General features: G+C 65.5%; 232 protein-coding genes, 8 tRNA genes and 3 pseudogenes (2 of these 243 only partly in view). 95 read left to right on the top strand and 148 right to left on the bottom strand.

Annotated elements, in window-relative coordinates; translation table 11 throughout:
* A protein-coding gene (locus tag FOS14_RS10150) for a helicase-related protein (RefSeq protein ID WP_143770159.1) crosses the window boundary here: on the bottom strand, positions 1-2,192 show its 5' portion. It extends 1,297 nt beyond the left edge of the window; the window shows 2,192 of its 3,489 coding nt (coding positions 1-2,192); its start codon is at positions 2,190-2,192; its stop codon lies beyond the left edge, outside the window.
* Positions 2,193-2,220: 28 nt separating this feature from the next.
* Here FOS14_RS10150 and FOS14_RS10145 point away from each other — a divergent pair, with 28 nt between their 5' ends.
* Together FOS14_RS10145 and FOS14_RS10140 are read left to right on the top strand one after the other, a co-directional pair.
* The gene (locus tag FOS14_RS10145) at positions 2,221-2,622 is read left to right on the top strand and encodes a helix-turn-helix transcriptional regulator (protein ID WP_143770158.1); all 402 of its coding nucleotides are present in this window, start codon (positions 2,221-2,223) and stop codon (positions 2,620-2,622) included.
* Positions 2,623-2,649: 27 nt separating this feature from the next.
* Positions 2,650-2,871 carry an antitoxin gene (locus FOS14_RS10140; protein ID WP_143770157.1) on the top strand — a complete coding sequence of 74 codons (222 nt, stop codon included), beginning with the start codon at positions 2,650-2,652 and terminating at the stop codon, positions 2,869-2,871.
* A gap of 88 nt (positions 2,872-2,959) precedes the next feature.
* Here the strand turns inward: FOS14_RS10140 and FOS14_RS10135 are convergent, their stop codons facing one another.
* From FOS14_RS10135 to rpsB, 3 genes are all read right to left on the bottom strand, one after another.
* A complete protein-coding gene (locus tag FOS14_RS10135; protein WP_255450207.1) occupies positions 2,960-4,864 on the bottom strand; it encodes an acyltransferase family protein in 1,905 nt (634 codons plus the stop codon).
* Positions 4,865-4,941: 77 nt separating this feature from the next.
* The gene (gene tsf, locus FOS14_RS10130; protein ID WP_143770156.1) at positions 4,942-5,766 is read right to left on the bottom strand and encodes a translation elongation factor Ts; all 825 of its coding nucleotides are present in this window, start codon (positions 5,764-5,766) and stop codon (positions 4,942-4,944) included.
* Positions 5,767-5,806: 40 nt separating this feature from the next.
* Positions 5,807-6,625 (bottom strand): 30S ribosomal protein S2, encoded by an 819-nt coding sequence (gene rpsB / locus FOS14_RS10125; RefSeq protein ID WP_143770155.1) that lies wholly within the window; start codon positions 6,623-6,625, stop codon positions 5,807-5,809.
* Positions 6,626-6,918: 293 nt separating this feature from the next.
* Between rpsB and FOS14_RS10120 the strand changes: the two genes are divergently transcribed.
* On the top strand, positions 6,919-7,398 hold the full coding sequence (locus FOS14_RS10120) for a M23 family metallopeptidase (RefSeq protein WP_370512202.1): 480 nt from the start codon (positions 6,919-6,921) through the stop codon (positions 7,396-7,398).
* On the opposite strand, the gene FOS14_RS10115 is transcribed toward FOS14_RS10120, so the two are convergent.
* Positions 7,379-7,720 carry a GatB/YqeY domain-containing protein gene (locus FOS14_RS10115; protein WP_370512201.1) on the bottom strand — a complete coding sequence of 114 codons (342 nt, stop codon included), beginning with the start codon at positions 7,718-7,720 and terminating at the stop codon, positions 7,379-7,381. The genes FOS14_RS10120 and FOS14_RS10115 overlap by 20 nt on opposite strands.
* Before the next feature lie 42 nt (positions 7,721-7,762).
* On the bottom strand, positions 7,763-8,689 hold the full coding sequence (locus FOS14_RS10110; protein WP_143770153.1) for a tyrosine recombinase XerC: 927 nt from the start codon (positions 8,687-8,689) through the stop codon (positions 7,763-7,765).
* A 99-nt stretch (positions 8,690-8,788) separates the two neighbouring features.
* Here FOS14_RS10110 and FOS14_RS10105 point away from each other — a divergent pair, with 99 nt between their 5' ends.
* Positions 8,789-9,160 (top strand): hypothetical protein, encoded by a 372-nt coding sequence (locus FOS14_RS10105; protein ID WP_143770152.1) that lies wholly within the window; start codon positions 8,789-8,791, stop codon positions 9,158-9,160.
* Here FOS14_RS10105 and FOS14_RS25480 read toward each other — a convergent pair.
* The 23 genes from FOS14_RS25480 to FOS14_RS09990 all read right to left on the bottom strand — a co-directional run bounded on the left by FOS14_RS25480 (position 9,070) and on the right by FOS14_RS09990 (position 31,231).
* Entirely contained in the window at positions 9,070-9,309 is a 240-nt protein-coding gene (locus FOS14_RS25480) for a hypothetical protein (RefSeq protein WP_221936690.1), read from the bottom strand. The two genes, FOS14_RS10105 and FOS14_RS25480, sit on opposite strands and share 91 nt — an antisense overlap.
* Before the next feature lie 473 nt (positions 9,310-9,782).
* Positions 9,783-10,913 carry a DNA-processing protein DprA gene (dprA, locus tag FOS14_RS10095; RefSeq protein WP_143770151.1) on the bottom strand — a complete coding sequence of 377 codons (1,131 nt, stop codon included), beginning with the start codon at positions 10,911-10,913 and terminating at the stop codon, positions 9,783-9,785.
* Positions 10,910-12,418, bottom strand: coding sequence for a YifB family Mg chelatase-like AAA ATPase (locus FOS14_RS10090; RefSeq protein WP_143770150.1), 1,509 nt, complete (start codon positions 12,416-12,418; stop codon positions 10,910-10,912). Before FOS14_RS10090 ends, dprA begins: the two co-directional genes overlap by 4 nt.
* Positions 12,418-12,774 (bottom strand): YraN family protein, encoded by a 357-nt coding sequence (locus FOS14_RS10085; RefSeq protein WP_143770149.1) that lies wholly within the window; start codon positions 12,772-12,774, stop codon positions 12,418-12,420. The genes FOS14_RS10090 and FOS14_RS10085 overlap by 1 nt, the downstream gene beginning before the upstream one ends.
* Positions 12,775-12,877: 103 nt before the next feature.
* On the bottom strand, positions 12,878-13,183 hold the full coding sequence (locus FOS14_RS10080; protein WP_143770148.1) for a DUF2469 domain-containing protein: 306 nt from the start codon (positions 13,181-13,183) through the stop codon (positions 12,878-12,880).
* Positions 13,184-13,223: 40 nt separating this feature from the next.
* A complete protein-coding gene (locus FOS14_RS10075; RefSeq protein ID WP_143770147.1) occupies positions 13,224-13,958 on the bottom strand; it encodes a ribonuclease HII in 735 nt (244 codons plus the stop codon).
* Between the two features lie 10 nt (positions 13,959-13,968).
* A complete protein-coding gene (lepB, locus tag FOS14_RS10070; RefSeq protein WP_221936689.1) occupies positions 13,969-14,730 on the bottom strand; it encodes a signal peptidase I in 762 nt (253 codons plus the stop codon).
* Between the two features lie 78 nt (positions 14,731-14,808).
* On the bottom strand, positions 14,809-15,150 hold the full coding sequence (gene rplS / locus FOS14_RS10065; RefSeq protein ID WP_143770146.1) for a 50S ribosomal protein L19: 342 nt from the start codon (positions 15,148-15,150) through the stop codon (positions 14,809-14,811).
* A 170-nt stretch (positions 15,151-15,320) separates the two neighbouring features.
* On the bottom strand, positions 15,321-16,202 hold the full coding sequence (locus FOS14_RS10060; RefSeq protein ID WP_143770145.1) for a hypothetical protein: 882 nt from the start codon (positions 16,200-16,202) through the stop codon (positions 15,321-15,323).
* Between the two features lie 25 nt (positions 16,203-16,227).
* The gene (locus FOS14_RS10055) at positions 16,228-18,645 is read right to left on the bottom strand and encodes a Tex family protein (protein ID WP_143770144.1); all 2,418 of its coding nucleotides are present in this window, start codon (positions 18,643-18,645) and stop codon (positions 16,228-16,230) included.
* 77 nt (positions 18,646-18,722) lie between these two features.
* A complete protein-coding gene (locus FOS14_RS10050; RefSeq protein ID WP_185981705.1) occupies positions 18,723-19,292 on the bottom strand; it encodes an isoprenylcysteine carboxylmethyltransferase family protein in 570 nt (189 codons plus the stop codon).
* A 4-nt stretch (positions 19,293-19,296) separates the two neighbouring features.
* Positions 19,297-19,995, bottom strand: coding sequence for a tRNA (guanosine(37)-N1)-methyltransferase TrmD (gene trmD / locus FOS14_RS10045; RefSeq protein ID WP_143770142.1), 699 nt, complete (start codon positions 19,993-19,995; stop codon positions 19,297-19,299).
* On the bottom strand, positions 19,992-20,510 hold the full coding sequence (gene rimM / locus FOS14_RS10040; RefSeq protein WP_143770141.1) for a ribosome maturation factor RimM: 519 nt from the start codon (positions 20,508-20,510) through the stop codon (positions 19,992-19,994). The genes trmD and rimM overlap by 4 nt, the downstream gene beginning before the upstream one ends.
* Positions 20,511-20,517: 7 nt before the next feature.
* On the bottom strand, positions 20,518-20,760 hold the full coding sequence (locus tag FOS14_RS10035) for an RNA-binding protein (protein ID WP_143770140.1): 243 nt from the start codon (positions 20,758-20,760) through the stop codon (positions 20,518-20,520).
* The gene (gene rpsP, locus FOS14_RS10030) at positions 20,757-21,191 is read right to left on the bottom strand and encodes a 30S ribosomal protein S16 (protein ID WP_143770139.1); all 435 of its coding nucleotides are present in this window, start codon (positions 21,189-21,191) and stop codon (positions 20,757-20,759) included. The genes FOS14_RS10035 and rpsP overlap by 4 nt, the downstream gene beginning before the upstream one ends.
* A gap of 235 nt (positions 21,192-21,426) precedes the next feature.
* The gene (locus FOS14_RS10025) at positions 21,427-22,524 is read right to left on the bottom strand and encodes an amidohydrolase family protein (RefSeq protein WP_143770138.1); all 1,098 of its coding nucleotides are present in this window, start codon (positions 22,522-22,524) and stop codon (positions 21,427-21,429) included.
* Positions 22,525-22,526: 2 nt separating this feature from the next.
* Positions 22,527-24,089: a signal recognition particle protein gene (ffh, locus tag FOS14_RS10020; RefSeq protein WP_143770137.1), complete on the bottom strand. Its 1,563-nt coding sequence runs from the start codon at positions 24,087-24,089 to the stop codon at positions 22,527-22,529.
* A 75-nt stretch (positions 24,090-24,164) separates the two neighbouring features.
* Positions 24,165-26,684, bottom strand: coding sequence for a [protein-PII] uridylyltransferase (locus FOS14_RS10015; RefSeq protein ID WP_143770136.1), 2,520 nt, complete (start codon positions 26,682-26,684; stop codon positions 24,165-24,167).
* Positions 26,674-27,012 (bottom strand): P-II family nitrogen regulator, encoded by a 339-nt coding sequence (locus tag FOS14_RS10010; RefSeq protein WP_143770191.1) that lies wholly within the window; start codon positions 27,010-27,012, stop codon positions 26,674-26,676. The genes FOS14_RS10015 and FOS14_RS10010 overlap by 11 nt, the downstream gene beginning before the upstream one ends.
* A gap of 5 nt (positions 27,013-27,017) precedes the next feature.
* A complete protein-coding gene (locus FOS14_RS10005; protein ID WP_255450205.1) occupies positions 27,018-28,370 on the bottom strand; it encodes an ammonium transporter in 1,353 nt (450 codons plus the stop codon).
* A gap of 262 nt (positions 28,371-28,632) precedes the next feature.
* Entirely contained in the window at positions 28,633-28,944 is a 312-nt protein-coding gene (locus tag FOS14_RS10000) for a hypothetical protein (RefSeq protein WP_143770135.1), read from the bottom strand.
* 139 nt (positions 28,945-29,083) lie between these two features.
* Positions 29,084-30,511, bottom strand: a complete 1,428-nt coding sequence (ftsY, locus tag FOS14_RS09995) for a signal recognition particle-docking protein FtsY (protein ID WP_143770134.1) — start codon at positions 30,509-30,511, stop codon at positions 29,084-29,086.
* Positions 30,512-30,535: 24 nt separating this feature from the next.
* Positions 30,536-31,231, bottom strand: coding sequence for a TetR/AcrR family transcriptional regulator (locus tag FOS14_RS09990; RefSeq protein ID WP_255450204.1), 696 nt, complete (start codon positions 31,229-31,231; stop codon positions 30,536-30,538).
* A 107-nt stretch (positions 31,232-31,338) separates the two neighbouring features.
* Between FOS14_RS09990 and FOS14_RS09985 the strand changes: the two genes are divergently transcribed.
* The 4 genes from FOS14_RS09985 to FOS14_RS09970 are packed head-to-tail and all read left to right on the top strand — an operon-like array spanning position 31,339 to position 35,424.
* The gene (locus tag FOS14_RS09985; protein ID WP_255450203.1) at positions 31,339-32,508 is read left to right on the top strand and encodes an oxygenase MpaB family protein; all 1,170 of its coding nucleotides are present in this window, start codon (positions 31,339-31,341) and stop codon (positions 32,506-32,508) included.
* 26 nt (positions 32,509-32,534) lie between these two features.
* On the top strand, positions 32,535-33,434 hold the full coding sequence (locus FOS14_RS09980; protein WP_143770132.1) for an alpha/beta fold hydrolase: 900 nt from the start codon (positions 32,535-32,537) through the stop codon (positions 33,432-33,434).
* On the top strand, positions 33,431-34,321 hold the full coding sequence (locus FOS14_RS09975; RefSeq protein WP_143770131.1) for a metal-dependent hydrolase: 891 nt from the start codon (positions 33,431-33,433) through the stop codon (positions 34,319-34,321). Before FOS14_RS09980 ends, FOS14_RS09975 begins: the two co-directional genes overlap by 4 nt.
* On the top strand, positions 34,318-35,424 hold the full coding sequence (locus FOS14_RS09970; RefSeq protein WP_143770130.1) for a PDR/VanB family oxidoreductase: 1,107 nt from the start codon (positions 34,318-34,320) through the stop codon (positions 35,422-35,424). The genes FOS14_RS09975 and FOS14_RS09970 overlap by 4 nt, the downstream gene beginning before the upstream one ends.
* 79 nt (positions 35,425-35,503) lie before the next feature.
* Here FOS14_RS09970 and FOS14_RS09965 read toward each other — a convergent pair.
* The 3 genes from FOS14_RS09965 to FOS14_RS09955 form a co-directional block, all read right to left on the bottom strand.
* Positions 35,504-35,575: transfer RNA gene (locus FOS14_RS09965), tRNA-Val, on the bottom strand.
* Positions 35,576-35,601: 26 nt separating this feature from the next.
* Positions 35,602-36,066 carry a peroxiredoxin gene (locus FOS14_RS09960; RefSeq protein WP_143770129.1) on the bottom strand — a complete coding sequence of 155 codons (465 nt, stop codon included), beginning with the start codon at positions 36,064-36,066 and terminating at the stop codon, positions 35,602-35,604.
* A 22-nt stretch (positions 36,067-36,088) separates the two neighbouring features.
* Positions 36,089-36,511: a DUF3052 domain-containing protein gene (locus FOS14_RS09955; RefSeq protein ID WP_143770189.1), complete on the bottom strand. Its 423-nt coding sequence runs from the start codon at positions 36,509-36,511 to the stop codon at positions 36,089-36,091.
* Positions 36,512-36,928: 417 nt separating this feature from the next.
* Here FOS14_RS09955 and aceE point away from each other — a divergent pair, with 417 nt between their 5' ends.
* The 6 genes from aceE (at position 36,929) to FOS14_RS09925 (ending at position 45,259) form a co-directional block, all read left to right on the top strand.
* On the top strand, positions 36,929-39,658 hold the full coding sequence (gene aceE, locus FOS14_RS09950; RefSeq protein ID WP_255450220.1) for a pyruvate dehydrogenase (acetyl-transferring), homodimeric type: 2,730 nt from the start codon (positions 36,929-36,931) through the stop codon (positions 39,656-39,658).
* A gap of 30 nt (positions 39,659-39,688) precedes the next feature.
* The gene (locus FOS14_RS09945; protein WP_143770127.1) at positions 39,689-41,020 is read left to right on the top strand and encodes a CdaR family transcriptional regulator; all 1,332 of its coding nucleotides are present in this window, start codon (positions 39,689-39,691) and stop codon (positions 41,018-41,020) included.
* A 128-nt stretch (positions 41,021-41,148) separates the two neighbouring features.
* A complete protein-coding gene (locus tag FOS14_RS09940) occupies positions 41,149-42,060 on the top strand; it encodes an ACP S-malonyltransferase (protein ID WP_143770126.1) in 912 nt (303 codons plus the stop codon).
* Positions 42,061-42,141: 81 nt separating this feature from the next.
* On the top strand, positions 42,142-42,459 hold the full coding sequence (gene acpM / locus FOS14_RS09935) for a meromycolate extension acyl carrier protein AcpM (RefSeq protein WP_143770125.1): 318 nt from the start codon (positions 42,142-42,144) through the stop codon (positions 42,457-42,459).
* An 8-nt stretch (positions 42,460-42,467) separates the two neighbouring features.
* Entirely contained in the window at positions 42,468-43,718 is a 1,251-nt protein-coding gene (locus FOS14_RS09930) for a KasA/KasB family beta-ketoacyl-ACP synthase (RefSeq protein ID WP_143770124.1), read from the top strand.
* A gap of 92 nt (positions 43,719-43,810) precedes the next feature.
* The gene (locus FOS14_RS09925) at positions 43,811-45,259 is read left to right on the top strand and encodes an acyl-CoA carboxylase subunit beta (RefSeq protein ID WP_143770123.1); all 1,449 of its coding nucleotides are present in this window, start codon (positions 43,811-43,813) and stop codon (positions 45,257-45,259) included.
* Between the two features lie 4 nt (positions 45,260-45,263).
* On the opposite strand, the gene FOS14_RS09920 is transcribed toward FOS14_RS09925, so the two are convergent.
* The 3 genes from FOS14_RS09920 to FOS14_RS09910 form a co-directional block, all read right to left on the bottom strand.
* Positions 45,264-45,695, bottom strand: a complete 432-nt coding sequence (locus FOS14_RS09920; RefSeq protein ID WP_143770122.1) for a hypothetical protein — start codon at positions 45,693-45,695, stop codon at positions 45,264-45,266.
* A 60-nt stretch (positions 45,696-45,755) separates the two neighbouring features.
* Positions 45,756-46,268: a DUF3145 domain-containing protein gene (locus FOS14_RS09915; protein WP_143770121.1), complete on the bottom strand. Its 513-nt coding sequence runs from the start codon at positions 46,266-46,268 to the stop codon at positions 45,756-45,758.
* 136 nt (positions 46,269-46,404) lie between these two features.
* Positions 46,405-47,223, bottom strand: a complete 819-nt coding sequence (locus FOS14_RS09910) for a serine hydrolase (RefSeq protein WP_143770120.1) — start codon at positions 47,221-47,223, stop codon at positions 46,405-46,407.
* A gap of 44 nt (positions 47,224-47,267) precedes the next feature.
* Between FOS14_RS09910 and FOS14_RS09905 the strand changes: the two genes are divergently transcribed.
* Entirely contained in the window at positions 47,268-48,461 is a 1,194-nt protein-coding gene (locus FOS14_RS09905) for a serine hydrolase domain-containing protein (protein WP_143770119.1), read from the top strand.
* Positions 48,462-48,609: 148 nt separating this feature from the next.
* On the opposite strand, the gene FOS14_RS09900 is transcribed toward FOS14_RS09905, so the two are convergent.
* The 3 genes from FOS14_RS09900 to FOS14_RS09890 form a co-directional block, all read right to left on the bottom strand.
* The gene (locus FOS14_RS09900) at positions 48,610-49,743 is read right to left on the bottom strand and encodes an NDMA-dependent alcohol dehydrogenase (RefSeq protein ID WP_143770118.1); all 1,134 of its coding nucleotides are present in this window, start codon (positions 49,741-49,743) and stop codon (positions 48,610-48,612) included.
* A gap of 65 nt (positions 49,744-49,808) precedes the next feature.
* A complete protein-coding gene (locus FOS14_RS09895; RefSeq protein ID WP_143770117.1) occupies positions 49,809-50,330 on the bottom strand; it encodes a DinB family protein in 522 nt (173 codons plus the stop codon).
* On the bottom strand, positions 50,330-51,397 hold the full coding sequence (locus FOS14_RS09890; protein ID WP_143770116.1) for a phosphotransferase family protein: 1,068 nt from the start codon (positions 51,395-51,397) through the stop codon (positions 50,330-50,332). Before FOS14_RS09890 ends, FOS14_RS09895 begins: the two co-directional genes overlap by 1 nt.
* A gap of 87 nt (positions 51,398-51,484) precedes the next feature.
* On the opposite strand from FOS14_RS09890, the gene pabB reads away from it, so the two are divergent.
* Positions 51,485-53,542, top strand: coding sequence for an aminodeoxychorismate synthase component I (pabB, locus tag FOS14_RS09885; protein WP_143770115.1), 2,058 nt, complete (start codon positions 51,485-51,487; stop codon positions 53,540-53,542).
* 114 nt (positions 53,543-53,656) lie between these two features.
* Positions 53,657-54,412, top strand: coding sequence for a hypothetical protein (locus tag FOS14_RS09880; protein ID WP_143770114.1), 756 nt, complete (start codon positions 53,657-53,659; stop codon positions 54,410-54,412).
* On the opposite strand, the gene FOS14_RS09875 is transcribed toward FOS14_RS09880, so the two are convergent.
* Positions 54,413-54,844: a hypothetical protein gene (locus FOS14_RS09875; RefSeq protein ID WP_185981704.1), complete on the bottom strand. Its 432-nt coding sequence runs from the start codon at positions 54,842-54,844 to the stop codon at positions 54,413-54,415.
* A 63-nt stretch (positions 54,845-54,907) separates the two neighbouring features.
* Between FOS14_RS09875 and FOS14_RS09870 the strand changes: the two genes are divergently transcribed.
* On the top strand, positions 54,908-56,200 hold the full coding sequence (locus tag FOS14_RS09870) for a serine hydrolase (RefSeq protein ID WP_255450202.1): 1,293 nt from the start codon (positions 54,908-54,910) through the stop codon (positions 56,198-56,200).
* Positions 56,201-56,212: 12 nt separating this feature from the next.
* Here FOS14_RS09870 and FOS14_RS09865 read toward each other — a convergent pair whose 3' ends face one another.
* Both FOS14_RS09865 and FOS14_RS25185 read right to left on the bottom strand, forming a co-directional pair.
* Positions 56,213-56,404 (bottom strand): hypothetical protein, encoded by a 192-nt coding sequence (locus tag FOS14_RS09865; protein ID WP_143770113.1) that lies wholly within the window; start codon positions 56,402-56,404, stop codon positions 56,213-56,215.
* A 63-nt stretch (positions 56,405-56,467) separates the two neighbouring features.
* Positions 56,468-56,599 (bottom strand): hypothetical protein, encoded by a 132-nt coding sequence (locus FOS14_RS25185; RefSeq protein ID WP_255450201.1) that lies wholly within the window; start codon positions 56,597-56,599, stop codon positions 56,468-56,470.
* A 334-nt stretch (positions 56,600-56,933) separates the two neighbouring features.
* Between FOS14_RS25185 and FOS14_RS09860 the strand changes: the two genes are divergently transcribed.
* The 3 genes from FOS14_RS09860 to FOS14_RS09850 are packed head-to-tail and all read left to right on the top strand — an operon-like array spanning position 56,934 to position 59,555.
* Positions 56,934-58,331: a ferric reductase-like transmembrane domain-containing protein gene (locus FOS14_RS09860; protein ID WP_221936687.1), complete on the top strand. Its 1,398-nt coding sequence runs from the start codon at positions 56,934-56,936 to the stop codon at positions 58,329-58,331.
* A 10-nt stretch (positions 58,332-58,341) separates the two neighbouring features.
* Positions 58,342-58,791 carry an FMN-binding protein gene (locus tag FOS14_RS09855; RefSeq protein ID WP_143770111.1) on the top strand — a complete coding sequence of 150 codons (450 nt, stop codon included), beginning with the start codon at positions 58,342-58,344 and terminating at the stop codon, positions 58,789-58,791.
* The gene (locus FOS14_RS09850) at positions 58,791-59,555 is read left to right on the top strand and encodes an FAD:protein FMN transferase (RefSeq protein WP_143770110.1); all 765 of its coding nucleotides are present in this window, start codon (positions 58,791-58,793) and stop codon (positions 59,553-59,555) included. Before FOS14_RS09855 ends, FOS14_RS09850 begins: the two co-directional genes overlap by 1 nt.
* A 25-nt stretch (positions 59,556-59,580) precedes the next feature.
* Here the strand turns inward: FOS14_RS09850 and FOS14_RS09845 are convergent, their stop codons facing one another.
* The 6 genes from FOS14_RS09845 to FOS14_RS09825 all read right to left on the bottom strand — a co-directional run bounded on the left by FOS14_RS09845 (position 59,581) and on the right by FOS14_RS09825 (position 62,947).
* Complete coding sequence (locus tag FOS14_RS09845; protein ID WP_143770109.1) at positions 59,581-60,303, bottom strand: YoaK family protein; 723 nt, start codon at positions 60,301-60,303, stop codon at positions 59,581-59,583.
* A 55-nt stretch (positions 60,304-60,358) separates the two neighbouring features.
* Complete coding sequence (locus FOS14_RS25180) at positions 60,359-60,490, bottom strand: hypothetical protein (protein ID WP_255450200.1); 132 nt, start codon at positions 60,488-60,490, stop codon at positions 60,359-60,361.
* Positions 60,487-60,783, bottom strand: coding sequence for a hypothetical protein (locus tag FOS14_RS09840; protein ID WP_143770108.1), 297 nt, complete (start codon positions 60,781-60,783; stop codon positions 60,487-60,489). Before FOS14_RS09840 ends, FOS14_RS25180 begins: the two co-directional genes overlap by 4 nt.
* A 109-nt stretch (positions 60,784-60,892) precedes the next feature.
* The gene (locus FOS14_RS09835) at positions 60,893-61,666 is read right to left on the bottom strand and encodes a VIT family protein (RefSeq protein ID WP_143770107.1); all 774 of its coding nucleotides are present in this window, start codon (positions 61,664-61,666) and stop codon (positions 60,893-60,895) included.
* Between the two features lie 88 nt (positions 61,667-61,754).
* The gene (locus tag FOS14_RS09830) at positions 61,755-62,078 is read right to left on the bottom strand and encodes a YciI family protein (protein ID WP_143770106.1); all 324 of its coding nucleotides are present in this window, start codon (positions 62,076-62,078) and stop codon (positions 61,755-61,757) included.
* A gap of 98 nt (positions 62,079-62,176) precedes the next feature.
* A complete protein-coding gene (locus tag FOS14_RS09825; protein WP_143770105.1) occupies positions 62,177-62,947 on the bottom strand; it encodes a hypothetical protein in 771 nt (256 codons plus the stop codon).
* 235 nt (positions 62,948-63,182) lie between these two features.
* Between FOS14_RS09825 and FOS14_RS09820 the strand changes: the two genes are divergently transcribed.
* Positions 63,183-63,893: a hypothetical protein gene (locus tag FOS14_RS09820; RefSeq protein ID WP_143770104.1), complete on the top strand. Its 711-nt coding sequence runs from the start codon at positions 63,183-63,185 to the stop codon at positions 63,891-63,893.
* Positions 63,894-64,137: 244 nt separating this feature from the next.
* Positions 64,138-64,461 carry a DUF732 domain-containing protein gene (locus tag FOS14_RS09815; RefSeq protein ID WP_143770103.1) on the top strand — a complete coding sequence of 108 codons (324 nt, stop codon included), beginning with the start codon at positions 64,138-64,140 and terminating at the stop codon, positions 64,459-64,461.
* A gap of 11 nt (positions 64,462-64,472) precedes the next feature.
* On the opposite strand, the gene FOS14_RS09810 is transcribed toward FOS14_RS09815, so the two are convergent.
* Entirely contained in the window at positions 64,473-64,859 is a 387-nt protein-coding gene (locus tag FOS14_RS09810; RefSeq protein WP_185981703.1) for an STAS domain-containing protein, read from the bottom strand.
* A gap of 149 nt (positions 64,860-65,008) precedes the next feature.
* Here FOS14_RS09810 and FOS14_RS09805 point away from each other — a divergent pair, with 149 nt between their 5' ends.
* On the top strand, positions 65,009-65,446 hold the full coding sequence (locus FOS14_RS09805; RefSeq protein ID WP_143770101.1) for a hypothetical protein: 438 nt from the start codon (positions 65,009-65,011) through the stop codon (positions 65,444-65,446).
* 39 nt (positions 65,447-65,485) lie between these two features.
* Here the strand turns inward: FOS14_RS09805 and FOS14_RS09800 are convergent.
* Positions 65,486-65,562, bottom strand: a tRNA-Ile gene (locus tag FOS14_RS09800).
* A gap of 123 nt (positions 65,563-65,685) precedes the next feature.
* Between FOS14_RS09800 and FOS14_RS09795 the strand changes: the two genes are divergently transcribed.
* Positions 65,686-66,120, top strand: coding sequence for a nitroreductase family deazaflavin-dependent oxidoreductase (locus FOS14_RS09795; protein ID WP_143770100.1), 435 nt, complete (start codon positions 65,686-65,688; stop codon positions 66,118-66,120).
* A gap of 67 nt (positions 66,121-66,187) precedes the next feature.
* Here the strand turns inward: FOS14_RS09795 and FOS14_RS09790 are convergent, their stop codons facing one another.
* The 3 genes from FOS14_RS09790 to FOS14_RS09780 form a co-directional block, all read right to left on the bottom strand.
* Complete coding sequence (locus FOS14_RS09790; protein ID WP_143770099.1) at positions 66,188-67,108, bottom strand: PRC and DUF2382 domain-containing protein; 921 nt, start codon at positions 67,106-67,108, stop codon at positions 66,188-66,190.
* 82 nt (positions 67,109-67,190) lie between these two features.
* Positions 67,191-67,352, bottom strand: a complete 162-nt coding sequence (locus tag FOS14_RS09785) for an antitoxin (RefSeq protein WP_143770098.1) — start codon at positions 67,350-67,352, stop codon at positions 67,191-67,193.
* Between the two features lie 165 nt (positions 67,353-67,517).
* Entirely contained in the window at positions 67,518-67,721 is a 204-nt protein-coding gene (locus tag FOS14_RS09780) for a hypothetical protein (protein ID WP_143770097.1), read from the bottom strand.
* Positions 67,722-67,808: 87 nt separating this feature from the next.
* Here FOS14_RS09780 and FOS14_RS09775 point away from each other — a divergent pair, with 87 nt between their 5' ends.
* The gene (locus tag FOS14_RS09775) at positions 67,809-68,057 is read left to right on the top strand and encodes a hypothetical protein (protein ID WP_143770096.1); all 249 of its coding nucleotides are present in this window, start codon (positions 67,809-67,811) and stop codon (positions 68,055-68,057) included.
* 11 nt (positions 68,058-68,068) lie between these two features.
* Here FOS14_RS09775 and FOS14_RS09770 read toward each other — a convergent pair whose 3' ends face one another.
* Positions 68,069-69,247: a hypothetical protein gene (locus FOS14_RS09770; protein ID WP_255450199.1), complete on the bottom strand. Its 1,179-nt coding sequence runs from the start codon at positions 69,245-69,247 to the stop codon at positions 68,069-68,071.
* A gap of 11 nt (positions 69,248-69,258) precedes the next feature.
* Positions 69,259-70,185, bottom strand: coding sequence for a metal-dependent hydrolase (locus FOS14_RS09765; protein ID WP_143770095.1), 927 nt, complete (start codon positions 70,183-70,185; stop codon positions 69,259-69,261).
* Positions 70,186-70,306: 121 nt separating this feature from the next.
* Between FOS14_RS09765 and FOS14_RS09760 the strand changes: the two genes are divergently transcribed.
* Positions 70,307-70,903 carry a TetR/AcrR family transcriptional regulator gene (locus FOS14_RS09760; RefSeq protein WP_143770094.1) on the top strand — a complete coding sequence of 199 codons (597 nt, stop codon included), beginning with the start codon at positions 70,307-70,309 and terminating at the stop codon, positions 70,901-70,903.
* Positions 70,904-70,908: 5 nt separating this feature from the next.
* Here FOS14_RS09760 and FOS14_RS09755 read toward each other — a convergent pair whose 3' ends face one another.
* From FOS14_RS09755 to FOS14_RS09735, 5 genes are read right to left on the bottom strand one after another with little or no spacing between them, the layout of a single operon-like run.
* The gene (locus FOS14_RS09755) at positions 70,909-71,349 is read right to left on the bottom strand and encodes a nitroreductase family deazaflavin-dependent oxidoreductase (protein ID WP_143770093.1); all 441 of its coding nucleotides are present in this window, start codon (positions 71,347-71,349) and stop codon (positions 70,909-70,911) included.
* A gap of 26 nt (positions 71,350-71,375) precedes the next feature.
* Positions 71,376-71,915 carry a hypothetical protein gene (locus FOS14_RS09750; RefSeq protein ID WP_143770092.1) on the bottom strand — a complete coding sequence of 180 codons (540 nt, stop codon included), beginning with the start codon at positions 71,913-71,915 and terminating at the stop codon, positions 71,376-71,378.
* Positions 71,912-73,042, bottom strand: coding sequence for a trans-acting enoyl reductase family protein (locus tag FOS14_RS09745; protein WP_143770091.1), 1,131 nt, complete (start codon positions 73,040-73,042; stop codon positions 71,912-71,914). The genes FOS14_RS09750 and FOS14_RS09745 overlap by 4 nt, the downstream gene beginning before the upstream one ends.
* Positions 73,042-73,881 (bottom strand): SDR family NAD(P)-dependent oxidoreductase, encoded by an 840-nt coding sequence (locus FOS14_RS09740; protein ID WP_143770090.1) that lies wholly within the window; start codon positions 73,879-73,881, stop codon positions 73,042-73,044. Before FOS14_RS09740 ends, FOS14_RS09745 begins: the two co-directional genes overlap by 1 nt.
* Positions 73,878-74,786, bottom strand: coding sequence for an alpha/beta hydrolase (locus FOS14_RS09735; RefSeq protein ID WP_143770089.1), 909 nt, complete (start codon positions 74,784-74,786; stop codon positions 73,878-73,880). Before FOS14_RS09735 ends, FOS14_RS09740 begins: the two co-directional genes overlap by 4 nt.
* Before the next feature lie 177 nt (positions 74,787-74,963).
* On the opposite strand from FOS14_RS09735, the gene FOS14_RS09730 reads away from it, so the two are divergent.
* The 4 genes from FOS14_RS09730 (at position 74,964) to FOS14_RS24695 (ending at position 77,705) form a co-directional block, all read left to right on the top strand.
* On the top strand, positions 74,964-76,226 hold the full coding sequence (locus FOS14_RS09730; RefSeq protein ID WP_143770088.1) for an NADH:flavin oxidoreductase/NADH oxidase family protein: 1,263 nt from the start codon (positions 74,964-74,966) through the stop codon (positions 76,224-76,226).
* A gap of 301 nt (positions 76,227-76,527) precedes the next feature.
* Positions 76,528-76,920, top strand: a complete 393-nt coding sequence (locus FOS14_RS09725; RefSeq protein ID WP_143770087.1) for a hypothetical protein — start codon at positions 76,528-76,530, stop codon at positions 76,918-76,920.
* 238 nt (positions 76,921-77,158) lie between these two features.
* Positions 77,159-77,443, top strand: a complete 285-nt coding sequence (locus FOS14_RS09720) for a hypothetical protein (RefSeq protein ID WP_143770086.1) — start codon at positions 77,159-77,161, stop codon at positions 77,441-77,443.
* 85 nt (positions 77,444-77,528) lie between these two features.
* Positions 77,529-77,705, top strand: a complete 177-nt coding sequence (locus tag FOS14_RS24695; protein ID WP_185981709.1) for a hypothetical protein — start codon at positions 77,529-77,531, stop codon at positions 77,703-77,705.
* Between the two features lie 89 nt (positions 77,706-77,794).
* Here FOS14_RS24695 and FOS14_RS09715 read toward each other — a convergent pair.
* Positions 77,795-77,867 (bottom strand) — tRNA-Asn (locus tag FOS14_RS09715).
* 235 nt (positions 77,868-78,102) lie between these two features.
* Here FOS14_RS09715 and FOS14_RS09710 point away from each other — a divergent pair.
* On the top strand, positions 78,103-78,354 hold the full coding sequence (locus FOS14_RS09710) for a hypothetical protein (RefSeq protein WP_143770085.1): 252 nt from the start codon (positions 78,103-78,105) through the stop codon (positions 78,352-78,354).
* Here the strand turns inward: FOS14_RS09710 and dnaG are convergent.
* The 3 genes from dnaG to FOS14_RS09695 are packed head-to-tail and all read right to left on the bottom strand — an operon-like array spanning position 78,351 to position 82,167.
* On the bottom strand, positions 78,351-80,252 hold the full coding sequence (gene dnaG, locus FOS14_RS09705) for a DNA primase (protein WP_143770084.1): 1,902 nt from the start codon (positions 80,250-80,252) through the stop codon (positions 78,351-78,353). The genes FOS14_RS09710 and dnaG overlap by 4 nt on opposite strands.
* A 23-nt stretch (positions 80,253-80,275) precedes the next feature.
* A complete protein-coding gene (locus FOS14_RS09700; RefSeq protein WP_143770083.1) occupies positions 80,276-81,517 on the bottom strand; it encodes a deoxyguanosinetriphosphate triphosphohydrolase in 1,242 nt (413 codons plus the stop codon).
* Positions 81,514-82,167: a YdcF family protein gene (locus FOS14_RS09695; RefSeq protein WP_143770187.1), complete on the bottom strand. Its 654-nt coding sequence runs from the start codon at positions 82,165-82,167 to the stop codon at positions 81,514-81,516. Before FOS14_RS09695 ends, FOS14_RS09700 begins: the two co-directional genes overlap by 4 nt.
* A 165-nt stretch (positions 82,168-82,332) precedes the next feature.
* Between FOS14_RS09695 and FOS14_RS09690 the strand changes: the two genes are divergently transcribed.
* Positions 82,333-84,300, top strand: a complete 1,968-nt coding sequence (locus tag FOS14_RS09690; protein WP_143770082.1) for a TPM domain-containing protein — start codon at positions 82,333-82,335, stop codon at positions 84,298-84,300.
* A 118-nt stretch (positions 84,301-84,418) separates the two neighbouring features.
* Positions 84,419-84,892, top strand: a complete 474-nt coding sequence (locus FOS14_RS09685; protein WP_255450198.1) for a nitroreductase family deazaflavin-dependent oxidoreductase — start codon at positions 84,419-84,421, stop codon at positions 84,890-84,892.
* A 9-nt stretch (positions 84,893-84,901) separates the two neighbouring features.
* Here the strand turns inward: FOS14_RS09685 and FOS14_RS09680 are convergent, their stop codons facing one another.
* On the bottom strand, positions 84,902-86,287 hold the full coding sequence (locus FOS14_RS09680; RefSeq protein WP_143770081.1) for a glycine--tRNA ligase: 1,386 nt from the start codon (positions 86,285-86,287) through the stop codon (positions 84,902-84,904).
* Between the two features lie 303 nt (positions 86,288-86,590).
* Here FOS14_RS09680 and FOS14_RS09675 point away from each other — a divergent pair, with 303 nt between their 5' ends.
* Together FOS14_RS09675 and FOS14_RS09670 are read left to right on the top strand one after the other, a co-directional pair.
* Positions 86,591-86,917, top strand: coding sequence for a helix-turn-helix transcriptional regulator (locus tag FOS14_RS09675; RefSeq protein WP_255450219.1), 327 nt, complete (start codon positions 86,591-86,593; stop codon positions 86,915-86,917).
* A 4-nt stretch (positions 86,918-86,921) separates the two neighbouring features.
* A complete protein-coding gene (locus FOS14_RS09670; protein WP_255450197.1) occupies positions 86,922-87,314 on the top strand; it encodes a Fur family transcriptional regulator in 393 nt (130 codons plus the stop codon).
* 3 nt (positions 87,315-87,317) lie between these two features.
* Here FOS14_RS09670 and FOS14_RS09665 read toward each other — a convergent pair whose 3' ends face one another.
* The 3 genes from FOS14_RS09665 to recO are packed head-to-tail and all read right to left on the bottom strand — an operon-like array spanning position 87,318 to position 89,293.
* Entirely contained in the window at positions 87,318-87,719 is a 402-nt protein-coding gene (locus FOS14_RS09665) for a YbjN domain-containing protein (RefSeq protein ID WP_370512200.1), read from the bottom strand.
* The gene (locus FOS14_RS09660) at positions 87,712-88,524 is read right to left on the bottom strand and encodes an isoprenyl transferase (RefSeq protein ID WP_143770077.1); all 813 of its coding nucleotides are present in this window, start codon (positions 88,522-88,524) and stop codon (positions 87,712-87,714) included. The genes FOS14_RS09665 and FOS14_RS09660 overlap by 8 nt, the downstream gene beginning before the upstream one ends.
* On the bottom strand, positions 88,490-89,293 hold the full coding sequence (recO, locus tag FOS14_RS09655) for a DNA repair protein RecO (RefSeq protein ID WP_143770076.1): 804 nt from the start codon (positions 89,291-89,293) through the stop codon (positions 88,490-88,492). The genes FOS14_RS09660 and recO overlap by 35 nt, the downstream gene beginning before the upstream one ends.
* Positions 89,294-89,383: 90 nt before the next feature.
* On the opposite strand from recO, the gene FOS14_RS09650 reads away from it, so the two are divergent.
* A complete protein-coding gene (locus FOS14_RS09650) occupies positions 89,384-90,784 on the top strand; it encodes an amidase (protein WP_143770075.1) in 1,401 nt (466 codons plus the stop codon).
* On the top strand, positions 90,775-91,332 hold the full coding sequence (locus FOS14_RS09645) for a TetR/AcrR family transcriptional regulator (protein ID WP_143770185.1): 558 nt from the start codon (positions 90,775-90,777) through the stop codon (positions 91,330-91,332). The genes FOS14_RS09650 and FOS14_RS09645 overlap by 10 nt, the downstream gene beginning before the upstream one ends.
* A gap of 1 nt (position 91,333) precedes the next feature.
* On the opposite strand, the gene FOS14_RS09640 is transcribed toward FOS14_RS09645, so the two are convergent.
* From FOS14_RS09640 to FOS14_RS09605, 8 genes are all read right to left on the bottom strand, one after another.
* Positions 91,334-93,508 (bottom strand): sensor histidine kinase, encoded by a 2,175-nt coding sequence (locus tag FOS14_RS09640; RefSeq protein ID WP_143770074.1) that lies wholly within the window; start codon positions 93,506-93,508, stop codon positions 91,334-91,336.
* A 115-nt stretch (positions 93,509-93,623) separates the two neighbouring features.
* Positions 93,624-95,096, bottom strand: coding sequence for a protein kinase (locus tag FOS14_RS09635; RefSeq protein ID WP_143770073.1), 1,473 nt, complete (start codon positions 95,094-95,096; stop codon positions 93,624-93,626).
* Positions 95,097-95,194: 98 nt separating this feature from the next.
* Positions 95,195-96,100: a GTPase Era gene (era, locus tag FOS14_RS09630; RefSeq protein WP_143770072.1), complete on the bottom strand. Its 906-nt coding sequence runs from the start codon at positions 96,098-96,100 to the stop codon at positions 95,195-95,197.
* Positions 96,093-96,425, bottom strand: coding sequence for a cytidine deaminase (locus tag FOS14_RS09625; protein WP_143770071.1), 333 nt, complete (start codon positions 96,423-96,425; stop codon positions 96,093-96,095). Before FOS14_RS09625 ends, era begins: the two co-directional genes overlap by 8 nt.
* Complete coding sequence (locus FOS14_RS09620) at positions 96,412-97,752, bottom strand: hemolysin family protein (protein WP_143770070.1); 1,341 nt, start codon at positions 97,750-97,752, stop codon at positions 96,412-96,414. The genes FOS14_RS09625 and FOS14_RS09620 overlap by 14 nt, the downstream gene beginning before the upstream one ends.
* The gene (gene ybeY / locus FOS14_RS09615; protein ID WP_143770069.1) at positions 97,749-98,309 is read right to left on the bottom strand and encodes an rRNA maturation RNase YbeY; all 561 of its coding nucleotides are present in this window, start codon (positions 98,307-98,309) and stop codon (positions 97,749-97,751) included. Before ybeY ends, FOS14_RS09620 begins: the two co-directional genes overlap by 4 nt.
* Positions 98,310-98,363: 54 nt before the next feature.
* Complete coding sequence (locus FOS14_RS09610; protein ID WP_370512199.1) at positions 98,364-100,436, bottom strand: PhoH family protein; 2,073 nt, start codon at positions 100,434-100,436, stop codon at positions 98,364-98,366.
* A gap of 277 nt (positions 100,437-100,713) precedes the next feature.
* A complete protein-coding gene (locus FOS14_RS09605; protein WP_143770067.1) occupies positions 100,714-102,447 on the bottom strand; it encodes a glutamate decarboxylase in 1,734 nt (577 codons plus the stop codon).
* A 268-nt stretch (positions 102,448-102,715) separates the two neighbouring features.
* Between FOS14_RS09605 and FOS14_RS09600 the strand changes: the two genes are divergently transcribed.
* Together FOS14_RS09600 and FOS14_RS09595 are read left to right on the top strand one after the other, a co-directional pair.
* A complete protein-coding gene (locus tag FOS14_RS09600; RefSeq protein WP_143770066.1) occupies positions 102,716-103,837 on the top strand; it encodes an ion channel in 1,122 nt (373 codons plus the stop codon).
* Positions 103,834-105,036: a hypothetical protein gene (locus FOS14_RS09595; protein WP_143770065.1), complete on the top strand. Its 1,203-nt coding sequence runs from the start codon at positions 103,834-103,836 to the stop codon at positions 105,034-105,036. Before FOS14_RS09600 ends, FOS14_RS09595 begins: the two co-directional genes overlap by 4 nt.
* 17 nt (positions 105,037-105,053) lie before the next feature.
* On the opposite strand, the gene FOS14_RS09590 is transcribed toward FOS14_RS09595, so the two are convergent.
* Positions 105,054-105,884, bottom strand: coding sequence for an SDR family oxidoreductase (locus FOS14_RS09590; RefSeq protein WP_143770064.1), 831 nt, complete (start codon positions 105,882-105,884; stop codon positions 105,054-105,056).
* Positions 105,885-105,917: 33 nt separating this feature from the next.
* The gene (locus FOS14_RS09585) at positions 105,918-106,919 is read right to left on the bottom strand and encodes an SDR family NAD(P)-dependent oxidoreductase (RefSeq protein ID WP_143770063.1); all 1,002 of its coding nucleotides are present in this window, start codon (positions 106,917-106,919) and stop codon (positions 105,918-105,920) included.
* 192 nt (positions 106,920-107,111) lie between these two features.
* Here FOS14_RS09585 and FOS14_RS09580 point away from each other — a divergent pair, with 192 nt between their 5' ends.
* Positions 107,112-107,783, top strand: a complete 672-nt coding sequence (locus FOS14_RS09580; protein WP_143770062.1) for a TetR/AcrR family transcriptional regulator — start codon at positions 107,112-107,114, stop codon at positions 107,781-107,783.
* On the opposite strand, the gene FOS14_RS09575 is transcribed toward FOS14_RS09580, so the two are convergent.
* The 3 genes from FOS14_RS09575 to hrcA form a co-directional block, all read right to left on the bottom strand.
* The gene (locus tag FOS14_RS09575) at positions 107,715-108,491 is read right to left on the bottom strand and encodes a 16S rRNA (uracil(1498)-N(3))-methyltransferase (protein ID WP_143770061.1); all 777 of its coding nucleotides are present in this window, start codon (positions 108,489-108,491) and stop codon (positions 107,715-107,717) included. The two genes, FOS14_RS09580 and FOS14_RS09575, sit on opposite strands and share 69 nt — an antisense overlap.
* A 4-nt stretch (positions 108,492-108,495) precedes the next feature.
* Positions 108,496-109,641, bottom strand: a complete 1,146-nt coding sequence (gene dnaJ / locus FOS14_RS09570; RefSeq protein WP_143770060.1) for a molecular chaperone DnaJ — start codon at positions 109,639-109,641, stop codon at positions 108,496-108,498.
* Between the two features lie 86 nt (positions 109,642-109,727).
* Positions 109,728-110,762: a heat-inducible transcriptional repressor HrcA gene (gene hrcA, locus FOS14_RS09565; protein WP_143770059.1), complete on the bottom strand. Its 1,035-nt coding sequence runs from the start codon at positions 110,760-110,762 to the stop codon at positions 109,728-109,730.
* 121 nt (positions 110,763-110,883) lie between these two features.
* Between hrcA and FOS14_RS09560 the strand changes: the two genes are divergently transcribed.
* Positions 110,884-111,177, top strand: a complete 294-nt coding sequence (locus tag FOS14_RS09560; protein WP_143770058.1) for a type II toxin-antitoxin system VapB family antitoxin — start codon at positions 110,884-110,886, stop codon at positions 111,175-111,177.
* Here the strand turns inward: FOS14_RS09560 and hemW are convergent.
* On the bottom strand, positions 111,174-112,367 hold the full coding sequence (gene hemW, locus FOS14_RS09555; RefSeq protein WP_143770057.1) for a radical SAM family heme chaperone HemW: 1,194 nt from the start codon (positions 112,365-112,367) through the stop codon (positions 111,174-111,176). The two genes, FOS14_RS09560 and hemW, sit on opposite strands and share 4 nt — an antisense overlap.
* Before the next feature lie 144 nt (positions 112,368-112,511).
* Here hemW and FOS14_RS09550 point away from each other — a divergent pair, with 144 nt between their 5' ends.
* Positions 112,512-113,135, top strand: a complete 624-nt coding sequence (locus tag FOS14_RS09550; RefSeq protein ID WP_143770056.1) for a hypothetical protein — start codon at positions 112,512-112,514, stop codon at positions 113,133-113,135.
* Positions 113,136-113,179: 44 nt separating this feature from the next.
* Here FOS14_RS09550 and FOS14_RS25175 read toward each other — a convergent pair whose 3' ends face one another.
* The gene (locus FOS14_RS25175; RefSeq protein ID WP_185981702.1) at positions 113,180-113,770 is read right to left on the bottom strand and encodes a hypothetical protein; all 591 of its coding nucleotides are present in this window, start codon (positions 113,768-113,770) and stop codon (positions 113,180-113,182) included.
* Between the two features lie 169 nt (positions 113,771-113,939).
* A pseudogene (locus FOS14_RS25475) lies at positions 113,940-114,071 on the bottom strand (type IV toxin-antitoxin system AbiEi family antitoxin domain-containing protein); the annotation flags it as partial.
* A gap of 246 nt (positions 114,072-114,317) precedes the next feature.
* On the opposite strand from FOS14_RS25475, the gene FOS14_RS25470 reads away from it, so the two are divergent.
* From FOS14_RS25470 to FOS14_RS09520, 6 genes are all read left to right on the top strand, one after another.
* Positions 114,318-114,452 carry an Ms4527A family Cys-rich leader peptide gene (locus FOS14_RS25470; protein ID WP_370512198.1) on the top strand — a complete coding sequence of 45 codons (135 nt, stop codon included), beginning with the start codon at positions 114,318-114,320 and terminating at the stop codon, positions 114,450-114,452.
* A gap of 109 nt (positions 114,453-114,561) precedes the next feature.
* Entirely contained in the window at positions 114,562-116,355 is a 1,794-nt protein-coding gene (locus tag FOS14_RS09540; RefSeq protein ID WP_143770054.1) for a nitrite/sulfite reductase, read from the top strand.
* The gene (locus FOS14_RS09535; RefSeq protein ID WP_143770053.1) at positions 116,352-117,089 is read left to right on the top strand and encodes a phosphoadenylyl-sulfate reductase; all 738 of its coding nucleotides are present in this window, start codon (positions 116,352-116,354) and stop codon (positions 117,087-117,089) included. The genes FOS14_RS09540 and FOS14_RS09535 overlap by 4 nt, the downstream gene beginning before the upstream one ends.
* Positions 117,068-118,012, top strand: coding sequence for a sulfate adenylyltransferase subunit CysD (gene cysD, locus FOS14_RS09530; protein WP_143770052.1), 945 nt, complete (start codon positions 117,068-117,070; stop codon positions 118,010-118,012). Before FOS14_RS09535 ends, cysD begins: the two co-directional genes overlap by 22 nt.
* 2 nt (positions 118,013-118,014) lie before the next feature.
* Positions 118,015-119,346 carry a sulfate adenylyltransferase subunit 1 gene (locus tag FOS14_RS09525; RefSeq protein ID WP_143770051.1) on the top strand — a complete coding sequence of 444 codons (1,332 nt, stop codon included), beginning with the start codon at positions 118,015-118,017 and terminating at the stop codon, positions 119,344-119,346.
* Positions 119,343-120,092 carry a sirohydrochlorin chelatase gene (locus FOS14_RS09520; protein WP_143770050.1) on the top strand — a complete coding sequence of 250 codons (750 nt, stop codon included), beginning with the start codon at positions 119,343-119,345 and terminating at the stop codon, positions 120,090-120,092. The genes FOS14_RS09525 and FOS14_RS09520 overlap by 4 nt, the downstream gene beginning before the upstream one ends.
* A 24-nt stretch (positions 120,093-120,116) precedes the next feature.
* Here the strand turns inward: FOS14_RS09520 and FOS14_RS09515 are convergent, their stop codons facing one another.
* The 6 genes from FOS14_RS09515 to FOS14_RS09495 form a co-directional block, all read right to left on the bottom strand.
* A complete protein-coding gene (locus FOS14_RS09515) occupies positions 120,117-121,112 on the bottom strand; it encodes a sulfate/molybdate ABC transporter ATP-binding protein (protein WP_143770049.1) in 996 nt (331 codons plus the stop codon).
* Between the two features lie 96 nt (positions 121,113-121,208).
* Positions 121,209-122,018 (bottom strand): sulfate ABC transporter permease subunit CysW, encoded by an 810-nt coding sequence (cysW, locus tag FOS14_RS09510; RefSeq protein ID WP_143770048.1) that lies wholly within the window; start codon positions 122,016-122,018, stop codon positions 121,209-121,211.
* A complete protein-coding gene (gene cysT / locus FOS14_RS09505; protein ID WP_143770047.1) occupies positions 122,015-122,848 on the bottom strand; it encodes a sulfate ABC transporter permease subunit CysT in 834 nt (277 codons plus the stop codon). Before cysT ends, cysW begins: the two co-directional genes overlap by 4 nt.
* Positions 122,845-123,870, bottom strand: coding sequence for a sulfate ABC transporter substrate-binding protein (locus FOS14_RS09500; RefSeq protein WP_143770046.1), 1,026 nt, complete (start codon positions 123,868-123,870; stop codon positions 122,845-122,847). Before FOS14_RS09500 ends, cysT begins: the two co-directional genes overlap by 4 nt.
* A gap of 96 nt (positions 123,871-123,966) precedes the next feature.
* Entirely contained in the window at positions 123,967-124,056 is a 90-nt protein-coding gene (locus tag FOS14_RS25465) for an Ms4533A family Cys-rich leader peptide (RefSeq protein WP_370512197.1), read from the bottom strand.
* Between the two features lie 129 nt (positions 124,057-124,185).
* Positions 124,186-124,410 carry a hypothetical protein gene (locus FOS14_RS09495; protein WP_255450196.1) on the bottom strand — a complete coding sequence of 75 codons (225 nt, stop codon included), beginning with the start codon at positions 124,408-124,410 and terminating at the stop codon, positions 124,186-124,188.
* Between the two features lie 95 nt (positions 124,411-124,505).
* On the opposite strand from FOS14_RS09495, the gene FOS14_RS09490 reads away from it, so the two are divergent.
* Positions 124,506-126,548: a glycoside hydrolase family 15 protein gene (locus FOS14_RS09490; protein WP_143770045.1), complete on the top strand. Its 2,043-nt coding sequence runs from the start codon at positions 124,506-124,508 to the stop codon at positions 126,546-126,548.
* Positions 126,549-126,552: 4 nt separating this feature from the next.
* On the opposite strand, the gene FOS14_RS09485 is transcribed toward FOS14_RS09490, so the two are convergent.
* The 3 genes from FOS14_RS09485 to lepA all read right to left on the bottom strand — a co-directional run bounded on the left by FOS14_RS09485 (position 126,553) and on the right by lepA (position 129,900).
* Positions 126,553-126,996, bottom strand: a complete 444-nt coding sequence (locus FOS14_RS09485; protein ID WP_143770044.1) for a hypothetical protein — start codon at positions 126,994-126,996, stop codon at positions 126,553-126,555.
* A 13-nt stretch (positions 126,997-127,009) separates the two neighbouring features.
* Positions 127,010-127,948, bottom strand: a complete 939-nt coding sequence (locus FOS14_RS09480; protein WP_143770043.1) for a nitronate monooxygenase family protein — start codon at positions 127,946-127,948, stop codon at positions 127,010-127,012.
* Positions 127,949-128,058: 110 nt separating this feature from the next.
* Entirely contained in the window at positions 128,059-129,900 is a 1,842-nt protein-coding gene (gene lepA, locus FOS14_RS09475) for a translation elongation factor 4 (RefSeq protein ID WP_143770042.1), read from the bottom strand.
* A gap of 147 nt (positions 129,901-130,047) precedes the next feature.
* Between lepA and FOS14_RS09470 the strand changes: the two genes are divergently transcribed.
* Both FOS14_RS09470 and rpsT read left to right on the top strand, forming a co-directional pair.
* Positions 130,048-130,680 carry a type II toxin-antitoxin system PemK/MazF family toxin gene (locus tag FOS14_RS09470; protein ID WP_143770041.1) on the top strand — a complete coding sequence of 211 codons (633 nt, stop codon included), beginning with the start codon at positions 130,048-130,050 and terminating at the stop codon, positions 130,678-130,680.
* A gap of 174 nt (positions 130,681-130,854) precedes the next feature.
* Complete coding sequence (rpsT, locus tag FOS14_RS09465) at positions 130,855-131,118, top strand: 30S ribosomal protein S20 (protein ID WP_143770040.1); 264 nt, start codon at positions 130,855-130,857, stop codon at positions 131,116-131,118.
* Positions 131,119-131,187: 69 nt separating this feature from the next.
* Here rpsT and holA read toward each other — a convergent pair whose 3' ends face one another.
* The 8 genes and pseudogenes from holA to nadD all read right to left on the bottom strand — a co-directional run bounded on the left by holA (position 131,188) and on the right by nadD (position 137,929).
* A complete protein-coding gene (gene holA / locus FOS14_RS25170) occupies positions 131,188-132,165 on the bottom strand; it encodes a DNA polymerase III subunit delta (RefSeq protein ID WP_255450217.1) in 978 nt (325 codons plus the stop codon).
* A 162-nt stretch (positions 132,166-132,327) separates the two neighbouring features.
* Positions 132,328-133,107, bottom strand: a pseudogene (locus FOS14_RS25165) (ComEC/Rec2 family competence protein); the annotation flags it as partial.
* 671 nt (positions 133,108-133,778) lie between these two features.
* Positions 133,779-134,492 (bottom strand): ComEA family DNA-binding protein, encoded by a 714-nt coding sequence (locus FOS14_RS09455; RefSeq protein WP_143770038.1) that lies wholly within the window; start codon positions 134,490-134,492, stop codon positions 133,779-133,781.
* A gap of 150 nt (positions 134,493-134,642) precedes the next feature.
* Positions 134,643-135,479, bottom strand: coding sequence for a DegV family protein (locus FOS14_RS09450; RefSeq protein WP_143770037.1), 837 nt, complete (start codon positions 135,477-135,479; stop codon positions 134,643-134,645).
* Complete coding sequence (gene octT, locus FOS14_RS09445; RefSeq protein ID WP_143770036.1) at positions 135,470-136,219, bottom strand: diglucosylglycerate octanoyltransferase; 750 nt, start codon at positions 136,217-136,219, stop codon at positions 135,470-135,472. The genes FOS14_RS09450 and octT overlap by 10 nt, the downstream gene beginning before the upstream one ends.
* The gene (locus tag FOS14_RS09440; protein WP_143770035.1) at positions 136,209-136,859 is read right to left on the bottom strand and encodes a histidine phosphatase family protein; all 651 of its coding nucleotides are present in this window, start codon (positions 136,857-136,859) and stop codon (positions 136,209-136,211) included. Before FOS14_RS09440 ends, octT begins: the two co-directional genes overlap by 11 nt.
* Positions 136,852-137,232, bottom strand: coding sequence for a ribosome silencing factor (gene rsfS / locus FOS14_RS09435; RefSeq protein ID WP_143770034.1), 381 nt, complete (start codon positions 137,230-137,232; stop codon positions 136,852-136,854). Before rsfS ends, FOS14_RS09440 begins: the two co-directional genes overlap by 8 nt.
* A 4-nt stretch (positions 137,233-137,236) precedes the next feature.
* Positions 137,237-137,929 (bottom strand): nicotinate-nucleotide adenylyltransferase, encoded by a 693-nt coding sequence (gene nadD / locus FOS14_RS09430; RefSeq protein ID WP_255450195.1) that lies wholly within the window; start codon positions 137,927-137,929, stop codon positions 137,237-137,239.
* Positions 137,930-138,015: 86 nt separating this feature from the next.
* Here nadD and FOS14_RS09425 point away from each other — a divergent pair, with 86 nt between their 5' ends.
* Positions 138,016-138,246, top strand: coding sequence for an AbrB/MazE/SpoVT family DNA-binding domain-containing protein (locus FOS14_RS09425; protein ID WP_143770033.1), 231 nt, complete (start codon positions 138,016-138,018; stop codon positions 138,244-138,246).
* Positions 138,239-138,661 (top strand): type II toxin-antitoxin system VapC family toxin, encoded by a 423-nt coding sequence (locus tag FOS14_RS09420; RefSeq protein ID WP_143770032.1) that lies wholly within the window; start codon positions 138,239-138,241, stop codon positions 138,659-138,661. The genes FOS14_RS09425 and FOS14_RS09420 overlap by 8 nt, the downstream gene beginning before the upstream one ends.
* A gap of 28 nt (positions 138,662-138,689) precedes the next feature.
* Here FOS14_RS09420 and FOS14_RS09415 read toward each other — a convergent pair whose 3' ends face one another.
* The 3 genes from FOS14_RS09415 to FOS14_RS09405 are packed head-to-tail and all read right to left on the bottom strand — an operon-like array spanning position 138,690 to position 142,274.
* Complete coding sequence (locus FOS14_RS09415) at positions 138,690-140,069, bottom strand: VWA domain-containing protein (protein ID WP_143770031.1); 1,380 nt, start codon at positions 140,067-140,069, stop codon at positions 138,690-138,692.
* Entirely contained in the window at positions 140,066-140,971 is a 906-nt protein-coding gene (locus FOS14_RS09410; RefSeq protein ID WP_143770030.1) for a MoxR family ATPase, read from the bottom strand. Before FOS14_RS09410 ends, FOS14_RS09415 begins: the two co-directional genes overlap by 4 nt.
* Positions 140,972-140,984: 13 nt before the next feature.
* Entirely contained in the window at positions 140,985-142,274 is a 1,290-nt protein-coding gene (locus tag FOS14_RS09405; RefSeq protein ID WP_143770029.1) for a glutamate-5-semialdehyde dehydrogenase, read from the bottom strand.
* Between the two features lie 80 nt (positions 142,275-142,354).
* On the opposite strand from FOS14_RS09405, the gene FOS14_RS09400 reads away from it, so the two are divergent.
* From FOS14_RS09400 to FOS14_RS09355, 10 genes are all read left to right on the top strand, one after another.
* Positions 142,355-143,227, top strand: coding sequence for a ribokinase (locus FOS14_RS09400; protein WP_143770028.1), 873 nt, complete (start codon positions 142,355-142,357; stop codon positions 143,225-143,227).
* 104 nt (positions 143,228-143,331) lie between these two features.
* Positions 143,332-144,522 carry an RtcB family protein gene (locus tag FOS14_RS09395; RefSeq protein ID WP_143770027.1) on the top strand — a complete coding sequence of 397 codons (1,191 nt, stop codon included), beginning with the start codon at positions 143,332-143,334 and terminating at the stop codon, positions 144,520-144,522.
* Between the two features lie 122 nt (positions 144,523-144,644).
* Positions 144,645-145,187 carry a diaminobutyrate acetyltransferase gene (ectA, locus tag FOS14_RS09390; protein WP_143770182.1) on the top strand — a complete coding sequence of 181 codons (543 nt, stop codon included), beginning with the start codon at positions 144,645-144,647 and terminating at the stop codon, positions 145,185-145,187.
* A gap of 2 nt (positions 145,188-145,189) precedes the next feature.
* Positions 145,190-146,449, top strand: a complete 1,260-nt coding sequence (ectB, locus tag FOS14_RS09385) for a diaminobutyrate--2-oxoglutarate transaminase (protein WP_143770026.1) — start codon at positions 145,190-145,192, stop codon at positions 146,447-146,449.
* A 12-nt stretch (positions 146,450-146,461) separates the two neighbouring features.
* Positions 146,462-146,860: an ectoine synthase gene (locus FOS14_RS09380; RefSeq protein WP_143770025.1), complete on the top strand. Its 399-nt coding sequence runs from the start codon at positions 146,462-146,464 to the stop codon at positions 146,858-146,860.
* 15 nt (positions 146,861-146,875) lie between these two features.
* Positions 146,876-147,796: a D-isomer specific 2-hydroxyacid dehydrogenase family protein gene (locus FOS14_RS09375; RefSeq protein WP_143770024.1), complete on the top strand. Its 921-nt coding sequence runs from the start codon at positions 146,876-146,878 to the stop codon at positions 147,794-147,796.
* A 123-nt stretch (positions 147,797-147,919) separates the two neighbouring features.
* Entirely contained in the window at positions 147,920-148,735 is an 816-nt protein-coding gene (locus FOS14_RS09370; protein WP_143770023.1) for an NAD-dependent protein deacetylase, read from the top strand.
* Positions 148,732-149,415, top strand: coding sequence for a cyclase family protein (locus FOS14_RS09365; RefSeq protein ID WP_143770022.1), 684 nt, complete (start codon positions 148,732-148,734; stop codon positions 149,413-149,415). Before FOS14_RS09370 ends, FOS14_RS09365 begins: the two co-directional genes overlap by 4 nt.
* Positions 149,416-149,441: 26 nt before the next feature.
* The gene (locus FOS14_RS09360) at positions 149,442-149,693 is read left to right on the top strand and encodes a type II toxin-antitoxin system VapB family antitoxin (protein WP_143770021.1); all 252 of its coding nucleotides are present in this window, start codon (positions 149,442-149,444) and stop codon (positions 149,691-149,693) included.
* Complete coding sequence (locus tag FOS14_RS09355; RefSeq protein ID WP_255450194.1) at positions 149,690-150,088, top strand: type II toxin-antitoxin system VapC family toxin; 399 nt, start codon at positions 149,690-149,692, stop codon at positions 150,086-150,088. The genes FOS14_RS09360 and FOS14_RS09355 overlap by 4 nt, the downstream gene beginning before the upstream one ends.
* On the opposite strand, the gene proB is transcribed toward FOS14_RS09355, so the two are convergent.
* From proB to FOS14_RS09300, 11 genes are all read right to left on the bottom strand, one after another.
* A complete protein-coding gene (gene proB / locus FOS14_RS09350) occupies positions 150,085-151,206 on the bottom strand; it encodes a glutamate 5-kinase (protein WP_185981700.1) in 1,122 nt (373 codons plus the stop codon). The genes FOS14_RS09355 and proB overlap by 4 nt on opposite strands.
* Complete coding sequence (gene obgE, locus FOS14_RS09345) at positions 151,190-152,665, bottom strand: GTPase ObgE (protein ID WP_143770020.1); 1,476 nt, start codon at positions 152,663-152,665, stop codon at positions 151,190-151,192. Before obgE ends, proB begins: the two co-directional genes overlap by 17 nt.
* Before the next feature lie 162 nt (positions 152,666-152,827).
* Positions 152,828-153,091 carry a 50S ribosomal protein L27 gene (gene rpmA, locus FOS14_RS09340; RefSeq protein ID WP_143770019.1) on the bottom strand — a complete coding sequence of 88 codons (264 nt, stop codon included), beginning with the start codon at positions 153,089-153,091 and terminating at the stop codon, positions 152,828-152,830.
* Positions 153,092-153,125: 34 nt separating this feature from the next.
* Positions 153,126-153,437, bottom strand: a complete 312-nt coding sequence (rplU, locus tag FOS14_RS09335) for a 50S ribosomal protein L21 (RefSeq protein ID WP_143770018.1) — start codon at positions 153,435-153,437, stop codon at positions 153,126-153,128.
* 200 nt (positions 153,438-153,637) lie between these two features.
* Entirely contained in the window at positions 153,638-156,640 is a 3,003-nt protein-coding gene (locus FOS14_RS09330; RefSeq protein ID WP_143770017.1) for a translation initiation factor IF-2 N-terminal domain-containing protein, read from the bottom strand.
* A 435-nt stretch (positions 156,641-157,075) separates the two neighbouring features.
* Complete coding sequence (gene ndk, locus FOS14_RS09325) at positions 157,076-157,495, bottom strand: nucleoside-diphosphate kinase (RefSeq protein ID WP_143770016.1); 420 nt, start codon at positions 157,493-157,495, stop codon at positions 157,076-157,078.
* 65 nt (positions 157,496-157,560) lie between these two features.
* Entirely contained in the window at positions 157,561-157,974 is a 414-nt protein-coding gene (locus FOS14_RS09320) for a DUF4233 domain-containing protein (RefSeq protein ID WP_143770179.1), read from the bottom strand.
* A gap of 20 nt (positions 157,975-157,994) precedes the next feature.
* Complete coding sequence (locus FOS14_RS09315; RefSeq protein ID WP_143770015.1) at positions 157,995-159,398, bottom strand: folylpolyglutamate synthase/dihydrofolate synthase family protein; 1,404 nt, start codon at positions 159,396-159,398, stop codon at positions 157,995-157,997.
* Complete coding sequence (locus FOS14_RS09310) at positions 159,395-162,097, bottom strand: valine--tRNA ligase (protein WP_143770014.1); 2,703 nt, start codon at positions 162,095-162,097, stop codon at positions 159,395-159,397. The genes FOS14_RS09315 and FOS14_RS09310 overlap by 4 nt, the downstream gene beginning before the upstream one ends.
* Positions 162,098-162,245: 148 nt before the next feature.
* The gene (locus tag FOS14_RS09305) at positions 162,246-163,112 is read right to left on the bottom strand and encodes a diacylglycerol kinase (protein ID WP_143770178.1); all 867 of its coding nucleotides are present in this window, start codon (positions 163,110-163,112) and stop codon (positions 162,246-162,248) included.
* 17 nt (positions 163,113-163,129) lie between these two features.
* Entirely contained in the window at positions 163,130-164,770 is a 1,641-nt protein-coding gene (locus FOS14_RS09300) for an FAD-binding oxidoreductase (RefSeq protein WP_370512196.1), read from the bottom strand.
* Positions 164,771-164,827: 57 nt separating this feature from the next.
* Between FOS14_RS09300 and FOS14_RS09295 the strand changes: the two genes are divergently transcribed.
* The gene (locus FOS14_RS09295) at positions 164,828-165,406 is read left to right on the top strand and encodes a TetR/AcrR family transcriptional regulator (protein WP_143770013.1); all 579 of its coding nucleotides are present in this window, start codon (positions 164,828-164,830) and stop codon (positions 165,404-165,406) included.
* Between the two features lie 180 nt (positions 165,407-165,586).
* On the top strand, positions 165,587-167,134 hold the full coding sequence (locus FOS14_RS09290; protein WP_143770012.1) for a glycerol-3-phosphate dehydrogenase/oxidase: 1,548 nt from the start codon (positions 165,587-165,589) through the stop codon (positions 167,132-167,134).
* Positions 167,135-167,197: 63 nt separating this feature from the next.
* Here FOS14_RS09290 and FOS14_RS09285 read toward each other — a convergent pair whose 3' ends face one another.
* The 6 genes from FOS14_RS09285 to FOS14_RS09260 form a co-directional block, all read right to left on the bottom strand.
* Entirely contained in the window at positions 167,198-167,809 is a 612-nt protein-coding gene (locus tag FOS14_RS09285) for a GNAT family N-acetyltransferase (protein WP_255450193.1), read from the bottom strand.
* 9 nt (positions 167,810-167,818) lie between these two features.
* Positions 167,819-169,099, bottom strand: coding sequence for an ATP-dependent Clp protease ATP-binding subunit ClpX (clpX, locus tag FOS14_RS09280; RefSeq protein WP_143770011.1), 1,281 nt, complete (start codon positions 169,097-169,099; stop codon positions 167,819-167,821).
* Between the two features lie 272 nt (positions 169,100-169,371).
* On the bottom strand, positions 169,372-170,016 hold the full coding sequence (locus tag FOS14_RS09275) for an ATP-dependent Clp protease proteolytic subunit (protein ID WP_143770010.1): 645 nt from the start codon (positions 170,014-170,016) through the stop codon (positions 169,372-169,374).
* Positions 170,017-170,058: 42 nt separating this feature from the next.
* A complete protein-coding gene (locus FOS14_RS09270) occupies positions 170,059-170,649 on the bottom strand; it encodes an ATP-dependent Clp protease proteolytic subunit (protein ID WP_143770175.1) in 591 nt (196 codons plus the stop codon).
* Between the two features lie 179 nt (positions 170,650-170,828).
* A complete protein-coding gene (gene tig / locus FOS14_RS09265; protein WP_143770009.1) occupies positions 170,829-172,223 on the bottom strand; it encodes a trigger factor in 1,395 nt (464 codons plus the stop codon).
* 117 nt (positions 172,224-172,340) lie between these two features.
* Positions 172,341-172,414 (bottom strand) — tRNA-Pro (locus tag FOS14_RS09260).
* Between the two features lie 149 nt (positions 172,415-172,563).
* Here FOS14_RS09260 and FOS14_RS09255 point away from each other — a divergent pair.
* Both FOS14_RS09255 and FOS14_RS09250 read left to right on the top strand, forming a co-directional pair.
* Positions 172,564-172,634, top strand: a tRNA-Gly gene (locus tag FOS14_RS09255).
* A 181-nt stretch (positions 172,635-172,815) separates the two neighbouring features.
* Entirely contained in the window at positions 172,816-173,139 is a 324-nt protein-coding gene (locus FOS14_RS09250; protein WP_143770008.1) for a hypothetical protein, read from the top strand.
* 36 nt (positions 173,140-173,175) lie between these two features.
* On the opposite strand, the gene FOS14_RS09245 is transcribed toward FOS14_RS09250, so the two are convergent.
* Positions 173,176-173,895: a hypothetical protein gene (locus tag FOS14_RS09245; protein WP_143770007.1), complete on the bottom strand. Its 720-nt coding sequence runs from the start codon at positions 173,893-173,895 to the stop codon at positions 173,176-173,178.
* A gap of 189 nt (positions 173,896-174,084) precedes the next feature.
* On the opposite strand from FOS14_RS09245, the gene FOS14_RS09240 reads away from it, so the two are divergent.
* Complete coding sequence (locus tag FOS14_RS09240) at positions 174,085-174,972, top strand: DUF1542 domain-containing protein (RefSeq protein WP_143770006.1); 888 nt, start codon at positions 174,085-174,087, stop codon at positions 174,970-174,972.
* Here the strand turns inward: FOS14_RS09240 and FOS14_RS09235 are convergent.
* Positions 174,969-175,766, bottom strand: a complete 798-nt coding sequence (locus FOS14_RS09235) for an Fpg/Nei family DNA glycosylase (protein WP_143770005.1) — start codon at positions 175,764-175,766, stop codon at positions 174,969-174,971. The two genes, FOS14_RS09240 and FOS14_RS09235, sit on opposite strands and share 4 nt — an antisense overlap.
* A 110-nt stretch (positions 175,767-175,876) precedes the next feature.
* On the opposite strand from FOS14_RS09235, the gene FOS14_RS09230 reads away from it, so the two are divergent.
* Positions 175,877-176,824: a M48 family metallopeptidase gene (locus tag FOS14_RS09230; RefSeq protein ID WP_143770004.1), complete on the top strand. Its 948-nt coding sequence runs from the start codon at positions 175,877-175,879 to the stop codon at positions 176,822-176,824.
* Positions 176,825-176,829: 5 nt separating this feature from the next.
* On the opposite strand, the gene FOS14_RS09225 is transcribed toward FOS14_RS09230, so the two are convergent.
* Complete coding sequence (locus FOS14_RS09225; RefSeq protein ID WP_143770003.1) at positions 176,830-177,477, bottom strand: DsbA family protein; 648 nt, start codon at positions 177,475-177,477, stop codon at positions 176,830-176,832.
* 207 nt (positions 177,478-177,684) lie between these two features.
* Between FOS14_RS09225 and FOS14_RS09220 the strand changes: the two genes are divergently transcribed.
* The gene (locus tag FOS14_RS09220) at positions 177,685-178,905 is read left to right on the top strand and encodes an NAD(P)/FAD-dependent oxidoreductase (RefSeq protein ID WP_143770002.1); all 1,221 of its coding nucleotides are present in this window, start codon (positions 177,685-177,687) and stop codon (positions 178,903-178,905) included.
* Positions 178,906-178,930: 25 nt separating this feature from the next.
* The gene (gene pepN, locus FOS14_RS09215) at positions 178,931-181,507 is read left to right on the top strand and encodes an aminopeptidase N (protein WP_143770001.1); all 2,577 of its coding nucleotides are present in this window, start codon (positions 178,931-178,933) and stop codon (positions 181,505-181,507) included.
* 5 nt (positions 181,508-181,512) lie between these two features.
* Here pepN and FOS14_RS09210 read toward each other — a convergent pair whose 3' ends face one another.
* From FOS14_RS09210 to FOS14_RS09195, 4 genes are all read right to left on the bottom strand, one after another.
* Positions 181,513-182,883 carry a lipase family protein gene (locus tag FOS14_RS09210; protein ID WP_143770000.1) on the bottom strand — a complete coding sequence of 457 codons (1,371 nt, stop codon included), beginning with the start codon at positions 182,881-182,883 and terminating at the stop codon, positions 181,513-181,515.
* A 180-nt stretch (positions 182,884-183,063) separates the two neighbouring features.
* The gene (locus FOS14_RS09205; RefSeq protein ID WP_143769999.1) at positions 183,064-183,537 is read right to left on the bottom strand and encodes a DUF5130 domain-containing protein; all 474 of its coding nucleotides are present in this window, start codon (positions 183,535-183,537) and stop codon (positions 183,064-183,066) included.
* Positions 183,524-183,793, bottom strand: a complete 270-nt coding sequence (locus FOS14_RS09200) for a hypothetical protein (RefSeq protein WP_143769998.1) — start codon at positions 183,791-183,793, stop codon at positions 183,524-183,526. The genes FOS14_RS09205 and FOS14_RS09200 overlap by 14 nt, the downstream gene beginning before the upstream one ends.
* A 52-nt stretch (positions 183,794-183,845) precedes the next feature.
* Positions 183,846-184,493 (bottom strand): HNH endonuclease, encoded by a 648-nt coding sequence (locus tag FOS14_RS09195; RefSeq protein WP_143769997.1) that lies wholly within the window; start codon positions 184,491-184,493, stop codon positions 183,846-183,848.
* 276 nt (positions 184,494-184,769) lie between these two features.
* Between FOS14_RS09195 and FOS14_RS09190 the strand changes: the two genes are divergently transcribed.
* Together FOS14_RS09190 and FOS14_RS09185 are read left to right on the top strand one after the other, a co-directional pair.
* Positions 184,770-185,177, top strand: a complete 408-nt coding sequence (locus FOS14_RS09190) for a globin (RefSeq protein WP_304944897.1) — start codon at positions 184,770-184,772, stop codon at positions 185,175-185,177.
* A 9-nt stretch (positions 185,178-185,186) separates the two neighbouring features.
* A complete protein-coding gene (locus tag FOS14_RS09185; protein WP_143769996.1) occupies positions 185,187-186,764 on the top strand; it encodes an alpha-amylase family glycosyl hydrolase in 1,578 nt (525 codons plus the stop codon).
* 4 nt (positions 186,765-186,768) lie between these two features.
* Here FOS14_RS09185 and FOS14_RS09180 read toward each other — a convergent pair whose 3' ends face one another.
* From FOS14_RS09180 to FOS14_RS09150, 7 genes are all read right to left on the bottom strand, one after another.
* Positions 186,769-187,437, bottom strand: a complete 669-nt coding sequence (locus tag FOS14_RS09180; RefSeq protein ID WP_143769995.1) for a hypothetical protein — start codon at positions 187,435-187,437, stop codon at positions 186,769-186,771.
* Positions 187,430-187,843 (bottom strand): thioesterase family protein, encoded by a 414-nt coding sequence (locus tag FOS14_RS09175; protein ID WP_255450212.1) that lies wholly within the window; start codon positions 187,841-187,843, stop codon positions 187,430-187,432. Before FOS14_RS09175 ends, FOS14_RS09180 begins: the two co-directional genes overlap by 8 nt.
* A 65-nt stretch (positions 187,844-187,908) precedes the next feature.
* Positions 187,909-192,801 (bottom strand): NAD-glutamate dehydrogenase, encoded by a 4,893-nt coding sequence (locus FOS14_RS09170; RefSeq protein WP_143769994.1) that lies wholly within the window; start codon positions 192,799-192,801, stop codon positions 187,909-187,911.
* Between the two features lie 104 nt (positions 192,802-192,905).
* Positions 192,906-193,391 carry a thioesterase family protein gene (locus FOS14_RS09165; RefSeq protein ID WP_255450192.1) on the bottom strand — a complete coding sequence of 162 codons (486 nt, stop codon included), beginning with the start codon at positions 193,389-193,391 and terminating at the stop codon, positions 192,906-192,908.
* Between the two features lie 2 nt (positions 193,392-193,393).
* Positions 193,394-195,067 (bottom strand): energy-dependent translational throttle protein EttA, encoded by a 1,674-nt coding sequence (gene ettA / locus FOS14_RS09160; protein WP_143769993.1) that lies wholly within the window; start codon positions 195,065-195,067, stop codon positions 193,394-193,396.
* Positions 195,068-195,188: 121 nt separating this feature from the next.
* A complete protein-coding gene (locus FOS14_RS09155; protein WP_143770171.1) occupies positions 195,189-195,647 on the bottom strand; it encodes a single-stranded DNA-binding protein in 459 nt (152 codons plus the stop codon).
* A gap of 162 nt (positions 195,648-195,809) precedes the next feature.
* The gene (locus FOS14_RS09150; RefSeq protein ID WP_143769992.1) at positions 195,810-197,867 is read right to left on the bottom strand and encodes a cytochrome c oxidase assembly protein; all 2,058 of its coding nucleotides are present in this window, start codon (positions 197,865-197,867) and stop codon (positions 195,810-195,812) included.
* 107 nt (positions 197,868-197,974) lie between these two features.
* Between FOS14_RS09150 and FOS14_RS09145 the strand changes: the two genes are divergently transcribed.
* Positions 197,975-198,048, top strand: a tRNA-Arg gene (locus FOS14_RS09145).
* Between the two features lie 5 nt (positions 198,049-198,053).
* On the opposite strand, the gene FOS14_RS09140 is transcribed toward FOS14_RS09145, so the two are convergent.
* On the bottom strand, positions 198,054-198,653 hold the full coding sequence (locus tag FOS14_RS09140; RefSeq protein WP_255450191.1) for a TetR family transcriptional regulator: 600 nt from the start codon (positions 198,651-198,653) through the stop codon (positions 198,054-198,056).
* A gap of 138 nt (positions 198,654-198,791) precedes the next feature.
* Between FOS14_RS09140 and FOS14_RS24685 the strand changes: the two genes are divergently transcribed.
* Genes FOS14_RS24685 through FOS14_RS09120 form a run of 5 tightly spaced genes read left to right on the top strand, consistent with a single transcriptional unit; the run spans position 198,792 to position 201,807 of the window.
* Positions 198,792-198,953, top strand: coding sequence for a hypothetical protein (locus tag FOS14_RS24685; protein WP_185981698.1), 162 nt, complete (start codon positions 198,792-198,794; stop codon positions 198,951-198,953).
* Positions 198,954-198,958: 5 nt separating this feature from the next.
* Positions 198,959-200,194 carry an alkane 1-monooxygenase gene (locus FOS14_RS09135; protein WP_143769991.1) on the top strand — a complete coding sequence of 412 codons (1,236 nt, stop codon included), beginning with the start codon at positions 198,959-198,961 and terminating at the stop codon, positions 200,192-200,194.
* Positions 200,195-200,235: 41 nt separating this feature from the next.
* Positions 200,236-200,415, top strand: coding sequence for a rubredoxin (locus tag FOS14_RS09130; RefSeq protein ID WP_255450211.1), 180 nt, complete (start codon positions 200,236-200,238; stop codon positions 200,413-200,415).
* Between the two features lie 4 nt (positions 200,416-200,419).
* Positions 200,420-200,605 carry a rubredoxin gene (locus FOS14_RS09125; RefSeq protein WP_143769989.1) on the top strand — a complete coding sequence of 62 codons (186 nt, stop codon included), beginning with the start codon at positions 200,420-200,422 and terminating at the stop codon, positions 200,603-200,605.
* Positions 200,602-201,807, top strand: a complete 1,206-nt coding sequence (locus FOS14_RS09120) for an NAD(P)/FAD-dependent oxidoreductase (protein ID WP_143769988.1) — start codon at positions 200,602-200,604, stop codon at positions 201,805-201,807. The genes FOS14_RS09125 and FOS14_RS09120 overlap by 4 nt, the downstream gene beginning before the upstream one ends.
* Before the next feature lie 39 nt (positions 201,808-201,846).
* On the opposite strand, the gene FOS14_RS09115 is transcribed toward FOS14_RS09120, so the two are convergent.
* Both FOS14_RS09115 and FOS14_RS09110 read right to left on the bottom strand, forming a co-directional pair.
* Complete coding sequence (locus FOS14_RS09115) at positions 201,847-202,575, bottom strand: polyprenol monophosphomannose synthase (protein WP_143769987.1); 729 nt, start codon at positions 202,573-202,575, stop codon at positions 201,847-201,849.
* 11 nt (positions 202,576-202,586) lie between these two features.
* Positions 202,587-202,907: a hypothetical protein gene (locus FOS14_RS09110; RefSeq protein WP_143769986.1), complete on the bottom strand. Its 321-nt coding sequence runs from the start codon at positions 202,905-202,907 to the stop codon at positions 202,587-202,589.
* 274 nt (positions 202,908-203,181) lie between these two features.
* Between FOS14_RS09110 and FOS14_RS09105 the strand changes: the two genes are divergently transcribed.
* On the top strand, positions 203,182-203,916 hold the full coding sequence (locus tag FOS14_RS09105) for an SIMPL domain-containing protein (protein ID WP_143769985.1): 735 nt from the start codon (positions 203,182-203,184) through the stop codon (positions 203,914-203,916).
* 72 nt (positions 203,917-203,988) lie between these two features.
* Here the strand turns inward: FOS14_RS09105 and FOS14_RS09100 are convergent, their stop codons facing one another.
* Genes FOS14_RS09100 through FOS14_RS09090 form a run of 3 tightly spaced genes read right to left on the bottom strand, consistent with a single transcriptional unit; the run spans position 203,989 to position 206,482 of the window.
* Positions 203,989-204,192, bottom strand: coding sequence for a hypothetical protein (locus FOS14_RS09100; RefSeq protein ID WP_143769984.1), 204 nt, complete (start codon positions 204,190-204,192; stop codon positions 203,989-203,991).
* Between the two features lie 14 nt (positions 204,193-204,206).
* Complete coding sequence (locus FOS14_RS09095; RefSeq protein ID WP_255450190.1) at positions 204,207-205,343, bottom strand: acyl-CoA desaturase; 1,137 nt, start codon at positions 205,341-205,343, stop codon at positions 204,207-204,209.
* Between the two features lie 38 nt (positions 205,344-205,381).
* Entirely contained in the window at positions 205,382-206,482 is a 1,101-nt protein-coding gene (locus tag FOS14_RS09090; RefSeq protein WP_143769982.1) for a ferredoxin reductase, read from the bottom strand.
* 153 nt (positions 206,483-206,635) lie between these two features.
* On the opposite strand from FOS14_RS09090, the gene FOS14_RS09085 reads away from it, so the two are divergent.
* On the top strand, positions 206,636-207,256 hold the full coding sequence (locus FOS14_RS09085; RefSeq protein ID WP_370512195.1) for a TetR family transcriptional regulator: 621 nt from the start codon (positions 206,636-206,638) through the stop codon (positions 207,254-207,256).
* On the opposite strand, the gene FOS14_RS09080 is transcribed toward FOS14_RS09085, so the two are convergent.
* The gene (locus FOS14_RS09080; protein WP_143769980.1) at positions 207,243-208,559 is read right to left on the bottom strand and encodes an MFS transporter; all 1,317 of its coding nucleotides are present in this window, start codon (positions 208,557-208,559) and stop codon (positions 207,243-207,245) included. The two genes, FOS14_RS09085 and FOS14_RS09080, sit on opposite strands and share 14 nt — an antisense overlap.
* Before the next feature lie 144 nt (positions 208,560-208,703).
* Between FOS14_RS09080 and FOS14_RS09075 the strand changes: the two genes are divergently transcribed.
* The 3 genes from FOS14_RS09075 (at position 208,704) to cmrA (ending at position 212,159) form a co-directional block, all read left to right on the top strand.
* On the top strand, positions 208,704-209,267 hold the full coding sequence (locus FOS14_RS09075; RefSeq protein ID WP_143769979.1) for a PadR family transcriptional regulator: 564 nt from the start codon (positions 208,704-208,706) through the stop codon (positions 209,265-209,267).
* Positions 209,264-211,291 (top strand): NADPH-dependent 2,4-dienoyl-CoA reductase, encoded by a 2,028-nt coding sequence (locus FOS14_RS09070; RefSeq protein WP_143769978.1) that lies wholly within the window; start codon positions 209,264-209,266, stop codon positions 211,289-211,291. The genes FOS14_RS09075 and FOS14_RS09070 overlap by 4 nt, the downstream gene beginning before the upstream one ends.
* 64 nt (positions 211,292-211,355) lie before the next feature.
* A complete protein-coding gene (gene cmrA, locus FOS14_RS09065; RefSeq protein ID WP_143769977.1) occupies positions 211,356-212,159 on the top strand; it encodes a mycolate reductase in 804 nt (267 codons plus the stop codon).
* A 1-nt stretch (position 212,160) separates the two neighbouring features.
* On the opposite strand, the gene FOS14_RS09060 is transcribed toward cmrA, so the two are convergent.
* Positions 212,161-213,795, bottom strand: coding sequence for a helicase HerA-like domain-containing protein (locus tag FOS14_RS09060; protein WP_143769976.1), 1,635 nt, complete (start codon positions 213,793-213,795; stop codon positions 212,161-212,163).
* A gap of 287 nt (positions 213,796-214,082) precedes the next feature.
* Here FOS14_RS09060 and orn point away from each other — a divergent pair, with 287 nt between their 5' ends.
* Both orn and FOS14_RS09050 read left to right on the top strand, forming a co-directional pair.
* Entirely contained in the window at positions 214,083-214,703 is a 621-nt protein-coding gene (gene orn, locus FOS14_RS09055; RefSeq protein ID WP_143769975.1) for an oligoribonuclease, read from the top strand.
* 91 nt (positions 214,704-214,794) lie between these two features.
* Positions 214,795-214,867 (top strand) — tRNA-His (locus FOS14_RS09050).
* Between the two features lie 53 nt (positions 214,868-214,920).
* On the opposite strand, the gene FOS14_RS09045 is transcribed toward FOS14_RS09050, so the two are convergent.
* Complete coding sequence (locus FOS14_RS09045) at positions 214,921-216,138, bottom strand: Ig-like domain-containing protein (RefSeq protein ID WP_143769974.1); 1,218 nt, start codon at positions 216,136-216,138, stop codon at positions 214,921-214,923.
* A 265-nt stretch (positions 216,139-216,403) separates the two neighbouring features.
* Between FOS14_RS09045 and FOS14_RS09040 the strand changes: the two genes are divergently transcribed.
* Positions 216,404-216,479, top strand: a tRNA-Lys gene (locus FOS14_RS09040).
* Positions 216,480-216,556: 77 nt separating this feature from the next.
* Here the strand turns inward: FOS14_RS09040 and FOS14_RS09035 are convergent.
* Positions 216,557-217,795, bottom strand: a complete 1,239-nt coding sequence (locus tag FOS14_RS09035; protein WP_143769973.1) for a site-specific integrase — start codon at positions 217,793-217,795, stop codon at positions 216,557-216,559.
* A 255-nt stretch (positions 217,796-218,050) separates the two neighbouring features.
* Here FOS14_RS09035 and FOS14_RS09030 point away from each other — a divergent pair, with 255 nt between their 5' ends.
* The 6 genes and pseudogenes from FOS14_RS09030 (at position 218,051) to FOS14_RS09005 (ending at position 222,724) form a co-directional block, all read left to right on the top strand.
* The gene (locus tag FOS14_RS09030; RefSeq protein WP_143769972.1) at positions 218,051-218,266 is read left to right on the top strand and encodes a helix-turn-helix domain-containing protein; all 216 of its coding nucleotides are present in this window, start codon (positions 218,051-218,053) and stop codon (positions 218,264-218,266) included.
* A gap of 31 nt (positions 218,267-218,297) precedes the next feature.
* Entirely contained in the window at positions 218,298-218,714 is a 417-nt protein-coding gene (locus FOS14_RS09025; protein WP_143769971.1) for a hypothetical protein, read from the top strand.
* Between the two features lie 229 nt (positions 218,715-218,943).
* Positions 218,944-219,414: pseudogene (locus FOS14_RS25460) on the top strand (toprim domain-containing protein); the annotation flags it as partial.
* A 1,564-nt stretch (positions 219,415-220,978) separates the two neighbouring features.
* On the top strand, positions 220,979-221,446 hold the full coding sequence (locus tag FOS14_RS09015) for a hypothetical protein (protein ID WP_143769969.1): 468 nt from the start codon (positions 220,979-220,981) through the stop codon (positions 221,444-221,446).
* A gap of 63 nt (positions 221,447-221,509) precedes the next feature.
* The gene (locus FOS14_RS09010; protein WP_143769968.1) at positions 221,510-222,016 is read left to right on the top strand and encodes a hypothetical protein; all 507 of its coding nucleotides are present in this window, start codon (positions 221,510-221,512) and stop codon (positions 222,014-222,016) included.
* Positions 222,017-222,493: 477 nt separating this feature from the next.
* Positions 222,494-222,724, top strand: coding sequence for a hypothetical protein (locus FOS14_RS09005; protein WP_143769967.1), 231 nt, complete (start codon positions 222,494-222,496; stop codon positions 222,722-222,724).
* Between the two features lie 133 nt (positions 222,725-222,857).
* Here FOS14_RS09005 and FOS14_RS24680 read toward each other — a convergent pair whose 3' ends face one another.
* The 4 genes from FOS14_RS24680 to FOS14_RS08990 all read right to left on the bottom strand — a co-directional run bounded on the left by FOS14_RS24680 (position 222,858) and on the right by FOS14_RS08990 (position 225,116).
* Positions 222,858-223,019 (bottom strand): hypothetical protein, encoded by a 162-nt coding sequence (locus FOS14_RS24680; RefSeq protein ID WP_185981697.1) that lies wholly within the window; start codon positions 223,017-223,019, stop codon positions 222,858-222,860.
* Between the two features lie 457 nt (positions 223,020-223,476).
* The gene (locus tag FOS14_RS09000; RefSeq protein WP_143769966.1) at positions 223,477-223,701 is read right to left on the bottom strand and encodes a DUF4926 domain-containing protein; all 225 of its coding nucleotides are present in this window, start codon (positions 223,699-223,701) and stop codon (positions 223,477-223,479) included.
* 14 nt (positions 223,702-223,715) lie between these two features.
* A complete protein-coding gene (locus FOS14_RS08995) occupies positions 223,716-224,018 on the bottom strand; it encodes a DUF6883 domain-containing protein (protein WP_143769965.1) in 303 nt (100 codons plus the stop codon).
* A 531-nt stretch (positions 224,019-224,549) separates the two neighbouring features.
* Positions 224,550-225,116 carry a TetR/AcrR family transcriptional regulator gene (locus FOS14_RS08990; protein ID WP_143769964.1) on the bottom strand — a complete coding sequence of 189 codons (567 nt, stop codon included), beginning with the start codon at positions 225,114-225,116 and terminating at the stop codon, positions 224,550-224,552.
* 97 nt (positions 225,117-225,213) lie between these two features.
* On the opposite strand from FOS14_RS08990, the gene FOS14_RS08985 reads away from it, so the two are divergent.
* A protein-coding gene (locus FOS14_RS08985; RefSeq protein ID WP_143769963.1) for an NADP-dependent oxidoreductase crosses the window boundary here: on the top strand, positions 225,214-225,249 show its beginning. Its footprint extends 918 nt past the window's final position; the window shows 36 of its 954 coding nt (coding positions 1-36); the start codon lies at positions 225,214-225,216; its stop codon lies beyond the right edge, outside the window.

Below are 225,249 nucleotides of genomic sequence, written 5' to 3'. Positions count from 1 at the left end.
TGCAGCCGACGGGCTCGCGCTTCGTCCATCTGGCGGCGCATCCGGTCGACTTCCAAGGGTGACAGTGTTTCTCGTGCCAACGCACGCTCACGGGTCAGTTCCTGCAACCCCGCACCAACCTCCGCGTCGATGATGCGGTCGAACTCCTCGATCCGGGCTGGGTCGTCGCCATAACGGATCGCGGCAACAAGCAACTCGCGCAGCGGGCGGTCCTGGAATGCCTCGCCCAGCACGTCGAACAGCCTGCCGCCGTATGCTTTTCTCTGCGCCTCCATCTTGTCCAGCAGCCGGGTGAACACGGCACCTTCGCGCGTATCTTCGGCAACGAGGTTCCACAACCGGCACACGTTCTGCTGCCCGATGCGGTGGATGCGGCCGAAGCGCTGCTCGATGCGATTCGGGTTCCACGGCAGGTCATAGTTGATCATCAAATGTGCGGCTTGCAGGTTCAGACCCTCCCCGGCGGCATCAGTAGCCACGAGGACCTGGCAGGTCGGGTCGTTGGTGAACCGCTCACGGATTCGGCGGCGCTCTTCCCGCCGCGTGCCGCCATGGATCACAACGACGGGATCGTCGCGACCGACGATGTTGCGGAGCTGCGCCGCAAGGTATTCCAAGGTGTCACGATGCTCGGTGAAGATGATCAGCTTGCGCCGATTTCCGTTCTGGTCGCGCAACAGATGCTGGTCGAGGATGAGGTCGCGCAGTTCCGCCCACTTGCGGTCCTGGCCGAGATTGCGCACCGTCAATGCCAACTCGACCAGCCGATCCAGGACGGCTATCTCCGTGGCCAACTCTTCGGCGGTCCGAGCGGCCGTGGCCGCGTCGACAACTGTTTCCTCGAGCTGTTCTGCTGTGTCCGAATCGAGCTCGTCGTCGAAGTAGTCGTCCAAGCTCGGTCCCGACGGCAATACGGGCGAAGCGGCAATGCCCTCGTGCACCAAGGCAAGCCGCGTGTGCTCCAGTCGCTCCCGCCGCCGTTGCAACGACCGGAGGATCGCGTGCGTACTCGACGCGAGTCGTCGCTGCAGAACCGTCAACGCGAAGCCGACCGTGCGCTGTCGCGGTGAATCCTCTAGAGCGTCGGCCCGGTTCATCTCCTCGCGGACGTACCGGGTGACCTCTTCGTAGAGTTCACGCTCGGGCGGCGAGAGTTGATACGGCACCGTCTCCGCGATCCGCTCGGGAAACAGATGCTTGCCCTCGAACGTCAGCAACTCTTCCTTGATCATTCGCCGCATAAGGCCGGTCGTGTCGGTGGAGTGGACGTCCGCGGTGTATTTGCCCTCGAAACGATCCGGGTCGAGCAATGCCAGGAACAGTTGGTAATTCTCTTCGCTCCCGGCGTGCGGGGTTGCGGTCATCAACAACAAATGCCGCGACACCGCCGAGAGACGTTGGCCGAGCTCATATCTGCGTGTCCGACGAACCTCGGGTCCGATCCAGGAAGCCGACATGCGGTGCGCCTCATCGACCACCGTCAAGTCCCACTGGCTATTGGCCAGGTGCTCCAGGAGTTCTTCATCTCGCGCTAGCTGATCCATTCGCGCGATCAATATCGGATGCGCGGCACAGGGATTACCGTCGAGCGTCGCAGCGATAAGGTCGCGACTCAGCAGTTCGGCACGGATACCGAACTTGAGCGCCAGCTCGTCTTGCCACTGCTCCACCAGGCCGCCCGGTGCGACGATCAGCATCCGCGCGACGTCACCCCGCAGCATCAGCTCTTTCGCGTACAGGCCGGCCATAATGGTCTTTCCGGCGCCGGGGTCGTCGGCGAGCAGAAACCGCAGCGGCGTGCGGGGCAGCATCTCCCCATATACCGCGCGGATCTGGTGCGGTAGCGGATCGATGTCGCTGGAAGACACTGCCAGCATCGGGTCGTGCAGGCCGGCCAAGCGAATGCGCATTGCCTCCGCAGCAAGCTGAAACTCACGGCCGTCGGCGTCAAAGGTCCACTTCGATTCCGGAGATCCGACACTCACATGCGCGGAATCGCTCCGATACAGCAGCTGCTCGCCGAGGGTGCCGTCGGAGGAGCGGAAGATCAGAGCGAGGGCATCCGGACCTTGAGGAACTGCCGCAACGATCGTCACAGCCTCGGCTCGCAATCCATGCAGAACGACCCCAGGTCGAACCGTGGCGAAATCCAGCACCACTACCCCCTCCTGAACAACATGTTGGGCAGACATTAGCTGGCTGCTCCGACACGTTTGACTGGTGGCACGAGAGGAGGGCGATGAGCTCGAGTGGCGGACGTACGGCCTGTCGCTCGCTCACCGACTCAAACTGCTGCGCGGCCTCCGTGGAATGAGCCAGGAAAAGCTTTCCGAAGTAAGCGGGATTCACCGAAACCAGGTGTCGAACCTCGAACGCAACGTCAGCCGCGACGAGGGTAGTGCCGATCCCAGGCTCTCCACCATCTTTAAACTGGCTCGGGCGCTCGACGTGCCACCTGAAGTGCTGATTCCGAACGTCCACGAGCGCGTCACTGGCAAGTCGTCGGAATCCGCTTCTGACACCGCTTTCAGCGCCATCGAGGTGGATCTGACGAAACGGCTTGGCGTCGGTAACTCGCACCAAGTGCGGGAAGCCGTCGAGACGCTTCCGAGCATCGAGTAGCCGGTGCTCGTCGTAGCATTGCGCTACGTGAGCACCCTCGTCCTACGAAACGTGCCCGATGAGGTCATAGAGCGCCTTGAACGACTCGCGGCACGCGAACAACTCACAGTGCAGGCGGTAGCGGTGCGCGAATTGGTCGAGGCATCGCGGCGTGGTGACAACCCTTTGTTGCTTGCCGAACTGCCGGATCTCAGCGTCAATGCGTCGACCATCGTCGAAGATCTCCACGTGGAGCGCGGCGAGCGCTGATCAACGATCTCCGTTTCGCTCCCCGACTTGACACTTCGCGTCCCTTACAACAGACGCGAACTGTCTAGAGCGGGAGCGAAACCCAACCTCAACTCCCCTGCCGCACCTGCCCGACCAGCCACGGCGTCAACCAGTCCACGCCCGCTGGCGTGAGATGCACGCCGTCGCTGCGCACGTCGATGCCGTCGACGGTTTCGGTGTAGTGCCCGTCGGGTGTCAGCTTCTTGTTCAGGTCGATCACCCGGACCCCCGGATGCTTGGCGGCCGCGGCGCGCACGAGTTCATTCCAGCGGGTCACCCGGTCGGGCACGTCCTCGGGGTAGAGGCTGCCATCGGGCTGTTCACCGCGCCGGTTGTAAGGCTCGGTCGCCACGAGCACCCGCGCGCCGGTGCTGCCGAGGACGTCGAACGCGTGCTGCAACTCGCTGGTCAAATACGAATCGAATGCGGGTTGACCCACGTGCATCCACTGGCCGTCGTGCTGGCGATCCATCGTTTCCCAGCGCCCCACCAACAACAGCACGGCATCGGGGTGTTCCACCGACACGTCGTGCGTCCACTGCTGCGGCCAGGAGTCGCAGTCGCTCGGCTGATCGGCCACGTTGCCGAAATACCGGTATGGCCCGCCCTGCACGATCCCGCAGCCGAGCTTGGTGTGGTCGATGAACTCGACTCCCGGGGTCGCCGGCAGATAGCGCATGAGCGTCCAGGCGATCGAGTCGCCGAACACCGAAACCCGCAGGGGGCCATTCGGATTGCGCGGCCCGACAGGTACCGGCGGTTTCGGCGGCGCCGGGTTCGACGCTTCCGGCGGCAGGCCGCTGGCCAACGCCTGGCTCGGCGCCGACCGCACCGGCACGAGCACGACGACGGCGCACGCGGCGGCCGCCAGAATGCCCACCCCCACCGGCAACAACGGCGCGGGAACCAGCCGCATCCGTCGGATCGGCTTCTCCACGACCCAGTACGACACAGTGGCTATCGCGAGCGTCGCGGCCACCCGAACACCGAACAGCGGCAGACCGGTGAGTCCCGTGCGCTCCCCGTCGAGCGCCAGAAACACCGGCCAGTGCCAGAGGTAGACACCGTAGGAAATTGCGCCGAGCGCAACCAGCGGCCGCAGCGCCAAGAACTTCGCGACAAGGCTCGTTTGGTCGACGGTGACCGACGCAATCACCGCGATCGCCGCGACCGCCACCAGGATCAGCAGGCCGTGCTGGAACTGCTGCGCCGTCCCCGCAGCCACATGGATCGCGACGGCGAGCCCCACCAACCCGAAGACGGGCAGCACCTGCCACAGCGCCTTCGACCGCACTCGACGTTGTGCGTCACCCGGCCAGAACGGCGCCAGCGCAGCGGCTGCCGCCGCTCCGATCAGCAACGCCTGCGCCCGGGTATCGGTGCCGAAATACACCCTCGACACCGATGCGTGCCCGGCCAACACGATCGCCCACACCGCCGATGCGACCGCGCCGGTAATAGCCAGCCCGAACACCGCCCAGCGCCATCGCCGCCAGGACCGCCGGCACAACAAAACCAGCCCCACCAGCAACAACGGCCAGATCAGGTAGTACTGCTCCTCGACGCCGAGCGACCAGGTGTGCTGCAGCGGCGACGGTTCGCCACCCTGCGCGAAGTAGTCGGTGTGCGCGACGCTGAACCGCCAGTTGGCCACCCAGGCCAGTGCGGCGAACGCGTCACCCCGCAGTCCGGCGACCGAATCCGGGGAGAAGAAGCGCAGCCCTGCGGCCACGCCGAGCACCATCAGCACCAACGCGGGCAGCAACCGTTTGGCGCGGCGGACCCAGAACGCGGGCAGATCGAGACGTCCGCGGCTGCGATATTCGGCCAACAGCAGCGAGGTGATCAGGAAACCGCTGAGGACGAAGAAGACGTCGACGCCGATAAAGCCGCCGTGCATGCCGGCGATTCCGCCGTGGTCGACCATCACGGCGATCACGGCAAGCGCGCGCACACCGTCGAGCGCGGGCACATATGCGGAAGCAGGGGTCCCCGACTGCGTCGTAACGCTAGTCGGGGACCCCTGCTTCCAGTGAGTCAAAGACGAGGTTAGCTCGCGCCGACCTCGAACCGGGCGAAGCGTGTGATGGTCACACCCGCCTCGTCCAGCAACGCCTTGACCGTCTTCTTCGAATCGGTCACCGAAGCCTGCTCGGTGAGCACGACGTCCTTGAAGTAGCCGTTGACGCGACCCTCGACGATCTTGGGCAGTGCCTGCTCGGGCTTGCCCTCCTCGCGCGCGGTCTGCTCGGCGATACGCCGCTCGTTCTCCACCACGTCGGCCGGAACCTCGTCGCGGGTAACGTAGCGCGCCTTCAGCGCCGCGATCTGCATGGCGGCACCACGAGCCACCTCGGCCGCATTGTCGCCGTCACCGGTGTACTCGACGAGCACGCCAACAGCCGGCGGCAGGTCCGACGCCCGCTTGTGCAGGTAGGTCGCGACCGAGCCGTCGAACGACACGACCCGACGCAGCTCGAGCTTCTCACCGATCTTGGCCGACAGCGCCTGCACGGCGGCATCAACGGTCTGACCGTCGAGCTCGAGCGCCTTCAACGCGTCGAGGTCGGCGGGCTTCGCGTCGGCAGCAGCAGCGACGATCGCATCGGCGAGCTGCTGGAACTCCGCGTTCTTGGCGACGAAGTCGGTCTCGGAGTTGATCTCGATCATGACGCCGCCCTTGGCAGCGACCAGGCCCTCGGCGGTGGTGCGCTCAGCGCGCTTACCTACGTCCTTGGCGCCCTTGATGCGCAGCACCTCGACGGCCTTATCGAACTCGCCCGCGGTCTCTTCGAGCGCCTTCTTGCAGTCGAGCATGCCCGCACCGGTCAGTTCACGCAGCCGCTTTACGTCCGCGGCGGTGTAGTTCGCCATTGTTGGCGAGCCTCCTTCAAAAGGTTTCGGATCTAGAAAATCAGGACTCGGCCGGAGCCTCGGCGGCAGCCTCGGTGCCCGGGGTCGCGCCCGCGAGCTGCTCGAGCTCCCACTCCGCCAACGGCTCGCCGGCACCCACCTCGGGCTTGGCGTCCTCGGAGCTGCTCAGTCCGGCACGGGCCTGCACGCCCTCGGCCACCGCCGAGGCGACGACCTTGGTGAGCAGGGCGGCCGAACGGATCGCGTCGTCGTTGCCCGGGATCGGGTAGTCGACCAGGTCGGGGTCGCAGTTGGTGTCCAGGATCGCGATGACCGGGATGTTCAGCTTGCGAGCCTCGCCGACGGCGATGTGCTCCTTGTTGGTGTCGACCACCCAGATGGCCGAGGGCACCTTGGCCATGTCGCGGATACCGCCGAGGGTGCGCTCCAGCTTGTTCATCTCGCGGGTGAGCAGCAGGATTTCCTTCTTGGTGCGGCCCTCGAAGCCACCGGTCTGCTCCATCGACTCGAGTTCCTTGAGCCGCTGCAGCCGCTTGTGCACGGTGGAGAAGTTGGTGAGCATGCCGCCGAGCCAGCGCTGGTTCACGTACGGCATGCCGACGCGGGTGGCCTCGGCCGCGATGGATTCCTGCGCCTGCTTCTTGGTGCCGACGAACAGCACGGTGCCGCCGTGGGCGACGGTCTCCTTGACGAACTCGTACGCCTTGTCGATGTAGGTCAGCGTCTGCTGCAGGTCGATGATGTAGATGCCGTTGCGGTCGGTGAAGATGAACCGCTTCATCTTCGGGTTCCAACGGCGGGTCTGATGCCCGAAGTGTGCGCCGCTGTCGAGCAGCTGCTTCATGGTTACTACAGCCATAGCTGTTGTATCTCTCTTTCGTTGCCGGTTGCCGCAGTGAGTCGTGTGCGACTCCTGCCCTGGCACCCGCAGGCCGCCGGACCTGCATGCAGCTCACAGGACCAGCCGACGACCTTGCTGGAAGAATCTCCCATCGCGGGCGCGCGAAGTCGGACTGTGCTGGGCACAGACCGCTTGGTCAGTGTACGGCAGCGAACGGGCAGGTCATAACCACGGCTGTGGATAACCGCCGCGCTGTCCACAGCGGCAAAACTCGCCCCTCCACGCCAGCCCGGCGTCGCCAGAATTTCCCTGTGCGCTGGTTCTTGCTCCCGTTGTTGCTCGTCTTGCTCGCGCCGACCGCGGCCGCTGCACCTGGTGGCTATGGCTGGCCGCTGCAACCACGACCGCATGTGGCCCGTGCCTTCGACAAGCCCGAGCACAACTGGCTGCCGGGGCATCGCGGCGTCGACCTGGCGGGAAGACCGGGCCAACAGGTCTTGGCTGCAGGTGACGGGACCGTCGTCTTCGTCGGTGCAGTCGGCGGCAAGGACGTGGTGTCCATTTCCCATGCGGGCGGCCTGCGCACCACCTACGAACCGGTATCCGCACACGTGCGCAAGGGCCAGCGCGTGTTTCGCGGCGACGTTGTCGGTGTGCTGGAAGCCGGGCATCCTGGTTGCGACGGCTGTCTGCATTGGGGCGTGTTGCGGGACCGGGACTATCTGAACCCGCTCGGCCTCGTGCACGCGTTGCCGATCCGGTTGAAGCCGGTCAACCCAACTGCGCGGTAAGCACTGCGGCTTCGGCGCGCAATGCGTCGGCCCGTGCTGATTCGCCGACACCCTCGTATTCGGATGCCGCGGTTTTCCGCTCGGCTATTTCGGCTCGGACGATGGCCTCCACCTGCGCATCGGACAGCTCGCGGCGGGCAACCTCGGCCGCACCGAGGCCCACTGCGGCCTCGATGGCACCCGCACGCGTCGCTGTGTCCACCGCCTCGGCGTTGTCGATAGCGGCCAGGGTCGAGCGCAGCGCGGTCAGCGCGGTCCGATCGCGCTCGCGCATGGCTGATTTCAACGCGTTGCGTAGCCGGTCGCGGGTCGGTGTTTTCACTCGCGCAACGGTATTCGGCCCGAACCGTCGAGTCGAGCGAATTTAGGCCCGCGGATGCGCCTGGTCGTGGACGCGGCGCAGCCGTTCCACCGAAACGTGGGTATACAGCTGCGTGGTGGCAAGGCTGGCGTGGCCGAGCAGTTCCTGGACCATCCGCAGATCCGCCCCGCCCTCCAGCAGATGCGTCGCGGCCGAATGTCGCAGCCCGTGGGGGCCGATATCCGGCGCCCCGGGCACCGCCGTCATCAACTCGTGCACGACGGTCCGGGCCTGCCGCTGGTCGAGCCGCTTGCCGCGCTTGCCGAGCAACAACGCCGCACCGGAGTGCTCATTGGCGAACATCGGCCGGCCGTGCCGCAACCAGGCGTCGAGTGCCTCAGCCGCGGGCTTGCCGAACGGCACCGACCGCTGCTTGTTGCCCTTGCCGAGCACCCGGACCAGTTGTCGGTCGTGGTCGACATCGTCGAGGTCGAGCCCGCACAACTCACCGACACGGATTCCGGTGGCATACAACAACTCCACGATCAGGCGGTCACGCAGCGCAAGTTCGTCCATTTGCGCGGAACCGGATTCGGCGGCAGACATCGCCGCGGCGGCCTGGTTCTGTCGCAACACCGGCGGCAGCGTGCGATGGGCCTTCGGTGAGGCGAGCCGGGCGCCCGGGTCGACAGCTATGCGGCTGGTCTTGGCTAGCCACGCCGTGAAGGTGCGCGCCGAGGACGTTCGGCGCGCCATCGTTGTCCGGGCTGCTCCGGCCGCCGCTTGGCGAGCCAACCACCCCCGCAGGATCCGGAGGTCGAGGTCGACAATCGAAGCGTCGGGATTGACCGAAATCAGGTGTGCGAGAAGTGATTTTGCATCGACAAGGTAGGCCCGCACGGTGTGCTCGGAGCGACCGCGCTCGAGCCGCAGGAATTCGGCGTAGGCGTCGAGCAACTCTTGGCCGCCCCCCGAAATCCGCGAACTCATCTGCCCACAGTGCGTGCGCGGGCCGTGGGGATCAAGCCGACGCGCACGAGATACGGCGAATTGGGAGGTTCGGCGCCGGTCAAGATCGATACTTGACCGATGAGCGCGCGCGCGTTATGCGCTGCGTCGTGTTTGCTGATCAAGCGCGTCCGCGAGGCGCCGCGCATCATCGTCGTTGAACATCCCGTGCGCGAGCATCTCGCCGCGAATGGTGGCGATCATCGCCGCCGGCAACGGTCGGGTTGTCGCGGTCGCAGCATCGAGGACAGCCAACTGCGCCTCACCAACATGCAAATCCACATCGACCTGGGCGCGATCCGCATCACTCAACACCGCGGCACGCGCCACGGTCTCAGCGAAAGCGAACACATCGAACATGATCACAACGGTACGCCCGGTATCTGCACAGAGCCAAGAGGAACGGGAGCCTTCAAACGACCGTCAGTCTTGCTGTTCCGCATTACTCCATGACCGTCGAGTGGGTGAGCGGTGATGACGTCGCCGCGCTTGTTCATGCGAACCTGTATGCGGACACCGTCGATGGTGCAGTGGACATTGTCGAAGTTCGCTTTCCGTTCGATATGGCTCGGGTTCGCGTGCACGCGCCTGACCGCGTTCATGATCTGATCTTCATCCCACGTCTCGGGGAACTCGGTCTTGTTCGGGATGTTCGTTCCGTACAGGTGACCGCCACCTCTGTTGTCTCCCTGAAGAATGTGCTGTCGAACGCGGTCGCTGATACGAGGTTCACCCTCGTCGTCACTTGCCGGCAGGTTTGAAACCCGTGGCGGCGGCGGTGGTCCGCCACCGGTACCGGATGCGGTTTCAGCCGTGCTGGTGTCTGAGAGAACTTGCCGGAATGCGTTGAGAGCGGGAGCTTTCGTGTGCGCGAAGTCTGGTGTGTTCTTCTGCGACTTTTTCCAGATCTTTTTCAGATCCAGGTACTCGTCCTCTCCGCTCCATGATCGGCCTTCGAATACGAACTCGGGGTGACTGTCGCAGTTGACGTGTGCCTTGAATCCGGCTGGTCACACTCACGATCCTCACGCAACAACTGCAGGCCCGCATGCTTGACCATGCGCACCGCGCCGACTCAACACGCCCGATACCACCCCGACTCGTCGGCGGCGATAAAGCCGCTGCCCTCGAGCCGCCCCAGGATCGCATCGAGATCGGCGACCCGGATACCCGAAGCCTCCGATAACTCCCGCGGACTACGTGAACCGAAGCTCGGCAACGCCTCATACACCATGAGCTCGTCGCGGCGCAGCGCGTCGGTAAGCCGCTGCGGGCCCGGGTCGACACCGAGATCCAGTCGCAGTGGCCCCGCTTCATCGACGACGTCACTCGCCCGGGTCACCAGCCTGGCCTCGCCTTCGCGGATCATTTGATGGCAGCCCGCCGACGTGGCCGAATCCGCCGGTCCGGGGATCGCCAGCACCGGCCGGCCCAACCGGCGTGACCACTTCGCGGTGTTGCGCGCACCGCTGCGCAGACCGGCCTCGACGACCACCACAGCGTCGGACAGCCCGGCGATCAACCGGTTCCGCGCCAGAAACTGATACCGCTTCGGTTCTACTCCCGGCGGATACTCGCTGACCACCAATCCGGTCCGTGCGATTTCCCGCAGCAGGCGACCGTGGGCTCTGGGGTAGTCGTTGTCGATGCCGCAGGCCAGCACAGCAATCGTGCGCCCTTCGACCGCCAGCGCCGCCCGGTGCGCGGTGCTGTCGATGCCGAAAGCGCCGCCCGACACGATGGTCCATCCTTCGGCCACCAGACCGGCCGCCATGTCCGCCGCCTGATACCCGCCGTACTCGCTCGGCGAGCGGGTGCCGACAACGGCGACCGCCTGCTCGGTGAACTTCGCCAAGGGTCCGCCGTTGCCGCGCACCCACAGCGCCAACGGAGCCGCACCGTCGGGATCACGCCGCACATCCATGCCCCCGAAACCGAGCATGCGCCAGTGCGGCCATTCGTCGTCATCGGGCGTGACCAGGCGGGCGCCAATCCGGTCGAGCAGGTCCATGTGCGCAGTGGTTGGGTCGAGACTCCGGCGGGCCTCGGTTCGCTTGCGCAGCGGGGCGGGCAATTCGCACTCGCGTACCGCCCGCGCAGCCTCCTCGACACCGACTTTCGCCACCAATTCGTTCAGCGGCGCACACGGGCCCTGCACTACCCAGGACAGGTACGCGTACGCCGCCCGGCGTGGGTCCAGTCTCATCTCCCGCCTCCATCTTTGAAGCGCAGCGCGCCGTCGACGTCATTGATGTCCGGCACCGCGGCGCCGCGAAGGTCGGCAAGCGTCCAGGAAACACGCAGCGCGCGGTCGGCTCCGCGGGCGGTGAGCTTGCCGCGGCGCAGCGCCTGTTCGATCGGTGCCAGCGCCATGCGTGGCGGCCGAAACCGTTGCCGCAGGGCGTGACCGGGCACATCGCCGTTCGTCGTCCAGCCATGTGCCCGCCATCGCTCTAGCGCCGCGGCCCGCGCGGCCGCGACGCGTTCGCGCACTTTCTCGCTCGGTTCGGCGACGTCGTTGGTGTAGGCGCCGGTCGCATTGGGCCGCATGGTTATCCGCAGGTCGATACGGTCCATCAGCGGTCCGGAGAGCTTGCCCAGATAGCGCCGCCGGGCGGTGGGTGCGCAGACGCAGTCCGCGTCGCGCGGCGGCGCGCACGGGCACGGATTCGCCGCAAGCACCAGTTGGAACCGCGCCGGGTAGCGGGCGACGCCGTCGCGGCGGGCGATGCGCACCTCGCCGTCCTCGAGCGGCGTACGCAGCGCCTCGAGCACCTTGGTGCCCACTTCGGCGCATTCATCGAGAAACAGCACGCCCCGGTGTGCCCGGCTGACCGCGCCCGGCCGTGCAAACCCGGAGCCACCGCCCACCATCGCCGGAACCGTCGTCGTATGGTGCGGCGCGACGAACGGCGCCGTGGTGATCAGCGGATTGTCGTCGGGCAGCAGCCCAGCCAGCGAATGAATCGCGGTGACCTCCAGCGCCTCGGCCTCGGTCAGTGGCGGCAGCAGGCCCGGAAGACGTTGCGCCAGCATCGTCTTCCCGATCCCCGGCGGACCGACGAGCATGAGGTGGTGGGCCCCTGCGGCAGCCACCTCGACCGCCCACCGAGCGTCCTCCTGGCCGACGACCTCGCTCAGGTCCGGCCTGGCGGGGTCGGCTGCCAGGCGTGGCGTGTCCGGGCGTTGGAGGCCACCCTCGCCGCGCAGCCACTCGATGACCTGGTGCAGCGTACGAGCGCCGAGCACATCCACGCCCGCCACGAGGCCAGCCTCGGCAAGCGCCGATTCCGGCACCACCACCCGCGTCCACCCGGCGTTCTTGGCCGCGATCACCGCCGGCAGCACGCCCCGGACGGGCCGGACCCGGCCGTCGAGCGCCAATTCGCCCAGCAGCACTGTCTTTTCGATCAGGGTCTTGGGAATCTGACCGGCCGCGTCCAGCACGGCTGCCGCCAGGGCCAGGTCGTACACGCTGCCGACCTTCGGCAACGTTGCGGGAGACAGCGCCAGGATCACCCGTCGGTCCGGCCACTCGGCGCCCGAATTCGTCACCGCCGCGCGGACTCGGTCGCGGGATTCCTGCAGAGCGGTGTCCGGCAATCCGACCAGGTGCACTCCCGGCAGGCCCCGACCGATATCGGCCTCGATCTCCACCAACTGGCCGTCGACGCCGCTCACCGCCACCGAATGTGCTCGGCCAAGCGCCATCAGAACACCCCGGCGAGGTGCTCGATGACCGGTTCCGCGCCGTCGCTGATCAGTACCGACACGACGTCGAAGCGCACCGGAACCCACGGACCGGCCCGCTCGGTGAGCCACGCGGACGCAAGATGGCGGATCTTGGCTTGCTTGGCCGGGGTGACCGCCTCGGCCGGTGTGCCGAAACCGGTCCCGCGCCGGGTCTTGACCTCGACGAACACAACGGTGTCGCCATCTCGGGCGATCAGGTCGATCTCGCCGTGCCGGCAACGCCAGTTGCGACACAGGATGTCCAGGCCGGCCGCCACAAGCATCTGTGCGGCCAGTTCTTCACCGTGGGCGCCGAGCGCCAGATTGTGCGTCATGAGCCAACTGTGGCTGAGGACGCGACCCACTCACCGTGACGCTACCTGGGAAAACAGTAAATCTGTGGATGAGTCGGACGCTGTGGATAACAGCGTTAACCTATTAGTCGGGCAGCCGCAGGTCGGGCTTGTCCAACTCCTCGATGTTGACGTCCTTGAACGTGATCACCCGGACATGCTTGACGAACCGCGCCGGCCGATACATGTCCCACACCCAGGCGTCGGCCATCCGAACCTCGAAATACACTTCGCCATCGGCGTTCTGGGGCAACAACTCCACCGAGTTGGCCAGGTAGAAGCGGCGCTCGGTTTCCACGACGTACGAGAACTGACCGACGATGTCCTTGTACTCCCGATAAAGGGAGAGCTCCATCTCGGTTTCGTACTTCTCGAGGTCTTCGGCGCTCATCGGGCGGGCGTACCTCCTGGTCGGATGTCCTTGTCATCAATCATGTCGCACCGGAAACATCTGCGGCCACCGGGTCCAATTCCAGCTCGGTCGCGTCGACGGTTGCGACCATGCTCACGCGGCTGCCGCGGACCAGCCCGGCCACGTTGCGCCACGACATCCGGTGCTCGCTGCTCGGCCCCAACTGCGCGAGCGCAGCCGTATGGGTTGGCGTGTTATACCCCTTGTGCAGCGCAAACCCGTACCCAGGCAGCTTCTGATCGAGTTCGATCATCATCCGGTCGCGGGTCACCTTGGCCAAAATGCTCGCCGCGGCGATGCACGCGGCGGTCGCGTCACCGCCGATCACGGGCAGTGACGGCACCGGTATGCCCGGCACCCGGAAGCCGTCGGTGAGCACGTATCCGGGTCGGTGCGCCAACCCGGCGACCGCGCGGCGCATGCCCTCCAGGTTCGCGACGTGGATGCCAATGGCATCGACCTCCCACGCCGGGATCACCACGACGTGCCAATCCAGCGCCAGCCGTTTGATCACCGGGAACAGTTCCTCGCGCGCCCGTTCGGTCAGCTTCTTGGAGTCATCGAGGCCGGCGAGCGCGGTTTGCGGCCGCGGCGCCAGCACGCACGCCGCCACAACCAACGGCCCCGCGCACGGTCCGCGTCCGGCCTCATCGACACCCGCCACCGGACCTAAACCGCCGCGGATAAGCGCCGATTCGAGGGTTCGAAGTCCCCCGCATCGGCGAATCATGGTTCGCGGCGGCCAGCCAGCCATCGCAGCGCCCTTAGCTGGCCTGCGGGTTCGGCGAGGAAATTACCCCCCAACGACCCGGCGGCAGCACGATGAATTTGGCTTTGCCGCGGATGTTGTCGATCGGGACGGTGCCCTGCAGCGAATCGCCCATGTGGTAGCGGGAATCGGCGGAGTTGATCCGGTTGTCGCCCATCACCCAGACGTTGCCCTTCGGCACGGTGATCGGTCCGAACTCCGGTCCGAGACACGGGTTGGCCTGTTTGGCGGCGGTCATCATCGGGTTGTTCAGGTAAGGCTCGTTGAGCAACTTGCCATTCACGGTAACGCCGCCATCGGCCTTCCGGCACTGCACGGTTTGGCCGCCCACCGCGATGACCCGCTTGACCAGGTCATTTTCGTCTGGCGGGACCAGGCCGAACACGGAACCTATGTTCTGCAGGCCCCGAACAATCGCATTGTCGGACCGGATCGAGTGGTAGTCGCTGTCCCACGACGGCGGGCCGAGGAAGACGACCACGTCGCCCGGCTGCGGGTCCCCGAAGTCGTAGCTGAGCTTCTCCACCAGAATTCGGTCGTTGGTGCAGCCGGCGCAGCCGTGCAGGGTGGGTTCCATCGACTCCGACGGGATGAGGTACACGCGCGCGATGAAGGTTTGTAGCAGGAAACTCAGGACCATCGCCACGACGATCAAGATCGGCAATTCGCGCCAGAAGGAACGTTGCTTCTTCTTCGGCTTGCCTGCCTTGGCGTCCTTGCGGCCTACCGGTTCGTCATCCGGCTCGTTCTTCTCCACCGTCGGAGTCTCGTCTGTCACCCGAACAGGTTAGCCCGCCAGTTTGCGGTGGGCCGAAAGGCTCGAGGTGTCAGGCGCTCAGCGCTTTTCCTTGATCTTCGCCGCCTTGCCGCGCAGATCGCGCAGGTAGTACAGCTTCGCGCGACGGACGTCACCGCGGGTGACGAGTTCGATGTGGTCGATGTTGGGGCTGTGCACCGGGAAGGTGCGCTCCACACCGACGCCGAAGGAAACCTTGCGAACCGTGAAGGTTTCGCGGATTCCACCGCCCGAGCGGCGGATGACCACGCCCTTGAAGATCTGGATGCGCTCCTTGGAGCCCTCGATGACCTTCACGTGGACGTTCAGGGTGTCACCGGGCCGGAAGTCCGGGATGTCGTCGCGCAGGGACTGCTTGTCCAGGAAGTCAAGGGTGTTCATCGGTCGTTCCATCCTCACGGATTCGCAAGAGCAGAGGAACCTGGCGGCACTTCTCGTCAGTGCTCGACCGGTTCGTACTCAGGTCGGGGTGCTGATGCCTCGCTCCCAACGTCGTCAACGCGGTGCGGGCAACCCGTCAATTGTGCCAGACGCGAGGTCACCCGAGGAAATCAGGCTGTACCGGTCTGCGCGACCTCCGCGCGCGAACCTCGCGCGCGCTCAGCCGACGCGGTGGGCGGCGGGGCCGGGTGCACGACCCGCGCCAGCTCGGCCTCCGCGCTCTCGCGGGCATGGGTGACGCTGGGCTTGCCGGCGATGAGGTCCTGCACGAATATCTTCGCCCGGATCAGCGGCCGGCGAATCCGGCGCTCCCGGGCCATCGCTCGCGCCATCTTGCGGGGCTTCTTGGAGTACCGCCAGCGGGCCCACGGCGCGCCCGGACGGCTCAATCGGATGGCGCCGATGATCAGGAAAGGCAGAACGAACAGGCCGAGCAGGCCGGTCCAGATCTTGCCTTTGACGATCACGATGGCCGCCAGCGCCAGGTTGATCACGGTGAGGATGACGATCATCAACCGCCACCATGGGTTCGGGTCGTGCCGGAAGCTGGTGATGTCCATCAGTTCCAGCGGCCGCATCCCCAGCAACAGCAGCGCGGTGACCGCGACCGCGACGAACACGGCATCGACCGAACTGCGGCCCTCTTCTTTCCAGTAGACGTCGTCGAGGTAGAGGATGAGCGCGAACTCATCGAGAACCAGCGCCGCCCCGGCGCCGAAGAACGCCGCCAACCAAGCCCCGCTGGTTTGGGTGCCGTCTTCGTAGATCGTGATGATCGCCACGCCAGACACCAGCATCATCACCATGCCGAAAACGACGTGATGGACGTGGAAGCCGCCGGCGGTGACATTTTTGGGCCACCAGCGGACGTTGGCGCGGATGAGACGGACGCTCAACCGGATGCACAGGAATCCGGCGATGAAGCCGAACAGGAAGAAGAGCAGGGGCAGCCGGCCGTGGGCGATGATTTCTTCCTCGAGCCACCTATGCATCGCGCCGCCCCTGTCTCCTACTCGCTCAGCGGCCGAACCCCGCGCGCCGCAACGCGTCGGCCATCGAGCCTGATGGCTCAGATCGACTCTGGCCGGACGGCTGCTGCCGGCTCTGGCCGGACGGCTGCTGCCGACCCTGGCTCGAGGGCTGCCTGCCCTGGCCGGTGCGCTGAGGTCGCTGCCGCGAATTCGGCTTGCCTGACGATTCTCCCCCACGACCGGCGTTGGCGGGCTGTCGATCTCGCGCCTGGTTTCCCACTTCGTCGTCGAGGCGCAGGGTCAGGCCGATGCGCTGGCGGGCGACGTCGACATCGACCACCTTGACCTTCACCACGTCGCCGGACTTCACGATGTCGCGCGGGTCCTTCACGAACGTGTGCGACATCGCCGACACGTGCACCAAGCCGTCCTGGTGCACTCCCACGTCCACGAACGCGCCGAAGGCGGCAACGTTGGTGACAACGCCTTCGAGCACCATGCCCGGTTTCAGATCGGCGACTTTCTCGACGCCGGCCGCGAAGGTTGCGGTCTTGAACTCGGGACGTGGGTCGCGGCCGGGCTTTTCGAGTTCGGCGATGATGTCACCGACGGTCGGCACACCGAAGCGCTCGTCGGTGAAGTCTGCGGGACGCAGCGTCCGCAGCACGCGTTCGTTGCCGATCAGGTTCTCGACCGACGTGCCGGTGTGTTTCAGGATTCGGCGAACCACCGGATAGGCCTCGGGATGCACCGCCGACGAGTCGAGCGGGTCGTCGCCGCCGCGGATGCGCAGGAACCCGGCGCACTGCTCATAGGCCTTCGGGCCGAGCCGCGCGACCTCCTTCAACCCCGGGCGGCTGCGGAAGGAACCATGCTGGTCGCGGTGCGCTACAATGCTTTCCGCCAGCGAGCCGGTAATGCCCGAAACCCGCGACAGCAGCGGCACGGAGGCGGTGTTGACGTCGACCCCGACCGCGTTCACGGCGTCCTCGACCACCGCACCCAGCGACCGGGCGAGCAGGGTCTCGGACACGTCGTGCTGGTATTGGCCGACGCCGATCGACTTCGGATCGATCTTCACCAACTCGGCCAGCGGATCCTGCAGACGTCGTGCGATCGACACCGCCCCACGCAGCGACACGTCGAGCTCAGGCAGTTCCTGTGAGGCGTAGGCCGACGCGGAATACACCGATGCACCGGCCTCGGAAACCACGATCTTCTGCACCGTGCGTTCCGGGATTCGAGAGATGAGTTCCGCGGCGAGTGCGTCGGTTTCCCGCGATGCGGTGCCGTTGCCGATGGCGATCAGTTCGACACCGAACCGCTCGACCAAGGCACCGAGCACAGCGATGGCCCGATCCTGTTGATGCAGGTAGATGACCTCGGTGGCCAGCACTTTGCCGGTGTCATCGACCACGGCAACCTTCACGCCGGTGCGGTACCCGGGATCCAGACCCATCGTGGTGCGGGTTCCGGCCGGCGCCGCGAGCAGCAGGTCACGCAGGTTGGCCGCAAAGATGTCGACCGCGTCCTTCTCGGCGGCCTGCCGCAATCGGGTGCGGGTATCAATGCCCAGACTGACCAAAAGCTTTGTGCGCCATGCCCATCGCACCGTGTCCAGCAACCAGGGATCGGCCGGGCGACCGCGGTCGGCGATGCCGAACCTGGCGGCGATGCGCTGTTCGTAGACGGTCCGCTCCCCGGGCGCCAGCTCTTCTGTGTCCGGATCGAACGAGAGGCAGAGCACCTCTTCTTTTTCCCCGCGCAGCAAGGCCAGCACGCGATGGCTGGGTAACCGGTCGAAGGGCTCGCTGAACTCGAAATAGTCGGCGTATTTGGCGCCGGACTCCTCTTTACCCTTGCGGACGGTCGCGGCGACTTGGCCACGCTGCCACATTGTTTCACGCAGCTCGCCAACGAGGTCGGCGTCTTCGGCGAAGCGTTCGACCAGAATTGCGCGCGCACCGTCGAGTTGCTCGGCGGTGAAGGACGCCGGGTCGGTGGCGGGGTCGGTCAACAGTTGATCGGCGACGGGCTCGTGGCCGGCCTCGCGCGCGATCTGGGCTTTGGTGCGCCGCTTGGGTTTGTACGGCAGGTAAATGTCCTCGAGTCTCGCCTTCGAGTCCGCAGCGACGATTTGCGCCCGCAGCTCTGGGGTCAGCTTGCCCTGCGCCTCGATGGATTCCACAATGGCCGCTCGACGCTCATCCATCTCACGCAGGTAGCGCAGTCGCTCCTCGAGCTGGCGGAGTTGGGCGTCATCGAGCCCGCCGGTGACTTCCTTTCGATAGCGGGCGATAAACGGCACGGTCGAGCCAGCATCCAGCAAGGCGACCGCGGCAGCGACCTGCTCGGGGCGGACGTTCAGTTCTTCGGCGAGGCGTTGCTCCACACTCTTCACGGCGCAGACACTACCGGCTGGCGCCGACAAGTTCGCACAGCGCCGATCGCCCGCGCAACGCATCCAACGAAAGTGCGTCAAATAGACGGAATCCCGTCTGTGCGGCCAACTTTCGTTCGCGCAGTTGCGGGCATGACCGCTCAATAAACGAAGGGCACCAGCCGAGAAGTGCGCCGCTGATACGCGCGATACCGCTCGCCGAACACACCTGTCAAGAGCCGCTCCTCGGTGCGCACCCGGTACCCATAGGCCGCCATCAGCACCGCGAATACCACGATGCCCGCCAGCCAGCTTCCCAGCGCGAACGCATAGGCGGCCCAGACCACGATCGACCCGGCATACCCGGGGTGCCGAATCACCGAATAAGGTCCGGCCGTGACCAACTGGTGGTCCTGGATCGACCGGACAGTACGGGTGTATTGGCGGTCGAGCACCGCCATTCCCCAGGCCCGCAACGCAAGGCCAGCGACCAAACCGGCGAGGGCAATGATCCGCCAGACAACGCCGATCTGCGCAACATTGAAAACCGCTGCCAATGAGGCAATCGCCACGCAACCAAGGAACGACAGGACGAGGATTCGGGTGCTGCCGTGGTCGGATCCGCTGTCGGTCCAGCTACCGGTCTCCGAATCCGATCGACGGCGCAGCACGAACTCGAAACCCGCCCACGCCAGAATGCCGATTTCCGCGAGCGCGGTGATCACCCACACCGGCTCAGTGTGACGTATCGGGGCTGCCCGGCAACAGATCCGGGCGCCGCGCCCGGGTGCGCGCGACCGACTGCTCCCGTCGCCAGGCGGCCACTTTGGCGTGGTCACCCGAGAGCAGGACGGGCGGCACCTCCAACCCGCGCCACGTCACCGGGCGCGTGTAGCTCGGGCCCTCCAGCAGACCGTCGGAAAACGAATCCTCTTGGTGGGACTGCTCGTTTCCGAGCACGCCCGGAATCAGTCGGGCGACGGCTTCCACCATCACCAGGACCGCAGCCTCGCCACCGATCAGTACGTAGTCGCCGATGCTGACCTCTTCGACGCGAACGCGTCGCGCGGCGTCGTCGAAGACCCGCTGATCGATGCCCTCGTATCGGCCGCAGGCGAAAACCAGGTGCCGCTCGCCGGCCCAGCGCTGCGCGGTCTGCTGGGTGAACGGCACGCCGGCCGGCGTCGGCACCACCAGCAGCGCGTCGCCGGGGCACACGGCGTCGAGGGCGTCGCCCCATACGGTCGGCTTCATCACCATGCCCGGGCCGCCGCCGTAGGGCGCGTCGTCGACCGAGCGGTGCACGTCGTGTGTCCAGCGCCGCAGGTCATGGATGTCCAGCGAGATCAAACCCCGCTCGATTGCCTTGCCCAGCAATGCCGTTCGCAGCGGCTGCAGGTACTCGGGAAAGATCGTGACGGCCGTCAGTTTCATTGCGACTCGAGCAGACCCTCCGGCGGATCGATGACGATTCCGTCGGTGCGCGATACGACGGGCACGATCGCGGTGACGAATGGGATCAGCACTTCGCGGTCGCCGTGGGTGTGTACCGAAAGCAACTCCCCCGCCGCCGAATGCAGTACCTCGGTCACCGTGCCCACCTCGGTACCGTCGCCGAGGCGCACCGTCATTCCCTCGAGTTCGTGATCGTAGAACTCGTCTGGATCGTCGCTGGGCGGCAGATCCGCCGAGTCGATGACGAACAACGCCCCGCGAAGCGCGTCGGCGGCGTTGCGGTCGGTGATGCCATGCAGCGTCAGCAGTAGGCGGCCGGAGTGCTCGCGCACGGACTCGATCACATACTCGTTGATCTGCGCCGAACGCGGCATCCGGGCTCGCATGGTTGTTCCAACCACGAAGCGCTGCTCCGGCTCGTCGGTGCGGATCTCGACGACCAGTTCGCCGCGCACGCCGTGCGACTTGGCCACCCGGCCAACGACGAGTTCCACCGTGGAGCTATTGATCGGTGTCGACGACGTCGACCCGGATTCCACGTCCGCCGATGCCGTTGACCAGGGTGCGTAGTGCAGTGGCAGTGCGGCCGCCGCGGCCGATCACCTTGCCGAGGTCGTCGGGGTGCACGTGCACCTCGATGGTCCGTCCGCGCCGGCCGGTGATCAGCTCGACGCGCACGTCGTCAGGATTGGCGACGATGCCGCGGACCAGGTGCTCCACGGCGTCGGCGACAACGGCACTCACTTGTCGGCAGCCTCAGTCGCGTCGGCGGACTCGTCGGCCTTCTTGGCGGCCTTCTTCTTCGGGGTGGTGGCCGCGGTGTCCGGCTCGCCCTCGGCTTGGGCCAGAGCGGCGTTGAACAGTTCCAGCTTAGAGGGCTTAGCAGGCTTCACCTTCAGCGTGCCCTCGGCGCCCGGCAGGCCCTTGAACTTCTGCCAGTCACCGGTGATCTTCAGCAGGTTCAGCACCGGCTCGGTGGGCTGCGCACCAACGCTCAACCAGTACTGGGCGCGCTCGGAATCGATCTCGATGAGCGACGGCTCTTCCTTGGGGTGGTACTTGCCGATGGCCTCGATGGCACGGCCGTCACGACGGGTGCGCGAGTCGGCAACCACGATGCGGTACTGCGGGTTGCGGATCTTTCCGAGGCGGGTGAGCTTGATCTTTACGGCCACTTCGAGCCATTCCTTTCTTGCGGTCGCGAGAGCGACCGGGTGGTCACGGCGCAATTCGGCGACACCGCGTGGCTCGCGGGCCCGGTTTTGCGTTGGGAGTTGTTGTGACCGCCGCGCGGTACGGAACCGGAGACGGGCTAACAAGCTTGCAATTGTGCCATACGGCGCAGCGCTCCGACGAACCGGTCGTACGGCTCGCTCGTCGATTCGACAGGTAACCACCGGCTGTCGGGCCCTAGCCCTTCACAACCACCCCGCGCAGCACCACGGCCGCCGGGTTGCGCAGCACTTCGGCGCCCGACCGTGGATCTTCGTCGTAAATCAGCAGGTCAGCGGATGCGCCCTGCTCGATCCCGGGCCGGCCCAGCCAGCGCCGCGCATCCCAGCACGCCGCACCCAGCGCGTCGGTCGCGGACAGTCCGGCTCCGCGCAGCGCGTCGACCTCATCCGACACCCGGCCGTGCACGATCGAGCCCCCGGCGTCGGTGCCGGCATAGATCGGCACTCCGGCGTCATGGGCTTTACCGACGGTCTCGCGCACGCGCGCGTGCAGGTCGAGCATGTGCCGCTGATACACCGGGTACTTGTCGGCGCCGGCCGCGATCGACGGGAAGGTGTCGATGTTGATCAGCGTCGGCACCAGTGCCGTACCGTGGGACACCATCAACTCGATGGTGTCGTCGGTGAGGCCGGTGCCGTGCTCGATGCAGTCGATGCCCGCGTTGATCAAACCCGGCAGCGCGTCTTCACCGAACACGTGCGCGGTGACCCGAGCCCCATGTGCGTGTGCGGCGTCGATGGCCTCTTTCAGGATCGCGTCCGACCACAGCGGCGCCAGGTCACCAACGGAGCGGTCGATCCAGTCGCCGACGATCTTGACCCAGCCGTCGCCGAATTCGGCCTGCTCCGCCACGATTTCCGGGAGCGTCCGTTCGTCGTCGAGTTCGATGCCGAGTTCCCGGATATAGCGCTTGGGCCGCGCGATGTGCCGGCCCGCGCGGATGATCCGCGGCAGCTCCGGCATGTCGTCGATGAACCGCGTGTCGATCGGTGAGCCGGCGTCGCGCAGCAGCAGTGCACCAACGTCACGCTCGACCTCCGCTTGCGCGATCGCTCCGGCACGGTCCTCGTGACCGCCCCCGTACTTGATGCCGACGTGGCAGTGGGCGTCGACCAGGCCGGGCAGAATCCAGCCGCGCCTGCACAGTGTTTGCGCGCCGCGCACCGGCTGGAAGGAAATCAGACCGTCACGGATCCAGAACTCGATCGGCTCGCCGCCGGGCAGGCACGTGCCCCGCAGATGCACCGGAATCGATTGCACCGCGGACGTCATCGCTACTTCTTCGGGAACTTCAGCTTGGACAAGTCGAAGTTTTCCAGGCCGGGCGGCAACTGGTCGAGTCCTGGCGGCATCTGTGACAGGTCGGGCATTCCGGCGGGCATCCCGCCGGGGAATCCGGGCATCGCGCCGCGCATCTTCGGCTGCGTCGGCCCGCGACCACCCTTGCGCCCCTTCTTGCCCTTCTTGGAGCCGCGCTGCTGCCTACGCGCGCCCGGCAGACCCATCTGACGGCCCATCTGCGCCATCATCTTGCGGGCTTCGAAGAACCGGTCGACCAGTTGGTTGACGTCGGTGACCGTGACACCGGACCCATTGGCGATCCGCAGCCGGCGCGAGGCGTTGATGATCTTGGGATTGGCCCGCTCTTGCGGGGTCATGCCCCGAATGATGGCCTGCACCTTGTCGAGTTGCTTGTCGTCGACCTGCGCTAGAGCTTCCTTCATCTGACCGGCGCCGGGCAGCATGCCGAGCAGGTTGCCGATCGGGCCCATCTTGCGGATGGCCAGCATCTGCTCGAGGAAGTCTTCCAGCGTTAGTTCGCCGCTACCGATCTTGGCCGCGGTGGCCTCGGCCTGCTGCTGGTCGAAGACCTGTTCAGCCTGCTCGATGAGGGTCAGCACATCACCCATGCCGAGGATGCGGCTGGCCATCCGCTCCGGGTGGAAAACGTCGAAGTCGCTGAGTTTTTCACCGGTGGAGGCGAACATGATCGGCTGGCCGGTCACCTCACGCACGCTCAGTGCCGCACCACCGCGGGCGTCGCCGTCGAGCTTGGTCAGCACGACGCCGGTAAAGCCGACGCCGTCACGGAACGCCTCGGCCGTGGCGACCGCGTCCTGACCGACCATGGCGTCGAGCACGAACAAGATCTCGTCGGGCGCCACGGCGTCGCGGATGCCCGCGGCCTGGCGCATCAGTTCCTCGTCGATGCCGAGCCGGCCGGCCGTGTCGACGATCACCACGTCGTATTGCTTGCTGCGCGCCTCCTCGATACCGGCGCGCGCGACATTGATCGGGTCCGCCGCCGATACGCCGAGCGCGTTCTCGCCGCCACCCACCGACGTTCCGGGGTGCGGCGCGAACACCGCGGCACCGGCGCGTTCACCGACGATCTGCAACTGACTCACCGCGCCGGGTCGCTGCAGGTCACAGGCCACGAGCAGCGGGGTGTGGTTTTGATCCTTCAGCCACTTGGCCAGCTTTCCGGCCAGCGTCGTCTTACCCGAACCCTGCAGACCCGCAAGCAGAATGACCGTGGGCGGCTGCTTGGCGAACTGCACCCGCCGGGTCTCGCCGCCAAGGATGCCGATGAGCTCCTCGTTGACGATCTTGACCACCTGCTGGGCGGGGTTGAGCGCGCCGGACACCTCCGCGCCCTTAGCCCGCTCCTTGATGCGCCCGATGAAGCTACGCACCACCGGCAGCGCGACGTCGGCTTCCAGCAGGGCCAGTCGGATCTCGCGGCAGGTGGCGTCGATATCGGCCGGTGAGAGCCGCCCTTTGCCGCGCAGGTCCTTGAGGGCACCGGTCAACCTGTCGGAGAGGGATTCGAACACCGATTGCGCTCCTGGTCGTTACGTCGTGGTTTTGGCGGTCAACACACGCCGCGCTCCAGCGTAGTTGTTGCCGGACTAGCTCTGTGGACCCACGGCCTTCTTCGGCGCCGGCTGCGGCGTCACCGCGAGAAGCGCCGCCTCCACCCGCGCCCGCGAATCCAGCTCGCCGAATCGAACGCAGAAGGTGTCGATCACCACCGAACCCATCGTCGACACCTTCGCCCAGCGCACGTCCGCACCGAGCTGTTCGAGCACCCCGGCCAGCCTGCTCAGCAGCCCGAGCCGGTCTTCGGTGCGCACCTCAAGCAGCGCAACCTCGGGATCGTCGGTGTCGAACCAGAGCACCCGCGGCGGCGCCACCGCATAGGCCGTCGGCACCCCCTGCACCCCGACCTCGATCGGCTGGTTGGCCGCCTGATCCCGTTCCTTTTTGGCGAGTAGATCTTCCACATCCAGCTCACCGCTGATCGCGCGGATGAGTTCCTGGCGCAGCAGTCCGGCGGCGGGCGGAGTGCCGAACTTGGGCGACACGACGAAGGAGTTGACGGCCGATCCGCCCTCGCTGCCAACCGATGCCGAAAGCACCCGCAGCGAGTGCAGAGCCAACACGCCGGCCGCGTCGGAGAGCAGCCCGCGCTGATCGGGCGCGATGATCGTCACCACGTACGTGTGTTGGCCGCCCCCGGGTTGCAGGTCGACATGCACGCCGCCGTCAGTCGCGCGCCGCAACAGCTCCGGATCGATCGGATCGGGCGTCGGCAACCGCTCCCCCGCCATCACCAGGTGGCAGCGCCGGACCAACTCGCGGATCAGCGACGCCTTCCAGTCACCCCATACGCCCGGACCGGTGGCCAGCGAATCCGCCTCGGCCAGCACGTAGAGCAGTTGGAGCAGCGTGGGGTCGCCATCGAGCGCGTCGACGACGGCCTGCACGGTGGCGGGGTCTTCGAGATCCCGCCGGGTCGCGGTGTCGGGCAGCAGTAGGTGGTGGCGCGCGATAGAGCTGAGGGTCGCCACATCCGCCGGCCGTAGCCCGAGTCGGTTGCCGATCTGGGTGGCGAGCTCGGCCCCGACCACACTGTGGTCCCCGCCTCGGCCCTTGCCGATGTCGTGCAGCAGCGCGCCGAGCATGAGCAGATCCGGCCGAGCGACCCGAGTGGTGAAACCGCTTGCGTAGGCGGCTGTTTCGACGAGGTGACGGTCCACGGTCCAGGTGTGCACCGCGTCGCGGGGCGGGAGGTCACGCACCGCGCCCCACTCTGGTAAGAGCCTGCCCCACAACCCCGTCCGGTCGAGCGCTTCGATCACGCCGATGGCGTTGCGGCCCGAGCCGAGCAGCACCAAAAGGTCCCGTAACGCCTCTTTCGGCCAGGGCTCGCGCAGCTCGGGAGCCGCCTCGGATAGCCGGTTGAGCGTGGTCGCCGAGATCGGCAACCCGGTCTGCGCAGACACCGCCGCCACCCTGACGATCAGCCCCGGATCCTTGCTCGGTGCGGCGTCGCGAGCCAGCACCACCTCGCCGCCGTGCTCGACCACTCCCTCATCGAGTGGCCGGCGCACGGGCCCACGGCGCAGCCGCGACAGTCCTCGTTTCGGCAACGCATTGGCGGCAGTGCGCAACCCGACGTCCACCGAGTAGCCGACCGTGCGAGCGGCATCACTCAGCGTGCGGGCCAGGTCGAAGCGGTCGCCGATCTGCAACGCCGCGCCAATTTCGTCGGCGTCCTGCGCGCGCACCTGATCGCGAGCGCGTCCGGCGACCCGGTGCAATTCGGTACGGACGTCCAGCAAACGGCGATGCGCACTGGCCAGGCCGCCGCCGGGGACGTCGGGTCCCAGCCCCGGCATTGCGTCGGTCAACTGCGCCAACGCGAGCGCGTCGAGCAACTGAATGTCACGCAGCCCGCCGCGGCCGTTCTTCACGTCCGGCTCGGCACGATGCGCGATCTCACCGCTGCGGTCCCAGCGCGCCTGGCTCTGCGCCACCAATTCGTCGAAGCGCGAGCGGATCCCGTTGCGCCAGTCGCCGCGCACGCCGCCGATGAGTGCGTCGCTGAGTTCGCGGTTGCCGACGATGTGTCGGGCCTCGAGCATGCCGAGTGCGGCGGTGAGATCGTCGGCGGCGACGCTGAGTGCCTGCGGCACGGTTCGCACGCTGTGGTCGAGCTTGATGTGCGCGTCCCACAGCGGGTACCAGAGTTGATCGGCGACCTCCGACACGGTCTCGGGCGCCAGATCGGAGTGCAACAGCACCAGGTCGAGGTCGGAGTACGGGAGCATCTCGCCCCGGCCCAGACCGCCGACGGCAACGAGCGCGAAGCCGCTCTCGTCGGTGATGCCGACCTCGTGGCCCTTGGTCGTCAGCCAGAAGTCGTACAGGTCGACCAGGGCCTGGCGCAGCGTCGGGCCGTCGAGGCGGCGCGGCCGGCGACCGCCCTGCCTGTCGAGCAACTGCGCCCGCGCCCGCACGAGATCCCGGGCATCGGCTGGACCGCGGTGTGCTCCGGGTGGCACTGAAGCGGACGGCCCCGCCCTCGCCGTGGCATCGGCAGGAACGGGGCCGCTGGCGTGCGACCCTTCCGGGTCAGATGGCATCGGCGCCGCGTTCTCCGGTGCGCACCCGGATCACCGAGTCCACCGGCGTCACCCACACCTTGCCGTCGCCGATCTTGCCGGTCCGGGACGCCTCGACGATGACCTCGACGACCTTGTCCACCGCCGCGTCATCCACGACGACCTCGACCCGTACCTTCGGCACAAAATCCACGGAGTATTCAGCGCCGCGGTACACCTCGGTGTGGCCCTTCTGACGGCCGTACCCCTGAACCTCGCTGACGGTCATCCCGAGGACACCCGCCTGCTCGAGCCCAGCCTTGACGTCCTCGAGGGTGAACGGTTTGACGATTGCAGTGATCAGCTTCATTTCTGTCATGCCTCCCTGCCGGCCGCGCGGCTTAGTGCGGGGCTACCACCCAGTGCAGCGAAATCGTATGCCGTTTCCGCGTGCTCCGATTCATCCAGGCCCAGAGATTGATCTTCGTCGCTGGCTCGCAGGCCGATGGTCTTCTTGATCGCGAACGCGATGACGAGCGCGGCAGTGAACGACCACGCGAGCACCGCACCGGCGCCGACGGCCTGACGCCACAACTGATCGAGGCCGCCGCCGTAGAACAAGCCCTTGACTCCAGCCGGTGCTTCGGGAGCGGCTACCAGGCCGACCATGAGGGTGCCGAGAATACCGCCGACCAGGTGCACGCCGACGACGTCGAGCGAGTCATCGAAGCCGAACCGGAACTTCAGGCCGACCGCCAGCGCGCAGATCGCGCCGGCGACGATGCCGATAGCGAGCGCGCCGAGCACGTTCACCGACGAGCAGGACGGGGTGATGGCCACCAGACCGGCGACGATGCCCGACGCCGCGCCGAGGCTGGTGGGCTTGCCGTCACGAAGCTTCTCCACGACCAACCAGGCCAGCATCCCGGCGCAGGTAGCGACGGTCGTGGTCATGAACGTCGCACCGGCCGCGCCGTTGGAACCGACAGCCGAGCCGGCGTTGAAGCCATACCATCCGAACCACAGCAGCCCGGCCCCCAGCATGACGAACGGCAGGTTGTGCGGCCGGAACGGCGTCTTCGGCCAGCCGTTGCGGCGGCCGAGCACCAGCGCCAGCGCCAGGCCGGCCGCACCGGCGTTGATGTGCACCGCGGTACCACCGGCAAAGTCGATGGCCTTGAGCTTGTTCGCGATCCACCCACCATGGGAGGCGGTCACCCCGTCGAACGCGAACACCCAGTGCGCCACCGGGAAGTAGACGACGGTCGCCCAGATACCGGCGAACACCAGCCACGGTCCGAAGCGCAGCCGATCGGCCACCGCGCCGGAAATCAACGCGACGGTGATGATGGCGAACATCGCCTGGAATGCGACGAACACGGTCGCCGGGATGGTGCCCGCGAGCGGCACGGCCGCGTGCGAGGAGCCGCTGGCCAGGTAGGCGCCGCCGAAGAGCTTGCGCAACCCGAAGTACTGCCAGGGATCGCCGAAGAGGTTGTTCTTGTCCTCACCGAACGCCATGGAAAAGCCGTAGATCGACCACAACACACCGATCAGGCCCATGGCGCTGATGCTCATCATGATCATGTTGAGCACGTTCTTGCCACGAACCATGCCGCCATAGAAGAACGCCAGGCCCGGAGTCATGAGCAGCACGAGTGCTGAACTTGCCAGCATCCATGCTGTGTCACCGGCGTCGGGCGCGCCGATTAGTGGGAACGAATCCACCGTTGAGCCTCCTCATCCAATAGCCCAGCCTGGGGGCGGCTGATGACCTGCTCGAAAGGGTGCTCAGTCGGTGTTTCCGTGACGACACTTCGATGTTTCGCACAGGTGAACGCATGCCGGGCGACTGTTGCGCGCAGGTTTCGTCCGGCGCAAAACCCGGTTTTCAAGCCCGTGAGCCAGTGCCTTTGTCGCTGGGCGAAGCAAAAGCAAAAGCTCCGTCCTCGTCAAGAGAACGGAGCTTTCAGCTCACAATCGGCCACGCTCAGCCGGGAACCACCTCGGCATACCAGAACGTGCCCGGCAGGTCGCAGCTGCTCCAGGAGAGGTTGCCCTGGTATTCCGGCGGGCCGTACCGGTAGTAGGTGAACGGCGTCGGCCACTGGAAACAGTGAATCAGGATCCGGTGCCACACCGGGCCGAGGCAGTGTGAATACGCCGCCGTGTTGAACACCGGGGTCACGGTGCAGCCGGGGTCCGGGTCCGCCGCAGCGGTTCCGGTGCCGACGAACGCGGTTGCCGCCACGCCGGTGGCGATGATGGCGCTCGCGGCCGCCTTCTTGATAATTCCTCGCATCGAGATCTCCTGCTTCGTCGCGGATCTGCCCATTGAGCTGCACGAACAGACCGCAACGGCCGCCTGTCGAGCGTGAATCATGTTATTGGGCTGTGATCAGGTAAGGCCGGATTTTCTCGATTGCGAGTTACCGGGCGTGTCAGCCGAGCAGCGCGTCGACGAACGCGGCGGGCTCGAACGGCGCCAGGTCGTCGGCGCCCTCACCGAGACCGACGAGCTTCACCGGAACACCGAGTTCGTGCTGCACCTGGAAGACGATTCCGCCCTTGGCAGTGCCGTCCAATTTGGTGAGCACGACACCGGTGATGTCAACGACATCGGCGAACACGCGAGCCTGCGTGAGGCCGTTCTGACCGACGGTGGCGTCGAGCACCAGCAGTACCTCGTCGACCGATGCGGGTAGGGCGGAGCCTGCGGAGCGAGCGTTCAACGCCTTCTCGATGACGCGTTTGACCTTGCCGAGTTCGTCCATCAGGCCGGTCTTGGTGTGCAGGCGGCCCGCGGTGTCGACCACCACGACATCAACGCCCTCGGCGATGCCGGTGCTGACCGCATCGAAAGCCACCGAGGCGGGATCGGCACCCTCACGACCGCGCACGGTGTCGGCACCCACCCGCTCCCCCCACGTCTGCAACTGATCCGCCGCGGCCGCGCGAAAGGTGTCGGCCGCGCCGAGCAGCACCCGCCGACCGTCGGCGACCAATACGCGAGCGAGCTTGCCGGTCGTGGTGGTCTTGCCGGTGCCGTTGACGCCGACGACCAACAGGATCGACGGATGATCGTCGTGCGGCAGCGCGCGCACGGAACGGTCGAACTCCGGGTGCAAGTGCTCGATGAGCACCTCGCGGAGCAGCGCGCGTGCCTGCGCCTCGGTCCGGACGCTGCGCGACGCCATCTTTTCGCGCAGGTCGTTGACCACCGCCATCGTGACCGGAGTGCCCAGGTCTGCGATCAGCAGCGTGTCCTCGACCTCTTCCCAGGAGTCCTCGTCGAGGTCGCCGCCGCCGAGCAGACCGAGCAGACTCTTGCCGACCGCGTTCTGCGAACGCGACAACCGTCCGCGCAGCCGCTCGAGACGTCCCTCAGTGGGCTCGATCTCCTCGATGGCAGGCGCCGTTGCGGCGCCTTCGGCGGTGTCCGGTACCGCGGGGGCGGGGATGTCGACCTGCGGGGCGCCCGGCTCATCGAGTGTCGGCTCGGGCAGCCGCACGTCGGTGATCCCGCGCCTTGGCGCATCGCGTGGGATCGCCGCGTCGTCACCGACCCGCGGTTGGCCCTCGGTATCGGTCCGCTCGGGAACCGGCGGCGTGGTGTCGGGGCCCGCTGGCTTTGCAGGCGCGGCGTCGCTACGAGGTGGCGGAACAACCGGTGGTGCAGTGGCGGTTCCGCCCTGACTGAAGGTGAAGCCACCGCCCGCCTGATAGCCGCCGGAACGGTCCTCGAGCGCCTGCGTCGGCTTGCTGGTCAGCGAAATTCGCCGCTGGCGGTAGCGCAGCAGCCCTGCCACCAGCACGATAAGCACGAGGGCGGCGGCGATGGCAATGATGATCCAGGCTTGCGTGCTCACCCGGCCATCTTGTCACGGTTCGGACTACTTCTTGGCTGCCGACTCCTGGGCCCTGGTGAGGGCGACGAACATCGGCTCGTCGGGGTCGACGTCAAGTTTGTGGCGTCGCAGAAAGGCAGCGATGATGCCCCAAACCAGGTCGCTCACCTCGTCTACGAACGTTTGCACGGGCGGCGGCTCATCCTCAGGGGTCTTGGACAGCCACAGGTCGGTACAGGCCACGATCGACCCCACGGCGGCCTGCGCCGTGTAGTCGATCCCGCTCGAGTCGACGTGCACCGCCTCCAGCATCGCCGTGGCGAGGTCTTGCATCCGCTGTGCCAATTCGCGCCCGATGTCCAGCGGGAAGGACCCCGGCTCGCCGCTCGGTGTCGACGAGCCCAGAACCAGGAAGCGGAACACGTTGGGATGGCCGCCGATCTCCTCGGCATAGCCGGTGATCGCATGGCGCAGCGAACGCATCGGCGATTGCAGCGCGAAGTTGAAGTCCGGGAGCACCCGGCGATAGATGTCCTCGCGCATCCGCTGCGCGATCGCCGTATACAGCTCGTGCTTGTCAGCGAACTGCCGGTACAGCCGCGGCTTGGACCCACCCGCCGCGCGCGCGATCGCGTCCATGCTCGGCCGCGGACCGTCGGTATCGATCACGCGGTACGCGGCGTCGATGAACTCTTCGCGAACGCGCGCGCGGGCCGTTTGGGCGGCGTCTGCAGTGGTCACCGGTGCATTAGACCCAGCTCGCGGGGAATCAGCCAAGTCTCGGGTCGATCTCGATTTGACATTGGACAAGACGCGGTCCATTGTCCAACTACCGTACCGCCGGTAACATGGAACGTGCCTACCGGTACGCCACTGCACCTCCAACGATGAAGGAAGCCGCGATGCTGGGTGTCTCCAGAATGCTGGAAGTGGTCGGAATCTCCGATCCCGGCAAGAACTACTCGCCGAGCGCCGACTACGGCTTCTTCGGCCCCGGCTCGGTGACCTGGAAGGTGTGGTCGTATCCGAGTTCGGCGCTGATGGGCTTTCAGCGGTCGGTGACCATCGAGCAACTCGACCCCAACCTCAACGCTGCCGTCGAGCACAGCGGTGGCGTCCGCTACCGCCCGCGCACCCGTTACGAGCGAACCATGCGCTACTTCGCACTTGTCGCCTTCGGTGACACGGCGACCGCAACGAAGGCCGCAGACGTGCTGGTCAAGGTGCATTCCAAGGCAATCGGCACCGACCCCGTCACCGGCGGCACCTACGACGCCAACTCGCCGGAGTCACAGCTCTGGATCCACGTCACGGCCTGGCATTCCATCCTGTACTGCTACGAGAAGTTCGGCCCGGGCAAGCTGACCGAGGACGAGGAGCGCCAGTACTGGGCGGAATGCGCCCGCGCCGCCGAATTGCAGACGATCGATCCCGCCGACGTTCCGCGCAGCCGGGACGAGGTCCGCGCCTACTTCGAAAGCTGGCGGCCGCGGATCGCGGCGTCGGAGCTGGCACAGTCGATGACCGATTTCATCCTGCACACCGAGGTCGCGTTCCCGGAGGATCTGCCGGCGTGGAGTCGGCCGCTGCAGATCCCGCTTGCCCGTCTACTCGCCAAGGGCACCATTTCGACCTATCCGCGCCACTTCCGGAAGCTCTTCGGAATCAGCCAGTCGGGGGCTGAAGATCTGATGGTGCAATGGTTCCTGCGCGTCGCGTTCGGCGTGATCGGCAGCAACAAGGCGCTCTACGCCGCGGTCGCGGATTTCTTGGTGCCCACCACCGCGCCGATCGCCATGCCGGCCGTGCTCGGCATTCCGGCGCAGTCGCCGGCCACGATGACGCCGCGGGAAGCTCAGCGACGCTACGGCTACGACATTCCCGCCGAGGCGCACAAGGCGCTGCGGGCCAAGCAAGAAGCGCGGGTCTTCGGCGCCGGCCAGGCTCCTAGTGACGAGGGGCTGATCGAGTCGCAGGGTCTCATCGGCGCAATGCAGGGCAAGCAGGTCTCCGCCTGATTCGGCGACAAACCAAAGGATTGACAATGACGTCAACTCTGGCATCCTCACGCGCCTGCACGGTGCGCAACGGCGACATCGAACTGGCCGTGCACGAATATGGCCCGCCCGACGCGCCCACCATCGTCCTCGTACACGGCTGGCCAGACACCCATCACCTCTGGAGCGGGGTCGTCCCGCTTCTGGCCGACGAATTCCACGTCGTCGCTTACGACGTGCGCGGACACGGTGAATCCACTAATCCACCGGACGTCAGTGACTTTCGGCTGTCAGAGCTGGCCAAGGATCTGTTCGCCGTCATCGACGCGACCAGTTCCGAGCCGGTTCATCTGCTCGCCCACGACTGGGGATCGGTCACCGGGTGGGAGGCGGTCTGCGAACCGGGCGCCGAACGCCGGATCGCGTCGTTCACGTCGATCTCTGGACCCAACCTCGATCACCTCGGTTGGTGGGTCCGCGATCGGCTGGCCCGCCCGACGCCACGCAATGTTGCGGGACCGCTGAGCCAACTCGTGTCGTCGGCCTACACGGCGTTTTTCATGATGCCCGGGTTGCCGCGCTGGTTCTTCGGATTGCTCGGCACGGAACGGAACTGGCGTCTCGCGCTACGCTTCATGGAAGGCATGCCGGTCGACAAAGCCCAGTTCGCGCCCACGCTGCGCGCGGACATGGTCAGCGGTCTGCGGATCTACCGAGCGAATATCGCCCAGCGCCTGCTCAATCCGCGCGAACGGCACACCGAAGTTCCGGTGCAGTTGCTGATCAACACCCGCGACGTCGCTGTTCGGGCGGCCGGGTACGCCGACACCGAGCGGTGGGTGCGCCGACTCGTTCGCCAGGAATTACCCACCGGCCACTGGCTGCCCTATTCGCAGCCGACTGTGGTGGCCGAGGCGACGCGACAGTTCGTGGGGAGTTTGCGATGAGCCGGAAAGTTTCGGCACTCGACCCTGGAAAGGTCGACGTGCATGCCCGCAATGTCAGCTTCGATTGGCGCAACACGCCCTTGCATTGGATGGCGCTGGATCCGGTCGCCTCACACCTCATCAGTGCGCTGACGCTGCTGCTGCCCGAGGGCGAACGAATGTTCTGCGCCGCGTTCACGGAAGCGCTGCCACTCATCGCCGACGAGAAGTTGCGCGAAGACGTGCTGGGTTTTATCGGCCAGGAGTCGATGCACGCCCGCACGCATGACAAGGCGATCGAGGAGTTTCTCGAGGGCAACGGCATCGACGTGCGGCCCTTTGTCGCTCACGCCGAGTACATCTTCCGCACGATCCTCGGGCCGCGGACCGAGCTCGGCCCGGTGGCGCAGCGGCAGTACCTGCTCGAACGGCTGGCCGTAATCTCCGGGCTCGAGCACATGTTCGCCTTCCTCGGCGACTGGATCATCAATGCCGACCTCGAACGATTCGGCGCGGATCCGGCAATGCTGGATCTGTACCGCTGGCACGGCGCGGAGGAGGTCGAGCATCGCAACGTCGCCCACGACGTCGCCGAGTACTTCGACATGAGCTACACCCGACGCAATCTCGCCATGGTGATCGCCGTGTTCAGCTTGCTGCTGTTCCTGATTCGCGGCGCCAAGTTCCTGACCCATGAGGACCCGGCACTGGACAAGCCCGGGTACCCGCGAATGCTGTGGCGAATCGTTGGCTCGATGCGTCGCGGCGCGCTGCCGTCCTTTTCGATGATCGGCCGCAGCCTCGCGCACTGCCTCAAGCCGGGCTACAGCCCAGAGGTGGTCGGCAACACTGCGCAGGCCCTGGCCTACCTGGCCACCTCCCCGGCCGCGCGGGCCGCGGCATCTTGAGCGGCCGATACCCGGCGCCGGACCGGATACCCGCCGGACTCTACGGAGCGGCGCGCCAAGACCTCGTCGTGCGGGCGTACGAACGGTTTGTCTCCGGTTACGTGCGGGCCTCGACGCTCGTGCATCGCCGCGACGTCGTGGCCAAGCCAGTGGATCCGAGCCTGACGCTCGTCGTCCGAGAGCGCCGCGTCCAAGCGCGGGACGAGAACGTTGTCAGTCTCGATCTCATGGCACTGGACGGCCGCCCACTGCTGCCCTGGCATCCGGGCGCCCACCTCGATGTGACGCTGCCATCAGGTCGGCGCCGGCAGTACTCGCTGTGCGGCGACCCGGCCGACCGGCGTCGCTACCGGATCGCCGTGCGCCGGATTCCCGGCGGCGGCGGTGGATCGATCGAACTGCACGACCGGGTCCGCGTCGGCACCGCGTTGCGAGTAGGTGGACCCCGCAATGCTTTTGGCTTTGCCGTGCCCGGATACGGCTCCCCCGCCCGGCGCCTGCACCTCATTGCCGGCGGCATCGGAATCACACCGATCCTGCCGATGGCGCGACTTGCCGACCGAGTCGGCCTGGATTGGTCGATGACCTACACCGGCCGCAGCCGGGAGTCGCTGCCGTTTCTCGATGAGATCGAGGCGTTCGGAGCACGGGTGAGCGTGCGCACCGACGACGAGCACCGCCTGCCTACGGCCGCCGAACTGCTCGGCGACCTCGAGTCGCGCATGGCCATCTATTGCTGCGGGCCGGCACCGATGGTCAGCGGGATGCTCGTCGCGTTGCGTGGCGTACGCGACGTGGAGTTCCACTACGAACGCTTCTCGGCGCCGCCGGTGGTGAACGGTAAGGAGTTCGAGGTCGAGCTGGCCAGCACCGGTGAGGTTCTCACTGTTCCAGCCGACCGCAGCGCGCTCGACGTGGTTAGGCAAGCGCGCCCGGACATCGCGTACTCCTGCCAGCAAGGCTTCTGCCGAACCTGTCGAGTTCGGGTGCTCGGCGGCACAGCGCAGCATCGGGAGTCGACGCTGCTTCCCGGCGAACGCGAGGCGGGCGACATGCTGATCTGTGTGTCTCGCGGTGACGGCCGGTTGGTCCTGGATCTCTGAGTCGGCCTGTCGCGTGTGTAGTTGTTCAGGCTGAATGCGCCGACATGGCCTGAACAACTACGCGGTCAACTGCTCTGGGTGGGCGCAGAGGGGTTCGAACCCCCGACCGCTGGTGTGTAAAACCAGAGCTCTACCACTGAGCTATACGCCCGGGACCGACAGCCGTCGGCCAACGGCTCAATAATCTAGCGCGGCCAGCGCTTTCTCCCAAGCGTCCTGGTCACGGGCCTCTCCCGGCCCGTTCATCTCCGAAAATCGGATAATTCCGGACTTGTCCACAACGAAGGTCCCCCGGTTGGCGTAGCCGGCTTTAGCGTTGAACACCTCGTACGCCTGCGCGACGGCGCCGTGCGGCCAGAAGTCCGAGAGCAACGGGAAGGTGTAGCCGTGCTCGGCCGCCCATACCTTGTGGGTCGGTGAGGGCCCGACAGAGATGGCCAGGATCTCGGTGTCGTCGTTGGAGAACTTGGGCAGCTCGTCGCGAACCTTGCACAGCTCGCCCTGACAGGTTCCGGTGAAGGCGAGCGGGTAGAAGACGATCAGCACGTTTTTCTTGCCCCGAAAGTCCGAGAGCGTGATCGGCTGGTTGTTCTGATCCTTGAGCGTGAAGTCGGGCGCGAGAGTGCCCACGGGCAGCGGCATCGGCGTGGTTCCTTCCCAGACCTCAGCGCTTGGCGGCGCGGGCCTTCGGCTGCACGAGCCGGCTCCCGGTCCAGGAGCCGAGGTTGACCGCGGACGTCTGGGTCAGACCCGCTGTCGGTGCGGATTCGGCGATTTCGCTCGGTTCGACGTGACCGGGCTTGCCGGTCTTCGGCGTCAGCACCCATACAAACCCGTCGTCGGAGAGCGGGCCGATCGCGTCCATCAGCGCGTCGACCAAGTCGCCGTCGCCGTCGCGCCACCACAGCAGGACCACGTCGATGACCTCGTCGGCATCTTCGTCGAGCAGCTCGTCACCGATGGCGTCCTCGACGTCGGCGCGCAGATCGTCGTCGGTGTCGGAGTCCCAACCCAGTTCCTGAACCACCATGCCGTGCGAGATGCCAAGTTTCTTAGCGTAGTTCTGCGCGTCCGCCGCGGCGACCACGGTGGTTTCCTCCTCGGTTGCGGTGTTGAGCAAATACCGAGCCAGCGGTCCGCGTGGCTCGGGTAGTGCTAGCGAACATCGTCGCGGTCGATAGCGCAAGACGCTGCGCAAATTCGACTCCTGGCGTGTCGCCTCCGTTCCATCATGCGGCAGCCCCATACAGCGTCGACGCCCACCCCGGCAGGTTGTGGCGACATCCTGCTGCCGCTCGCGCGTCGATGGGGAAGGATGGAGATGCACGACACAGCATGCGGAGTGTCCTACCCGGATCCACTCCATTGAAAAGCGTACGCAGACCACGCGTACCGGCGCTGAGGAGAAACGTTGACCGACCTGAACGAAAAGTCCCGGACCGACCAATCGGGACAGCAAGCCACCGCCACGAGCTCGAATGGCAGGAGCAACTCGGATGGACGCGTGCGCGTCATTCGCGAGGGTGTGGCGTCGTACCTCCCGGACATCGACCCGGAAGAGACGAGCGAGTGGCTGGAATCGTTCGACATGCTGCTGGACCGCGAGGGCCCCAGCCGCGCACGTTATCTGTTGCTGCGCATGCTCGAGCGCGCTGGTGAACGTCGGGTCGCGATTCCCTCGTTAACCTCCACCGACTACGTCAACACCATTCCCACTGAAAACGAGCCGTGGTTCCCCGGTGACGAAGAGGTGGAGCGCCGCTACCGCGCGTGGATCCGCTGGAACGCGGCGATCATGGTGCACCGCGCGCAGCGTCCCGGTGTGGGCGTCGGCGGTCACATCTCCACCTACGCTTCCTCGGCTGCGCTCTATGAGGTCGGGTTCAACCACTTCTTCCGCGGTAAGCAGCACTCCGGCGGCGGCGACCAGGTGTTCATCCAGGGCCATGCCTCCCCCGGCATCTACGCACGCGCCTACCTCGAGGGCCGCATCTCGGCCGAGCGTCTGGACGGCTTCCGGCAGGAGTACAGCCACGCCGGACCGGGCAAGGGATTGCCGTCCTACCCGCACCCGCGCCTGATGCCGGACTTCTGGGAGTTCCCGACGGTCTCCATGGGGATCGGCCCCATGAATGCCATCTACCAGGCCCGCTTCAACCACTACCTGCACGATCGCGGCCTCAAGGACACCTCCGACCAGCACGTGTGGGCATTCCTCGGCGACGGCGAGATGGATGAGCCCGAGTCGCGCGGTCTCGCCCATGTCGCAGCGTTGGAAGGACTGGACAACCTCACCTTTGTCATCAACTGCAACCTGCAGCGCCTCGACGGACCGGTGCGCGGCAACGGCAAGATCATCCAGGAGCTGGAAAGTTTCTTCCGTGGCGCCGGCTGGAACGTCATCAAGGTCATCTGGGGCCGCGAATGGGACGCACTGCTGCAGAAGGATCGTGACGGCGCCCTCGTGCACGTCATGAACACCACCCCGGACGGGGATTATCAGACCTACAAGGCCAACGACGGCGGCTATGTGCGGGAACACTTCTTCGGCCGTGACCCGCGCACCAAGGAACTGGTCAAGGATCTCAGCGACCAAGAGATCTGGAACCTCAAGCGCGGTGGTCACGACTATCGCAAGATCTACGCCGCCTACGCCGCCGCGATGGCGCACAAGGGCCAACCGACCGTGATTCTGGCCAAGACCATCAAGGGCTACACGCTCGGCAAGCACTTCGAGGCCCGCAATGCCACGCACCAGATGAAGAAGCTGACGCTGGACGACCTCAAGGAGTTCCGCGACCTGCAGCGGATCCCGGTGTCGGATGCGGAGCTGGAGAAGGATCCCTACCTGCCGCCGTACTACCACCCCGGCATGGATGCTCCGGAGATCCAGTACATGATCGACCGGCGCCAGACTCTCGGCGGCTTCCTACCGGAGCGACGCACCAAAGCCAAGGCGCTCACGTTGCCGGGCGACGACGTCTACAAGACCATCCGCAAGGGTTCAGGCAAGCAAGAAGTGGCCACCACCATGGCGCTGGTGCGGGTCATGAAGGAGCTGTTGCGCGACGAAAACATCGGCCCCCGCATCGTGCCGATCATCCCGGACGAGGCGCGGACTTTCGGCATGGACTCGTGGTTCCCGTCGCTGAAGATCTACAACCGCAACGGCCAGCTGTATACCTCCGTCGACGCCGAGCTCATGCTGGCCTACAAGGAATCGACGGTCGGCCAGATCTTGCACGAGGGCATCAACGAGGCGGGTTCCACCTCATCGTTCACCGCCGTCGGCACGTCCTACGCCACCCACGACGAACCGATGATTCCGCTCTACATCTTCTATTCGATGTTCGGATTCCAGCGCACCGGCGATTTCTTCTGGGCGGCAGCCGACCAGATGGCCCGCGGATTCGTTCTCGGCGCCACAGCTGGCCGCACGACGCTGACCGGTGAGGGCCTGCAGCACGCCGACGGGCATTCGCTCCTGCTGGCCTCGACCAATCCGGCGGTGGTGGCGTACGACCCGGCCTTCGCGTACGAGATCACCCACATAGTCCAGGAGGGACTGCGGCGGATGTTCGGGGAGGACCCGGAGAACATCTACTACTACCTCACCCTCTACAACGAGCCGTACCAGCAGCCGGCGCAGCCCGACGACCTCGACGTCGAGGGCTTGCTCAAGGGCATTTACCGGTACCGCCCGGCCCGGCACAACTCGGATCTGAAGGCCAACATCCTGGTCTCGGGCGTCACGGTGCCCGACGGGCTGCATGCACAGGAACTGCTGGCCGAGGAGTGGAACGTCGCTGCCGACGTCTGGTCGGTGACGTCGTGGGGCGAGCTGCGCCGCGACGGCGTCGAATGCGAAAAGCGGGCGTTGCTCAATCCCGGCGAGGACGCACCGGTGCCCTACGTAACCCATGCGCTGAACAATGCCGAGGGACCATTCGTTGCGGCGAGTGACTGGATGCGCGGCGTGAGCGACCAGATCCGGCAATGGGTTCCGGGCGACTACACGACCCTGGGCACCGACGGATTCGGCTTCTCCGATACCCGCCCGGCCGCGCGTCGGGTCTTCAACGTGGACGCCCAATCCATCACCGTCGCGGTGCTGGCTGCGTTGGCCCGGGCGGGCAAGGTCGATCGGAGTGTGGCCGCCGAAGCCGCTGCGAAGTACAAGATCGACGACCCGCTGGCCGCACCCAAGCAGACTTCCGACCCCGGCGTCGCATGATTCACAGCGCCAGGGCGTAAGTTCTCCGACATGCCCGAGCATCGTCCGCCGCCGCCGCGCCGGGTAGAGCCGACCACCTCCGAGCATGAGGTGTTCCTGCCCACCGGCGCGCTGGCACCGGCTCGGCAGAATCGGGATCCGCTGCCGGACACTTTGCTGCGAAGGGTGAAACAGTTCTCGGGGCGGCTGTCCACCGAGGCAGTCAGCTCGATGCAGAACCAGTTGCCATTCTTCTCCGACCTCGACGCCGCCCAGCGGGCAAGCGTGCAGATGCTGGTGCAGACGGCCGTGGTCAACTTCCTCGAATGGCTGCAGAACCCAGAAAGCGATATCCGGTTCAGTCTGGACGCCTTCCAGGTCATTCCGCAGGATCTGGCCCGGCGGCTGACGCTGAGCCAGACCGTGGACATGGTCCGGGTGGCCATGGAGTTCTTCGAACAGTGGTTACCCGCACTCGCCCGCAACGACCGGCAACTGGTCGCGCTCACCGAGGCCGTGCTCCGCTACGGACGAGAGTTGGGTTTCGCCGCCGCGTCGGTGTATGCGGCGGCCGCCGAGTCGCGCGGGGCGTGGGATACCCGGCTGGAGGCTCTCGTCGTCGACGCAGTCGTGCGTGGCGACACCGGCTCGGACATGCTTTCGCGCGCCGCCACCCTCAACTGGGATGCGACGGCGCCGGCGACCGTGCTGGTTGGCACTCCGCCGGCCGACCAGGGCGTGTCGGTCGTCGGTTCGGTGCACGCGATCGCCCAGAAGCACGGCCGCGCGGCGCTGGCTGTCGTCCAAGGTTCGCGACTGGTCGCGGTCGTGAGCGGCGAGCTAACCGGGGGCCCGGTGGCCGCCTCCTTCATGACCGATCTGCTGTCGGCTTTCTCGACGGGTCCCATTGTGATTGGGCCGACCATGCCTACACTGAGTGCAGCGCACACCTCCGCGGTCGAGGCCCTCGCCGGCATGGAGGCCGTCAACGGGTGGCGCGGCGCGCCCCGTCCGGTGCATGCCGCCGAGCTGCTTCCTGAGCGCGCTTTGCTGGGCGACGCGGCGGCCATCGCCGCACTGAACCAGCATTTGGTTTTACCCCTCGCTGCGGCGGGCGCCGCCCTGTCCGACACCCTCGATGCATACCTCGATTGCGGTGGAGCAGTCGAAACCTGTGCCCGTCAACTGTTTGTTCACCCAAATACTGTCCGGTACAGACTGAAGCGTATAGCGGAGATCACAGGCCGCGATCCCCTTAATCCGCGCGACGCTTACGTGCTCAGAGTGGCCGCAACCGTGGGTAGATTGACTCAAACACATAACGATTCGAAGGCACCTGCCTCAGCAATAACTTCAGCCCCATATCGCGAAGTTGGCACGTAACGAGGACGGGGCCGTCTCCGATGGCCGCGTCCGACTAGCCAATTTGTTGAATCCATACAAAACAGGTTTAAAAGCTTCATTCGCAACGACATCTGCGTCAGCGGCCCGCACAGTGTTGTCTTAGACATGTGATAGCGCTGCTTGCGCCCGGACAGGGCTCCCAGACGCCCGGAATGCTCGCCCCTTGGCTGGAGCTTCCCGGCGCCAACGACCGTATCGCGGTCTGGTCCAAGGCCTCCGGACTCGACTTGGCCCGCCTTGGCACCACCGCGACCGCGGAAGAGATCACCGACACCGCGGTCACCCAGCCTCTCGTCGTAGCCGCCGCTTTGCTGGCCTACGAAGAACTCGACAACCGGGGACTGGCCCCGACCGACCCCGTCGTGGCGGGACACTCCGTCGGTGAACTCGCCGCCGCCGCGATCGCCGGCGTCATCTCCTCCGATGACGCGGTAACGCTGGCTGCCATTCGTGGCGCCGAGATGGCCCGCGCCTGCGCGCTTGAGCCCACCGGCATGTCTGCGGTGCTCGGCGGCGACGAAGAGGCGGTGCTCGCCCGGCTGGCAGAACTCGAACTCGTGCCCGCCAACCGCAATGCGGCCGGGCAGATCGTTGCCGCGGGCAGATTGGACGCTCTCGCGGCGCTGGCCGAGAACCCGCCGGAGAAGGCCCGCGTTCGCGCGCTGCCGGTCGCCGGCGCGTTCCACACCCACTTCATGGCACCGGCGCAGGAAGCCGTGCGCGAAGCGGCCGCGAAGATCACGCCCCAGGAACCAGTCACCACCCTGCTGTCCAACTTCGACGGACAGCCTGTTGCCTCGGGCGCCGATGCGCTCGACAAGCTGGCCGCACAGGTCACCCGGCCGGTTCGCTGGGATCTGTGCACCGAGTACATGCGGCAGACCGAGCTCGCCGCGATCGTCGAACTTCCACCCGCCGGAACGCTTGTAGGCATCGCCAAACGAGAGATGCGGGCAACACCGTCATTGGCGTTGAAAACCCCCGATGGATTGTCGGAGTTTCCAACGTCGACGAACTGAGACGCCTTCGCGCGTCTCACTGCACCCCCCCATCCGCACCGAGAAAAGCCCCTAACAAGGAATAAAGAAGGGAGCCACCACGTGGCCGCCACCCAGGAAGAAATCATTGCCGTCCTCGCCGAGATCATCGAGGAGGTCACGGGCATTGAGCCGTCTGAGGTGACCATCGAGAAGTCTTTCGTGGACGACCTCGACATCGACTCGCTGTCCATGGTGGAGATCGCCGTGCAGACCGAGGACAAGTTCGGCGTGAAGATCCCCGACGAGGACCTGGCCAGCCTGCGCACCGTCGGTGACGCGGTTGCCTACGTGCAGAAGCTGGAGTCGGAGAACGCCGACCTCGCCGGTGAGATCAAGGCCAAGTTCGACGCTGCCAAGAGCGACAACGCGAGCGAGTGATTGCAGCCATGGCTACTCCTTCCACCCGAAACGGGAACTTCCCCAACGTCGTCGTGACGAGCCTTGCGGCCACGACATCGATCGCGGGTGACGTCGACGCGACGTGGAAGGGCCTGCTGAACGGCGAGAGCGGGATCGACCTCCTCGACGATGCATTCGTCGGGGAGTACGACCTGCCGGTAAAGATCGGCGGCAAGCTGAAGGTCAAGCCTTCGGCGCTCCTGAGCCGCGTCGAGTTGCGTCGCCTTTCCTATGTGGAACAGCTGTCCACCATCCTGGGCCGTGAGGTGTGGAAGAACGCCGGCAGTCCCGAGGTGGACAAGGACCGGCTGGCCGTCGCCATCGGCACCGGCCTGGGCGGTGGTGACGCCCTCATCGACTCCACCGAGAAGCTGAAGCACGGCGGCTACCGCAAGGTTTCGCCGCTGGCCGTTCAGATGGTCATGCCCAACGGTCCGTCCGCGGTCGTGGGCCTCGAACTCGAGGCGCGCGCCGGTGTGGTCACACCGGTGTCCGCGTGCTCGTCCGGTTCGGAGGCAATCGCCAACGCCTGGCGGATGCTCGTGATGGGCGACGCTGACATCGTCGTCACCGGCGGCGTCGAGGGTTACATCGACGCCGTGCCGATCGCGGCGTTCGCCATGATGCGCGCCATGAGCACCCGTAACGACGATCCGAAGGCGGCCTCGCGCCCATTCGACAAGGATCGGGACGGCTTCGTGTTCGGCGAGGCCGGCGCGCTGATGGTGCTCGAAACCGAGGAACACGCGAAGGCGCGTGGGGCCACGATTCATGCGCGGCTGCTCGGTGCAGGCATCACGTCGGACGGGTTCCACCTGGTCGCTCCCGACCCGGAGGGCAACGGCGCGGCGCGGGCGATGACTAAGGCCATGCAGACTGCAGGTCTGAGCCCGCAGGACATCACCCACATCAATGCACACGCGACCGCCACTCCCATCGGCGACACTGCCGAGGCGAAGGCGATCAACAAAGCGGTGGGCAATCACCCCTCGGTGTACGCGCCCAAGTCGGCCCTCGGCCACTCCATCGGCGCCGTCGGCGCCCTCGAATCGGTCCTGACCGTGCTTTCCATCCGGGACGGCGTCGTACCCCCGACGCTCAACCTGGACAACCAGGACCCAGAGATCGACCTGGACGTCGTCAAGGGACAACCGCGACGCGGCCAGATCGAGTATGCGATCAACAACTCGTTCGGCTTCGGCGGCCACAACGTGGCCATCGCCTTCGGCCGAGCGTAGTAGCGGCACGGTTCGATCCCGGGTGGGCGTGCGATCCGCGCGCCCACCCGGCGGCAAGCGCGAAACCCGGGCACCCCGCTAGAGGAGATGCGATGACTATCTTGGCCCCTGCGGCAAAGCAAGATCAGGCAACCGACCCGCGGGATCCGTTGGCACGGTTACAACGATTCTTCGATGCGGGCACGGTCAAGCCACTGCACTCGCGGGACCGTTCCGGCGTGCTCGCCGCCATCGGCGAAGTAGACGGCGTCCGGACTGTCGCGTATTGCTCCGACGCCACCGTTATGGGCGGCGCCATGGGCGTCGACGGCTGCGAGCACATCGTCTCGGCGATCAACACGGCCATCGATGCCCAAGTTCCCGTGGTCGGCTTGTGGCACTCCGGTGGCGCACGCCTGGCCGAGGGTGTCGAGGCGCTGCACGCGGTGGGCCTGGTGTTCGAAGCCATGGTCCGGGCCTCCGGCGTCGTCCCACAGATTTCGGTCGTTCTCGGTTTCGCTGCCGGCGGCGCCGCCTACGGTCCCGCGCTGACCGACATCGTCATCATGGCCCCGGAAGGCCGCGTGTTCGTGACCGGACCCGATGTGGTTCGCAGCGTGACCGGCGAGCAGGTCGACATGGCCTCCCTCGGCGGCCCCGACACGCACACCAAGAAGTCCGGCGTCGCGCACATCGCCGCACACGACGAGGCGGACGCCATGCACCGCGCCCGCCGGTTGGTGTCCATGTTCGCCGAACAGGGCCACTTCGACCTGCGCGCTGCCCGCAACGGCGACGTCGACCTGAAGGCCATGCTGCCCGCCTCGGCGCGGCGCGCCTACGACGTCAAGCCGATCATTCACGAACTGCTCGACAACGTTGCGTCCGGCGACGGCGAAACCGAATCCACTTTCGAGGAGCTGCAGGGCAATTACGCGCGCAGCATCGTCACGGGCATCGGTCGGATGGCCGGGCGCACGGTCGGCGTGATCGCCAACAACCCGATCCGGCTCGGTGGCTGCCTCAACTCCGAAAGCGCGGAGAAAGCAGCTCGGTTCGTTCGCCTCTGCGACGCCTTCGGCATCCCGCTAGTGGTCATCGTCGACGTGCCCGGCTACCTGCCCGGCGTCAGCCAAGAATGGGGCGGCGTCGTGCGGCGCGGCGCGAAGCTCTTGCATGCCTTTGCCGAGGCCAAGGTGCCGCGGGTGACCCTGGTTACCCGCAAGATCTACGGCGGTGCCTACATCGCCATGAACGCTCGTGCGTTGGGCGCGACTGCGGTCTACGCCTGGCCGGAATCCGAGGTCGCCGTCATGGGCGCTCGGGCGGCGGTCGAGATCCTGCACAAGCGCGCGCTGGCAGCCGCGGCGCCCGAGGACCGCGATGCGCTGCACGATCGCCTCGCCGCCGAGCACGCCGAGATTGCCGGCGGCGTGGAGCGTGCCATCGCGATCGGAGTGGTCGACCAGGTGATCGATCCCGCTCACACGCGCAGCACCATTGCGGCGGCTCTCGCCGCGGCACCCGCGCGCCGCGGCAATCACAAGAACATCCCGCTGTAGCGAGTCACTTCTCCGATCGCTCGGAGCCCCGCTCGACAGCAGATTTCGGCTCGTCTTTGTCCGAGTCTTGATCTTCTTCGCCGTGGTCTTCTTCTTTGTAGTCGCCGGTCGGAATTGGCTCTTCGTCCGGCTTGTTGGTCTCGCCCTCGCCTTCGGGCACGTGCCCGTCGAACGCGGTTCCGGAGATGGTTCCGCCGGTGCCGGGAATGGTCACTGAGCGCCGCGCGTCCGGATCGTAGCGTTCGTCGATCTCTTTCGACTGCTGCTTGGCGTCTTCGAGATTCTCCTCGGAGACGGCATCGTTCGTTTCCGGGTTGCCTGAACCGGTGGTTTCCGAACCCGTCGATTCCTTTTCAGCGTTGGCGCGCTCCTCGTCGCCAACCGTGCTCGCCGATTCTTCGGCCGGTTCTGTGTCCGAGCTGCTGGACTGCGTCATGGCGTGGGTGTGCCCCAAACCACACCCCGGCTAAACCTGCAGGCGAAGCGGCAAAACCGATCAGCCGACCTCGCGACGCAGCCAGGTCACCTCGGCGCCATCTCCCCCGCTGCGGTAGGGCTCGAGCGCCTCGTCCCATGCGGTTCCTAGCGCGGTGTCGAGTTCCGTGGCCAGCGCATCGACGCCGTTCGTCATCATCGCGCGCAGCCGCATCTCGCCGATGATGATGTCACCGTTAGCGCTGGTCGAACCACGCCACAGGCCGAGTCCCGGCACGTAGCTGAAGCGTTCTCCGTCGACACCTTCGCTGGGATCCTCGGTGACCTCGAAGCGCAGCATTGACCACGGCCGTAGCGCGTTGGCGATCCGCGCACCGGTCCCGACCGGCCCGATCCAGTTGCTCGTCGCCCGCAGCAGGCCGTCGGAGGCCGGCTGAGCGGACCATTTCAGGTTCGCCCGGGATTCCAGTGCCGCCGTGAGTGCCCATTCGACATGCGGGCACAGCGCGGCAGGCGACGAGTGGATGTACACCACACCAGACGTCGCGTCCGCGAACTGATTCAATGCGCGCACCTCAAAACACCTCCGGTTTCGACGAGGAACGTCTTCCCCAACGCCTCGAACTAGCCGAAAGTACGGTGCTTCGGTGTACTAGTGTGCCTTGTGTTACCCCTGTTGCGCTAGTCTAAAACTGTTGTGAGTTTGCCCGCTAGCCGCTGCCTGCGAGTTCGCCGACCACCGCAGCGTTGAAATCCGTCCACAACGGTTTAGCCCATTCGTCGAAGTCACGGTCGGTCAACACCACGCATCCGGCACGCAGCTGTGGGTCCACCCAGAGAAACGTCCCCGACTGTCCGAAATGGCCGAACGTCCGCTCCGAGTTCGTAGGTGCAGTCCAGTGCGGATCTTTGCCGTCGCGCAACTCGAAGCCCAGACCCCAATCGTTGGGCCGCTGCCGTCCGTAGCCCGGTACCACCCCGTCGAGTCCGGGGAACTGCACCGACACCGCCTCGTTGAGCGTTTCGGACGAGATGAGCTTCGGATCGAGCAACTCCTGCAGAAAAGCGGTCAGATCATCGACGCTGGAATGTGCACCGTGACCGGCGGATCCGGTGAGGTCAGTGTCGTCCATACCCAACGGGGTCAGCACGGCCTCCCGCAGATAGTCGGCGAAACCGATTCCGGTCTGGTCGGCAAGGTGCTCCGCCAACACCTCGAAGGCCGCACTGGAATAGATGCGCCGCTTGCCAGGTTCCGACAGCTTCGTGGGCTCATACATCGCCAAGCCCGACGCGTGCGAAAGCAGATGACGCACCGTCGACCCGGGCGGTCCGGCCGGCTGATCGAGTTCGACGGCTCCCTCCTCCGCCGCGACCAGGACGGCGTAGGCAGCCAGCAGTTTCGTCACCGAAGCCAGCCGATAGACCCGTGTGGTGTCTCCTGCGCGCGCGACGACGCCGTTTTCGCTGACGACAGCTCCGGCGGCGTGGTCGACCGGCCAATCCTTGATGCTCTCCAGACTGCGCACGCTGCTCACCCTACGTTGGTTCCCGCGCGATACGATCGCGCGCGATGAGCGACAACTTGGTGATCCATGGCAATGTGGAGGCCGGCTTCGGACCGGTCGCCGACGCGTTTCGCAAAAACTTCACTGACAGCGGCGAGATCGGTGCGGCGCTGGCGATCTACCAAGGCGACAGGTCGCTCGTCGACGTATGGGCCGGCATCCGCGACCGCGCGGGACGACTGCCCTGGGAGCGAGACACCCTCGTTCCCGTCTTTTCCAGCACCAAAGGGATGGCAGCGTTCGTCGTCGCGGCGGCGGTCTCCGAAGGCCTGCTGGACTACGACGCGCCAGTCGTGCAGTACTGGCCCGAGTTCGGCGCGCACGGCAAAGACCGCGTCACCGTGCGTCAACTCATCGACCACCAGGCCGGACTGTCGGGTATCGACACTCCCCTGCGGCTCGATGACCTTGCCGATCTCGATGCGCTCGGTGAGGTGCTGGCCGCACAGAAGCCGGCCTGGAAGCCTGGCGCCAGGCAGGGTTACCACGCGATCACGCTCGGGCTGTACGAGGGTGAACTGGTCCGCCGCGTCGACCCGCAGCGACGAAGCCTCGGCACAATCTTCGCCGAGGACTTCGCCGCACCGCTCGGGCTGGACTTCTTCATCGGCCTGCCCGCCGAACAGAGCATGGACCGCATCGCCACCCTGAACGCCACTCGCGGATTCGACATTGCCCGCCACGAGCGCGACCTTCCGCTGCGCATCGGCGTCGAATTGTTCCTGCAACGAGGTCTTGCGCACCAGGCATTGACCAACCCGCGGGTCGGCCGCCCGGAGCGCGCCACTCGGCGCAAGTTCCTGCGCGTGGAGATGCCCGGGTCCAACGGTGTCGGCACGCCACGGTCGCTGGCCAAGGTCTACGGCGCAGCCGCGGCGAACACCGGGGCGCTGCCCATCAAGCCCGCACTGATCGAGCGGCTCGGCAGCGCCGAATTCTCCGATGACGTACCCGCTGACGACCTCATCCTGCATACGCGCAGCCGCTACCACCTCGGCTTCCGGAAGTCGTCGCCTGCGTTCTCCTTCGGATCGCCGGGCGATCGCGCCTACGGCACGACGGGTCTCGGGGGCTCCTTCGGATTCGCCGACCCGGAAACCGGAATCGGTTTCGGGTACGCGATGAATCGCCTCGGGCTCGCGATCCTCGACGACGCACGCTGCCGCCGGTTGCGACGGGCACTCATGCGCTCGCTCTGATCAGCCGAACAGCACTCAAGCTCCGACCAGCGGGCATCGAGTTAGGTGTTTTGCACGCCCCTGTCGCTTGGGGCGTGTAAAACAGCTAACTCGAAGTGGATGAGTCACGCCCGGCTACCGCCGGTCCGCTGCCACACCGGCGGCCCGGCTACCGCCGGTCCGCGTCGGTGTACTTGATAATGCCCCGAATGTTCTTGCCCTCCAACATGTCCTGGTATCCCTGGTTCACGTCTTCGAGCGAGTACGTCCGGGTGACCATGTCGTTGAGGTTCAGTTGGCCCGACTTGTAGAGCCGCAGCAACCGGGGAATGTCCTTGCGCGCGTTGCCGCCACCGAAAATCACACCCTGCACCCGCTTCTGCAACATGGAGAGCAGGAAGTTGTTCTGCTTGACGTCGAAGTCCAGCATGTGCCCCATGGCGGTCACCACGCAGGTTCCAGCTTTACTGGTGAGTGTGAGCGCCGGCTCCACCAGGTCACCGTGCATCTCCCCCACCGTGATGATGGTCTTCTCCGCCATCCGGCCCTCGGTCAACTCCATGACAGGCACGATCGCGGATTCCATGTTTTCGAACGCGTGGGTAGCGCCGAACTTCAACGCCTGCTCGCGCTTCCACGGCACCGGGTCGATGGCAATCACATTGGTGGCTCCGGAAAGCACCGCGCCCTGCAGCGCGCTCATACCGACCCCACCGATGCCGACGATCACGATCGTGTCGCCCGGCATGACGTTGGCAACGTTGGTCGCGGAGCCGAACCCGGTCGGCACCCCGCAGCCGACGAGACAGGCCACCTCGAACGGCACGGTGGGGTCGATCTTCACCACCGACGTGTAGTGCACCGTCATGTAAGGCGCGAAGGTGCCCAGCAGACACATCGGGATGACGTTTTGTCCGCGAGCCTGGATCCGGTAGGTGCCGTCGCTGATCGCCAAGCCGGAGAGCAACCCGGCGCCCAGGTCACACAACGCCATTTGCCCACTTACACAGGCCGGGCAGCGACCGCAGGACGGGATGAAGGACAGCACCACGTGGTCGCCCACCTGCAGGTCCGGCGGAACGTTCGGGCCGAGCTTGGTGATCACGCCGGCGCCCTCATGGCCGCCCATCACCGGGAAGGACGGCATGGGTGTCGCGCCGGTGACGATGTGGTGGTCGGAGTGGCACATTCCCGCGGTTTCGAGCTGAATCTGCACCTCGCCGGCGACCGGGTCGCCGATCTCGATTTCCTCTACCGACCAGGGCTCGCCCAAGCCCCACAGGACCGCGCCTTTTGTCTTCATCTGCGTCCAGCCTCTCGTTAGGTGACCGAGACCACACTAACGCAAAACTGGAACACGTTCTAGAACTAATTCGGTTTCGACACGTCGTGCGCGTGATGCAGCAGGTCGTGCAGGAAATAGCGCGCCAGCGAGTCGACGCTGAATTCGGCACCGTCGCTGCGCACGCCGCGCCGCGAACGCATCGACTGTGGCACGGACGCAAAGGCCGTCGCAGCGGAATCGGCGGCGGCCAGCAGTTCCCTGCCGACTGCTATCGGATCCTGCGAGTTGTAACGCGCTTCGACTGCGGTGGCGTCCTGGTCCCAATTCGGAAACTGCGCTCCGTCGGCCTCGAGGATCAATTCCAGGCGCCGCTGAATCGTGCGGCACACGTCGCGCACATGTGCGCCGTATTCGAGCGCCGACCACGTCGAAGGATTCGGGCGCACCCGGACATCGGCCCGGGAAAGCACAGCCGGCCACCCGGCAGCCGTGCCCCGCAACGCATCTGGAACGTCGTCGTAGTCGATTGCCGCCGCGTCGAAACCGCACTCCGGGCACTGCCGGGTCAGCACCCAGGTCCAGTCCTTGGTCTCGGGCAGGATCATCAGCCCACCACCGCGGACGCCTTCTCGAACAGTCGCAGTGTCATCGCGTGCAAGAGGTCCCCGATCTGCGGCGACGCCTTCCCCGCGAACGCCCGTGCGTGGGTTCCCTCCAGCACGATGCCGAGCTTGAAGCAAGCCAAAACGTAGTAGTAGTCGATGGCGCTCAGATCGCGGTCGCTGCCGCGGGAGTATTCGGCGATCAGCTCCTCGCGCGTGGCGAGCCCGCCGGCCCCCGCCAGCGGTCCGACCAGTGCGTCGAGCGCGGTGCCGTCCGGCCAGGTTGCCAGCAACCACCCGAGGTCGAGCAACGGGTCGCCGATCGTCGACATTTCCCAGTCGACGATCGCAGCAAGCTCCGGGCCGTCGTAACGAAACATCATGTTGGCCAAGTGATAATCGCCGTGCATGATGCCCGGGCGCCACTGCTGCGGCCGGTTGCGTTCGAGCCAGTCGGCCACCCGCTGCAACCCGGGGATTTGCGGACCGGGGTAGCCGTCGTTGCGGGCATAGGACTCGAGTTCGGACATCCAGCGCGGCACCTGCCGTTCGAGGAAACCGTCCGGCTTGCCATAGCCGTCGAGACCCACCTGCTGGTAATCGACCGAACCGAGCGCGGCGATGCCTCCTGCGGCGGCGAGGCCCATCTTGCGTCGGATATCGGCGTCCCGGGCGTGCAACTCCGGCAGCATCGTCGACGCGTTGAATCCGGTGATCGGCTCCATCAGGTAGAACACCGCTCCCCCGAGCACCTTCTCGTCAGTACACGCGGCAATTAGTCGCGGCGCCGGCACCGCGGTGCCATCGAGCGCGGCCAGTAGGCGAGCTTCCCGGCGCAGCACCTCATTGCTTTTGGGCCGCAGGTGCTGCGGCGGCCGTCGCAGGACGTAATCTCGGCCGCCTCGACTGAAGCGCAGCAGGACGTTCTGCGTACCGCCACCGATGGGCTCGACGCCTTCGAACGGCCCATCGGGAAGACCGTGGGAGACCATCCATTCACCGACGACGGCAAAATCCACGACCGCGGGGTCAACGTTTGCTGGCTGGACGACGCTGGGCACGGCCGCCATTCTGCACCACCGGTGCCCTGTGCGTGTTTCTTCACCGCCCGCGGTGAAGAAACACGCACAGGGGGTGCTAGGGCAGAATCGCAGGTAATGCGGACACTGTTGATCGACAACTACGACTCCTTCACCTACAACCTCTTTCAGCTCATCAGCGAGGTGCAGGGCCGGGAGCCAACGGTGTTGGCCAACGACGCAGTCGCCGATATCGCCGACCTCGGCCTGGACGCCTACGACAACGTCGTCATTTCGCCCGGCCCCGGCCACCCCGGTCGTCCTCGTGACTTCGGCATTTCGGCGCAGGTCATCGCGCAGTGCCGCATTCCCCTGCTCGGGGTGTGCCTGGGTCACCAGGGCATCGTGGCAGCCGAAGGAGGTCTGGTTGATTCCGCACCGCAACCGCGCCACGGCTATCTCGACGCGCTGCGTCATGACGGTCGAGAGCTCTTCGCCGGCCTGCCCCAAGGCTTTACCGTCGTTCGTTATCACTCGCTGGCCGTCGGCGAGCCGTTGCCCCCCACACTCGAAGCGACCGCATGGTCGGCCGACGGCGTCGTTATGGCGCTACGTCATCGGCGAAAGCCGCAGTGGGGAATGCAGTTTCATCCGGAATCGGTCGCCGGCGAGTTCGGCACAGAGTTGCTGCGCAATTTTTTTGACATAGCCGGAAGTGCGCGGACATCCACTATTTCCGCAACCAGGCACCGAAAGACCTGCAACACAACATCACTACGGCTCAATGCCACGATTATCGACCGCGCGGTAGATACGGAGGCCGCATTCGACCGCCTCTATGCCGGTTCACCGCAGTCGTTTTGGCTCGACAGCGAGCATGTGGAGCCTGGCCTCGACCGCTTCTCGTTTCTCGGTGATGACAGCGGCCCGCTCGCCGAGGTGGTGCGCTACCGCGTCGGCTCCCGCGTCGTCGAGGTGCGCCGCGGTGCCGATCAAAAGATCGTGCCCGGCAACATTTTCGATTATCTGTCCACCGAGTTGCGCCGCCGCACGCTCGCCGCCGGCGACCTACCCTTCGATTTCAATTGTGGTTACGTCGGCTACTTCGGCTACGAACTCAAGGCAGACACCGGCTCGTCTAATCGGCATACAGCCCACACCCACGATGCGGTGTGGATCTTCGCCGACCGAATGGTCGCCGTCGACCACCGCGATTCCAAGACCTACATGCTCGCCCTGGACGACGGCTCCGCTATCAGCAAAGATGCTGCCGAACAATGGCTTTCCGATACTCAGCGAGAGCTCGAGCAGGTCGCATCCTGGAAAAACCCACCCCCGCTGCAGCGCACCGCGCACCACGACACGGTCGCCGCGTTGCTCGACCGATCGCGCGTCGATTACCTCGCCGACATCGCAGCCTGCAAAGGGCAACTGCGTGCCGGCGAGTCATATGAAATCTGCCTGACCAACCGAGCTTATGTGGACAGCGACGTCGACAGCCTCGACCTCTATCGTGTTCTGCGCCGGTGCAATCCGGCACCGTACGCGGCTTATCTGAAGCTTGCCGACGTCGCGATCGCCTCGACCTCGCCGGAGCGCTTCCTCAAAATCGACCGCAACGGCACGGTGGAAAGCAAGCCGATCAAGGGCACCGCGCCGCGCAGTCCGGACCCGGCCGAGGACGCCCGATTGCGCGACGAGTTGACCGCCAGCCCGAAGACTCGCGCGGAAAATCTGATGATCGTCGACCTGTTACGCAACGACCTCGGCCGCGTCTGCGAGGTTGGCAGCGTCACCGTCCCCGCGCTGATGGTGACCGAGACATACAGCACTGTGCACCAACTGGTCTCCACAGTGCGCGGCCAGCTGCGCACCGACGTCGACGCGATCGATTGTGTGCGGGCCTGCTTCCCCGGTGGCTCGATGACCGGCGCCCCGAAGCTGCGCACGCTCGAAATCATCGATTCCCTCGAAACCGAAGCGCGCGGGATCTACTCCGGCGCCATCGGGTTCTTCGGCCTGGCCGGCACCGCGGACCTCAACGTGGTGATCCGGACGGCAGTACAGACGGGCAGACGCTGGCACGTCGGGGCAGGCGGCGCCATCGTGCTGGATTCGGACCCGGCCGCCGAGTACGAAGAACTGGTCCTCAAGGCGGCGGCGACACTCCGTGCATTCGACACGCCGGGCCCGTGACTGTCGCTCGATGCCCCGCGGAGACTGTCACAGCCATCGGTTATGGTGACTTGCGGGTCGCCCAGTGGGGTGGGCCACATTCGTTTGATCCAGCCGTGACGCGAAGGGAGCAGCATGGCTACGGAGTTCATCTCGATCGACCGGTCGAAGTTGTCTGCCCTCCACGACGCGGACCCGATGAACTTCCTAGGTGACATCACTGCGCCCGCCCAGGCGTGCCGGGCAGTGTTCATTGCAGCCCAGGTTGGCGCTCTGACGTGGGACAAGCAGGCGTGGCCCGAGCTGACCTTCGGCGTGTGGTCCGATGGCTCCGCCCGGGCCGAATCGACGGGTCGCCGCCGGGCGCAAACAGAGACCCGAACCGAGCTGAGTCCGTGGTTGCAGCTGCGCCCGTCGTGGCCGCAGCTCGGCGGCCCGGGAATTGCATGGCCGGTCGTCGAGCGTCCGCCCGGCGCCACGGGCGCACAGATCCGCGCCCGCGACATCATCGAGGCCACTGCCGAGGCGCTCAACAGCATCTATGCGCAGGCCCAGCAGATGGCACGGGCACTGCTGGGCGAGCAGCAGGCACAGGCGCCGCTGGTCCCCCGACCGAAGCCGGTGTCGGTTCGGCAACCGCCGAGTGGGCCACGGACATTCACCGCTGCGCGGGTGGCCAATTCGATCGACGAGGTCACCAGCGTGCTGGCCGAGCTCAGCCATGACGCCGAACTCGATGCCGGCGTACACCAAGGGCTCGGCGTCGTCACCAACCTCTGCCACGCGATCACGGCGCTGCCCGAGAACCAGGTCAACGGCAACCGCGGCCACGGCGCGCGGTTCCTGGTCACGGTGTCGGCGACGATCGACAAGCGGCCAGCGCCGCGCTGATTATCGCCTCGGTCGCCCTTTACCGACGTTCTTCTCGGGCTGCTTGGCGATTTTGTCTGCGTCCTCTTCGGAGAGCCCAGCCAGCCGGGTGAGAACGCCGACGCCCGGAATGATATTGAGAACTCTGCGCAGTTCGTCGCCTGCGGCGGCGACGTCTTCGAGCCGCGGGATCAGCCGATCGATCATTCCCAGCATCGGTTCGGCCAACGTCAGCATCCGATCGACGCGGTCGAGGGTGCGGTTCAATCGATCGACAGACTTCGCCAGGTTCTCGATGAGGTCGGGCATCGTCGCGGCCAGTTGCGCGGACGCGGGCGGGAGCCGGATGGCCGTGTCGAACGAGCTCCGCGCAACCTGTTGCGCCGCGTCGAGGGCAGCCTGTGCCGCCGCGAGAATGTCACTTGGACTCGACTGACGCTGCTGATCGCTCATATCACGTACTTTGCCGCACGGAAGTGGCTTTCGCGCGTCGTTTGGTTGATTACCCTGCCAAAGGTGCGCATTCCTCCGCTGCCTCGGCCGCCACTCCTTCCCGACCCGTTACGGCGTGCCACAGTGCCCGACGACCTCGAGTCGGTGACGGATTACGGCAACGAGGTCACCCCGTCCGCGGTGGGTATGACGTCGGATTCCATCGAACATATCTGGAACGGCGTGCGCGATATCTATCGCGGCGGCGCCCATCCGGCGATTCAGTTATGTGTGCGCCGCTACGGACGGGTGGTGCTCAACCGGTCGATCGGCTATGCCCACGGCAACGGTCCGGGTGACGGTCCCGGCACCGAAAAGACCTTGGCCACAACGGAAACACCGTTCTGCGTGTACTCGGCGTCGAAAGCGATCACGGCGACGGTCGCCCACCTGCTCGACGAACGTGGGCTGCTGCACATCGGCGACCGAGTCTCCGATTACATCCCCGAATTCGGCCGCAACGGTAAGAAAACCATCACGATCGCCCAGGTACTTTCACACCGGGCCGGCATCCCGAACCACCCGAGCGAGGTCACCGACCTCGCGTTCATCAACGACCGGGAAGCGATCCTGGAGGCACTCTGCAACTCGCGGCCAATCATGCGGCCGGGCAAGCTGCAGGCCTATCACGCGCTGACTGGCGGCGCGATCATCGCCGAGCTCACCGAGCGAGTGACCGGGCGCGGCATCCGCGACGTGCTGCAAACCGAGATCCTCGATCCGCTCGACTTCCGGTGGACCAACTACGGCGTTGCCCCGCGTGACGTTTCGAAGGTGGCGACGAACTATCTGACGGGGTTGCCGTCGCCACCGCCGGTATCCACCGCGCTCAACCGACTGCTCGGCGTGACGCCCCGGGAAGCCGTGGACATCAGTAACGACCCACGGTTTCTGACGGGCGTGGTGCCCGCTGGAAACGTCGTCACCACCGCGCTCGAACTGTCCCGGTTCTTCGAAATGTTGCGCCGCGAAGGCGAACTCGACGGGGTCCGGATCTTGCAACCGCGAACGGTGCACCGCGCTATTTCCGAGCAGTCCTTCCTGGAGGTGGACTTCGCTCTTGGTCTGCCGATCCGCTACAGCTACGGATTTATGCTGGGCGGTAAGTATCTCAGCCTGTTCGGACCGCATGCCGAGCATGCGTTCGGCCATCTCGGTTTCACCAACGTAGTGGGCTACGCCGATCCGGATCGTGGACTCGCGGTCGGCTTGCTGACCAGCGGTAAGCCGGTGCTGTATCCGGAGGTCTTCAACTGGCTCGGGCTGATGGGCAGGATCGGATCGGCCGCCGGGATGGCGCGGCAGGACCAGACGTAGGCGTAGGCGTCGCTACACTTCCGGCTCGCCAAACCGTTCGAGCAAGTGCGCCCGGGTCGCCTCCGGCAGTTGCCGCCCGCGACTTGCGTCATCGACGGCGGTGCGCAGTCGCTCGAGTTCTGCGATATCGTCGGCGCGGTCAGCGTTGGCCAAGGCGGCCTGGATCGCGTTATGGAAGTGGACCAGCTCGCTCGGTGTCGCCATGGACTTGAAATGCCCAGGGCTCAGTCCGGCGAAACGTCGAACAGCCCAGTCCAACGGGTTGCCTCAGCAGAGCACGCCGCGGCGCTTGGCTTCGGCGAAGTCGAAAGCGGCGCAATCCAAGTCGGTGCGCACCACCGTCTGAGTCCGGGTATTGACCAGGTAGGCACCACAGCCGCGAACTGGTCGCCCCTGCATGTCAACAGGATTGACCTGGCGATAGTCGACGTGTCCCGCTAGCGACCGCACGCCCAACGGCCGGTGCCTCGCCTCAGGCGCCCGCGCGCGAACAAGCGCTACGACGGCTTCTTCCGTTGTCGTTGTGACGAGATATGTCATGAGTCCTGCCTCCGCTCGCGGTACGCGGTTCGCAGAACACGGTGTCGTCTCATCGCCACATTCCCGTCAATTCGATGGCAACTGCCGCCGAACTCTTGATGAACGTCAGGCAACACCGACGACACGAGCACTCGCAGCGACCTCACAGTGATCTTGCAGGGCCGTACCGGGACTGACCGGCATGGTGTCCGTTATGAGCAGAACAGCGGAGGCGCCTGTACTTGACGCTTCTCCGGAGCCGGGTCCCGCCGGGCAGGGTCGACGCGAGGTATGTCTCGGTGCGGTGTGGGCGCTGCTGCTGGTTGTCACCTCGTTGTGGCTGGCCGACGGTGGAGTCCACGACCTGCTCGACGGTGCTGCGGTAACCGCGCTCGGCCGGCTGGCGGGACTGCTCGCGTCGGCGTCGTTGCTGATGCAGGTGCTTGTCATGGCGCGGGTGCCGTGGATCGAACAAGCCTGGGGCTCCGGCGATCTGCGCCGGATCCACCGCCTGGTCGGCTTCGGCTCAATGGCGTTGATGGGAACACACATTGCCCTGATCACCGCCGGGTACGCGGATGCGAGCATCAACCGAATCTGGGCCGTGGTTGTCGATTTCGTGGTCAACGAACCGGGCGGGCTGCTGGCCGTGGCGGGCACGATTGCGTTGCTGATGGTCGTGGTGACGTCGGTGCGTGTCGCGCGGCGACGGTTGCGGTACGAATCCTGGCATCTACTTCACCTCTACGCCTACGTCGGCGCGGGTCTGGCGCTGCCACATCAACTGTGGGACGGCCAGGAATTCACCCGATCGACCGCGGCCAGCGTTTTCTGGTGGTCGCTCTACGGCATGTGCGCCGGTGCCGTTGTGGCATTTCGCGTGGTACTTCCGCTGTGGCGATCACTGCGGGCCCCGATTCGGGTGCTCGGCGTGCACCACGAAACCCCGACCGTGCTCACGGTGACGGTGGGCGGCCCCGGGGTGCGGTACCTGCACGCACGGGGTGGACAGTTCTTTCACTGGCGCTTCCTGGGCGCGCCCGGCTGGACGCGAGCGCATCCGTATTCGCTGTCGGCGCCACCGGACGGCTCGATGCTGCGCTTCACCGCAGCGATGGTTGGCAACGGGTCGGCCGCCTTGCGTCACCTGCAGCCCGGTAGCCGCGTCCTGATCGAAGGTCCGTACGGACGCCTGCACTCAGGCACCCGCACGCGGCCGAAGGTGCTGCTCGTCGGCGCCGGAACCGGGGTCGCGCCGCTGCGCGCCCTGTTCGAGTCGTTGCCCCAGCGCCCCGGAGACGTCCAGATCCTGCACCGCGTCCGTTCTCGGCGCGAGGCAATCTTCAGCGATGAGCTGGAAACCCTCGCGGCTCGTTACGGTGCCGACTACCGATTGGTCGAAGGCCGCCGCATCCAAGACCGCGCGAGCTGGCTCCCGCAGGCGGCCAGCGGATGGGCGGATCATTCTGCGCTCCAGCACTTTTGTCCCGATGTGGCTGAACGAGAGGTGTACATCTGCGGCCCCGATCGGTGGGCGGCAGCCGTGCGGGCCGCCGCCCTACGGGCCCGCGTCCCCGCCCGCCACATTCACGCCGAGTACTTCCACGACTGAAAGGACGCCCGTGCGCCGAATCACCATGGGGCTGTTGGCCACGCTCAGCTCGCTGGTTCTGCTGTTCAGCTATCGCACCTCGACGTCGAGCCATCCCACCCCAGCGCCCACCGCTACGACGAGCGCCGTCGCCACCACAGCAACGTCGAATCCCGCTCCCGCACAAGACGTAAGCCTCGACAATCGTACCGTCACCGGAACCGCTGTCGACACCCGATACGGCCCGGTGCAAGTGCAGATCACCGTGTCCGGCGGCAAGATCACCGCCGCCACCGCGACCCAGGTGCCGGACAACATCGGCCGCGAGCGGGAGATCGTCGCCACGGCGGTGCCCGTCCTCGAGCAAGAAACTGTGCAGGCCCAAAGCGCTGACATCGACATGGTCTCCGGCGCCAGCTACACCTCCGAGGGCTACGTAGAGAGTTTGCAGTCCGCTATCGACCAGGCAAACCTCCGTTGATGAACGAGCGTGTGGCAGCCCGCAGTTGGGTCGAACACATCATGGGCATGCCCGTTTCCGTGCACGTCCGGGCTGACAATCCGGGCCGGGGCGATATTGCCGAGGCCGTAGCGTCGGTGTTCGCGGATCTGCGTCGGGCGGATCGAATCTTCAGCACTTGGCGTCCGGACAGCGACGTGATGCGCTGGCGGCGCGGCGATCTCGCTCTCTATGCCGCTGACCCCTGGTTCACTGAGGTACAAGCGTTGTGCCGGGTCGCCGAGACCGCAACCAGCGGGCTGTTCACCACGGATCTGCTCGGCCCCGACGGTAGCCGCGGCTTCGATCCGACTGGTTTGGTCAAGGGCTGGGCCGTCGGTCGCGCCTCCGCACACCTTCGTGCGGTGGATCGAATCTCGTTCTCGGTCAACGCCGCCGGCGATATTATTTGCGGTCTCGGGGTCAACTCTGCGCAGTTGGCCGCGCCGTGGCGAATCGGCATCGAAGACCCGGCCGACCCGAAGCAAATTGCGCGGGTCGTATCCATCGCGACGGGCGCGATCGCCACCTCCGGCAGCTATGCCCGAGGTGGCCACATCATCGATCCGCGGTCCGGCAGGTCGGTTTCACGTGCCTACTCGGTAACCGTCACCGGTCCAGAGCTGATGTGGGCGGACATATGGGCCACAGTCGCTTTCGTGGAGCCATCGGCGCTGCGCGTACGACCGGAGTGGGACGCTTACACGCTCGCCGTCACCCCTGCACGACTCGACGCGAGCGCATGACCAGCTGCGCTAGTCGGGTTCATTTTCATTCGTCGACGGGTTGGGTCGCAGGTGTCGGTGGTCGTCTGTTCGCCGCCGCGACCCGGCGATGACGGTTGGCGGCGGCGAGGGCGATGCTCAACGCCGGGATGGTCGTCAGCACCGGAATTGCCGCCGGCGCCGCGCGCAAGAGCAGCCCGCTGGCGGTGGCACCGCAGATGGCGGCCGCGACGGCGGCGATGCCGGGGCGATCGAGACGGTGCCGGGAAACCGCCGACGCAACGATCGCGGTCAGCGTCCCGGTCAGATACGTCGTCGCGATCGTGACGCCCAGCCCGCGCATGGCCGCACTCTGCAACCCCATCGCGCAGGCAGCCAGCGCCAGTAGCACCAACTGCGCCGCGCCGGTCGGCGCCGCACCGGTGACCTCCCAGAGCACTGCGACAACGACCAGGAGTACCACTTCCAGCGCCAAGCTGATTGTCGTGCTCAATGGCCACCGGTTCATGTCGGCGTCGCGGGCCCCGGTCAACCGGGAACCCACCCCCGCACCGGTGATATAGCCGGCGAACCCGACGGCGGTATGGGCGATCAGCGTGGTGTCGGCATGCGCGAACCCCATCCCGGTCAGCACCAGGTTGCCGGTCATCACGCTGGCGAACACCCCGCCAAGCATCGTCAGGGTCACCAGGTCCAGGGCAGCCGTACCGAAGGTCAATACCGCTGCGACCAGGACCGGCCAGTGCCGCATCACTTGTTCGTCGCGCACAACCTGCAGACACTAACCGCACGACCAGTGCAGCCGTCAGATGCCTCCAACGACCTCAGCGTTCGTGTGTGGCCCCGCGCAGGACTGTGATTGCGTAGCTACTGAGCGACAGCGTCACACCGAACACGACCAGCGCCAGCGGCACATGGACGATGATCAGCTCATCGTGTCCGTAGTCGGTGATCAAATGGCCGACTCCGGTCTGCGCCAATGCGAGCACGAACAAATCGCCGCTGCCGCAACCATTTTCGGATGTGAACGCCGCAGCGTGACGGCACCGACCACCGCGGTCACCAACGCCGCAATCCACGCAACGTCGGCAACGATTCCGTGCACGGTGATCCACGATTCGCGACCATCCTGGCTGACAAATCCGCCCGCGATCACCGCCTGCGCGAACACGGTCGCCGTTGTCAACACAGACAATCCAGCAAACAACACCGGCTGCCAGGCCGCTGAACCGGCGGGCTGATCGTGCACGACCATCACCTCGTCCCTGCGCTGGATTCGACGGGCGAAACTAGAGCCTACGACCGACATCCCGGTCAACAGCCCCGATTCCTCCCAACTGGTTTCGCGCAGACCGCTCTCAGGTGAGCGTGTGGCCGACGAGCGCGCCGATCCCGTAGGTGACCGCCATGGCGAGCAGCCCGCCACCGATGTTGCGCAGCACTGGACGCAACGCCGGTGCGTCACTCAGGCGGGCACTTACCGAGCCCGTCAGGACAAGTGCCGCCACGACAACACCGACGATGATCCCCACGCGTGCAGTCGCGGGCGTCAGCACCGCGGCCAGTAACGGAAACACCGCCCCAACACCGAACGCGAGGAAGCTCGCCGCGGCCGCCTGCCACGGATTGGTCAGTTCGCTGGGATCGATGCCCAGTTCCACTTCGGCGTGTGCGGCCAACGCATCACGTGCGGTCAGCGTCTGAGCGACCTCCCGGGCCAACGGTTCGGGCAGGCCTTTCGCTCGATACAGTCCGGTCAGCTCGTCGAGTTCGGCCTGTGGATCGTCGGCCAGTTCGCGACGCTCCTGAGCCAGCAGCGCTCGCTGCGCGTCGCGTTGACTCGACACCGAAACGTACTCGCCGGACGCCATCGACATTGCGCCAGCGAATAATCCGGCCACACCTGCGGTCAGGATCGTTCCTACCGAAGCGGTGGCACCGGCCACGCCCATCACAATGCTTGCCGTTGAAACGATTCCGTCGTTCGCACCGAGAACGCCGGCTCGTAGCCAGTTGAGCCGGCCGGCGGTCAGTTCCTCGTGAGACGGCGGCTCACCGACATGGGCAAGCGCATCGAGTCCTTCGGCCGACGCGGCGGGTTCCGACGAAGGCACGGCGAAGTCGTTGTACATCCTTCTACGGAAGCAGAGAATTTCGCGTCGTTCCAGGATGGACAGGCTGTCCTTTCTTGGAACGAAACCAACCCTGCGGCGGACATTCTCACAGGAACGGCCGTACTTCGATCTTCCGGTTGCAGGCCTTCGACGCCTCGGTGGCAAGGCCAAGGGCTGCATCGCGATCGGGTGCCTCGATGATCCAGAAGCCGGCCATGTACTCCTTGGACTCTACGAACGGGCCGTCGGTGAAAAGTGCCTCGTCGCCCCGGTTGTCGATGACAGTGGCCGGCGCCGGGGAACCCAGACCACCAGCGAACACCCACTGGCCGTTCGTCTGAAGCTTGGCGTTGAACTCATCGATCGCCGCGTCCTCAGCCGCAGTCTCCGGTCCGGTGCCGTCATCGATAACGGAAATCAGGTACTGCATGACAGTCCTCCTTTGCCGGGCCGCCGTATGCGGCCACTCACCTCTTCTACGAACCGCACGCGCCCGATGCGACACATCCGACCGGAATTTTTCGGCGATCAGCTGGGATTGTTCGCCCCTGGCGGGGAGATCGTCGACGGTGCGCCGCCGACGACGTTGTCCCAGTGCTGTCTCACTGTCCCCCAGCGCTTGTCGAACTCGGCCGACCGGCTTCGCGCGCGAGCGAATTTCTTCGGCGAGTAGCGGCGCCGGGCCCATGGGGATGTCGGACGTGCGAGCCGAACAGCGGCCACCCAAGCAACCGGCGAGATGAACAGGCCGACCAACGCGGTCGGGTATTTGCCCTTGAGCGCAGTGATCATCACGAATACGAAGTGCACAACAAGCATGCAAATGACGCCTATTCGCGCCGCCGTCGTTGATCCGGACAGTCCCTTCACGTCAAGTGGAGAAACCCCCACCGCGGCGAGCCCCACGCAGGCGGCGGCGAGGGTAACCATGTTCACCGACAGCCTGCCCTCCTGTGACCAGTACACGTCCTGCAACCGGAAGATCATCGCGAATTCGTCGAGCACCAGCGACGCGCCGATTCCCACGATGACACCGGCCGCGTAGGTCCACCACGACAGCGGCGGCGACCCCACCGCCATGAACCCGCCGAAGATGAGCAGCAGAACTCCCGGTGTCGAGTGGTGCATGTGCACGCCACCGCTGCTGACGTTGTGGAACGGACCTTTTCCTGCGCGGATCATTCGCGTGATCGTGCGAGTGGCCGCGAAGGTCACGATGAACGCCACGAAGCTCAGCAGAAGCGGACCCTTGTGCCCGTCGACAACCTCGTCCTGCCACCAGATAGCGATCCATGACATGACAGGCGAGCCTAGGGGACGTCACTCATGATCAGGGCCCGTTCTGCGCCTGCCGTCGTACGTCGGAGGCGAGCCGACGGAATTGTCAAACGGCTCGCCAAGCGCTAGCCTTCAGCCGTTAATGAAAATGACATTCATTATCCAACGCTTTACCGGCAGCCGTCACCGCCGCTTGCCCGCCACCTGCGGAGCGCAACCACGCCGCATCCACCGTCATCCGAAAGGGACAGCACAGATGAACCACCTCACTCGCGCAATCACCGTCTCAGCGGCCGTCCTCACCGCCGCCGCTTCCGCAGGAGGCACCGCTGTTGCTGCGGAATCGGCGGCGGCGTCCCCATCGACCACCCTCAGCCTCGACCTCGCTCCGGGAGTTCACTACACCGCCGACAGCTCCGATGCTTCGGCGCTGCTGCAGACTGCGTTCGGCACTTTGACCACCCGCGGCGGTCAATTTCAGATCCTCGACAACACCTCGCGCCTCGTCGCCGGCACCGACCTGACCGTGAACACCGATCCGAAGTCCTGGCCAAAAGCAACGCACACTGAATCCTCCGCCGCGACAATGGCATCCGAGCCGCACCAGTCGATTACCCCAGCGAGCGCGGCAGGGTTGCCCCTTCATGCCGCCGATGCCACCGACGATTTCAACGACGCACTGTCGGTCGCCTCCACCCAGTTCGGGCTCGCGACCGGCGTCGGCACTCTCGCCGGCGGAGCGATCGGCCTGGTGGCAGGTTGTCCGATCGGCGCGGTCACGCTGGGGCTGACAGCCATCCCGACCGGGCCCGTCGCCCCGCTCATCGCCGGACTCGGCTGCGTCGTCGGCGCCGGGACGGGAGCCGGCATCGGTAGCCTTGTCGGCGCCATAGCGCTTGGTGTTCCCGTCGGTATCGCCAGCGGCGTGCAGATGTACAACACGCTGCACGCTCAAGGCAATATCTGAGGGTCAAGCAAGTGCTCTTTTTCGGTCCTTGAATCGACATAATTCACCCGAACCGGTAAGAGCCGCAGGCGTTACGATTGACCGTGCGCGCACAGGCTTTGAGGACGCTCTCGAAGCTAGACGTCGTTTTACACACGCCGATAGTTGCCCATTCCCCAGCCTTGAATCCGCCACTATCGCCCAGGCAGGGCATGCGCCCACGCAACGGCCGTCCGATTCTTCTGCCCTATTTGAGGGGTACACAATGTTTTTCCGCCTACTCTTGGCCACCGGCGCGGCGCTCGCGGCTGCTGTTGTCGCGACGCCGCTCGCGTCGGCAGACTCCGCGCAAGACCAACAGTTCATCGACACGCTGTCCAACCAGGGAATCACCTTTCCCTCATCCGACAGTGCAATTTCGGATGCGCACGCTGTCTGCAGCATGTTCTCCGACGGACAGAGTTTCGATCAGGTCGCCCAAAAGGTTGTCGACGCCAACCCGGGCCTGTCCGAATACAACGACGGGTTCTTCATCGGCGCATCCGTGAAGGTCTATTGCCCGCAATACAGCGACGAACTGCCGCAATAGGACCCGCCCAATCAGCCGTTGTCGCGCTCGGCCTTCAGCGCCGCGGCAAGGGTCGGATAGATCGGTAGGACGTCGGCGAGCCCCACCAGCGTCAGCGGCCGCGCGGTAATCGGTCGCGCGACGATTCCCAATTGCTGCGAACGTTGCAGTCGTTTCTGCGCGCCCACGAGGATGGTCATTCCCGCCGACGCGAAGAAATCGACGTCACTGAGGTCGATGACGACAGCGTCCGGTGCGGCGTCGAGGACGTTGTTGATTGCTTGTTCCATCGTGGTCGCCGTGGCGAGATCGATGGTGCCGCACACGGAGATCACCGCACTTCGATTCCGCCAGGCCACCTCGACGCGAATCTGGTCTTGCAGGCCGACGCCGTCAAAGAACTCGTTCGACCGTTCCATTCCTGTCATATCCCTCGCGTCGTCGGGTGTTCGACAAGCTTGGATACCCGCGGCCGCACCAGATACGCGCTGACACGAGCGCGAAGTCGGGTTTGGCCGCGGGCCGTGGAGGCACTCAACACTGCACCGAGAGTTGAGAAGTGAGGAAGATGCCGCAGGATCCCTCTAGTGCCGGGCCGCCACGGCATCCGGGCGCGACACTCGCGTTACGGTCGATTCCGGTCTCTGCCGTGGGTGCCGCACAGGTGCGCGAACAACTGCGCGCGTGGCTGTGGCGGTGCGGCATCAGTGCCGTGCAAATCAACGATGTCGTCGCGGCCGGCTACGAGGCAGTTGTGAGTTTTTTGGATCCGACCTGCGGCAGCGGAAGGATCGACCTGCAGGTCAGAGTCGACGGTGGCGGCGTCTGGCTATCGGCGTCCGGGCCCGCCCGCGAACCGGGGGTGAATGCGTCCGACGACGCTCGCTGGGATCTGCGGCTTATGTGTTGCTTGGCGCCGAAGTCGTGGACCGCGCACCTCTCGACCGGCGTCGTGATCACGTTGCACTGGCCTGAACCCGACTTCATCGCCGCGGCCACTGGTTAGCCAGCGGCGGCCGAACGGTCTTCGACCGACGGGTTCTGATGGTGGGGCGGGCGGGGCTCGAACCCGCGACCAATGGATTATGAGTCCACGGCTCTAACCGACTGAGCTACCGCCCCCAGCCATTCCGGCGTGCCGATGTTACCCAGCAGGAGCGGGCCGGCGCGATCCAGGTCGGTAGCGCCAGGTGCGACCGTAGGCTGAACCCGGCCTATCAGCTCAGGTGAAGGGATGTCTGGCGCATGCGCACGTTGTTCATCCAACTGCTGCGGCTCCACCAAGCGCTCTACGTGCGTACCGACGGCCGCATCGGCCATCGGTTGCTGTTCGGGACGCCCACGCTGTTGTTGTACAGCACCGGGCGCAAGAGCGGCCAGATCCGCACGTCGGCGCTGACGTACGGACGCGACGGTGATGACTACTTGATTACCGCGTCCAACGGGGGCGCGGCGAAACCGCCCGCATGGTTGTACAACCTGGAAGCCAAGCCCGAGTGCGAAATTCAAGTCGGCCGACAACGGCATCGCGTTGTCGCACGCTCGGTGTATCCGAAGGACAAGGCGGAATACCCGCGGCTGTGGGACATCGTCAACCGGGTCAATCACGACCAGTATCGCGAGTACCAGACCAAGACGGCGCGGCCCATCCCCGTTGTCGTGCTTACCCCCGTGCGCTGATCGGCTTGGTTCGGACAGACCGATTCCCCGGCTGTTAGGGACCAGCCGGGGAATCCGAGGCGACCCGCTACCTGGTGCTCTCGCCTGTGTTGCCGCGCTGATCGGCGCGCTCATCACGCGTGTCGCGGTGGTGGATACCCTCGGTGTCGATCTTCTCCTTGCGAACCGTGTCGGTGACGGTCTGCTTGTCCTCCACTTCGTCAACGGCGAGTCGCACCCTTTCGACGGGCACCGATTCCTTGGTCACATTGACTCGGTCCTCGTGCAGGGTCACCTCGTGGGTGTCTTCACCGATCTTTGTGGTGCCGGTCGCGGAGCCTTCCCTGATCGGCTCGCGCTCGACGCGCACCTCTTCGCGGGTCACTGGAACGGTGACCGATTGCTTTTCTGTGACGACGTATTTGCGCAAGCGTGCGGTTCCCGCGGCCTGACGTTCGGTCTCGACGTTGAGTCGTTCTTCGGACCGGGTCAACCCGTCGTTGGCGTGGCGGTCCGCGGTTGCGCGTTCACCCGTCGCGCGGTCACCAGACGCTGCACGATCACCCGTCGCACGATCACCCGTCGCACGATCACCCGCCGTCGCCCGCTCATCGGCCTGGCCGGTGCGGGCGTCGGCTGCGCGGTGGTCCTGCGGCTGCCCCTGACTGGCTGCGTGCCGACCATAGGTGTCCCAGTTGGACTTCTGCGGGTCGATCTTGTAGTGCGAGAACAACTGCCGCTCTTCCTCGGCACTGATCTCCCGGCCGTCGTCGAGATGTGGAGCATTCTTGACAGCGTCTTTGCTGACCGCGACGTTGAGCGCATCGCCCTCGTGCTGCGCGCCGGCCAACGGGACGAGCGAATCGGAACTGAACAGTCCGGTCGATACCGATACCCAGGTAGGCGAACCGGTCTCGTTATTCAAGTAGATCTCGTTGACCTTCCCGATCTTCTGACCCTGATGGTCATGAACGGTACTGCCGATGAGCGAGTCGAGTGTCTGCGACATATGGGTGATTCCTCCCGTTAAAAAGAATGAAAACTTCGGTATTTAAGAAATTGGCTACTTTTTAGCAACTTTCGGTAACGCGCTAGTCGCCAAGCGCATCCTTCGCCTTTTGAATTCCTTTATCGATTTGATCGTCATGACCGTCGAACTTCGACTTTGCCGCTTCACCAGCCTTATCGAGGCCCTGACCCACTTGGTCCTGGTGCTCGTTCAGGGTCTTTTTGACATCGTCAAATCCAGCCATGACAACCTCCTTGGTCGGGAAAAAGCAGAACATTCTCCTGCTTTTTTGAGTGGAGCTAGCAATCGGCTATTACCCCTGCGCGGCAAAAATCACACCTGCATCGGAAAAATTCGGCAAATTCCGACCGGACGTTGGTTATTGGAGCCGGGATGCGACCGAGGCCCACTACCGGATCAGCCCCGGGTAATCCGGGTGATCCCGCCACCTTCCGGCGATACGGCGCAACACCGTCATGTCATCGTCGTTCCACTCGGCGCGCGCCTTGATGTTCTTCGTGGTGCGCCAGAGCGCGTGATCCGCCACCTCGAGGTCGCCGCGACCGTCGTAGATTTCCCGCAGTCGGTCCAAGATGAATTCGGCGAACTCCACGCGCGTGAGCCTAGGCAACCGCCGCCGGGTTTTTGTCGGTCTCACCCGCCATACTGCGATCGAGACCGAACATCAGCAGGGGGAAGAATGTGGCAGATCATCGGCGTGCTCGTCGTCATCGCGATCGTCATCAAGCTGTGGCCGTTGTTTCTTGCGGTGGCGATGGGATGGCTGGCCTACAAACTCGCACCGCCTGTGTTGGCGTGGCATCGACGCCGTCGGGACACTCGCACAAAGGAACTCGACGCGATCCGCGCCCGCGCCGATCAGCAGCATCAGTGGTATCTCGTCGGTGACGCGCGCGGCATCTACGGCCGTTACCCGCCAGCGCGCTGAACCGAATCAAGCTATCTCACGTTCGCGGGTGAACTCGCAGCCCCGTCGGAGACTGCCGACGGATCGGTAGTGTCGTCGGAACTCTTGTCACGACGGCGCACATCGGCGGTGAAGGTCGCAATGACGCACAACACGGCGACGACGAAGCACGCCAGCGTGTACCAGGGGTTTCCGACGGGGTCACCATTGCGGGTGAGTCCGTTTGCGGCCTTGAGGAAGTCGGGCAGCGCGGTGATCCATAGCACGGCCATCACGCCGAGATACGCCACCGCGTAGTACCGGACGAAGTTGTTCGAGTAGTTGTCCGGCGGTCCTTCGCGCAGCCGCATCCACTGCCGAACCAGTACCACCACGGCGACAACCGCGACAACGGCGAGTTCCACCGCATACACGGCGCCTCGAACGGTCGAACTGTTCATGCCCAGCACCGTCGCCGGCAGCGGCAGGATGAATGTGCCGAGCGAAGCAAGCAGGCCTATGACGATTGTGCGCCAGACCAATTGGATGCCGGTGAATCGTCGGCCCCGATCGGCGTGGCGGCCCACGAAGTATTGGACGCACAAGGCCAGCGACATCGGCCACAGCGTGGCGAACACGACCACGCTGGGCAGTGGAACAGAGTCGAACATCGGCTGGTTCAGCGGGTTGGTCGTCGACCATTCCCACCACCGCAGTTGCGGGCCGATCTGGTCGAAGATCTCGTAGAACGCGTGGTGCACAAAGCCCACGCATGCCGCGCCGACAACAAGGCCGTATCTCCGGAAAACGCCGAGCATCCGGACGATTTCGAAAGCGACGGTGGCCATCAAGGGATAAATGGCGACTATGTAGAGCGGCAACCGTCCCCACAGGAAGTCGACCGTGAACACGTTGTGGGCGAACATCGTGTCCACATGGTCTTCGATGCCGAATGCCGCAGGAAAGTACAGCGGCGGTTCGATGACGAACAGATAAGCGGCGGCGCCGAACCACAGCACCACGTTCGTCGGGTCGCCGGTTCGGCGCAGCCGAACGATGGCGTACACCAGCGCCAGCACGGACCCGACAATGATGGTGAGCTCGAGAACCGGCAGCGTCCAGTTCTCCAGCGCGAACGGATTTCGCACTTCGACTAACCCACCGGCATTGCTGCAGGAAAAGCCGAGCTCGGTGGCCAACTGCGCGAACGTGGGCGAGCAGTGATCGGTCATTCGTCAGCTCCCTAGTTGGCTACGGCACCCGCGGTGTACCAGTGCGACACGTCGTAGCCGTCCTCGTAACGCCGGAACCAGACGTCGGCCAACGCGGGCAGCTTCTCGTGAGCCGGGTTGTGCCTGGGCAACTGGCTTCGCACGATTCCCGCCAGCGCGGTCAGCTGCTCGCCACGCGGCAGATGGTCGAAAGCGCGCGGCATCGGGCCGTAGTCCTGCGCCTGCAGCATCGGTAACAACCTGCGCAGCTTCTGATTTCGTCGGTATGAGGCAAACATCGACAGTGCGTCGATCTGGCGATCCTGCAGTGGCACATGCTTGTTGAAGCCTTCGCAGGCGATCCGGATGACGTTCAATACATGCCGAAAGATCGACGGTGCTACTCGCATGCGGTAGAGATCGCTGCCCACAACCGAATTGAAGATGATCAGCGCGGAGCTTCGATGCTCGACCTCTTCGACGAAGTGCCAGATGAACAACGATGCGACGCGATCGTCGCCGGGGCGAAACAGCGTGGATTCGTTGTCGAGCATCAGTTTGAAGACGGGAGTGAAGGTGGCCTCCAGATCTGCGGTGTAGGCCAACCGGTAGTGCAGCGAGGTTTCTCGGGTAAGCCGGTCGAAATCCGCGATGACCGCGTCCAGAGTCTCCTGCAGGCCCGGGTACCGCTTGATCAGCCCTTTGACGTGCTGGCGGTGCGCCGCCGAATGCTGGCCTTCCTGCCGCATGAACGCATCGGCTTCCTCGGCGACTTCGGGGTCGGTAATCAGCGGTTTTGTTTGCAGAATCATCTTCACGATCATCTTTTCGAATCCGATCGCGAGGAACGACACGGCGTTGGCCATGCTCGAAAATGCTGGATTCTCTTCGTTCCACAAGAAGGGGACGTCGTAGTCGGCGAAGGCGAAATTCATCTTTCGGACATGAAGGTCGGTCACTGGAACACCTCGTCATGAGCATGGGTTGCTGGCACTAATCATACAGATTAGCGATTCTCTGTATGATTACAAGAGGTGATAGCGTCAGGCCCTCGGTCGTGGTGACACCTAGGCAGGCACAGTGGCGAGAAGGCGCGGGTGGAACGGGAACCCACCGGAGACCGACGAGGAGGCGTCGCGCCGCATCGTCACTGCCGCTGTCGATCTGATCCGACAAACCGGTTCGGCAATCAGCATCGCCGACGTCGCCGAATCGCTGGGTGTCATTAGACAGACCGTTTACCGCTACTTCCCCACCGCCGACGCGCTGCTGCGGGCCGCAGCGATCGCGTCGGTCGACGGATTTCTGGACCGACTCGAAGACCATGTACACGGAATCAACGACCCCGCAGAAGCAATGACCGAGGGCGTGATCTTCACCCTGGCCGAGGTGCGCCGCATACCGCATCTCGGCATTCTTCTTACCGGCGCGTATCCGAACGTCCACCCGGATGGGCTGTTGTCACCGGAGGCCCAAGCCTTCGGCATGACGATGATCAGACGCTTCGATGTCGATTGGGCGCGATACGGCTACGACGACGTCGGGCTGCAGGAACTTGTCGAATACGTGCTGCGCACCATGCAGTCGTTCTTCATCTCGCCGGGCGACCGCAGCGACGACGAACTCCGCAGCTACCTGCATCGGTGGATGGGAGCGTCGATCCTCGCCCAGCGCTAACGCCCTCAGTCGCGGAATTCGCAGATCACCACTGGGATTTCGCGTGCTGTCCGCTGTTGATAATCTCCGTAGCCCGCGTAGGCGGAGACGATCTTCGGCCACAGATCGGCTCTCTCGTCCACATTTGCCGTTCGGGCGTGCACCTTTCGGCGCTGGCCATAGATCACAAGCTCGGCGTCGGGATTCGCTTGCAGGTTGCGGTACCAATCCGGGTTGCGATCATCACCGCCCTTCGATGCCACGAGCACCACCCGTCTGGAGTCGTGCACCGGCGAGGTGAGATAGCAGGACCGCGGTTGTCCCGATTTGCGTCCAACCGTGTGCAGTTCGACCACCGGCATCCCAAAGGGATTGGCGAGCAACCGGTTACCACTGACCTTGAGCACCACCCGGTGCGCGAAGTTCATCAGCTTCGCACCGCTGTCCTTCAACGTGTTGCTATGCATTGTTGGCTCCATTCGCGAAAGTGCTTTCAGTACTTCGGGGTTCCGATGTCGCCCGCGTAAGGTCTCGACGGGCCGCTGAGCAGGAAGGGCAGCGGGACGCGACGCTGTTTATCGGTGAATCCCCACGTCCCGATCCCGAGGTACTCCCCCGGCCGAACGCGTCGAATCTCGTCGATCATGTTGACGCGTCCGTTGAGCGTGTCGAACGGACGATAGTCGAGTTGATAGACGGGGCGCCCATCAAGGTAGGACGACGCGATTTTCGTCAGCATCGGCTGCCCTTGAACGCTGCGCCGGCCCAGAACCGCCCGGAACGCGTTGTAGCCGCGGCCAGCAGTCTCATCGACCGGGCGGAAGGCCTTGGCGCGCCAGCCGAAGATCGGGTTGTGCACCGTCACGAGACCGGCGATAGCGTTGAGGACGTCCGGCTGGCGCAGCAGTCGGGCATCGAATTCCCCGTCCATTTCCGAGATTGTGGGCGCCTCGAGGGTCTTGAATACTTCGATCAGATCTGGGACGGATAGCGTCGTCAAGTCTGCAGTGTGCTCATCGCGTGCGCTCGTCATCGCCGGGTCTCCTGTCGGTTGGTGTCGATTTCGGTAAGTCCGATCTTTGCTGCGCCCTGCACCAGTCCATCCAATCCGAACGCCTGCACCGGACCCACGACGCCGGGTGTGCGGGCAGCACCTGCGGCCAACTCGCCAGCGGCCCAGGCCATCAGCTCACCGGTCAGGGTGTAGACGTTCGGTCCGTCGACGTGCACCTCGCTGAGGACCTTGCCCGCACCGTCGCGAGTGACCGCGACGGCACAGGATCGGGTCTTCGACCGTTCGGTCAGGTCGGGTCCGCCGGGTGCACCAGCGAAGCGATTGCCAAACGAGTCGACGATCTTCTTGCCGGCGTCGACCTTGACCGCCACATTGGCCGCCGCGGAAAACATTTGGATGCCGAGCGACATCTCTGGGAACCAGCCGTTGTACACCTCGACCGACTCCAGTGACGGGAATTCCTCGGGTAGGAAGAACACTTCCGTGCCAGAAGCGAGGAAGGCACGCTTGGACTTCCCGCCGACGGTGAACTTCCGTGTCCACGACGCGGCGCGTACGTCCTCGAGCTTGGAGTTCCGCCACAACGTGACCGGACGCGTCATCTCGTTGGCGATGGTTTTGCGGGTGCCTTGGCTGAGACCCGTTTCCGGCCGGAATTTCGGGGTGACGAAGTACCCGACCTGCACCGATCGAGCCGCGGCACCGGCCTTCGTCAGCGCCAGGCTGGCCGCGAGAACGCCTGGTACATAGTCATTTCCGAAAGCCGGAAGCATCGTGGCACCAGTCTCGCGCGCCTGCGCGTCGTAACGTTCCCGGAGATCCCGGACGAAGCCGGTTTCCCCGGTGGAGTCGATGTAGTGGGCTCCGACGTCGGCGGCAGCCTGGGCCGCGGTGCGCCCGAATCGCTCGAACGGTCCGACCGTTGTGATCAAGACATCGCCGGGGCTGACCAGAGCGCGAACACTCCCGGGGTCGTTGACATCGGCGAACTGGTAGTCAAGTCCGCCGAGGCGCGTGGCCATCGCGGGAAGCAGGTCCCGCTCGTACGCCGCGAGAACCGGACGTGCGCCCTGGCGCAGGAGTGCATCGACGACGAGTCCGCCGGCATAGCCGGTCGCGCCGAAGACGACGATCTTGTTGTTCATCAGTTCTTCCTTGTGGCTAGGGCCATGGCATCGCGAATGGTGGAACCGGGGAAGCCGAAACGCTCGACGAACGGCCGGACCACGCCTGGCATGCGCGCGACCATGGCCAGATTCTTGGGTGCCACGATGAGGTCGGCGCGATTCTCGATGCCGTCGACGATGGCATCGACGACTTCTTCGATCGGGATCATCTTCCACATCCCGCCCGTGTTGCCGCCCCAGACCGCGGTGCCGGCCGGGTCCGCGTGGACTTCGTCCATCATCGGGGTGCGGAAGAACGTGGGATGAGCGCTGCCGACACCGACTCCGGCATCGCGCAATTCCAGCCGGGTGGCATCGGCCAGGGCCCACACTCCGGCCTTGCTGGCCACGTACGGGCCGTTCAGCGGTGAATGGATGAATGCAGCCATCGATGAAATGGCCAACAGGTACCCCTTGCGCTTCTCGACATGCGGTAAACCAGCACGGAACGTGCGCCACACTCCGCTGAGATTCACGTCGATCGCGCGCTCGAAATCATTGGGGTCGAGAACCGACAGTGGTGCCGAGGCGGCCGCCACACCAGCGTTAGCTATGACGACATCGATGCGGCCGAAATGCTCTGCGGCAGCATCCATTACGCTCTCGAGACCGGCGAGATCCCGCACGTCGGCTGACCAGCCGCGAGCTACGGTTGCGGGCCCGAGCTCGGCGGCCTGCTTATCGACCGCCTCCTGGCTGAGGTCGAACAGGGCCAGGTTGGCGCCGCGGGCGCGCAGGGTTACAGCAAGCGCGGCGCCGAGGCCGCCGGTGGAGCCGGTAATCGCGACGGTGCGTCCGGCGAGGTTGTACTTGGTCATCGGGGTGTCCTAGGGGTGGCGGGAACGTGGGCATTCAGGAAGGCGAGCTGGTCGGCGATGTTGATCTCGAACGCTTCACCGACATAGATGTCGAAGTGACCGGCGTCGTAGAGCTTGATCTCGCCCTTCGGCGCTTGCGCGGCGTATTTCTGGGTCGGGCCGGACGGAGCGACCGTGTCCGGTTCGCAGATCGCAAACAGGACGGGGCATTCGATGTCACGGGCGTAGCGGCCAGGGAAGTGCTTGATGAGCTGCAGCGCGAATCGGGCCGCCACCTCCGTGGGTGCGTCCGGGTTGTCACCGATAATGGCCTCGACCCCCGCGACGCAATCAGGCGCCGACATGAGGCTGGTCGATCCGGGCGGTCCGTACGTCGGAACCATCATGGGCGCGCGACCGAGACGAGCACCGACAGCGTCGGCAGCTGCGAGAGCGGTGACTTTCGCCGAGGTCGCCGGCGGGATCGCAAACGATGAGGCAAGACCATCGGTAAACGGGCACTGCGCGATTGCGGCCGCGATCCGCTTGTCGTGCGCGGCCGTGATGATCACGTGCCCGCCACCGAACGAAGTGCCCCACACGATGACCCGATCCGGGTCGATGCCGTCGAGGGTGCGGGCGTAGGCGACCGCGCTTTTCCAGTCCTGCAGCTGACTATTCACGTCGAGGAGATTGCGAGGCTCGCCGCTGCTCGCGCCGAAGTGACGGTAGTCGAAGACCAGGCACGCGTAGCCGGCTGCAGTGAAGCGCTCGGCGAAGGCGTCCAGCCGCATCTCCTTCACACCGGCGAGGCCATGGGCCATAACGATGATCGGTCGTGTGCTGCCGGTTGAGTCAGCGGGGCGGTACAGCCAAGCGCCGCATGTGCCGTCGTCGGAGGGGAAGGTTGCATCGGTTCTTGTCATGGCATCCAAGTTACCTAATTCGTTCTAGCTTTGGAAGTAGTTCCATTACTAGATTTACCTACATCCACGTGACGCTGCGCACATCTCCGCTTCAGTTTCGCAGTCTATGTTGACGACGCTTACATCTGCAAATACGCTATGTGTACACCGCAAACATTGATTGATCGAAGGATTCCGATGACATCCACGATGTTCAGCCCGCTCACGCTGCCGAACGGTTCGGTCTTGCGAAACCGCCTGGTGAAGGCGGCTATGGAGGAAAACATGGCGGGCGACGGCCAGCTGCCCACCAAGCGCATCCGTCGCCTCTACGAGCGGTGGAGCGATGGCGGCGTCGGGCTGATCATCACCGGCAATGTGATGGTTCACGCCGAAGCATTGACCGGTCCGGCCGGGATCGTGCTCGACGCGGACTCACCGCTCGAGCCGTTCCGGCAGTGGGCAGACGCCGCGCACCGCGGTGGCGCGAAGGTGTGGATGCAGATCAATCATCCCGGCCGTCAGGTCCGCGCCGACATGCCCGGTGTCGCGTGGGGGCCGTCGGCGATCCGTGTAGACATCGGCAAGCAAAGCAAGCGATTCGCCGAGCCGGTCGAGATGACCGCCGAGCAAATCGAAGCGACGGTCCTCCGGTTCGCCGAAACTGCGCACCGAGCCGAACTCGCCGGATTCGACGGTGTCGAAATCCATGCCGCACACGGCTACCTGCTCTCGCAGTTCCTCTCCCCCCTCGCCAACAAGCGCACCGACCGGTGGGGCGGAACGCTGGAGAATCGGGCGCGTCTGCTGCTGGACGTGGTCCGCGCCGTGCGTTCGAGGGTCGGCGCCGACTTTGCCGTCGCGGTGAAGCTCAACTCTGCCGACTTCCAGCGCGGGGGCTTCGACGCCGACGACGCCGGCCGGGTGATCGCCATGCTCGAACCGCTCGGGGTCGACCTGGTCGAACTGTCAGGCGGCAGCTACGAAAGCCCGGCAATGTCAGGCCGATCGGCAGACTCGCGAACGCTCGCACGCGAAGCGTACTTCCTCGAACTCGCCGCTGAACTGGCGCAATCCAGTCCCCTGCCACTGCTTTTGACGGGCGGCATTGCCCGCCGCCCGATCGCTGCGGAAGTACTCGAGAGCGGCATCGACCTCGTCGGGATGGGCACCGCGCTGGCCGTCGACCCCGAACTGCCGAACAAGTGGCGCGATAGCGGCGATGCCGTTGTGCAGCTGGCACCGGTCAGGATCGACGACAAAGCCGTCGCTTCCGCAGCAAGCATGGCACGCGTTCGCCAGCAACTGCGGCGCCTAGGCACCGGGCGAGCTCCGCGGCCGGGTATCAATCCGAAGCTGGCGCTCGCCAAGGAAACAGCGCACCAGAAGCTCGCGCTGCGTCGGTATCGAAGCTGGCTCGAGAGTCGGGTAACCGACGGCGCGACGCTCGAACGTGTTTGAACGACACACGCGTTCCGCGAATCGGCCCGCTAATTAGGACTTCGACGCATCACCACATCACTTCGGTCAACGACCGAAGTGATGTGCCACCTGCCAGCCTGCGATTTTGGTAGCAGTGAAGGGGTTTGGCGCTTCGTGCGCAACGCCGATCGACATCCCTAGTCTCCTGGCACCCGGCTGTGTGTTGGCATAGCGGTCCGCACGTTTTCGCATGACACCTGTCGGCGTTTTCCGATGTGACCGTTTTGTGTAGCGTCCTGTGTTTATGGGTGTGATGTATCCTGTGTTCAGGAGGTCTCTCATGACGTTGGCAGATCAGCGACCCGATCTAATCGCATACGCGGAAGCCACCCGCATGAGCGCGGCCGAACTTGTCACGGCGCTGCGGGGCATGCTGGGCGCCAAACTCGTGGCCTATCTGGGTGGGGTGAAGGAGACCCGCGCGGTTCGCCAGTGGGCCGAAGGCACACGAACGATCGCCAGTCCGGTCGACCAAGAGCGGCTGCGCATCGCATACCGAGCGGCCCGCATGATTACCGAACGCGACAGACCAGAAGTCGCACAAGTCTGGTTCCAGGGCCTCAACCCCACACTCGACGACCGATCCCCAGCCTGGCTGCTTCGCGAAGGTGCACTCGACGAAGTCGGCCCCCAAGTGCTAGCCGCCGCACGCCAATTCGCCTCCGTCGGATGAGGTGCGGCGACGAATTGCGCTCCACCACAACTGAATTCGGGAACCTAGTGTGCACCCGGCTCGAACACGAACTGGTGCACCGAATTCAGTCGCCGGCGGAACCCTCCCCGACTCATGGAGGCAGCCTCGACTGGCCGCCACCGCGGCGCTGAGCGGCTGGTTCGTCCTCCCCGGTCACGTGGAGTCTCTGCCTACGCTGCGAGCGAAGTTTCTGCCCCTGGCAGTGCATCTTGGGCTATTGGACGTCGACGCAGCCGCCATCCGCGACAGCCGACCGCGTGAACTCACCCAAGCCATGTCGAGCTGGTTTTATACCCAACCCAGCCCCGCCGGAGGGGATCTGACCGGCGTCGGATTCCAGTCCCGCCATGGCGACCGCATCCATCTGTGGGCCGGTCTACGAGCGCTCCGGCGACCCACCCGTGTCCCCAACCTCGTACCGATGACCGAAACCGCCATCAGCCGCGACGATCCTGATCTAGTCACGGCGATGGCCATACACAGGCTGACCTGGGCGACCTGAACACCGCGCGCCAGGTCCGGCGCGCACTTCGCCCGTCGTGCGATCGCGAGGTGTCTTCGAAATATTTCGGGCGGAACGAGCGTTGGTGAGCCGGTCCTCAGTCACCGTCCCGGAGTGGTGCCCATCCCGACTGCCCGTCCAGCAGGATGCTGACCCGGCGATGACCCAACGCAAGTACATGGCACGGGGTCGCGCCCACCCGCAGGCCGCCGCAGCGTTGGACCGCGCAGTCGCCGGCGTCGAAGCACGCCCGACGAATTAGTGTCCCTTTAATGACACCTTCGCCGTATCTGGTACGAAAATCGCCCCCTGACTCAGCGTCGTTCACACTGGTCAGAGGGCGTTTCCCTGCTCCCCCGGCTGGACTCGAACCAGCAACCGTCCGATTAACAGTCGGATGCTCTGCCAATTGAGCTACAGGGGAATATCCACCCGCCGCCGTGCGGTGGGCCGGAGACAGACTTTAGCCTATGGCCGCGACCCTTCCCAAATTGCCCGTGGGTCCCGCAGGCCACAGATGAGGCGGAGATGAACGACAATCGCTCGTTCGTCGGAGCCGACCGGGCGCGGGCGTCCCGCAACGCACAACCGGGTGCGAATCGACACACTTGCCTGCTGTCGGGCAGGATGGACGAGATCGCGGATCGGAGGAGCGCCGGATGATGAAGTTGCTGATCGGGGTTGCCGCTGGGTACGTGCTGGGTGCGCGGGCCGGTCGGGCACGATATGAGCAGATCAGCAAGACTGCGCGCGCCGTGTCCACGAGTCCGGTCACCCGCAAGCTTGTCAATGCCGGCCGGCAGAAGCTCTCCGATTCACTCAGCACGCAGCCGAAGCTGGAACCGCTGCGCCCGCTCCACGAGGAGACGACCATTCTCGTGCCGCACGAGCATTTGCGAAAGCAGGCCTAACCGACCGCGAAGTCGTCCGAGTTGCCCATTGCCTGCTCGAGCAGGCTCCGTCGGTACTGCTCCAAAGCGACCAGGTCTCCGAACAAGGCGTGATACTCGTCGGGCTGCTCCCCCGGTGAGATCCGCTGCAGTTTGGATTTCAGCTCGGCCACCTGCGCGCCGACCCACACCTCCTGCAACCGGGCCAGCACACCCGTGACGAATCGGGGCACAGCATCCTCGGAGGTCGGCAGCGGCTCGACGGCCAACTCCATCACCAGCGATCGCACGGCCAGATCATCGACCTGGTCCGCCACCGCATTCATCCAAGCACTGCCGGAAAGGCCTGCGGCCGTTCCTCCGGCCCCGGCGATGGCCGCGCGGATCGCACCGTACGCCGGGTGCGTAAAGGACTCGGGCGGCAGCGAATCGAAGACCGTGCCCGCTATTGCGGGATATTGCAACGCCACCTTCAGGGCGTTGCGTTGCGGCAGCAGCACCGGGTCGTTCGCGCTCGGATGCGGCGCCACGCTCTCCGCGCGCCGGCCGGTACTGCGGACCGCGGCACCGCCGTTGGCGCGTTCGGTTCGTCCCGCCTCCTCGCGCACCCGGCGCAGCACCGTAGGAATGTCGTCCCAGCCGACCCAGCCGGCGAGTTGGCGCGCGTAGTCGTCGCGCAGTGCCCGGTCTTTGATACGAGCCACCATCGGCACCGTCCGGCGCAGCGCCTCTACCCGGCCTTCACCGGTGTCCAAGTCGTATTCGCCGAGTACGGCCTGGATGGCGAACTTGAACATCGGCACCCGCCGCGCCACTAGGTCACGCAGCGCCGCGTCGCCCGAGCGCTGCCGGAGCTCGCAGGGATCCAAACCATCTGGGGCAACGGCCACAAACGTTTTGCCGGCCATCTTCTGGTCGCCCTCGAAAGCCTTCAAGGCCGCGGCCCGCCCCGCTTCGTCGCCGTCGAAGGTGTAGATGAGCTCGCCGCGATACCAGCTGTCGTCCATCAACAGCCGGCGCAGCAGGGCGAGATGGTCCTCGCCGAAGGCGGTTCCGCATGCTGCCACAGCGGTTTTCACACCTGCCAGGTGCATGGCCATCACGTCGGTGTAGCCCTCGACCACAACGGCCTGATGCCCCTTGGCGATCTCGCGCTTAGCGTGGTCGAGCCCGAACAAAACCTGAGACTTCTTGTACAACAACGTTTCCGGCGTGTTGACGTATTTGCCGGGCATGGTGTCGTCGTCGAACAGCTTGCGCGCGCCGAAGCCGATAATGTCGCCGGCGAGGTTGCGGATCGGCCACAACAGCCGACGGTGGAAGCGGTCGATCGGACCCCGCTTACCCTGCTTGGAAAGGCCTGCGGCCTCAAGTTCGGAAAACTCGAAACCCTTGCGCAGCAGGTGCTTTGTCAGAGTGTCCCAACCATCGGGCGCATAGCCGCAGCCAAACGCAGCGGCGGCAGCACCGTCGAAGTTGCGGTCGGTCAGGTACTTTCGGGCTGCGGCTGCGTCCGGCTCACGCAACCTCGCGGCGTAAAACTCCTGCGCCGCAGCGTTGGCGGCGACCAGGCGGGCACGGGTGCCGCGGTCGCGCTGCACGGAGGTTCCGCCGCCCTCGTAGCTGATGGTGTAGCCGAGCCGGTCGGCAAGCTGCTCAACCGCTTCGACGAAGCTGATGTGCTCGATCTTCTGCAGGAACGAATACACGTCCCCGCCCTCACCGCAACCGAAGCAGTGAAAGGTGCCGTGATTGGGGCGGACGTGGAATGACGGTGTCTTCTCGTCATGGAACGGGCACAAGCCCATCATCGAGTCGCCGCGCGGCGCCCGTAGCGACACGTATTCGCCCACGACGTCTTCGATCCGCACGCGCTCGCGGACCGCTGCAATGTCGCGATCAGGGATGCGTCCGGGCACGTGGGCAGTCTAGGCGCGATCGCTCAGCCGCGAGCCAGCGCCTCCAGGCGGCCCTCGGTATAGGAGGCGATCTGATCGACGATTGCGCGCACGCGCGCCCGATCGTCCTCAGCGTCATTCCAGGCCGGCAAGAGAGCCGGATCTAGCCCGTGCGGCGCTGATTCGAGCAGCCCGGCGGCCACGCGGTGAATCAACTCCCGCTGCTCTTCCTGGCGAATCCGGTGCCCGGCGTCGGACATCACGTAACGCAACGCGACGGTCTTGAGCATGGCCACCTCGGCTGCGACGATCGCCGGCACCACCAGATCCGCGTCATACCTGGTCAGCGGGTGTCCCCCGCCCTCGGCGCGAGTGCCACTGACCGCCGCGGTGGCGAACCGGCCGACGAGCTCGCTGGTCAGCCGCTTGAGTGCGACTGATGCGGCGACGGTGCCGTCGTATTTCGACACGGCCGCCACCACCGGCAGCGTCGACAGTCGTTGCGCCGCCTCCACCAGATCGTCTTCAGCCAGGTGCGGATGTCCGACGGTCCCGAGCCGAGCCAGTGCCCGTTGCTCGTCGGGATCGGCGAGCGCGCGCAGGTCGATGCGGCCCGCAATGACGCCGTCCTCCACATCGTGAACCGAATAGGCGACGTCATCCGCCCAGTCCATGATCTGCGCCTCGAGGCAACGGACCCTGTCGGCAGTGCCGGCACGCACCCACGCCAGCCGATCGGCGTCCTCGTCGTACGCGCCGAACTTCGATCCCGGACCGGTCCTGAGCCAGGGGTATTTCGTCGCTGCATCGAGTGCGGCGCGAGTCAGATTCAATCCGGCGCTGTCCCCATTGGCGTCCAGCACCTTGGGCTCGAGACGGGTGAGGATGCGCAGGTTTTGCGCGTTGCCCTCGAACCCGCCGTAGGCGTCGGCGAATTCATCCAGCGCCTTCTCCCCGTTGTGCCCGTAGGGCGGGTGGCCGATGTCGTGCGCCAGCCCAGCCAGGTCCACGAGGTCGGGATCACAGCCCAATCCGTCGGCAATGCTGCGACCGATCTGGGCCACCTCCAGTGAGTGCGTCAGCCTGGTGCGCGGGGTGTCGCCTTCGCGTGGGCCCATGACCTGGGTCTTGTCCGCGAGTCGGCGCAATGCGGCCGAGTGCAGCACCCGGGCACGGTCGCGGGAAAAGTCGGTGCGATGGTTCGCGCTAGTGCCGGGGACGCCCGCAGACTTCGGTGCTTCCGCCACCAACCGCTGCCGGTCGTGTTCGGTGTACGCCACGCTCACTGCCCTGCCGTGTATTTGAAGTCGGCGGAGAAGTGGGTGAGCTGGTACCAGAGCAACGCACCGGTCTCTCGGGCGATCCCGTGCGCCTGCGACTCGCGCGTCAGCACCGCGGGCCCATGCCGCGTCGGCGACGCCCACGCTTCCAACCCGTCGTCGCGAGCCATGGTCCGGGCGCGCAGCGAATGCCACGGGTCGCTGACCACCACCACCGAGCTCAGATCCCGCTTCCGCATCTCCGCGGCGACGGCCTCGATGCTCTTGAGCGTGTCGGAACCGGTCTCGACGGCGACGATGTTTCCGGCTGGTACGCCTGCGTCAACGAGATACATCTTCCCGGAGGCGGCCTCGGTGTACTCGTCGCCGGGTTGCTTGCCGCCGACGGTGATCACCAGAGGCGCGACACCTTTTTTGAACAGGGCGGCGCCCTGGTCCAGCCGAGCTTCGAACACCGACGACGGCGTACCGGAATACTGCGCGGCACCGAGGACGACGATCGCATCGGCTGGGGTGTCGTTGTTGATCCGCGCCACTTGCCACACCCGGATCGCAGTGCCGCCGACAAGGACGATCCCGATCAGCAGCGCGCCGAACACCAACCGGCCCGACCATCGGGCCAGCGCCGAGCCGAAACCGCCGCGCCTTTCGGGCATCGCGGGCTGGTTTACGTACTCAACGTCTGCCGATCTCACGGGTCAAGTCTGCCAGTCGGTGCGCCGAGGACCCGGCAGCGAGGCTGCGCGTCCGCGCGACAACAGGCAGAGACGACCCCCGGAGACAATGCGACAGACCGGACAATTGCGGATAAGTTCGACCTCATGCCGTCGTCTGTGTGGCCCCGCTTGGCCGGCCTGCTTCTGCTGCTCGGCGCGTTGACGCTGGCCAGCCCGACCATCGGTCGCGCAGACCCGCCCCAGCGACTGCCCACTCAGGTCACCGACGAGGTAGCTGCGCTCGATGCCGCCGGACGCGCGCAGGTGCAACGCGCGATAGACGCCCTCTACACCGACCACAAGGTGCGACTCTGGGTGGTTTACGTCGCCGACTTCGCCGGCCAAGGCCCGCAGGACTGGGCGGCGCAGACCGTCGCGATGTCGGGGCTGGGCGACCGTGATGTGTTGCTCGCGGTGGCGATCAAGGACCGGGCCTACTACTTCGACGTTCCGTCGGGCCTGGCCAACGTAGGCAGCGGCGACATCGACGACATCACGATCAACGCGATCGAGCCGGCTCTGCACCAAGGCGATTGGGCGGGAGCTGCAGTGGCGACGGCAGCTGGCCTCAGTACGGCAATGGCAGGCAACGGATTTCCGATCGGGCCGGTGGCGATCGGCGGGGCGGTCGTAGTCGTCGGCGCTGGCGGGGTGATGCTCTACCGCCGCAAGCGCAACCGCGACCGAGCCCGCGCAGATCTCGACCGGGCGCGGCACGTCGACCCGCGGGACGCAGATGCCCTTGCCGCCCTTGCGCTACCCGCGCTTGATCAGCGGGCGAAAGACATGCTCGTACAGATGGACAACGCTGCGCACAGCACTGCAGAGGAACTTGACATCGCCCGTTCGGAATTCGGTGATGCTGCGGTGCAACCGTTCGTCACCGCGTTCGAGCAGGCGAAAAGCACTCTGGCGCGGGCATTCGCAATCCGTCAACGCCTCGATGACGCCGTGCCCGAGACGGCCGAGGAGCGACGGCACATGTTGGTAGAACTGATCACCACGTGCGCCACCGCGGGTGACGAGCTCAGCGCCAAGGTCAAAGAATTCGACGACATGCGCGACCTGCTCATCGACGCTCCGCAGCGCCTGGATGCGCTCACCCAGCGGGTCGTCGAAATCACCACGCGCATCCCCGAATCGGAAGCAACACTGATGCGACTGAGCGGCGAGTTCCCTGCGCCAGCACTGGCGCCGGTGCACGACAACGTGCGGATCGCTCGCGAACGCCTTGCCCTCGCCGAACAGGCCATGGCGTCGGCGCGCGAGTCGATAGCGCTGCCGCCGGGTCGACAGGGGCCCGCGGTGGACGCCATACGATCCGCCGAAAGCGCGTTGTCGCAATGCGTTTCGCTACTCGACGCGGTCGACCATGCGGGCGAGAACATCCGGCATGCTATCGCCGCGCTGCCCTCGGCGCTCGACGATGCGAGGCGTGATATCGCCGCGGCAACAACACTTTCCGCCTACGGTGGTGGACCGCTCGCACTCGCCAGGGCGAGTGCCGAGCAGGCGATCGCGCGGGCCGAGGCGGCGAAGGATACCGACCCCCTCGGTAGTTTCACCGCACTCGCCGCCGCGGACGTCGAACTCGACAAGGCACTGGCTGCTGCCGGTACTGCGCAGCGCGATGCCCAACGTCTGCAACAACAGATCGACCAAGCCCTCAGCACCGCGAACGCTCAGATAGCTGCGGCCAGCGACTACATCGCCACCAGGCGCGGAGCCGTCAATGCCCAGGCACGCACCCGCCTTGCCGAAGCGCAACGGCAACTCACGCAGGCACAGCAAGTCCGCAACGCCGACCGATCGGCCGCGCTCAGTCACGCCCAGTCCGCTGCACAACTCGCCTCCCGCGCGCTCATGGTCGCCCAGGCGGATGTGGCGCAATGGCAGAGTCGCGCGCCATCGTCGAGTTCGGGTTCCGACGCCGGGGCGGTTCTCGGCGGGATTTTGTTGGACAGCTTCCTGCGCGGCTCAATGCGTGGCCGCGGCGGTTACGGCGGTTACCGAGGCGGCTCATCCGGCGGTTCGAGCAGTTCTGGGCGGATGGGTCGAGGTGGCCGGTTCTAGACGCAGGTCGAGCTAGTCGAAATGCACATCGTCCGCGCAAAATCGCGTGCAATTCGACTAGCTCACGGGTGGGCATGGGCACACCCAGCCAACCGTGGCGACTGGCTAGCCTTGATTAGTGCTTACCAACCCGTTACCGCGCTTCGCCCGATACCTCGCCACCCACGAGTGGGTGATGCGCATGCGGCCACTCATCATGCGGCTCGAGGCGTTCGTGCGCTGGCTTACCCGCGGCCGGATGGGCGTGCTCGATGTCGCGGGATTGCCGTCGGTACAACTGACTGTTCCAGGACGAAAGACGGGCATCCCCCGTACGACGCCACTGCTTTACGTGCCCGACGGCGATCGCAAGCTGCTCGTCGGCTCCGGCTGGGGCGAGGTGAAGCATCCGGCGTGGTCGGCGAACCTGAAGGCCGCCACGAACGTCGGCATCCGCGAACGCGGCCAGCAAACCGCAGCCACCTCACGTTTGCTCGAGGGTGTCGAGCGCAAAGAGGCGTGGAACACCGCGGTCAAGTTCTGGCCCGGCTATGAGATGGAGCATCGGCGTTCGGGCGGACGAGAGTTCCGCATCTTCGAGATTCGGGTCTAGCGGCCCTTCTCAAGCTCCGATCAAGCGCTGCGCCAGGTAACCCGGCACCTGGTCGAGCGCGACCCGGTCCTGCTCCATCGAGTCGCGCTCACGCACGGTGACCGCCTGGTCGTCGAGGGTGTCGAAGTCGACCGTGATGCAGAACGGGGTACCGATCTCGTCCTGACGACGGTAACGGCGCCCGATCGCACCGGCATCGTCGAAGTCGACGTTCCAGAACTGACGCAATGCAGTGGCGAGATCACGCGCTTTCGGCGTCAGATCGGCGTTGCGGCTCAGCGGCAGAACTGCGGCCTTGATGGGCGCGAGTCGGCGATCCAGTCTCAGAACGGTCCGTTTGTCGACGCCGCCCTTGGCATTCGGCGCCTCGTCTTCGGCGTAGGCGTCGACCAGGAAAGCCATCAACGAGCGCGTCAGGCCGGCCGCCGGCTCGATGACGTAGGGAATGTAGCGCTCGCCGGTGACCTGGTCGAAGTAGCTCAGTTCGGTGCCGGAATGCTTCGAATGAGTAGTGAGGTCGAAGTCGGTCCGGTTGGCGACACCCTCGAGCTCGCCCCACTCGCTGCCCTGGAAGCAGAAGCGGTACTCGATATCCACCGTGCGCGTCGAGTAGTGCGACAGCTTTTCTTTCGGGTGCTCGTACAGACGCAGGTTCTTCGGGTCGATGCCGAGGCCGGTGTACCAGTCGAGGCGGGTGTCGATCCAGTACTGATGCCACTGTTCGTCCTCGCCCGGCTTGACGAAGAATTCCATCTCCATCTGCTCGAACTCGCGGGTGCGGAAGATGAAGTTGCCGGGGGTGATCTCGTTGCGGAAGCTCTTGCCGATCTGGGCGATGCCGAACGGCGGCTTCTTGCGCGAAGTGGTCAGCACATTCGCGAAGTTGACGAAGATGCCCTGCGCGGTTTCCGGGCGCAGGTAATGCAGGCCCTCTTCGTTGTCGACCGGGCCCAGGAAGGTCTTGAGCAGGCCCGAGAACGGCTTTGGTTCGGTCCACTGCCCGGGTTCACCGGTCTCCGGGTCACGGATGTCGGCCAAGCCGTTGGCCGGCGGGTGGCCGTGTTTCTCCTCGTAGGCCTCGATCAGGTGGTCGGCGCGGTAGCGCTTGTGGGTGATCAACGACTCGACGAGCGGATCCGTGAACGTCTCGACGTGACCGGACGCTTCCCACACCTGACGCGGCAGGATCACCGACGAGTCGAGGCCGACCACATCGTCGCGGCCGGTGACGATCGAGCGCCACCACTGCTTCTTGATGTTTTCCTTGAGCTCTACTCCGAGGGGACCGTAATCCCACGCCGACTTGGTACCGCCGTAGATCTCGCCGCACGGATAGACCAGACCTCTGCGCTTGGCCAGGTTGGCGACGGTGTCGATCTTGGACTTAGGTGCCACGGTGTCGGTACTCCATCTCGGTGCGGTGCGTGCCGGTACGCGCCCCAAGCGTATCGGCGCAGCACACGATGGTTGTCGGATGGTCGCCGTATCGGTGCTCGAACCTGCCCGTCGCCTCTGCTCAGCCGTCCAACCCCCGTGCGTGAAACTTCACGCTCCCGCGTGAAGTTTCACGCACGGGGGTTGGGGTGCGCCCACCGCATGTTTGACATGCACAAATCGGCATACCAACATGGAATTGATTTGCAATAAGGCCAGTAGTGGAGGATTCAATTGGGCACCGTCGGCCACGAGCCAGGCACCGTGGGCGCCGATCACTACCCCGAGATACCGGTTTCACCGCCGCCGCCCAAAGCGACTCTCGACTCCGCGGGCGAAATTTTGCGCGCCCTCGCGGCGCCGGTCCGCATCGCGATAGTTCTGCAGCTCCAGGCGTCGCCGCGCTGCGTGCACGAACTTGTCGGCGCACTCGGCGTCGCGCAGCCACTGATCAGCCAGCATCTGCGGGTGCTCAAGGCCGCAGGAATCGTGCGCGGCAACCGGACCGGTCGTGAGGTTCTTTACGAACTCGCCGACGAGCATCTTGCGCACATAGTCGTCGATGCGGTCGCCCACGCCGAGGAAGGCTGAGCGGTTGACCGAGCGGACACGCACTCGCAGCACCCGCCAGCGCAGCGCCATCTCGGCACTGCTCGACGACATCGACGAATTCCGATCGGCGCAGGAACTCCATGACGAACTGCGCAGACGCGGCGACGGCATCGGGCTCACCACCGTTTACCGCACGCTGCAAACCCTCGCCGACGCCGGCACCGTCGACGTATTGCGCACGGACACAGGAGAATCCGTGTACCGCCGGTGCTCGTCGGGGCACCACCATCACCTGGTCTGCCGCAAGTGCGGCTACACCGTGGAGGTCGAAGGCCCGACTGTCGAGCAGTGGTCGCAGTCGATCGCCGACAAGCACGGCTTCACACAGGTGAGTCATACAGTCGAGGTCTTCGGCGTGTGCAACAAGTGCAGCTGACCCTTACGGCAGCAACCCCTGCCGGCTGCGATCCGCACCGGAAAGCACCAGCAGCAGCATCGTCGTCAACGCTTCATCGCTGAGGCCGACCGCCGGAAACGTGTAGCGCATGATGACGTCGGCGAGTTTGCCGTTGCCGATGATGGTGATCGTGCCGAACTGCAGCGCGTTGTTGCGGTCTGCCACCCGCTTGTGCAACGCCGGTCGCAGCGGCCGGTCCCACGCGAGTACGCATGTCATGGAGAGCACGTCGAGCCCCGGCGACAAGGTCACGGCCCGCAACGAACACAGCGCGCCGCCGTATTCGAAACCCAGCGACCCGTCGTCGTTGACCCGCACCTCCATCAGCGCCGCGAGCGCGGCACGGGCACGTTCCTGCAGTTCTTCGGCAGCCAGGTCACTCATCGTCATCGTCCTTCACGCCGCCGAAGCGTCGGTCACGGGAGGCATATTCCACACACGCGGCCCACAGATCACGTCGGTCGAAATCGGGAAAAAGCTTGTCCTGGAACACGAATTCGGCATATGCGGACTGCCACAGCATGAAGTTCGAGGTGCGTAACTCCCCGGACGGCCGCAGAAACAGGTCGACGTCGGGCATCTCGGGCTCGTCGAGATAGCGCGCGAAAGTGGACTCGGTGATTCGCTCGGGGTCGAGTTGACCGGCCGCGGCACGTCGCGCGATTTCGCGTGCGGCGTCGGCGATTTCGGCCCGACCCCCGTAGTTGACGCACATGGTCAGGGTCATGACGTCGTTGTCTTTCGTCAGCTCCTCGGCAACCTCGAGCTCCTTGATTACGCTGCGCCACAACCGCGGCCGACGCCCAGCCCAGCGCACCCGCACACCCATGGCGTGCATTTCGTCGCGGCGGCGGCGGATGACGTCGCGGTTGAATCCCATGAGGAAGCGCACCTCTTCAGGACTTCGGCGCCAGTTCTCGGTGGAGAACGCGTACGCGGAAAGCCATTTCACGCCGATCTCGATGCAGCCCTCGACGGTGTCCATGAGCACCGCCTCGCCGCGCTCGTGCCCGGCGGTGCGCGGCAGTCCGCGCTCCTGTGCCCACCGGCCGTTGCCGTCCATGACCAGCGCGACATGTTGTGGCACCAGTTCCGGTTGCAGTCGCGGCGGCCGGGCGCCGGACGGGTGTGGGCTCGGTGGCCGGATGGTGCGGCTAGGCGCTGCTAGCGGTTCGCGGCGTCGAATCACGGTCCCTATCCTGCCCGACCGCGATTTCCGCGTGGGGCTGATGGCGCTCGATCAACGGCAGGGTGCGCAGTTGCCGTTCGAGGTGCCACTGCAGGTGCGCCGCGGTCAGGCCGCTGGCCTGACGCTGGACCGATTCGGAGATCGTCTCGGTGAAGGCCCAATCGCCGCGACGCAAGGCCTCCATCAGGTCGAGCACGCCGGGTGAGGGTATCGCCGATCCGGCGGGCCGGCAGTGCACGCACACCGCTCCCCCGGCGGCCACGTGGAATGCCCGATGCGGTCCGGGCGTGGCGCACCGCGCGCACTCGTCCAGCGCCGGCGCCCAGCCGGAAATCCCCATGGCCCGCAACAGGTATGCGTCGAGGATCAGTTGCGCGGGCCGGTGCCGCTCACTCATCGCCCGCAGCGCCCCGACCGTGAGGTGGTGCAGACGCGGGGCCGGTGCGCGTTCTTCGCCGGAAAGCCGCTCCGCGGTCTCGAGCACGGCACAGGCGGTGGTGTAGCGGCCGTAGTCGTTGACGATGTCGCCGGCGAACGCGTCCACGGTGTGCACCTGGGTGACTATGTCGAGATTGCGGCCCGGATGCAGTTGCAGGTCGATATGCGCGAACGGCTCGAGCCGCGCGCCGAACTTCGACTTTGTGCGCCGCACACCCTTGGCGACCGCGCGGACCAGCCCGTGCTGCTGGGTGAGCAGCGTGACGATCCGGTCCGCCTCGCCGAGCTTATGCTGCCGCAAGACAACTGCATTGTCTCGATACGGCCGCATTGGTTCATTCTCCCACGGTGGGGCGACAGGTTGCGGGAAGCGCGGCCCGCAGATTCGTGATACTGTTCGTTCGAACGAACAGGAGGATCGATGAACCTGACCGACGTCGGTTTGCAGGATTTCGCCGCCGCACTCAGAGACGGCCGGATCACCTCGACCCACGCCGTCTCCGACGCGCTCGACCGCATCGACAGCAGCCAATCGACGCTGAACGCCTTCCGTGTTGTGCGCCATGCCGCGCTCGACGAGGCCGCCGCCGCGGACCGGGCACTCACGCAGGGCACGGACCTTCCGCTGCTCGGGGTGCCGATCGCCATCAAGGACGACACCGACATAGCCGGTGAGCCAACGGCCTTCGGGTGCGCCGGCGACTTCCCGCGCAAAACCGAAGACGCCGAGGTGGTCCGACGCCTCCGTGCGGCCGGCGCCGTGATCGTCGGCAAGACCAACACCTGCGAACTCGGCCAGTGGCCCTTCACCGACGGCGCCGCTTTTGGCTACTCGCGCAACCCGTGGAACCGCGACCGCACTCCCGGTGGTTCCTCCGGCGGCAGCGCCGCCGCCGTCGCCGCGGGACTCGTGCCTGCCGCGTTGGGATCCGACGGTGCCGGGTCGGTGCGCATTCCGGCCGCCTGGACCAACCTGGTGGGCATCAAACCTCAGCGTGGGCGCATCTCCACCTGGCCGGACGCGGAAGCTTTCAACGGCATCACCGTCAACGGCCCGCTCGCCCGGACAGTCGCGGACGCCGCACTGCTGCTCGACGTCTGCTCCGGCAATCACGACGGGGATCTGCACCGGCCGCAGCCGATTTCGGCCGTCGACGCGGTCACCGCCGATCCCGGACCACTTCGCATCGCGCTGTCGTACCGGATTCCGTTCACCGCCACGCGCACCGCGCTGGACCCGCAGGTTCGCGCGGGCGTGGAGCGGATCGCCGCGACGCTGCGCAGGCTCGGCCATACCGTCACGATCGCCGACCCGGCATACAACCTGCTGCTGTCCGCGTCGTTCCTGCCGCGCGCCACCGCGGGGGTCGACGCCTGGTTGCGACGAGTTCCCGACCGCACGCTCGTCGACGCGCGGACCCGTGCGACAGCGCGCACGGGACAACTGCTGGGCGGGTTGCCGCTGCGAGCTGCGCGCCGGGCCGAACGGCTCCTGCACAAGCAGATCGGCGCCATCTTCACCGACTTCGACATCGTCCTCGCGCCAACCACCGCCACCCCGCCCCCGCGGGTAGATGCCATGGACAACCAAAGCTCCTGGGCCACCGACAAACTCATCACCGCCGCTTGTCCTTACGCGTGGCCGTGGAATGTCCTGGGCTGGCCCAGCGTCAATGTCCCGGCCGGGTTTACCGACGACGGCCTGCCCATCGGCGCGCAACTGATGGGCAATGCAAATGCCGAGCCCAGGCTCATTTCGGTTGCGGCCCAGCTAGAATCGGAGCTGCGGTGGGATCTGCAGCGGCCGGAGCAATGGTGGTGAGCGCACGCGAGCGCATTCTGGCGGCCGCACTGCACATCGTCGCGACCAGTGGCGTGGCGGCGGTGTCGAACCGTCGAATCGCCGCCGAGGCAGAAGTTTCCCTCGGATCGATCACCTACCACTTCCCCACACAGACCGATCTGCTGCGCGAGTCGCTGCTCAGTTTCGTCACCGACGAGACGCGGCGCCTCCAAGAACTCACCACGCAGTTGCAGGACAGCGTGCTCACGCTGGCGGAGGCGGCGGCAACGGTGGAACGGATTGCGCGCGAATTGTCGTTCACCGAAGGACAATTCGCGACCTTCGAGCTCTACCTGCAGGCCGGCCGAGACCCGGAACTGCGCGACGCCGCCGCGCGGTGCTTCGCCGCCTATGACGACCTCGCCGCGACGGTGTTGGGCGCGCTCGGGGTGCCCGAGCCGGAGCGTAGAGCAACCGCGGTCGTCGCCGCGGTCACCGGTGCGCAGCTGCGGCGATTAGCCACCGGATCCGACCCGACGCTCGCCGCGGTCCTGGTCGACATTCTCGGCGTCGATCTACCGCAGTGATCTAGGGCGGCGAGAGAGCGGGAGCCGGTTCTGCCGCGCTACCCGGAATCTCCACCCGCCGGTTCTCGGCATCGGCGTGCACGATGGTGCAGGCCATCCGACGACCCGGCGGCAGGATACGGATTGTCACGCGAGACCCGGTCGCCCGATCCAGTTCGCTGATCGCCGTCTGCACAATCGCATCCACCCGATCCGTCGGCGGTTGACCGTCGTTGAGCAGCACCACCTCGACCCCGCGCGCCCTGGCCCGGGTGGCCGCATCGAGCAACTCTTCGCTGGCGATGCCGCGCGCACGGATGCGATCACGCAGCCGCGCCTCCACCAGCAAGGCGGCCAACCGTTCGGCGTCGTCGAGCGTGCCGTCCCGACGGATAAGCGCAAGCACCGGGCGGGCGATGTCGTCGAGGTAGGCCAGTTGCTCGTCGCGCTCACGCAATCGAGCCACGGCACGGGCGCGATCAGCGGTCACCACGACCGTGCGCTCGCGAATGCTGTTGATCCGCCGGACCTGCCTGCGCATTCCGATCGCGAACAGCGTGCACACGACGGTGAGCGCCAGTTGCCACGGCAGCTGCCCGTAGAAACTGCCCTGCACGGGATGGTGCGACACGGCCTCCCAGCCGGTGTACGTGGCGGCCGCGCTCAACGCTCCGATCCAGGCGAGCCCGAACCGCCCACGTACGGTGAGAAAACCCATGAGCAGCGCCGCCGGTGTCCACGCCCAGGTGGCATACATCGGCGACGGCGCGTCGGCCCGCGCCATGGTCACGATGTTGCACACCGCCACCACGACGGGGATGACCGCCATCGCTGCTGCCGGTCGCACCGGCATAGGGTCGGGACCGGGCCGGCACAGGATGGCCGCACCGATGAACAACGCAATGAGCGCGACGGCGAAGGGGACGCCGAGCATGCTCGGATCGTCCCAGGCGCGCATGGATTCGCCGGTGATCCAGGTGACGGCCAAAACGACGGCGGCCCGGCTGTAAAACCGCACCATCGTCGGTGCATCGGTCGACCGCGATTGCCCAATGTCGGGGGCTGCCGTCTCCGCCAGCGCCGTTACCGAGCTGCCCGTCGGCGCAACCACTTCCACGACGGTGCCTTTGCCTGGCGCGGCGCTGATCCGCAACCGCGCGCCCTCACAGCGTTGCACCCGAGAGTGTGCGATCTGCAGGCCCAGGCGCGCCCTGGACACTCGTTGCGGGTCGAAGCCCGCTCCGTCATCGGCCACGCGGACCACGATGTTGCCCTCGGCGATATGTGCGTCGACCCGTCGAATCACAGTGCGACCGGGCAGGTCTGCGTGTCGCATGCTGTTGCGCAACGCCTCACCGCTCACATCGCGGAGCAACTGGGCAACACTGACCGACAGTGCACAGTCTGAATCACCGCCAGACATCGAAAATCGAACCGCCGGGCAAATGGTCGTGCAACTCTGCTTCAGCCGGGCGACGAATTCAGCGAGCGGCAGGACGGCGTCCGCGGCGTTGTCGGCGGTCAAACCGTCGAGGGTCTCGATCGCCACCCGCGCGGCATTGCAGGCGACCACCGCGTCGCCGCCGCGGCCACCCGTCAGCAAGGCGGCCAGCACCGTGTCGTGCACCAGACCGTCCAACCGAGCCCGCTCGACCGAGCGCGCGGACACTTCGGCACGGTGCGCGGCCGCGCTACGCAGCGTTTCGGTGTCGGCGTCCAGCGTGGCGGCACTGCCCAAGGCTCGCAACATGATTCCGGCGAACACCAGGCCCAGCAACGTCTGCCCGACGAACGCCTGGCTCACCCGGAAGACCCCCGGATCGATGGCCACCCACCACCAGACGAACGCGCCCATCCCGACCTGAACCGGGATGTAGGCAGCCACCAGCCACCCGGGCATGATCAGCACCGCGGCCGCACAGACCCCGGGCGGTGTCGCGTTGATCCAGAACGTGCCCGAGTCGACCTGCACGTGAGCGCGCGTGGCGAACCATGGAACCAGCGCATACACGACGACGGAACCCGCCACCCAGACGCTCACGACCGCGCGCAGCCAGGTAATCGGCAACCACGCCGCACCGACCACCATTACCAGCGGCGGCAACAGCACGCAGAGGGCGCCCAGAGCGTTGCCCCATGGAGCCGACCACGCCAATTGAGTTGGAAGCGGTGGATTGAGCACGAGTTGAAACAGCACGCCCGCCACCCCGATGGCCAGGCACACTATGCGGTAGGTGCGCTCGAGCGCCGTCGTCGCGTTCGCCAGCCCCCGGCCAGACCAGAGCCGGCCGCCGGCATGCGACGTAAAGCTGCTACTGAGTCTGATCTCGCAGGCCCCCGTACTTCTGCCGGATCCGGCCGAGGTACGCCGTCAAGGTCTCCTCCGACAACCCCGTCATCGCCGAGACTCGGGGTGCGGGTTCACCCGACGCGAACAATTCGAGCACTTGACGCTGGCGCGGTGTCAGGTTCGCCTCGGTGAATTCCCAGTCGGCGTCGATCGCCGCCGCCCAGTCCGTCGTGACCACCTGGCGGCCGGCGACCGCGTCCCGAATAGCTTGCACCACAACAGGAGAGCGCTCGGACTTGCGCACCACGCCCAGCACGCCGGCCCGCGCGGCGGCCCGAACCAGCTGCTGCTCCTCACCCGACGTGAACACCAGGGCCTCGATTCCCTTGTCCCGCAATAGCGCAACATTGCCCGACGGCGTGGACCCGTCCGGCAGTCGCAGATCGAGGATCACCAGATCCAGCGTCGACGTGATGGCGAGGAGTTCGGGCACGGTGGGCGCGGTCGCCACGATCGTCAGATCCCGCTCGTCGGCCAACATCCCCTTCAGTCCGAGCACGGTGGATTCGTGGTCCTCGACGACGCCGATCCGGCATGGCACCACCTCGAGCTCGGTGACCGCCTCCGCGAAATTCGTCCCGGTGGAGATCCGCGTCCGCTCCATGGGCGATGTGGACGCGCTGCTGGATATCACTTCCTCGGCGGCCGCCGCGAGTTCGCCCGCGGATTGATAGCGGCGGTCGGGAAGCTTGGCCATGCCGCGAGCGATCACCGCGTCGAGTCCGACCACGGCGTCACCGACGAGGGTGCTCGGCCGCGGCGGCACCGTGTTGAGGTGGTGGTAGAACTGTCGTTCCGGTCCCCCGCCATACGGCGTTGTCCCGGTGAGGCATTCGTGCAACACGCAGGCCAGTGCATAGACGTCGGTGCGGGCGTCGATGACGTCGCTGGTGAACCGCTCCGGCGCCATGTAGGGCAGGCTGCCGATTGCCGCACCCGCGGTCGTGAGTCCCACTTCGCCAGAGGCGCGAGCGATGCCGAAATCGATGAGATACACGAAGTCGCGACGCGCCACGAGCAAGTTCGACGGCTTCACGTCGCGATGGATCAGGCCCTGGGCATGGGCGGTGTCCAGCGCGCTGGCGGCCTGGCTGATGATCGACACGGCCCGCTTCGGCCGCAGCGCTCCCTCGCGCGCCAGAATCTTGGACAGATCTTCACCGTCGATGAGCTCCATACACAGATACAGATGCCCGTCGATCTCGTCGGCGTCGTGGATGGGGATCACGTGCGGGTCGCGCAGCGCGCCCGCCTTGCGTGCCTCACCCCGGAAGCGTTCGCGATATCGCTCGTCGTCGGCCAGCAATTGGGGCAACACCTTCACCGCGACCGGGCGGTCGAGCCGGGTATCGGTGGCGCGATACACGCGTCCCATTCCGCCCTGGCCGATTACGTCCAGCAGCCGGTAGCGACCGAATACGACCTCGTCCATCATCGCCCCGCACCCGCGTTCGTGCCTGCGACAACGCGTCAGTACTGAGTCAACGAGCACCCATAACGATTGTCAATGGCCAACCGGGCGCCGATTCGCACCTAGAAGCCCAGTTTTCCCAGCTGCTTGGGATCGCGTTGCCAATCCTTTGCCACCTTGACATGCAGGTGCAAGTAGATCCGCGTGCCAAGCAGCTTCTCGATCTGTCGCCGCGCCGCGGTGCCCACATCGCGCAGCCGCGCGCCGCCCTTGCCGATCACTATCGCCTTCTGGCTGGGGCGCTCTACGTAGAGCAGCGCGTGCACGTCGAGCATGTCCGGGTTCTCTTCGCGTTCGAGGACCTCCTCAATCACCACGGCCAGCGAGTGTGGAAGTTCGTCGCGGACGCCCTCGAGCGCTGCCTCGCGAATCAGCTCGGCCATGAGCGTTTCTTCCGGCTCGTCGGTCAGTTCGCCGTTCGGGTAGAACGCCGGACCGGGCGGCAGTTCACCGGCGAGGACGTCGACGAGCACCTCGAGATTGTCTGCCCGACTGGCCGATACCGGCACCACCTCGACGTCGGGACCGAGCAGGGTCGACACCGCAAGCAGTTGTTCGGCCACCACCTGCTTGGCCACCTTGTCGATCTTCGTGACGACGCCGAGGAGCTTGGTTTTGGGCGCGACCTGGCGAACCTGTTCGAGGATCCACCGGTCGCCGGGACCGATCTTTTCGTCGGCCGGAAAGCATTGCGCGATGACGTCGACCTCGGCGTAGGTGTCGCGCACCAGATCATTAAGCCGTTGACCGAGCAACGTGCGCGGACGGTGCAGACCTGGCGTATCCACGAGAATGATCTGCGCGTGCTCGCGGTGCACGATGCCGCGGATGGTGTGCCGCGTGGTTTGCGGACGCGACGACGTGATCGCGACCTTGGCGCCCACCAACGCGTTCGTCAACGTCGACTTGCCGGTGTTGGGCCGACCGACGAAACAGACGAAGCCGGAACGAAATTCAGCGTCAGCCACCGGACACCGCCGTAATGGAACCGTCGCGCGCCGCCTGAATCACCGTGGCATCGGCGGACAGTTCGCGAACCGCCTCGATGCCGGGGTCGCCATCCGTACCGCCGACCAGCACAGCTGCCTCGAATCCCCCTGCGCCGCTGGACAATGCGGCGGCCACCGCGGCCTGCAGCGCGGTCAACGTGAGCGTCTGCAGCGCTACCGCGCCCGCCGCATAGGTGCGGCCGTCGACGTCGCGAACCGCCGCGCCCGCTCCACTTCCGGCGCGCGCCATCGCCGATCGGGCGAGCACCACCAGCTTCTGGTCCTCCGGGTCAAGCTCTGCCATCGTTTTCCTCGCTGTCCTCGTCACTGTCTGCTTTGGCGCGCCGAACTTCTACCGTGTGCACCCGGACCCGCCCGCGCGTGTCGGCGCCACCTTCACCGCGCAATACCAAGCCGTGGCTGACCACTTCCGAGCCCGGCAACGGAACACGGCCGAGTTCCTGGGCGATCAGGCCACCGACCGTTTCGACGTCGTCCTCTTCGATATCGATGTCGAACAATTCGCCGAGGTCTTCCACCGACAATCGTGCCGAGACTCGATAGTGCCCGTCGCCGAGTTGCTCGATGGGCGGAGTTTCGTCGGTGTCGTACTCGTCGGCGATCTCGCCCACGATTTCTTCGAGAACGTCCTCGATCGTGACCAATCCGGCTATGCCGCCGTACTCGTCGACGAGCAGCGCCATGTGGTTTCGGTCGCGCTGCATTTCGTCGAGCAGGCTGTCCAGCGGCTTCGAGTCCGGCACGAACACCGGCGGGCGCATCACGTCTGCCACCTTCACGCTGCGACCACCGTCGTTGGAGTAATACGTCTGCTGCACGAGGTCTTTCAGATACACCACGCCGAGCACGTCATCCACGTTTTCGCCGATCACCGGGATCCGGGAATGCCCGCTGCGCACCGCCAGCGAGGTGGCTTGTCCGGCATTCTTTTCCGCCTCGATCCACACCATTTCGGTGCGTGGCACCATGACCGCGCGGGCTGGCGTGTCGCCGAGTTCGAAGACCGACTGAATCATCCGGCGCTCGTCGGCCGCCACCACGCCGCGCTCCTGCGCCATGTCGACGAGCTCACGCAACTCGATCTCAGAAGCGAACGGCCCGTTGCGAAAACCGCGGCCGGGGGTGATTGCGTTGCCGATGAGAATGAGCAAGCGGCTCACCGGGTTCAGCAGCGATCCGATGCCCTGAATGGGCAGCGCGGCCGCCAGCGCGATGGTGTAGGCGTGTTGGCGGCCAAGCGTTCTCGGACCGACACCGATCACCATGTAATCGACGAGCACCATGACGATCGCGGTGGCCGTCAGCGCCCAGACGTCGGCGGCGACAATTTGCGACGCTTGGTCGCTGCCGACCAGGTAGATCAATGCGCCGGCCAACAGCACCGTCGCCGAGATCTCGCAGAGAATGCGCAGCAGCACCATCAGGTTGATGTAGCGCGGGCGTTCGTCGACCACCCGGAGCAACCGCTTCGCGCCCGCGCGGCCGGCGCGGGCAAGCTCCTCGACTCGTGCGGGCGAGACCGTGTTCAGCGCGGAGTCGATCGCAGCAAAGACACCCCCGAGTGGAACCAGCAAAATCGCAACAACGATGAGCGTCCAGGGACTGTTCACGTGCGCTCGCTGCCCCGGGGATCGGAACGGTCGAAGAAGCCTGCCTTGCCCAGGAGTCGGCGGTCGCGCTCGCGCAACGCCGCCTGCCGCTCGGCCTGCTCGAGCGCCGCGTACCAGTCGGCCAGCAGTTGGTTCTGCAGGCCGAACATCTCCTTCTCCTCTGCCGGCTCGGCGTGGTCATAGCCCAGCAGGTGCAGCACGCCGTGCACCGTGAGCAACGCGAGTTCGTGCGCGACGGAATGGCCGGCCTTGTCGGCCTGCCCGGCGGCGAATTCGGGGCACAAGACGATGTCGCCCAGCATGGACGGGCCCGGTTCGGGCGCGTCGGGCCGTCCGCCAGGTTCCAGTTCATCCATGGGAAAGGACATGACGTCGGTTGGACCGGGCAGGTCCATCCAGCGCATATGCAGATCTGCCATGGTGTCGAGATCGACGAGCACCATCGACAGCTCGGCCGCAGGGTGCACATCCAGCCGCGCCAATGCGAAACGCGCAACATCGATGAGCGCTTGCTCGTCGACCTGCATACCCGACTCGTTGGAGACCTCGATACTCACGCACTCACCCTAATGGGCGGCCATCGCAGCACGCGATCTGTTCAATGCCGCTGTTCAATGCCGCCGCGGGCGCATCTGCGCCGCCGAACGCCGCTGCGCACGGTTACCCAGCGACGCCCGCTCGGTTTCGGCTTCGAAACGGTCGTAGGCGTCGACGATGTCGGAGACCAGCCGGTGCCGAACCACGTCGGCGCTGGTGAGTTCGGAGAAGTGGATGTCATCGATATCGGTGAGGATCTCCGCTGCCGCGCGCAGGCCGGACCGTGCCCCACTGGGCAGGTCCACCTGTGTAACATCGCCAGTAACAACGATTTTCGACCCGAAGCCCAGGCGTGTCAGGAACATCTTCATCTGCTCAGCGGTGGTGTTCTGTGCCTCGTCGAGGATGATGAAGGCATCGTTGATGGTGTTGTGCGTGAGCAGAAAATCCTCGGTGACGTATAGCGAATCCGCGGCGGCGACCCGGATGCAGACGGCCTCTTCCGTACCAGCGGGTTCGATGCTCTCGATGTAGCGTCGCGGTGTCTTCGCGCCAGCAGCCGCATATGTCGTGGCCTTGCGCGCCAGTCGGAACGGCGCGAGCCCCGCCGGCAGCCGAATATCGAGCACAAAGGCATCGGAGCGATGCGGCACATCACGTCCCTGAGCCAAGCCCGGTTTTCGCCCAGCGGCCGCGCGGGTCCGGACATAGACAACGCCACCGAGCGACTGCACAAGAAAAGTCACGTCATCCCGTAGCCGCGGCGACACGGTCGTGTACTGGACCCGGCAGGTGCGGCCGCGTTGGGTGACGGGTCCGCCGTCTGTGTCGAGGAGGCCCTGCAAAACAGCATGCCGGACGTTCGCCGAGTTGAAGAGGTACACCTCGGGAATGAACTTCGTGTTCGACTTGGTGCCCCACAATCCGAGCGCACGCATCGCCCGCGTGACGGGGTTCTCCAGGGTAATGACCTCGTCCGGGGTCCGCACTCGATTGATCACGTGATCGATCTCGGAAGTCTTGCGCAGCCGCACGCCCGGGATAGCGGCTTCGAGCGCGTCCGCCAGCTCTGGATCGCGCGTAGCGAACGACGGTGTCGCCTGACCGGCCACACACCCATCGCCGAGCAGTAGGCCGAGCGCATACGGATCCATCGGAACCGGCTGGCTCGCGAACTGCACCGGATCGCTCAGCAGCGGCAATTCGTACCGGTGATAGTGGGCGGCCCGCAGGTTCCCGATCATTTCCTTGGTCTCGAGCACCCGCGGAGGCTTGCCGTGGCGTCGGTCAGAGCGGGTGTACACCGACCACAGGTGATCCATCGAGCACAACGTCGAGGACCCGTCCTGCGTCGTCACCCGCGCGATGTCCTTGAAACCCTGCGGGTAGACACCGAGCACTTCTGTCGGTTTGCCGTCCGAACCGATGACGAAGTCGCCGATGCTCAGCTCGCCGATCGGACGAAAACCGCTGGGGGTGAGCACCTTCGTCGAAAGCGGCTGCGCACGGCCACGCATATATGCCAGCGGCGCAACCTCGATGACACCGGCCTGCATCAGCTTCGGAATGGCCTCCGGATCCATCATGTCGTGCAGCGCGTCGTACAGCGGACGCAGGTACGGGTCGATCTTCTCGTTGAGCGTGCCGGGCAGAAAGCCGAGCCGCTCCCCCGCCTCCACGGCCGGTCGGGTCAGAATGATCCGGGTGACCTGCTTGGTCTGCAGCGCCTGCACGGCTTTGGCCATCGCCAGGTAGGTCTTGCCGGTGCCGGCCGGACCGATCCCGAAGACGATCGTGTTCGCATCGATCGCGTCGACGTAACGCTTCTGGTTGAGAGTCTTCGGTCGGATGGTCTTGCCGCGCCGCGACAGGATGTCAAGGCTGAGCACCTCCGCCGGGGAATCCGACCCGCCGTCGGTGAGCATGGACACCGTGTGCCGGACCGTCTCCGGGTTGATCTCCTGACCACGGGCGACCAGGGCGGCCAACTGCTCGATCACCCGCTCCGCCAAGGCCACCTCTGGGGCGGTGCCGGTGAGAGTCACGGCGTTGCCACGGACGTGAATGTCGGCGTCGAGACGCTGTTCGAGTTGGCGCAGGTTGCGGTCCGCGGAACCAAGGAAGGGAAAGACTGAATCGGGCGGCAATTCGATGCTGGATCGTACGGTCCGGGCGGCCGGACCCGAATCCGCAGCACTGCGTAGAACTTGCCTGCTATCGCTCGAATCCTGTGACGTCACGTGGTGACCAGTGCCCTCTTCCTTGTCCTCGGGGGTGGTACTGAAAGTTTAGCCTCGCGTTCGCGCCGAGCGCATGCGACTAAAGGACGCATACGGAAGCAGGGGTCCCCTACTGGCTGTCTACGCCAGCAGGGGACCCCTGCTTCCGAAATTTCAGCGCGCAGTTTCAGTACGCGAAATTGTTTCAGTGCGCGAAAATCTTGTCGTCACTGCCGAGGACCGACGGCAACGGCCCAGTGAGCGCCTCCAGCTTCGCGGTGTGCTTACGCAGGTCGGCCAACAGCAGATCAGCCATGTCATGGGTCATGCCCGCCCGCACCACGATGCGCAGGACTGCGAGGTCTTCGCGATGTTCCGGATAGGTGTAGGCCGGTACCTGCCACCCGCGCTCGCGCAACCGATCGGAGACGTCGAACACCGTGTAGTTGCGCACCGAGTCCTTCAGCTTGAAGGCGAACACCGGTAGGTCGGTGCCGCGGGTGACCAGTTCGTAGGGCCCGATCTTCTCGATCTCGTTGGCGATGTACTGCGCCACGTTCGAGCTGTGCTGCTGAACGCGGCGGTAGCCCTCGAAGCCGAGGCTGGTGAACATGAAGTACTGCGCCACCACCTCGCTGCCGGGGCGGGAGAAGTTCAGCGAGAACGTCGGCATGTCGCCGCCGAGGTAGTTCACGTGGAAGATCAAGTCTTCGGGCAGATACTCGGGGCTGCGCCAAATGGCCCATCCCACACCGGGGTACACCAGCCCATATTTGTGTCCGGAGGCGTTGATCGAGCACACCCGCGGGATCCGGAAGTCCCACACCAGGTCCGGCTGAATGAACGGGGCCACGAAGCCGCCGGAGGCCGCGTCGATGTGCAGCGGAATGTCGAGTCCGGTGTCCTCCTGAATCCGGTCAAGCTCCTCGGCAATCTCCGCGAACGGCTCGTAGCGTCCGTCGAACGTCGACCCGAGCACCGTCGCAACACCGATGGTGTTCTCGTCGACGTAGTCGCGCAGCCGGTCGGCCGTCAGGCACAGCTTGTCGCCCTCCATCGGCACCAGGCGTTCCTCGACGTCCCAGTACCGCATGAACTTGTCCCAGCACACCTGGACGTTGGCGCCGGTCACCAGGTTCGGTCGGTCGGTGGGCTTGCCGGCCTTGCGCATCTTCTCCCGCCAGCGCCACTTCATGGCCAGGCCGCACAACATCACTGCCTCGCTGGAGCCGGTGGTCGAGCAGCCGATCGCGTCTTCGCCCGCCGGTGAGTTCCAGAGGTTGGAAATGATGTTGACGCAACGGTTTTCCAGTTCTGCGGTCTGCGGGTACTCGTCTTTGTCGATCATGTTCTTGTCGGCGGTCTCGGCCATGAGCCGGTCGGCGAACGCCGGCATCTGCGTGGTGCAGAACGTGGCCAGGTTCAGCCGCGCGCTGCCGTCGAGCAGCAGTTCGCTGGAGATCATGTCGTAGGCCATCTCGTGCCCGGTGCCGTGCTCGTGCAGGAAGAACGTTGGCGCACGGAGCGGTTCGTCGGGCAGGTAACCGTCCGGCAGGTGGCTCAGCGAGACTGGTTGACCATCACCCGCTCGTGGTTCCTCGCTCGCCGCCGAGGGCGCTGCTGGAGCGGCGGGGGGCGGTGGCGCACTGGGCGTGGGAGCGTGTGCCGCCTGTGGTTTCGCGGCGGGCTCCTTGGCCGAGCCGCGACCGAAGAGTCGGCCGCCCAGTGCCCCGCCGATCTCGGAGGCACGCGACAGCCCGCTCGCGAGCGCGTCCTGCGCGGTGGTGGCCACCGCTCCCACATCACCGGCGGCCGCGGCCGAAAGGCCTTGGGCAACAGCGTCTGCGACTTCCTGCGGCATCACCGCCCCGCGCAGCAGGTGTGAACGCGTGGCCCGACGAGTGATTTCGTCCACGCTGGCCTTACGTACCAATCCCATGGTGGAGCCCTCCTCATTGTGGGAAAACCTGGCCTGAAGGTACTCCGCTGGCATCGGCGACTGCGGCGGTTTCGCGCCTAATCCAGCGCCAAAGCCATTGATTTAGCACCGAGGCGGACAATTCACTCGCGTGATCCCCCAGCACCGTATCGAAGGAAATCTGTGCGAATGCCGACGCCGGATAGTCGGATTTTCCTAACATGAGCGATGTGCCAAATTGCGGAGCCGTCCCCGGCGCGGCCGGACAGATCCCGTAACCGGCGCTCGCATGCTCGCGTTTCTGGCACACCTGTTCCGAATCCGCCAACAACCGGTGCGGATCCGATTCTCTCCGGCGCAGCGTCTGCGCAGGTCGGCGGCGGTGCTGTTCGCCCTCCTCGCCGCGCACGTCACTGCGATGATGATCTTCGAGCACAGCCAGTTCAAGCACGGCCTGTTCGACGCAATCTGGTTGACGTTGACCACTGTCGTGACGGTCGGTTACGGCGACATCGCCCCACATACGGTCGGCGGACGCCTCGCCACGATGGTGCTGCTCTACGCAGCCGCCGTTTTCATGGCCGCAAATATTGCCTCGCTCGCGGTGGAGTTACGGATGGACCGCATTGCCCGAATGCGGGACGGGAAGTGGAAGTGGAATTTGAAAGATCATCTTTTGATAATCCATTCACCCGAACACGGTGCCGAACGCTACTTCGTCACATTTCTCCGGGAATTGCGGGCCGATCCAGACTTTCACGACATTCCAGTCATGATCCTGACGGATCGATTCACCAAAGGACTACCGGAATCGGTGCACGATCTTGGCGCCGTCTATTACAACGGTTCGCCGCACAACCACGAGGCGCTGCGGGCGGCCGGGGCGGAAACCGCCGCCTACGTTGTGCTGCTGGCCGAAGACGAATGCCATTCCCGTTCCGACAGCATCAATTTCAATATTCTGCTGGAACTGCACGAGTTGTACTCCGGAGCAAAGATCATCGCCGAGGTGGTCGAAGACACCGACCGGGAACGGTTCTTCCGGTTCGGCGCACACCGCATTATTCGGCCGTCGCGCGCGTATCCGGAATTTGCGGTCCGGGCAATCACGTGCCCGGGATCGGAAGTGGTCGTCGAAAGCATGCTGCAATCCGGCAGCGGTAGCACCCGTCGTTACAACGTGCGCCTGCAGCAACAGCTGTGGTCCGACGTTGCCGCCGCATTGCTGACCGCCGGATACGGCACCGCGCTCGGCTATGTGAACGAATCTCGGCGCGTCATTTCCAATCCCGCGCCGAACGAATACGTCACGGGCCGCGGGTTATTGCTCCTGACCCCGAAGAAGGCGCCGTCGCGCTCACAGGTACAGAACTTGATCTCCGGCGTGCAGGCGGTCGGGGCACGACCGTGAGGGTGCTCGAGGATCACGAATGGCTCTACGTCGCCATACCGATTGCCATGGCGATAACCGGCTACCTCGCCCACTCGCTCACGGTCGCCGCGCTGTTTCGGCCGGTGCGGTTCGTCGGCGTCGGACCGCTCGGGTGGCAAGGATTGCTTCCAGCGATGGCGGCCCGGATCGCGCCGCGGTTGTTCGACAGCCTGATCGATCGGGTCGGCACCATCCGCGACGTTTATCAGGCGATGGATCCCGATCGCATTGCCGAACACCTGGTGTTGTCCGTGCGCCCGCGAACGGCCGAGTTCGTCGAGGACGTCATGCTCGACGCCGACCCGCAGCTGTGGGACGAGTTGAGTCCGGATGTGAAAGCCGACGTAGCCGAACGCATCCAGAAATCGCTGCCCACAGTGATCCCCGCCGTCACGGCCGACATCGACCGCAAGCTCGACGACCTCGTCGATGTCGACCATCTCGTGCGGGTGCGCCTGGTAGACGACGCGGCCATGCTCAACCGGCTGTTCGCCACTGCGGGCCGCCGCGAATTCGGGTTCTTGCGCAAGGCGGGCCTCCCGATCGGGCTGATCGCCGGGATTCTCACACTCGCGGAATTCACCGTCTGGCCGGACTGGATCGAATTGCCCCTTGTCGGCGCCTTGACCTTCGCCATCGGCGACGCAGTGGCTGTGACCATTCTGCTCGGAATCCCGATTGCCGCGTTCGGGTCCACGGTGCGCTATGGGCTCCTCGGCGCCGACCAGGAACGCGTTTCCCGGGTCGGCACGCGTGTGGTCACTCGGGAAATACTGACCGTGCGCAGCCTGGTCACCGACATCTTGAACGGCCCGCGCGGGGATCTGCTGCGCGCGCTGGTCAGCGAACACGTCGCGCCGATGATCGACGACGCGATCGAATATGCACGCCCAACCTTCCGGGAGGCGCGCACCGACGAGCAAATCGCCGATCTTGCCAGCCGACTGGCCGATCACACCATCGACGTTGCGCTCGAACCGCTTTCGGATCCAGCGTTCAGCCGCGAGCGGCAGGTGGTGCTCGAGGACGTCTTCCTCAACCGGATGCTCGACCTGAGCGCCGAGGAGTTCGTCGGCCTGATCCGCCCCGCCTTACACCGAGCCGAATGGCTGTTGGTGCTCGTCGGGGCGGCGACCGGCGTCCTCACCGGGTTGGTATTGGCCTTCTGGGTGTTTTGATCAGGCTGGGTGTTTGATCAGGCGCTGGCGCGGCCGGTGAAGTCCTCCATCGTCTTGTAGACGCCGAGCACTCGGCCGGCGACGAAGTCGCGCACGCCGGTCGGCAGGATGCCTTTGAAGACCTCCGAGAGCACCACCGTCTTGGGCAGCACGACGAACGGTGCGCCCTTCTTCATCTGCTTCCACACCTCGTTGACGACGGCCTCGGGCTCGAGAATCGGCAGCAGCGGCGCGGCCTTGGCGCCTTCGAACATTCCGGTGCTGATGTAGTACGGGCAGACGGTGGTCACCTTGACGTGGCTGTGGCCGGCCTGCTCGAGTTCCAGGCGCACGGAGTCGGACCAGCCGACCGCGGCCCACTTCGATCCGCAGTACGACGCCATCCGGGGGTTGGCCGTCAGCCCGGCGGCAGAGGCGATGTTGACCAGCCGGCATTCCTCGCCGGAGGCGATCATCCCGGGCAGGAACTCACGCGCAATGAACATCGGCGCGAGCGAGTTGATCTTCATCGTGAATTCGGTGTCCCGCTCGCTGTCGGTCTCCCAGAAGTAGCTGTTGCCGCGCACCACGCCGGCGTTGTTGAAGACGATCTCGGGATCGCCGGTGTCGGACCGCACCTGGGCCGCGGCCTTTTCGATCTGGGCCCGGTCGGCCACGTCGACGACGTAGCCGCGCACCTTGTGACCAGCGCCGGACAACTCGGCCACGGTCGCGTCCAGGGCGGCTTCGTTGATATCCCACAGCACCACCGCGGCAGCGCCTTCCCGGACGGCCAGCTGGGCATACAGCTTGCCCATGCCCATGGCCGCGCCCGTGATCAGAACCTTTTTGCCTGCAACGTATTTCATGTCAGTTTCCTTGTCGGGTCGAGTTGGTCGGGCTTACCAGTGGATTCCGGGCAGTAGGCGAATCATGCTTTTTGCGGCGCGCGAAAGCGGTTGGTCCTGCAGAACTTTCGAGGCGGTGGTCAGCGCCACGGTGCGCGCATCGCGCTGGTCGGCCACCGATTCGGAGATCGGCGTCACGCCCTTGGCCGCGTGCGAGTCGGGGAACAGCTCGTAGGCCTTGTGCAGGATCTTGTCGACCAACCCCGGCGCCAGCGTGTAGCTCAGTTCGCCAAGGGTTCCCATCGGCGTACCGATCTCCTTCGGGCGCTTGACCAGCCCCCGCAGGACCAGGTCGGCGGCCTCGTCCGGGGACAGCGTGGGGAACGCGTCGTACATGGAGGTCGGCGCGATCATCGGGGTGCGCACCAGCGGCATGTGGATGGTGGTGAAGGTGACGCCGTCGCCGCACACCTCGCTGGCCGCGACCCGGCTGAACGCGTCGAGAGCGGCCTTCGAGGCGACGTAGGCCGAGAAGCGCGGGGTGTTGGTCTGCACGCCGATCGAGGAGATGTTGACGATGTGGCCAAAGCCGTTTTCGCGCATGTGCGGCAGCAATTCCATGATCAACCGCAGGGCGCCGAAGTAGTTCAGCGCCATGGTGCGTTCGAAGTCGTGGAAGCGATCCTGGGCGAGATTCAGCGAGCGACGAATGGAGCGGCCCGCGTTGTTGACCAACATGTCGACCCCGCCATGGTTGTCGATCACCTCGGCAACGAGCCGGTGGACCGAATCCTCGTCGGTCACGTCGCAGGCGTACACGAACGCGCGACCACCACCGGCGACGATATCGTCGCGCACCTGGTCGAGCTTGTCGGCGCTGCGCGCCACGAGGATGACCTCGGCGCCGGCGTCGGCCGCCTTGTGGGCAGCCGCAGCGCCGATCCCCGACGAAGCGCCGGTGATGAGGACCCGCCGACCCGCAAGCGGCGTCGGGTTCGGCGAAACGATGTCGCGCACGATCGGCAATTCGGCCAGAGCCGCAACGGTAGTGATCATGTTCGGTTCCTTCGCGGTGAAAGTTCGGATAGGGAGCTGCCTCACAGCGGTGTTGGTACTGTGACGTACCGGATACCTAAGATCATGGTACGCAGCGGTACCGCTTGCCAAGCCAATGTGGCGGTTCTCTCATTAGCGCAGGTAAACCTACGGTACTGTTAAGTACCGAGGAGTTAACGAGAGGAAGCGCCGATGACCGTCCCGGCCGCGGAACCCGACGTGCCGGCCACCGATTCCGACACCGCCACCGGAACCGATAGCGATGTCCGGCTTCGACTCGTCGAGGCATTGGCCGCAACCGTTGCCGAAAAGGGCTACGCCGCGACCACGATCGCCGACATCGTCGCCCGTGCGCACGTCTCCCGGCGCACCTTCTACGAGCAGTTCAGCGACAAGTACGCCTGCCTGGTGGCCTGCCACGAAATAGTCGGGTCCCGGATGCTCGGGGCCATCGAGATCGCGAGCAACGAATCCGCGGATCCGGCCGGGTTGATCGAGCGGTCCGCCCGCGCGTTGCTGCATGCCCTGGCAGCCCAGCCCAACCTGACTTACACGCACTTCGTGGCCATGCACGCCAACGGGCCAGCGTCGGTGCCGCGCCGCGAAGTTCAGGACCGGCTCGCAAAGAAATTGCAGGAGATAGCAACTCGCGTGCAGACGGTCAATCGGCAGGTAGTCGTCCCGTCCGACGCGCTCGCTACCGCCGTCGTCGGCGGAATCGCGGAGTTGATCGTGCGCTCGGTCGAGCACGATGAGGATCTGGAGAGCATCGCCCCGACTGTGACCGAACTCGTCTCAGGGGTCCTCGTGCGTGGCCGCAGGACCGAGCGACCAGCGCGAAGTCAGCGCCCCGAGAGCGCCTAACGCCACCGCCGCTGCAGTGGAGGTGCGCAGCACCGTCGGCCCCAGCAAGGCGACGCGCGCACCGACCGATTGCAGCCGCGTCAGCTCTCCATCATCGAGTCCGCCTTCGGGACCGACGACGAGCATCACCTCTGCGGCATCACCGAACGGCAACGCCGAAAAAGCCTGGGAGGCAGACTCGTGCAGCGCCACCACGATTCCCCCTCGCTCGACGCACTGCGTGACCAGTTCCAGAACCGTTGCCGTGCTGGCAAGCTCAGTCACTTCGGGGACGTACGGCCGACGCGACTGGCGGGCGGCAGCCCGAGCGGCAGCGCACCATTTCGCCACGCCCTTGGCCGCTTTTGTTCCGTCCCAACGAGATACACAGCGAGCCGCGGCCCACGGCACGATCACGTCGATGCCCGCCTCGGTGGCGAGCTCGACGGCCAGTTCCGCACGATCCGATTTGGGCAGCGCCTGAACGAGAGTGACACGCGGAACAGGCTGCTGGGCAATCCATTTGGTGCCGATCGACAGCTCCAGCCGATCCTTGGCCGCGGCGACGACGGTGGCTTTGGCCATCACGCCAGCACCGTCGGAAACCACCAACCGCTCCCCCGCCCGGATCCGGCGCACCGTCGCGGCGTGCCGACCCTCAGCGCCGTCGAGCACCGCGACCGCACCCGGCTCGGGCACCGTGTCGACGTAGAAAACCGTGGCGGCCACCGAGTTAACGACTGAACGAGGCGCGCAAGCGAGAGAACAGTCCGCCCTGATGTGCGGTGCCGACCGAGACGACCTCGGCGTGATCGCGGGGTCGCAGTCCCTTGTACTCGCGCAGCAGTTCAGCCTGTTTGTGGTCGAGCTTCGTGGGCACCACCACCTCGAGGTGCGCGTGCAAATCACCACGCTGGCCCGACCGTAGGCGTGGCATGCCGTGCCCGGCCAGCAGTATGACCGCATTGGGCTGGGTGCCCGGCTCGATGGTCAACTCCGTAGGCCCGTCGAGGATTGCGTCGACCACCACCGTGGTGCCCAGCGCCGCATCGACCATCGGTATGCGGATGGTGCAGTGCAGGTCGTCGCCGTCACGCATGAAGGTCTCGTGTTGCTGCTCGGCGACCTCGATGTAGAGGTCGCCGGCCGGCCCACCGCCGGGCCCGACCTCGCCCTGGCCGGCCAGGCGAATGCGCATGCCGTTGGCCACGCCCGCGGGAATGCGGGCGGTGATGTCCCGGCGGGACCGCACCCGTCCGTCGCCACCGCACTTGTGGCATGGATCGGGGATCACTTCACCGAGGCCGCGACAGGTGGGGCACTGCCGCGAGGTCATGACCTGGCCGAGGAACGAGCGCTGCACCGTCTGGATCTCGCCCATGCCGTGGCAGGTGTCGCAGCGCACCGGTTTGGAATTGCCGTTCGTGCCCTTGCCGCCGCACAGATCGCAGAGGATCGCGGTATCGACCGTGATGTGTTTGGCCACCCCTGTCGCGCATTCTTCGAGCGTCAGTTTGGTGCGCAGCAGGGAGTCCGAACCCGGCTGCACCCGGCCGCGCGGACCCCGCCGCCCGCCCGCAGCCGAGGCACCGCCGAAGAACGCCTCGAACACGTCACCGAGCCCGCCGAAGCCAGCGCCGCTGAACCCGGCACCCGGACCCGACTCCAAGGGATCGCCACCGAGGTCGACGATGCGCCGCTTCTCCGGATCGGACAACACCTCGTAGGCGGCCGAGATTTCCTTGAACCTCGCCTGTGCCGCCTCGTCGGGGTTCACATCCGGGTGGAACTCTCGAGCCAGCTTGCGGTACGCCCGCTTGATCTCCTGATCGGAGGCGTTGCGCTCGACGCCGAGCGTTCCGTAATAGTCGCGTGCCACTGTCGTCTCTCTACCTTCACACTTGCAGGAGCCACTTGACGAAGCTCAGTCCAAGCCTTTTTGAAATACCTGAAATCCCAGCGGTGTCACCGCTCAGCGAGTACCTCACCGATGTACCTGGCAACCGCGGCTACCGAGGCAATTGTTCCGGGATAGTCCATCCGTGTCGGTCCCAAGACTCCCATACCGCCGAGCACGGTGCCTTGCGCGCCGTATCCGGTGGACACCATCGACGCCCCGCGCATCTGCTCGATCTGGGTCTCCTCGCCGATGCGCACGGTGACCATCCCCGGCTGCTGCGCCGCCGCCAGCAACTTGAGAATGACCACCTGCTCCTCGAGCGCCTCAAGGACCGAACGCAGTGATCCGGAAAGCCCAGCAAAGTCGGCCGCGTTACGGGTGAGGTTGGCGGTGCCGCCGAGCACCAGTCGTTCTTCCGGGTGCTCGACGAGCGTCTCGACCAGCACGGTAGCGGCCCGCACGACGGCGTCTCGAATGCGGGTCGGCGCGTTTTCGGCCAGCTCGCTTACCGCGATCGACGCCGCTGCCAACCGCTTTCCTTCGAGTGCGGCCCCGAGCAGTACGCGCAGGTCGGACAGGCCCTCGTCGTCGAGGACGTCGCCGAGTTCGACGATGCGCTGATCGACGCGACCGGTGTCGGTGATCAAGACCAGCAGCAGCCGGGCCGGGGTCAAGGCGACGACCTCGAGGTGGCGAACCGAGGACGCCGACAGCGTCGGGTACTGCACGATCGCGACCTGCCGGGTCAGCTGGGCGAGCAGGCGCACGCCGCGACGCAGGATGTCATCGAGGTCCACGCCCGATTCCAGAAACTCGAGAATCGCGCGACGCTCGGCCGCCGAGAGTGGCTTGACGTCGGCAATGCGATCCACGAACTGCCGGTAGCCCTTGTCGGTGGGCACCCGGCCCGAACTCGTGTGCGGTTGGGTGATGTACCCCTCAGCCTCGAGCACGGCCATGTCGTTGCGGACCGTGGCACTCGAGACGCCGAGGTTGTGGCGCTCGACGAGCACTTTCGACCCGACCGGCTCCTTGGTGGCGACATAGTCGGCGACGATCGCACGGAGAACTTCGAAGCGCCGTTCATCAGTGCTGGACAACAACTTCACCTCCCTGACCGGCCGCATTTACTGCTGTGCTTGCAAATATTCAGTCTAATCGGCAGTTCACGCTCCCCCGGCGTACGATCCCGCCATGTGTGGGTAAAGAGTGTCGAGCGTCATGATCTTTAAAGGCGTGATGGAGGGCAAGCCCTACCCGGACCACGGCTTGTCGATTCGCGACTGGTCCAAGATTCCGCCGCGCCAGGTGCGCCTCGACGAGATCGTCACCACCACGAAGGTGCTCGCGCTCGACCGACTGCTGTCCGAGGACTCCACGTTCTACGGAGATCTGTTTCCGCACGCGGTCCGCTGGCACGGGACGATCTATCTCGAAGACGGACTGCACCGGGCCGTGCGCGCCGCGTTGCGCAACCGGGTGGTGCTACACGCGCGGGTGCTGGAACTGGATTAAAGGATCGCTCGTACGACCGCGTCGGCGAGCAGTCGTCCGCGGTCGGTGAGTACGAGCCGGCCCGGTTCCGATCGCAGCAGACCATCGGCAACCAATGCGTCGGCGGCGGCGGTCTCCGTGGCATTGAGTTCGGCTATCGGCAATCCGGACCGCAGCCGCACTGTCAGCATGACGTGCTCGAGGTGCCGTTGGGCAGCAGTGAGCGTTTCCGAACCGGCGACCGGCAGGCGGCCGGCGCCGACCTGTTCGGCGTAGCGCGCGGGATGCTTCACGTTCCACCAGCGGATGCCGCCGACGTGGCTGTGCGCGCCGGGCCCGGCACCCCACCAGTCGCCGTCGAGCCAGTAGCCGAGGTTGTGCCGGCACCGGCCGGCGTCCGAGGATGCCCAGTTGGATACCTCGTACCAGCGCAGACCTGCGGCCGACAACGCTTCATCGACCTGCTGGTATCGGTCGGCGAGCACGTCGTCATCGGGCGCCGGTAGTTCGCCGCGGCGCACCTTGCGGGCCAGAGCCGTGCCGTCTTCGACGATCAGGGCATAGGCGGAGACGTGATCGACACCGGGATCGAGCACCGCATCCAGCGAGTGAGCCAGGTCCTCACGCCGCTCGCCCGGTGTGCCGTAGATGAGGTCGAGGTTGACATGCTCGAATCCCGCTTCCTGTGCCTCGCGAGCTGCAGCGGCGGCGCGTCCGGGCGTGTGGGTGCGGTCGAGCACACGCAGGACGTGTGCGGCGGCGGACTGCATGCCCAGTGACACCCGCGTGTACCCGGCCGCCCGAAGGTCGGCGAAAAATTGCGGCGACGTCGACTCCGGATTCGATTCGGTGGTCACCTCCGCGTCGGCCTGGAGACCGAAGGTGTCGCGAACCACCTCGAGGACCTCACCGAGCCTGCGGGCGCCGAGCAGCGAAGGAGTGCCGCCGCCCACGAACACGGTGTCGGCGGGCACCGATGTGCCGAGCACCGTCACCGCCTGCTCCAACTCGCCGCGCAGCGCAGCGAACCAGGAATCCGGCGAGGCACTCGTGCCGAGTTCGCCTGCCGTATAGGTGTTGAAGTCGCAGTATCCGCAGCGGGTCGCGCAGAACGGCACATGGATGTACACGCCGAACGCCCGGTTGCCGAGCCCGCTGAGCGGCTCCGGCCCGAGGTGCAGTCCCGAGGCTGGTAGGGCGGATACGGTCACGACTCCAGTGTCCGTTATTCGATGCGAGGTGCCTCGTCAGGCCTGTGGGATCCATCGGGATGCGTAACAGCTTCATAACGGCAAGTGGTTCGGCCGTCTCGATTTGCGACGCTCGTAGACACAACCGAGCGCCGGGAGGCTTGTTTGCGGAAACGTCGGAGCCTGAAGTCCGCGGGCGTCATCGTCGCGCTCGTGCTCGTCGCAGGTTGTTCGAGCGAAACCATCAACGGGAGTCCCGAGCCGGCGTCGGTCCCGGTTACCGTCGTGACGCCATCGGTCACGCCGACGACGACCCCGACGACCACCCCCTCAACAACGGAGTCCACGACGACTGCCCCGCCGTCGACGTCGACGAGTCCGACAGCGACCAGCGCCGCCGAACCGACCACCGTCGACCCGCGCGAATACCAGCAGGGCTCGTCCTACTTCTTCAAGTCACCGACCGGCAACATCAAGTGCGGAATCTTGGCCAACGGGGAGTACCGGACGGGCTGCCAACTCGACCATGTCGATGTAGTTCCTGGCGGCACAGCCAATTGCGGGGCAGGGGCCAAAGAGCAGGTCGCGGCAGTAATCAGCGGCGTGCGCGCACATTTGGTCTGCCTGAGTCACAGCGTGTTCGTCGGCGCAAACGGCGGTCGGGTGCTGGCCTACGGCCAATCCATCACCGCCCGTGGCACAACGTGCACATCGACGCCCGCGGGTGTGCGGTGCGAGCAGAGTGGGCACGGGTTCGAGGTGTCCACCGATAACCAGTCGACGTTTTGAACGCATAGTTTTCGGCGCGAATCCGCGGCTAACGACGCCGAGAACTATGCGCTCGATCGACGGCGAGCCAGCTCTATGGCGGCCCGAATCGGACCGATGAACTGTTCGGGATTCCGGTAAACCGACCCGGCGGTCGCGTAGTACATCTGCCAACCCGCCAGCACAAGCGCGTTGTGCCGCGGATTATCCCTGGTCGCCGCGTCCGCGCCACTGTGGAACTGCGCGCTTTCGAAGTCGAGTCCGATCAGCCATTCCTCCCACCCGAGATCGAGGCGACGCGCAACTCCACCACACCACACCACCACCTGCGGAGTCGGCATCGGCAGACCGGCATGGATGCACCGCATCCGCGTTCGCGACTCCATTGGCGACTCGGCGCGCACGTCGGCATAGCCGAGCAACTCCGACGCCTGGCGGTAGCCGCGTTTGCCCGTCTGGCGGTCGAGTTCGTCGTAAAGCACCCGCTTGTCCAGTCCGCGCTGCAGGCATCGGTCGAGCAACGCGAGCGCGTCCAGTCGGTTGTAGTTGCGCGCGAGGTCTATCGCGGTCCGTGCCGCGGACGTCGTGAGGACGCCGCCGACGCGAACCAGTCCGCTGGTCTTCTCGCGGTGAACAACCAACTCGGGTCGCGACATTCGGGCAGCCGGGGTCAACAACATGCAGCTTCGGGGAGTCCAGCACACCAAAGCCGTGCAGTTGTGCAGCGGTGTCGTGGCATGCCGCGACCGGCGCGCCGAGCGTGAGAGACGCCGCGGTCAGCATCAGCCGGACATCGGGTGTTGTCGCAGATTGGCGGTAGACACCGCGGAAGACTCTCACCCAGTCGCCGCGCCGGATCAGCGTCCGAATCTCGCCGTCTGTGTAGGAGGCCCTGGCCTGCTGAAAAGTGAACACACCCCACTGGGCTGTCGCCAATGCCGCCAAATTGGGTCGCATGCCAATTACCCTGCACTGCGCTCAGCCCGGTGCTTTCGGGTCGACCTGGGCAAATGCCGCTGCCTGTGGATAACTTCAAACCGTCGAATGCATAGTTTTCGTCGCAAATCTGCGGCTAACGACGCCGAAAACTATGCGCTCGATCGACGGTGTCCAACATCACAGTCACCCGTCACCAGGGGTATTTCCCCGAAAAATTGGGGAAATATGCTGCGCGGCGGCAACAACCCCGTGTGACATGGCAGAATGTCCCGCATGACCGCACTGCGCCGCCTGCCCGCGATGCCGCTGGGTGCCACAGATGTGCGGTTGGTGGCACGTCGCCACGTTGATCTCAAGCGAGTGTGTAGCTGCTGTTGTCTTCCGAGCCTCGCCCGGTAAACCAGCTGCCATCTATTTCGCCATATTCCGCTGGTTGCGGTGCAACTGACGCGAGTCAACCCCTTGCGTCGCCGCTATCAGCTGCTATCGATCTTCAGGAGCGACCTGCATGACGTCGAACACCGACGCCGGCCCCGCCACAGCGCGCGCCGAACGCCCACATCGCGAACAGTCGGCGCGCGTGCGTGCGGCGCACGCCACCAAAGCCCAACGGGACGCGACTGTCGCCCCGCGGGAGCGCACCGCCCGCCCGGCCAAGCGCCGCGGCGAGGGACAGTGGGCGCTCGGCTACCGGGAGCCGCTGAACCCGAACGAGCAATCCAAGAAGGACGACCACCCGCTCAACGTCCGCAAGCGAATTCTCGACATTTACGCCCAGACCGGGTTCGACGGAATCGACAAGTCGGACCTGCGCGGACGATTCCGCTGGATGGGCCTCTACACCCAGCGCGCCCAGGGGTATGACGGCACCTGGACCGGCGACGACAACATCGACGTGCTGGAAGCGCCGTACTTCATGATGCGCATCCGCACCGATGGCGGAAAACTGAATGTCGACCAGGTGCGCACCATCGCCGGGATCTCGAAGGAGTTCGCGCGCGACACCGCCGACATCTCCGATCGGCAGAACATCCAGCTGCACTGGGTGGAGATCGAGAACGTGCCCGAAATCTGGCGGCGCCTCGACGCGGTTGGGTTGCAGACCACCGAGGCGTGCGGCGACTGCCCACGCGGCATGCTCGGTTCGCCGCTGGCCGGGTTGGCCGTCGACGAGGTGCTCGACGCCTCCCCCGCACTCGCCGAAATCAAGCGCCGCTACATCGGCGACCCGGCCTTTGCCAACCTGCCGCGTAAATTCAAGACCGCGGTTTCAGGGCTGCAGGACGTGGTCCACGAAATCAACGACGTCTCGTTTGTCGGCGTGGTGCACCCGGAGCACGGACCGGGGCTCGACCTGTGGGTCGGCGGCGGCCTCTCGACCAATCCCATGCTCGCGCAACGACTTGGCGTGTGGGTGCCTCTCGACGAGGTGCCCGAGGTGTGGGCCGGCGTCGTCGGCATCTTCCGCGACTACGGTTACCGTCGGCTGCGGTCCAAGGCCCGGCTGAAGTTTCTCATCAAGGACTGGGGTGTAGAGAAGTTTCGGGAAGTTCTCGAAACCGAATACTTGAAGCGCAAGCTCATCGACGGTCCGGCGCCCGTACCGCCAAAGCATCCGCTCGACCACGTCGGCATTACCAAGCTCAAGAACGGCTTGAATGCCGTTGGCTTCTCGGCTGTTTCGGGTCGCGTGTCGGGAACGATCCTCGACGCGCTGGCCGACGCGATGGAGCGGGCCGGCAGCGAGTCGGTCCGGCTGACGCCGTACCAGAAACTGGTGGTGGTCAATGTCGCGACAGACCGTATCGAGCAACTCGACCGCGATTTGGAGGCCGTCGGGCTGACGTCGCGGCCGTCGCGGTGGCGCCGCAACCTGATCGCCTGCACCGGGCTGGAGTTCTGCAAGCTGTCGTTCACCGAGACACGCAGCCGTTCACAGGCTTTGGTTCCGGAGCTGGAGCAGCGGCTGGAGGAGCTCAACATGCAGCTCGACGTGCCGATCACCGTGAACATCAACGGTTGCCCGAACTCGTGCGCCCGCACCCAGGTCGCCGACATCGGCTTCAAGGGCCAGCTCATCGACGACGGCGAGGGCGGCCACGTCGAGGGCTTCCAGGTGCATCTTGGCGGATCGCTCGGCTGGGACATCGGGTTCGGCCGAAAGCTGCGCCAGCACAAGGTTTATGGCCACGAGGTGACCGACTACATCGAGCGGTTGGTGCGCAACTTCATCAAGCACAAGAACGAGGGCGAACGCTTCGCGGAGTGGGTTGTGCGGGCAGACGAGGCGGACTTGCGATGAGCGTCAGCGAAGAGCCGAAAACACAAATGAGCGATTTGAAAACTCTGGCGGAAACCGCCGCAGCCGAGTTGAAAGATGCCTCGGCGCAGGAACTGTTGCAGTGGACCGAGGACACGTTCGGTGGGCCATCCGCTGGAGACCGATCCGGCTACATCGTGGCCTCGAACATGCAGGACGCCGTCCTGGTTCACCTTGCCGCGCAGGTGCGCCCCGGTGTGGACGTTCTGTTTCTCGACACGGGTTACCACTTCGCCGAGACGATCGGCACCCGTGACGCGGTCGAGGCCGTCTACGGCGTCAATGTGGTCAACGCGCGCCCGGAGCACACCGTCGACGAGCAGAACAGACTCCTCGGCAAGGACCTGTTCGCTCGTGATCCGAACGAGTGCTGCCGGCTACGCAAGGTGGTTCCGCTGCGCAACACTTTGCAGAACTACCGCGCCTGGGTGACGGGTATCCGTCGCGTCGAATCGCCGACGCGTGCCAACGCGCCGCTGATTTCGTTCGACGAGTCCTTCGGGTTGGTGAAGATCAACCCGATCGCGGCTTGGTCGGACGACGACATGGAGAATTACATCACCGAGCACGGCATTCTCGTCAATCCCCTTGTCGAGGAGGGCTATCCGTCGATCGGGTGCGCGCCCTGCACCCGTAAGCCGGAACCGGGATCCGATCCGCGAAGCGGCCGCTGGGCCGGCTTTGCCAAGACCGAATGTGGGTTGCACGCATCATGACCGCATCGACGCTGACAGTTTCGAAGTTGGAAACGTTCGACACCCTCGCAGCGCTGGAGTCCGAGGCAATTCACATCTTCCGCGAGGTCGCCGGGGAGTTCGAGCGGCCGGTGATCCTGTTCTCCGGCGGCAAGGACTCCACCGTGCTGCTGCATCTGGCCATCAAAGCGTTTTGGCCTGCGCCGCTGCCATTTTCGCTGCTGCACGTAGATACCGGGCACAATTTCGACGAGGTGCTGTCGTTCCGCGACGAGGTGGTGTCCCGCTACGGCCTGCGGTTGCACGTCGCCAAGGTGGAGGACTACCTCGCCGACGGTCGGCTCACCGAACGCCCTGACGGAATCCGCAACCCGTTGCAGACCATTCCGCTGCTCGACGCCATCACCGAGAATCGCTTCGACGCGGTGTTCGGTGGCGGCCGGCGCGACGAGGAGCGCTCGCGGGCCAAGGAGCGAATTTTCTCCCTCCGCAACGCTTTTGGGCAGTGGGACCCGAAGCGGCAACGGCCCGAGCTGTGGAACCTGTACAACGGTCGGCACGCACCGGGCGAGCACGTCCGGGTGTTTCCGCTGAGTAACTGGACCGAACTCGACGTATGGCGCTACATCGCCCGCGAGGATGTCGCGCTGGCCAGCATCTATTACGCGCACGAGCGCAAGGTCTACCAACGCGACGGCATGTGGATGACGCCGGGCTCCTGGGGCGGGCCGCGCGACGGTGAGGTGCTGGAGAGCCGGTCCGTGCGTTACCGCACGGTGGGTGACGGATCCACCACCGGCGCAGTGCTTTCCGAGGCCGCCGACAACGAGGCCATCCTGGCCGAAGTCGCCGCCTCCCGACTGACCGAGCGCGGCGCGACGCGCGGTGATGACCGCGTTTCCGAGGCCGCCATGGAAGACCGCAAGCGTGAAGGTTATTTCTGAGCATGAGTGACTTACTGAGGCTGGCAACCGCCGGATCGGTCGACGACGGCAAGTCGACGCTGGTCGGGCGGTTGCTGTACGACACCAAGTCGGTGCTGGCCGACCAGATCGACGCCGTCACCCGCGCGTCGGTCGACAGGGGTTTGGCCACCCCGGACCTGTCGCTGCTCGTCGACGGCCTGCGCGCAGAGCGGGAACAGGGCATCACCATCGACGTGGCCTACCGCTATTTCGCCACGCCCAAGCGGTCTTTCGTGCTGGCCGACACCCCCGGGCACGTGCAGTACACCCGCAACACCGTCAGCGGCGCGTCCACCGCTCAGCTGGTGATCCTGCTGGTCGACGCGCGCAAGGGCGTTGTGGAGCAGACGCGTCGGCACGCGGCCGTGTTGGCGTTGCTCGGTGTGCCGAAACTGGTGCTGGCGGTCAACAAGATCGACTTGATCGGGGTGAGCGAAGCGGCGGGGGGTGCACCGGGCGACCCGGCAGCGGTTTTCGCGGAAATCTCCGCCGAGTTCAACACCCTGACCACGGCACTTGGCTGGTCGAGCGAGGACGTGCTGGAAATCCCGGTCTCGGCCAAGTACGGCGACAACGTGGCCAGCCGATCCGACAACACTCCGTACTACGACGGTCCCTCGCTCATCGAGCACCTCGAGTCGGTGCCCGTCGACGCTGACACCCGCGGCCGGCACTCCATCGGACTGCGCTTCCCCGTCCAGTACGTGATTCGTCCGCGCACGGCCGATTACCCCGACTACCGCGGTTATGCAGGGCAGGTCGCGGCCGGGTCGGTGGCGCCGGGCGACGAAGTGGTGGTGCTGCCGTCGGGTGTTCGGACCTCGGTTCGCCGAATCGACACGGCCGACGGCGAACTGGAACAAGCCCAAACCGGTCGCAGCGTGACGCTGATCCTCGAAGACGACCTCGACATCTCCCGCGGCGACACCATCGCAGCGGCCGCCGATGCCCCCGAGCCGATTTCGGAGTTCGAGGCGACAGTCTGCTGGCTCGCCGAGAAGCCGTTGCGTCCCGGTGCCCGGTTGCTGCTCAAGCACGGAACCCGCACGACGCAGGCCATCGTGGGCGCACTGGTGGAACGCTTCGACGAACAGAACTTGGCCTCCGTTCCGGGACCGGAGTCGTTGGAGCTCAACGATCTCGGCCGGATCTCGGTTCGGGTCGCGGAGCCCATCGTCGCCGACGACTACGCGGTGAACCGGCACACCGGCAGTTTCTTGCTGATCGATCCGGCAGGTGGCAACACGTTGGCGGCCGGTCTGGTCGGCGACGTGCTGAGCGCCGTCGAGGTCGGCACCGCCCCGGTGTCGTGACCGCACTCATTGCGGTTGCGCACGGGAGCCGCGATCCCCGCTCGGCAGCGACAGTCGCGGCGATGGTTTCGGAGTTGCGCCTAGCGCGGCCGGGGCTCGATGTGCGCCTGTCGTTTCTGGATCTCAACGCTCCCTCGGTCAGCCAAGTGATCGATTCGGTTGCTGCACAAGGCTACCGGGAGGCTGTCGTCGTACCGCTGCTGCTCGGCAACGCCTTCCATGCCCGCGTTGACTTGCCGGCCATGCTCGCCCTTGCGTGCCTGCGTCATCCCGAGTTAACGCTGATCCAAGCTGAGGTGCTCGGCACGGATGCCCGACTGGCTGCCGCTGTGCGGGAACGGATTCTGGACACCGACGTCACCGTCGACGACCCGAGCATCGGCATCGCCCTCGCTGGAGTCGGGTCATCGTCGACGGCTGCGAACGAACGAACCAAAGCGGTTGCTGCCCAAGTATGCTCGGGAACTCGGTGGCGGGTGGGTAGTTGCTTCGTCACCGCGACCGAGCCGGCCGTCGAGCAAGCCGTGGCCGAATTGCGCGCGTCGGGCGCCGGCCGAATCGTGGTGGCGCCGTGGTTTCTTGCGCCGGGCCTGTTGACCGACCGTCTGTTCGCGGCGACGCCGGGTTTGGCGCACGCGGCGACGATCGGAGCGCATCGCGGGCTCGTCGAGGTCGCACTCGACCGGTTCGATGCGGCTCGCGCGGCCATGCATTCCGGCGGCGCTGCGGCGCGGGTGGTCGCCTGAGCCGGTACCCGGGCGCGCCGCTAGCTACTCGCCTGGAATCTGCGGCACCCGGGTCGCCCGCACATACACCGTCTCCCCCGCCTTCAATTGCAGCGCCTCGCTGTCACCGCGGGTCACCTGCGCGGTGAAGCCGTCGCCGGTCGCGGCGTTGCGCATCTCGACACGCACCTCGAAGCCCAACCGGACCACACGTTCGACGACGGCCCTGGTCACCCCGGCCGTCTCCGCGGTTCCCTCCGCTTGCGAGATGGCCATCATGGGGTCACGGCCCACGCGAATGTCGTGCGGGCGCACCAGTTGACCGTTCAGCTTGGCCACATCGCCGAGGAAGGACATGACAAACCGGTTGGCGGGCTTGTCGTAAAGCTCCTGCGGTGAACCCACCTGCTCGATTCGACCGCGGTTCATCACCGCAATCCGATCGGCAATGTCGAGCGCCTCCTCCTGGTCGTGGGTGACCAGCACGGTGGTGACGTGCACCTCGTCGTGCAGCCGACGCAGCCACTTGCGCAGGTCGGCGCGAACCTTGGCGTCGAGCGCACCGAACGGCTCGTCGAGCAACAGCACCTTGGGATCGACGGCCAAGGCGCGCGCCAGTGCCATGCGCTGGCGCTGACCACCCGACAGCTGCGCGGGATAACGATGCTGAAAGCCGTCGAGGCCAACGATGCCGAGCAATTCGTCCACCCGGCGGGCGATTTCGGTCTTGGGCCGCTTGCGAATTTTCAGCCCGAACGCCACGTTGTCACGGACCGTCATGTGCTTGAACGCGGCGTAGTGCTGAAACACGAAGCCGATGTCGCGTTTCTGCGGCGAGACACCGGTGACGTCCCGCCCGGCGATCCGAATCGAGCCCGAATCCAAGGTTTCCAGGCCCGCAATCGACCGCAGCAGCGTCGACTTGCCCGAGCCCGACGGTCCCAGCAGCGCGGTGAGCGCGCCGGACGGGATGTCGAGGGACACGTCGTCCAGCGCCGCGAAGTCGCCGTAGTTCTTGTGCGCGTCAACGACGGTAATCATGGCTCGCCTCCCGCCCGCTCCGGTCCTCGCTGCGCTGCGATCCTCACGGGCGCTCGCCTTCGCGCGATCATGGCTCGCCTCCCCGCTCTTGAGAGATCACTTCTTCGCCACCCTCTTCCGGTCCAGCGCCGTCATCACGAGCAGCGTCACCAGCGCGACCCCCATCAACAGCGTCGCGGCGCAATAGGCCCCAAAGGTGTTGTGGTCATCGATATACCGTGCGTGCACCAGCAGGGTCAGCGTCTGCGACACCCCCGGAAACCCGGATGACACCATGATCACGGCACCGAACTCGCCGAGCGCACGCGCGACCGTCAGCACGACGCCATAGGTGAGTCCCCAGCGAATCGACGGCAGTGTAATCCGCCAAAACGTTTGCCAGCTCGACGCGCCCAATGTCGCGGCGGCCTGTTCCTGGTCGTCGCCGATCTCGTGCAGCACCGGCTCGACCTCACGCACCACGAACGGCAATGTCACGAAGATCGTCGCGATGACCATGCCGGTCAGGCCGAAGATGACCTTGATGCCGAAATGTTCGATACCCCCGAACCAGCCGTCCGAACCCCACAGCAGGATCAGCGAAACACCAACGACGATGGGCGAGACCGCGAACGGCAGATCGACGATCCCCTGCAGCAGGCTACGACCGGGGAACCGGCCGCGTGCCAGGGCAAGCGCAGTCACGATGCCGAACACCACGTTGACCGGCACCACGATCGCCACGATCAACAGTGAAAGATCCAGTGCGGCAATGGCCGCCGGTGTAGTGATCGAATCGACGAACGCGCCGATGCCCTTGCCGAAACTGCGCCAGAGAATCAGCGCGATCGGCAGTACCAACAACACGAACAGGTACAGCAAGGCAACCGAACGCAATCCAAGGCGAGCCAACGGTGACGTCCTCATGGCGCCTGCTGCTCCTTACGGAGGTTCCGCTGCGCGACGACCCGCAGCACCAACAGCGTCACAAAAGCGATGGCCAGCAACGCCACCGACACCGCGGCGGCGTTGGCGGGCCGATCGATCTCGATCTGCTGCTGGATGTACTGCGACGTCATCTGCGTCACCCGCGGAATGTTGCCACCGATCAATACGATCGAACCGTATTCGCCGATCGCCCGCGCGAATGCCAACCCGGCACCGCTGAGAATTGCCGGAGCCAACGTCGGCAGCACAATCTTGGAAAAGATGACCCAGTTGTCAGCACCGAGGGATGCCGCGGCCTGCTCGACGTCGCGGTCTGCCTCGATGAGCACCGGCTGCACGGACCGGACCACGAACGGCAGCGTCACAAAGGCAAGGGCCACAACCAAACCGGGCTGGGTGGCGTTGAGATGGATGTTCACCGGACTGTCCGGGCCATACAGCGACAGCAGCACGATGCTGGCCACGATCGTGGGCAGGGCAAACGGAAGGTCGATGAGCGCGTTGACGATTGCCTTGCCGGGAAAGTTGTCCCGCACCAGTACCCAGGCCACCAGGGTGCCCATCACCGCGTTGATCACCGCCACAATCACCGATACCCAGATAGTGACCTTCAATGAGGCCAACGCGACCGGAGCGGTGACCGCATCCCAGAATTGGCCAATACCCCCGCCAAAGGCGTTGTAGGTCAGCGCAGCCAACGGCAGCAGCACGATCACGCTCAGCCACAGCACCGCCGTCGAAACCCCGAACGGCCCCACGGCACCGGAAAACTGGAACAGCGCGCGGCGTTTGGCAAGAAGCGTCGTCATCGCGTTGCTTTGTCGTAGATGACGGCGATGGACCCGCTGCCCTGCGCGAACAGATCCTTGTCGACGGTGTCCCAGCCGCCCAGGTCGGCGATCGTCCAGAGCTTCTGCGGCTGTGGAAACTGGCCGGCAAACTGCTCGGCAACGCCGGGATCAGCCGGTCGGAAGCCAGCCTCGGCCCACAACTTCTGCGCCTGCGGGGTAAACAAGAAGTCGCGGAATGCCTTCGCCTTGGCGATCTTGCTGCTCGACGTGATCACCGCCACCGGATTCTCGATCTTGAAGGTCTGCGCGGGCACGATGTGTTCCACCTGGTCGCCATTGCGCTCGGAGAAGATCGCCTCGTTCTCGTAGCTCAGTAGCGCGTCACCGGTTCCCTGCAAGAAGGTTTCGGTCGCTTCCCGGCCGGACTTCGGCTGCACCTTTACGTGGTCATCGATCAGCTTGGTCAAATAGTCCAGGCCCGCCTGTGGATTCTTGCCACCGTCGCTCTTTGCCGCATACGGCGCCAACAGGTTCCACTTTGCCGAGCCAGAGCTGAACGGATTCGGCGTCACCACTTCGATGCCTGGCCGCAGCAGGTCGTCCCAGCTCGTGATGTGCTTCGGATTGCCCTTGCGCACCACGATCGTGACGACCGAGCCGAACGGCACGCCGTGGTTGGCGTCCTGGTTCCAGGTTGGATCGACCAGACCCGCGTCCACCAGTCTGGTGATATCCGGTTCCGTCGAGAAGTTCACCACGTCGGCGGGAGCACCGTCTTTGACTTTCCGGGACTGATCGCCCGACGGGCCGTAGGAGGGCTGGATGAGCACGTCCTTGCCGGCCGGTGTCTGCGCAAACGCGGGAATCACTTTGTCGAAGCCAGGTTTCGGCACTGCGTAGGCGAACAGGTGCAGCGTTCCCCCGGACCCGTTCGCGGCGCTGTCGCCGCCGACCACATCGCTCGAACCGCCACCGCAGCCGCTCAAGGTCAACACCGCTGCGGCGGCCACCGCGGCGAGCATTCGAGACCGGTGACGCATGACAGAGGGGACCTTTCTGGCGAATCGAACTACCCGTGTTATCTGGAACCGCACAGGCGGAGATGAACCGCAAGGACGAGCGGTATCAAAGGAAGATCAGCGACAGTCGACGTCGGCCACAGCGAGGAAACCGACGGCAATCAACGCCAGACAGTGGCGGACGGACCGGACGGTGGCTATGGACACGTCGGCGACTTTAGCAGACAGCGCCGGGGTCAAGCCGTCCCGCAAGCGGTGATCAGTGCGTCAGCAGCCAGGCCAGCACTATCAAAATCAGCAGCGCACACAGCGCCAACGTGACACGCGAACGCGGCATTACGTCACGCCGCCCGTTTCGACGTCCGGCGTCGCTTCTCCAGCGCCGGTCCGGCGGTCGCGTCCGAGCAGATGCAAGGTGATGGCCAGGCCGCGGTCCAGCAACCAGGCCAACCCGAATGCCAACGGAACCGTCACCGCCAGGACCACAACGAACTGCGGGATGAAGGCCAACCCGGCCACCCACAACTCGATGCCGTCCCACCAGTTCGCCAGCGCATGCACCAGACAAGCCTAGCCGCTGTTCGCAGCCCACTGATCCTTCGCCCGCCTCGGCAATTCAGCGCGTGCCGCGCCCGATTTGGGTCGATGATGAGGGCATGGATCGAGTCGACGAACAGTCCACGGGTGTCTCCGGCGTCGGCGCATCGGACTCATCATCGAAGTCCCCGGCGCCGAAAAAGGCGCGCAAAGAGGCAAAGGCAGCGAAGCACGCTGAGGAGTCTCTTCTCGACGCGCGCCGCAGCAGCTTCCCGCCTATCGACGACTATGCCTTCCTCTCCGACTGCGAAAACACCTGCCTGATCGCGCGCAGTGGCGCCGTGGAGTGGATGTGTGTCCCACGACCGGACTCCCCCAGCGTTTTCGGCGCGGCCCTGGACCGCAGTGCCGGCCACTTCCGAGTAGGTCCGTACGGGCAAAACGTGCCCGCAGCCCGTCGCTACCTGCCGGGCGGGCTGATCGTGGAGACGACCTGGCAGACCGAGACCGGCTGGTTGATCATCCGCGATGCCATGGTGCTCGGCCCCTGGCACAACGTGGACGAACGCTCGAAAACGCACCGCCGCACCCCACAGGACTGGGATGCCGAACACATCCTGCTGCGCACAGTGAAATGCGTCAGCGGCGTCGTCGAGTTGGAGTTGAGCTGCGAGCCCGCTTTCGATTACCACCGGGCGCCGGCCAAGTGGGAATACACCGGCAAGGTGTACGAGGAGGCCACCGCGACCGCTCGCTGTGTGGGCCCCGGCGTTCACCCCGAACTCAAGTTGACCACCGACCTACGGCTCGGGCTCGAGGGCCGAGAGGCGCGCGCACGACGGCGCATGGTCGAGGGTGACAACGTTTTCGTCGCGCTGTCCTGGTCGGAACTGCCCGCACCGCAGACCTTTGCCGAAGCGTCGCAGAAGATGTGGCAGACCGCCGAGTGCTGGCGGCAATGGGTCACTATCGGGCGCTTTCCCGATCATCCGTGGCGCGGTTACATCCAGCGCAGCGCCTTGACGCTGAAGGGGCTCACCTATGCCCCGACCGGCGCGCTGTTGGCGGCGCCGACCACGTCGTTTCCGGAAACTCCTGGTGGCGAACGAAATTGGGACTACCGCTACGCCTGGGTCCGGGATTCGACATTTGCCCTGTGGGGCCTTTACACGCTCGGGCTGGATCGGGAGGCCAACGACTTCTTCGCCTTCATCGCCGATGTGTGCCAGGCCAGCAACGGCGGCGAACCGCACCCGCTGCAGGTCATGTACGGGGTCGGCGGTGAGCGCACGCTGGAAGAATTCGAGTTGGACAATTTGTCCGGATACGACGGTGCGCGGCCGGTCCGCATCGGCAACGGCGCCTACAACCAGGAACAGCACGACATCTGGGGCACCATGCTCGACTCGGTGTATCTGCACGTGCGGTCTCGCGAACAGGTTCCCGAGACGCTGTGGCCGCTGCTGGAACGCCAGGTGGAGACCGCGATCAAGAATTGGCGCAAACCCGACCGTGGCATCTGGGAAGTGCGCGGTGAGCCGCAGCACTTCGCGTCCTCGAAGGTGATGTGCTGGGTGGCACTCGACCGCGGGGTCAAGCTCGCCGTTCTGCACGGGGAAGACAGCTATGCCCAGCGATGGGCGCGGATCGCCGACGAGATCAAGGAGGACATCCTCACCAACGGTGTGGATGAGCGCGGCGTGTTCACCCAGACCTATGGCGGCCACACGCTCGATGCCGCGCTGCTGCTCGTTCCGCTGCTGCGGTTCCTACCGCCGGACGACGAGCGCGTCCGCAACACCGTGCTCGCGATCGCCGACGAACTCACCGAAGACGGGCTGGTCCTGCGCTACCGCACCGAAACCACCGACGACGGCCTGTCCGGGGAAGAAGGGACCTTCACCATCTGCTCGTTCTGGCTGGTGTCGGCGCTGGTCGAGATCGGCGAACTCGGTCGCGCCAAGCGGCTGTGCGAGCGGTTACTGGGCTACGCCAGTCCGCTGAAGCTCTACGCCGAGGAGATCGACACCAAGACCGGTCGGCATCTGGGCAATTTTCCGCAGGCGTTCACGCACCTGGCGCTGATCAATGCCGTGGTGCACGTGATTCGTGCGGAGGAGGAGGCACGCGCCGGGCGGTTCAAGCCCGCCCACTCGCGTTAACCCACTATCCCGCTAGCGGCATCGGCGTCAACTGCACGGCCGGCACCGGCGCCACTTTCACGGCGGGCTGCTTGCGTACCTGACACTTCAGCGTCCTGCGCAGCTTGGCCACCACCGAGGCGAGCCGCTCGGCCGTGTCCTTGGCGGCGAACGCCGGCGCGAGAGCCCACTCGACTAGATCGATGATCGTGGAAACCCGCGCGAGCATCACGTCGACGTTTTCGCGGGACCGGCGAATGGCGGCGAACTCCACGCGGATGTCGACCAGCACTTCATCGAGTCGCTCGACCGCGGGCTCGAGTCCTTGGACGAGGTCGGAGAGGTCTTCGACGAGCAGCGTGGCGTCGGCGGCCAGGCCGTCCATGCGCATCATCGCGCTATCTGCGTTGATGGCGGCGTTGGTCAAGCGCTTCAATCGGCCGGCTGAGGACCCCGGTTGCGTCACCACGTGTCAGCGCTCCTCATCGAAATCGTCGAAGTAACACTTCAGCCTGTGCGGCCATCCGCTCAACAACCTGCGCCGCGGGAAGCGACTCGGTTACCAATCCGGCTGCCTCACCGGCATATACGACTCCGAGATCAGGATCTGCGGGGTCGTACGCACCTGACAACATAGCGTGACCGGCGTCACTATTGTGGTATTTCCTCGTGAACGCGTTGGTCAGGGCGCGTCCTCCCCAGCGTGTCGGCCACGGCTGATTTCGGGCCTGATCGAACACCGATGTGTAGACGGTATCGGCGCTACCAGCGGCGATCAGCCGGTCGCGGGCATAGTCGGGCCCGGTGGTTTCCGGACTCGCCAACAGCGCGGTTCCGACGATCGCGCCTTCGGCGCCGGCCGCGATAACTGCGGCCAGTCCGCGCCCGGTCCCAATGCCACCAGCGGCGAGCACGGGCAGGTTCGTCGCCTCGAGGACTTCCTGCAGCAGCGGCAACGTGCCGATCCTGCCGGTGTGCCCGCCCGCCTCGGTGCCCTGGGCGGCGACAGCGTCCACACCCGCGGCCTCGACGATGCGCAAGTCCTCGATCGTGTTGATCTGCGAGAGCACCGGAACGCCTGCGGCATGGATTTTTTCGACATAGGGCGCCGGGTCGCCGAAGGACAGCGAGATCAAGGCCGGCTTTGCCTCGATGGCCGCGTCGAGTAACGCCGCGTGTTGCGCGCTTTCTCCGAGCGACCAGGTCATCAGCCCGACACCGAATGGGAGGCCGGTATCGCGCACGACGGCCGACTCTGCAGCGATCCATTCCGGCGTGGTGTAGCGGGCCGCACCGAGCATGCCCAGTCCGCCCGCCCGACTGACGGCGCCGGCCAGTTCACCACCGGCGCGCCCGCCCATGGGCGCACCGAGAATGGGCAGGTCGATGCCCAAGGTTCGGGTCAACCAGGTTTCGATCATGCTGCGCCTCCCTGTCCCGTTCGCCGGTGATCATGAGCAAATCGTGCTCGCAGTCCTGACGGATCTGCAGTTTTGCTCATGATCACAGCAAAGATTGTGCTAGCTGACTGCTACTTCTTCGGTTTGTCGGCTTGCGCATCCGAAGACAGCGCGGCCACGAACGCCTCCTGCGGCACTTCGACGCGACCGATGGTCTTCATCCGCTTCTTGCCTTCCTTCTGCTTCTCCAAGAGCTTGCGCTTGCGGCTGATGTCGCCGCCGTAGCACTTGGCGAGCACGTCCTTGCGGATGGCACGGATGTTCTCGCGGGCGATGATCTTGGATCCGATCGCCGCCTGGATGGGCACTTCGAACTGCTGACGCGGTATCAGTTCACGCAGCTTGGTGGTCATTTTGTGGCCGTACGCCTGCGCGCCGTCGCGGTGCACGATCGCCGAGAACGCGTCCACCGCCTCGCCCTGCAGCAGAATGTCCACCTTGACCAACTGCGACTCCTGTTCGCCCGACTCTTCGTAGTCGAGGCTGGCATAGCCGCGGGTGCGCGACTTCAGCGAGTCGAAAAAGTCGAAGATGATCTCGGCCATGGGCATGGTGTAGCGCAGCTCGACCCGGGTTTCGGACAGATAGTCCATGCCACCGAGGTCGCCGCGCCGGGACTGGCACAGCTCCATGATGGAGCCGATGAATTCGCTCGGCGTGATGATCGTGCACTTCACCACCGGCTCGAGAACGCGACGCACCTTGCCCTCGGGCCAGTACGACGGGTTGGTGACGACGTGCTCGGTGCCGTCTTCCATTTCGACGCGGTACACGACGTTCGGTGCGGTGGAGATGAGGTCGAGGCCGAACTCGCGCTGCAGCCGTTCACGCGTGATTTCCATGTGCAGCAGACCGAGGAAGCCGCAGCGGAACCCGAACCCGAGCGCGACCGAGGTCTCCGGCTGGTAAGTCAGCGCCGCGTCGTTGAGCTGCAGCTTCTCCAGCGCATCGCGCAGATCGGGATAGTCGGAACCGTCCACCGGATACAGGCCGGAATACACCATCGGCCGCGGCTCGCGGTAGCCGGTCAGCGCCTCCTTGGCCCCGTGGCGGGCGCTGGTGACAGTGTCGCCGACCTTGGACTGACGCACATCCTTCACGCCGGTGATCAGGTAGCCGACCTCGCCGACGCCGAGGCCTCCGGTGGCCTTCGGTTCGGGCGAGACGATGCCGACCTCGAGCAGCTCGTGCGTCGCGCCGGTGGACATCATCTGAATCTTCTCGCGCGGCACGATCTTGCCGTCCACGACCCTGACGTAGGTGACCACGCCCCGGTACGTGTCGTAGACCGAGTCGAAAATCATTGCGCGCGCGGGTGCATCGGGATCTCCGACGGGCGCGGGAATCTCGGCGATGACGTGATCGAGCAGTTCCGCGACGCCCTCGCCGGTCTTTCCGGAAACTCTGAGTACGTCAGTGGGTTCGCAGCCGATGATGTGGGCGATTTCGGCGGCGTAGCGGTCTGGGTCGGCGGCCGGCAGGTCGATCTTGTTCAGCACCGGGATGATCGTCAGATCGTTTTCCAGCGCCAAATACAGGTTGGCCAGCGTCTGCGCCTCGATGCCCTGTGCGGCGTCGACCAACAGCACCGCGCCCTCGCAGGCTTCCAGAGCGCGGGAAACCTCATAGGTGAAGTCGACGTGACCTGGCGTGTCGATGAGGTGCATGACGTACTGCACACCGTCGACCGTCCACGGCAAGCGGACGTTTTGCGCCTTGATGGTGATGCCGCGCTCGCGCTCGATGTCCATCCGGTCGAGGTACTGGGCCCGCATCTGCCGTTCCTCGACCACGCCGGTGAGCTGCAACATCCGGTCGGCCAAGGTGGACTTGCCGTGGTCGATGTGGGCGATGATGCAGAAGTTCCGGATCCGCGCAGGATCAGTGAACGTCGTATCGGCAAAGCTGGTAATGAGTGGCTCCTAGGCGAAGACCGATGGGTTGGGCGCAACGGCTCAGTCTACTTTCGCCCGCTCGCCGACCGTGAATCGCGCCACCGCCCGCACAGACCACCTGAACCTCCCGACGACTGCGCCGGTTGCGCGCTTAAGCTGACATCCATGGCGCCACGATGGAGCACGCTTGGCAAGCAGATCGGAGTCACGCTCGGACTCATCGCCAAGGAGCAAGCGCCCCGGCTGGTTCGCGGCGAGGCGCCGACCCTGACCCAGTCGTTGCAGCGATCGGGCTTGCTGCCCAAGAGCCTTCATCCCAAGAACCTGATCCCGAAGAACCTCATTCCGCGGGCATCGTCGGTGCTGGCCCCTCGACAACCGATCATTCCCGGTCGACCCATCGCCTCCACGGCCGTGCCGACGGCGCAGCGCGCCCGCCGGCTGGTGTACGCGCCGAACCTGGACGGTCGCGCCGATCCCGGTGAGGTCGTCTGGACCTGGGTGACCTACGAGGAGGATCCCTCGCGGGGCAAAGACCGTCCGGTGCTGGTGGTCGGACGGGACGGCAAGACGCTGCTGGGACTGATGCTGTCGTCGAACTCGAAGCGCGCGCGCGACAACAATTGGATCGGAATCGGCGCCGGAACCTGGGATTCGGAGAGTCGCCCGAGCTGGGTGCGACTGGACCGCGTCCTCGATGTGCCCGAGGCCGGCATCCGCCGGGAGGGGGCCATCCTGGAACGCAAGGTCTTCGACCAGGTAGCGGCCAGGCTCATCCACGAGTACCGCTGGCGGTGACGGCTGGTTCACCGGTCGACGCCGGCGACGGTTTGAGTCGGGAATGACGATCCTGGTATTCTCGACCGTCGGCGTGGAGTGCACGCCCAAGCTTTTGCCCAACGGACACGCGAGTGCGCGCCACACGCGCCGAGTGCGGTCCACCACCAGCAATTTGTTGTAGAGGAATTACGCGTGGCCAACATCAAGTCCCAGGTGAAGCGGAACCGGACCAACGAGATCGCTCGCCAGCGCAACCAGTCGGTCAAGTCGGCGCTGCGCACCGCGATTCGTTCGTTCCGTGAGGCCGCCGCTGCTGGTGACAAGGACAAGGCCAACACCGCCCTGCTCGCCGCCAGCCGCAAGCTGGACAAGGCCGCCAGCAAGGGCGTCATCCACAAGAACCAGGCCGCCAACAAGAAGTCGGCGCTGGCGCTGGCGTTCAACAAGCTGGGCTGATCGCCCCTAGTTCTCCACGCGGTTGAATACCGCCGCAGCTAACCGTTTGGCTGCGGCGGTCTTTGCGTTTCAGCGCTTATGCCGACCGTGCAATCCGACGACGCCGCGCACCGCGCGTTCCACCGCATAGTCGGCGTCGGCCGCCACACCTTTGACGTCGGCGTTCAGTTCAGCGACCACCTGCATAGCCTGGCCGATCGAGTCGGGCGTCCAGCCTGACATCTGGGCCTGCGCCTTCTTTACCTTCCACGGGGGCATCCCGAGCCGGCTCGCGAGCCGGAAGGGGTCACCACGGCCGGCCGACCCCACCCGCGCGATGGTGTGCACGGAATCCGCCAGCGCATCGGCGAGCAGCACCGGCGGCACGCCGCGCAATTGCGCCCAGCGCAACGCCTCCAGCGCTGCACTGTGGTCTCCGACGACGGCCAACTCGGCCACATCGAAACCGGAAACCTCCGCCTTGCCTGAGTAGTACCGGTGTACCGAGGCAACATCGACCTTGCCGCCGGTGTCGGCGGCCAACTGCGAACACGCGGCCGCCAACTCCCGCAGGTCCGAACCGACGGCCTCCAGAACTGCCTGCACAACGTCGACAGACACCCGCACCCCGGCCGCACGGAACTCCGCGCGAACAAAATCGACCCGCTCACTCGCCTTGCTGATCTTGGCGCAGTCATGCACCTGCGCGCCGAGTTTCTGCAATGAACCCGCCAGCGCCTTGGCTCGGCCGCCACCGGTGTGCAGCACCACCAGCACGACACCGTCCGGAGGCGAGGCGGCCGCCGATTCGATCAGAGCGACGGCGTCCTTGCCCGCCTCGGCCGCTGCCTCGAGCACCACGACGCGATCCTCGGCAAACAACGACGGGCTTAGCAGTTCGGCCAATTCCGAGGCGCTGGCGTCGCCGGCGCGCAAGCGTGTGACCGGCAGATCATCGGGTGCGGACGACCCCGCCCTAACCGCTGCGACTACGGCAGCGACCGCGCGCTCGGCGAGAAATTCCTCTTCACCGAGCACCAGATGCAATTGAGCGGAGCCATCGGACACGGTGTCGATGGTCGCACGGCCCACCGACAGTTCGGCGATGCGGTCGGCTGCCAGGGTGTGCCATCCGGTGCGCACGGTCCACAGCGGAATCGCAACCAACATCGCGCCAACCAACGCGGCTGCCACGCCTCTGCGGACCGGACGCAACCGCAACCCCACGATCACCGCAAGCACCGCCGCCACGGCGAGTACCGAGGACAGCAGCCCTTGCGGTACGGAGATGGCGGCGCCGGGTACGTCCGCTCCCCGGTGCGCCACCTGCAGCAGCCACCACAGCATCGGCGCGGCCAGCTTCGCTACCAGCACCGCCGCGGGAAACCAGACCGAAGCCAAGACTGCCACCACCGCACCGATCACGGTGATCGGTGCGACGACAATCCCCACGAGTAAGTTTGCAGCAACTGACACCGTGCTCACCGAACCCGAAAGGGCAACGAGCACAGGCAGTGTCACCACGAACGCGGCGCCAGCGACGGCTACTGCTTCCGCCACCGCACGGGACGCGCCGCGCGCAATAAGCCAGTCCGCCCAACTCGGCGCGAGTAAAACCAAACCGAACGTCGCGATGACCGACAAGGCAAAACCGTAGTCCACGGCGAGCCCGGGATTGACGGCGAGCAAGAGGATTATCGCCGTGCACAGCGCGGGAACCGCATGTTTGCGCCGCCCCGAGGCGAGGCCCACCAACCCGATTCCTCCCATGACCGCCGCTCGCAGCACGCTCGGCGATGGCCTGGCGACGACCACAAACATGGCGAGAGCCACAGCGGCACAGACAATTCCGATCCACGGATGGATGGCCAAACCACGCGCACACAACAACACCGCCCCGATGATGATGGTCACGTTGGCGCCCGAGACCACGCACAAATGACTGAGCCCGACGGTCCTGAACAGCGCAGTCAGCTCCGGCGAAAGGTGTGTCGTGTCACCTACCACCATCGCAGGCAGCAAGCCCGCGGCCTCGGGTGAAAGCGCCTGCCCCGCCGCATCACCGAGGCGATGACGCAGCGCGGCGGCCCACCGCTGAATCGCCGGCGCCGGCTGCGCCCGCACCGGCGGGCCGTTGACCCGAATCGCCGCGATCGTCAGCGCGCCTTGAGTTCCCGGCGCGATGACGCCACGAAGTTCCACGCGCTGGCCCGGTAACAGCTGGCTCCAGCCGTCAGCCGGGGCAAACACTGCCACCGATCCGCCACCGGAGAACACCTTTCCGGCGGCGCGGAACCACCGCAACTCGGCGGGAACGGTCACGCGAGCCCCGCCGAAGTTGCTCTTGGGCAAGGCCTTTGGATCATCCTTCAGCTTCACTTCGGCATTGACATAGGAGCCGGCGGGCAGCGTCGCCAGCGGATGGTGTTCGGCGGCGAACAGCCGCCAGGCTGCGGTGCCGGCGAGTCCGGCACCGAGCACTAGCGCGGCAATCATCACGAGAGCACCACCGAACCGGCGTCGTATTATCGCCGCGGTGAGCGCGGCGACGAGCATCGCCATGACGAGCCAGAATGCCGCAGCCGCAGATAGATTGACCGCACAACAGGTAGCCGTCCAGCAGGTGAGCGCCGCCGGCAACAATCGGAGGTCAAGCGGTCGAACGGGCTGCGCCGATTCGGTCACAAGGCCACCAGATCGCGCAGGCGGGCCAGCCGTGCCGGACCGATGCCGTCGACTTCACCGAGTTGGGCCACGTCGGTGAACCGGCCGTTCGCATCTCGCCAGGCCACGATTGCGGCTGCGGTGACCGGACCGACCCCGGGCAGCCCGTCGAGATCCGCCACCGTTGCGGTGTTCAGGTTGACCTTTCCCCCGCCCTTCGGCGTCGCAGATTCGGGACTTCCCCCGCCCGCACCGGCTGCGGCGGGTGGTCCCGACCCGGGTCCGGCGACCACGATCTGTTGTCCGTCGGCAAGGCGCTGGGCGAGATTGAGGGCGAGCAGATCTGCTCCCGGTTTCGCCCCGCCGGCCGCTGCCAGTGCGTCGGCGACCCGCGCACCCGGACGCAGGTGCACGAGACCGCCGTGCTCGACCAAGCCGACAACACTGACCACAATCTCGCCGGATTCAGCCGGCGCGGCGGAAGAAGTCGGCGCGGTCGACACCGCGCTGAGCGGCGGTGCGGGCGCAGGAGCCGGGGTGCCGCGTAGCACGACCACGCCGGTGAGGACGGCTGCGACCGCGCCGACCGCCGCGAGGCTGATCACACCGCGCAACCCGATATCCACTCGGGCGCCGCGGAAACGCTCGGGAATCCAGTCGGCGAAGCGGCCGGAATCGGCACCGACCGCATCCGTCGTCTCCAGCTGATCCGGAGCACTTGTTTTCCCCATAGCCGCGACCGTAGCCACCGTGCCGGAGCCAGCCCTTCCCGTGACCTGGGCCCAGAGAAAACCTGTGGATAGCCGCACCGGCTGTGGACAACTCGGACCCAGGCGCCGTGGAAGGGTGAAACTTGTCGGTCGATGCTGCTAGTGCGCGACTCAGTCTTTACGCCGCGGTACCACGAGTGCGGCCACCGCTCCCCCGCCCAGGTGCACGGCAAGCGTCGGGCCGAACTCCCGGATCACCACATCGGAAACCTCGGGAATGCGCTTGCGCAACTGCGCCGCCACCCGCTGCGCGCGCTCGCGTGCGGCCACGTGCTGCACGGCGACCGACACCGGCGCCACGGCCGCCGCGGACACCGCTTCGTCGACCATCTTCGACAGCGCTTTGCTCGACGTGCGGGACTTGTCGATCAGCTCGAGCTTTCCGCCGACCAGCCGCAACAACAGCCGGGAGGCCAACACGGAGCCGACCCGCCCGGTGTTGGCGTCGAACCGCCCGCCGCGACGCAACTCATCGACCCGGTCGACCACCAGCCAGCTGTGCGTATCCTCCGCCACGTCCAGTGCGCACTGGTACACCTCGTCCAGCGATCCGCCCGATCGCGCGACCCGGGCTGCGGCGATCGCAGCAAAACCGGTCCCGAGGCCAGCGCTCATCGAATCGACCACCCGAACGCTTCCGTCGAACTCCGACGATGCCTGCCGCGCCGCTTCCCACGTCCCGGACAGCAACCGCGACAAATGCACCGCGACAACGCCGTCGCCCTCACTCATTGCCAGCGCGCGTCGAAACGCGATGGTCATCTCGCCGGGCGCTGCGGCGGAGGTGGTGACGGCCATACCCCGCGGCGGGACCGGGATGTCATCCACGCCCTCACGCAGGGTCTCGCCGTCGACAAGGACGTGCAGCGGCACCACCCGAATGTTCAAGTCCTCCGCCACCGCCGGGTCGATGCAGGCCGACGAGTCGGTCACCACAATCACTGCCACAGCGGCTCCCGCATCGAAACGCGTGGTCGAATCGCTGCCAACATCGCCGCGGCCACCCGCTCGTGACCGGCCCAGCCCCAGTGGATCCCGTCCGGGTTGGCGTCCGGGGAGAAGATGTTGTCGCGCACGGCCGCACCGAGGTCGACCACGGGCAGATCGTGCGCTCGCGCCCACGCCGTCGTCGCGCGAACCGCCGGCTCTCGTCCCACGTGGACGCGCGCATACGAGGCGCAATTGTGCACCGCCGGCAGCGTCGCGATGATGGGCAACTCGGGGCGCAAGTGGCTCAGTGCCGCTCGAATCTGTTCCAGATACTCGACACTCAACCGAGGCGGCAACGCCACCGGCCGACCCAACCGCGACAGCCGCGGCTGCAGCCAGCCGTACACGCTGCGCACCTGCCGCCGCAGCGCCGGCGGGCGCACGTATCGGATTTGTTCGCGCAGCGCCGTCGGCAGCGGTGACGGCAGCGAGTCCATGCCCCCGGTCGCGATCACCACCGCCCCTGCCCGCGGCACCGCCGCCCACACCCGCGGGTCTCCGATCGCCGCCCAATAGGCGTCCCGGCACGTCCAACCGATGCGCGCGACGAGCTCTACGTCCCACCCCAGCTCGGCGGCCACCAGGGACGGCCAGATCCGGCCGTGATCAGCCGGCAGGCCGCCCTCGGGGCCGTAGTAGGCGAGGGAATCGGCAAGAACCAGCAAGACCGGCTTGGAATCCGTCGAGCTAGATGACATCGCCGACGACCCTCGTCGAGGCGTTCCAGACATCGAGGCGCCAGTCCGGACTCTCACCGCCGTTGTGCGCACTCAGCTGCACCCAACTCGCATTACCCAGGCCGCCGAGCACGGGCCACCGGTCCACGGGCAGGTCCAGCAACGCCGCAGTCAGCGCGGCCACCAGCCCGCCGTGCGCTACGAGCACCACCGGTCCCCGGTCCCAATCCGCTTGCGTGGCAAGCAATTCCTGCACCAACGGCACGGCCCGGTGGGCGACGTCGACGCGACTCTCGCCGCCCGGCGGGGACATCGTCGCATCGCGGCGCCAAGCCACCCGGGCACCCGGGTACTGTTCGTCGACTTCGACGTGGTTGAGGCCCTGCCACTCGCCCAGATTCGTCTCGCGCAGCCGCTCGTCTACCTGTACCGGCAGCTGTGCTGCCTCACCGACCGCAACGGCGGTGTCATAGGCCCGGCGCAGATCCGAGGATATGACCGCGACCGGCGCCTTTGCCGAAATCTCGCGAGCCACGTCCTTGGCCTGAGTGCGGCCCAGTTCGGACAGGTCGGTGTCCAGCTGGCCCTGCATCCGGTCGCTGGCGTTCCAATCGGTCTGACCGTGTCGAAGCAACAGCAGCCGACGCGTTCGGCTAACCATCGGCCACTCCGGCCCCGATCCCGTCGACCGGAACCTTCGGGCAGTCTTTCCAAAGCCGCTCGAGCCCGTAGAAGTCGCGTTCCTCATTGTGTTGGATGTGGACCACGATCTCGATGTAGTCCAGCAGCGCCCACCGACCCTCACGGGTGCCCTCGCGCCGCACCGGCTTGTGACCGGCCAGCCGCAGCTTCTCCTCGACGTTGTCGACGATCGCGTTCACCTGCCGCTCATTGGGGGCCGAAGCGATGACGAAGCAGTCCGTGATGACCAACTGCTCGGAGACGTCGAGCACCACGACGTCGGCGGCCAACTTCTCATCGGCAGCCAGCGCGGCGACGCGCGACATCTCAATGGCCTGTGCGGATGCACTCACGTAACTACCTTCCGCCTAACTCTTGTTGGCTTCTGCCGCCGTCGTTCACCGGTGCCGACAGCGCCGTCGACACCGTGCCCGGCGAGCGATACAGGTGTCGCTTGGAGATGTACTGCACCACCCCGTCGGGAACGAGGTACCAAACCGGTCGGTTTTCGCTGGCACGCAGGCGGCATTCTGTTGACGATATCGCGAGCGCCGGTATCTCGATCAGCGTCAGCGCCTGGCGCGGGTACTTGTGCAAGTGGTCGGCGAGGTGCTCGATGCCCAATTCGAAGCCGGGTCGGCTGACTCCGACGAAGTTGGCCAGGTCGAACAATTCCTCCCAATCCTGCCAGCTCAGAATGGTCGCGAGCGCGTCGGCGCCGGTGATGAAGAACAGCTCCGCGTCGCGGTGCTGGGCGCGGATATCGCGCAGGGTGTCGACGGTGTAGGTGACCTTGCCGCGATCGATGTCCACCCGGCTCACCGAAAAACGCGGATTCGACGCGGTGGCGATGACCGTCATCAGATAGCGGTCCTCGGCCGGGCTCACCTCGCGCGTCTGCTTCTGCCAGGGCTGGCCGGTAGGCACGAAGATGACCTCATCGAGGTTGAACCGATGCGCGACCTCGCTGGCCGCAACCAGGTGCCCGTGATGGATCGGGTCGAAGGTCCCGCCCATGATGCCGAGGCGCCGGGGTGCTGGCTGGTTCACGACTGTTGAGCTTATCGGTGACAGGTATACCGCGCGGGTGCGAGTAGTATTACGTAACTGACGTATTACGTGTCACTGGAGGGCCAGTGCTGCTGAACAGCAAAGGGCAGGTCACCATTCCTGCCGCGCTTCGCGAAAAATATGGGCTGCGGGAAGGCGACGAAGTTGACGTGATCGACGACGAAAACGGCCTACGCATTGTTCGCGCGGCCAAGCCTAGGAGCCCGGGCGCTCGACTGATTAAGAAGATGCGCGGCAAAGCAAGCACGGCGATGAGCACCGATGAACTGCTGACATTGCTGCGCGCCGATGACTGATCCTGCACAGTCAACGCTGGTCGACACAAGTGTTCTCCTCGATGTGCTCACCGATGACCCCAGATGGGGAGCCTGGTCACAATCCGTGTTGGCCGAGGCGCGTGACACCAGCCGGTTAGTGATCAATCCCATTGTCTATGCAGAAGTTTCGGCAGGGTTCGACACCATTGAGGAGCTCGATGCGGCGTTGCCCAAAGCCGACTTCGACCGGGAGGCGCTGCCGTATCACGCAGGATTCTTGGCCGGCAAGGCTTTTCTCGTCTACCGCCGCCGCGGCGGGGCCCGCCGGTCGCCGTTGCCCGACTTCTATATCGGAGCGCACGCCGCAGTCGGTGGCTATCGACTCCTCACCCGGGACGCAGGGAGGTACCGCAGCTACTTCCCCACCCTCACAGTCATCGCTCCGGATCCATAAGGCCCCTTCAGCTTCAACTTAACAGGCGCTACACCGGCAGTAGACCCGCCACCACCCCGGTCAGCTGCTTGGCATTGCGGCATTCGTGCATCTCGATTTCGTCCGCGTACCGATCGGCGGCGGAGTCACCGGTCCCCCACTGGTTTCTCGGTTCCGGATTCAGCCAGTACGCGTGCTTGGCCGCGCCGACCAACTCGCGGAGCGCCGCCAGGTTCGGATCGCGGTAGTTGTTGCGGGCGTCGCCGAGGATGAGCAGCGAACTGCGCGAGGTCACCACATCGGCAAAGTGGTCGGCAAAGCCACCGAACGCGGTGCCGTAGTCGGAGTGCCCGTCGTAGCGAATCAGGCGCGTCTCGTTCAGGATTCGGCGCATCGCGTCGGTCAGGTCCGCCCCGGGGTCGAAGAATCGGGTGACCTCGTCGACGCTGTCGATGAAGGCGAATATGCGCACCCGGGAAAACTGCTCGCGCAGCGCATGCACGAGCAGCAGGGTGAAGTTGCTGAACCCAGATACCGAACCGGAGACATCACACAGGATCACCAGCTCCGGCCGGCCCGGGTGCGGCTTTCGGGTGGCCAGCTTGATCGGTACGCCGCCGGTGGACATCGACATCCGCAGCGTCTTGCGCAAATCGATCTCGCCACGACGGGCTCGGCGCCGCCGCGCCGCCAGGCGACTGGCCAACAGCCGCGCCAGCGTTTGCACGCTGCGTTTGAGCTGGGCCAGCTCGTCTTGGGATGCACGCAGGAAGTCGACCTCGTCGGCCTGGCGCGGTACGCCGTAATTGGCGACGCGCTCCTTACCCTGGCGTTCGGCGGTCCGACGCTTTGTCTCGGCCTCGACTGCACGACGGAAACCGGCGATTCGACTCGACGCCGTCCGCCGGGCAATCTCCTCGGTGAACCCCGAATCATCGGGGCCCGAACGCAATCCGTCGAGGATCTTGCGCAGTAAGGTTTCCGGCGCGACGTCGCGCAGCGTCTGATACGCCGAGAACGACGGGCCATTCGCCGACTGGTACTGCCCGAGTTGCTCGACGAGCTGGGTGGCCAGCACCGCGGCCTGCGGCGAGTCCGCGATCAACAGTTCGGCAAGCAACTGGCGCACGGCGACGAGGTCGAATTTGCCGTCCGGCTTGCGCGGCAGTTCCACCTCCTCCTGCATGGTCCGCTGACCGATGGCAGCGGGGAACCACAGGTCGAACAGCCCGTCGAACGTGGCCCGGTGCGTCGGACGCCGCAGCAGAGCGCACGCGAGCCCCTCCCGCAACTGTTCACGATCGAGCAGATCGAGGACGGCCATAACGTGGCCGGCATCAACGGTTTCCGAGGGCCCCACCGGGATGCCGCGCCCACGCAGCGCCTCGACGAACCCGACGAGGTGGTTGGGCAGACTCGGTGCGCTCACGCCAACTTCAGGTCCTTGAGCGCCTTGAGGTGATCGGCACGATGCTTGAGCACGACTCCGAGGGTCGCCCGGACCGCGTCCTCGTCGAGGTCGGCAAGTCCGAGCGCGAGCAAAGTCCGTGCCCAGTCGATAGTTTCGGCCACCGACGGCAGCTTCTTCAGTTCCATGCCACGCAACACCGCCACCGTGCGCGCGAGCTGTTTCGCCACTGCGGCGGGAAGTTCCGGAACCCTGCTTCGAAGGATTTCGCGCTCTAATTCTTCATCGGGAAAGTCGATGTGCAAGAACAAGCATCGGCGTTTGAGCGCCTCGGAAAGTTCGCGGGTGGCGTTCGACGTGAGCACGACGAAGGGCTTACGAGTGGCGGTTATCGTTCCGAGTTCGGGCACGGTCACCGCGAAGTCGCTGAGCACCTCGAGCAACAGACCCTCGATCTCGACGTCGGCTTTGTCGGTCTCGTCGATCAGCAACACGGTTGGCTCGTCGCGCCGAATCGCGGTGAGCAGCGGCCGCGCAAGCAGAAACTCTTCGGAGAAAACGTCGGATTTCGTTTCCTCCCAGCTGTTTTCCTCTGTATCATTCCCCGTCGCTGCGCTCGCCCAAGAAGCCTGGATGCGCAAAATCTGCTTCGCGTGGTTCCACTCGTACAGCGCCCGCGCCTCGTCGACGCCCTCGTAGCACTGCAACCGCACCAACCCGGCCCCGGTCGCTTGGGCGACGGCGCGGGCCAGTTCGGTTTTGCCCACTCCCGCCGGGCCTTCCACCAGCAGCGGCTTACCGAGCCGGTCGGCCAGGAACACTGCGGTGGCGGTCGACCGGTCGGCGAGATAGCCCGTGGTGGCAAGCTTTTCGACGACATCATCGACCGAGGTAAACGAAGGCGCGGTGGCAGCGAGAGTCACAAGATGCTCCGAATCACGCCGGCCGGGTCTGGCCGTCGCCCCAGACGATCCACTTGGTGGAGGTCAGTTCGGGCAGCCCCATCGGCCCGCGCGCGTGCAGTTTCTGGGTGGAAATGCCGATCTCCGCCCCGAAGCCGAACTGCTCGCCGTCGGTGAATGCGGTGGACGCGTTGACCATCACCGCGGCTGCGTCGACCCGGGCGCTGAAATCGCGTGCCGCCGCAAGGTCGCCGGTGACGATCGCCTCGGTGTGGCCAGTACCCCAGGTGTTGATGTGATCGACGGCCTCGTCGATCCCGCCGACCACCTTCAGTGCGATATCGAGGGTCAAATACTCATCTGCCCAGTCTTTTTCGTTGGCCGGGACCAGCCCTGGCAGATCGCCGTGGACGGTGACGCTATGCCGCTCGAGGGCCTCGATGAGCCGCGGTACCGCCTCACCGGCGATCGCCTCGTCGACCAGGACGGTCTCCGCCGCGTTGCACACGCTGGGCCGGCGCGTCTTGGAGTTCAACAGAATTCGCTCGGCCATGTCGAGATCGGCGGCCGAATGCACATACACATGGCAGTTGCCGGTACCGGTCTCGATGGTCGGCACGGTCGCATCGCGCACCACCGCGCTGATCAGGCCCGCACCGCCGCGCGGGATGACGACGTCGACCAGGCCGCGCGCCTGGATCAGATGGGTGACGCTGGAGCGGTCCTCCGCGGGAAGCAACTGCACAGCGTCGGTGGGCACACCCTGCTCGCCCAGTGCCCGCCGCATCACAGCCACCAAGGCGGCGTTGGAGCGCGCGGCCGACGACGACCCTCGCAACAGCACCGCATTGCCGGACTTGAGCGCCAATCCGAAGGCGTCGACGGTGACATTGGGGCGCGCCTCGTAGACCATGCCGACCACGCCCATCGGGACTCGGACCTGGCGGATCTCGAGCCCGTTGGGCAACGTCGAACCGCGCACGACGGTGCCGATCGGATCGGGCAGTCCGGCTACCTGGCGCAGACCGGACGCGATGCCGTCGACTCGCGCCTGGGTCAACCGCAGCCGGTCCAGCAACGACTCTTCGATACCCGCGGCCCGCGCGGCATCGATGTCCTCGGCGTTGGCGGCCAGCACAGCGTCGCTGTCGGCCAGCAGTGCGTCCGCGGCCGCGTGCAGCGCCGCGTTCTTGTCCGCCGTCGTCAGCTGGGCCAGTACCCGCGAGGCGATCCGGGCGCGGCGGGCTGCCTCGTGCACAGCCTCGCGAATGGCATCGGCCTGCGCTGGCGCATTCACCTGCGTAGAAGGGGTTGCTGCGGTCATGAACCAAGGGTAGCTACCCTCGGTTCAGCCGGTCGGCGCGCCGTGGGCCAAGACCTCCCAAACGGGGCTAACCTGCCTTTATGGACGCCCCCGTTCCCTCGGCGCGGATTGTGGTTCTCGGCAGCGCCAACATGGATCTCGTGGTCAGCACCGACCGGTTGCCGAGTGCGGGTGAGACCGTCGCCGGTAATTCCTTCGCCACCATCGCGGGCGGCAAGGGCTCCAATAAGGCGATCGCGGCGGCGCGCGCCGGTGCGGACGTCGAGTTCGTCGGCGCGGTCGGCGACGACCTGTTTGCTCTCGAACTTCGTCAAACGCTGGTCGACAACGAGGTGGGCACCGAATTCCTGCGGGAGGTGCCCGGCCCCAGCGGCGTCGCAATGATTACTGTCGACGGCGCGGGTGAGAACCGGATCATCGTGGTGGGCAACGCGAATTCGACGTTGACGTCGTTGTCCCCGGATGAACTCGATCTGATTGCCAACGCCGATCTGCTTGTCTGCGAACTCGAGATCCCGCTCGCCACGGTGACGACCGCGATCCGACACGCTCGCGCACACGCGGTGACGACTCTGCTCAATCCCTCACCAGTGCAACAACTTCCCGGTGCGCTCAGCGACAGCGTCGACGTGCTGGTAGTCAACGCGGGCGAGGCCCGGGCACTCGGATCCGCCACCGTGGACACCGTTCCACACGTGATCACCACACTCGGCGCCCGCGGCGCGCACTACCGCGGACCCGACGGCACCGAACTGTCCGTGCCGACCCTGCCGGTCAATGTCGTCGACACCACCGCCGCCGGTGACGCGTTCACCGGCGTGCTGGCCGCGTTCTGGCAGCGCGGCCCCGAAACGGCGCTGCGCTGGGCGTGCGCGGCTGGCGCGCTGGCGAGCACCAAGCTCGGTGCGGCGGTCTCGCTGCCGCAGCGCAAGGACATCGAAGCGCTGCTGTAGAGGCGGTTCCGCACGGAGAAAATTCGGATGCGCCGCAATTGGGCACGGCCTAGCGTGGTACTACGCGACAACGCGTAAACACCACTGCCGAAAGGATTCTCACCATGCTGCCCGTCGAGCTGCGCGGCGCGCGCGCTCAGACATTGATGTGGGCCACCGAGGACGACATCGAGCCAGCCGCACTGCAGCAGCTGCGCAACATCGCCGCGCTGCAGTGGGTGCACGGCGTTCGGGTGATGCCCGATGTACACCTGGGCAAGGGCGCAACCGTCGGTTCGGTGATCGCCATGAAGGACGCGGTCTCCCCCGCCGCCGTCGGCGTCGACATCGGTTGCGGCATGGAAAGCGTCAAGACCAGCCTCACAGCCGCGGACCTGCCCGACGATCTGCGTCGGCTGCGCCGCCGTATAGAGGCGGCGGTGCCGGTGGGGTTCGCGGCGCACCGGGAGCCGGTGGATGTTCGGCGTTACGAGCTGACCCGCACTCGCGGCGGCTGGGAGCGGTTCTGGGCGAGTTTCGGCGACCTCGATGCTGGAGTCGCGGGTCGCGAATCCAAGGCGCACAAGCAAATGGGCACGCTCGGCGGCGGCAACCACTTCATCGAGGTCTGCCTGGACACCGAGGATCACGTGTGGGTGTTGCTGCATTCAGGCAGCCGCAACATCGGCAAGGAACTGGCCGAGCGACACATCCGGATCGCGCAGTCGCTGCCGCAGAACAAAGACCTGCCGGACCGCGACCTGGCCGTCTTTCTAGCCGGGACTCCGGAAATGGCCGCCTATCGTCGCGACCTCAACTGGGCCCAGGAGTACGCCGCGCGCAACCGCGCAGTGATGCTGGCGCTCATCTGCGCGCAGGTCCGCAAGGAGTTCCCGCAGGTGCGCTTCGAGCAGCCCATCTCCTGCCACCACAACTATGTGGCGGAGGAGTTGATCGACGGCGTGCCGATGCTGGTGACCCGCAAGGGCGCCGTGCGTGCGGGCGTGGGCGACCTGGCGCTCATCCCCGGCTCCATGGGCACCCGGTCCTACGTGGTTCGCGGCAAGGGCAACCCGGCGTCGTTCCAGTCCGCAGCGCACGGAGCGGGCCGCCGGATGAGCCGCAACGCCGCAAAACGCCAGTTCACGGTGGCCGACCTGGTCGCCCAGACGGAAGGCGTCGAGTCCCGCAAGGACGCCGGCGTGATCGATGAGATCCCGGCCGCCTACAAGAACATCGACGACGTGATCGCTGCCCAGTCCGGTCTCGTCGAGGTGGTGGCCACGCTGCGTCAGGTGCTCTGCGTCAAGGGCTGATCCGTCGCATTTGTGAGCTATCTCACTTTTACGCTCTCACCTGGGACGGGTATACGCCGGTACCGACCAAATCGGAAAGACAGGTGAAAACGCCCGGCGACGTTGTTACGTTCGGGTACCCGATGACTCCAGCACAACTGAGAGCGACCCCGGAATACCGAACCGCGCCGCCGGTTCACCTGCGCCGTCCGCAGCTTGCAGACGGCGCACACCTGTGGCGGCTGGCCACCGACTCAGGCGTCCTCGATGCCAACTCCAGCTACGCGTACGTGTTGTGGTGCAGAGATTTCACCGACACAACCGTGATCGCCGAAAAAGATGGCGAGGTAGTCGGCTTCATCACCGGCTACCGTCGCCCGGCTGCCCCGGACACCCTGTTCGTGTGGCAAGTGGCGGTGGATGAATCGCAGCGCGGCAACGGTATTGGCGTGGCCATGCTGGAAGAGCTGGTCAGCCACCTTGTGCCGCAAGGCGTTCGAAGCATGGAAACGACCGTCAGCCCGGACAATGCGGCGTCTATCGCCATGTTCGCGGCGCTGGCGAGACGCCGCGGCGCCACGATAACCACGTCAAAGATGTTCGAGCCCACTGACTTTCCCGATGCACACGAAGCCGAAGAGCTCTATACGATCACGCCGCTGAACCGACCGGAAGGAAAATTTTAGCGATGACTGCCCCCGACACGACAATCTTTAGCGCACTGGAGTCCGAGGTACGCGGCTACTGCCGCAATTGGCCAACCGTTTTCGACACCGCACAAGGTTCGTGGCTCCGTGATGAGAGCGGCCGGGAATACCTCGACTTCTTCGCCGGTGCCGGTGCGCTCAACTACGGCCACAACAATCCGGTGCTGAAAAAGGCGCTGCTGGACTACATTGCCGGCGATCACATCACCCACGGTCTGGACATGTGCACCGTGGCCAAGCGCAATTTCCTCGAGACGTTTTCCGAAAGAATCCTGCGGCCACGGAATTTGGACTACAAGGTACAGTTCACCGGCCCCACCGGCGCCAACTCCGTTGAGGCAGCACTGAAGTTGGCGCGGAAGGTCACCGGTCGCGAGTCGGTGGTCAACTTCACCAACGCGTTTCACGGCATGACCCTCGGCGCGCTGTCGGTCACCGGAAACTCCATGAAGCGCGCGGGCGCCGGAGTGCCGCTGGTGCATGCCACGCCGATGCCGTTCGACAACTACTTCAACGGCGTTACCGAGGACTTCCAGTGGTTCGAGCGCGTGCTCGACGACTCGGGCTCCGGGCTCAACCGTCCCGCCGCGGTGATCGTGGAAACTGTGCAGGGCGAAGGCGGCGTGAACGTCGCCCGTCCGGAGTGGCTGCAGGCTCTCGCCGAACTGTGCGCGCGTCGCGACATCCTGCTGATCGTCGACGACGTGCAGATGGGTTGCGGCCGGACCGGCCCGTTCTTCTCTTTCGAGATCGCCGGCATCACCCCCGACATCGTCACCCTGTCCAAGTCGATCGGCGGTTACGGGCTGCCGATGGCGTTGACGCTGTTCAAGCCGGAACTCGACATCTGGTCCCCGGGCGAGCACAACGGCACGTTCCGCGGCAACAACCCCGCGTTCGTGACCGCCACGGCCGCGATCACGGAGTACTGGGCGGATTCGAAGCTGCAGGAGCAGACGCTGGCCAAGGGTGCACGCATCGAGCGCGCCTTCACCGACCTGGCCGGGCGCTTCGACGGGGTGTCCACCCGTGGTCGCGGCATGGTCCAGGGTCTCGTGTTCGCCGACCCCGAGCACGCCGGGAAGGTCTGCCGACTCGCCTACGACAACGGACTGCTCGCGGAAACCTCGGGACCCTCGGACGAGGTGGTCAAACTGCTGCCGCCGCTGACCATCACCGAGGACGAACTCGATCACGGCCTGGGCATTCTGGCCGACGCCACCGGTTCCGTCTGCATCTGAGGGGAGCGAGGAATGATCGTCCGAACCACCGCGGAAATCACCGGCACTGAACGCGACGTCACCAGCGAGGACGGGAACTGGCGCAGCAAGCGCATCATCCTCGGCGGCGACCGCGTCGGCTTCTCGTTCCACGAGACCACCATCAAGGCCGGCACCGTCAACGAGTTCCACTACGCCAACCACGTTGAGGCGGTCTGGCTGATCGAGGGCGAGGGCACGCTGACCGATCTCGACAACGACCAGGTTTACGAGCTAGGCCCAGGGTCGATGTACCTGCTCAACGGCCACGAACGGCACCGCGTCGAGCCGCGGACCCAGATGCGGATGCTGTGTGTTTTCAATCCACCCGTGACAGGCCGCGAGGTACACGATGAGAATGGCGTGTACCCGCTCGTGGAGGTACCCGCCTAGCCTGGAGGTTTCCAGATGACGGCCAACTCGATTGCGCTGGAGCCGAGCGCCGATCCGGATGTTGCCGAGGCGATCGTGCGCGCCGGTGGCGAATTGGCCGATCTGGACTCAGCGCGCGGCCTGGTGTGGTTGGCCGGCGCGGAGGGCTTCCCGGATCTGGGCGCAAACATCGAATGGGTCCAACTCGCAGCCGCGGGGGTCGAGGACTTTTTCACCTCGGGCGTCATCGGACGAAGCCCGAACGTGCAGTTCACCTCCGCTGCGGGCGCCTATTCGCGGACGGTGGCCGAACACGCGCTGGCGCTGCTGCTCGCCGGTGTTCGCGCCATTCCCGACCATTTGCGCGCGAGGTCGTGGCAACAGCAGGAACTGGCTGGGCGGATCGGGACGCTGCGCGATTCGACCGTCACCATCATCGGCGCGGGCGGCATCGGCCGGACGCTGATCCCGATGCTGGCCGCTCTCGGCGCCCATGCCATAGCCGTGTCACGGTCTGGCAAGCCGGTGCCCGGCGCGGTCGCCACCTATCCGATCGCCCGGCTGCCCGAAGTGTGGCCCGAAACCGACCACATCGTCATCTCCGCCCCCGCGACCCCTGCTACCCGGCACCTCGTCGGCGCTGACGAGCTCGGTCGGCTCAAGCCGCATTCCTGGGTGATCAACGTCGCGCGCGGGAGCCTGCTCGACACCGACGCCCTGATCGCGGCGCTGCGCAGCGGTGTCATCGGCGGCGCGGGTCTCGACGTCACTGACCCCGAGCCGCTGCCCGATGGACATCCGCTGTGGGATCTGCCCAACGTCATCATCACGCCGCACGATTCCAATCCGCCGAGCCTGCGCCGGCGCGCATTCGCCGACCACGTCGGTGCGAACGTTGCACGATTCGTCAACGGCTGCGAGCTGCTGGCCCGCGTCGATCCGGTGATGGGCTACTGAAGCCGCGCGCCGCCCCCCTATGATCACGACGAAATGGTCACGATTCGCCGCCGATAGCGAGCCATTTGTTCGGTGTCGCGGCGGCAGGTGCGCAATCTCCGCCCCTGCGGTTCACTGGTGAGCATGGCCCATCCAGCGGAGACGTTGCGCGAGTTGATGGCCGGTCGTCGGACTGTGGCGCTGACCGGAGCCGGGATATCCACCGACAGCGGCATTCCCGACTACCGGGGCCCAGACTCGCCGCCGCGCAATCCCATGACCTATCAGCAGTTCATCGGCGACCCCGGGTTTCGCCGCCACTACTGGGCGCGCAACCACCTGGGCTGGCGGCACATGGATGCCGCGGTGCCCAACGCCGGACACCGCGCGCTCGCCGCGCTCGAACGTGCCGGACGGGTTGCAGCCGTGATCACCCAGAACGTCGACATGCTGCACACCAAAGCCGGCAGCCGCAACGTGATCGACCTGCACGGCACCTACGCGCAGGTGCGCTGCCTGGCATGCAGTCACCGGCTGTCCCGCTACGCGCTGGCCGAACGGCTGGAGCGCCGCAACCCCGGCTTCGCCGAAAAGGCCGGCGCCGCAAGCGCTGTGGAGATCGCTCCGGACGCCGATGCCGTGGTTGCCCGCACGGCGACGTTCCGGGTCGTCGACTGCGAGCGGTGCGGCGGAATGCTGAAGCCGGACATCGTGTATTTCGGTGAAACCGTTCCGCGCGAACGTGTTTGCTCGGCCTTCGATGCCGTGGACACGGCCGAATTGTTGCTGGTTCTCGGTTCGTCGCTGACGGTGATGTCGGGCTTGCGGTTCGTGCGCCGGGCGGCCAAGGCCGGCACACCGATAGCCATCGTCAACCGGGGCCCGACGCGTGGCGACGACCTGGCCACATTGCGGATCGACGCCGGGTGCTCGGAGATCCTGATTCAGTTGCTCCCATGAGCCGGCCGTTTCGCCTGATCAACCTCTCGCACGTCAACGATCCCGCCACCACGTCGCTGTTTCCCGGCGACCCCGAATTCCGCCTGCAACCGGTGGCGGATTTCGCCACCGAGGGCTATTGGCTCCAATACGTTCAGCAGGGCGAACACACGGGCACGCATTGGGGCGCCCCGGCGCATTTCGACCCGGCCGGACTGACCGCCGATCGACTCGACGTCGAAGACTTGTGCCTACCTGCCGTGAAGATCGACATCCGTGGCTGCGCCGCCGATTATGCGCTCACGGTCGACGATCTGAGTGCGTGGGAGCGCCAGCACGGCCGAATTCCGCAGCAGGCCGCGATAATCCTGCGGACCGGCTGGGAAAACCACTGGGGCACCGACGCATTCGGTACGGTGCACCCGGGCTTCGGTGTCGATGCGGTGCGCTGGTTGCTCGACACCGGCCGCCTGGGCCGCCGGGGAGCACTCGGAACCGACGCGTTCAGCCCCGACGCCGGCGGTGACGACTCTTTCGCAGTGTCGAAGCTTCTCTACGGTGAGCACCGCATCAGCCTGGAATGCCTGACCAACCTTGCCGAACTCCCCACCACCGGAGCGTGGGTTCTGGCCGGCGGACCGCTGAACCGGAACGGCTCGGGATCGGCCGCAACAATTTTTGGGATCTACCTTTCTAGATAGGACAGCAGAAGTCTAGAATCTGGGACGTGGCACTGAGCATCAAGACAGCGGAAGCAGACGAACTCGCGCGCGCGCTCGCGGCCGAGACGCAGGAGTCGATAACCCAGGCGGTGACGATCGCACTGCGTGAGCGCCTCGACCGGGTACGCGAAGGGCGTCGCATGGACATTTCGCACCGCCTCGATCGGCTGATCACCGAATATGCAGATGCTGACATGTCGGATCAACGGACTCCCGACGAAATCATTGGCTACGACGCGCTCGGCCTTCCCGGGTGAGCGGGATAGTCGTCGATACGTCGGCACTCGTCGCAATCATGACGAACGAACCGGCCCGACAGTGGCTTACAGATCAATTGAGCCAAGCGAGCGAGCGTTTCATTTCCGCGCCGACGGCCGTCGAGTTGGGCATCGTGCTGGAGGCGCGGCGAACGTCATCGACCGGCATTGCCCATCGCTTGCTGCGTGACGCACGGATAACAATCCGGCCCTTTGACAGCGCACTGACCGAACGCGCACTCGAGGCCTGGCGCCGGTTCGGCAAGGGCCGACACCGCGCGGCCCTCAATCTCGGCGATTGCTTTACGTACGCACTGGCCGACGCGACCGGACTTCCGATTCTGTGCACGGGCGACGACTTTCGCCACACCGACCTGCACGTGCTCGCGCCCTAAACCTTCACCAGGTCGTCGGCGTGCACCACCGGCCGACGTAGGTCGGCGGGCAATTCGCGGGTCGACCGGCCGAGCATCCCGGCCAGCTCACTGCTGTCGTATTCGACGATCCCGCGCGCGACGATCGCGCCGTCCGGTCCCACCAAAGACACGACATCGCCGGCGTAGAACCGGCCCCGCGAGCCGGTGACGCCGGCCGCGAGCAACGAACTGCGGCGCTGCGCAACCGCCCGCACCGCGCCAGCATCGAGTTGCAGGGTGCCACGCGAGTCCGCGGCGTGCCGCAGCCAAAACTTACGTGCGGACAGCCGATTCGGCCGTGCCGCAAACGCGGTGCCCACCGATCCATCCGCCAGTGCCGTCGCCGCATCCGTGGCGGCGGCGAGCAGCACCGGCACTCCGGCGTCGGCGGCCAGTCGCGCCGCCGACAACTTCGAGGCCATGCCACCCGTGCCCAATGTGCCCCCGGCACCGGCGATCACGCCGTCCAGGTCGGCGCGGCGCCGGACTTCGCTGATGAAGTTCGCGTTGCCCTTGCGGGGGTCGCCGTCGTAGAGGCCGTCCACGTCGGAGAGCAACACGAGCGCGTCTGCACCGACGAGATGGGCAACCAGCGCAGCTAGCCTATCGTTGTCGCCGAAGCGCAGCTCTTCCGTTGCCACCGTGTCGTTTTCGTTCACGATCGCAATCGCGCCGAGCGACCGTAACCGGTCCAGGGTGCGCTGGGCATTGCGATGGTGTTCGCGGCGCGCAAAGTCGTCGGCGCTCAACAACACCTGACCGACCGTGCGACCGTAGCGGGCGAACGACATTCCCCAGGCGTTCGCCAAAGCCAGCTGGCCCACACTGGCGGCCGCCTGCTTTGTCGCGAGATCCCTTGGCCGCGAGGTCAACCCGAGCGGAGCTAGCCCGGCACCGACCGCGCCGGACGACACGACCACCACATCCGAGCCAGCCCGCATGCGGGCCTCGATGGCGTCGGCGAGCACGTCGAGGCGACCGTGGTCGAGGCCGCCGACCAAACTCGTCAGCGCCGACGAACCGATCTTGACCACCACCCCACGCGCCTGCGAAATAGCCTGGCGCGCGGGGCTGATCGCCTCAGCGTCCGTCGACATCGGCGTCACTCTCGGCACTGCTTTCCAGTCCGCGCCGGACGCGGCTGGCGTGCTTGCGCTGCGCTGCACTTACCCGCTGCACCTGGTCGAGGCGGGCGTCGGTGCCGCGACCAGTGGGCACCACGTCGACGCCGGCCGGGGTCTGCGGCTCCCAGTCGAACGTGACGTCACCGATGGTCACGGTCGCGCCGGCCTCCGCGCCCTGCTTCATCAATTCCTCTTCCACGCCCAGGCGAGCGAGGCGGTCCGCGAGGTAGCCGACGGCCTCGTCGTTGTCGAACTGCGTCTGGCGGACCCAGCGTTCGGGCCGGCTACCGCGCACGATGAAACCGCCAGGAATCTGCGGGTCGGCGATCACGCTGAATCCGGTGTCGTCCACGGCGATCGGGCGAATGACCGGGCGGCGCGGCGGCGCCTTCGGGTGCTCGGCCCGGTACCGCTCGACCAACTCGGCCAGGGCAAAGGTCAACGGCCGCAAGCCCGCCCGCGTGACCGCTGAGATAGTGAAGACCGGCCACCCGCGGGCGGCGAATTCCGGGGTCACCATTTCGGCCAACTCGGCAGCATCCGGAACATCTGCCTTGTTCAAGATCACCACTCGCGGGCGGTCGGACAGTTCGCCCAGCCCGGCGTCGGCGTCGAGCGCGGACTTGTACGCAGCCAGTTCGGCCTCGAGCGCGTCGACATCGGATACGGGGTCACGCCCCGGTTCGAGCGTCGCGCAGTCGACGACGTGGGCCAGCACGGCACAGCGCTCGAGATGGCGCAGAAAGTCAAGGCCTAGGCCGCGGCCCTCGCTTGCGCCGGGAATCAGTCCGGGCACGTCGGCGACCGTGAAGGTCGTCTCGCCGCTCGACACGACGCCCAGGTTGGGGACGAGGGTGGTGAACGGGTAATCAGCGATCTTGGGCTTGGCCGCCGACAGCACCGACACCAGCGACGACTTGCCGGCCGACGGGAAGCCCACGAGACCGACGTCGGCGACCGACTTGAGTTCGAGCACGAGGTCGCGTTCCTCGCCCTCCTCGCCCAACAGCGCAAATCCTGGGGCCTTGCGCGCCCGGGATGCCAGCGCCGCGTTGCCCAGTCCGCCACGACCACCGGCGGCCGCACGAAAACGCGCGCCCACGCCCACGAGATCGGCGAGCATCCGGCCACCCGAATCGAGCACCACCGTGCCGTCGGGTACCCGCAGGACTAGGTCCTCGCCGTTTGCGCCGTCGCGGTTGCTGCCCATGCCCTGAGTGCCGTTGGCCGCCTTGGCGCGTGGGTGGAAATGGAAGTCCAGCAGCGTGTGCACGCCTTCGTCCACCTCAAGGATCACATCGCCACCGCGGCCACCGTTGCCGCCGTCGGGACCACCGAGCGGCTTGAACTTCTCCCGGTGCACGGAGGCACAGCCGTTGCCGCCCTTGCCGGCGCTGACGTGCAGCACCACGCGGTCGATGAATCGGGGCACGGTCGGTTCCTTACTTTCCTGCACTGATCATGAGCAAATCTCTGGGTTTCGCGGGTTGCCTTCGACGATATGCTCATGATCACCGCCGAAACGGGGACAGCAAACAAAACAGGCGGGCCGGGGGTAAACCCTGGCCCGCCTGGCGTGGACTAACTTTCCTGGCTAGGCCTGCGCCTGTCCCGGAACGATGTTGACGGTCTTGCGGCCGCGCTTGGTGCCGAACTGCACCGCGCCGGCGGCAAGCGCAAACAGCGTGTCGTCGCCGCCGCGACCCACGTTGACGCCCGGGTGGAAGTGCGTGCCCCGCTGACGGACCAGGATCTCGCCGGCGTTGACCTGCTGGCCGCCGAACCGCTTCACGCCGAGGCGCTGGGCGTTGGAGTCGCGACCGTTGCGCGAGCTGGATGCACCCTTTTTGTGTGCCATGTCTTGTTGACCTCCAGGGTTGAGAAAGCTCGGGCTACTTGATGCCGGTGACCTTGAGCACCGTCAGCTTCTGGCGGTGACCCTGGCGCTTGTGGTAGCCGGTCTTGTTCTTGAACTTGTGGATGCGGATCTTCGGGCCCTTGGTCTGCTCGACGATCTCGCCGGACACCGTGATCTTGGCGAGCTTGTCGGCGGCGGTGGTGAGATCGGCGCCATCAACGACCAGGACCGGGTCGAGCGATACGGCGGTGCCGGGCTCGCCCTCGATCTTTTCGACCTTCACCAGGTCACCGACCGCGACCTTGTACTGCTTTCCGCCGGTCTTGACGATCGCGTACGTTGCCATCGGACGGCTACCCTCTTTTCCTCATCACAGCTGGCCAGTGCCTGCCCTTGGTTCGCATGACGCCCCCGCCACGCGACTGGTCTTGGTATTGCTGCCCTCTTCGGCGTGCGTGCAATCCCTAGCGGGCACGGTTCAACGCTATCGCTGGCAGCGACCGATCAAGATTACGGGATTTGCGCCAGCAGGGTCAAACCGCGTCTCTACTCCACACCGTCGACGGGAGGCCCTGCCGGGCGTCCCGCCGCACGCCGTCGCCGAGGTGGCCGCGGCGGCGCCGGAATCTCTTCCAAGTGGGTGAAATCCGTGCCCTGACCGGCTTCGCCGTCGGCCGGGATGACGAAGATCCGCCCACCGTCGGCGCTGCCGCTCGGTGCTGCGGTCGCCCGGGCCACCCGACGCCGCGCGCGGGTACGCACCCCGGCAGACTCGGGTTCCGGCTCAGGTTGTGGCTGCATGCTCGGCTCAGCCACCACAGCCGGCGCCGCTTCGGCCACCGCAGGAGCCGCCGTAGCACCAGCGTCCGGCAATTCGCTCTCGGTGACCTCATGCTCGTGGTGCTCGTGTTCGGCGAGGTGCGCGGCCATCGCCAAGGCGACCGGGTGCGCACGTTTGACCGACGCATCGACCTCGGCCCCTTGGGTGCCATTGGTCGAGCTTTCGGCCGTCGCGCCCCGATCGCGGCCCCGCCGCTTGCGCGAAGTCTCCGGCCGCGACCGGCCCGACTCCTCACCGGCTGCGCCCTCCACCGGGTAGGAGTGCACGATGATCCCGCGGCCGTGGCAATGCTCGCACGACGTCGAGAAGGCCTCCACGAGCCCGGTGCCGAGCTTCTTCCGCGTCATCTGCACCAGGCCGAGCGAGGTGACCTCGGAGACCTGGTGGCGGGTGCGGTCGCGCCCGAGCGCCTCGGTGAGCCGGCGCAGGACCAGGTCCCGGTTCGATTCGAGCACCATGTCGATGAAGTCGACGATGATCATGCCGCCGATATCGCGCAGCCGCATCTGCCGCACGATCTCTTCCGCGGCCTCCAGGTTGTTGCGGGTGACGGTCTCTTCGAGATTGCCGCCCGAGCCGGTGAACTTGCCGGTGTTGACATCGATGACTGTCATCGCCTCGGTGCGGTCGATCACCAACGTGCCGCCCGACGGCAGCCACACCTTGCGGTCCAGGGCCTTGGCCAGTTGCTCGTCGATGCGGTAGGTAACGAACACGTCCGGCGCGTTCTCGCCGCTCGGCTCGTACTTCTCCAACCGCGGCAGCAGATCCGGGGCGACCTTGCCGATGTAGTTCGACACCGTGTTCCAGGCCCTCTCCCCCTCGATGACGAGCTTGGAGAAGTCCTCGTTGAACAGATCGCGAACGACCTTGACCAGCAGGTCTGGCTCTTCGTAGAGAGTCAGCGGGCTGCCCTTGCCCTCCGCGGCCGCGACCTGCTCTTCGATGGTGTGCCACTGCTTCTGCAGCCGCTCGACGTCGCGGGCGAGCTCTTCCTCGCTCACGCCTTCCGACGCAGTGCGAATGATCACGCCGGCGTCGGCGGGCACGATCTTGCGCAGGATCTCCTTGAGCCGCTTGCGCTCGGTGTCGGGCAGCTTGCGGCTGATGCCGGTGGAGCTGCCGCCCGGGACGTACACAAGGAAGCGTCCGGCGAGACTCACCTGGGTGGTCAGCCGGGCGCCCTTGTGCCCTACCGGGTCCTTACTGACCTGCACCAAAACCATGTCGCCGGGCTTGAGCGCCTGCTCGATCTTGCGTTCTTTACCGCCGAGCCCGGCCGCTTCCCAGTTGACCTCGCCGGCGTAGAGCACGCCGTTGCGACCACGGCCGATGTCGACGAACGCCGCCTCCATGCTGGGCAGCACGTTCTGTACCCGCCCTAGGTAGACGTTGCCGACCATCGACGCCGACGCGGTGCTCGTGACGAAGTGCTCGACGAGAATCTTGTCCTCGAGAACCGCGACCTGCGTGATGGGATGCGCCGACGGACCGTTATCCGTCGGGAAGCTCTTGTCACGGACCACCATGACGCGGTCCACCGACTCACGGCGTGCCAGAAACTCCGACTCGGTCAGGATCGGCGGGCGACGCCGGCCGGCGTCACGACCGTCGCGGCGGCGCTGCCGTTTGGCCTCGAGCCGCGTGGATCCGGAGATGCCCTGCACCTCATCGGCAGCCGCCCGGGCACGGTTCTTGTTGCGCGGTTCACGCTCGTGGACAACGGTGTTGGGCGGGTCGTCGTCGGCGTTGTCCGTGTCGCCGTTGGACTCGCCGGCCTTCCGTCGGCGCCGCCGACGACGGCGACGGGTGCTCGACGTGGAGTCGTCCGAATCGTCGGTATCGGTGGTCTCGTCGGTGTCGGTCTCGGACTCGGCCGACGCTTCCTCCTCGGCGGAGGCGGTCTCATCGTCGCCGTTCGTGTCGGATTCGTCGGCGGCCGACTCATCAGCGGAGTCATTTCCGGACTGCTCACCACGGCCACGACCACGGCCACGCCGACCTCGACGGCGGCGCCTTGGCTGCGCCTCCCCCTCGGATTCGCCGGAATCTTCAGTGGCCGCACCCTCGTCGGCGGCGCTCTCCTCGGCGACAGCGCTTTTGTCGGCGGTTTCCGCTTGTTTCTCGGCTTCAGCCTGCTGTTTCTCGGCTTCCGCTTGCGCGGCCCGCTCAGCGCGCTGCCGGCGGCGTGCCTCGGCTATCGCTTCCGCATCCGGCGGCAGGAAGAGCGGCGCCTGCACCTCGGCCGCCGGAGCGTCGTAGGTGGGCGCTGGCTCCGCTTCGGTGTGCGCGCTGGTGAACAGCCCGGGTTCCTCCGGAGGCTGCTGCGAAGCTTCCACCGGCGAGGCTTCCGCGGTCGGGGCTTCCACCGGCGGCGCTTCCACCGGCGAGGCTTCCGCGGCCACGGAGCGCTCGGCTTCGTCCGCCGGTTTCACGAGCGCATCGCGCACGGACTCGGCCACGTCGCGGTTGAGGCTCGAGTGGGCGCTACGGGCTTCCGCGCCGAGGCCGCTGAGCGCCTGTAGCACCTGCTTACTGGTGACGCCGATCAGCTTCGCCAGTGCATGCACCCGGATCCGGTCCGGCAAGGCCGGCGGAGGGTCGGCGGGCGCATCGGAGGCATCGTCCTGCTGACCGGCATCCGGCTGATCAGGGATGCCACCGACATTGTGATCTGCTGTTGTCTCGGGCGGCGCTTCGTCGGCCACGTGGTCTCCTCGCCACCCCCGGGCGCGTTTGCCCGGGAGGGGCGACGACGCGGCCACGCGAGGGTGCTCGTTGTGTTCTCGCGCCGGTGAGGCGCGAGATTGTGTGGTCTCGCTCCGCGTGCTCTATGTCGTCCGTGTGGCGCTGGTCCGTTTGGGCTGAGGGCACGCGGTGCCTGGCTGTCTGGATGGCGTGTGCTGCGGGTACTGAAACTGTTGTACCCAAGCCCTCCTTGTCCGAGCGCTGACATCAAGCGTGCCAGCACGGTGGGTAGCACCGAGCCGCTGGCAGCGATGACGGCATCGAACGTGGTGTCATCCGGTCGCAGCCGCGTAAAGCAAGTGCGGTGCGACCGTGACCAGTATCCCATACCACTCCGGTGCGCGGAGCCAAGGCGCACCGGACTCACACCGAGGACGAAACCCCGCGAGAAAACGTCAGCCGGCGTCTAGAGCCGGGAACCACAGCGCGATCTCCCGCTTGGCCGACTCGGCCGAGTCGGAGCCGTGCACCAGGTTCTGTTCGGTTTCGAGAGCAAAGTCTCCGCGAATGCTGCCCGGGGCCGCCTTCTCCACCGGGTCTGTCCCGCCAGCGAGCTGCCGGAACGCCGCGATCGCGCGCGGACCCTCCACGACTGCGGCGACGACGGGCCCGGAGGTGATGAAGTCGAGGAGCGAGCCGAAGAACGGCTTCTCGGCGTGCTCGGCGTAGTGCTCGCTCGCCAGCTCGTTGGACACGTGCTTGAGCTCGAGCGCTGCGAAAGTCAGCCCTTTGCGCTCGATGCGGTTGATGATTTCGCCAATGCAGGCGCGCTGCACGCCGTCGGGCTTGATGAGTACGAGGGTCCGCTCTGTCACGGCGCACAGCCTAGAGGGCTGCATCGGCATGGCTGCCAACCGGGTCCGTGCCTGTCTCGGAGAATCTAGTCGCGCTGGCCGGGCAGCAGACCGTGCTCGATACGGAATCGCATCTGCCGCCGCAGGAAGTAGATGTAGCACCAGATGCCCAGGAAGAGCAGACCGAGTACGCCGATCGCCGGGTGCGCGAACCAGGCGGCGATCATGAGCAGTTGCAGCGCGAAGTTGTAATACGGCGCCCACGGCCGCCGTTGCACGCCGGCGCCGCCGATCATCAACAGCGCCAGCACGACGAGGTACCCGCCCGAGACCCAGGTCAGACCGGGGCCGACGGTGCCGACCACCGGTAATGCGAGCAGCACGACGATGGCCTCGAGCAGCAGCGTCCCGGCCATGACCCCGCGCAGGCCCTTCCATGGGTCGCGAACCGGTGGGTTGAAGGGAGTATCGGGACTTTCCGAGGCGCTGCTGTGTTCCATGGTTCGCTCGCTCCGCTCGTTCACGCCGGTTCCTTGCCGAAAAGCGACCGCGCCGCGCCCGCGGTGACGACCGATCCGGTGATCACGACGCCGGCACCTGAGACGGCCTCACCCGGTTCGCCCACCTCTTCGGCTACCGCGATGGCGGTTTCGACGGCATCGGGCAATGTTTCGGCAACCACAACGCGCTCGTCGCCGAACCGCTGCACGGCCAGGTTGGCCAACTGCTCGACGTCGAGCGCCCGCGGCGAGCCGTTGGTGGTGACCACAACCTCGTCGAGGACTGGCTCCAGCGCGGCCAGGATGCCGTCGGCGTCCTTGTCGCGCAGCACCGCGACCACGCCGACGAGCTTGCGGAAGTCGAACTCCTCGGTCAACGCGGCAGCAAGTGCCTGTGCGCCAGCTGGATTGTGCGCTGCATCGAGGAAGATCGTCGGTGCGCTGCGCACCCGTTCGAGCCGGCCCGGGCTCGCTACCGCGGCAAACCCGGCCCGAACGGCCTCGATGTCGAGTTGACGCTGCGCACCCGCCCCGAAGAAAGCCTCGACCGCGGCCAGCGCCAGCACCGCGTTGTGCGCCTGGTGCGCGCCGTGCAGCGGCAGGAAGATCTCGTCGTACACACCACCGAGACCCTGCAGTTGCAGCATCTGTCCACCGACGGCGACCTGCCGTCCCAAGACCGCGAATTCGGCGCCTTCCCGGGCCACCGCTGCATCGGACTGCACTGCCTGACGCAGCAAGACATCGAGCGCTTCAGGTTCCTGGCGCGCGATGACCGCGACGGTGTCGGTCGGAATGAGTTGCTCGCGCGCTCGCTTGATGATGCCGGCCTTCTCGCCCGCGATGCTGGCCAGGTCGTGGCCCAGAAAGTCCTGGTGATCCAGCCCGATCGGCGTGATGACCGCGACCTGGCCGTCGGCCACATTGGTGGCGTCCCAGCGGCCACCGAGACCGACCTCGACCACGGCCACATCGACGGGCGCCTCCGCGAACGCGGCAAAGGCCATGGCGGTGACCACTTCGAACTTGCTCATCGGGATGTCCGAGGACGCGTCCACCATGTGCACGTACGGCAAAATTTCGCGGTAGGTGTCGACGTAAAGCCGGGGACTGATCGGCTTGCCGTCGATGCTGATGCGTTCGGTGGCCAGCTGCAGGTGCGGGCTGGTGGTGCGGCCGGTGCGCCGGTGCAGCGCCAGCAGTAGCGCGTCGATCATTCGGGTGACCGACGTTTTGCCGTTGGTACCGGCGACGTGAATCACCGGGTAGTTGTGCTGCGGCGAGCCGAGGATGTCCATCAACGCCGAAATCCGCGACGTCGATGGCTCGATCTTGGTCTCGGGCCAGCGCTTGTCGAGCTCAGCTTCGACCAGCGCCAGTTCAGCGAGTTCGACCGGGCCAGCCGGTTCGGAAGGTGTGGTCACCGCCCGGCCAGCTCCTCGAGCCGCGCGGTGATTCGCTGGACTTCCTCTTCCGCCACGTTCTTTCGCGTCCTGATTTTCGCCACGACGGCTTCCGGCGCCTTGGCGAGGAATGCTTCGTTGCCCAGCTTCCCGGTGGTTCCGGCGAGTTCCTTCTGCGCGGCGGCCAGGTCCTTCTCCAGCCGACGCCGTTCGGCCTCCACGTCCACGGTGCCGGACGTGTCGACGTCGACCTGGACTGTCGCGCCGCTCAGGCGGACCTCCACCGACGCCGTGGCCGAGAAGTCGGCACCCGGCTCGACGACGTCGAGACGGGCCAGCGTCGCCAACTCGGCGATGTGGCCAGTGAGATCGGCGGCGTCCAGACCGGTGAGTTGCGCCTTGACCTTCTGCTTGTCCTTGAGTCCCTGGTCGCTGCGGAAGCGGCGGACCTCGGTGATCAGCCGCTGCAGGTCGGCGATTCGAATCGCCGCGCGCTCGTCGGGAATCTGGCCGGACGCCGCAGGCCAGTCCGCGATCACCACGGACTCGCCCCCGGTCAGCGCCCGCCAGAGTTCTTCGGTGACAAACGGGATGACCGGGTGCAGCATGCGCAGCAGGGCGTCGAGGACATTGCCTAAGACCGCCCGGGTGCTTGCAGCCCGGGCCATCGACCCAGCCCGGGTGGATTCGGGCGCACCACCGCTCAACTGAACCTTGGCCAGCTCCAGGTACCAGTCGCACACCTCGTCCCACGCGAAGTGGTAGAGCGTCTCGCAGGCCTTGCCGAACTCGTAGCCGTCGAACGCCACGTCGACCTCGGCCCGCACCTTATCGAGCCGATCCAGGATCCAGCGGTCGGCGTCGGTGAGTTCGCTGCGGTCGGGCAACTCGGTGACCACGGCGCCGTTCATCAACGCGAACTTGACCGCGTTGAACAGCTTGGTCACGAAGTTGCGCGAGGCGGCGGCATGTGACTCGCCGATGGACAGGTCGCCACCGGGCTGGGCGCCGCGCGCCAGCGTGAAGCGCAGCGCGTCGGCGCCGTAGAGATCCACCCAGTCCAGCGGGTCGATGCCGTTGCCGCGCGACTTGGACATCTTGCGGCCGAACTGGTCGCGAATCAGGCCGTGCAGGAACACATCCCGGAAGGGGACTTGAACGCCGCCTCCGCCAACAGCCTCGCTGCCGATGGCGTCGTCGCCGGAGACGAACAGCCCGAACATCATCATCCGGGCCACCCAGAAGAAGATGATGTCGTAGCCGGTGAACAAAACCGAAGTGGGATAGAACTTTTCTAGTTCGGGCGTCTTTTCCGGCCAGCCGAGCGTCGAAAACGGCCACAGCGCAGAGGAAAACCACGTGTCGAGCACATCGGGGTCCTGCGTCCACCCCTCCGGCGCGGTCTCATCGGGTCCGACACAAACGGTTTCGCCGTCGGGGCCGTACCAGATCGGGATGCGGTGGCCCCACCACAACTGACGCGAGATGCACCAGTCATGCATGTTGTCCACCCAGCCGAACCAGCGGGGCTCCTGCGAGGTTGGGTGAATCACGGTGTCGCCGTTGCGAACCGCGTCGGAGGCGGCCTTGGCCAGCGATTCGACCTTGACCCACCACTGCATCGACAGTCGTGGCTCGATCGCTTCACCGCTGCGTTCCGAGTGCCCGACGCTGTGCAGGTACGGCCGCTTCTCGGCCACCACGCGGCCCTCGCCGGCCAGCCGCTCGCGAACCTTGACCCGGGCCTCGAACCGGTCCATACCGTCGAATTCCGTTCCGGTATTACAGATTCGGGCTCGCTCGTCCATGATGTTGGGCATCGGCAGGTTGTGCCGCAGGCCCATCTCGAAGTCGTTGGGGTCGTGCGCCGGGGTGATTTTCACTGCGCCGGTGCCGAATTCGGGGTCCACGTACTCGTCGGCGATTATCGGGATCTGCCGGCCGGTGATCGGGTGCTCGAGCGTGGTGCCGATCAGTGACTGGTAGCGGGGATCGTCCGGATGCACAGCGACAGCCGTGTCACCGAGCATCGTTTCGACGCGGGTGGTCGCCACGATGACGTGCGGCTCGTCGTCGCGTAGCGAGCCGTACCGCAGCGACACCAACTCGCCCTCGACCTCGTCGTATTTGACCTCGATATCGGAGATCGCCGTCTGCAGCTCCGGGGACCAGTTGACCAGCCGCTCGGCACGGTAGATCAGGCCGGCGTCGTAGAGGCGCTTGAAGATTGTCTGCACGGCCCGCGAAAGGCCGTCGTCCATGGTGAACCGGTCTCGACTCCAGTCAACGCCGTCGCCGATGCGCCGCATCTGGGCCTGGATCGTGCCGCCGGATTCGCGTTTCCAGTCCCAGACCTTGTCGATGAACAGCTCGCGGCCGAAGTCTTCCTTGGTCTTGCCGTCCACGGCGAGTTGCTTTTCCACGACGGTCTGGGTGGCGATTCCGGCATGGTCCATGCCGGGCTGCCACAGCACTTCGTAACCCTGCATGCGCTTGCGCCGCGTCAGCGCGTCCATCAACGTGTGGTTGAGCGCGTGACCCATGTGCAGGCTGCCGGTGACGTTGGGTGGTGGCAGCACGATGGAATAGGGCGGCTTGGTGCTGGTCGGATTAGCCGTGAAGTAGCCCGCGTCTACCCAGCGTTGATAGATCTTCTCCTCGACGTCGCTGGGGTTCCAGTTCTTCTCGAGCTCCGGTCTGTCTGCGGCTGCGCTGGTCACCCGGCGATTCTAGTTGTCGCCTCGCGATGTCCGACCACTGTGTCCGGACACCGAGGGCGGCCGGTCGGTGGATGAGGGACACCGACAAGCCGCCAAATCCGATGGTAGTCGCGTTTCGCCGGTCTGCCGCGGGGAGCGATTTCCAGTGTCACGGGCCGGTGATGACCTGCAATGCAGCCGGGGCCGCGGAGACCGTCATCGGCAGCGCGCCCATGGGTTCGCCGTCGGCGTAGGCGGTGATCCCGGGCGCGGACAGCCTCACCTTTCGGGCGCGGAAGGTCTGCACGCCATCGAGGTGCACGTGGGTGCCTTTGTAGATGGTCGGCATGAGCCGGACCAGCCGCACCAGGCTTGTCGCGCCGACCACGGTCACGTCGAGGCGACCGTCGGCGGGGTCCGCGTCAGGACACACGAGCATGCCGCCGCCATAGGAGCGCGTATTGCCGATGCTGACCATCGTGGCATCCAGTTCGATCTCCCGACCGTCGATCTCGAGGCGATACGGGATGGCCCGAAGCGCCCCCAACTCGGCGAGGATGGCGACGTTGTAGCGCATCCGGCCGCGCGGCCAACTCATCGAGTTGGCACGGTCGGTGACCTTGGAATCGAAACCGCTCGCCAGAACGGTCGCGAACCAGCGATCGCCGGCCCGACCGAGGTCGATCGCGCGGGTTTTGCCGTCGAGCACGAGGTCCGCCGCGGCGGCTGGATCCGACCGCGGAACACCCAGTTCCCGTGCGAGGTCGTCGCCGGTTCCGCTCGGGATCAGCCCCAGCGGAACGTCCGACTCGGCCAGCGCCGGCAACACCGTGGAAATCAGGCCATCGCCACCGACCGCGACGACGGCATCAACTCCGGAAACGACCGCCGCACGGGCCAGCCGGGTCGATTCGGCGGCGCTCGATCCGGCGAGTTCACGCACGTCCGCGCCGCGCTCCCGCAGCCGCGCTACGGCCGCCCGCGCGTTGTCGCTGCCGCGGCCGAGTCCCGACTTTGGGTTGGTCACGACGGCTATGGTGCTGCGTTGGCCGCTCACGGAATCAGCTTGCCAGGATTGAGGATTCCGGCCGGGTCCAAGGCCGATTTCACCGCGCGCAGCACCTCGACGCCGAGATCGCCAACCTCCGCCTGCATCCACGGCCGGTGGTCGCGGCCGACCGCGTGATGGTGGGTAATGGTTCCGCCGGCATTGGTGATCGCGTCGCCTGCAGCACCTTTGGCTTTCGACCATTGCGCGATCGGGTCGTCGGCCTGCGCGCAGATGACGGTGAAGTAGAGCGAGGCACCGGTCGGGTATGTGTGCGAGATGTGGCACATCACCAGCGGCGGAGTACCTTGCCCGGCAAGCGATTCCACGAGGGCGCCGGTCACCGCTGAGCGCAGCGCAGACAGGTTCGACCACTGCGTCGCCGTCTCCATGGTTTCGCAGAGCACACCCGTGTCGAGCAGGGTGTCGCGCAGGTAAGGCGCATTGAACCTGCCCTCCTCCCATTGTCGGGCGGCCTCCTCGCCCAGCGCGGTACCGCCCTCGGCGGCGAGAATCGCGCTGGCCTCGGCCTGCCGCGCAGCCACATGTGCCGCGGAGCCCTCGAACGTCGTCACAGCCAGGCAACCCGGCGTCGCGGCCTGCTCGCCGATGCTGTCGGCGCGGGCCAGGTTGACGCCGGTCTCTACCTCGTCCGAGAGTCGCAGCACCGTAGGTGCGGCACCGGCCTGCACCACCGCACGCAAAGCGGTAGCGCCGGCTTCGAAGTCGGGAAACGACCACGCCTGATACGCCGTCGTCTCCGGCACCGGATGCACCCTCAGCGTCACCTCGGTGATCACGCCGAACGCTCCCTCGGAGCCGACGAACAGTTCGCGCAGATCCGGGCCGGCGGCCGATGCCGGTCCGCGGCCCACATCGAGCGTGCCGCGCGGGGTGGCGACCTTGAGGTGCGTCACCATGTCGTCGAAACGGCCGTACCCTGCCGAGGCTTGTCCGGACGACCGGGTCGCGGCGAAGCCGCCGATACTGGCGAACTGAAAGCTCTGTGGGAAATGTCCGAGCGAAAAGCCGTGCGTTGCCAGTAGTTTCTCGGCTTCGGGCCCGGTGAGGCCAGCGCCCAGGGTCGCTGTGCGACTGACCGGATCGACCGCCGTGAGGGCATTGAGCCGACGCAGATCGAGCGCGATCACCGCCGGAAAGCCGTTGCGTACCGGATCGAGGCCGCCGACCACACTCGTTCCGCCACCGAACGGCACGACCGCGATGCCGCTGTCCGTGCACCAGCGCAGGACCGCCAGAACCTCGTCATGGTCACCGGGTCGAACCACCGCATCGGGAGCGTCTTGGACGTCGTTCGACCGTCGACGCAGCAGGTCGAACGTGCTCTTACCGCCCGCGTGGACGAGCCGGTCCGCAGATTCGGTGCTGACGTTGTCGCCCCCCACGATGCCAGCCAGCGCGGCACGGCCCTCGGTCGTTACTGCGCTGGTACGCAACCTGATTGACGTGACATCCGACCGCGGCGCCGATTCTCCCGAGACTTTGAACACCTGCGCAAGCAGGCCACGGATCGACGGCGAAAGTTCCTTGCGTTGTGGCGCCACCCCCCAGCCGTCCCAGTCCATTGCGGGTGTGTGCTCGTCCGGGCGGACTTCTTCGCTGATTGATGCATCCGAGCGGTTCATACGTTACAGTGTTACATACGATGTCCATTTGTAAAATAGCTTCAATTGGAGATACCGATGGATGACGCGATCTTGGATGCGGCGCGCTCCTGTATCGAAGACTTCGGCGTCCGACGCACCACGCTGGTCGAGGTCGCCCGACGCGCCGGCGTCAGCCGACCGACGGTATATCGACGCTGGCCGGATACGAACGCACTGATCGGAGACCTGCTCACCCGGGAAATGCGCCGACTCGTCACCATCCCGCAGGTCGGCTCGGAGATCACGCGCGCCGACATCGTCGCGGCCGTGGTCGAAGCCGCGTCGTCGCTGCGGACGCATCCGATGTTCGACAAGATCTTCCGCACCGACGCCGATCTGCTCCTGACCTATGTGGTGGAACGGCTCGGCCGCAGCCAGCTCGCGCTTATCGACCTCCTCAGCGCCGGGATCGCCGCCGCACAGGAAGGCGGCTCGGTTCGTCCCGGCGACCCGCGCCAGCTGGCCACCATGGTGCTACTGATTTCCCAGTCGACCGTGCAGTCCGCGCGGATGGTCGCCGACACCTTGCCCCCGCCGGATTTGGCCGCCGAACTCGCGCACGCCATCGATGGCTACCTCGCTCCTGCGCGCCCCACGAAAGACGTCCACTCATGAGAATTTCCCCCGTTGCGGACCTTCCCTCCGTTCCTCGCTCCGCTCCGGTACTTACTGCGATGCTCACGAAGGTCCTCCACTCATGAGAATTTCTCCCGTTGCGGACCTTCCCTCCGCTCCTCGCTCCGTTCCTCGCTCCGCTCCGGTACTCACTGCGATGCTCACGAAGGTCCTCCACTCATGAGAAACCCACCTGGCGACACCGCCCTCAACGCCCGCCGACGGTCGCGTGAGCTGACCGCACTCGGCGACGGTGAGAGCATCGACCTGCTGGTCGTCGGCGGCGGCGTCACCGGCGCCGGCATTGCACTCGACGCCGCCTCCCGCGGGCTGCGGACCGTCCTGGTCGAACGCCGCGATCTCGCCTGGGGAACCAGTCGCTGGAGTTCCAAGCTGGTGCACGGCGGTCTGCGCTACCTGTCCAGCGGCAACGTCGGCATCGCGCACGAGAGTGCCGTCGAGCGCGGAATTCTGCTCGCCCGCACCGCGCCGCACCTGGTTCGGCCCGTGCCGCAGGTGGTTCCGGTGCTGGCCGACACCGGCATGTATCAACGCAACCTGATCCGCGCCGGTTTCCTCGCCGGCGACGTCCTGCGGCGCAGCGCCGGCACGTCCGCCGCGCTGCTCCCCCGATCGCGGCGCGTTTCGGCAGCCGAGGTCACACGCCTGGCGCCAACGGTGCGCCGCCAAGACTTGCGCGGCGGACTGGTCGCCTGGGACGGACAACTCGTCGACGACGCCCGCCTGGTGGTGACAATCGCCCGCACCGCGGCTGGTTATGGCGCGAAGATACTGACTCGAGTGGCCGCCTCGGACGTCACCGGAAGCTCGGCGACACTCACCGACGAGCTGACTGGCGAACAATTGTCGGTGCGGGCCCGAACCGTCATCAACGCCACCGGCGTGTGGGCGGCCGAAGTCGATTCGTCGATCGCCCTGCGTCCCAGCCGCGGCACGCATCTGGTGTTCTCGGCGGAGGCGTTCGGTGGGCTCAACGCATCACTAACCGTGCCGGTGCCGGGAACGACCAGCCGATTCGTCTTCGCATTCCCCGCCGCGCACGGCCGGGTCTACCTCGGCCTCACCGACGAGGAAGCCGACCGCGACGTCCCCGACGTCCCGCAGGCCACGCCCGGCGAAATCGACTTCTTGCTCGACACGATCAACACCGTTCTGCGAGAGCCACTGCGGCACAGCGACATTCGTGGCACATTTGCCGGACTTCGACCACTGCTCGACACCGGTTCGGCAGCCACCGCCGATCTGTCGCGCCAGCACGCCATCCGCATTTCTGACAATGGGCTGATCACCGTCGTCGGCGGTAAGCTCACCACCTACCGGCAGATGGCCGAGGAAGCCGTCGACGCAGCCGTCGCGCACGGCTCACTGATCGCACAGCCCTGCCGCAGCCGCGACCTCCCGCTCGCCGGCGCCGGCTCGGCCGCCGAGCTCGACGCCGTACCCGCGCCGACCCGGCTGATACATCGCTACGGCACCGATGCGTCGAGCGTGCTGGCGGTGTCGGACACGTCGCTGCTGCGGCCCGTCGCCGATGGGATCGATGTGTCGCGCGCGGAGTTCTCTTTCGCCATGAGCCACGAAGGCGCGCTCGACGCCGACGACCTCCTCGACCGGCGGTCGCGAATCGGCCTGGTCGCTGCCGATCGTGAGCGTGCGTTGCCGGCGGCGCGCGAAGCGGTCGAGCGCAACTGCGCCAACGAAAGTTAGCCCGAGAGACGCTTTCCCGTCGCTCGAACCGAGTCGTGTTTGCGCAGTTGCGCTCGGATACCGTCAGGCCGGGCGCCGCCACATCGCCCACACCGGCGGCCCGCCGTTCGGCAACGGCAGTTCGTGGGTGACCTCGAACCCGAACCGCTCGTAGTAGGGCACGTTGTCCGGCTTGCTGGACTCCAGGTAGGCCGGTGCATGTTCGGCGTCGACGCGGTCGAGGCGAGATCGCATCAGCGCGTATCCCAGTCCCGTCCCCCGGACGTCGGGGTCGGTGCCGATGACGGCCAGGTACCAGTGCGGCTCTTCAGGATGGTTGCGCTTCATCGTTTCGGCGACGTTGCCGCCAACTTCCAGGCGCTTGCCGAACGCCCGAATAAGCGAGGGCAGCATCAGAAACTCCGAGAATCGGCTCTGCTGCCATTGACCGGGTGGCGCCCACAGCGCGGCACCGCCGACGGTTCCATCTGCCGCGCCGGCCAGTTCTACGCCGCCCCGAGATAGGTAGTGAAAGCGAATGAGCGCGGCAAACAGCTTGGGTAACCCGGCGGCGCGTGCGGAATCGTCGGGCCACATCCACTGCATGACGGGGTCGTCATCGAAAGCGCGGCCAAGCGCTCGCGACACCTCTGCGATGTCCGGCTTGCGAACGGGACGAACTACTGCGGTGACCACCGCGCCCCACTACGCCGACTTGTCGCGGCGCTCCTGCCGCTCACGTTTGCGCGGGACGATGGTCGGCAACACGTTGTCGACCACGGTTTCCTCGGTCACGACAACCTTCGCGACGTCGTCGCGGCTCGGGATGTCATACATCACCGGCTGCAGCACTTCCTCCATGATGGCGCGCAAGCCACGGGCACCGGTGCCGCGCAGGATCGCCTGGTCGGCCACGGCCTCGAGCGCGTCCGGCGTGAACTCCAACTCGACGCCATCCATCTCGAACAGCCGCGCGTACTGCTTGACCAGTGCGTTCTTCGGCTCGGAGAGGATCTTGACCAGTGAAGCCTTGTCCAAGTTGGTCACCGAGGCCACCACCGGAAGGCGGCCGATGAACTCTGGAATCAACCCGAACTTGATGAGGTCCTCCGGCATGACCTCGGCGAAGTGATCGGTCGTGTCGATGTCCGCCTTCGAGTGCACCTCGGCGCCGAACCCGATCCCCCGCTTACCGATGCGGTCGGAGACGATCTTCTCCAGACCCGCAAACGCACCGGCCACGATGAAGAGCACGTTGGTCGTGTCGATCTGGATGAATTCCTGGTGCGGGTGCTTGCGGCCGCCCTGCGGCGGCACGCTCGCCTGGGTGCCTTCCAGGATCTTCAGCAGCGCCTGCTGGACACCCTCACCGGAGACGTCGCGCGTAATCGAGGGATTCTCGCTCTTGCGGGCAATCTTGTCGACCTCGTCGATGTAGATGATGCCGGTCTCGGCGCGCTTGACGTCGTAATCTGCGGCCTGGATGAGCTTGAGAAGGATGTTTTCCACATCCTCACCGACGTAGCCGGCTTCGGTCAGCGCGGTGGCGTCGGCGATGGCGAACGGGACATTGAGCATCTTCGCCAGCGTCTGGGCCAGGTAGGTCTTGCCACAACCGGTCGGGCCGAGCATGAGGATGTTCGACTTGGCCAACTCGACGGTTTCTCCGCGGCTGTCGCGGCCCTTGTCGCCGGCCTGGATCCGCTTGTAATGGTTGTAGACGGCCACCGCGAGGGTGCGCTTGGCCGTGTCCTGGCCGATGACGTAGTTCTCGAGGAAGTCCCGGATCTCCGCAGGTTTGGGCAGCTCGTCGAGCTTCACCTCGCTGGACTCGGCGAGCTCCTCCTCGATGATTTCGTTGCACAGATCGATGCACTCGTCGCAGATGTAGACGCCGGGACCCGCAATGAGCTTCTTGACCTGCTTCTGGCTCTTTCCGCAGAAGGAGCACTTCAACAGGTCGCCGCCGTCACCGATGCGCGCCATCTTGTGGGTCCCTACTTCCTTGTCTGCCCGCGACCAACAACTTCCGCTGTGCGGTTTAGAAGCTGTTGCTCATGATGTGACCGTACCCGCATATCGGGATCGAGGTCGACTGCTTACCGGCGATTCGCGTCGGGAACAACAGAGATTGTCCACTTCGCTCCCCAGCCGTTGCGCGTTCAACTTTTCCGTCGGCGGTTGGGCTCTAGCCTCACGTGCGCCTGCCGGTTTCGGCGTTAAGCCGCGCAACGGCGTGTCGCAGTATCGCGCACGAGCTACTTCTGCGCGCTCAGCTTCCGGTAGCCGAACACCTGGTCGATGATCCCGTATTCGACAGCCTCTTCGGCGGTCAGAATCTTGTCGCGGTCGGTGTCTTTGCGGATGGTCTCGGCATCCTTGCCGGTGTGGCGGGCCAGCGTCGTCTCCATCAGGTGCCGCATGCGCTCGATCTCGGCCGCCTGAATTTCCAGGTCGGACACCTGACCCTGAATACCGCCCTCGACCGCGGGCTGGTGGATGAGCACGCGGGCATTGGGCAGGCAGGCGCGCTTGCCGGGAGTGCCGGCGGCCAGCAGCACGGCGGCCGCGGACGCGGCTTGGCCGAGGCACACCGTCGCCACGTCGGCCCGCACGTACTGCATGGTGTCGTAGATGGCCATCAGCGCCGTGAACGAACCACCGGGCGAGTTGATGTACATCGTGATGTCGCGGTCCGGGTCTTGGGACTCGAGCACGAGCAGCTGCGCCATCAGGTCGTTGGCCGAGACGTCGTCGACCTGCGAGCCGAGGAAAATGATGCGCTCCTCGAACAACTTGTTGTAGGGGTCGGAAGTCTTGACGCCGTAGGTGGTCTGTTCGGTGAATTGCGGCAGGATGTAGCGCGAATTGGGCAGGTGGCGTGGGTCGAAGAGGTTGGCCATATCAGCTCCAGAAGTCGGTGGGTGGGTGCCGAGGGGCGGGGACTAGTTCGAGCCGGTTCCGCCGGCCTGGCGGGCACGAGAGACGACGTGGTCGACGAAGCCGTACTCGAGCGCTTCATCGGCCGAGAACCACCGGTCCCGATCCGCATCGGCCGTCACCTGCTCGACGCTGCGACCGGTGTGCAGCGCCTGCAACTCGTTGAGTTCCCGCTTGGTGCGGGCGAGCAGCTGGGCGGTGATTGCGATGTCAGCGGCGGTACCGCCGAAACCGCCCGACGGCTGGTGCATCATGATCCGCGCGTGCGGCAGCGCGTAGCGCTTGCCTTTGGTGCCGGCGGTCAGCAAGAACTGCCCCATCGAGGCCGCCATGCCCATGCCGTAGGTGGCGATGTCACATTCGACGAACTGCATCGTGTCGTAGATCGCCATCCCGGCGCTGACCGAACCACCCGGAGAGTTGATGTACAGCGCGATGTCGCGGGTGGGGTCCTCCGCTGACAGCAGCAGCATCTGGGCGCACAACTTATTCGCAATGTCGTCGTCGACCTGGGTGCCCAGGAAGATGATCCGTTCGCGCAGCAGCCGCTCGTACACCGAGTCGCTCAGGTTCATGCCCGATCCCGGCGACGTCATCATCGGCTCGCCCGCTCGACTGTTGGTCCTCACGCCTACCTGCCTTCTCATCGCTGCTTCGGTGCTTTCTTGCTCGCTCTTACTGTGAACACTAACCAAGTAGGGCGACACCGGAGTCCCGGTGCCGCCCTACTTCGCTCAAAGCGGAAATCGCGCGCGGTGCGCGGAGTTACCGCCGACTACTCGACAGCGGTTTCGCCCTCGGCGGCTGCGGCGTCGTCATCGGCGTCGGCTTCGCTCGCCTCGCCGGTCGCCGGGCTGCCGAACAGCTCCTTGGTGTCGATCACCGTGCCGTCGCTGTCGGTGACCTGGACCCGCTCGACCACGCTGGCAAGCGCCTTGCCGCGTCGTACGTCGGCGAACACGGCGCCCAGCTGGTTGGCTTGCTGGATCTGCTGGATGAACTGCTCCGGGGACATGCCGTAACGCTGTGCCTGGAACACGATGCGCTCGGTCAGCTCCTCCTGCCCCACCTGCGTCTGCTCGGCCTCGGCGATCGCGTCGAGCAGCAACTGGACCTTCACCGACCGCTCGGCCTGCTCCTTGGTCTCGGCGTCGAACTCCTCGCGGCTGCTGCCCTGGGCCTCGAGCAGCGCGTTGAGTTGTGCCTCGTCGTGGCCGAAGCCGTGCACCGCGTCATGCAGCTGAGCGTCGACCTCGGACTGCACCACGGTCTCCGGGACCGGAATTTCGACCGTCTCGAGCAGCTTCTCGAGCACCTCGTCGCGAATGTGACCGGCCTGCTCGACCCGCTTGACCCGCTCGATGCGCTCGCGAAGATCGGCCTTGAGTTCGTCGAGCGTGTCGAACTCGCTGGCGAGCTGTGCGAACTCGTCATCCTCGGCCGGCAATTCGCGTTCCTTGACGGTCTGCACAGTCACGGTCACCACGGCGTCTTCACCCGCGTGGTCGCCCGCAAGGAGTTTGGTGGTGAAGTCCTTCGACTGCCCCGCTTCCATACCGATCAGCGCCTCGTCGAGCCCCTCGATGAGTTGCCCGGAACCGACCGCGTGCGACAGGCCGCTCGCGGTCGCCTCCTCGACCGGCTCGCCGTCGACGGTGGCCGACAAATCGATGGAGACGAAATCGCCGTCCTGCACTCCACGCTCGACACCGGTCAGGGTGCCGAACCGCTGGCGCAGCGAGAGCAGTTGTTCGGCAATGTCGTCATCGTCGACCGAGACGGGGTCGACCGAAACGCTCAGCGTGCTGTAGTCCGGCAGCTCGATCTCCGGACGAACATCGACCTCGGCCGTGAAGGCGAGTTCCTGGCCGTCCTCGATCTTGGTGATTTCGATGTCCGGCTGGCCGAGCACCTTGAGATTGTTCGACATCACGGCTTCGCTGTAGCGGCCCGGCAGCACGTCGTTGACCACCTGCTCGAGGATCGCCCCGCGGCCGAGCCTCGCCTCGAGCAGCTTCGCCGGCGCCTTGCCTGGACGGAACCCGGGAATACGGACCTGCTGGGCCAGCGCCTTGTATGCGCGGTCGAAATCGGGCTTGAGTTCCTCGAAGGGCACCTCAACGTTGATCCGGACTCGCGTCGGGCTCAGCTGCTCGACGGTGCTCTTCACGGACATGCTCCTTTTGCTTGAAATCTCGAAATCTCTCGCCGGGCTACGCCCGCTCGGCCATACAGCGTATCCGCAATGCTGGCCCGACTCCCTGCTCGGGTGGCCGGTCGAAAATTGTCGGGGTGACAGGATTTGAACCTGCGACCCTCCGCTCCCAAAGCGGATGCGCTACCAAGCTGCGCTACACCCCGTGACATCTCCTGGCGATCCGACCTACCCATGCGCCAGATCCGGCTCATGATCCTACAGCCTCACGCCGATTACCGATCCGACAGCGGCATTCGGTACAGTCTTTCAACGCACACGACATCAGTGGCGATCCCTCAGGTGTCGTATGCCTGCCGATGTAGCTCAATGGTAGAGCCCCAGTCTTCCAAACTGGTTACGCGGGTTCGATTCCCGTCATCGGCTCCGATCCCCACCTAATTCCCAGGCGCACAACAGTCTTTCTCGAGCCGACGGCACTGCGATGGGTTGCGGCGCCATTTGCTGCATCGTCTATCGACCGCTGGGATTCTCACGGCGCCAACCCGGCCGGAGTTCAGGGGTGATCATTGTGCAGTTCTGCTCATTTCGACGCACGAGCCTACGAGTGGCGACGGCCGCCGCACTCGCAACAATCCCGTTGGCGGCTATTGCGGCGCCCGCGATCGCAGACACGTTGCCCGGCGTCAATCCAGTCGACAACAACTGGAACAACAACGACCCTCGATGGCACCACCACCGAAACGGCCCTGGCAACTGGGCGCCGCAGAACCTGACGCCGCCCTGGCAGCAGCAGCAACAACAACAACAACAACAACAACCGCTCGGTCTCCAGCAACTGCTGCCGCAAAACCAGCAGTCGCAGACAACCGACCCCTTGCAGTCGCTACTGGGCAGCTTGAACCTCGGCCAGCTTTCGCAGAGCGCGTAACCCGCGCTCATCCCGCGCCCCTGTCGCTCAGGGGGCTCAGGGCTGAGCCAACGCCGTCCCAGCGCCCACCACGGCACCGATTCCCCCGCCGACCGCGGCAAATGGCGCCGCAGTCACGGCCGCGCCGATTGCCGCGCCCACGACCGGCAACACGACCAGGCCGCCGGGCAGGAACGGCACCCCGGCGATCAGGCCGGCCAAGCCGCCGACCAACCCGCCGACGGCGGCGAACGGAAAGCCGACGGTCCCCATCGCGATGCCGGCACCGATCGCCGTATCACCGAGGGTGGAGGCGGCCAGCCGGTCGGAACGCTGCGGCGACAATCCGATCGAGTCGCCGGCCGTGGCCAGTTGCGCCTCCATCCCGGCTGCGGTGTCGTTGATCTGCTTGGTGGTCGGCGCGTCGAGCACGCTGGGGGTGTCGACCTGCAGATCACCGATGCGGATCTTGCCCGGGGGCGCGGCAATTGGCGCCACCGGCGCGACCGGAGTCGGCGCGTGCAGGCCCATGATCGGCCCGAGAAGACCAGCTTCTGGGATCGGACGGATACCAGGCGCGTTGCGTACAGCCGGAGCTTGGTAGGCAACGTCGTTCAGTACGACGGGGAACGGCACCGCGGGTGTCACCGGGTCGGCGTTGGCAACGCCGGCGCCGGCCGCCGCGATGGCCACCGGCAGCGCAGTGACCACGGCAATAGCCAATGGGCGGTGGAATTTACTGTCGAGCCGATGTTGTCCCTGCTTCGTCTTGGCCATTGGCTGACGACCTCTCTACGGCGAGTATTTGGCAGCTCTTCGCTGGATGCTATTCGGATACCTCGCCGATTTGGATCGGTTCTGTCGACATTTTCCGGCGATGTCCGATCCTGCGGTCCGGTTTCGACGGCGGGCGCCCGGCACCCAGGTCGGTAGGCTGGCGAATACCGGACCGTCGGAAGGACTGTCGTGGAACTTGTGCTCGTCCTCGTACTCGTCGTCGTGGTCGGCCTCGTCGTCATCGCCGCAACTCGACGCTCCGGCCAGCGCGCTAATTCTGAGCAACTGGCAGACGCGAAAGCCGATGCGCGCCAGGCGATCGAGCGGCTGGGCGGTCAGGTGTACATGCTGGTCGGCTCCAACGATGCCGCAAAGCAGGCGCTGGCCGACGCTTCGGAGCGGCTCAATGCCGCCGGGTCGCAAATCGACCAGGCACAGACGGTCACCCAGGCCAGGATCGCGAAACAGACTGCTCTGGAAGGGCTTTACTACATTCGGGCGGCACGCATCGCGATGAACATGGATCCCGGCCCGGAGATTCCCACGCTGGCCGGACAACAGTCCGCGGGTCGAGTCAGCGAGGACCGCAAGATCGACTTCGAGGGCCGGCAGGTGGCCGCCTCGCCGAACCCATCTGCCCAGACACCCAACTACTTTCCGGGTGGCCGGGTCGCGGGCCGTCCCGTCCCCGCCGGTTGGTATTCGGAACCCTGGTGGCGCCCCGCCCTGATCGGAGGTGCGTGGGGCGTCGGTTCCATGCTGCTGTTCTCCTCGCTGTTCTCGGGGATGTCCGGCGTCGGGTACGACGAGAACGCGTTTGCTAACGGCTACGGGGACGGCTACCAGGATGGCTTCGATGCCGCAAACGCCGACCAGTCAGCCGATTTCGCCGACAGTCAAGGCGACTGGGCCGGCCCCGACGGCGGCGACCCGAGCGGCGGCGACCCGAGCGGCGGCGACCCGAGCGGCGGCGACCCGAGCGGCGGCGACCCGAGCGGCGGCGACTGGAGTGGCGGCGATTGGGGCGGTTTCGACGGCGGCGGCTTTGACGGCGGCGGGTTCGATGGCGGTTTCTAGCCGGCTTGGCAGGTGGGGCACCAGAACAGGTTTCGGCCTTCCATGACTTGATGGGCAACCGGCGTGCCGCAGATTCGACAGTTCGACCCGATGCGGCGATAGACGTAAGTGCGTGGCCGACCCTTTGCGTAGCCGGGTTCGCCGTGGTCGTCTTCACGACGAATGGTGATTATCTTGCCGCGCCGCAACGCTATTCGCATCAACTGCACCAGGTCGTCCCACATGGCAGCCCAGGTTTCGCGGTCCATGTCGGTGCCCGGCCGAAACGGGGAAACCTCGTGCCGAAACAACAATTCGGCGCGATAGACGTTGCCGACCCCGGCCAGTACCCGCTGATCCATCAGCAATGCGCCGATCGGCTTGCGCGACTTGGCGATTCGGGCCCACGCTAGCTCCGGATCAGCCTTGCGCCGCAACGGATCCGGGCCGAGGCGCGCCGCGATCGCCTCCCATTCCGGCGCATGCAGAACCTCACATGCGGTGGGCCCGCGCAGGTCAGCGCCGAAACCCTCGCCGACCATTCGCATCCGCACCTGTCCAACGGGCTCACCCATCGGCAGCACAGCTTCCGAGAACGCACCGTACAAGCCCAGGTGCACGTGCACCATCAGCCCGGAGTCGTAGTGGTGCAGCAGGTGTTTGCCCCAGGCTTCGGCTTTGACCAGCACTCTGCCGTCGACCAGGGCCGCGCCCTCGGCGAACTTTCCTTGCGGGCTGGACACCCGCACCGGCGAACCGGCGAACTGTTGCTGGTGCACGCGGGCTAGCCGGTGCAACGTGGGACCTTCGGGCATACTACTGGCTACCGCTCGTGGTGACTGGCCGCTCGATTGGCGGCTGATCGCGGGTCATGGCAACAATTCTGGCAGACGGCGAATACCGGCAATGACTACTGTCACGTGCTATGGCCTCCAAGCTTCCCGCACCCGCACCCTTCGGTCCGGCGCCGGCCGATCAGTGGCCGCAACCGCCGGCGCCGCGCAGTTTGTCACCGTACGGCCGGCCCGCGTTTCACTCGTGGGAAATCCCGCTGCTGGTACTCGTAACCGTCTGCACGGTCGCGCTGTACACCGCCGGCATCTCCGCGGTCGCCACCGGTCAGGTCAGCGACTTTCTGTTGCTGATCCTGCTGGCACCAGTGGTCGTGTTCATCCGGCGCGGGCTGACTTACGCCAGTCCGCGCGTCAACGGGATCCAGATGACGCCCACCCAGTTTCCCGAGGGCTATTACCTGGTCGTCGAGGCCGCGCAGCGGTTCGGGATGAGCTACGTTCCCGATGCCTTCGTGGTGCTGGGCAACGGTCAGATCAACGCGTTCGCGGCCGGCCACGGATTCCGCCGCTTCGTCACCGTCTACAGCGACCTGTTCGAGGTCGGCGGGCAGGCTCGGAACCCGGATGCGCTGGCCTTCATCATCGGCCACGAGGTGGGACACATTGCCGCCGGGCATGTTTCGTACTGGCGACAGCTGGCAATGTTTGCCATGCAATATCTGCCGGTGCTCGGTTCGTCGCTGTCGCGGGCTATGGAGTACACCGCCGACAACCACGGCTTCGTCAATCGTCCGCAGGGTGCGTCCGGGGCGATGGCAACCCTCGGTGCCGGCAAGTACCTCAACCAGCATGTCGGTTTCGACGAACTCGCCGACCGCGCCCGCACGGAAACCGGCCTGTTCGTGTGGCTGAACAACCTGTTGGCGACGCATCCCGTGCTGACCTGGCGAGCGCATGCCCTGCGGGACCGCTCGCGCGACGGGAACCTGTTTTGGCGTCCGCATCCGGCGCGCACCGCGCCGACCCAACCGATGGTCACCGGCCCCGCGCAACCACCCGCCAACTGGACAACAGGGTAGATCGGTCAGTCGAACTGCGGACCCTCGGTCCGCGTCCGCTTCAGCTCGAAGAAGTGCGGGTACGCCGCCAACGCCACGGAAGCGTCCCAGAGTTTGCCGGCTTCCTCACCGCGCGGAATCCGGGACAGCACGGGGCCGAAGAAAGCGACGCCGTTGACGTGAATGGTCGGCGTGCCCACGTCGTCGCCGACCGCGTCCATTCCGGCGTGGTGGCTCTTGGACAGCGCATCGTCGTACTCGGTGCTCTCGGCCGCGGCTGCGAGATCCGCAGGCAGCCCCACCTCGGCGAGCGAATCGGCGATCACCGCAGCGAGAGTCTCGGCGTAGCTGTCGCGTTCATATTCGCTGCGCCGCTCGTGAATCCGGGTACCCATCGCCGTGTACAGCGGCGGCAGCACCTGATCGCCGAAGCGTTGGGCGGCCGCGATCGCCACGCGCACCGGTCCCCTGCCGGCCTCTACGAGATTGCGGTAGTTGTCGTCGACGGCCCTTCCCTCATTGAGGATCGCCAGACTCATCACGTGGAAGTTCACCTCGACGTCGCGAACCTTCTCGACCTCGAGAATCCAGCGTGACGTGATCCAGCACCACGGACACAGCGGGTCGAACCAGAAATCAGCGGTGTCCTTGCCGCCGTCCGACGCAGAACTCATCAGCGCTCACCCTTCCATGCCGCGGTTAGCTTCGCTCACAACTATTCCTCAACAACAACCGGTTGCATGGCGAGATCATTCCGCGGTGTCGGTGGGGCGCACTAGGGTCGAAGGCAGATCGAACGACGACGCGATTGCCGAACGGCGCGGTGCGCTCCACCAGCACTCATCGCGCACGACTTGCCGCAACGAAAAGGAGTGGTCGAAATGTCCGATGAGCAAACGATCGTCATCGTCGGCGCTGGCCTGGCCGGAGCCAAGACGGCAGAGGCGCTGCGCGACAACGATTTCCCCGGGCGGGTGGTGCTGATCGGCGCGGAGGAGCATCTTCCTTACGACCGACCGCCGTTGTCCAAGGAGTATCTGCAGGGCAAGAAGTCGTTCGACGAGATCGTCTTGCAGCCGCGCCAGTGGTTCCGCGACCACCATGTCGATCTGCAGCTCGGCACCACCGTCACCGGTGTGGACCGCGACGCAAAGACCGTATCCCTGCCGGACGGTTCCACACTGTCCTACGACAAGCTGGTGCTGGCTACCGGGTCATCATCGGCACGACCGCCGATCCCCGGCGCCGACGCCGCCGGTGTCTATTACCTACGCAACGTCGAAGAGTCCGACGCACTGAAGTCACTGTTCGGTCCCGGTAAGCGGCTGGCGATCATCGGTGCGGGCTGGATCGGGCTCGAGGTGGCCGCGGCCGCGCGTGAGGCCGGAACCGAGGTGACCGTCGTCGAGGCCGCCGAGCACCCGTTGCAAGCCGCACTAGGCCCCGAAATGGGCGCGGTCTTCGCCGAACTCCACCGTCAGCACGGCGTCGAATTCCACTTCACTGCGAAGGTCTCCGAAATCACCACCGACGACGGCCGCGCCAGCGGAGTGCGGCTCGGTGACGGTTCGACCATCTCGGCCGACGCCGTACTGGTCGCCGTGGGCGCCCGCCCCAACATTGCGCTGGCCAGCGACGCGGGACTGGACACCAACAAGGGCGTCCAGGTCGACGCGTCGCTGCGCACCAGCGATCCGGACATCGTCGCGGTGGGCGACATCGCCGAGGAGCAACATCCGACGCTGGGCACGGTTCGCGTCGAGCACTGGGCAAATGCGCTCAATCAGCCAGCCGTCGCGGCCGCCACGCTGGTCGGCAAGGACACCGCCTACGACCGCCTCCCCTACTTCTTCACCGACCAATACGACCTCGGGATGGAGTACACCGGTTACGCCACGGACTATGCGCAGGTGGTTGTCCGCGGCGACACGGACAAGCGCGAGTTTCTGGCGTTCTGGCTCGATGATGACCGCCGCGTGAAAGCGGCCATGAACGTGAACATCTGGGATGTGACCGATAAGTTCAAGGAGCTCATCAACTCCGGCAGATCGGTCGATCCCGCACGGCTAGCCGATCCCTCGGTGCCGCTCGAAGACGCCTGATTCTCGCCTCGAAGGAGCACGACCAGTGGTAGCACCCAATCTGACCCGCGACCAGGCCGCGGAACGAGCCGCGCTGCTCGATGTCCGCAATTACCTCGTCGAACTCGACCTCACCGACGGCGCCGGTAATCCGAGTGTGGGCACGTTCTTTTCGCGCAGCACCATTACGTTCTACGCCACCGAGGGAGCCAGCACCTTCGTGGACCTGGTGGCACCCAAGCTGCGTAGCGCCGTTCTCAACGGCGTGGCGATCGATGTCGACGGCTACGACGAATCCCAAGGTCTCACCCTGCACAACCTCGCGTCGACGAACGAACTCGTGATCGAGGCGGATTGCGAATATTCGCACACCGGGGAGGGCCTACACCGCTTCGTCGATCCCACCGACGATGCGGTCTACCTGTACTCGCAATTCGAAACCGCCGATGCCAAGCGCATGTTCGCCTGTTTCGACCAACCGGATCTCAAGGCCACCTTCGACATTGTGGTGACGGCGCCGCACGACTGGAAGGTGGTGTCCAACGGCCACACCAAGGGCAACGACGGCGGTCAAGAAAATACCCACCACTTCTCCACCACCCCCCGCATGAGCACTTACCTGGTCGCGCTGATCGCGGGCCCGTACGCGCACTGGAGCGACAGCTATACAGATTCCTATGGCACCATTCCGCTGCGCATCTTCTGCCGTGCCTCGCTGGCGGAGTACATGGATGCCGACCGGTTGTTCACCGAAACGAAGCAAGGTTTTGCCTTCTACCACAAGAATTTCGGCATTCCTTATGCGTTCGGCAAGTACGACCAGTTGTTCGTCCCCGAGTTCAACGCGGGCGCCATGGAGAACGCGGGCGCGGTGACGTTCCTCGAGGACTACGTCTTCCGGTCGAAGGTCACCCGCGCATCCTATGAGCGGCGCGCCGAAACCGTGCTGCACGAGATGGCGCACATGTGGTTCGGCGACTTGGTCACCATGAAGTGGTGGGACGACCTGTGGCTCAACGAATCCTTCGCCACTTTCGCCTCGGTGCTGTGCCAGGCCGAAGCCACCGAATACACCAACGCCTGGACCACGTTTGCGAACGTCGAGAAGTCCTGGGCGTACCGGCAGGATCAGTTGCCCTCCACCCATCCCATCGCGGCCGATATCCCCGACCTGGCGGCGGTTGAGGTGAACTTCGATGGCATCACCTACGCCAAGGGCGCCAGCGTGCTCAAGCAACTCGTCGCTTACGTGGGCCTGGAACCGTTCCTGGCCGGTCTGCGGGATTACTTCGCCGACCATGCCTACGAGAACGCGACATTCGACGATCTGCTGGCGGCGTTGGAAAAGTCTTCCGGCCGTGACCTTTCCGACTGGGGCGCGCAGTGGCTCAAGACGACCGGCCTCAATATCCTGCGGCCGGACTTCCACACCGACGATCAGGGCCGGTTCACCTCCTTCGCCATCGTGCAGGAGGGCGCCGAACCCGGTGCGGGTGAGCGACGGGTGCACCGCCTGGCGGTCGGGATCTACGCCGACCAGGGCGGAAAGCTGGTGCGCACCAAGCGGGTCGAACTCGATCTCCCGGCTGCCGAGCGCACCGACGTCAACGAGCTGATCGGCGTGCAGCGGGGCGATCTGGTCTTGCTCAACGACGACGACCTCACCTACTGCTCGGTGCGGCTCGACGCGGATTCGCTTGCCACCCTGGTGAACCGAATCGGTGATATTGCCGAACCACTGCCCCGCACGCTGGCGTGGTCGGCAGCGTGGGAGATGACGCGCCAGGCCGAGTTCCGCGCCCGTGACTTCGTCGCGCTGGTGCAGCGCGGGGTGGGCGCGGAAACCGAAGTCGGTGTGGTGCAGCGTCTTTTGATGCAGGCGCAAACAGCGCTGAGCAGTTATGCGGACCCGGACTGGGCAGCTGCGGAAGGTTGGCCTGGTTTCGCGAACCGGTTGCTCGAACTCGCCCGCGAGGCGGCACCAGGCTCGGACCATCAACTGGCATTCATCAACGCGCTGACCGGCTCATTGTTGTCGGACTGGCACATCGAAGTTCTGCAGGAACTGCTCGACTGCAAACCCGAATCGGTTGGTTTGGCGGGGCTTACCGTCGACACCGACTTGCGGTGGCGGTTGGTCTACGCGTTGGCCGCTGCCGGCGAGATCGACGCCGACGGTCCCGAAACGCCGTTCATCGACGCCGAGATAGCGCGGGATCCCACTGCCGCCGGTCGGCGCCTTGCCGCCCGTGCTGCCGCCGCACGTCCGCAAGCCGAGGTCAAGGAACAGGCTTGGGCCACCGCCGTATACGACGATGCGGTGCCGAACATCACCGCCCGCGCCATCATCGAAGGCTTCGCTCCGGTGGGGCAACGCGAACTGCTCGCGCCCTATCTGCAGCGGTACTTCTCCGACGTCCGCGGAGTGTGGGAGCGCCGCTCGAGCGAGGTGGCTCAGACCGTCGTCATCGGGCTGTACCCGTCGTGGGCGATCAGCGACGAAGCGATCAAGGCCGCCGACGAGTTCCTCGCCCAAGACCTCCCGCCGGCGTTGCGCCGACTGATCATCGAGGGACGGGCCGGGGTGCAGCGATCCCTCGCGGCACGCGCCGTCGACCGCTGAGTCGATCAGGCCGTTTGCGCCTGCAACTGAGTCTCGCTCGGGCGCAGGCGCAAACGGCGGGTGTGCTTGATGGGGCGTCCGGTAATCATGCGCGCGGCCACCAAGGCCAGCCGCGTGTAACCGCGGATCGCCTTCACCGAAAGCGCAACGGAGAGCACATTCTTCGTGCGCGGTCGGGCCAGCGGGCGGCCGGCAAAGCGGTCGGAGAGCCATTCCAGCGCCGCCGGTGCCGCAAGCACCATAAGCGACACGTGCTCGCTCAGTTGATCGCGGAGGTACTCCACGTGCGCGCCGCCGTCGCGATAGCGCTTCGCCTGGCCGTCCACGTCATCGACCGCGATGATCTGGTCGTGCACGGGCTGCATCATCAGCACCGGGCACTGCGGCGTCCGATTGCCCAGCCGTAAGTCGTCGAGAACCTCGAGCACTTCGGGGGTGGCGAGCAAATCGGCGAGCGGGATGTCGATGTAGTGGTCGAAGTCATCGCCCGCGAAGCGCAGCACTGCCGCCGCGGTGGAGAGCTTCTCGATTTCGTCCAGCCGCGCCAGGCCTTCGGCGTTGGTGTGCTGACGGAGCACCCGGTCGAGGCCCGGGTAGATGTGGCGCAGCCCTGCCACCACGAGCGACGGCAAACCGGCGTGCATGGTGCCGTTGAGCCGGATGAACGTCTCCCCCGGGTCACCGACCGAGGCGCCCAGCGCCGCCCCGACGATGTCGATTTCAGGCGCATACTCGGGGGCCATCTCGATGACCCACGAGCTTGCCATGCCGCCGCCGGAGTATCCCCAAACTCCAACCGCCGTATCGGCACTGAGTCCCAGCGGCACGAAATTCATGGCCGCACGGATGCCGTCGAGCACCCGGTAACCCGGCTCGCGCGCGGCGCCGAAATATCCTGACCGGCCCTCGTGATCGGCGATCGAGACGGCCCATCCCCGGTCGAGAGCATTGGCGATGATCATCAACTCGAGCTGTGGCACAGCACCGAATGCCCGCGCACCAAGCCGCAACGCATACGAGGGAAAACACTGGGGAGCGACCGCATCGATCGCACACTGATACGCGAGCAGCGGGCGGTCGACGTCCGGACGGGCGTCGGCAGGCAGCAGCACCGTCGTGACCGCCGCCTCTGGCACGCCGTTGAGATCGCAGCTGCGGTACAACAACTGCCAGGCCGAAAACTTCTGCTTGACCAGGCCGAACAGTGCAATCTCGACCTTGCGACTGCGCAGCACCGTGCCCTTGGGAAGAACCCCGAAGCCGCTCGGCGGCTGGTAGAAGGGGTCCGCGTCCGGCAGCAGGGGCCGACGGCCCCGCGATCGAACGACCTTGGGCACACACACCCGATCGGCTGATACGTCGACGTTGACGCTCATGGGTTCTCGCTTCCGTGGCGGGACAGAAAGAACAGCCGGGCGATGGTATCAGCGAGGCGTTGTCAGCTACCCATCGCCCATGATCCGCCGGTGACCGGAATCACTTCACCCGATCTACCGTCGCCAGCTGCCTCAGCGTTACCGCCCACCACGAAAGCGTTAACCAAATGTTTTACTGCGTCAGGCGCTGGCGATGGCGGCCGCCATGACCCGAATGGACGCCACAATGCCGTCGATTAGGTCGCCGTCGCCCAGGGAGGCCACGGCCGCGGTCACGCCGAGTTGCAGCACCCGGTCGTTGGCTCGGTCGGAGACGTCGCGCCCCGAGCGGATCTCCACGGCCCGCTGGTTCGGCAGCACGGCCAGCAGCACCGATCGGCGCGCCTCCGGAGTGCTCGGGAAAAGGTGATCGACGCCTGCGGCGAAGTCCTCGCCGAGGTCGCCGAGATAGACGTTGAACCGAACTTTCGTGCGCCGCGTCGCGTCGGTCAACGCGTTGTCGAGCCGGATCAACTCCATCTGGGTGAACGGCAGTTCCGGAAACTCCGCACCGGCACGGTGCACCGCCGAGACACGGCCGCTGGTGGTCACCACGCTGCCGACGGGCAGCTCATCCTCGATGACTGCCGGCCACTTGTGCTCACCACTTGCCACTTGCCCTACCTCCGATCAGATTCGCCGCGCCCGACTCGATGGCGGCCTGGCCATGGTCATCGTGTCCGCCGTGCACCGTCACCTCGTCGGTGGCGCTCCACAGGACGGGTTCATGGGTCCATTTCTGGCCCAGGTCGTAATGCTTGGGGTGCGACCCCGCGATCGGATTACGGCCGATGAACGACAACGAGGCAATGATCAGGGTGATCAGCAGCGGAATGCCGGCGTAAATCAGCGCTGTCTCGAGAATGCTCACCAGCCAACGGTAATCCACGGCGCTGCACGACCGCGCAGGAACCACCGCGAAACTACGCCGCGCCTTCCCCGAGGTAGCGCAGCCAGACCGGGTCTACCTCCTGTGCGGTGGCCAGCAGTCGCCACTGCGGGCCCTTGGGCGGCACCGGCACGGCGCGCAGCGTCCAGCCCAGCTCGCTGAGCAGCCGATCGGCCTTGCGGTGATTGCACGGCGCACAACTTGCCACGCAGTTCTCCCACGAGTGCGCGCCGCCGCGGCTGCGGGGCACCACATGGTCGATCGTCTCGGCCTTCCCGCCGCAGTACGCGCACCGGAAGCGGTCGCGGTGCATCAACGCGGCGCGGGTCAGCGGGACCCGCGCGCGGTAGGGCACCCGAACGTAGTTTCGCAGCCTGATCACCGACGGCACGGCGACCGAGCACCCGGCCGAGTGAATGACCGGACCGTCCGGGTCGTCGTGTACGGGATCTGCCTTATCGCACACGAGCAGGACGACGGCTCGGCGCACAGGCAGCGCGGTCAGCGGTTCATAGGTGGCGTTGAGCAGGAGGACGCGGCGTTTGACCCATGCCGGCACGGTATTGGTAGCTCGATGAGACTCGGGATAGACGTGCAACAACGAGGCGCCCGCACGGCTGTGGGCGTCGGCGGGCACGGACTGTCGGTGGTTACGCCGTTGCGTTGTGTGGCCCTGCTTCATGAAACCTCATGCTCGATCCGACCGGCGAAGGTCGCCCCAAGGGGAGCTCTCCAAGTTGACCACGGATTTCCGGCGAGCGCACGCCGATTCTCGACATCGTTGGCCGGGTCGCTACTACCAGTTCGCGCGGCCGCTCGTTCCGGAAGCAGGGGTCCCCACCCGCTCGCCGACGCAAGCAGCGGTCCCCCGCTTCCTGGTCGGCGCCGACGGTCATAGGCAGAATGGACATCGGCTGTGACGAATGACCGGCACCCGTTCGAAGGATGGAAACACTCTGTGACTGACCTGCTGCCCGGAGAGCCGCAAACCTTTTACGACGCTGTCGGCGGCGCGGAGACGTTTCGCCGGTTGATCGCGCGCTTCTACGCCGAGGTCGCCAAGGACGAGATCGTGCGCCCGCTGTATCCGGAGGAAGACCTGGGTCCGGCGGAGCGCCGTTTCCGGATGTTCCTCGAGCAGTACTGGGGCGGTCCGCGGACCTACTCCGAGGAGCGCGGCCATCCCCGCTTGCGGATGCGGCACATGCCGTTTCGGATCGGACCCTTACAACGCGACGCCTGGCTGCGGTGCATGCACACCGCGATCGCCTCCATCGAGCCGTCGGTGCTCGACGACGCCCACCGCAAGCAGCTCATCGACTACATGGAAATGGCCGCCCACTCGCTGGTCAATTCACCGATCTGAGGGCAGCCCGTGACTGCGACTTCGGAGCACCCATGGTGGCGGGAGGCCGTCTTCTACCAGGTGTACCCGCGCTCTTTCGCCGATTCCAACGGAGACGGCGTCGGCGACCTCGCCGGTATTCGCGCCCATCTGGACTATCTCGAGGACCTCGGGATTCAGGCGATCTGGCTGTGCCCGGTGATGCGTTCGCCGATGGCCGACGGCGGCTACGACGTCTCCGACCCGCGCTCGATCGACCCGCTGTTCGGCAGTCTCGACGACATGGATGCGCTGATCGCCGACGCTCACGCGCGCGGAATCCGGGTGATCATGGACGTCGTGCCCAACCACACCAGCATCGAACACCCGTGGTTCGGTGAAGCGGTCGCCGCTGGGCGGGGCAGTCGAGCGCGGGAGCGCTACATCTTTCGCGACGGGCGCGGCATCCACGGCAGTGAGCCGCCGAACAACTGGCCGAGCATCTTCGGTGGCTCGGCATGGACGCGCATCACCGAGCCCGACGGTTCCCCGGGGCAGTGGTACCTGCACCTGTTCGCGCCCGAACAGCCGGACCTGAATTGGGAAAATCCGGAGGTCTTCGAGGATCTCGCCACCACCTTGCGGTTCTGGCTGGACCGCGGCGTCGACGGGTTTCGCATCGACGTCGCCCACGGCTTGGCTAAACCGGAGGGTCTACCGGACATGACCATCACGGACAACCGCCTCCTCGCCCACAACGACGCCGACATCCGCTTCAACGACGAGGGCGTGCACGACATTCACCGCAAGATCCGCAAGGTCATCGACGAATATCCGGAGGCGGTGACCATCGGTGAGGTGTGGGTCGATGACAATGCCCGTTTCGGGCGCTACCTGCGCGCCGACGAATTGCATCTGGCCTTCAACTTTCGGCTCGCGGAAACGAAGTTCGATGCTCGGGCCGTTCGCGATGCCATCGAGAATTCGTTGCTCGCGGTCGCCGAGGTAGGCGCCACTCCTACGTGGACGTTGTCCAATCACGATGTGCGCCGCGAGGTGAGCCGTTACGGCGGCGGGCCTGTCGGAGAGGCGCGTGCCCGCGCTATGGCCATGGTCGAACTGGCGCTGCCTGGCGCCGTGTTCATCTATAACGGCTCGGAACTCGGCCTGCCCAACGTCGACGACCTGCCCGAGGACGTCTTGCAGGATCCGGCTTGGGAACGCTCCGGCCACACCGAGCGCGGCCGGGACGGCTGCCGAGTTCCGTTGCCCTGGAAAGCGGCTACGCCGCCGTTCGGTTTCACCACGGCAGCGCGTTCCTGGCTACCGATACCGCCGGACTGGGCCGATCGAACCGTCGAACGCCAACGTAGTGACCCGTCATCGATGGTCTCGTTCTACCGCGCCGCTCTGCGACTTCGCGCCGAGCGCACGGAATTCGGCGGCGCGGGCGTGGTGTGGCTGCCCGGCCCCTCCGGTGCCGTGCTGTTCCAGCGCCCACGCGGCCTGATCTGCGTCCTCAACGCCGGTCCGACGCCGGTGGAATTGCCGGCCGGAAACGTCCTGCTCGCCAGCGCGCCGATTGTCGACGGTCTACTGCCGACGGATTCCGCCGCGTGGCTGGTCTGAGCTGCTAACCGACCGTCAGCGACAGTCCGCTACCCCGCCGTTTGGCCACCGACCCGAACCGCGCGTCGAGCCGGAGCCACGCTGAAGTAGCCCGCACCCGAACCAATTCCGCAGGATCGATCCGCGCGGCGTCCGCGTCGGAACCGACGTCGGGAACGAAACCCATGGCGGCAAGGGCAAAGACAACGCGCATCGCTACGCCTACCCGCTCGCCCGCACCCTCGACCGTGAGCACGTCCTGGTCCAGCAGCGAGGTCGGCGGCCCGTGTTCCCCCCCGTGCTCCTTGGCGAGTTCGACACCGCGCTGAGCCAATTCGATCAACTCTTTCGCCGGCACGTCGTCGATGTGGGTGAACCCTTTGTCCGGTGGTAGCGCGCCGCGCCAGGCCGAATCCATGGAGTATCCCAAGTCGATCGGCACATCGGACTGCGTTCGTAACCCGTCGACGATGACGTCCGCAGCAACAGTCGTGTCCGACGGACGCACCGTACCGTTGACGGAACGAACGGCCAGCACGTCGAAACCTGTTGTCGCCCAGACACCGACCAGCCCGTCGCCCCGCTGCCGCAGCCGCAGTACCGGGGAGTCGTCCAGCCTGCGCACGGCGGCGACAAACGCGGCGAGGTTGTCCCTGTCCGTCTGCGCGGGAATCGTCAGTGCGCGCTCAGTCACGTTGCCACGACTTCAGATACGCGCGCTCGGCGGCCGAGAGGCGGCGCAGCCGCTGGGCTTCGATGTCGAACACGGCTATCTGGGTGGAAGCAATCACGGCCGGCGGGTCCGTGACCGCAGCGCTGGCCGGTCGCACCTCGTAGCCGATGGTGAAGTCGACGGCACGCAACTTCTCGATCCACATCAAAATGTCGAGTGGAGTATCGGTGTGGGTCAGTTGCGCGCGATAGCGCACGTGCAGGTCGGCGATAACGCACCCGCTGCGCAGCGTGACGGTCGGCCGATCGTCGTAGAACAGCCACGGAATTCGGGCCTCTTCCAACAGCGTGACCATGCGCGCGTGGTTGATGTGCTGGAAGACGTCCATGTCCGACCAGCGGACTTCCACCTTGCTGTGATAGCCAATGAGCCCGGGAACCGTTGCGGGACCGTGAGTTGCGGGTAGTTGCGTATCCGTTTCTGCGGTCTGGCTCAACGGCCTGCCTCCTGAGCTCCGGCTCCACTTACCATGCTGCGCACCTGCCGAGCCGCGACCGACAGCGTCGCAAGATCATGAGTACCCGACTCGAAGATCTCCGCGAGCGCGGCGCGTGCACGAACCAACCGCGATTGGTTGGTCGACTCCCAGTATGCGATCTTGTCTTCGGCCGACTCATCCGGGTCGGTTCCGCGCAGCACGTCGAGCGTCAGCGAGCGCAGCGAGCTGTAAAGGTCATCGCGTAACGCCAAGCGAGCCAACGCATGCCAGCGGTCGCCGCGCGCGAGGCCGGTCACCGCATGCAGCAGCCAGTCGATGTGCAGGTGTGCATCGATGGCGAAATACAGAGTGCCGACCTCGTCGGTATCGCGGTCGGTGATCTCGGCGATGTCGATGATGTCCAGCAATGGATACAAGTCGAGCAGGCCGAACACTTCCGCGGCCAATTCGCGCGGGGCACCGGCGTCGACCACCGCCGACAATGCGTCGCTGGGCTGATGCCCGTCGAGCCAATCGGGAACCCGCTCGGCCAACTCCTTCACTTGGCTGGTGTACCGGTTGATTTCGGCGCCAACAGCTATCGGCTGGGGCCGGTTCATCAATAACCAGCGCGACACCCGGTCGAGCATTCGCTTGCTCTCCAACTCCAGCCGGTCCAGCACGGACACCGGCGCATCGGCAGTGCGAATGCGCTGCCAGAGGCCGCGCAGGTCGAAGATGTCACTGGCCGCCGCGAACGCCCGGATGGCGTCGGTGCTGCTTGCGCCCGCCTCCTCGGCCAGTCGGAAGGTGTACGTGATGCCGCCGAGATCGATGACTTCGTTCGCCAGCATCGTCGACACAATCTGCCGGCGCAGCGGGTGCGCTTTGATCGCCTTGCCGAAGCGTTCCCGCAGCGGGTGAGGGAAGTAGTTGGGCAGTTGACGCGCGAACACCTCCATGTCGGGCAGATCGGTGGCCAGCAGGTCGTCCTTCAGCGAGAGCTTGACGTGGGCCATGAGGGTGGCCAGTTCTGGCGAGGTCAGGCCTCGATTGTCTTGGCGCCGACGGGCGATCTCCTGTTCCGACGGCAGGGCCTCCAGTTCGCGGTCGAGCCCGCGGTGCTGTTCGAGTTCGTCGATCACCCGCCGATGCACGCTCAGCATGGCCGGCGCCTCCGCGCGCGACAGACCCATCAGGTAGTTCTGCGAAATATTGTCTTGCAGAACAAGTTCGGAGACCTCCTCGGTCATCGATGCGAGCAGCGGATTGCGCTCGTCGGCGGGCAGGTCGCCGCTGCTGACCAAGCGGTCGAGCAAGATTTTGATGTTGACCTCGTGGTCGGAACAATCCACGCCGGCCGAGTTGTCCAGCGCATCGGTGTTCATCTTGCCGCCGTGCTGACAGAACTCGATGCGCCCCAACGCCGTTACGCCGAGGTTGCCGCCCTCGCCGATTACCTTCACGCGAAGATCGTTGCCGTTCACTCGAACTGCGTCGTTCGACTTGTCCCCCACATCAGCGTTGGACTCGGTACTGGCCTTGATGTAGGTGCCGATACCGCCGTTCCACAGCAGATCCACCGGCGCCCGCAAAATGGCGCGGACCATGTCGGGTGGTGACAACGACGTGACCGATTCGTCCAGACCCAATGCGTCGCGCGCCTGTTCGCTGACGGGGATCGACTTACGGGTTCGCTCCCAGACACCGCCTCCCTCGCTGATCAGGTCGGTGTTGTAGTCCGCCCAGGACGAGCGCGGCAAGTCGAACATGCGCTTGCGCTCCTCGAATGACCGTGCGGCATCCGGATTCGGATCGAGGAAGATGTGCCGGTGGTCGAAGGCCGCGACGAGCCGGATGTGTTCGGACAGCAGCATCCCGTTGCCGAAGACGTCGCCGCTCATATCGCCGATCCCGACGACGGTGAAATCCTCGGTCTGCGTGTCGTGGTCCATTTCGCGGAAGTGCCGCTTGACGGCCTCCCACGCACCCTTGGCGGTGATGCCCATGGCCTTGTGGTCGTAGCCGGCGGATCCGCCGGAGGCGAAAGCGTCATCGAGCCAGAAACCATATTGGCGCGCAACGTCGTTGGCGATGTCGGAGAAGGTCGCGGTGCCCTTGTCGGCAGCCACCACCAGGTAGGTGTCATCTCCGTCTTTACGAACCACCCGCGGCGGCGGCAAAACCTTGCCCGAGGCGCGATCGACGTTGTCGGTCACGTCGAGCAATCCGGAAATGAACAGCCGGTAGCAGGCCACTCCTTCGTCCCGGAACGCCTGCCGGTCGGCGGCGGCATCGTCGGTCGACGCCGGCGGATCCTTCACGACGAATCCGCCCTTCGCGCCGACCGGCACGATCACCGCATTCTTTACCGCCTGCGCCTTGACCAGGCCCAGGATCTCGGTGCGGAAGTCTTCCTGTCGATCGGACCAGCGCAGGCCACCGCGGGCGACCGGACCGAACCGCAGATGCACGCCCTCGACCCGCGGGGCGTACACGAAAACCTCGAAACGCGGTCTGGGCTTGGGCAATTCGGAAATTTCTCGGGGCTCGACCTTGAACGACAGCAGCGGACGGTCCGCGTCGTCGCCGTTGCCGACGAAGTAGTTGGTCCGCAACGTCGCCTTCATCAATCCCAACATGGCGCGCAGAATCCGGTCCACGTCCAGGCTGACCACAGCATCGATCTCTTCGCGCAGTTGCTGTTCGAGGTCGTCGGCCCGCTCCTCGGAGGCGTTGTCCGGGTCGAAATTTGCCTTGAAGAACTCGACCAGTAACCGGGCAGTATCCGGCTGGTTCAGCAGCACCCGGGCGATGTTGAACTGGCTGTACGGAAAACCGGCCTGCCGCAGGTATTTTGCGTAAGCGCGCAGCATGGCCACTTCCCGCCAGTGCAGTCCGGCCCGCAACACGAGTTCGTTGAAGTTGTCGGCCTCAGCATCGCGGAACCACGTCGCCCGGAATGCGTCGGTGAAGCGGCGCTGCAGATCGAGTTCTTCGATAGTGTCGTTCGAGTGGGTCTTTTCGACCAGCGCCGTGTCCATGTTCTGGTCTAGGGCGCCGCGCAGTAGTTCCGACGGGGCGACGAGGCCGAAGTCGTAGATCCAGCGTTGTGGCCCCGAGCGCAGTTGAACCGAGTACGGTCGTTCATCGCGCACTTCGACACCCAGGCTCTGCAATACCGGAAGCACCTGGCTCAGTGAAATGCCGGCTCCGGCGATGTAGAGGGTGAATCGCCAATGCCCCTTCTCCGCATCCTCGTTGCGGTAGAGGTGCATGTCGATCTTGCCCTCTTCGAGGCGTTCCAGCCGCACGATGTCGGCCACCGCGCGAGATGCGTCGAAGTCCTGCTTGTAGGCCTCGGGAAACACCTCGCCGTAACGCTGCGCCAGTGCCCGGTCCACCTCCGAGGTCTCCTCGACCTCGTCGCCCAGATAGTCGTCCCACGTGCGACTGGCCTGCGTCAGCAACTCCTGGATTCGCAGCCGGTTGTTTTCCGAGCAATCGACAGGCTTCTTGGCGTCGGTCGGCCGACGAACTGTGAAATGGACGTTGGCGAGGTCGGATTCGGTCACCCGGGCCGAGTACTCGATCGACACACCGCCGAGTTCGCGCACCAGAATGTCCTGCATCTCTAAGCGCACGCGCGTGGTGTAGCGATCGCGCGGCAGGTAAACGAGGCAGGACACATACCGGCCGAAGATGTCTTCACGCAGGAACAGCCGCACCTGCCGGCGCAGGCCGACATTCAGCACCGTGCTGGTGGTGGCGAACAGCGTGTCTTCGTCGGAAGAGAACAGCTCCGTGCGCGGGAACGACTGAATGACCTCGAGCATCGCCTGGCCCGAGAACGAGTTCATGTCGTAGCCGGCGCGCTCGATGACGTTGCGCACCCGCCGCTCGATGACCGGAATTTCCAGCACATTCTCATGCAGTGCCGTCCCGGTGAACAGTCCGACGAACATGTGCTCGCCAACGATGGATCCGGACTCGTCGAGCGCGGCCGTCGCGACGAAGTACGGATACACCGCACGGTGGATGGTCGAGGGAGCCGAGCCCTGGGTGAGCGTCAGCAGCGGTCGGTCGGGGCCGACTATCGGCTCCGGGATGTCGGTGTCGGTGCTGGATGACAGGTCCGGACGCAAGAGCCCCAGCCCGCTTTCGGCGGCCGCCTCGGCCTTGCCGGCGCCGTCGGCGTCGTAGCGGCGATAGCCCAAGAGCCGATAATGGCCGTCGGACAGCCACCGCAGCAGCCGGGCGCAATCGGCCAATTCTGTCGCCGAATACGGTCCGTCTCCGGAGTCCGCGACCTGTTCGAGGCGGTCCGCGAGTTCGGTCTGCACTCTGCACATCTCAGGCGTGTCCGCGACCACCCGCCGGACGTTGGCAAGCACCGACGTGACGTTCTCCTCGATGCGGTCGAGAACTTTCTCCTCGGTGGACGGATGCAGTTGGACGTGCATCCACGACTCACGGATCCGCCCATCTGGCGGCGGCCGATCGACGTCATAGGGCTCGACGCGCTCCAGTTGCCCGTCGTCACTGCGCACGACGTCGAAAATCGGATGGACTATCTCGCTCAGCGACGCGCCGTGGCGGGCGATCATCGACGTCACCGATTGCACCAACAGCGGCATATCGTCGGTCACGATCTGTACGGCCGCGCCAATTCCGGAGTCGTCACCAGGCCGGTAAACGCGCGTCACGGCTTGGTTTTCCGGCCGGTTCAGTGCCAACTGGACGTGACGAGCGAAAACGGCCTGCGAGCTCGACGTAACCCCGCAGTCGGCGTCGCCGGTGTCGATGTGACGGAAATACGCCTGTTCGAGTTCGTCGAGGTCTGAGCGCAACTTCTCAGACAGCCGCGATTTCCATTCGGTGTCCGACAGTTCAGACGAAGCCGCCATGGTGACCCGCTCTCCTCATCGACGCGCCGAGGCAATTCCGACACTAGTCGGGCAGCTGGCGCGGTGCCGTTGGAATCCGGCACTCGAAAGAGGACTACCCCGGTTTAGCCAACCGTGATCAGATACTCCGAGAGTCGCTGGCGCTCAATGTCGAACAACTGACGAGCCTGCTGGGTTTCCAGATCGAAACCAACCATGACGGCGTTGACCACCGCGCACACCGTGCCGCCGACATCGCGCAGGGTATGGCGGATGCCGTAGGACGAGTTGCCGATATGGGTGATGGCCACGCCGACCGCGAGCGGCCCGGATTCCGCCAGAATCGGGCGAATGTAGTCGATGTCGGTCGTCCGAAGAACCACTGCTCGGCGTCGGTCATTTTCACCGGCGCCGAGCTTCTCGTCGAAGAACAGCGATTTGTAGAACTTCACGCGCGCTTCCATCGCGTACTCGAGGTACTTGACGTTGTTGACGTGGCCGAGCATGTCGAGGTCGGCCCAGCGGACCTCGACTTCGCACGTGAACGTCTTGGCTGCGCCGTCCGCCGACTCGGCCGGCACCTGTCGAGTTGCCGATGGGTTTTGGCTCACGACTAGTCCCGGGTGAGCTTGCGGTGCGTCACCCGATGTGGTCGGGCCGCATCGATCCCGAGACGCTCGACCTTGTTGGCCTCGTACGCTTCGAAGTTGCCCTCGAACCAGAACCACTGGCCTTCAGCGACGTTGCCTTCCCAGGCGAGGATGTGCGTACACGTGCGGTCGAGGAACCACCGGTCGTGGGAAATGACCACCGCACAGCCAGGGAACTGGGTCAGCGCGTTTTCGAGCGAGCTGAGGGTTTCCACATCGAGGTCGTTGGTCGGCTCATCGAGCAGGATCAGGTTGCCGCCTTCTTTCAGCGTCAGCGCCAGGTTGAGCCTGTTGCGCTCGCCGCCGGAGAGCACACCCGCCGGCTTCTGCTGGTCCGGACCTTTGAACCCGAACGCACTGACGTAGGCACGCGACGGCATTTCGTTCTGGCCGACCTCGATGAAGTCCAGGCCGTCGGAAACCACCTGCCACACGGTCTTGTTCGGATCGATGTTGGCACGGTTCTGGTCGACGTAGCTGAGCTTGACCGTTTCGCCGACCTTGACGGTGCCGCTGTCGGGCTCTTCGAGACCGACGATCGTCTTGAACAGCGTCGTCTTACCGACGCCGTTGGGACCGATCACGCCGACGATGCCGTTGCGCGGCAGCGTGAACGACAAATCCTTGATGAGGACGCGACCGTCGAAGCCCTTGTCGAGGTGGCTGACCTCGACAACCACGTTGCCCAGCCGCGGCGGTGTCGGGATCTGAATTTCCTCGAAGTCCAGCTTGCGGTACTTCTCGGCCTCGGCCGCCATCTCCTCGTAGCGGGCCAGGCGCGCCTTGTTCTTGGTCTGGCGGGCCTTCGCGCCGGAGCGCACCCATTCCAGCTCTTCCTTGAGGCGCTTCTGCAGCTTCTGGTCCTTCTTGCCCTGGACCTCGAGCCGCTCGGCCTTCTTCTCCAGATAGGTGGAGTAGTTGCCCTGATACGGGTGCAGCTTGCCGCGGTCGACCTCGCAAATCCATTGCGCCACATGGTCGAGGAAGTAGCGGTCGTGCGTGACAGCGAGGACGGCACCCGGGTAGCTGGCCAAGTGCTGCTCGAGCCAGAGCACGCTCTCCGCGTCGAGGTGGTTGGTGGGCTCGTCGAGCAGCAACAGATCCGGCTTGCTCAGCAGCAGCTTGCACAGCGCGACGCGGCGGCGCTCACCGCCCGAGAGATTGCTGACCGGCGAGTCGGGCGGCGGGCAGCGCAGCGCGTCCATGGCCTGCTCGAGCTGCGAGTCGAGATCCCACGCGTCGGCGTGGTCGAGCTGTTCTTGCAGCTTGCCCATTTCCTCCATGAGCTCGTCGGAGTACTCGGTGGCCATCAACTCGGCGACCTCGTTGAAGCGGTCGAGCTTCACTTTGATCTCGCCGAGACCCTCCTCGACGTTGCCGCGCACCGTCTTTTCCTCGTTCAGCGGTGGTTCCTGCAGCAGGATGCCGACGGTAGCCTCCGGATCGAGGAACGCCTCGCCGTTGCTGGGCTGGTCGATGCCGGCCATGATCTTGAGAATGCTCGACTTGCCCGCGCCGTTCGGGCCGACGACACCGATCTTGGCGCCTGGGTAGAAGCTCATTGTGACGTCATCGAGGATGACTTTGTCGCCGTGCGCCTTGCGCACCTTCTTCATCGTGTAAATGAACTCCGCCATAGTTCCTAGCCTATCGGTGCGGTTCTGCGGTCCTGTAATCCGCGGTTAATCGCGCTAGCCGCCCGGTACGAGCGAGCACGCCCCGGCCCGGACTGGCGCAGGGCGTGCCGCCGCGATCTGCTCAGACTGCTACCGGCACATCGGTTTCGGTTGCTTCAGCAACATCCGGCGCGCCCTCACTCTCTGTCGGCGCAAGCACCACCGGTTCGACGCTGACCCGCCTGGGCCGCTCCACCTTGACCGTGCAGCGGGCGAGGTCCGGGCCGATGGCGGTGGCCCGTAATTCGAGATCGTTGCGTTCCACACCGTCCTTGGTGGTGTACTGACTCGACCTCAGCTGGCCGTAGGCAATGATCGGGTCACCACGCATGATCGACGCTCCGACGCCGGACACGAGTCGCCGCCAGCAGCTCACCGTCACGTAGAGGGTGCCGCCGCCCACCCACTCACCCGTGTTCCTGTCCTGTCGTCGGGCGTTGCTCGCCATTCGAAACGACATGACCTCGTCGCCGCTGGCAGCCGTGCGCTTGATCGGGTCGCTGATTACCTTGCCGACAATCGCGGCGTGCGCCTCGTACATCAGTTTCTCCCCCTTCGGATTTTGCTCGGCGCTCGCCGAGCGCTGCGCCGATACCAGCTTCACCGAGGAAAGCCGTCCGGAACGAGGAGATTTGGAATCTGTGGATAGCCGAGCGGGCTGTGGACAGATTTGGTCGTAACGTCGCTGCGCGCGGCGAATCTGTCAGTGGCTGCTGCTAGGACTCGGCGGGCCATGCTGCGATTCGCGTTCCCGGCGGGTGAGCTCGGCCAGCATCCGGTTATAGGCCGCCAACTCGGCGTCATCGTCGCGGTCCGCGGCCCGGTCGATTCGCTTAGCGGTCCGTCGATCCGACCTGGACCACTGAACCAACAGCGCCAGCATGACCAGCACGAGCGGTACTTCACCAGTCGCCCACGCGATTGCACCGCCGAGGTGCTGATCGGAAAGCAAGTTGATGTGCCAGGGCAGTCCGAGGGTGCGGTAGAACCATCCCCCCATGACCGAATCCATACTCATCAAGGTGACACCAAAGAAAGCGTGGAAGGGCAACGTGGCAAAGACCATCGCCACCTTTACCACGGGCGGCACCCGGCGCGGCGACGGATCTACGCCGATCACCACCCAATAGAAGAGGTAGCCGCTGACGAGGAAGTGCAGATTCATCAGCAGGTGCGCCGCGTGGGAATCCACGACCGCGTTGAAGATGCCGCCGAAGTACAGGCCATAGAAGCTGCCGACAAAGATCACCGACGCGACGATGGGATGAGTCAGAAATCGTGAGACGGGATTGTGCACGGCGGCGAGCACCCACTCGCGAAGGCCGGGCGGCGCGTCCTTGCCGGCGGGCTTGAGGGCGCGCAGCGCCAGCGTGACCGGTCCGCCCAGCACCAGCAACACCGGTGCAAGCATCGACAGCGCCATGTGCATTTCCATGTGCACGCTGAACATCGCCGGCGCGTACCGACCCATGCCGGACGAGGTCGCGAACAGAATCGTCAAGCAGCCCGCCAGCCACGCGATGGTGCGACCGACCGGCCACTTGTCGCCGCGGGCTCGCAGGTGGCGGACGCCGACCACATAGAGCACCGCCATGACGATGGCCGCCGTGCCATAGATGAGGTCGAAGCGCCAGTCGAACAAGATTCGCGCGAATGTCGGCGGCCCGTCGAGGTTGTAGCCGAGCGCCACCTCGGTGAGGCTCGGTTTGGTCTCGGCGTCGGCGGGTGGCGGGGTACGTCCGAGTCCGACTGCGAGCCCGATGGTCGCCGCGAACAAGATTGCCTCGATACCGGCGAAACGCAGCAGAGCCGACCGTGACGTCGGGTCGGCAGCGAGCGCCGGCAGCGACCGCTTGCGCTGCATGAAGCCGAGGCATCCCAGCGCTATGAGCGCGGCCACCTTGGCCAGCACAAGTCGACCGTAGGTGCTGGTGAACAAGTCGCTCAACGGGATTCGGACCAGGGTGTTGAGGACGCCGCTGACCGCGATCACCACATACGCGACGCCGGCTAGTGCGGAAAACCGCCGCGCGGCAACATCGGTGTGGGCGCCGCCGTGACGTGCCAGCACCAACAGCGCAAACAGTCCGCCCGCCCACAGCGACGCCGACACCAGATGCAGGATCAAGCTATTGGTGGCGACGTCGTGGGAACCGCCCGCCGATGAGTGCCCGGTAATCGCCAACGGCATCAGGGTGAAAAGCGCCAGCCCCAACAGCAGCGGTGTCCAGCCCCACCGCAATATCACTCGGCAAGCCACCGCGAGGACAAGTGCCATGATCGCGGTCGCCCGCCAGGCCGACGCGAGTTCGACCTGCCCGATCGAACTCCAGAAGTTCGGCGCCCGCACAGCGACAGCGATGGATTGTCCCGAGGTGTCCGACAGGGTCAGCGGCACGAGCAAGGCCGCGCAGATCGCCCATGCCAACGCTGCGTTCGAGGCGATGCGAACGGCGCGGTAGCCGTCGACATCCAAGATTCCGCTGCGTTGTGGTGGCACCAGAAATGCCGCCAACAACAACGACCCGATGCTGATCACCCCGGCGCCCTCGGCGATCGCGCGCACTGCCGGAAGCCCGTACGTCGTCAGTGGCCCGGGATCGGGGATACCCAGCAAGACCAGCGCGTTCGCGGCGGAAAGACCCACGACCAATGCCGCCACGAGCGCCGCAACTGCAGCGGATAAAACGAAGAGAACGCTCGAAGCAGCCGGGCGGTCTCGCAGGCCGGGCGCGGTGCCGACCAGCTCGGGTGATGCCATGGCTTCCAGGGTAGAGCTGTGTCGCAGGGCACCTTGATCCCCCGCGGTTATACTCTCGAATGCCGTGCCCGATAGATCCTGTGTGGCGCACTATCGCTGCCCGGCAAGCCTCCGTAGCTCAGATGGATAGAGCAAGAGCCTTCTAATCTCTAGGTCGCAGGTTCGAGTCCTGCCGGGGGCGCACATTCAGCGCGCCAGCAACGCCCCACCGATCTTGCGGATTTGCTCGACGGCATGGTCGATTGGGCCCAGCGGCTGCATCATGTGGCTCAGCGCCAACCGGACCACCACCTCCATTGCCGACGCGAGGTCCTCGTCATCGAGGTCCGCAACGTCGTACTGCGCACGGACGGCAGCCGAAAGCGCGCTGATCGCGCGGTGTAGCACGGGCTCCGGCTCCACCGCCAACAACGGCAGCAGGCCCGGGTCGGTGCCGCCCTCTCCGGTCAGAATCGCCTTGATCAGGGTGTTGTTCGCGCTTTCGCGCAAGGTGTATTCGACGGCGTCGGCCAGGCCGGCGACAACGTCGTCCGGTTGGGCTGCCAGGCACTTGGCGACGCCGGCCAGGAACAGGTCGGTTTCCCGCTCGAGCAGTGCCTCGCCCAGGGCTTGGCGATTCCCGATCTCCTTGTACAGCACCGGCCTGCTGACGCCCACGTCCTTGGCGACGCGGGACATGTTCACCGCCGACCAGCCCTCGGCGGCCACCAGCTCGCGCGCCACGTCGAGGACTCGCTCGCGCAGCAGCCGGCGCATCTCGGATTGAAAGTTCGGCGACTCTGACATGTCGCAAGCCTACATCAACTTCCAATATGTAGTCGAGATTTACACTCTTGACTCGTGTGTATTTGTCAAATACAGTTCTAGGCACGGTGTAAATAACGGATGTGGCCGACATCCCTGACCGACCGAAGAGGTGGTGACATGTTGGAAATGGTGCAGGTGCTCGTTCCGCTGCTGCTGTTCATGCTCTCCCCGGTGCTCGTGCCCGGCGTGTACCACGCGCTCGGAACTCTGAAGGAACGCCGCGCGCGCAACTCCAGCATGGTTCTCCACGGTTGGTCGGTACTTCCAGAGGAGGCATAAGGTCAATGGCGACACAAGCCGCAACGAAGCGAGTCGAGAAAGCAGAGGTCCCAGCCGAACAGTGGCGCGACAGGAAGCGCTACCTGTGGCTGATGGGACTCATCCCACCGTCGTGTGTATTCCTCGGAACATTCCTGGTTTGGGCATTCAATGAGCTCGGCTGGACTGCCGTCGCACCGACATGGTGGTGGATGGGGCCGATCCTGCTCTACGTAATCCTGCCGATCCTGGACATCTTCTTCGGTCCCGACGGCCAGAACCCGCCCGACGAGGTGATGGAACAGCTCGAGAACGACAAGTACTACCGCTACTGCACCTACATCTATATCCCGTTCCAGTTGGCGAGCCTGGTCTTCGCCTGCTACCTGTGGTCCGCGGACTCCGTCTCCTGGCTGGGCCTGGACAACGGGCTGGGACTGATCTCGAAGATCGGCCTGGCGTTCACTGTCGGGGTCATGGGTGGTGTCGGTATCAACACCGCGCACGAACTCGGCCACAAGAAGGTCGAACTGGAGCGCTGGCTGTCGAAGATCACCCTCGCCCAGACTGCCTACGGGCACTTCTACATCGAGCACAACCGCGGCCACCACGTGCGCGTCGCCACCCCGGAAGACCCCGCCAGCTCGCGTTTCGGCGAGTCGTTCTGGACCTTCCTGCCGCGCAGCGTGTGGGGCAGCCTCAAATCCTCGTGGCACTTGGAGAAGGCCCGTTTGGAGCGCCTCGGCAAGAGCCCGTGGACGCTGAGCAACGACGTCCTCAACGCCTGGGTGATGACGGCAGTGCTGTTCGGTGTGCTGATCGCAGTGTTCGGTCCGGTGACCATTCCGTTCCTGCTCCTGCAGGCCGTCTACGGCTTCTCGCTGCTCGAGTCGGTTAACTACCTGGAGCACTATGGATTGCTGCGGCAGAAGAACGAGAAGGGTCGTTACGAGCGCTGCACCCCGTCGCACAGCTGGAACTCCGACCACATCGTGACCAACCTGTTCCTGTACCACCTGCAGCGGCACAGCGACCACCATGCCAACCCGACGCGCCGCTACCAGACGCTGCGCAGCATGGAAGGCGCGCCCAATCTGCCCAGCGGCTACGCGAGCATGATCTCGCTGACCTACTTCCCGCCGCTGTTCCGCAAGGTGATGGACCACCGGGTGCTCGACCACTACAACGGTGACATCAGCCGCGCCAATATTCAGCCGCGCAAGCGCGAGCGGGTCCTGGCCCAGCACGGAGGCGTGCGATGAGCGACCAACAACCCTCCGTGCGTGATTTTTCACCGCGGGCGGTGAAAAATCACGCACGGCAATACCAGTGCCCCATCTGCGACTACATCTACGACGAGGCCAAAGGTGCTCCGCGCGAGGGCTTTCCGGCTGGCACCGCCTGGGACGCCATTCCCGACGACTGGTGCTGCCCGGACTGCGGAGTACGGGAAAAGGTCGACTTCGAACTGATTGGAGCGTAACGACGTGAACACCGACTACAAGCTCTACCGTTGCCTGGTTTGCGGATTCGAGTACGACGAAGCCGAAGGGTGGCCCGAGGACGGCATCGAGCCCGGCACCCGCTGGGACGACATTCCCGACGACTGGTCTTGCCCGGACTGCGGCGCCGCCAAGGCCGACTTCGAAATGGTCGAGGTCGCGCGGGCATGACCGACACGATCGCAGTGGTTGGCACCGGCGTCGCCGGTGCCACCGCCGCTCAAACCCTTCGCACCGAAGGCTTCACCGGACGGGTCGTGCTCATCGGCCATGAATCCGCACTGCCCTACCGGCGCCCGGTGCTCTCCAAGGAACTGCTCGCGGGAACCACAACCCGCGAGCGTTCGCTGCTCCAGCCCGAAAACTTCTGGGGCGACAACAACATCGAGCTGCACACCGGCACCACCGTTACCGCCTTGGATGGTGCCGGACACCGACTGACTCTGTCGTCGGGCGAGAAGCTCGACTACGACGCGGTGCTCCTGGCAACCGGCGGCCAGGCTCGACAACTGAATTACCCGAACGCCGGCTCGCGGGTGTTCACCCTGCGAAACATCGACGACGTGGTACCGCTACGGGCGGCACTCGACCACGGTGGTTCGCTGCTTGTGATTGGCGCCGGACTGATCGGGTGTGAAGTGGCGGCCACCGCGAGCCAGATGGGACTGGACGTCACAGTTCTGGAGGCAGCACCGGTACCCCTTAGCCGCATCGTGCCGGCCGAGATCGCGCAGATGTACATGCAACTGCACTCCGACAACGGCGTTGAGATCGTTACGGGGGTCAAGCTCGCAGCTCTCGTCGAGGTTCGCGGCGAGGTTCGGGCGATTGCTACCGATGGCAGCACGTGGCGGGCCGACGCCGCGCTCGTTGCGGTCGGTTCGACGCCCAACACCGCACTCGCCGAGGCTGCCGGACTGCACGTCGACAACGGAATCATCGTCGACGAGCGTTATCACACTTCGGTTTCCGGCGTCTACGCGGCTGGTGACGTGGCGAACTCACCCAATCCGGTCCTCGGTGGCCGGCAGCGCTCCGAGCACTGGAACGACGCCCGCGCGCAGGGCGAGGCCGCCGCGAAATCGATTCTGGGGCAGTCTGTTCAAACTCCGGACGCGCCATGGGGCTGGTCGACGCAGTACGGCAATAACCTACAGTTCGCTGGCTGGACCCGGCACGACGACGACTACCTCGTGGCCGGCGACATCACGACCCGGAACTTCACCGCGCTCGCGCTGCGTGATCGACGACTCGTGGGTGCGATCGCGATGGGCCGGCCGAAGGACATCCGGACTGTCCGCACGATGATTCACAGCAACGCGATCATCGATGCGGATAACGCCGCGCAAGCCCTCGCCGGCGTCGCCGGTTAGGCCCTAATTTCCCCGGCAGGCACTGCTCGGTACCGCCGATCAGTGCCTGCCGAACAGCAATTTCCACGGCGTGAGCGCCGATTCGAGTTGGACCCGCATGGTCATTTTCGACGCGCCCTCGACCCGTTCCTCGAAATGAATCGGAACCTCGGCGATTTTCATACCGTGCTTAACGGTTCGGTAATTCATTTCCACTTGAAACGAATAGCCATTGCTCTTGATTGTCGGCAGGTCGATCGCCCGTAATGTGTCGGCCCGCCACGCCTTGAATCCAGCAGTGGCGTCTTTGACCTTGAGTCGCAGGATCAGGTTCACGTAGAAGTTGGCCCACACCGACAAGGCCTTGCGGTACCACGGCCAGTCCGATGCGGTCGAGCCGCCCGGGACGTAGCGCGATCCGATCACCACGGCCGCGTCGGTGGTTTGCAACGTCTCGATCATGGTGGGGATAGCCGAAACGGGATGCGACAGGTCCGCGTCCATCTGCACGACAATGTCGGCGCCCTCTTCCTCGGCACGCGTCATGCCGGCCACGTAGGCGCGGCCGAGACCGTCTTTCACCGTTCGGTGCAGCACCCCGATGGTGCCCGGAGCATCGGCGGCGAGCTTGTCGGCCAGCTCCCCGGTGCCGTCCGGAGAATTGTCATCCACGACGAGAATGTGCAGGTTGGGCTGCTGCAGCCCAGTGAGCTGGTCGATGAGCACGGGCAGACTTTCGCGCTCGTTGTAGGTCGGTACGACGACGACCGTCTTCGGTAAAGCTTCCATCACGTGCTCCTTCACTCCGGGACGGTGCCATCCACCGAATACAGCGTCACATCGCCGGCTTCGTCCATGAACGCGTTCACCAACATTGTTCCGGTTGCGTGCAGTTCGCTGGCATCGGGAGCCTTGGTTGTGATGGTGATTTGCGGCACGGATGCCCAGTTGACCACGTACCGCTCCGGCGGACCACTGCCGTCGCTGAGGTTAGCGAGCTTGTAGATGGATACCGCTTTGCGGTCGATGAGCGACTTGACCACGTCGGCGATACGGTCGGGCTCCTCGAGCGCGAACAAGATGCCGAAGGTCAGTTCGGGCGAGGACACGTACGCGGGCACGAACCGCGAGGTTAGCTGATCGGGCACGTGGGCGCCCAATGCGCCCGCTTCATCGCAGTCGCACTAGTGTCCCGCCGGTGTGACCGAGCGAGCATCGCAGGCGGCCGGCAGGTCGCCGAGGCGCGGAGCGAAGGCCATCACCGGCTAGTGTCCCGCCGGTGTGACCGAGCGAGCATCGCAGGCGGCCGGCAGGTCGCCGAGGCGCGGAGCGAAGGCCATCACCGGCTAGTGTCATAGCTCACAGTCACCGCATCGAACGGGAGGGCCCACTGCTATGCCACGCCGATACCGATTCACCGCAACCGCTATCGGCGCCGCCGCGGCCGCCACCGTCAGCCTGCTGCTGGCCGGATGTTCCAGCGATGACGACAACGGCGCAAGCACGCATGAGGTCACGGTTGTCGGCTCGGGCGAGGTCACCGGCGCACCGGACATTCTCAACGCCGATGTGGGCGTGTCGACTACGGCGGCTGACGTCTCCGGCGCGGTCGAAGCCGCCAATCAGAAGGCCAAAGCCATGATCGATGCGGTGGTCAATGCGGGAGTGGCCCGTTCGGATGTGCAGACCAGCGAGCTGTCCATTCAGCCCGAGTACAACAACCCGGCGCCCGGCGGCACCAGCACCGTCTCGGGCTATCGCGCCACGAATTCAGTCCACATCACCGTGCGCGACCTGACCAAGGCGTCGAAGGTTCTCGATGCCGCCGTCAAGGCGGGTGGCAACGACGCCCGACTGGGCGGGGTTTCGTTCGCGATCGATGACAATTCGAAGTTGCTGGCCGACGCCCGTAAGCGGGCTTTCGAGGATGCGAAGAACCGCGCCAAACAGTATGCGGACCTCTCCGGTCTTCCGCTCGGCAAGGTAATCGACATCAGCGAGACCAGCAGCGGCGGCCCGACCCCGATGCCCCGACAGAACGGCACCATGAACGCCGCGCCGGACATGCCGATCGAGCCCGGAACCCAAAAGGTGCACTTCGATGTCACCGTGAAGTGGGCACTGGGCTGACAAAAAAAGTCAGAGGGTGCCGTCCATAGTGGACTGACACCCTCTGACGCTGGTCTTGCAGGCGCTCGGCGGTTACTCCGCCGCGCCCTCACCGTCTGCGTGTGCAGACTTAGCAGCCTCACGCATCTCGATTCCCTCGGTTACCCAGTCACCGATCTCCTTGGTGACGTCCCGAATCGCCGAGGTGAGAATCGTGGCGATGTTGCCGACGTGCTGCGAGGCAGACTCGGTCATCTCCTGGACCACGTCTTTGTTGATTTCGAACTTTCCAACCATGCGCTTTCTACCCCTCAGGCTGCGACACTCTGACGACGAGCAACGATAACACCGGGCGCGGAATTCGAGCCGGTAAGTCCGTTGGGCAATGCGAGCTTGAAAATCTTGCCCCACACGGAACCGATTTGCTTGAAGAATCCCCCAGTGTTGTACGGCAGGTTGTACTTTTCGCACAACGCTCGGACCTCCGGCGCCATTTCCGGGTAGCGGTGCGCCGGGATGTCCGGGAACAGGTGGTGCTCGATCTGGTGTGACAGGTTGCCACTCATGATGTGGAACAACTGTCCACCTTCGATGTTGGCCGAGCCGAGCATCTGCCGCACGTACCACTCACCGCGGGTTTCGTTCTCGGTCTCTTCCTTGGTGAAAGTCTGCACACCCGTTGGGAAGTGGCCGCAGAAGATGATCGAGTAGGCCCACAAGTTGCGGATCAGGTTGGCCGTGGCATTGCCGAGCAGGGTGGAAACGAACAGCGGTCCGGTCAGCGCCGGGAAGACGACGTAGTCCTTGAGCGTCTGCCGACCGGCCTTGTGCCACCAGCCTTTCAGCAGCGGCTTGACGTCGGTCCATTTGCGCTTGCCCGCGATGACGTTCTCGGCCTCGAGATCGTGCAGCATGACGCCCCACTCGAAAAACACCATCAGGAGGAACGCCCAGACCGGGTTACCGAGGTAGTAAGGGTTCCACTTCTGGGCCTCATCCATGCGCAGGATGCCGTAACCGATGTCGCGGTCCATGTCGAGGATGTTGGTGTAGGTGTGGTGCATGTAGTTGTGGGAGTGCTTCCACTGATCGGCGGGGCACACGGTATCCCACTCGAACACTTGGGAATTCAGCCCCGGCTCACGCATCCAGTCGTACTGGCCGTGCATGACGTTGTGGCCGATTTCCATGTTGTCCAGGATCTTCGACACGCCGAGTGCCGCGACGCCGGCCAACCAGAACGGCGGCAGGAAGCCGAGGTACATCAGGCCGCGGCCGGCGACTTCGAGCCCCCGCTGCGCCTTGATGATCTTGTAGATGTATTCGCGGTCGGAATCGCCGAGATCGGCGACGATACGGGCGCGCAGGGCGTCGAGCTCACGGCCGAGCTCTTCGACCTGCTCGACGGTCAGCACGACCGGTTCGGGCTCAGTTGTCTTTCGCTTCATCAGCATTGGAGTTCTCCTTCGGTAAAGGTTGTGGGCGCTCAGATGTCCAGCACGACGTCGCCGACGGGGGCGTTCACGCAGATCTGAATGGCCTTGTCGGGGTCACTGTCGAGTTCCCCGGTCCGCAGGTTGCGGGTGCAGCCGGACTTCTTGATCGAGGTGCAGGAGAAGCAGATGCCCATCCGGCAGCCGTACTCGGGCGTCAGTCCTGCCGCTTCGGCCTGCTCGAGCAGGCTGGAACCGCTGTTCTCGGCCGACACCGCGCTGGCATCGAATGTGACAGTGCCGGTGGCATTCTCGTCGACGACGATCTCCGGAGCAACGAATTCCTCAGTGTGCAAGCTGGATTCGATGCCGAGTTCGCGATAGACCTCGCGAACACTGCGCATCAGGCCGGGCGGACCGCACAGGAAGGTCTGCGCTTGCGCGTACCAGGGCGCGGCGGCGCTGAGGTGTTCGGTTCCGAAGAATCCGTGCAGGTCCCCGCCGTCGTGCTGTTCCGTATAGGCGAGAACGAGATTCACGTTGGCGTGGCTATCGGCGATCCGGCGGAGTTCCTCGCGGTAGGAAACGTCCGCCTCGCCATATGCGTAATGCAGGAAGGTGATGGGTCCGCGGTGGCCCTCGTCGACGAGGGTGCGCAGCATCGACAGCACCGGCGTGATGCCGCTGCCGCCACTGATCAGCAGGACATGCTCGGGACGCTGCTGCGGAAGACGGAAGACGCCGTCGGCCTGCGAGAGGCTCACCACCAGTCCCACGGCGGCGTGGTCGTGCAGGTAATTCGAGACGATGCCCTCAGGGTGGCGTTTGATGGTGAGCTCGATTTTGCCGTCCGCGCGGTACTGCGAGCAGGCCGGCGAGTAGCAGCGGGTGTGCCGCACACCGTTGATCACCACACCCAGTTGCACGAACTGACCGGCGGCGAAGCCGGCCCAGCGGCGGGTGGGGCGCAGCGTCAAGGTGACGGTGTCTGCGGTGCTGCGGTTGACGTCGGTGACCTCGGCGCGGATGTCGCGCACGGTCAGCATGGGGTTGACAAGTTCGAGGTAGCGGTCCAGCGGGTGCGGCGTCGTCATCGTCTCGGCTAGTGCGAGTAGCCGGCGGCCGGTCGCGCGCCCGGGAAGTATCGCGGTCATCGGGTCCCCTCTTGGTCGGGTCCTACTTCGGTGTACATCCGTACACTGACTATATGAGACCGGTTCAGATCTACCGCTGTCAACTGCATAAATGCGTGATCTGACTTACACGAACACCTGTGCACTGGGAGTGCACGAATGTACGCTATATCGGTGACGACACCGGAAACTCGCGCGGAAAAGAAGGAACGGACCAGGCGCGCGCTGCTCGACGGCACTCTCGAGTTGACCAAGGACAGCAGTTTCGCCAGCGTCAGTCTGCGCGAGATCGCCCGCAGCGCCGGTATTGTTCCGACCGCCTTCTATCGGCACTTTTCGTCGCTCGAGGAGTTGGCGCTGGCGCTGGTCGACGAGGGAATGCGCGCACTGCGGTTGATGTTGCGGGAGGCCCGCCGCTCCCCCGGGCCCGCCAACGCGCACGCCTCACTGGAGATCTTGATCAGGCACGTGCGGGCCAATCCGGAGCTGTTTCGCTTTCTCTATCGCGAGCGATACGGCGGTCCGCCGGAGGTGCGGCGGGCGATTCGGACCGAAATAGGCCTGATCGTGCGCGACCTCACCATCGATCTTTCCCGCATCATGGACCTGCGCGACTGGCCCACCGAGGACTTGCAGATGGCGGCCGACCTCATCGTGACGACGATGACACAGGCGATGGCTGAGTTTCTCGACGCCGACGACCCGCGTTCCGAAGAAGACGTCGCGCTCCGGACGGAACGCCAGATGCGGCTGATCATTCTGGGAATGGCTGGGTGGCGGCCTAAGCCGGATTGAGTTCGGGCGCCCGGACCGCAAGCAACGCCGCGAGACCGACTCCGAGCACCAGCATGATGCCGACGATCCCCGCCCGGTCGGCGTCGAAGACAAAGGTGAAGAACCCGAAGAGGGTGGGCGCCAGGAACGACACCGCGCGACCCGTCGTCGCGTACAGGCCGAACATCTGTCCCTCGCGGCCCGGCGGGCTGAGCCGCGCCATGAAGCTGCGCGATGCCGACTGCGAGGGCCCGACGAACAGGCACAGCAGCAAGCCGAAGATCCAAAACATCAGTGGGCCCGAGACAACAAGCAGCACAACGCCCAGCAGAATCATCGCTGCAAGCGAGACGACGATCACGGGTTTGGGACCCAGCGCGTCGTCGAACCGACCGGCAACCACCGCCCCCAGCGCCGCAACAACATTGGCCGCGATGCCGAACAACAGCACATCGGCGGCACTGATGCCGTAGACCCGCACCGCGAGCACTGCGCCGAAGGTGAATACGCCGGCCAGCCCGTCACGAAACAACGCGCTGGCGATGAGAAATCCGACGGTTCGCCGGTCGACGTGCCAAAGATCCTTGAGATCGCGCCAGAGCACCCGGTAGGAGCCAAAGAAGCCGGTGCGGGCTTCCGGCTCCGCTGCTGCATGCGGTAGTTCCGGAACGGCGAACAAGACGGGGATCGCAAAGACGGCGAACCAGACTGCCGCGACGAGGGCGACCAATCGAATGTTGGTGCCGCCGTCGGTCGTGATATGCAGAATTCCGCGCCTATTGCCGTGGCCCGCGATGAACCCGAAGTAGGACACCAGCAGCAACACGATGCCGCCGAAATAGCCCATGGACCAACCGAATCCAGAGATGCGGCCGATGGTCTCCGGCGTCGACACTTGGCGCAGCATCGCAAAATAGGGCACCTGCGCAAGTTCGAACATCACCGACGCGATACCGAGCAGGAGCAGGCCGAACCACAAATAGTGGTAGTTGTCTTTGACCAAACTCATTGCGGCCATGGCCACAACGGTGACGGCGGTGAGCGCGCCGAGGGATCGCTTGCGCTGAGCGGTGGCATCGAACCGCTGACCGCTGATGGGGGCGAGCACCGCGACCAGGAACCCGGCGACGCCGAGCGACCAGCCGAGCCACGTGCTCGCCGAAATCTGCCCCGGCAGATGCTTTCCGACCGCATCGGTGAGATAGACCGAGAAGACGAAGGTGAGGATCACGGCGTTGAAAGCCGACGATCCCCAATCCCATAGCGCCCACGACGTAACCTGCCGACGCGAGGTCGCCGCTCCGATCCCGGCTCGGGTGGACATGCTGCCGAGCCTATCCCCCGAGGTCACCCCCTACTTGTGCACGGACTGCAGTCGATCGACCGCAGTCCGACGCGAAAGAGCGGGCGACTTCGCCGGCCTACGCAACCTGTTGCATAGGCAACTGGGTGCATATAGGCTCCACCCGTGGCTCTCGAACACGCGCTGCTGGTTTCGCTGACGGAACGCTTCGGTTCCGGCTACGAGCTTGCGCGCCGGTTCGACAAGTCCATCGGCTTCTTCTGGAGCGCCACCCACCAGCAGATCTACCGCGTGCTGCGGCGCATGGAGGAGCTGGGCTGGATCGACGGGACCGCCGTCACCCAGGACGGCCGACCGGATAAGAAGGTGTATCGAGTCAGCCCGGCGGGCTCGGCCGAGTTGGCACGCTGGATTGCCGAACCCACCGAACCGGGCAAACTGCGTGACGAACTCGCCGTGAAGATCCGCGCGGCCGCGCACGGCGACATCGCAGCCGTCTGCGCGGAGGTGGCCCGGCACCGCGACCGGCACGCCGAGCGACTCGAGCTGTACCGCCTCATGGAAAAGAAAGACTTCCCCGCCCCGGATCAGCTCTCCGGAACAGCCCTACACCAATATCTGGTGTTGCGCGGCGGAATACGCGTCGAGGAGGGCTTCACCCAGTGGTGCCAAGAGGTCCTCGACGCACTCGAACACACACGCACGCCAGAAAGGCAACGACGCCCATGAGCGCCTACCCCCATCTGTTCACCCCGCTCGACCTCGGTTTCACCACGCTTCGCAACCGAATCGTCATGGGCTCCATGCACACCGGCCTCGAGGACCGTGCATGGGACACCAAGCGACTGGCCGCGTACTTCGCCGAGCGGGCTCGCGGCGGGGTGGGCCTGATCATTACGGGCGGTTACGCCCCCAACCGGCAGGGCTGGCTACTGCCGTTCGGCGCGCAGCTGGTGAGCAAGTCCGAGGCCTACCGGCACCGCCTGATCACCAAGGCCGTGCACGCCGAGGGCGGCAAGATCGCGCTGCAAATCCTGCATGCCGGCCGCTATGCGTATGTGCCGTGGAGTGTCTCAGCGTCGGCTATCAAGGCGCCGATCAACCCGTTCAAGCCGAAGGAACTCTCCGACAAGGGCATCGAGTCGACCATCGACGACTATGCGCGGTGTGCCAAGCTGGCCCAGTTGGCCGGCTATGACGGTGTCGAGATCATGGGCGGGGAAGGCTATTTCATCAACCAGTTCCTTGCACCGCGCACCAACAAGCGCACGGACAAGTGGGGCGGGTCCGCGGAAAACCGCCGCCGGTTGCCCGTCGAAATCGTGCGCCGGATGCGCGCCGCGGTCGGACCCAACTTCATCATCGTCTTCCGGCTGTCCATGGCCGACTTCGTCGAGGAAGGCCAGACCTGGGACGAAATCACCGCACTGGCAGAGGAAATCGAAGAAGCCGGTGTCACCATCATCAACACCGACATCGGCTGGCACGAGGCCCGGGTGCCCACGATCGTCACCTCGGTTCCACGGGCGGCGTTCGTCGACATCACCGCGAAACTCAAGGCGCACGTGAGCATTCCGGTGTGTGCGTCGAACCGGATCAACATGCCGGAAACCGCCCAAGAAATCCTGACGCGTGGCGACAGCGACCTGGTTTCGCTTGCCCGCCCGCTGCTCGCAGACCCGGAGTGGGCCAACAAAGCACAGGCCGACCGGGCCGATGAAATCAACACCTGCATCGCCTGTAATCAGGCCTGCCTCGACCACGCCTTCGTGCACAAGACGGTGTCTTGCCTGCTGAACCCGCGCGCGGGTCATGAAACGACGCTCAAGTTGTTGCCGACTCGGCACACCAAGCGGATTGCCGTGGTCGGCGCAGGCCCGGCCGGTTTGTCGGCTGCGGTCAACCTGGCCGACCGGGGGCACGACGTCGACCTGTTCGAGGCCGACGACAAGATCGGCGGCCAATTCGACATCGCCCGCCGCATACCGGGCAAGGAAGAATTCGCCGAAACCATCCGCTACTACATGCGCCAGCTCGAGCTGAAAAACGTTCGCCTTTACCTCAATACCCGCGTCGGGGCACAGCAGTTGATCGAGGCGGGTTACGAGGAGGTCGTTCTCGCCACCGGGGTACGGCCGCGCATTCCGAACATCCCCGGCATCGACCACCCGATGGTGCTTTCCTACAGCGAACTGGTCAAAGACGAACGGCCCGTTGGCAAGCGAGTGGCAGTCATCGGCGCGGGCGGCATCGGATTCGACGTGAGCGAGTACCTCACCGTCGACGGTTCCCCGAGCCTCAAGCTCGACGACTGGAAAGAGGAATGGGGTGTCACCGATCCAGAGGCCGCCCCAGGCGCACTGACCACGCCCAGACCCTCCCCTGCCGCGCGCGATGTGGTTCTGCTGCAACGCAAGTCGACCGCATTCGGCAAGGGGCTGGGCAAGACGTCGGGGTGGGTCCACCGAGCCGCGGTCAAGGCCAAAGGCGTCGAACAGATCGGCGGGGTCAACTACGAGCTCATCGACGACCGCGGCCTGCACATCAGCTTCGGCGAAAAGCGCGAGCACCCACGGGTGATCGAGGTGGACAACATCATCGTCTGCGCCGGCCAAGAATCGGTGCGCGACCTCGAGGACGACCTGCGCGCTGCGGGCGTCAAGACCCATGTGATCGGCGGTGCCGACGTGGCGACCGAACTCGACGCCAAGCGGGCCATCAACCAGGGGACGCGCCTTGCCGCGGCGATCTGAGCGGCGGGGCCGGCAGCGGCGCCGCTGGCTGGCTCGATGGCGGGGCGGCCGATACTCTCGGCGCGTGAGCATTCCAGCACCCACCACCGAAAACCGCGCGGTCGTGACCGGAGCTTCGTCCGGCATCGGCACCGCACTGGCCGTCGAGCTCGCCACCCGCGGGTACTCGCTGATCCTCGCGGCCCGCCGCGGCGACATCATGGAAGAGCTCGCGGTCAAGCTGCGCGCCGAGCACGGCGTCGAGGTCGAGGTACGCGCGGTCGACCTGTCCGATCGTGACAAGCGGGCGCCGTTCACGGCGGAACTCGCCGAGCGCGACATCGCGATTCTGTGCAACAACGCGGGAATCGCCACATTCGGGCCGGTCGCGACCCTCGACCCGGCCTATGAACGCGCCCAGGTGGAACTCAACGCGGTCGCCGTGCACGACCTGACGTTGGCCGTGCTGCCGGGCATGCTGGCCCGCGGCGGTGGCGGCATCCTGATCAGCGGATCGGCCGCGGGCAACATGCCGATCCCCAATAACGCCACGTACGCAGCCACCAAGGCCTTCGCCAACACGTTCTGTGAGTCGCTGCGCGGCGAGCTCACGGACACCGGCGTGCACGTCACGCTGCTCGCCCCCGGCCCTGTGCGCACCGAGGAGCCGGACCCGGCCGAAGCGTCGATCGTCGACAAGATGGTGCCCGGCTTCCTGTGGGTGTCTTCGGAACAAACGGCGCGCATCTCGCTCGACGCGCTCGAGCGCAACAAGATGCGCGTGGTGCCCGGCCTGATCGGCAAGGGCATGTCGCTCGCGGGCGGCTACAGCCCGCGCTCGATCGTTGCGCCGATCGTCGGCAAGTTCTACAGCAAGCTCGGCGAATAGCTCAGCGGCGGCGGGTGCCGAACAGGCTTCGGGTGATTTCCCGGCCCGCCGCCGACGCGGCCGAACGCAGGAAGCTCTTGACCGCCGGGTTACGCATGATCCGCTCGGCCGCGGTCTCTTCCGCAACGGGCGTCCGGCGCTGCGGCTCCTGCTCGACCGGAGCTTGCGCGACTTTGGCGGACAGCCGCTCGTAGGCGGACTCGCGGTCGATGGTCTGGCCGTACTTGGCCTGCAGGTCGCTCGATCGCGCCGCGACACGGATGGCGTCTTCGCCGATAGTGTCCATGAGCGAGCGCGGCGGACGCAGCCGTGTCCACGCCACCGGCGTCGGCGCGCCCGTTTCCGACAGGACCGTCACGATCGCCTCGCCGATACCGAGCGAGGTCAACGCCTCCTCGAGGTCGTACACCTTCGTCTTCGGGTAAGTACGAACGGTCTTGCTCAGCGCCTTCTGATCGTCGGGCGTGAACGCGCGCAGCGCATGCTGCACGCGGGCGCCGAGTTGGGACAGCACCGGGTTGGGAATGTCCGTCGGCAACTGGGTGCAGAAGAACACGCCGACGCCCTTGGAACGGATCAGCTTCACCGTCTGCTCGACCTGTTCGAGGAACGCCTTCGACGCGTCGGCGAACAGCAAATGCGCCTCGTCGAAGATGAAGACGAGTCGCGGCTTGTCGACGTCGCCCACCTCCGGCAGTGTTTGGAACAGGTCGGCGAGCACCCACATGAGGAAGGTGGAGAACATCGTCGGCCGCGCGGCCTGCGAGCCGAGTTCGAAGAGCGTGATGATGCCGCGGCCACTGCCGTCGAGGCGCAGTAGGTCGGCGGTCTCGAACTCGGGTTCACCGAAAAAGGTGTCACCACCCTCGCCTTCGAGATTCACCAGCGCGCGCAGGATCACTCCGGCCGTCGTCGCCGACACGCCGCCGATTCCCTTCAGATCCGCCTTGCCTTCGTCGCTGGTGAGGTGCTGGATGACGGCCCGCAGGTCTTTGAGGTCGAGCAGCGACAAGCCCTGGGTATCGGCCCAGTGGAAGATCAGCCCGAGCGTGGACTCCTGGGTTGCGTTGAGCCCCAGGACTTTGCTCAACAAGATCGGGCCGAACGACGTGATCGTGGCACGCACCGGAACGCCGATACCCTCGGTTCCCAGCGAGACGAACTGCGTCGGGAACCCCGTTGGCGTCCAATCGGTCGCACCGGTCTCGTTTGCACGGGCACGCAGTTTCTCGTCGTCTGCGCCGGGTGCCGACAACCCCGACAAGTCGCCCTTGACGTCGGCCAACACGACCGGGACGCCAGCGGCCGAGAGTTGTTCGGCGATGCCCTGCAGGGTCTTGGTCTTGCCGGTTCCGGTTGCGCCGGCAACCAGCCCGTGCCGGTTGACCGTGCGCAATGGGATACGAACCGCGGCTTGCGGATCAACCTGTCCGTCCACTATCACCGTGCCCAGGTCCAGCGCTGCCGCGCTGACCGCGTAGCCCTGCGCGATTTCCTGCGCGGCGTCCGAGTTGGTTGAAGGAGCTTCAGCGGCCTTCTTGGCGGCGGCAGCCTCGCGTTCGGCGGCTTCCAGTGCGGCCGCGGCCTCAGCCGCCGCCTTGCGCGCCGCCAGCAGCTTCTCCTCCGGACTGGTCATCGCATACTCCTCGGTACTGCGCCGGTCACTGGGTTGGCCGAGGAAGATCACGAACCGGCAGCGATCCCCCGCCAGACCTTAACGCCGTCGGAGCAAAAGTTCAGGTCCTGACAGGGCCTGTCGCCTGAATCTGGCCGGATGCGACGCGAGATCGAATCGTCGTCCGGCAAGGCGGAGGAGAAGCCGATACCGGTGTTGTATCGGCGCCGACGGCAACGCCGGCGGGCGGTGATACGGCTCGCGGGTCGCCGGATGAGAATCAGGCGACAGGCCCTAGTGTGTGTCTTGTGCAGGACAAACTTGTGTGGATCGATTGCGAGATGACCGGCCTCCGCCTCGGGACCGACAAGTTGATCGAGGTCGCGGCGCTGGTCACCGACGGTCAACTCAATGTTCTCGGCGACGGCGTGGACATCGTGATTCACGCCGACGAAGCCGCGCTGGCGGACATGCCGAAGGTTGTCGCGGAGATGCACCACAAGTCAGGTCTCACCGAGGAGGTGCGCCGGTCGACAGTGAGCGTCGCCGAAGCCGAGAAGCTCGTGCTCGATTACGTCCGCGAGCACGTGCCGGTGGCCGGGACCGTACCGCTCGCGGGCAACTCGATTGCCACCGACCGCAGCTTCATCGCTCGCGACATGCCCGAACTCGACGCGTACCTGCACTATCGGATGATCGACGTCAGCTCCATAAAGGAACTGTGCCGGCGCTGGTACCCGCGAATCTATTTCGGCCAGCCGGAAAAGGGCCTGGCCCACCGGGCGCTGGCAGACATCAAGGAATCGATTCGCGAGCTGCAGTACTACCGGCGTACCGCGTTTGTGCCGGACCCGGGGCCGTCGACCGCCGAGATCGCCGCCATCGCCAAACAGGTATCCGAGAACGGCAAGATCCCAGCCAGCGAGTAAGGGTTGTGATCAACCGATTGGCGGGCGGGCGCCCCGGCACGCTAGTATCGATCGCGCTGGTTCTGCGCCGCGAGGCTCAAATCGGCGGATGGTGAGTGTAGTTCAGTTGGTAGAGCACCAGGTTGTGATCCTGGCTGTCGCGGGTTCGAGTCCCGTCACTCACCCGGAGTGAAAGTGGGCCGTCTCAGCTGAGGCGGCCCACTTTCGTTTGTTCGGGCTACTCCGACCCGGCGTTGCCGGCCTTCCACACCTGCCACGGAATGTTCCAGTCCCCCAGTCCGTCGGTGCCAGACAGCGTGCCGCCCACGGTGTTCTTGACGATGGCCACGTCGCCACGCTTGGTGTTGTTGAACACCCACTCTGCGTTGCCGGGGCTGAGATTCAGGCAGCCATGGCTGGAGTTCGAATAGCCCTGCTGGCCGACCGACCATGGCGCGGAGTGAAAGAAGATGCCGCTGTAGGAAATTCGCGTCGCCCAGTCGACCGGCGTGCGATAACCCTGTGGCGAATTCACCGGCACTCCATAGGTCGAGGAGTCCATGACTATCTGCTGGAAGCGGTCTCCCACTATATAGATGCCATTGTCAGTCGGCGTGTCGTTCTTGCCCATCGAGGTTGGCATGGTGCGGATCACCTCGCCGTTGCGCTCTACCGTCACCTGTTTGGTGTTGTCGTCGGCGGTGAGCACCACAGCATCACCGATGCTGAAGTTGGCGTGCACATCCTCCGTGCCGAACAGGCCACCGCCGAGATCCTTGCCGTAGACGTTCACGTCTACCTTGATCTTGGTTCCCGGGCTCCAGAAATGCTCAGGCCGCCAGCGCACCTCACGCTTGTTCAGCCAGTAGAACGCGCCGTCTACCGGCGGGTCGGTGATGATCTGAATTGCCTGCTCGGCGGCACGACGATCTGGGATCGCCTCGTCGAACTGGATGGCCACCGGCTGTGCGATGCCGACGACGTCACCATCGCCGGGGATCAGGTACGGCTGAGTGAGGTTCTCCGGCGAGCTGGTTTTGAAATTGACCACCGTCGTGGTCGCGCCGCCGAGGCCATATGCCTTGGCCTCGATCCGATAGGCCTTGTTGTAGCCGAGCACCTCGGCGTTGCGCCAGGACAAACCGTCCGGTGCTAGCACTCCGTTGACCACAGTGTTGTCGGGGCGGAACAAGGTGACTTGCGCGAGCTTGCCGTCAGTGACCGCCACTGTCAGCGGCATGCTCGGCGAGATGCCAACGTCACCGTCCTTGACCGCGGCCGTGACCTTCGGCTTGATCAGCTCGGTGAGCGGGTTCTTGTCGATAGGCGGTTGGCGCGGATTATCGGCAGGCAGCGTGCAACCCGACAGCAGCGCGACTATGGCAAGGAGCGCAGTACAAGCGACGGTGACACGTAGTCGGCCGAGGCGCCGGACACGCGCATCACCAGATTTCATCCCTTACTCCGCTCCGCACTGGCGCCTTCGCCGACAGCGATCCCCCATTCGGCGTTGGCGACCATTGTGCCAGGCGAATTGTCCGGTTCCAACGCACGCGGCCGTGCGCCGGGCACGTTTCGCGGACCCGCGCGCGGGACATCAGGTGTCAACGCGAGCCGGTTTATGGCACCTGGTGTCCCGTGCGGTGGCGCTGGCGAGCCGGCGATTTCCCTTCGAACGCCCGGGCCTGTTATGGTCTCTCCCGCGCCCGAATACGGCGCCTGCGCCATTAGCTCAATTGGCAGAGCAGCTGACTCTTAATCAGCGGGTTCGGGGTTCGAGTCCCTGATGGCGCACCAAGAAAACATCCTCCCACCAGCGTTAATGCGAGTGGGAGGATGTTTGCGTTTCGACCCAAAATGGCCTGCTGACGCGTTTATGACGCGGATAACAGATCGGTAACAGCATCTGGGCGGTCGCCGAGTGGCTCCAGAACGTCCCGCAGGTCCGGCGCGACCGTTGCCCGCGCGACGTAGTGGCGGCGGGTCACACCGTCGCCTGCGATCGAGTGACCGGCCTGCGCGCGTGTCGCGTCGTAATCGACTTCGCGGTCGATCGTTGTCAGGACTGTCTTTCTGAATGTGTGCCCGGTGACCCATGCGAACTCGGTGCCGCGAGCCTCCCTCCACTGGCGATTGAAATTGTGGGGGTTTTTGTGCCCACCCGTTTGCGACGGCAGCACCGGCGCGGTCGGGTCCGGCGTCTGCTCGTCACGCAAGCGTTTGAGTACCTCGACACCGAACGGCGGCACCGTCAACACCCGCCAACCCGCGTCGGTTTTCGTAGATGTTTGGCGCACCAGCTTCCCTGCGACGTCCACCATCGTCGCCGCGACGGTGATGGTCGGGCACTCGCCGTCGAGGTCGCTGACGTCCGCCCACCGAAGGGCGAGTAGCTCGCCGATCCGGCACCCGGTCGCGAGCGCCAAGTCCATTACGTCCACCAGTCCGCGCGCCCGAGGTTGCCCACCACGTTGCCGCGGCCGAGCATCCTCGGGCATCCGCTCGCCTGCCTCCCAAGCGCGAACACGGGCACGCAGCGCGATCCGCTGGTCGCGGTCGAGCACTTCGATCGGCTTGCTCGAGGACCGGATACGAGACACCTCCCGGACTGGATTGACGGCGACGATGCCGTGCCGCACAGCCATCCCGAATGCACCCTGGAGGACGACTTTGCACAGTCGCGCCAGCGCAGGGCGGTCCCGACCGATCGATTTCAGAAATTTGTCGACTTTGCCGGTGGTGCACGCTTGAATGCGCACGCTGCCGATACCGGTGCGCGGTGCGCGGATCACCTTGGCGGCGTGACGATACCGTTCGATCGACTGCGCACGCCTACCACCCTCTGCCTCGATTTCCTCAAACCAAAGGTCGAGTAAGTCGGCGAGCTTGCTCGACGGCGTGAGCGTGGTGTCCTCACCGGCAATTGCCTTCCGCTGCTGCGCCTTCGCCTTCAGATCGGCGATCGCCTTTTCCTGCGTCGCGCCGTAGCCGCTGATCGGGCGAGTGACACCATCGACGTCGCCGTACTGCGCCCATGCCCGCCATGACCCGTTCGGCCGCTGCTTGGTGCCGATTTTGCCCATTTGCCCTTGCGCCAGTGCCGCTCTCGCCATCCCACACCCTCCGATACCTATTTTTGGTTCGAGTCAAAGGATATTGGATGCGCGCATCATTTTGGGGTGATGCCGACTACGGCGCGAGTGTGATCCGCATCACTAGGGACACCGACTGTTCTAGTTAATCGATGCAGGTCAGCGGATTTCGCCAACCGAGACTCGGCTATACCCCTGTTGGTCCTGCCTGCATTTCGCCACATTTTCTGGCCGTAGGTTGCACCTGTCAGCGCATAAAACGACAGGAGACATGAAATGGCGCGATTACCAATCGAACTCGACATCGCGGATGCGGCTAGCTGGCCAGAACTCATGACCCCACCCGAAACCGCTGCGGCCACCCGCCAGTCCCTCAGGAAGCTCGCATCCGACCGGGCACTCGGCCGCGGGATTCCGTTTCTCAAGCTCGGCGGCGCGGTCCGCTACCGGAAAACGGCTGTCCTCGCCTACTTCGAGGAGGCCGCGGCATGATCAATGCACTATTGGCATCGGGTGGTGCCGCATGACGGACGGCCAAAGCGACATGTTCGAAATCTCCCCCGGCAACTCGAAGCCGGTGAATGACCTCACGGTTTTCGACCTGCTGGAGGCCTCCGAATATGAGACGGCGCAAGGGAATTCCGTCATGGCAAGCGTTCACGCGAGCATGGCGGGAATCCTGATGCGTCGGAACGTGCGCCGGTTCGGCGACCTCGATGATCAGCGGGCCAACGTCGGCTTGGTTGGGCCACCGCGACAGGTGGTCACGTCGGACGGGACTCTGGTCGCACTCGCCGACCGTACCGGTGCAGTGACGTTGACGGTGAGTTGCGATGGCGTACTCACCATGCGGCTCAACGATCTTGTCAGCCTGGCGGAGGTGCTGCGCGGGGATTTCGCGGCACTGCGCGGCGGCGACGTAGACGATCCACTCGGTTGACGAAACGGACGGCCTCCGCTCACAACGGAGGCCAGTCACAAACACCTCGAAAGAAGGGCCAACTTTGAACATTCTACGGCGGACAGCCTTCGAGCGTCTGCTTGACGCGTTCCGCTGCAATGGCCTGGCGGTGATCGAACACAGCGCCACCCGCGCCAGCGCGCAGGCTCCCGGCCACTCCAGCGCCGACCGGTCGGTGTCAATCTTGGACGTCGGCGGCAAAGTCGTGATGCATTGCCACGCAGGCGAAAACACTGCTGACGTACTCGCCGCGATCGGCCTCACGATGGCCGACATGTTCGACAACCGGCGCGACCTCACCTATCGCTACCCGGACGCGGCGTGGGCGAAACGCAAAGCGCCGCAGCAGCGCAACAGCAAAAAGTCTTTCGAGCAATCCGCGTCCCCACGCGGAGGGCTGCTGTACCGCCAGGATCGGATCACCGACGCGGTAACGGTGCACCTCGTCGAAGGCGAGCAGGACGCCGATGCACTCGCCACAATCGGTGTGCCCGCGGTGTCCGCGCGTAGCGGCGCCAGCTCCGCGCACCTCGCCAACTACGCCGCACTAGCCGGCAAGCACGTCATCGTCTGGCAGGACAAGGACAACGCCGGTCGCGCGCGCGTCGCACGAATCGAGCCGATCCTGAAAGGGATCGCCGAGTCGGTGACCGTGGTGGAAGCGCCGGACGGCTGCCACGATGCGGCCGACGCCGTGGCTCGCGACGGCCACATCGACCACGTCACGACAGTCAACCCAAGCAGCGACGAACCCGACGCCGATGCCGATTTTTGGCAGTCACGGGACGTGCTCCGCCATATCCGCAGCTTTGCACGTGCACGCTACGTCTCACCTGATGCTGTTCTCGCCGCCGCGCTGTGCCGCGTGATCGCGGCCGTCGAGCCAACCGTCGTGCTGCCGCCGACCGTGGGGAGCAAAGCCAGCTTGAATTTCTTCGCTGCCCTGGTCGGCCGCTCGGGCCAGGGAAAGGATGCTGCCGCCGCTGTCGCTGCCGACTGCCTTGAGATTCGCGACTACCGCGGGAAAATGGTCGAGATTCTGACCCGGCAACCAGGGAGCGGTGAGGGTCTCGCGGCGACATTCAAGGCCCGGCACGCATCGTCGGCGAGCGCCGATGATGAACCCGAGGGCGAGGTCATTCGCACCACCCGTGCGCATTTAGTGGTGCCTGAGGTCGGCACCTTGGAAGCGATTGCGGGTCGGCAAGGCTCGACCTTGGTAGGTGAACTTCTGAAGGCCTATATGGGCCAATCCATCGGGTTCGACAACGCGAAAGCATCGACCACGACGTCAGTCGAAGCGCACAGCTACCGGCTCTGCTTGACCGTTGGCGTGCAACCGGAAAATGCCGGCTTCTTTCTATCCCGCGGGAAAGACGGCTTGCCTCAGCGCCTTTTTTGGGCGTCCACGATCGACCCCACCGCACCAGAGGACTGCACCGACGCACCCGCGCCAATGACGGTTCGGCTGCCCAAGTTCGCCCCCGCTGATGCGTTCTACGTGCTCCGTATTCCAGACGACGCCGCTGCCGAGATTCGCGCGTGTCGTCACCGCATCCGCATCGGCGACGCTGACGTCGATCCCCTCGACGGGCACGCGAACCTGACCCGCCTCAAAATCGCGGTCGGGATGATGCTGCTCGAAGGCCGCACCGTCGTCTCCGATGAGGACTGGCGTCTCGCTGGCGTGTTGTTGGATCGGTCAAGTCGCGTCCGCGAACACCTTCAGTCGGTGCTCGCCGACAAGCGCCGCAAGGCCAACCGGGCGCGCGGTCATGAGGCCGCCGAGCGTGAGGAAATTGTCGCCGAGCGCCGCGATCAAGCCGACCGGCGACGCGTCGCTGACGCGATCATGCGGAAGCTGAATCGCAGCGATGGTTGGGTATCACGCACCGAGTTGCGGCAAACCCTCAAGGGCGATCTGCGGTCGCTGTTCGACTCGGTCGCTGATGCTCTGGTTGATGACGGCGCGATCGAAAAACGGGACGCCGGAAAGTCCTTCGAATGTCGTCTCAGTCGGGACTGGTCCCGATTTGGTCCCGACTTGAAAAAGGCATCATGACCTGCGAAAACAACCAAAAAATCGGCGATCATCTCGGGACCGCGGAGGCAACCGAGCAGCCGACAAAAAGCGCCTCTGACGTGCATAAACGCGGCCCGATCGTACTCGGGACTTCTCGGGACCGGTCCCGAGCAGAAAACCACTCGCGAACCCAACCCGAGGCGCAGATCGAGGCGGTCGCGTGAACCGGACAACGATCAAAAAATCGGATGCCATCGCACCGGAAGTGGCGCGGCTCGCCGCCGAAGGGCACTCCCGGAACTCGATCGCCCGGCGACTCGAGGTTTCGCCGGGCACGGTGTCCCGCGCCGCCGCGACGGCCGGTGTCTCCTTTGATGGCTCAATGACGGCTGCCGCGACCGAGGTCCGCAAGCTCACAAACGACGAGAAGCGAGCACACCTCGAGACCCGGTTCCTCGCTCTCGCATCGGACGCGCTCGACCACCTCGACTTCACAAACCCGTCCGCTGCCCGCAACCTCGCCACCGTCGCAGCGATCTTTGTGGACAAGGCCACGGCCGTGGTTGCACCGCTCGAACGGCCCAACACGAGCCAGCAAGCGGCCGAGTCGATGTTGGATCGGCTCGTGGCGGGACTCGAAGCCTCGGTAGCCGCGGAAGATGCTGCCGGACAGCAACTCTGGCCGTAACTGTCCCGGCCGAGGGTCGGGCGAACAACAACAACTGGATCAACAGAACATGGAGAAGCAAGAATGACCGACCATCAGATATCCGGCTTCGCGGTCGACGCTGAGCAGGCTCGCCTTTACCGGATCGCCGCGGCGCGTGCCGAGCGGGACCATCGCCGCCAGACCGTGCGCGCGGAAATCGAGGCCTTACGCGAGAATCGCACCGCCGGCACCGTCTTGGGGGAGCGCGCTAGGCAGCAGCGCCAGGAGCTCGAAGCCCTCGACACCGACGCCGCGCAGGGGACAACGGTCCACGATCTGCGCGACCAAGCGCACGACGCCAACCACGCGGCGAGCCTGCGCGCTGCACGTCAGCAGGCAGTCGCAGACCACCACGCGCGCCGCAACGCCGCCGCGGCCGAGCTGGCCGAACAAGTCGCGGCCGGAATCGGTCCGGCCTGGGCGCGGATCGCCGCAGAGGGACAGGCCGCCGCCGAGGCACGCCGCGAAGCCCACCGCGCCAAGCAGGCTCTATTGACCGGCAGGGTGCCGTTCGAGATCGCCAACACCGACACTGAGGCCGAGAAATGAGCGCCCGCACGAGTTCCCGGCCATACGCGGATACCCGGGCTGCGTGGCCTACACCTGAAAATCGCGGCCACAAACCGGGAAACGCTGCTGTACGCGCCGCCGCTCGCTGGTCCTTGCCCGAAACACCCAACCAAGTCCGCGAGTGGGATCGGCGGAAGCTCGCGGCATCGCGGCACGGCGTTTGCGATCGCTGCGCGGCGCAGTATGCGTGGGGATGCTCGCTCGGATTCGGCACCGTCCACCCGCCATGCGCCGACTGCCTACCGCTAATCCAAGCATCGGACGGTCCCGAAAAGGCCCACGGTTGGCGTCGCTTGCACATGCCGCGCCCGGTCGGCGTCAAAGCAGCCTGACACGAGACCGTAGTAACTACGAAATCGCCACGCGCACAATAAATTAAGTCAGTGCTCGTGGCTTTCGTACGCTACAGTTCGCGGTGACCCAAACCCCTTTCACCCGACGCGCTGGAGCAATCGAATGACCGAAATCGACAACCTTGACCTGGACCGTCTGCGCGTGGTCGCCGGCAGGACTGTTCGCCCACTCCGTGCGTGGACCGCGGCCGACATGCGGGCACACGGTGACCAGCACCCTGCCCCTGAGGGTGCGGCCATCTTGCGAGACGTTGCCGCCAGCCTCGAGGAATTCGGTCTGGCTACGTTAGGCGATATGGTCACCGCGGCGATGGCGGTAGTCGCAGAAAAGTAGGGTGCAGAGCATCGCCGACCCGGCCGACTAGCGCCCCAGACACGACGAAACCCGCACGCTGGACACCACGTTGCGTGCGGGTTTCGCTGCGACTGGACAACGACGGGACCGTCAAGGCCCGCAACTCCCGATCCTAGTTACCGTAGTCGGCCAGGAGTCGTTTACGTGCCGCGATCGCCTCCGCCTTCGTCGGGTAGCGGCCCATCGACTCCCATGCCGTCTGCCCGATCCGCATCCGCACAGACCAAGATCGGCCATTGCCGAACACCCTTACGTCATGCTCGTCCACTGCCATCACTTCCCCTTGATTCCGTGACGCGTTTATGACGCACATTTATCCGCAGCAGCGTGCATCAACGCGCAGATATCGGCATAACCCAACCACTAGAGTGTAAGTGCAGCAACATCGTTCAGCACCGGCTTGCATCCTGTCGCAGCAATCCTTTGTTAACAGCGGGTTCGGGGTTCGAGTCCCTGATGGCGCACCAAAACCATGGTCTACCAGCGGTTTCCGGTTCAGAAGGCGCGCTCGTGGGGCGTGATTTCGCCCTCAACACTTACTCAACACTTTCGCCGCGGGTACGCGAACTTCAACCACTGAAATCGGGATTCATTCGTCCGCATCTGTCGGCGATACCATGTCCGGTTCGCTCAAAGCGATGGTTGATGGTCACAGCGCGACGATTATTCCGGTGCGTTGCCGAACAGGAGATCGCGAACGCGCCAAGCGGATCGCGGAAACGTGGCTGAGTTCAGGCCACTTCGCGCACATGCAGGATTTCGCGACGCGTCCTGGAACGCAGATCATCACCGGACAACGTGACCACAGCGAATGTGCTGCCGTCGGCGGCTGCGAATTCGACTTCATACCCACCGGATGCGTAGCAACCGACGATCGCGCCGACATCACCAGCGACCAAACCTTCACCCGGCAGGTCGCGCGTCAGGACCACAACGTCATGCTCTCGGTGCGTCACCTCGCCTGCCTCCTTCACCGCGGGTACGCCGTCACCAGGCGCAGCACCGCGTCCGAATTATCGCTGATCCATACGGTACGTAATGCGATCGATGCTCCGCTAGGTGAATTCACCGCTCCATCGATAACGACCTTGACACCGAATTGCGTTTCCACCCTCGCCGCAATCTCACCGTTTCGCCCGATCTGAACCAAATCTGCCTGCAACCGCTGCCAGTCTTCCCTGACGTACCCGGCAGCCAGAAAGTTCGCCGCCTTACCACCGCCCACCGGATGATCAACGGCAAGCAGATAGCCAAGAACCTTGGCCTCCTCCACGCGTATGACGTCCCCTCGAGCCACGCCGCGAAACTATCAACCGGCCCCGACACCCCCGGAGCTGTCACCGATTCCCCCGACGGACGACGCGCAACGACTTCGCGAACGCCGCAACAATCGAGACGCGAACGCGAGGACACCCATCAAGGCTTCCGAAGGAACCAGCGAATGCCCCACCGACTCATCACCGACGCAAGAGCATTTGGGACGGACATGCGCGAACAGCAGACGACCACCGGCGCGCGAATCCGAACCACCCTGACCAGCGCGATTTCGTCAGGTCAACACTTACTCAACACATTCCCCGCCTATACCGGCATACGGCCGCTGACACCGGTGGCGACGTGAATCGTTTCAACGTCCCGTCGACATCAGCGACCGACGACGTGACGGACAGCCCTATTGGACACGTAGATCCTCGGCAAAAAAGCCCAACACGGCAACAGTCACAAAGACGCGAGTTGGAGTGGCTTCGGACTGGCGCGTCGATCACCGGGACCCTCACTCAGCCACGGTTTCTCGGCTGCGCGGCTAAGGCCGCAGTCCGTCCATCAGCAGGTCCAACAGGCGAGCCGCCAGCGCCTCGTGCTCGGGCAGGCTAGCGACGGTGAAGATACCGATGAGAGCGGCAGCGATGTCTTCGGCGGGAACGTCGGCGCGGATTTGCGCGCTCGCCCGACCAGCCTCGAGGATGTCGTCGATGGCCGCGAGCAACTCGGTGCGGGTGCGGGCATGGGCGATCTCGCCCGATTCGACCATCGCCAGCAGCGTGTCGAGCATCCCGTTCTTGGTCGCGATCCACTCGCCGAACAGGTCCATCCAGCGCCGCAGCGCCGCCGGCGGGTCGAGTTGGCAGATTAGTTCACGGGCACCAGCGGTGAGCCGCGACACGTGGTCGCGGTAGACCGCCTCGACCAGCGCCTCGCGGGTGGGAAAGTGCCGGTAGAGAGTGGCGATGCCGACTCCGGCTTCGGTGGCGATCGCGCGCATAGACGGTTCGGCCTGGCCAGAAGCGAACAATCGGGTCGCCGCGTCCAGTAGCTGCTGGCGATTGCGGGTCGCGTCCGCGCGTGGTCTTCGGATCTCTACGCCGGACAAAACGGATCACGCTCCAGTTGTGTTAGATTTGTGTCACTTAACCGGAGCATAGTTCGTTTACGGTGCTTCATGAGCCGCGGCACGAGACAGGTGAGACATGACAGAACCGAGCATCAACCCAATCGCGAGCCGG

The organism is Skermania sp. ID1734 (genome assembly GCF_007489285.1).
Lineage (GTDB): Bacteria > Actinomycetota > Actinomycetes > Mycobacteriales > Mycobacteriaceae > ID1734.
This window is presented reverse-complemented; position numbering and strand designations above follow the sequence as displayed.

What these genes read in the sequence shown, in the direction of transcription:
- FOS14_RS10110 (WP_143770153.1), bottom strand. Translation starts at nt 8,689, where the DNA reads ATGAGTTCGCGGATTTCGGGGGGCGGCCAAGAGTTGCTCGACGCCTAC.
- FOS14_RS10055 (WP_143770144.1), bottom strand. Translation starts at nt 18,645, where the DNA reads ATGCGTTGCGCGGGCGATCGGCGCTGTGCGAACTTGTCGGCGCCAGCC.
- cysW (WP_143770048.1), bottom strand. Translation starts at nt 122,018, where the DNA reads ATGAGGACGTCACCGTTGGCTCGCCTTGGATTGCGTTCGGTTGCCTTG.
- FOS14_RS09300 (WP_370512196.1), bottom strand. Translation starts at nt 164,770, where the DNA reads ATGAACCGCTCGGATGCATCAATCAGCGAAGAAGTCCGCCCGGACGAG.
- FOS14_RS09625 (WP_143770071.1), bottom strand. Translation starts at nt 96,425, where the DNA reads ATGGCAGAGCTTGACCCGGAGGACCAGAAGCTGGTGGTGCTCGCCCGA.
- FOS14_RS09560 (WP_143770058.1), top strand. Translation starts at nt 110,884, where the DNA reads ATGATCTTTAAAGGCGTGATGGAGGGCAAGCCCTACCCGGACCACGGC.
- FOS14_RS25480 (WP_221936690.1), bottom strand. Translation starts at nt 9,309, where the DNA reads ATGAACGCGGTCAGGCGCGTGCACGCGAACCCGAGCCATATCGAACGG.
- ectA (WP_143770182.1), top strand. Translation starts at nt 144,645, where the DNA reads ATGACTCCAGCACAACTGAGAGCGACCCCGGAATACCGAACCGCGCCG.
- FOS14_RS09750 (WP_143770092.1), bottom strand. Translation starts at nt 71,915, where the DNA reads ATGACGAGCGCACGCGATGAGCACACTGCAGACTTGACGACGCTATCC.
- FOS14_RS09580 (WP_143770062.1), top strand. Translation starts at nt 107,112, where the DNA reads ATGACCGTCCCGGCCGCGGAACCCGACGTGCCGGCCACCGATTCCGAC.
- FOS14_RS09090 (WP_143769982.1), bottom strand. Translation starts at nt 206,482, where the DNA reads ATGACCGCGATACTTCCCGGGCGCGCGACCGGCCGCCGGCTACTCGCA.
- FOS14_RS10090 (WP_143770150.1), bottom strand. Translation starts at nt 12,418, where the DNA reads ATGGCGCTTGGCCGAGCACATTCGGTGGCGGTGAGCGGCGTCGACGGC.
- FOS14_RS09440 (WP_143770035.1), bottom strand. Translation starts at nt 136,859, where the DNA reads ATGGTTAGCCGAACGCGTCGGCTGCTGTTGCTTCGACACGGTCAGACC.
- FOS14_RS09690 (WP_143770082.1), top strand. Translation starts at nt 82,333, where the DNA reads ATGCCGTCGTCTGTGTGGCCCCGCTTGGCCGGCCTGCTTCTGCTGCTC.
- FOS14_RS09405 (WP_143770029.1), bottom strand. Translation starts at nt 142,274, where the DNA reads ATGACCGCAGCAACCCCTTCTACGCAGGTGAATGCGCCAGCGCAGGCC.
- FOS14_RS09320 (WP_143770179.1), bottom strand. Translation starts at nt 157,974, where the DNA reads ATGGAACACAGCAGCGCCTCGGAAAGTCCCGATACTCCCTTCAACCCA.
- FOS14_RS10085 (WP_143770149.1), bottom strand. Translation starts at nt 12,774, where the DNA reads ATGACGCACAATCTGGCGCTCGGCGCCCACGGTGAAGAACTGGCCGCA.
- FOS14_RS09600 (WP_143770066.1), top strand. Translation starts at nt 102,716, where the DNA reads ATGCTCGCGTTTCTGGCACACCTGTTCCGAATCCGCCAACAACCGGTG.
- FOS14_RS09370 (WP_143770023.1), top strand. Translation starts at nt 147,920, where the DNA reads ATGGCCCATCCAGCGGAGACGTTGCGCGAGTTGATGGCCGGTCGTCGG.
- FOS14_RS09605 (WP_143770067.1), bottom strand. Translation starts at nt 102,447, where the DNA reads ATGGGATTGGTACGTAAGGCCAGCGTGGACGAAATCACTCGTCGGGCC.
- pabB (WP_143770115.1), top strand. Translation starts at nt 51,485, where the DNA reads ATGCGGACACTGTTGATCGACAACTACGACTCCTTCACCTACAACCTC.
- FOS14_RS09070 (WP_143769978.1), top strand. Translation starts at nt 209,264, where the DNA reads ATGAGCGCCTACCCCCATCTGTTCACCCCGCTCGACCTCGGTTTCACC.
- FOS14_RS09515 (WP_143770049.1), bottom strand. Translation starts at nt 121,112, where the DNA reads ATGATTACCGTCGTTGACGCGCACAAGAACTACGGCGACTTCGCGGCG.
- FOS14_RS09930 (WP_143770124.1), top strand. Translation starts at nt 42,468, where the DNA reads ATGGCTACTCCTTCCACCCGAAACGGGAACTTCCCCAACGTCGTCGTG.
- FOS14_RS09025 (WP_143769971.1), top strand. Translation starts at nt 218,298, where the DNA reads ATGACGGACGGCCAAAGCGACATGTTCGAAATCTCCCCCGGCAACTCG.
- FOS14_RS09835 (WP_143770107.1), bottom strand. Translation starts at nt 61,666, where the DNA reads ATGTACAACGACTTCGCCGTGCCTTCGTCGGAACCCGCCGCGTCGGCC.
- FOS14_RS09980 (WP_143770132.1), top strand. Translation starts at nt 32,535, where the DNA reads ATGACGTCAACTCTGGCATCCTCACGCGCCTGCACGGTGCGCAACGGC.
- FOS14_RS09150 (WP_143769992.1), bottom strand. Translation starts at nt 197,867, where the DNA reads ATGGCATCACCCGAGCTGGTCGGCACCGCGCCCGGCCTGCGAGACCGC.
- ettA (WP_143769993.1), bottom strand. Translation starts at nt 195,067, where the DNA reads ATGGCGGAGTTCATTTACACGATGAAGAAGGTGCGCAAGGCGCACGGC.
- FOS14_RS09525 (WP_143770051.1), top strand. Translation starts at nt 118,015, where the DNA reads ATGAGTGACTTACTGAGGCTGGCAACCGCCGGATCGGTCGACGACGGC.
- FOS14_RS09105 (WP_143769985.1), top strand. Translation starts at nt 203,182, where the DNA reads ATGCCACGCCGATACCGATTCACCGCAACCGCTATCGGCGCCGCCGCG.
- FOS14_RS09140 (WP_255450191.1), bottom strand. Translation starts at nt 198,653, where the DNA reads ATGTCAGAGTCGCCGAACTTTCAATCCGAGATGCGCCGGCTGCTGCGC.
- FOS14_RS25175 (WP_185981702.1), bottom strand. Translation starts at nt 113,770, where the DNA reads ATGTCGCGACCCGAGTTGGTTGTTCACCGCGAGAAGACCAGCGGACTG.
- FOS14_RS09295 (WP_143770013.1), top strand. Translation starts at nt 164,828, where the DNA reads ATGGATGACGCGATCTTGGATGCGGCGCGCTCCTGTATCGAAGACTTC.
- FOS14_RS09820 (WP_143770104.1), top strand. Translation starts at nt 63,183, where the DNA reads ATGAACCACCTCACTCGCGCAATCACCGTCTCAGCGGCCGTCCTCACC.
- FOS14_RS09080 (WP_143769980.1), bottom strand. Translation starts at nt 208,559, where the DNA reads ATGTCCACCCGAGCCGGGATCGGAGCGGCGACCTCGCGTCGGCAGGTT.
- FOS14_RS09095 (WP_255450190.1), bottom strand. Translation starts at nt 205,343, where the DNA reads ATGAAGCGAAAGACAACTGAGCCCGAACCGGTCGTGCTGACCGTCGAG.
- FOS14_RS09400 (WP_143770028.1), top strand. Translation starts at nt 142,355, where the DNA reads ATGGACGCCCCCGTTCCCTCGGCGCGGATTGTGGTTCTCGGCAGCGCC.
- FOS14_RS09745 (WP_143770091.1), bottom strand. Translation starts at nt 73,042, where the DNA reads ATGAACAACAAGATCGTCGTCTTCGGCGCGACCGGCTATGCCGGCGGA.
- FOS14_RS09470 (WP_143770041.1), top strand. Translation starts at nt 130,048, where the DNA reads ATGGCGCCACGATGGAGCACGCTTGGCAAGCAGATCGGAGTCACGCTC.
- FOS14_RS09230 (WP_143770004.1), top strand. Translation starts at nt 175,877, where the DNA reads ATGGCCTCCAAGCTTCCCGCACCCGCACCCTTCGGTCCGGCGCCGGCC.
- FOS14_RS09695 (WP_143770187.1), bottom strand. Translation starts at nt 82,167, where the DNA reads ATGCCCGAAAGGCGCGGCGGTTTCGGCTCGGCGCTGGCCCGATGGTCG.
- FOS14_RS09030 (WP_143769972.1), top strand. Translation starts at nt 218,051, where the DNA reads ATGGCGCGATTACCAATCGAACTCGACATCGCGGATGCGGCTAGCTGG.
- FOS14_RS09830 (WP_143770106.1), bottom strand. Translation starts at nt 62,078, where the DNA reads ATGCAGTACCTGATTTCCGTTATCGATGACGGCACCGGACCGGAGACT.
- FOS14_RS09815 (WP_143770103.1), top strand. Translation starts at nt 64,138, where the DNA reads ATGTTTTTCCGCCTACTCTTGGCCACCGGCGCGGCGCTCGCGGCTGCT.
- FOS14_RS09535 (WP_143770053.1), top strand. Translation starts at nt 116,352, where the DNA reads ATGAGCGTCAGCGAAGAGCCGAAAACACAAATGAGCGATTTGAAAACT.
- FOS14_RS09755 (WP_143770093.1), bottom strand. Translation starts at nt 71,349, where the DNA reads ATGCATAGCAACACGTTGAAGGACAGCGGTGCGAAGCTGATGAACTTC.
- FOS14_RS09860 (WP_221936687.1), top strand. Translation starts at nt 56,934, where the DNA reads ATGAGCAGAACAGCGGAGGCGCCTGTACTTGACGCTTCTCCGGAGCCG.
- FOS14_RS09880 (WP_143770114.1), top strand. Translation starts at nt 53,657, where the DNA reads ATGGCTACGGAGTTCATCTCGATCGACCGGTCGAAGTTGTCTGCCCTC.
- FOS14_RS09960 (WP_143770129.1), bottom strand. Translation starts at nt 36,066, where the DNA reads ATGCCGCTGCCCGTGGGCACTCTCGCGCCCGACTTCACGCTCAAGGAT.
- FOS14_RS10015 (WP_143770136.1), bottom strand. Translation starts at nt 26,684, where the DNA reads ATGCCATCTGACCCGGAAGGGTCGCACGCCAGCGGCCCCGTTCCTGCC.
- FOS14_RS24680 (WP_185981697.1), bottom strand. Translation starts at nt 223,019, where the DNA reads ATGGCAGTGGACGAGCATGACGTAAGGGTGTTCGGCAATGGCCGATCT.
- FOS14_RS10025 (WP_143770138.1), bottom strand. Translation starts at nt 22,524, where the DNA reads ATGACGTCCGCGGTGCAATCGATTCCGGTGCATCTGCGGGGCACGTGC.
- FOS14_RS09735 (WP_143770089.1), bottom strand. Translation starts at nt 74,786, where the DNA reads ATGACAAGAACCGATGCAACCTTCCCCTCCGACGACGGCACATGCGGC.
- FOS14_RS09035 (WP_143769973.1), bottom strand. Translation starts at nt 217,795, where the DNA reads ATGGCGAGAGCGGCACTGGCGCAAGGGCAAATGGGCAAAATCGGCACC.
- clpX (WP_143770011.1), bottom strand. Translation starts at nt 169,099, where the DNA reads ATGGCGCGCATCGGTGACGGCGGCGACCTGTTGAAGTGCTCCTTCTGC.
- rpsB (WP_143770155.1), bottom strand. Translation starts at nt 6,625, where the DNA reads ATGGCTGTAGTAACCATGAAGCAGCTGCTCGACAGCGGCGCACACTTC.
- FOS14_RS09585 (WP_143770063.1), bottom strand. Translation starts at nt 106,919, where the DNA reads ATGATCACTACCGTTGCGGCTCTGGCCGAATTGCCGATCGTGCGCGAC.
- FOS14_RS09590 (WP_143770064.1), bottom strand. Translation starts at nt 105,884, where the DNA reads ATGAAATACGTTGCAGGCAAAAAGGTTCTGATCACGGGCGCGGCCATG.
- FOS14_RS09650 (WP_143770075.1), top strand. Translation starts at nt 89,384, where the DNA reads ATGAACCTGACCGACGTCGGTTTGCAGGATTTCGCCGCCGCACTCAGA.
- FOS14_RS25185 (WP_255450201.1), bottom strand. Translation starts at nt 56,599, where the DNA reads ATGCAGGGGCGACCAGTTCGCGGCTGTGGTGCCTACCTGGTCAATACC.
- FOS14_RS09805 (WP_143770101.1), top strand. Translation starts at nt 65,009, where the DNA reads ATGCCGCAGGATCCCTCTAGTGCCGGGCCGCCACGGCATCCGGGCGCG.
- FOS14_RS10060 (WP_143770145.1), bottom strand. Translation starts at nt 16,202, where the DNA reads ATGCATAGGTGGCTCGAGGAAGAAATCATCGCCCACGGCCGGCTGCCC.
- FOS14_RS09195 (WP_143769997.1), bottom strand. Translation starts at nt 184,493, where the DNA reads ATGAAGCAGGGCCACACAACGCAACGGCGTAACCACCGACAGTCCGTG.
- FOS14_RS09045 (WP_143769974.1), bottom strand. Translation starts at nt 216,138, where the DNA reads ATGAAATCTGGTGATGCGCGTGTCCGGCGCCTCGGCCGACTACGTGTC.
- FOS14_RS09920 (WP_143770122.1), bottom strand. Translation starts at nt 45,695, where the DNA reads ATGACGCAGTCCAGCAGCTCGGACACAGAACCGGCCGAAGAATCGGCG.
- FOS14_RS10010 (WP_143770191.1), bottom strand. Translation starts at nt 27,012, where the DNA reads ATGAAGCTGATCACTGCAATCGTCAAACCGTTCACCCTCGAGGACGTC.
- FOS14_RS09875 (WP_185981704.1), bottom strand. Translation starts at nt 54,844, where the DNA reads ATGAGCGATCAGCAGCGTCAGTCGAGTCCAAGTGACATTCTCGCGGCG.
- FOS14_RS09775 (WP_143770096.1), top strand. Translation starts at nt 67,809, where the DNA reads ATGTGGCAGATCATCGGCGTGCTCGTCGTCATCGCGATCGTCATCAAG.
- FOS14_RS09490 (WP_143770045.1), top strand. Translation starts at nt 124,506, where the DNA reads ATGGATCGAGTCGACGAACAGTCCACGGGTGTCTCCGGCGTCGGCGCA.
- cysT (WP_143770047.1), bottom strand. Translation starts at nt 122,848, where the DNA reads ATGACGACGCTTCTTGCCAAACGCCGCGCGCTGTTCCAGTTTTCCGGT.
- FOS14_RS09290 (WP_143770012.1), top strand. Translation starts at nt 165,587, where the DNA reads ATGAGAAACCCACCTGGCGACACCGCCCTCAACGCCCGCCGACGGTCG.
- FOS14_RS09225 (WP_143770003.1), bottom strand. Translation starts at nt 177,477, where the DNA reads ATGAGTTCTGCGTCGGACGGCGGCAAGGACACCGCTGATTTCTGGTTC.
- FOS14_RS09135 (WP_143769991.1), top strand. Translation starts at nt 198,959, where the DNA reads ATGGCGACACAAGCCGCAACGAAGCGAGTCGAGAAAGCAGAGGTCCCA.
- FOS14_RS09005 (WP_143769967.1), top strand. Translation starts at nt 222,494, where the DNA reads ATGACCGAAATCGACAACCTTGACCTGGACCGTCTGCGCGTGGTCGCC.
- FOS14_RS09795 (WP_143770100.1), top strand. Translation starts at nt 65,686, where the DNA reads ATGCGCACGTTGTTCATCCAACTGCTGCGGCTCCACCAAGCGCTCTAC.
- FOS14_RS09925 (WP_143770123.1), top strand. Translation starts at nt 43,811, where the DNA reads ATGACTATCTTGGCCCCTGCGGCAAAGCAAGATCAGGCAACCGACCCG.
- FOS14_RS09245 (WP_143770007.1), bottom strand. Translation starts at nt 173,895, where the DNA reads ATGGCCAAGACGAAGCAGGGACAACATCGGCTCGACAGTAAATTCCAC.
- FOS14_RS10000 (WP_143770135.1), bottom strand. Translation starts at nt 28,944, where the DNA reads ATGCGAGGAATTATCAAGAAGGCGGCCGCGAGCGCCATCATCGCCACC.
- FOS14_RS09945 (WP_143770127.1), top strand. Translation starts at nt 39,689, where the DNA reads ATGCCCGAGCATCGTCCGCCGCCGCCGCGCCGGGTAGAGCCGACCACC.
- FOS14_RS09740 (WP_143770090.1), bottom strand. Translation starts at nt 73,881, where the DNA reads ATGACCAAGTACAACCTCGCCGGACGCACCGTCGCGATTACCGGCTCC.
- FOS14_RS09480 (WP_143770043.1), bottom strand. Translation starts at nt 127,948, where the DNA reads ATGATCGAAACCTGGTTGACCCGAACCTTGGGCATCGACCTGCCCATT.
- FOS14_RS09365 (WP_143770022.1), top strand. Translation starts at nt 148,732, where the DNA reads ATGAGCCGGCCGTTTCGCCTGATCAACCTCTCGCACGTCAACGATCCC.
- rplU (WP_143770018.1), bottom strand. Translation starts at nt 153,437, where the DNA reads ATGGCAACGTACGCGATCGTCAAGACCGGCGGAAAGCAGTACAAGGTC.
- FOS14_RS09825 (WP_143770105.1), bottom strand. Translation starts at nt 62,947, where the DNA reads ATGTCATGGATCGCTATCTGGTGGCAGGACGAGGTTGTCGACGGGCAC.
- FOS14_RS09395 (WP_143770027.1), top strand. Translation starts at nt 143,332, where the DNA reads ATGCTGCCCGTCGAGCTGCGCGGCGCGCGCGCTCAGACATTGATGTGG.
- FOS14_RS10105 (WP_143770152.1), top strand. Translation starts at nt 8,789, where the DNA reads ATGAGCGCGCGCGCGTTATGCGCTGCGTCGTGTTTGCTGATCAAGCGC.
- FOS14_RS09730 (WP_143770088.1), top strand. Translation starts at nt 74,964, where the DNA reads ATGACATCCACGATGTTCAGCCCGCTCACGCTGCCGAACGGTTCGGTC.
- FOS14_RS24685 (WP_185981698.1), top strand. Translation starts at nt 198,792, where the DNA reads ATGTTGGAAATGGTGCAGGTGCTCGTTCCGCTGCTGCTGTTCATGCTC.
- FOS14_RS09275 (WP_143770010.1), bottom strand. Translation starts at nt 170,016, where the DNA reads ATGGCCAACCTCTTCGACCCACGCCACCTGCCCAATTCGCGCTACATC.
- rpmA (WP_143770019.1), bottom strand. Translation starts at nt 153,091, where the DNA reads ATGGCACACAAAAAGGGTGCATCCAGCTCGCGCAACGGTCGCGACTCC.
- FOS14_RS09725 (WP_143770087.1), top strand. Translation starts at nt 76,528, where the DNA reads ATGACGTTGGCAGATCAGCGACCCGATCTAATCGCATACGCGGAAGCC.
- FOS14_RS09120 (WP_143769988.1), top strand. Translation starts at nt 200,602, where the DNA reads ATGACCGACACGATCGCAGTGGTTGGCACCGGCGTCGCCGGTGCCACC.
- FOS14_RS25470 (WP_370512198.1), top strand. Translation starts at nt 114,318, where the DNA reads ATGTCCCGCATGACCGCACTGCGCCGCCTGCCCGCGATGCCGCTGGGT.
- FOS14_RS09905 (WP_143770119.1), top strand. Translation starts at nt 47,268, where the DNA reads ATGAGCGACAACTTGGTGATCCATGGCAATGTGGAGGCCGGCTTCGGA.
- FOS14_RS09975 (WP_143770131.1), top strand. Translation starts at nt 33,431, where the DNA reads ATGAGCCGGAAAGTTTCGGCACTCGACCCTGGAAAGGTCGACGTGCAT.
- FOS14_RS09115 (WP_143769987.1), bottom strand. Translation starts at nt 202,575, where the DNA reads ATGGAAGCTTTACCGAAGACGGTCGTCGTCGTACCGACCTACAACGAG.
- FOS14_RS09890 (WP_143770116.1), bottom strand. Translation starts at nt 51,397, where the DNA reads ATGGCGGCCGTGCCCAGCGTCGTCCAGCCAGCAAACGTTGACCCCGCG.
- FOS14_RS09810 (WP_185981703.1), bottom strand. Translation starts at nt 64,859, where the DNA reads ATGGAACGGTCGAACGAGTTCTTTGACGGCGTCGGCCTGCAAGACCAG.
- FOS14_RS09900 (WP_143770118.1), bottom strand. Translation starts at nt 49,743, where the DNA reads ATGAAGACAAAAGGCGCGGTCCTGTGGGGCTTGGGCGAGCCCTGGTCG.
- cysD (WP_143770052.1), top strand. Translation starts at nt 117,068, where the DNA reads ATGTGGGTTGCACGCATCATGACCGCATCGACGCTGACAGTTTCGAAG.
- FOS14_RS09645 (WP_143770185.1), top strand. Translation starts at nt 90,775, where the DNA reads ATGGTGGTGAGCGCACGCGAGCGCATTCTGGCGGCCGCACTGCACATC.
- FOS14_RS09170 (WP_143769994.1), bottom strand. Translation starts at nt 192,801, where the DNA reads ATGGCGGCTTCGTCTGAACTGTCGGACACCGAATGGAAATCGCGGCTG.
- FOS14_RS09375 (WP_143770024.1), top strand. Translation starts at nt 146,876, where the DNA reads ATGACGGCCAACTCGATTGCGCTGGAGCCGAGCGCCGATCCGGATGTT.
- proB (WP_185981700.1), bottom strand. Translation starts at nt 151,206, where the DNA reads ATGTCGACGGACGCTGAGGCGATCAGCCCCGCGCGCCAGGCTATTTCG.
- FOS14_RS09235 (WP_143770005.1), bottom strand. Translation starts at nt 175,766, where the DNA reads ATGCCCGAAGGTCCCACGTTGCACCGGCTAGCCCGCGTGCACCAGCAA.
- FOS14_RS10080 (WP_143770148.1), bottom strand. Translation starts at nt 13,183, where the DNA reads ATGAGCGCCGAAGACCTCGAGAAGTACGAAACCGAGATGGAGCTCTCC.
- trmD (WP_143770142.1), bottom strand. Translation starts at nt 19,995, where the DNA reads ATGAAACTGACGGCCGTCACGATCTTTCCCGAGTACCTGCAGCCGCTG.
- FOS14_RS09895 (WP_143770117.1), bottom strand. Translation starts at nt 50,330, where the DNA reads ATGATCCTGCCCGAGACCAAGGACTGGACCTGGGTGCTGACCCGGCAG.
- FOS14_RS09010 (WP_143769968.1), top strand. Translation starts at nt 221,510, where the DNA reads ATGACCGACCATCAGATATCCGGCTTCGCGGTCGACGCTGAGCAGGCT.
- FOS14_RS09635 (WP_143770073.1), bottom strand. Translation starts at nt 95,096, where the DNA reads ATGATGGACGAGGTCGTATTCGGTCGCTACCGGCTGCTGGACGTAATC.
- FOS14_RS09985 (WP_255450203.1), top strand. Translation starts at nt 31,339, where the DNA reads ATGGAACGTGCCTACCGGTACGCCACTGCACCTCCAACGATGAAGGAA.
- tsf (WP_143770156.1), bottom strand. Translation starts at nt 5,766, where the DNA reads ATGGCGAACTACACCGCCGCGGACGTAAAGCGGCTGCGTGAACTGACC.
- FOS14_RS09665 (WP_370512200.1), bottom strand. Translation starts at nt 87,719, where the DNA reads ATGAGTGACCTGGCTGCCGAAGAACTGCAGGAACGTGCCCGTGCCGCG.
- FOS14_RS10075 (WP_143770147.1), bottom strand. Translation starts at nt 13,958, where the DNA reads ATGGCTGGCTGGCCGCCGCGAACCATGATTCGCCGATGCGGGGGACTT.
- FOS14_RS09850 (WP_143770110.1), top strand. Translation starts at nt 58,791, where the DNA reads ATGAACGAGCGTGTGGCAGCCCGCAGTTGGGTCGAACACATCATGGGC.
- recO (WP_143770076.1), bottom strand. Translation starts at nt 89,293, where the DNA reads ATGCGGCCGTATCGAGACAATGCAGTTGTCTTGCGGCAGCATAAGCTC.
- FOS14_RS09710 (WP_143770085.1), top strand. Translation starts at nt 78,103, where the DNA reads ATGATGAAGTTGCTGATCGGGGTTGCCGCTGGGTACGTGCTGGGTGCG.
- FOS14_RS09155 (WP_143770171.1), bottom strand. Translation starts at nt 195,647, where the DNA reads ATGTACGAGGCGCACGCCGCGATTGTCGGCAAGGTAATCAGCGACCCG.
- FOS14_RS09060 (WP_143769976.1), bottom strand. Translation starts at nt 213,795, where the DNA reads ATGACCAGTCCGGAGGAGAAGCTGCTGGCGGCGCGCAAGGCGGCGGCT.
- FOS14_RS09455 (WP_143770038.1), bottom strand. Translation starts at nt 134,492, where the DNA reads ATGGGGAAAACAAGTGCTCCGGATCAGCTGGAGACGACGGATGCGGTC.
- FOS14_RS09785 (WP_143770098.1), bottom strand. Translation starts at nt 67,352, where the DNA reads ATGGCTGGATTTGACGATGTCAAAAAGACCCTGAACGAGCACCAGGAC.
- FOS14_RS09540 (WP_143770054.1), top strand. Translation starts at nt 114,562, where the DNA reads ATGACGTCGAACACCGACGCCGGCCCCGCCACAGCGCGCGCCGAACGC.
- octT (WP_143770036.1), bottom strand. Translation starts at nt 136,219, where the DNA reads ATGTCATCTAGCTCGACGGATTCCAAGCCGGTCTTGCTGGTTCTTGCC.
- rplS (WP_143770146.1), bottom strand. Translation starts at nt 15,150, where the DNA reads ATGAACACCCTTGACTTCCTGGACAAGCAGTCCCTGCGCGACGACATC.
- FOS14_RS09100 (WP_143769984.1), bottom strand. Translation starts at nt 204,192, where the DNA reads ATGGTTGGAAAGTTCGAAATCAACAAAGACGTGGTCCAGGAGATGACC.
- FOS14_RS09790 (WP_143770099.1), bottom strand. Translation starts at nt 67,108, where the DNA reads ATGTCGCAGACACTCGACTCGCTCATCGGCAGTACCGTTCATGACCAT.
- FOS14_RS09865 (WP_143770113.1), bottom strand. Translation starts at nt 56,404, where the DNA reads ATGGCGACACCGAGCGAGCTGGTCCACTTCCATAACGCGATCCAGGCC.
- FOS14_RS09500 (WP_143770046.1), bottom strand. Translation starts at nt 123,870, where the DNA reads ATGCGTCACCGGTCTCGAATGCTCGCCGCGGTGGCCGCCGCAGCGGTG.
- dprA (WP_143770151.1), bottom strand. Translation starts at nt 10,913, where the DNA reads ATGAGACTGGACCCACGCCGGGCGGCGTACGCGTACCTGTCCTGGGTA.
- FOS14_RS09220 (WP_143770002.1), top strand. Translation starts at nt 177,685, where the DNA reads ATGTCCGATGAGCAAACGATCGTCATCGTCGGCGCTGGCCTGGCCGGA.
- FOS14_RS09210 (WP_143770000.1), bottom strand. Translation starts at nt 182,883, where the DNA reads ATGAGCGTCAACGTCGACGTATCAGCCGATCGGGTGTGTGTGCCCAAG.
- FOS14_RS09380 (WP_143770025.1), top strand. Translation starts at nt 146,462, where the DNA reads ATGATCGTCCGAACCACCGCGGAAATCACCGGCACTGAACGCGACGTC.
- FOS14_RS09270 (WP_143770175.1), bottom strand. Translation starts at nt 170,649, where the DNA reads ATGACGTCGCCGGGATCGGGCATGAACCTGAGCGACTCGGTGTACGAG.
- FOS14_RS09770 (WP_255450199.1), bottom strand. Translation starts at nt 69,247, where the DNA reads ATGACCGATCACTGCTCGCCCACGTTCGCGCAGTTGGCCACCGAGCTC.
- ectB (WP_143770026.1), top strand. Translation starts at nt 145,190, where the DNA reads ATGACTGCCCCCGACACGACAATCTTTAGCGCACTGGAGTCCGAGGTA.
- FOS14_RS09420 (WP_143770032.1), top strand. Translation starts at nt 138,239, where the DNA reads ATGACTGATCCTGCACAGTCAACGCTGGTCGACACAAGTGTTCTCCTC.